215 protein-coding genes, 1 tRNA gene and 4 pseudogenes (1 of these 220 cut by a window edge) are annotated in these 230,686 nt (G+C 59.2%); 106 read left to right on the top strand and 114 right to left on the bottom strand.

The genetic code is table 11. From position 1 onward, the window contains the following. The 8 genes from AR306_RS02415 to AR306_RS02380 all read right to left on the bottom strand — a co-directional run. Positions 1-475, bottom strand: the 5' portion of a protein-coding gene (locus tag AR306_RS02415; protein WP_101495952.1) for a peptidylprolyl isomerase. The gene continues 341 nt to the left of window position 1, outside the view; the window shows 475 of its 816 coding nt (coding positions 1-475); its start codon is at positions 473-475; its stop codon lies off the left edge, out of view. A 21-nt stretch (positions 476-496) separates the two neighbouring features. After that, complete coding sequence (gene narI, locus AR306_RS02410; RefSeq protein WP_101495951.1) at positions 497-1,177, bottom strand: respiratory nitrate reductase subunit gamma; 681 nt, start codon at positions 1,175-1,177, stop codon at positions 497-499. A 9-nt stretch (positions 1,178-1,186) separates the two neighbouring features. Further along, on the bottom strand, positions 1,187-1,927 hold the full coding sequence (narJ, locus tag AR306_RS02405) for a nitrate reductase molybdenum cofactor assembly chaperone (protein ID WP_101495950.1): 741 nt from the start codon (positions 1,925-1,927) through the stop codon (positions 1,187-1,189). A 2-nt stretch (positions 1,928-1,929) separates the two neighbouring features. Continuing rightward, complete coding sequence (narH, locus tag AR306_RS02400; RefSeq protein WP_101495949.1) at positions 1,930-3,474, bottom strand: nitrate reductase subunit beta; 1,545 nt, start codon at positions 3,472-3,474, stop codon at positions 1,930-1,932. Between the two features lie 10 nt (positions 3,475-3,484). Beyond that, entirely contained in the window at positions 3,485-7,240 is a 3,756-nt protein-coding gene (locus AR306_RS02395) for a nitrate reductase subunit alpha (protein ID WP_101495948.1), read from the bottom strand. 79 nt (positions 7,241-7,319) lie between these two features. Continuing rightward, the gene (locus tag AR306_RS02390) at positions 7,320-8,801 is read right to left on the bottom strand and encodes an MFS transporter (RefSeq protein ID WP_101495947.1); all 1,482 of its coding nucleotides are present in this window, start codon (positions 8,799-8,801) and stop codon (positions 7,320-7,322) included. Positions 8,802-8,823: 22 nt separating this feature from the next. Then, positions 8,824-9,282, bottom strand: a complete 459-nt coding sequence (locus tag AR306_RS02385) for a universal stress protein (protein ID WP_101495946.1) — start codon at positions 9,280-9,282, stop codon at positions 8,824-8,826. Between the two features lie 27 nt (positions 9,283-9,309). Next, the gene (locus AR306_RS02380; protein ID WP_101495945.1) at positions 9,310-10,914 is read right to left on the bottom strand and encodes an MFS transporter; all 1,605 of its coding nucleotides are present in this window, start codon (positions 10,912-10,914) and stop codon (positions 9,310-9,312) included. A gap of 335 nt (positions 10,915-11,249) precedes the next feature. On the opposite strand from AR306_RS02380, the gene AR306_RS02375 reads away from it, so the two are divergent. The 9 genes from AR306_RS02375 to AR306_RS02335 all read left to right on the top strand — a co-directional run bounded on the left by AR306_RS02375 (position 11,250) and on the right by AR306_RS02335 (position 20,072). After that, positions 11,250-13,133, top strand: a complete 1,884-nt coding sequence (locus tag AR306_RS02375) for a type IV pili methyl-accepting chemotaxis transducer N-terminal domain-containing protein (protein ID WP_240622456.1) — start codon at positions 11,250-11,252, stop codon at positions 13,131-13,133. After that, entirely contained in the window at positions 13,130-13,798 is a 669-nt protein-coding gene (gene narL / locus AR306_RS02370; RefSeq protein ID WP_101495944.1) for a two-component system response regulator NarL, read from the top strand. The genes AR306_RS02375 and narL overlap by 4 nt, the downstream gene beginning before the upstream one ends. A gap of 3 nt (positions 13,799-13,801) precedes the next feature. Further along, complete coding sequence (mobA, locus tag AR306_RS02365) at positions 13,802-14,395, top strand: molybdenum cofactor guanylyltransferase MobA (protein WP_101495943.1); 594 nt, start codon at positions 13,802-13,804, stop codon at positions 14,393-14,395. An 8-nt stretch (positions 14,396-14,403) separates the two neighbouring features. Continuing rightward, the gene (moaC, locus tag AR306_RS02360) at positions 14,404-14,901 is read left to right on the top strand and encodes a cyclic pyranopterin monophosphate synthase MoaC (protein ID WP_101495942.1); all 498 of its coding nucleotides are present in this window, start codon (positions 14,404-14,406) and stop codon (positions 14,899-14,901) included. After that, entirely contained in the window at positions 14,898-15,146 is a 249-nt protein-coding gene (locus AR306_RS02355; protein ID WP_101495941.1) for a MoaD/ThiS family protein, read from the top strand. The genes moaC and AR306_RS02355 overlap by 4 nt, the downstream gene beginning before the upstream one ends. A 4-nt stretch (positions 15,147-15,150) precedes the next feature. Continuing rightward, positions 15,151-15,621, top strand: coding sequence for a molybdopterin synthase catalytic subunit MoaE (moaE, locus tag AR306_RS02350; RefSeq protein ID WP_101496106.1), 471 nt, complete (start codon positions 15,151-15,153; stop codon positions 15,619-15,621). After that, complete coding sequence (locus AR306_RS02345) at positions 15,618-16,841, top strand: molybdopterin molybdotransferase MoeA (RefSeq protein WP_101495940.1); 1,224 nt, start codon at positions 15,618-15,620, stop codon at positions 16,839-16,841. The genes moaE and AR306_RS02345 overlap by 4 nt, the downstream gene beginning before the upstream one ends. 192 nt (positions 16,842-17,033) lie before the next feature. Beyond that, positions 17,034-17,288 carry a helix-turn-helix domain-containing protein gene (locus AR306_RS02340; protein ID WP_101495939.1) on the top strand — a complete coding sequence of 85 codons (255 nt, stop codon included), beginning with the start codon at positions 17,034-17,036 and terminating at the stop codon, positions 17,286-17,288. Between the two features lie 24 nt (positions 17,289-17,312). Then, positions 17,313-20,072: a class I SAM-dependent DNA methyltransferase gene (locus AR306_RS02335; protein ID WP_101495938.1), complete on the top strand. Its 2,760-nt coding sequence runs from the start codon at positions 17,313-17,315 to the stop codon at positions 20,070-20,072. A 70-nt stretch (positions 20,073-20,142) separates the two neighbouring features. Here the strand turns inward: AR306_RS02335 and AR306_RS02330 are convergent, their stop codons facing one another. After that, positions 20,143-21,276 (bottom strand): Fic family protein, encoded by a 1,134-nt coding sequence (locus AR306_RS02330; protein ID WP_101495937.1) that lies wholly within the window; start codon positions 21,274-21,276, stop codon positions 20,143-20,145. Positions 21,277-22,040: 764 nt separating this feature from the next. Here AR306_RS02330 and AR306_RS02325 point away from each other — a divergent pair. From AR306_RS02325 to AR306_RS02300, 6 genes are all read left to right on the top strand, one after another. Continuing rightward, positions 22,041-22,697 carry a DUF6088 family protein gene (locus AR306_RS02325; RefSeq protein ID WP_101495936.1) on the top strand — a complete coding sequence of 219 codons (657 nt, stop codon included), beginning with the start codon at positions 22,041-22,043 and terminating at the stop codon, positions 22,695-22,697. Further along, positions 22,694-23,674 (top strand): nucleotidyl transferase AbiEii/AbiGii toxin family protein, encoded by a 981-nt coding sequence (locus AR306_RS02320; RefSeq protein ID WP_101495935.1) that lies wholly within the window; start codon positions 22,694-22,696, stop codon positions 23,672-23,674. Before AR306_RS02325 ends, AR306_RS02320 begins: the two co-directional genes overlap by 4 nt. 53 nt (positions 23,675-23,727) lie before the next feature. After that, positions 23,728-25,791: a DEAD/DEAH box helicase gene (locus AR306_RS02315; protein WP_101495934.1), complete on the top strand. Its 2,064-nt coding sequence runs from the start codon at positions 23,728-23,730 to the stop codon at positions 25,789-25,791. Next, positions 25,784-26,962 (top strand): GIY-YIG nuclease family protein, encoded by a 1,179-nt coding sequence (locus AR306_RS02310; protein WP_101495933.1) that lies wholly within the window; start codon positions 25,784-25,786, stop codon positions 26,960-26,962. The genes AR306_RS02315 and AR306_RS02310 overlap by 8 nt, the downstream gene beginning before the upstream one ends. Before the next feature lie 142 nt (positions 26,963-27,104). Next, on the top strand, positions 27,105-28,010 hold the full coding sequence (locus AR306_RS02305) for a hypothetical protein (RefSeq protein WP_206167946.1): 906 nt from the start codon (positions 27,105-27,107) through the stop codon (positions 28,008-28,010). Continuing rightward, a complete protein-coding gene (locus AR306_RS02300; protein ID WP_101495932.1) occupies positions 28,007-29,203 on the top strand; it encodes a GGDEF domain-containing protein in 1,197 nt (398 codons plus the stop codon). Before AR306_RS02305 ends, AR306_RS02300 begins: the two co-directional genes overlap by 4 nt. A 95-nt stretch (positions 29,204-29,298) precedes the next feature. Here AR306_RS02300 and AR306_RS02295 read toward each other — a convergent pair. Next, positions 29,299-29,375: transfer RNA gene (locus AR306_RS02295), tRNA-Arg, on the bottom strand. 208 nt (positions 29,376-29,583) lie between these two features. Between AR306_RS02295 and AR306_RS02290 the strand changes: the two genes are divergently transcribed. The 4 genes from AR306_RS02290 to AR306_RS02275 all read left to right on the top strand — a co-directional run bounded on the left by AR306_RS02290 (position 29,584) and on the right by AR306_RS02275 (position 33,961). Then, positions 29,584-30,615 carry an extracellular solute-binding protein gene (locus AR306_RS02290; protein ID WP_101495931.1) on the top strand — a complete coding sequence of 344 codons (1,032 nt, stop codon included), beginning with the start codon at positions 29,584-29,586 and terminating at the stop codon, positions 30,613-30,615. Then, positions 30,612-32,162, top strand: coding sequence for an ABC transporter permease (locus AR306_RS02285; RefSeq protein ID WP_206167945.1), 1,551 nt, complete (start codon positions 30,612-30,614; stop codon positions 32,160-32,162). Before AR306_RS02290 ends, AR306_RS02285 begins: the two co-directional genes overlap by 4 nt. A gap of 1 nt (position 32,163) precedes the next feature. Continuing rightward, the gene (locus tag AR306_RS02280) at positions 32,164-33,189 is read left to right on the top strand and encodes an ABC transporter ATP-binding protein (RefSeq protein ID WP_101495929.1); all 1,026 of its coding nucleotides are present in this window, start codon (positions 32,164-32,166) and stop codon (positions 33,187-33,189) included. A gap of 112 nt (positions 33,190-33,301) precedes the next feature. Beyond that, entirely contained in the window at positions 33,302-33,961 is a 660-nt protein-coding gene (locus AR306_RS02275) for a DUF2057 family protein (RefSeq protein ID WP_101495928.1), read from the top strand. A gap of 293 nt (positions 33,962-34,254) precedes the next feature. Here the strand turns inward: AR306_RS02275 and AR306_RS02270 are convergent, their stop codons facing one another. The 4 genes from AR306_RS02270 to AR306_RS02255 all read right to left on the bottom strand — a co-directional run bounded on the left by AR306_RS02270 (position 34,255) and on the right by AR306_RS02255 (position 37,994). Then, positions 34,255-35,337 carry a porin gene (locus tag AR306_RS02270; RefSeq protein WP_101495927.1) on the bottom strand — a complete coding sequence of 361 codons (1,083 nt, stop codon included), beginning with the start codon at positions 35,335-35,337 and terminating at the stop codon, positions 34,255-34,257. Between the two features lie 137 nt (positions 35,338-35,474). Then, entirely contained in the window at positions 35,475-35,993 is a 519-nt protein-coding gene (locus AR306_RS02265) for an AAA family ATPase (RefSeq protein WP_101495926.1), read from the bottom strand. Then, positions 35,990-36,559 (bottom strand): nicotinamide riboside transporter PnuC, encoded by a 570-nt coding sequence (pnuC, locus tag AR306_RS02260; protein WP_101495925.1) that lies wholly within the window; start codon positions 36,557-36,559, stop codon positions 35,990-35,992. Before pnuC ends, AR306_RS02265 begins: the two co-directional genes overlap by 4 nt. Before the next feature lie 130 nt (positions 36,560-36,689). Further along, positions 36,690-37,994, bottom strand: a complete 1,305-nt coding sequence (locus tag AR306_RS02255; RefSeq protein WP_101495924.1) for a GntP family permease — start codon at positions 37,992-37,994, stop codon at positions 36,690-36,692. Between the two features lie 309 nt (positions 37,995-38,303). Here AR306_RS02255 and AR306_RS02250 point away from each other — a divergent pair, with 309 nt between their 5' ends. Both AR306_RS02250 and AR306_RS13600 read left to right on the top strand, forming a co-directional pair. Continuing rightward, positions 38,304-38,708 (top strand): flagellar basal body-associated FliL family protein, encoded by a 405-nt coding sequence (locus AR306_RS02250; RefSeq protein WP_407071174.1) that lies wholly within the window; start codon positions 38,304-38,306, stop codon positions 38,706-38,708. A 252-nt stretch (positions 38,709-38,960) separates the two neighbouring features. Then, the gene (locus AR306_RS13600; RefSeq protein WP_101495923.1) at positions 38,961-40,511 is read left to right on the top strand and encodes a methyl-accepting chemotaxis protein; all 1,551 of its coding nucleotides are present in this window, start codon (positions 38,961-38,963) and stop codon (positions 40,509-40,511) included. Between the two features lie 65 nt (positions 40,512-40,576). On the opposite strand, the gene bioC is transcribed toward AR306_RS13600, so the two are convergent. The 4 genes from bioC to bioB all read right to left on the bottom strand — a co-directional run bounded on the left by bioC (position 40,577) and on the right by bioB (position 44,379). Next, on the bottom strand, positions 40,577-41,359 hold the full coding sequence (bioC, locus tag AR306_RS02240; protein ID WP_101495922.1) for a malonyl-ACP O-methyltransferase BioC: 783 nt from the start codon (positions 41,357-41,359) through the stop codon (positions 40,577-40,579). Beyond that, the gene (locus AR306_RS02235; RefSeq protein ID WP_101495921.1) at positions 41,352-42,056 is read right to left on the bottom strand and encodes an alpha/beta fold hydrolase; all 705 of its coding nucleotides are present in this window, start codon (positions 42,054-42,056) and stop codon (positions 41,352-41,354) included. Before AR306_RS02235 ends, bioC begins: the two co-directional genes overlap by 8 nt. 98 nt (positions 42,057-42,154) lie before the next feature. Next, the gene (gene bioF / locus AR306_RS02230; RefSeq protein ID WP_101495920.1) at positions 42,155-43,321 is read right to left on the bottom strand and encodes an 8-amino-7-oxononanoate synthase; all 1,167 of its coding nucleotides are present in this window, start codon (positions 43,319-43,321) and stop codon (positions 42,155-42,157) included. A gap of 2 nt (positions 43,322-43,323) precedes the next feature. Further along, complete coding sequence (gene bioB, locus AR306_RS02225) at positions 43,324-44,379, bottom strand: biotin synthase BioB (protein WP_101495919.1); 1,056 nt, start codon at positions 44,377-44,379, stop codon at positions 43,324-43,326. A 62-nt stretch (positions 44,380-44,441) separates the two neighbouring features. Between bioB and AR306_RS02220 the strand changes: the two genes are divergently transcribed. Further along, positions 44,442-45,191 carry a ComF family protein gene (locus AR306_RS02220; protein WP_101495918.1) on the top strand — a complete coding sequence of 250 codons (750 nt, stop codon included), beginning with the start codon at positions 44,442-44,444 and terminating at the stop codon, positions 45,189-45,191. Between the two features lie 87 nt (positions 45,192-45,278). On the opposite strand, the gene AR306_RS02215 is transcribed toward AR306_RS02220, so the two are convergent. The 4 genes from AR306_RS02215 to AR306_RS02200 form a co-directional block, all read right to left on the bottom strand. Beyond that, positions 45,279-46,433, bottom strand: a complete 1,155-nt coding sequence (locus tag AR306_RS02215; RefSeq protein ID WP_101495917.1) for an acyl-CoA dehydrogenase family protein — start codon at positions 46,431-46,433, stop codon at positions 45,279-45,281. A gap of 2 nt (positions 46,434-46,435) precedes the next feature. Further along, positions 46,436-47,515 (bottom strand): enoyl-CoA hydratase/isomerase family protein, encoded by a 1,080-nt coding sequence (locus tag AR306_RS02210; protein ID WP_240622455.1) that lies wholly within the window; start codon positions 47,513-47,515, stop codon positions 46,436-46,438. Positions 47,516-47,519: 4 nt separating this feature from the next. Further along, positions 47,520-48,410, bottom strand: a complete 891-nt coding sequence (gene mmsB, locus AR306_RS02205; RefSeq protein ID WP_101495915.1) for a 3-hydroxyisobutyrate dehydrogenase — start codon at positions 48,408-48,410, stop codon at positions 47,520-47,522. Between the two features lie 75 nt (positions 48,411-48,485). After that, positions 48,486-49,994, bottom strand: coding sequence for a CoA-acylating methylmalonate-semialdehyde dehydrogenase (locus AR306_RS02200; RefSeq protein ID WP_101495914.1), 1,509 nt, complete (start codon positions 49,992-49,994; stop codon positions 48,486-48,488). A gap of 216 nt (positions 49,995-50,210) precedes the next feature. Between AR306_RS02200 and AR306_RS02195 the strand changes: the two genes are divergently transcribed. The 8 genes from AR306_RS02195 to AR306_RS02160 all read left to right on the top strand — a co-directional run bounded on the left by AR306_RS02195 (position 50,211) and on the right by AR306_RS02160 (position 59,305). Beyond that, positions 50,211-51,110 carry a LysR family transcriptional regulator gene (locus tag AR306_RS02195; RefSeq protein WP_101495913.1) on the top strand — a complete coding sequence of 300 codons (900 nt, stop codon included), beginning with the start codon at positions 50,211-50,213 and terminating at the stop codon, positions 51,108-51,110. A 1-nt stretch (position 51,111) separates the two neighbouring features. After that, a complete protein-coding gene (locus AR306_RS02190; protein WP_240622454.1) occupies positions 51,112-52,155 on the top strand; it encodes an AraC family transcriptional regulator in 1,044 nt (347 codons plus the stop codon). Between the two features lie 119 nt (positions 52,156-52,274). Continuing rightward, positions 52,275-53,957, top strand: a complete 1,683-nt coding sequence (locus AR306_RS02185; RefSeq protein WP_101495911.1) for an AMP-binding protein — start codon at positions 52,275-52,277, stop codon at positions 53,955-53,957. Between the two features lie 10 nt (positions 53,958-53,967). Continuing rightward, entirely contained in the window at positions 53,968-54,735 is a 768-nt protein-coding gene (locus tag AR306_RS02180) for an SDR family NAD(P)-dependent oxidoreductase (RefSeq protein WP_101495910.1), read from the top strand. Between the two features lie 2 nt (positions 54,736-54,737). After that, positions 54,738-55,931: an acetyl-CoA C-acyltransferase gene (locus AR306_RS02175; protein ID WP_101496103.1), complete on the top strand. Its 1,194-nt coding sequence runs from the start codon at positions 54,738-54,740 to the stop codon at positions 55,929-55,931. 231 nt (positions 55,932-56,162) lie between these two features. Continuing rightward, entirely contained in the window at positions 56,163-56,984 is an 822-nt protein-coding gene (locus AR306_RS02170; protein WP_101495909.1) for an enoyl-CoA hydratase, read from the top strand. Positions 56,985-57,269: 285 nt separating this feature from the next. Next, the gene (locus AR306_RS02165) at positions 57,270-58,217 is read left to right on the top strand and encodes an adenosine deaminase (RefSeq protein WP_101495908.1); all 948 of its coding nucleotides are present in this window, start codon (positions 57,270-57,272) and stop codon (positions 58,215-58,217) included. A 113-nt stretch (positions 58,218-58,330) separates the two neighbouring features. Next, positions 58,331-59,305, top strand: coding sequence for a calcium/sodium antiporter (locus AR306_RS02160; protein WP_101496102.1), 975 nt, complete (start codon positions 58,331-58,333; stop codon positions 59,303-59,305). An 81-nt stretch (positions 59,306-59,386) separates the two neighbouring features. Here AR306_RS02160 and AR306_RS02155 read toward each other — a convergent pair whose 3' ends face one another. The 19 genes and pseudogenes from AR306_RS02155 to ilvA all read right to left on the bottom strand — a co-directional run bounded on the left by AR306_RS02155 (position 59,387) and on the right by ilvA (position 83,522). Further along, a complete protein-coding gene (locus AR306_RS02155; RefSeq protein WP_101495907.1) occupies positions 59,387-59,872 on the bottom strand; it encodes a cupredoxin domain-containing protein in 486 nt (161 codons plus the stop codon). Between the two features lie 121 nt (positions 59,873-59,993). Beyond that, complete coding sequence (locus AR306_RS13125) at positions 59,994-60,371, bottom strand: hypothetical protein (RefSeq protein WP_133539688.1); 378 nt, start codon at positions 60,369-60,371, stop codon at positions 59,994-59,996. A 134-nt stretch (positions 60,372-60,505) separates the two neighbouring features. Beyond that, positions 60,506-61,300: a thymidylate synthase gene (locus AR306_RS02150; protein WP_101495906.1), complete on the bottom strand. Its 795-nt coding sequence runs from the start codon at positions 61,298-61,300 to the stop codon at positions 60,506-60,508. Continuing rightward, entirely contained in the window at positions 61,297-62,091 is a 795-nt protein-coding gene (gene lgt / locus AR306_RS02145; protein ID WP_101495905.1) for a prolipoprotein diacylglyceryl transferase, read from the bottom strand. The genes AR306_RS02150 and lgt overlap by 4 nt, the downstream gene beginning before the upstream one ends. Positions 62,092-62,100: 9 nt before the next feature. After that, positions 62,101-62,886, bottom strand: a complete 786-nt coding sequence (locus tag AR306_RS02140) for a sulfite exporter TauE/SafE family protein (protein WP_101495904.1) — start codon at positions 62,884-62,886, stop codon at positions 62,101-62,103. A 132-nt stretch (positions 62,887-63,018) separates the two neighbouring features. Then, the gene (locus AR306_RS02135) at positions 63,019-64,329 is read right to left on the bottom strand and encodes an MFS transporter (RefSeq protein ID WP_101495903.1); all 1,311 of its coding nucleotides are present in this window, start codon (positions 64,327-64,329) and stop codon (positions 63,019-63,021) included. A gap of 176 nt (positions 64,330-64,505) precedes the next feature. Continuing rightward, positions 64,506-65,195 carry an anaerobic ribonucleoside-triphosphate reductase activating protein gene (locus tag AR306_RS02130; RefSeq protein WP_101495902.1) on the bottom strand — a complete coding sequence of 230 codons (690 nt, stop codon included), beginning with the start codon at positions 65,193-65,195 and terminating at the stop codon, positions 64,506-64,508. 3 nt (positions 65,196-65,198) lie between these two features. After that, complete coding sequence (nrdD, locus tag AR306_RS02125) at positions 65,199-65,351, bottom strand: anaerobic ribonucleoside-triphosphate reductase (protein WP_101495901.1); 153 nt, start codon at positions 65,349-65,351, stop codon at positions 65,199-65,201. A gap of 227 nt (positions 65,352-65,578) precedes the next feature. Further along, positions 65,579-67,300 (bottom strand): annotated as a pseudogene (locus AR306_RS02120) (ribonucleoside triphosphate reductase); the annotation flags it as partial. Positions 67,301-67,490: 190 nt separating this feature from the next. Continuing rightward, the gene (locus AR306_RS02115) at positions 67,491-68,357 is read right to left on the bottom strand and encodes an endo alpha-1,4 polygalactosaminidase (RefSeq protein WP_101495900.1); all 867 of its coding nucleotides are present in this window, start codon (positions 68,355-68,357) and stop codon (positions 67,491-67,493) included. Between the two features lie 5 nt (positions 68,358-68,362). Next, positions 68,363-69,748 carry an exopolysaccharide Pel transporter PelG gene (gene pelG / locus AR306_RS02110; RefSeq protein ID WP_101495899.1) on the bottom strand — a complete coding sequence of 462 codons (1,386 nt, stop codon included), beginning with the start codon at positions 69,746-69,748 and terminating at the stop codon, positions 68,363-68,365. A gap of 60 nt (positions 69,749-69,808) precedes the next feature. Further along, positions 69,809-71,347 (bottom strand): GT4 family glycosyltransferase PelF, encoded by a 1,539-nt coding sequence (gene pelF, locus AR306_RS02105; RefSeq protein WP_101495898.1) that lies wholly within the window; start codon positions 71,345-71,347, stop codon positions 69,809-69,811. Continuing rightward, positions 71,344-72,354 carry a hypothetical protein gene (locus tag AR306_RS02100; protein WP_101495897.1) on the bottom strand — a complete coding sequence of 337 codons (1,011 nt, stop codon included), beginning with the start codon at positions 72,352-72,354 and terminating at the stop codon, positions 71,344-71,346. The genes pelF and AR306_RS02100 overlap by 4 nt, the downstream gene beginning before the upstream one ends. Then, entirely contained in the window at positions 72,347-73,732 is a 1,386-nt protein-coding gene (locus tag AR306_RS02095; RefSeq protein WP_101495896.1) for a PelD GGDEF domain-containing protein, read from the bottom strand. Before AR306_RS02095 ends, AR306_RS02100 begins: the two co-directional genes overlap by 8 nt. A 10-nt stretch (positions 73,733-73,742) precedes the next feature. Further along, entirely contained in the window at positions 73,743-74,276 is a 534-nt protein-coding gene (locus AR306_RS02090; RefSeq protein ID WP_101495895.1) for a penicillin-binding protein activator LpoB, read from the bottom strand. A gap of 48 nt (positions 74,277-74,324) precedes the next feature. Next, on the bottom strand, positions 74,325-78,290 hold the full coding sequence (locus AR306_RS02085; protein ID WP_101495894.1) for a tetratricopeptide repeat protein: 3,966 nt from the start codon (positions 78,288-78,290) through the stop codon (positions 74,325-74,327). Continuing rightward, entirely contained in the window at positions 78,283-80,952 is a 2,670-nt protein-coding gene (locus AR306_RS02080) for an endo alpha-1,4 polygalactosaminidase (RefSeq protein ID WP_166627858.1), read from the bottom strand. Before AR306_RS02080 ends, AR306_RS02085 begins: the two co-directional genes overlap by 8 nt. 601 nt (positions 80,953-81,553) lie before the next feature. Continuing rightward, positions 81,554-81,997, bottom strand: a complete 444-nt coding sequence (locus AR306_RS02075; protein WP_101495892.1) for a DUF2269 family protein — start codon at positions 81,995-81,997, stop codon at positions 81,554-81,556. Between the two features lie 10 nt (positions 81,998-82,007). After that, a complete protein-coding gene (gene ilvA / locus AR306_RS02070; RefSeq protein WP_101495891.1) occupies positions 82,008-83,522 on the bottom strand; it encodes a threonine ammonia-lyase, biosynthetic in 1,515 nt (504 codons plus the stop codon). 105 nt (positions 83,523-83,627) lie between these two features. Between ilvA and rpiA the strand changes: the two genes are divergently transcribed. Continuing rightward, the gene (gene rpiA / locus AR306_RS02065; RefSeq protein WP_101495890.1) at positions 83,628-84,308 is read left to right on the top strand and encodes a ribose-5-phosphate isomerase RpiA; all 681 of its coding nucleotides are present in this window, start codon (positions 83,628-83,630) and stop codon (positions 84,306-84,308) included. Positions 84,309-84,384: 76 nt separating this feature from the next. On the opposite strand, the gene AR306_RS02060 is transcribed toward rpiA, so the two are convergent. The 4 genes from AR306_RS02060 to AR306_RS02045 all read right to left on the bottom strand — a co-directional run bounded on the left by AR306_RS02060 (position 84,385) and on the right by AR306_RS02045 (position 87,961). After that, entirely contained in the window at positions 84,385-84,939 is a 555-nt protein-coding gene (locus AR306_RS02060) for a GDYXXLXY domain-containing protein (protein ID WP_101495889.1), read from the bottom strand. Then, the gene (locus AR306_RS02055) at positions 84,932-86,005 is read right to left on the bottom strand and encodes a DUF4401 domain-containing protein (RefSeq protein WP_101495888.1); all 1,074 of its coding nucleotides are present in this window, start codon (positions 86,003-86,005) and stop codon (positions 84,932-84,934) included. The genes AR306_RS02060 and AR306_RS02055 overlap by 8 nt, the downstream gene beginning before the upstream one ends. Further along, the gene (locus tag AR306_RS02050) at positions 85,995-86,948 is read right to left on the bottom strand and encodes a DUF2157 domain-containing protein (protein WP_101495887.1); all 954 of its coding nucleotides are present in this window, start codon (positions 86,946-86,948) and stop codon (positions 85,995-85,997) included. Before AR306_RS02050 ends, AR306_RS02055 begins: the two co-directional genes overlap by 11 nt. A gap of 122 nt (positions 86,949-87,070) precedes the next feature. Then, positions 87,071-87,961 (bottom strand): SdiA-regulated domain-containing protein, encoded by an 891-nt coding sequence (locus tag AR306_RS02045; RefSeq protein ID WP_240622453.1) that lies wholly within the window; start codon positions 87,959-87,961, stop codon positions 87,071-87,073. Between the two features lie 145 nt (positions 87,962-88,106). Between AR306_RS02045 and AR306_RS02040 the strand changes: the two genes are divergently transcribed. The 4 genes from AR306_RS02040 to AR306_RS13120 all read left to right on the top strand — a co-directional run bounded on the left by AR306_RS02040 (position 88,107) and on the right by AR306_RS13120 (position 91,412). Further along, complete coding sequence (locus tag AR306_RS02040; RefSeq protein WP_101495886.1) at positions 88,107-88,646, top strand: DUF924 family protein; 540 nt, start codon at positions 88,107-88,109, stop codon at positions 88,644-88,646. A gap of 109 nt (positions 88,647-88,755) precedes the next feature. Next, positions 88,756-90,591 (top strand): dihydroxy-acid dehydratase, encoded by a 1,836-nt coding sequence (ilvD, locus tag AR306_RS02035; RefSeq protein ID WP_101495885.1) that lies wholly within the window; start codon positions 88,756-88,758, stop codon positions 90,589-90,591. Between the two features lie 112 nt (positions 90,592-90,703). Beyond that, positions 90,704-90,958 carry an isochorismatase family protein gene (locus AR306_RS13690; RefSeq protein WP_407071175.1) on the top strand — a complete coding sequence of 85 codons (255 nt, stop codon included), beginning with the start codon at positions 90,704-90,706 and terminating at the stop codon, positions 90,956-90,958. A 217-nt stretch (positions 90,959-91,175) separates the two neighbouring features. Further along, entirely contained in the window at positions 91,176-91,412 is a 237-nt protein-coding gene (locus tag AR306_RS13120; RefSeq protein ID WP_133539690.1) for a hypothetical protein, read from the top strand. On the opposite strand, the pseudogene AR306_RS02025 reads toward AR306_RS13120, so the two are convergent. The 8 genes and pseudogenes from AR306_RS02025 to AR306_RS01995 form a co-directional block, all read right to left on the bottom strand. Then, a pseudogene (locus tag AR306_RS02025) lies at positions 91,400-92,017 on the bottom strand (IS630 family transposase); the annotation flags it as partial. The gene AR306_RS13120 and the pseudogene AR306_RS02025 sit on opposite strands and share 13 nt — an antisense overlap. 572 nt (positions 92,018-92,589) lie before the next feature. After that, the gene (locus AR306_RS02020) at positions 92,590-93,627 is read right to left on the bottom strand and encodes an IS630 family transposase (RefSeq protein WP_101496076.1); all 1,038 of its coding nucleotides are present in this window, start codon (positions 93,625-93,627) and stop codon (positions 92,590-92,592) included. Between the two features lie 310 nt (positions 93,628-93,937). Further along, a complete protein-coding gene (locus AR306_RS02015) occupies positions 93,938-95,575 on the bottom strand; it encodes an ATP-binding protein (RefSeq protein ID WP_101495884.1) in 1,638 nt (545 codons plus the stop codon). Positions 95,576-95,578: 3 nt separating this feature from the next. Further along, positions 95,579-95,797, bottom strand: coding sequence for a helix-turn-helix domain-containing protein (locus tag AR306_RS02010; protein ID WP_101495883.1), 219 nt, complete (start codon positions 95,795-95,797; stop codon positions 95,579-95,581). Between the two features lie 350 nt (positions 95,798-96,147). Beyond that, entirely contained in the window at positions 96,148-96,432 is a 285-nt protein-coding gene (locus AR306_RS02005) for a tRNA-specific adenosine deaminase (protein WP_276307451.1), read from the bottom strand. Positions 96,433-96,461: 29 nt separating this feature from the next. After that, a pseudogene (locus AR306_RS13685) lies at positions 96,462-96,566 on the bottom strand (tRNA-specific adenosine deaminase); the annotation flags it as partial. 111 nt (positions 96,567-96,677) lie between these two features. Next, positions 96,678-97,388, bottom strand: a complete 711-nt coding sequence (locus AR306_RS02000) for an RES family NAD+ phosphorylase (RefSeq protein WP_101495882.1) — start codon at positions 97,386-97,388, stop codon at positions 96,678-96,680. Beyond that, a complete protein-coding gene (locus AR306_RS01995; protein WP_206167942.1) occupies positions 97,382-97,786 on the bottom strand; it encodes an antitoxin Xre-like helix-turn-helix domain-containing protein in 405 nt (134 codons plus the stop codon). Before AR306_RS01995 ends, AR306_RS02000 begins: the two co-directional genes overlap by 7 nt. Positions 97,787-97,874: 88 nt before the next feature. On the opposite strand from AR306_RS01995, the pseudogene AR306_RS13680 reads away from it, so the two are divergent. The 3 genes and pseudogenes from AR306_RS13680 to AR306_RS01985 all read left to right on the top strand — a co-directional run. Next, a pseudogene (locus AR306_RS13680) lies at positions 97,875-97,985 on the top strand (hypothetical protein); the annotation flags it as partial. Positions 97,986-98,053: 68 nt separating this feature from the next. Then, positions 98,054-99,406, top strand: a complete 1,353-nt coding sequence (locus AR306_RS01990; RefSeq protein WP_101495881.1) for an MFS transporter — start codon at positions 98,054-98,056, stop codon at positions 99,404-99,406. 42 nt (positions 99,407-99,448) lie between these two features. Then, the gene (locus tag AR306_RS01985) at positions 99,449-99,976 is read left to right on the top strand and encodes a peroxiredoxin (protein WP_101495880.1); all 528 of its coding nucleotides are present in this window, start codon (positions 99,449-99,451) and stop codon (positions 99,974-99,976) included. Positions 99,977-100,005: 29 nt separating this feature from the next. On the opposite strand, the gene AR306_RS13415 is transcribed toward AR306_RS01985, so the two are convergent. After that, a complete protein-coding gene (locus AR306_RS13415; RefSeq protein ID WP_101495879.1) occupies positions 100,006-100,185 on the bottom strand; it encodes a hypothetical protein in 180 nt (59 codons plus the stop codon). Between AR306_RS13415 and AR306_RS01975 the strand changes: the two genes are divergently transcribed. Further along, a complete protein-coding gene (locus AR306_RS01975) occupies positions 100,184-100,573 on the top strand; it encodes a DUF6858 family protein (RefSeq protein WP_101495878.1) in 390 nt (129 codons plus the stop codon). The genes AR306_RS13415 and AR306_RS01975 overlap by 2 nt on opposite strands. A 191-nt stretch (positions 100,574-100,764) precedes the next feature. Here the strand turns inward: AR306_RS01975 and AR306_RS01965 are convergent, their stop codons facing one another. Further along, positions 100,765-101,481, bottom strand: coding sequence for a PIN domain-containing protein (locus AR306_RS01965; RefSeq protein ID WP_101495877.1), 717 nt, complete (start codon positions 101,479-101,481; stop codon positions 100,765-100,767). Positions 101,482-101,662: 181 nt separating this feature from the next. Here AR306_RS01965 and pbpC point away from each other — a divergent pair, with 181 nt between their 5' ends. Both pbpC and AR306_RS01955 read left to right on the top strand, forming a co-directional pair. Then, a complete protein-coding gene (pbpC, locus tag AR306_RS01960) occupies positions 101,663-103,984 on the top strand; it encodes a penicillin-binding protein 1C (protein WP_101495876.1) in 2,322 nt (773 codons plus the stop codon). A 41-nt stretch (positions 103,985-104,025) separates the two neighbouring features. Then, positions 104,026-108,978: an alpha-2-macroglobulin family protein gene (locus tag AR306_RS01955; protein WP_240622452.1), complete on the top strand. Its 4,953-nt coding sequence runs from the start codon at positions 104,026-104,028 to the stop codon at positions 108,976-108,978. A 545-nt stretch (positions 108,979-109,523) separates the two neighbouring features. Here the strand turns inward: AR306_RS01955 and mgtE are convergent. The 3 genes from mgtE to AR306_RS01940 all read right to left on the bottom strand — a co-directional run bounded on the left by mgtE (position 109,524) and on the right by AR306_RS01940 (position 113,112). Next, positions 109,524-110,879: a magnesium transporter gene (gene mgtE, locus AR306_RS01950; RefSeq protein ID WP_240622451.1), complete on the bottom strand. Its 1,356-nt coding sequence runs from the start codon at positions 110,877-110,879 to the stop codon at positions 109,524-109,526. Between the two features lie 314 nt (positions 110,880-111,193). After that, complete coding sequence (locus AR306_RS01945; RefSeq protein ID WP_101495874.1) at positions 111,194-112,351, bottom strand: iron-containing alcohol dehydrogenase; 1,158 nt, start codon at positions 112,349-112,351, stop codon at positions 111,194-111,196. Between the two features lie 11 nt (positions 112,352-112,362). Then, the gene (locus tag AR306_RS01940; RefSeq protein ID WP_101495873.1) at positions 112,363-113,112 is read right to left on the bottom strand and encodes an SIR2 family NAD-dependent protein deacylase; all 750 of its coding nucleotides are present in this window, start codon (positions 113,110-113,112) and stop codon (positions 112,363-112,365) included. A gap of 169 nt (positions 113,113-113,281) precedes the next feature. On the opposite strand from AR306_RS01940, the gene AR306_RS01935 reads away from it, so the two are divergent. From AR306_RS01935 to AR306_RS01920, 4 genes are all read left to right on the top strand, one after another. Beyond that, entirely contained in the window at positions 113,282-115,222 is a 1,941-nt protein-coding gene (locus AR306_RS01935; protein ID WP_101495872.1) for an esterase/lipase family protein, read from the top strand. Then, the gene (locus AR306_RS01930; RefSeq protein WP_101495871.1) at positions 115,222-116,250 is read left to right on the top strand and encodes an Lnb N-terminal periplasmic domain-containing protein; all 1,029 of its coding nucleotides are present in this window, start codon (positions 115,222-115,224) and stop codon (positions 116,248-116,250) included. The genes AR306_RS01935 and AR306_RS01930 overlap by 1 nt, the downstream gene beginning before the upstream one ends. A gap of 139 nt (positions 116,251-116,389) precedes the next feature. Continuing rightward, complete coding sequence (locus AR306_RS01925) at positions 116,390-117,829, top strand: aspartate kinase (RefSeq protein ID WP_101495870.1); 1,440 nt, start codon at positions 116,390-116,392, stop codon at positions 117,827-117,829. Between the two features lie 155 nt (positions 117,830-117,984). Next, entirely contained in the window at positions 117,985-118,410 is a 426-nt protein-coding gene (locus AR306_RS01920) for a hypothetical protein (RefSeq protein ID WP_101495869.1), read from the top strand. Here the strand turns inward: AR306_RS01920 and phoR are convergent, their stop codons facing one another. The 4 genes from phoR to AR306_RS01900 all read right to left on the bottom strand — a co-directional run bounded on the left by phoR (position 118,411) and on the right by AR306_RS01900 (position 123,485). After that, entirely contained in the window at positions 118,411-119,721 is a 1,311-nt protein-coding gene (phoR, locus tag AR306_RS01915; protein ID WP_101495868.1) for a phosphate regulon sensor histidine kinase PhoR, read from the bottom strand. A gap of 7 nt (positions 119,722-119,728) precedes the next feature. Continuing rightward, complete coding sequence (phoB, locus tag AR306_RS01910) at positions 119,729-120,430, bottom strand: phosphate regulon transcriptional regulator PhoB (protein WP_101496098.1); 702 nt, start codon at positions 120,428-120,430, stop codon at positions 119,729-119,731. A gap of 103 nt (positions 120,431-120,533) precedes the next feature. After that, entirely contained in the window at positions 120,534-122,474 is a 1,941-nt protein-coding gene (locus tag AR306_RS01905; RefSeq protein ID WP_101495867.1) for a putative bifunctional diguanylate cyclase/phosphodiesterase, read from the bottom strand. A 90-nt stretch (positions 122,475-122,564) separates the two neighbouring features. Continuing rightward, on the bottom strand, positions 122,565-123,485 hold the full coding sequence (locus AR306_RS01900; protein ID WP_101495866.1) for a LysR family transcriptional regulator: 921 nt from the start codon (positions 123,483-123,485) through the stop codon (positions 122,565-122,567). A 74-nt stretch (positions 123,486-123,559) separates the two neighbouring features. Between AR306_RS01900 and AR306_RS01895 the strand changes: the two genes are divergently transcribed. The 4 genes from AR306_RS01895 (at position 123,560) to AR306_RS01880 (ending at position 126,096) form a co-directional block, all read left to right on the top strand. Then, positions 123,560-124,165 carry an FMN-dependent NADH-azoreductase gene (locus AR306_RS01895; protein WP_101495865.1) on the top strand — a complete coding sequence of 202 codons (606 nt, stop codon included), beginning with the start codon at positions 123,560-123,562 and terminating at the stop codon, positions 124,163-124,165. Positions 124,166-124,223: 58 nt separating this feature from the next. Beyond that, entirely contained in the window at positions 124,224-125,075 is an 852-nt protein-coding gene (locus AR306_RS01890) for a pirin family protein (protein WP_101495864.1), read from the top strand. Between the two features lie 217 nt (positions 125,076-125,292). Further along, on the top strand, positions 125,293-125,772 hold the full coding sequence (gene coaD, locus AR306_RS01885; protein ID WP_101495863.1) for a pantetheine-phosphate adenylyltransferase: 480 nt from the start codon (positions 125,293-125,295) through the stop codon (positions 125,770-125,772). A gap of 72 nt (positions 125,773-125,844) precedes the next feature. Then, positions 125,845-126,096, top strand: a complete 252-nt coding sequence (locus AR306_RS01880; RefSeq protein WP_101495862.1) for a YfhL family 4Fe-4S dicluster ferredoxin — start codon at positions 125,845-125,847, stop codon at positions 126,094-126,096. 117 nt (positions 126,097-126,213) lie between these two features. On the opposite strand, the gene AR306_RS01875 is transcribed toward AR306_RS01880, so the two are convergent. The 5 genes from AR306_RS01875 to AR306_RS01855 all read right to left on the bottom strand — a co-directional run bounded on the left by AR306_RS01875 (position 126,214) and on the right by AR306_RS01855 (position 132,049). After that, positions 126,214-128,070, bottom strand: coding sequence for a Na/Pi cotransporter family protein (locus AR306_RS01875; protein ID WP_101495861.1), 1,857 nt, complete (start codon positions 128,068-128,070; stop codon positions 126,214-126,216). Positions 128,071-128,218: 148 nt separating this feature from the next. Further along, positions 128,219-128,545: a multidrug transporter gene (locus AR306_RS01870; protein ID WP_101495860.1), complete on the bottom strand. Its 327-nt coding sequence runs from the start codon at positions 128,543-128,545 to the stop codon at positions 128,219-128,221. Between the two features lie 141 nt (positions 128,546-128,686). Beyond that, positions 128,687-129,499 carry a bifunctional DNA-formamidopyrimidine glycosylase/DNA-(apurinic or apyrimidinic site) lyase gene (mutM, locus tag AR306_RS01865; RefSeq protein ID WP_101495859.1) on the bottom strand — a complete coding sequence of 271 codons (813 nt, stop codon included), beginning with the start codon at positions 129,497-129,499 and terminating at the stop codon, positions 128,687-128,689. 8 nt (positions 129,500-129,507) lie between these two features. Beyond that, complete coding sequence (locus AR306_RS01860; protein ID WP_101495858.1) at positions 129,508-130,176, bottom strand: fumarylacetoacetate hydrolase family protein; 669 nt, start codon at positions 130,174-130,176, stop codon at positions 129,508-129,510. Between the two features lie 478 nt (positions 130,177-130,654). Beyond that, positions 130,655-132,049 carry an FAD-binding oxidoreductase gene (locus AR306_RS01855; RefSeq protein ID WP_101495857.1) on the bottom strand — a complete coding sequence of 465 codons (1,395 nt, stop codon included), beginning with the start codon at positions 132,047-132,049 and terminating at the stop codon, positions 130,655-130,657. Between the two features lie 307 nt (positions 132,050-132,356). Here AR306_RS01855 and serA point away from each other — a divergent pair, with 307 nt between their 5' ends. Continuing rightward, positions 132,357-133,592, top strand: a complete 1,236-nt coding sequence (gene serA / locus AR306_RS01850) for a phosphoglycerate dehydrogenase (RefSeq protein WP_101495856.1) — start codon at positions 132,357-132,359, stop codon at positions 133,590-133,592. A 108-nt stretch (positions 133,593-133,700) separates the two neighbouring features. Here the strand turns inward: serA and AR306_RS01845 are convergent, their stop codons facing one another. After that, positions 133,701-134,543 (bottom strand): MerR family transcriptional regulator, encoded by an 843-nt coding sequence (locus AR306_RS01845; protein ID WP_101495855.1) that lies wholly within the window; start codon positions 134,541-134,543, stop codon positions 133,701-133,703. Between the two features lie 81 nt (positions 134,544-134,624). Between AR306_RS01845 and AR306_RS13110 the strand changes: the two genes are divergently transcribed. Both AR306_RS13110 and phrB read left to right on the top strand, forming a co-directional pair. After that, positions 134,625-135,587, top strand: coding sequence for a YbgA family protein (locus tag AR306_RS13110; protein ID WP_166627866.1), 963 nt, complete (start codon positions 134,625-134,627; stop codon positions 135,585-135,587). Then, positions 135,587-137,020 (top strand): deoxyribodipyrimidine photo-lyase, encoded by a 1,434-nt coding sequence (gene phrB, locus AR306_RS01830; protein ID WP_101495854.1) that lies wholly within the window; start codon positions 135,587-135,589, stop codon positions 137,018-137,020. Before AR306_RS13110 ends, phrB begins: the two co-directional genes overlap by 1 nt. Here the strand turns inward: phrB and AR306_RS01825 are convergent. After that, positions 137,017-137,964 carry an alpha/beta hydrolase gene (locus tag AR306_RS01825; protein WP_101495853.1) on the bottom strand — a complete coding sequence of 316 codons (948 nt, stop codon included), beginning with the start codon at positions 137,962-137,964 and terminating at the stop codon, positions 137,017-137,019. The two genes, phrB and AR306_RS01825, sit on opposite strands and share 4 nt — an antisense overlap. A 114-nt stretch (positions 137,965-138,078) precedes the next feature. On the opposite strand from AR306_RS01825, the gene AR306_RS01820 reads away from it, so the two are divergent. From AR306_RS01820 to AR306_RS01810, 3 genes are all read left to right on the top strand, one after another. Beyond that, positions 138,079-138,627 carry a DUF6436 domain-containing protein gene (locus AR306_RS01820; RefSeq protein ID WP_101495852.1) on the top strand — a complete coding sequence of 183 codons (549 nt, stop codon included), beginning with the start codon at positions 138,079-138,081 and terminating at the stop codon, positions 138,625-138,627. Between the two features lie 92 nt (positions 138,628-138,719). Continuing rightward, the gene (locus tag AR306_RS01815; protein ID WP_101495851.1) at positions 138,720-139,409 is read left to right on the top strand and encodes a Crp/Fnr family transcriptional regulator; all 690 of its coding nucleotides are present in this window, start codon (positions 138,720-138,722) and stop codon (positions 139,407-139,409) included. A gap of 94 nt (positions 139,410-139,503) precedes the next feature. Further along, a complete protein-coding gene (locus AR306_RS01810) occupies positions 139,504-139,704 on the top strand; it encodes a DnrP protein (protein WP_101495850.1) in 201 nt (66 codons plus the stop codon). Positions 139,705-139,754: 50 nt separating this feature from the next. Here AR306_RS01810 and AR306_RS01805 read toward each other — a convergent pair whose 3' ends face one another. Together AR306_RS01805 and AR306_RS01800 are read right to left on the bottom strand one after the other, a co-directional pair. Continuing rightward, a complete protein-coding gene (locus AR306_RS01805; protein ID WP_101495849.1) occupies positions 139,755-139,973 on the bottom strand; it encodes a TraR/DksA C4-type zinc finger protein in 219 nt (72 codons plus the stop codon). Between the two features lies 1 nt (position 139,974). Beyond that, positions 139,975-140,148, bottom strand: a complete 174-nt coding sequence (locus AR306_RS01800; protein WP_101495848.1) for an oxidoreductase-like domain-containing protein — start codon at positions 140,146-140,148, stop codon at positions 139,975-139,977. A gap of 92 nt (positions 140,149-140,240) precedes the next feature. Between AR306_RS01800 and AR306_RS01795 the strand changes: the two genes are divergently transcribed. Next, positions 140,241-140,762, top strand: a complete 522-nt coding sequence (locus AR306_RS01795) for a methylated-DNA--[protein]-cysteine S-methyltransferase (protein ID WP_101495847.1) — start codon at positions 140,241-140,243, stop codon at positions 140,760-140,762. 6 nt (positions 140,763-140,768) lie between these two features. Here AR306_RS01795 and AR306_RS01790 read toward each other — a convergent pair whose 3' ends face one another. The 8 genes from AR306_RS01790 to trxA all read right to left on the bottom strand — a co-directional run bounded on the left by AR306_RS01790 (position 140,769) and on the right by trxA (position 148,361). Further along, on the bottom strand, positions 140,769-141,494 hold the full coding sequence (locus AR306_RS01790) for a CDP-6-deoxy-delta-3,4-glucoseen reductase (RefSeq protein WP_166627867.1): 726 nt from the start codon (positions 141,492-141,494) through the stop codon (positions 140,769-140,771). Positions 141,495-141,639: 145 nt separating this feature from the next. Further along, positions 141,640-141,999 (bottom strand): fumarate reductase subunit FrdD, encoded by a 360-nt coding sequence (frdD, locus tag AR306_RS01785; protein WP_101495845.1) that lies wholly within the window; start codon positions 141,997-141,999, stop codon positions 141,640-141,642. After that, complete coding sequence (locus AR306_RS01780; RefSeq protein ID WP_101495844.1) at positions 141,996-142,379, bottom strand: fumarate reductase subunit C; 384 nt, start codon at positions 142,377-142,379, stop codon at positions 141,996-141,998. The genes frdD and AR306_RS01780 overlap by 4 nt, the downstream gene beginning before the upstream one ends. After that, on the bottom strand, positions 142,379-143,119 hold the full coding sequence (locus AR306_RS01775; protein WP_101495843.1) for a succinate dehydrogenase/fumarate reductase iron-sulfur subunit: 741 nt from the start codon (positions 143,117-143,119) through the stop codon (positions 142,379-142,381). Before AR306_RS01775 ends, AR306_RS01780 begins: the two co-directional genes overlap by 1 nt. Beyond that, a complete protein-coding gene (gene frdA, locus AR306_RS01770) occupies positions 143,116-144,900 on the bottom strand; it encodes a fumarate reductase (quinol) flavoprotein subunit (RefSeq protein ID WP_101495842.1) in 1,785 nt (594 codons plus the stop codon). Before frdA ends, AR306_RS01775 begins: the two co-directional genes overlap by 4 nt. 114 nt (positions 144,901-145,014) lie before the next feature. Beyond that, on the bottom strand, positions 145,015-146,481 hold the full coding sequence (gene ubiD / locus AR306_RS01765; protein ID WP_101495841.1) for a 4-hydroxy-3-polyprenylbenzoate decarboxylase: 1,467 nt from the start codon (positions 146,479-146,481) through the stop codon (positions 145,015-145,017). A 12-nt stretch (positions 146,482-146,493) separates the two neighbouring features. Continuing rightward, positions 146,494-147,756 carry a transcription termination factor Rho gene (gene rho / locus AR306_RS01760; RefSeq protein WP_101495840.1) on the bottom strand — a complete coding sequence of 421 codons (1,263 nt, stop codon included), beginning with the start codon at positions 147,754-147,756 and terminating at the stop codon, positions 146,494-146,496. A 278-nt stretch (positions 147,757-148,034) separates the two neighbouring features. Then, positions 148,035-148,361 carry a thioredoxin TrxA gene (gene trxA, locus AR306_RS01755; protein ID WP_101495839.1) on the bottom strand — a complete coding sequence of 109 codons (327 nt, stop codon included), beginning with the start codon at positions 148,359-148,361 and terminating at the stop codon, positions 148,035-148,037. A gap of 194 nt (positions 148,362-148,555) precedes the next feature. Between trxA and ppx the strand changes: the two genes are divergently transcribed. Continuing rightward, entirely contained in the window at positions 148,556-150,052 is a 1,497-nt protein-coding gene (gene ppx, locus AR306_RS01750; RefSeq protein ID WP_101495838.1) for an exopolyphosphatase, read from the top strand. Here the strand turns inward: ppx and AR306_RS01745 are convergent. Beyond that, positions 150,027-150,407 (bottom strand): DUF3301 domain-containing protein, encoded by a 381-nt coding sequence (locus AR306_RS01745; protein WP_101495837.1) that lies wholly within the window; start codon positions 150,405-150,407, stop codon positions 150,027-150,029. The genes ppx and AR306_RS01745 overlap by 26 nt on opposite strands. Before the next feature lie 113 nt (positions 150,408-150,520). Between AR306_RS01745 and dnaA the strand changes: the two genes are divergently transcribed. The 4 genes from dnaA to gyrB are packed head-to-tail and all read left to right on the top strand — an operon-like array spanning position 150,521 to position 156,649. Continuing rightward, positions 150,521-151,969: a chromosomal replication initiator protein DnaA gene (gene dnaA, locus AR306_RS01740; RefSeq protein ID WP_101495836.1), complete on the top strand. Its 1,449-nt coding sequence runs from the start codon at positions 150,521-150,523 to the stop codon at positions 151,967-151,969. 42 nt (positions 151,970-152,011) lie between these two features. Next, complete coding sequence (gene dnaN, locus AR306_RS01735; RefSeq protein WP_101495835.1) at positions 152,012-153,118, top strand: DNA polymerase III subunit beta; 1,107 nt, start codon at positions 152,012-152,014, stop codon at positions 153,116-153,118. A 13-nt stretch (positions 153,119-153,131) separates the two neighbouring features. Next, the gene (gene recF, locus AR306_RS01730; RefSeq protein WP_101495834.1) at positions 153,132-154,232 is read left to right on the top strand and encodes a DNA replication/repair protein RecF; all 1,101 of its coding nucleotides are present in this window, start codon (positions 153,132-153,134) and stop codon (positions 154,230-154,232) included. Beyond that, positions 154,229-156,649 carry a DNA topoisomerase (ATP-hydrolyzing) subunit B gene (gene gyrB / locus AR306_RS01725; protein WP_101495833.1) on the top strand — a complete coding sequence of 807 codons (2,421 nt, stop codon included), beginning with the start codon at positions 154,229-154,231 and terminating at the stop codon, positions 156,647-156,649. The genes recF and gyrB overlap by 4 nt, the downstream gene beginning before the upstream one ends. A 74-nt stretch (positions 156,650-156,723) precedes the next feature. Here gyrB and AR306_RS01720 read toward each other — a convergent pair whose 3' ends face one another. Continuing rightward, complete coding sequence (locus AR306_RS01720; RefSeq protein WP_101495832.1) at positions 156,724-158,064, bottom strand: sensor histidine kinase; 1,341 nt, start codon at positions 158,062-158,064, stop codon at positions 156,724-156,726. Further along, positions 158,051-158,722, bottom strand: a complete 672-nt coding sequence (locus AR306_RS01715) for a response regulator (protein WP_101495831.1) — start codon at positions 158,720-158,722, stop codon at positions 158,051-158,053. The genes AR306_RS01720 and AR306_RS01715 overlap by 14 nt, the downstream gene beginning before the upstream one ends. Positions 158,723-158,914: 192 nt before the next feature. On the opposite strand from AR306_RS01715, the gene dsbD reads away from it, so the two are divergent. From dsbD to AR306_RS01675, 8 genes are all read left to right on the top strand, one after another. Next, entirely contained in the window at positions 158,915-160,630 is a 1,716-nt protein-coding gene (gene dsbD, locus AR306_RS01710) for a protein-disulfide reductase DsbD (protein WP_101495830.1), read from the top strand. Then, positions 160,631-161,476, top strand: a complete 846-nt coding sequence (locus tag AR306_RS01705) for a TlpA disulfide reductase family protein (RefSeq protein WP_101495829.1) — start codon at positions 160,631-160,633, stop codon at positions 161,474-161,476. A gap of 15 nt (positions 161,477-161,491) precedes the next feature. Then, entirely contained in the window at positions 161,492-162,247 is a 756-nt protein-coding gene (dsbG, locus tag AR306_RS01700) for a thiol:disulfide interchange protein DsbG (protein WP_166627868.1), read from the top strand. 116 nt (positions 162,248-162,363) lie between these two features. After that, a complete protein-coding gene (locus AR306_RS01695; RefSeq protein WP_101495827.1) occupies positions 162,364-162,633 on the top strand; it encodes a DUF4282 domain-containing protein in 270 nt (89 codons plus the stop codon). A 365-nt stretch (positions 162,634-162,998) separates the two neighbouring features. Further along, positions 162,999-163,331 carry a c-type cytochrome gene (locus AR306_RS01690; RefSeq protein WP_206167940.1) on the top strand — a complete coding sequence of 111 codons (333 nt, stop codon included), beginning with the start codon at positions 162,999-163,001 and terminating at the stop codon, positions 163,329-163,331. Positions 163,332-163,343: 12 nt separating this feature from the next. Beyond that, positions 163,344-164,657 carry an NAD(P)/FAD-dependent oxidoreductase gene (locus tag AR306_RS01685; RefSeq protein ID WP_101495826.1) on the top strand — a complete coding sequence of 438 codons (1,314 nt, stop codon included), beginning with the start codon at positions 163,344-163,346 and terminating at the stop codon, positions 164,655-164,657. Next, positions 164,658-165,674 (top strand): YeeE/YedE family protein, encoded by a 1,017-nt coding sequence (locus tag AR306_RS01680; protein WP_101495825.1) that lies wholly within the window; start codon positions 164,658-164,660, stop codon positions 165,672-165,674. A gap of 11 nt (positions 165,675-165,685) precedes the next feature. Further along, entirely contained in the window at positions 165,686-166,447 is a 762-nt protein-coding gene (locus AR306_RS01675; protein WP_166627869.1) for a thiosulfate oxidation carrier protein SoxY, read from the top strand. A 129-nt stretch (positions 166,448-166,576) separates the two neighbouring features. Here AR306_RS01675 and AR306_RS01670 read toward each other — a convergent pair whose 3' ends face one another. Beyond that, entirely contained in the window at positions 166,577-167,365 is a 789-nt protein-coding gene (locus AR306_RS01670; RefSeq protein WP_101495823.1) for an arylamine N-acetyltransferase family protein, read from the bottom strand. Between the two features lie 168 nt (positions 167,366-167,533). On the opposite strand from AR306_RS01670, the gene AR306_RS01665 reads away from it, so the two are divergent. Next, positions 167,534-168,226, top strand: a complete 693-nt coding sequence (locus tag AR306_RS01665) for an aspartate/glutamate racemase family protein (protein WP_101495822.1) — start codon at positions 167,534-167,536, stop codon at positions 168,224-168,226. Positions 168,227-168,324: 98 nt separating this feature from the next. Here the strand turns inward: AR306_RS01665 and ilvD (AR306_RS01660) are convergent, their stop codons facing one another. The 4 genes from ilvD (AR306_RS01660) to trpB form a co-directional block, all read right to left on the bottom strand. Beyond that, on the bottom strand, positions 168,325-170,007 hold the full coding sequence (gene ilvD / locus AR306_RS01660; protein ID WP_407071173.1) for a dihydroxy-acid dehydratase: 1,683 nt from the start codon (positions 170,005-170,007) through the stop codon (positions 168,325-168,327). Positions 170,008-170,207: 200 nt separating this feature from the next. Next, complete coding sequence (locus AR306_RS01655; RefSeq protein WP_101495821.1) at positions 170,208-170,630, bottom strand: hypothetical protein; 423 nt, start codon at positions 170,628-170,630, stop codon at positions 170,208-170,210. A gap of 93 nt (positions 170,631-170,723) precedes the next feature. Continuing rightward, the gene (trpA, locus tag AR306_RS01650; RefSeq protein ID WP_101495820.1) at positions 170,724-171,533 is read right to left on the bottom strand and encodes a tryptophan synthase subunit alpha; all 810 of its coding nucleotides are present in this window, start codon (positions 171,531-171,533) and stop codon (positions 170,724-170,726) included. After that, positions 171,530-172,741: a tryptophan synthase subunit beta gene (gene trpB / locus AR306_RS01645; protein ID WP_101495819.1), complete on the bottom strand. Its 1,212-nt coding sequence runs from the start codon at positions 172,739-172,741 to the stop codon at positions 171,530-171,532. The genes trpA and trpB overlap by 4 nt, the downstream gene beginning before the upstream one ends. Positions 172,742-172,879: 138 nt before the next feature. Between trpB and AR306_RS01640 the strand changes: the two genes are divergently transcribed. The 5 genes from AR306_RS01640 (at position 172,880) to hemE (ending at position 180,724) form a co-directional block, all read left to right on the top strand. After that, positions 172,880-173,755, top strand: a complete 876-nt coding sequence (locus AR306_RS01640) for a LysR family transcriptional regulator (RefSeq protein ID WP_240622450.1) — start codon at positions 172,880-172,882, stop codon at positions 173,753-173,755. 67 nt (positions 173,756-173,822) lie between these two features. Beyond that, positions 173,823-174,068 carry a hypothetical protein gene (locus AR306_RS01635; RefSeq protein ID WP_101495818.1) on the top strand — a complete coding sequence of 82 codons (246 nt, stop codon included), beginning with the start codon at positions 173,823-173,825 and terminating at the stop codon, positions 174,066-174,068. 368 nt (positions 174,069-174,436) lie between these two features. Then, positions 174,437-176,242, top strand: a complete 1,806-nt coding sequence (locus AR306_RS01630) for a phenylacyl-CoA dehydrogenase (protein ID WP_101495817.1) — start codon at positions 174,437-174,439, stop codon at positions 176,240-176,242. Between the two features lie 400 nt (positions 176,243-176,642). Continuing rightward, positions 176,643-178,652, top strand: coding sequence for an acyl-CoA dehydrogenase C-terminal domain-containing protein (locus tag AR306_RS13490; RefSeq protein WP_240622449.1), 2,010 nt, complete (start codon positions 176,643-176,645; stop codon positions 178,650-178,652). Between the two features lie 1,007 nt (positions 178,653-179,659). Continuing rightward, the gene (hemE, locus tag AR306_RS01615) at positions 179,660-180,724 is read left to right on the top strand and encodes a uroporphyrinogen decarboxylase (protein ID WP_101495816.1); all 1,065 of its coding nucleotides are present in this window, start codon (positions 179,660-179,662) and stop codon (positions 180,722-180,724) included. A gap of 68 nt (positions 180,725-180,792) precedes the next feature. Here the strand turns inward: hemE and AR306_RS01610 are convergent, their stop codons facing one another. Together AR306_RS01610 and AR306_RS01605 are read right to left on the bottom strand one after the other, a co-directional pair. After that, entirely contained in the window at positions 180,793-181,194 is a 402-nt protein-coding gene (locus AR306_RS01610) for an excinuclease (protein ID WP_101496092.1), read from the bottom strand. Between the two features lie 171 nt (positions 181,195-181,365). Continuing rightward, a complete protein-coding gene (locus AR306_RS01605) occupies positions 181,366-181,926 on the bottom strand; it encodes a methyltransferase family protein (protein WP_101495815.1) in 561 nt (186 codons plus the stop codon). A gap of 68 nt (positions 181,927-181,994) precedes the next feature. On the opposite strand from AR306_RS01605, the gene AR306_RS01600 reads away from it, so the two are divergent. Genes AR306_RS01600 through AR306_RS01575 form a run of 6 tightly spaced genes read left to right on the top strand, consistent with a single transcriptional unit; the run spans position 181,995 to position 186,341 of the window. Then, positions 181,995-182,399, top strand: a complete 405-nt coding sequence (locus AR306_RS01600) for a hotdog family protein (protein ID WP_101495814.1) — start codon at positions 181,995-181,997, stop codon at positions 182,397-182,399. Next, positions 182,392-183,267, top strand: a complete 876-nt coding sequence (locus AR306_RS01595) for an ABC transporter ATP-binding protein (protein ID WP_101495813.1) — start codon at positions 182,392-182,394, stop codon at positions 183,265-183,267. Before AR306_RS01600 ends, AR306_RS01595 begins: the two co-directional genes overlap by 8 nt. Then, entirely contained in the window at positions 183,264-184,448 is a 1,185-nt protein-coding gene (locus AR306_RS01590) for an ABC transporter permease (protein WP_101495812.1), read from the top strand. The genes AR306_RS01595 and AR306_RS01590 overlap by 4 nt, the downstream gene beginning before the upstream one ends. Then, positions 184,430-184,696, top strand: coding sequence for a phosphopantetheine-binding protein (locus tag AR306_RS01585; RefSeq protein WP_101495811.1), 267 nt, complete (start codon positions 184,430-184,432; stop codon positions 184,694-184,696). Before AR306_RS01590 ends, AR306_RS01585 begins: the two co-directional genes overlap by 19 nt. After that, complete coding sequence (locus AR306_RS01580; RefSeq protein ID WP_101495810.1) at positions 184,693-185,799, top strand: beta-ketoacyl synthase N-terminal-like domain-containing protein; 1,107 nt, start codon at positions 184,693-184,695, stop codon at positions 185,797-185,799. Before AR306_RS01585 ends, AR306_RS01580 begins: the two co-directional genes overlap by 4 nt. Beyond that, positions 185,796-186,341 carry a hypothetical protein gene (locus tag AR306_RS01575; protein ID WP_101495809.1) on the top strand — a complete coding sequence of 182 codons (546 nt, stop codon included), beginning with the start codon at positions 185,796-185,798 and terminating at the stop codon, positions 186,339-186,341. Before AR306_RS01580 ends, AR306_RS01575 begins: the two co-directional genes overlap by 4 nt. Here AR306_RS01575 and AR306_RS01570 read toward each other — a convergent pair. Genes AR306_RS01570 through AR306_RS01555 form a run of 4 tightly spaced genes read right to left on the bottom strand, consistent with a single transcriptional unit; the run spans position 186,338 to position 189,827 of the window. Further along, entirely contained in the window at positions 186,338-187,330 is a 993-nt protein-coding gene (locus AR306_RS01570) for a BtrH N-terminal domain-containing protein (protein ID WP_101495808.1), read from the bottom strand. The genes AR306_RS01575 and AR306_RS01570 overlap by 4 nt on opposite strands. After that, entirely contained in the window at positions 187,320-187,739 is a 420-nt protein-coding gene (locus AR306_RS01565) for a hypothetical protein (protein ID WP_101495807.1), read from the bottom strand. Before AR306_RS01565 ends, AR306_RS01570 begins: the two co-directional genes overlap by 11 nt. Continuing rightward, positions 187,736-188,887 (bottom strand): beta-ketoacyl-ACP synthase III, encoded by a 1,152-nt coding sequence (locus AR306_RS01560; RefSeq protein ID WP_101495806.1) that lies wholly within the window; start codon positions 188,885-188,887, stop codon positions 187,736-187,738. Before AR306_RS01560 ends, AR306_RS01565 begins: the two co-directional genes overlap by 4 nt. A 22-nt stretch (positions 188,888-188,909) precedes the next feature. Continuing rightward, a complete protein-coding gene (locus tag AR306_RS01555) occupies positions 188,910-189,827 on the bottom strand; it encodes a hypothetical protein (RefSeq protein WP_101495805.1) in 918 nt (305 codons plus the stop codon). Positions 189,828-189,845: 18 nt separating this feature from the next. Here AR306_RS01555 and AR306_RS01550 point away from each other — a divergent pair, with 18 nt between their 5' ends. Next, complete coding sequence (locus AR306_RS01550; protein WP_101495804.1) at positions 189,846-190,298, top strand: DUF2141 domain-containing protein; 453 nt, start codon at positions 189,846-189,848, stop codon at positions 190,296-190,298. Between the two features lie 12 nt (positions 190,299-190,310). Here AR306_RS01550 and AR306_RS01545 read toward each other — a convergent pair whose 3' ends face one another. From AR306_RS01545 to AR306_RS01450, 20 genes are all read right to left on the bottom strand, one after another. Next, the gene (locus AR306_RS01545; RefSeq protein ID WP_101495803.1) at positions 190,311-190,700 is read right to left on the bottom strand and encodes a hypothetical protein; all 390 of its coding nucleotides are present in this window, start codon (positions 190,698-190,700) and stop codon (positions 190,311-190,313) included. A 2-nt stretch (positions 190,701-190,702) separates the two neighbouring features. Next, positions 190,703-191,938 (bottom strand): beta-ketoacyl-ACP synthase, encoded by a 1,236-nt coding sequence (locus AR306_RS01540; RefSeq protein ID WP_101495802.1) that lies wholly within the window; start codon positions 191,936-191,938, stop codon positions 190,703-190,705. Beyond that, positions 191,938-192,666, bottom strand: a complete 729-nt coding sequence (fabG, locus tag AR306_RS01535; protein WP_101495801.1) for a 3-oxoacyl-ACP reductase FabG — start codon at positions 192,664-192,666, stop codon at positions 191,938-191,940. Before fabG ends, AR306_RS01540 begins: the two co-directional genes overlap by 1 nt. Further along, positions 192,663-193,112: an ApeP family dehydratase gene (locus AR306_RS01530; RefSeq protein ID WP_101495800.1), complete on the bottom strand. Its 450-nt coding sequence runs from the start codon at positions 193,110-193,112 to the stop codon at positions 192,663-192,665. Before AR306_RS01530 ends, fabG begins: the two co-directional genes overlap by 4 nt. Continuing rightward, complete coding sequence (locus AR306_RS01525) at positions 193,109-194,311, bottom strand: beta-ketoacyl-[acyl-carrier-protein] synthase family protein (protein ID WP_101495799.1); 1,203 nt, start codon at positions 194,309-194,311, stop codon at positions 193,109-193,111. The genes AR306_RS01530 and AR306_RS01525 overlap by 4 nt, the downstream gene beginning before the upstream one ends. Next, on the bottom strand, positions 194,308-194,727 hold the full coding sequence (locus AR306_RS01520; protein ID WP_101495798.1) for a hypothetical protein: 420 nt from the start codon (positions 194,725-194,727) through the stop codon (positions 194,308-194,310). The genes AR306_RS01525 and AR306_RS01520 overlap by 4 nt, the downstream gene beginning before the upstream one ends. After that, positions 194,720-195,973 carry an NAD(P)/FAD-dependent oxidoreductase gene (locus AR306_RS01515; RefSeq protein ID WP_101495797.1) on the bottom strand — a complete coding sequence of 418 codons (1,254 nt, stop codon included), beginning with the start codon at positions 195,971-195,973 and terminating at the stop codon, positions 194,720-194,722. Before AR306_RS01515 ends, AR306_RS01520 begins: the two co-directional genes overlap by 8 nt. 5 nt (positions 195,974-195,978) lie before the next feature. Beyond that, a complete protein-coding gene (locus AR306_RS01510; RefSeq protein WP_101495796.1) occupies positions 195,979-197,079 on the bottom strand; it encodes a cation:proton antiporter in 1,101 nt (366 codons plus the stop codon). Continuing rightward, positions 197,076-199,391: an MMPL family transporter gene (locus AR306_RS01505; RefSeq protein WP_101495795.1), complete on the bottom strand. Its 2,316-nt coding sequence runs from the start codon at positions 199,389-199,391 to the stop codon at positions 197,076-197,078. Before AR306_RS01505 ends, AR306_RS01510 begins: the two co-directional genes overlap by 4 nt. Next, a complete protein-coding gene (locus tag AR306_RS01500; protein ID WP_101495794.1) occupies positions 199,366-199,956 on the bottom strand; it encodes an outer membrane lipoprotein carrier protein LolA in 591 nt (196 codons plus the stop codon). Before AR306_RS01500 ends, AR306_RS01505 begins: the two co-directional genes overlap by 26 nt. 102 nt (positions 199,957-200,058) lie before the next feature. Next, the gene (locus AR306_RS01495; RefSeq protein WP_101495793.1) at positions 200,059-200,502 is read right to left on the bottom strand and encodes an acyl-CoA thioesterase; all 444 of its coding nucleotides are present in this window, start codon (positions 200,500-200,502) and stop codon (positions 200,059-200,061) included. Next, a complete protein-coding gene (locus AR306_RS01490) occupies positions 200,495-202,048 on the bottom strand; it encodes an HAL/PAL/TAL family ammonia-lyase (RefSeq protein ID WP_101495792.1) in 1,554 nt (517 codons plus the stop codon). Before AR306_RS01490 ends, AR306_RS01495 begins: the two co-directional genes overlap by 8 nt. Next, complete coding sequence (locus AR306_RS01485; protein ID WP_206167939.1) at positions 202,029-202,967, bottom strand: LpxL/LpxP family acyltransferase; 939 nt, start codon at positions 202,965-202,967, stop codon at positions 202,029-202,031. The genes AR306_RS01490 and AR306_RS01485 overlap by 20 nt, the downstream gene beginning before the upstream one ends. Next, complete coding sequence (locus AR306_RS01480) at positions 202,964-203,710, bottom strand: glycosyltransferase family 2 protein (protein ID WP_101495790.1); 747 nt, start codon at positions 203,708-203,710, stop codon at positions 202,964-202,966. Before AR306_RS01480 ends, AR306_RS01485 begins: the two co-directional genes overlap by 4 nt. Further along, a complete protein-coding gene (locus AR306_RS01475; protein WP_101495789.1) occupies positions 203,703-205,379 on the bottom strand; it encodes an acyl-CoA synthetase family protein in 1,677 nt (558 codons plus the stop codon). Before AR306_RS01475 ends, AR306_RS01480 begins: the two co-directional genes overlap by 8 nt. Next, positions 205,366-205,917: a COG4648 family protein gene (locus AR306_RS01470; RefSeq protein WP_101495788.1), complete on the bottom strand. Its 552-nt coding sequence runs from the start codon at positions 205,915-205,917 to the stop codon at positions 205,366-205,368. The genes AR306_RS01475 and AR306_RS01470 overlap by 14 nt, the downstream gene beginning before the upstream one ends. After that, the gene (locus AR306_RS01465) at positions 205,914-206,171 is read right to left on the bottom strand and encodes an acyl carrier protein (protein WP_101496091.1); all 258 of its coding nucleotides are present in this window, start codon (positions 206,169-206,171) and stop codon (positions 205,914-205,916) included. Before AR306_RS01465 ends, AR306_RS01470 begins: the two co-directional genes overlap by 4 nt. 2 nt (positions 206,172-206,173) lie before the next feature. After that, positions 206,174-206,440 carry a phosphopantetheine-binding protein gene (locus tag AR306_RS01460; protein ID WP_101495787.1) on the bottom strand — a complete coding sequence of 89 codons (267 nt, stop codon included), beginning with the start codon at positions 206,438-206,440 and terminating at the stop codon, positions 206,174-206,176. Next, complete coding sequence (locus AR306_RS01455) at positions 206,421-207,209, bottom strand: lysophospholipid acyltransferase family protein (protein WP_240622448.1); 789 nt, start codon at positions 207,207-207,209, stop codon at positions 206,421-206,423. The genes AR306_RS01460 and AR306_RS01455 overlap by 20 nt, the downstream gene beginning before the upstream one ends. Next, positions 207,206-207,937: a beta-ketoacyl synthase chain length factor gene (locus AR306_RS01450; protein WP_166627870.1), complete on the bottom strand. Its 732-nt coding sequence runs from the start codon at positions 207,935-207,937 to the stop codon at positions 207,206-207,208. Before AR306_RS01450 ends, AR306_RS01455 begins: the two co-directional genes overlap by 4 nt. Before the next feature lie 101 nt (positions 207,938-208,038). Here AR306_RS01450 and ampD point away from each other — a divergent pair, with 101 nt between their 5' ends. The 21 genes from ampD to glmU all read left to right on the top strand — a co-directional run bounded on the left by ampD (position 208,039) and on the right by glmU (position 227,592). After that, a complete protein-coding gene (gene ampD / locus AR306_RS01445; RefSeq protein WP_101495784.1) occupies positions 208,039-208,593 on the top strand; it encodes a 1,6-anhydro-N-acetylmuramyl-L-alanine amidase AmpD in 555 nt (184 codons plus the stop codon). Between the two features lie 466 nt (positions 208,594-209,059). After that, a complete protein-coding gene (rpmH, locus tag AR306_RS01440; protein ID WP_101495783.1) occupies positions 209,060-209,194 on the top strand; it encodes a 50S ribosomal protein L34 in 135 nt (44 codons plus the stop codon). 10 nt (positions 209,195-209,204) lie between these two features. Then, positions 209,205-209,606, top strand: coding sequence for a ribonuclease P protein component (gene rnpA / locus AR306_RS01435; RefSeq protein WP_101495782.1), 402 nt, complete (start codon positions 209,205-209,207; stop codon positions 209,604-209,606). Next, a complete protein-coding gene (yidD, locus tag AR306_RS01430; RefSeq protein ID WP_101495781.1) occupies positions 209,599-209,838 on the top strand; it encodes a membrane protein insertion efficiency factor YidD in 240 nt (79 codons plus the stop codon). The genes rnpA and yidD overlap by 8 nt, the downstream gene beginning before the upstream one ends. A 2-nt stretch (positions 209,839-209,840) precedes the next feature. After that, entirely contained in the window at positions 209,841-211,580 is a 1,740-nt protein-coding gene (yidC, locus tag AR306_RS01425) for a membrane protein insertase YidC (RefSeq protein WP_101495780.1), read from the top strand. An 83-nt stretch (positions 211,581-211,663) separates the two neighbouring features. Continuing rightward, a complete protein-coding gene (mnmE, locus tag AR306_RS01420) occupies positions 211,664-213,031 on the top strand; it encodes a tRNA uridine-5-carboxymethylaminomethyl(34) synthesis GTPase MnmE (RefSeq protein WP_101495779.1) in 1,368 nt (455 codons plus the stop codon). A gap of 66 nt (positions 213,032-213,097) precedes the next feature. Beyond that, positions 213,098-214,087: a hypothetical protein gene (locus tag AR306_RS01415; protein ID WP_101495778.1), complete on the top strand. Its 990-nt coding sequence runs from the start codon at positions 213,098-213,100 to the stop codon at positions 214,085-214,087. Positions 214,088-214,651: 564 nt separating this feature from the next. Next, the gene (mnmG, locus tag AR306_RS01410; RefSeq protein WP_101495777.1) at positions 214,652-216,547 is read left to right on the top strand and encodes a tRNA uridine-5-carboxymethylaminomethyl(34) synthesis enzyme MnmG; all 1,896 of its coding nucleotides are present in this window, start codon (positions 214,652-214,654) and stop codon (positions 216,545-216,547) included. After that, complete coding sequence (gene rsmG / locus AR306_RS01405; RefSeq protein WP_101495776.1) at positions 216,544-217,197, top strand: 16S rRNA (guanine(527)-N(7))-methyltransferase RsmG; 654 nt, start codon at positions 216,544-216,546, stop codon at positions 217,195-217,197. The genes mnmG and rsmG overlap by 4 nt, the downstream gene beginning before the upstream one ends. A 1-nt stretch (position 217,198) precedes the next feature. After that, complete coding sequence (locus AR306_RS01400; RefSeq protein ID WP_101495775.1) at positions 217,199-217,987, top strand: ParA family protein; 789 nt, start codon at positions 217,199-217,201, stop codon at positions 217,985-217,987. 12 nt (positions 217,988-217,999) lie between these two features. Next, the gene (locus tag AR306_RS01395) at positions 218,000-218,869 is read left to right on the top strand and encodes a ParB/RepB/Spo0J family partition protein (RefSeq protein ID WP_101495774.1); all 870 of its coding nucleotides are present in this window, start codon (positions 218,000-218,002) and stop codon (positions 218,867-218,869) included. Between the two features lie 181 nt (positions 218,870-219,050). After that, positions 219,051-219,440, top strand: coding sequence for an ATP synthase subunit I (locus AR306_RS01390; protein WP_101495773.1), 390 nt, complete (start codon positions 219,051-219,053; stop codon positions 219,438-219,440). A 22-nt stretch (positions 219,441-219,462) separates the two neighbouring features. Beyond that, on the top strand, positions 219,463-220,275 hold the full coding sequence (gene atpB, locus AR306_RS01385) for a F0F1 ATP synthase subunit A (RefSeq protein WP_101495772.1): 813 nt from the start codon (positions 219,463-219,465) through the stop codon (positions 220,273-220,275). A 69-nt stretch (positions 220,276-220,344) separates the two neighbouring features. Next, on the top strand, positions 220,345-220,581 hold the full coding sequence (gene atpE, locus AR306_RS01380; RefSeq protein WP_101495771.1) for a F0F1 ATP synthase subunit C: 237 nt from the start codon (positions 220,345-220,347) through the stop codon (positions 220,579-220,581). Between the two features lie 87 nt (positions 220,582-220,668). Next, positions 220,669-221,139 carry a F0F1 ATP synthase subunit B gene (locus AR306_RS01375; RefSeq protein ID WP_101495770.1) on the top strand — a complete coding sequence of 157 codons (471 nt, stop codon included), beginning with the start codon at positions 220,669-220,671 and terminating at the stop codon, positions 221,137-221,139. A gap of 12 nt (positions 221,140-221,151) precedes the next feature. Beyond that, positions 221,152-221,688 carry a F0F1 ATP synthase subunit delta gene (locus tag AR306_RS01370; RefSeq protein ID WP_101495769.1) on the top strand — a complete coding sequence of 179 codons (537 nt, stop codon included), beginning with the start codon at positions 221,152-221,154 and terminating at the stop codon, positions 221,686-221,688. A 16-nt stretch (positions 221,689-221,704) separates the two neighbouring features. Next, positions 221,705-223,246, top strand: coding sequence for a F0F1 ATP synthase subunit alpha (gene atpA, locus AR306_RS01365; RefSeq protein ID WP_101495768.1), 1,542 nt, complete (start codon positions 221,705-221,707; stop codon positions 223,244-223,246). Between the two features lie 47 nt (positions 223,247-223,293). Continuing rightward, entirely contained in the window at positions 223,294-224,160 is an 867-nt protein-coding gene (gene atpG, locus AR306_RS01360) for a F0F1 ATP synthase subunit gamma (protein WP_101495767.1), read from the top strand. A 29-nt stretch (positions 224,161-224,189) separates the two neighbouring features. Continuing rightward, a complete protein-coding gene (gene atpD / locus AR306_RS01355; protein WP_101495766.1) occupies positions 224,190-225,563 on the top strand; it encodes a F0F1 ATP synthase subunit beta in 1,374 nt (457 codons plus the stop codon). 74 nt (positions 225,564-225,637) lie between these two features. Next, positions 225,638-226,060 (top strand): F0F1 ATP synthase subunit epsilon, encoded by a 423-nt coding sequence (locus tag AR306_RS01350; protein ID WP_101495765.1) that lies wholly within the window; start codon positions 225,638-225,640, stop codon positions 226,058-226,060. Between the two features lie 173 nt (positions 226,061-226,233). Next, positions 226,234-227,592, top strand: coding sequence for a bifunctional UDP-N-acetylglucosamine diphosphorylase/glucosamine-1-phosphate N-acetyltransferase GlmU (glmU, locus tag AR306_RS01345; RefSeq protein ID WP_101495764.1), 1,359 nt, complete (start codon positions 226,234-226,236; stop codon positions 227,590-227,592). A 33-nt stretch (positions 227,593-227,625) separates the two neighbouring features. On the opposite strand, the gene AR306_RS01340 is transcribed toward glmU, so the two are convergent. Then, entirely contained in the window at positions 227,626-228,033 is a 408-nt protein-coding gene (locus AR306_RS01340) for a TM2 domain-containing protein (protein WP_101495763.1), read from the bottom strand. Positions 228,034-228,069: 36 nt separating this feature from the next. Here AR306_RS01340 and AR306_RS01335 point away from each other — a divergent pair, with 36 nt between their 5' ends. The 3 genes from AR306_RS01335 to AR306_RS01325 are packed head-to-tail and all read left to right on the top strand — an operon-like array spanning position 228,070 to position 230,503. After that, entirely contained in the window at positions 228,070-228,843 is a 774-nt protein-coding gene (locus AR306_RS01335) for an N-acetylmuramoyl-L-alanine amidase (protein ID WP_101495762.1), read from the top strand. A gap of 9 nt (positions 228,844-228,852) precedes the next feature. Then, positions 228,853-230,079, top strand: a complete 1,227-nt coding sequence (locus tag AR306_RS01330) for a nucleoside recognition domain-containing protein (protein ID WP_101495761.1) — start codon at positions 228,853-228,855, stop codon at positions 230,077-230,079. A 16-nt stretch (positions 230,080-230,095) separates the two neighbouring features. Continuing rightward, entirely contained in the window at positions 230,096-230,503 is a 408-nt protein-coding gene (locus tag AR306_RS01325; RefSeq protein WP_133539711.1) for a PA0061/PA0062 family lipoprotein, read from the top strand. Positions 230,504-230,686 lie beyond the last annotated feature (183 nt).

Here is a 230,686-nt window from a genome sequence, read left to right as displayed (position 1 = left end):
CCAGTTCAGCAAAACCGGCAACACCCTGCTGCAGTTGCTGCTGCAGGGTCTTGGCCAGTTGCGCCTGGTCACTGCGCTGCTCGCTGTCCTGCGGATCGGCAGCCAGAAGAATGTGCCTGGCAGCCAGCAGGGGCGGCGTGGTGAACTTGCGCGGGTTATTGCGATAGTACAACTCCAGCTCGGCTTCGGTCACAGCAGGAACCTGCACTTCCTGCTCCAGCAAACAACGCACCAAGGTTTCTTCGGGGCTTTCGTTGTCGCGCGGCTGTGCCTGCAGGTCGATCTCCCTGGCACGCTGCAGCAGCAACTCGTGCAGGACCAGCGCCTGGGTCGCCAGGAACATGGCCTCCCGCTGAGACTCTGCCGGGTGGTATTGCATTTCCCTGGCAATGGCATCCGCCTCCATCCGGACTCCGTTGACCCGCACAATGGGCATTTCCTGGTTGCTGCTGGCAATCAAGTTTGCTGTGACCATGGTTGTTTACTCCTTAACAGTTCAGCCTTTCTGGCGCACGATCTGATAGCGACGTCCCAGATACCAGACAGGCGCGCTGACGATATGCACCAGACGTGTGAAGGGGAACAGCACGAACAGGGTCACGCCCAGGAATACGTGCAGCTTGTACACCAGACCGACCGGTTCGATGGCACTGGCGGCCTTGACCGGCTGCAAGGTAACAATGCTTTGCGCCCAGTTGCCCAGCATCACCATGACGGAGCCGTCCAGATGCTGCGTGGAGGCAACAATGGTCAGCAGGCCCAGAATCAGCTGCACCAGCAGTACAAACAGGATCATGATGTCCGAGGTGCTGGATGTGGCACGTACACGCGGGTTGTTAAGGCGGCGCTTGATCAGCATTACCAGTCCGACCAAGCACAGAATGCCGAAGAACCCGCCTGATACCATGGCGAGAACCTGCTTTGCACCCGAACTGATGAAGCCGTGATACACCGCCTCCGGAGTCAGCAGGCCAACGAAGTGGCCGGCCAGGATGAAGATGATCCCGACGTGGAACAGGTTGCTTGCCACACGCATATCCTTGCCGTCCAGCATCTGGCTGGAACCGGCCCGCCAGGTGTATTGCGACAAGTCAAAGCGTGCCCAGCTGCCGATCAGGCAAATGGCCAGGGCAATATAGGGATACACACCAAAAATCAGAAAATTAAAACTGGACATGTCAGTCTCCTAGAATTTGCCAGCGGCATTGGATGCATCAGTAAAATCCACCCAGTGGACAGGTACCGCGACCTCTTCACGGGCACGGAAATTGCCGGCCGGTGAAGACAATCCGCAGGAAGCCTGGCCATCGCCCTGCATGAAAGTGACGGCCTCCTCTTCCCACTCGGCATCCAGTGCCTCCAGACTGTCATCCACCGGGTCTTCGGCAACCTTTTCGCGGGCCTGGCCAATCTGCTCGGCCGGATCAACTCCGGCCAGCTGCAGCAGCGCATGGAAACAGGCGGCATAGGGACTTTCGCTCTCTTCCAGCCGGGCACCGAGCAACGCCAGCAGATGCTGGATGTCGGCCAGCCCGGTACGGGCTGTCAGCTGGTCGCGACTGGCCAAATACTCCAGGTATAGCGGGATGTAATCCGGCAGTTCCTTTGCCGCGATGGCAAAACCGGCCTGCTCATATTCCGCCAGCAGGTCGACCATCGCCTGACCGCGATCACGGGACTCGCCATGCACATGCTCAAACATCAGCAGGGACAAATGCCGGCCACGATTGAACAGGCTCAGGTACAGGGACTGCGCATCAAGCAGTTCCTGTCCGGCGATGTGCTGCAGCAAGTCACGTAACGCCTGGCGCTGCTGCGGGCTGATGAAAAGACACTGCCCAATCGCGTCATCCAGCTCAACCCTGGCATCCATCAGCTGGCGTTCGGGGTAATCAAGCAATAAAGAAATTACTTTTATAATTTCCATACTTATTCCTCCCATACCTGGACAGTTTTCAGCACATCCCGGCGGTTCTGCTTTTTGCCGCCAAACATGTTCAGACTGGACTCGCCACCATGGCTGCAGCCGTCTCCGAAGCTGAAACCGCAACCATTGCGTTCGGCAAAGGCGTCAGTCATGGACTCTTCACGGTGGGCAGTCGGAATGACGAAGCGGTCTTCATAGTCGGCAATCGCCAGATAGCGGTACATTTCTTCGGCCTGGGCCTTGCTCAGACCGACATCTTCCAGCGCGCGCAGGTCTTCGACCCCTTCAACGTGCTGGGCACGCTTGTATACGCGCATTGCCAGCAGGCGCTTGAGTGCCAGTTTGACCGGCTCTTCATCACCGGCAGTTAGCAGGTTGGCCAGGTAACGTACCGGAATGCGCAGGCTATCGACATCTGGTAGCACGCCGTTCATGCCGATCTTGCCGCTTTCCGCAGCGTTCTGGATCGGTGACAGCGGCGGCACATACCAGACCATCGGCAGGGTGCGGTACTCGGGGTGCAGCGGCAATGCCAGTTTCCAGTCCACCGCCAGCTTGTATACCGGCGATTTTTGGGCAGCGCTGATTACCGAGTCAGGAATGCCGGCCTTGCGGGCGGCGGCAATCACCTCGGGATCGTTCGGATCGAGGAACATTTCCAGCTGCTTCGGATACAGGTCATGCTCATTCGGCGTGCTGGCCACTTCGTGGATCTTGTCGGCGTCATACAGCAACACACCCAGATAGCGGATGCGGCCAACACAGGTCTCGGAACAGATGGTCGGCATGCCGGCCTCAATGCGCGGGTAGCAGAAAATGCACTTTTCGGACTTACCGCTCTTCCAGTTGTAGTAGATTTTCTTGTACGGGCAGCCACTGATGCACATGCGCCAGCCGCGACACTTGTCCTGGTCAATCAGGACAATGCCGTCCTCTTCACGCTTGTAGATAGCACCGCTGGGGCAGGAGGCCGCACAGGTCGGGTTGAGGCAGTGCTCGCACAGACGCGGCAGGTACATCATGAAGGTGTTTTCATACTGCCCGTAGATATCGGCCTGTACCGCATCGAAGTTCTTGTCCTTGCGGCGTTTCTCGAACTCGGTACCCAGGATCTCTTCCCAGTTGGGACCCCACTCGATCTTTTCCATGCGCTGGCCGGTGATCGCCGAGCGTGGCCGGGCCACCGGCTGGTGTGGCACCTCGGGTGCGGTATGCAGGTGTTGATAGTCGAAATCGAACGGCTCGTAGTAGTCATCGATCTCGGGCAGGTCCGGGTTGGCGAAGATGTTCGCCAACACCCGGAACTTGCCGCCGATGCGCGGACGGATGCTGCCGTCGGCTTCACGCACCCAGCCACCCTTCCATTTTTCCTGGTTTTCCCATTCTTTCGGGTAACCGATGCCCGGCTTAGTTTCGACGTTGTTGAACCAGGCGTACTCCATGCCCTCGCGGCTGGTCCAGACGTTTTTACAGGTCACCGAGCAAGTGTGACAGCCGATGCATTTGTCCAGGTTCAGAACCATGGCAACTTGTGAACGTATTTTCATGGCACTCTCCTTAAAGGTCTTGGGACAGTGGTTGTGGCAGGTCATCTGTATCTGAACCATCGAGCCAGTCGACCTTGTTCATCTTGCGTACCACGACAAACTCGTCACGGTTACAGCCCACTGTGCCGTAATAGTTGAAGCCATAGGCCTGTTGTGCATAGCCGCCAATCATGTGGGTCGGCTTGAGTACCACACGGGTCACCGAGTTGTGGTGGCCGCCACGGGTCTTCGTGGTTTCCGAACCGGGCACGTTCACGATCCGCTCCTGGGCGTGATACATCATGATCATGCCTTCCTTGACCCGCTGACTGACCACCGCGCGGGCGGTCAGGGCACCGTTGGCGTTGAAGCACTCGACCCAGTCGTTATCCTCGATACCGGCCTTGCGCGCATCAAGCTCCGACAGCCAGACAATCGGGCCGCCGCGGCTCAGGGTCAGCATCAGCAGGTTGTCGGTGTAGGTACTGTGGATACCCCACTTCTGGTGTGGCGTGATCCAGTTGAGCACGATCTCGGTGTTGCCATTGGCACGTTTGCCCTTGACGATATCCACGGTACGGGTATTGACCGGTGGCCGATAGCTCATCAGCTGCTCACCAAACGCCTGCATCCAGGGGTGATCCTGATAGAACTGCTGGCGACCGGTGATGGTGCGCCACGGAATCAGCTCGTGCACGTTGGTGTAACCGGCGTTGTAGCTGACATGTTCATCTTCCAGTCCGGACCAGGTCGGGCTGGAAATGATCTTGCGTGGCTGCGCCTGAATATCACGGAAGCGGATCGCCTCATGCTCCTTTCCTTTGGCCAGATGGGTATGGTCACGGCCGGTAAACTCCGACAGCGCGGCCCAGGCCTTGACCGCCACATGGCCGTTGGTTTCCGGTGCCAGCGACAGGACAGCCTCGGCGGCGTCAATGGCCGACTCGATACGCGGACGACCTTGGCTTACACCTTCTTCCAGCACCGGCTTGTTCAGCTGGGCAAGGAAGGTCACTTCATCGTCGGTGTTCCAGTTGATGCCCTTACCCCCGTTACCCAAACTGTTCATCAACGGGCCAAGCGAAGTGAACTTCTTGTAGGTGTTCGGATAGTCACGCTCGACCACCGCCATATTGGGCGCGTTCTTGCCCGGCTGCAGTGGTTCACCGGCTGTCTTCCAGTCGGTACCGCCAAACGGCTGCGCCAGCTCGCCGGGACTGTCGTGCTGCAGCGGTACGGTCACCAGATCCTGCTCGACCCCCAGATGGCCCTCGCACAGCTCGGAGAACTTCTTCGCCACACCCTTGAAGATTTCCCAGTCGGTACGCGATTCCCACGCCGGGTCAATCGCCGCCGACAGAGGGTGAATGAAAGGGTGCATGTCCGAAGTGTTCATGTCGTCCTTTTCGTACCAGGTAGCGGTCGGCAACACGATATCGGAGTACACACACGTCGAGGACATGCGGAAGTCCAGGGTGGTAACCAGATCGAGCTTGCCGATGGCACCTTCATCCTGCCACTCCACCTCGGTCGGCTTGTAGCCGATGCTGCCGCTGTCATCGTTCATCACGCCATGCTTGGGTGTACCCAGCAGATACTTGAGCATGTATTCATGCCCCTTGCCCGAAGAACCCAGCAGGTTGGAGCGCCAGACAAACATGTTGCGCGGGAAGTTTTCAGCACTGTCAGGCTGCTCACAGGCAAATCGCAGTGAACCATCCTGCAATGCTTCCACCGCGTACTCTTGCGGGGTCTTGCCAGCCTTGGCGGCATCACGACAAATCTGCAGCGGGTTGCGGTTCAGCTGGGGAGCACTTGGCAGCCAACCAGCACGCTCGGCGCGGATGTTGTAGTCCAGCGCGTGCTCGGGCAATTCATCCTTGTTGGCCAGCGGCGACAGAATTTCATGCATGTTCATCTTCTCGTGGCGCCACTGCGAACTGTGGTTGTAGAAGAAGCTGGTGCCGTTCATCTGGCGGGGCGGACGGTGCCAGTCCAGACCAAAGGCCACCGGCAGCCAGCCAGTTTGCGGACGCAGTTTTTCCTGACCCACATAGTGCGCCCAGCCGCCACCGGTCTGGCCGACACAACCGCACAGCATCAGCATGTTGATCACGCCACGGTAGTTCATGTCCATGTGGTACCAGTGGTTCATTGCCGCGCCGATGATGATCATCGAACGGCCACGGGTCTTGTCGGCGTTGTCGGCAAACTCGCGGGCCACCTGAATGACCTTTTCGCGACTGACACCCGTGATCGCCTCCTGCCAGGCCGGAGTACCCGGAATGCTGGCCTGATCGTAGCTGCTGGCAACGTTCTCGCCACCCAGGCCACGGTCAATGGCCAGTCCGGCGGCACTGATATCGAACACTGTGGCAACACGGGCCTTGCTACCGTCAGCCAGCGTGATTTCCCGGCTCGGTACACGGCGGAACTGGATGTTGTCACCGTCCACGTGCTGGAAATAGTCGTGCAGGTCACCACCAAAATAAGGGAAGGCTACATCCACCGCGTCACCGGCATCGAGCAGGGACAACTGCAGCTTGACCTCTCGGCCTTCGCCACCCTCGCGAGCTTCGATATTCCACTTGCCTTTCTCGTTCCAGCGATAACCAATGGAGCCTTGAGGGGAGACGAATTCATCAGTAGTGCTGTCGAGGGCAATGGTTTTCCACTCGGGGTTGTTGTCCTGGCCCAGATTGTTGTCCAGGTCTGCCGCCCGCAAGAAACGGGTGGGTTTGTAGCCTTCCGCATGCTGTTCCAGCAATACCAGCATCGGCATGTCGGTATAGCGCCGTACATAATCGGTGAAGTATTCGCTGGGGTTTTCAAGGTGGAATTCCTTGAAGATCACATGATTGAACGCCTGTGCCAAGGCGGCATCGGTACCTTGCTTGGGGTTCAGCCAGAGGTCGGTCAGCTTGGCCACTTCCGAATAGTCAGGAGTAACCGAAACCGTCTTGGCTCCCTTGTAGCGTACTTCGGTGAAGAAGTGCGCATCCGGGGTACGTGTCTGTGGCACATTGGAACCCCAGGCAATGATGTAGTTGGAGTTGTACCAGTCGGCCGACTCGGGCACATCGGTCTGCTCGCCCCAGACCATCGGCGAGGCCGGCGGCAGATCGCAGTACCAGTCATAGAAGCTCAGACACACGCCGCCCATCAGCGACAGGTAACGTGAGCCGGCGGCGTAGCTGATCATCGACATGGCCGGAATCGGCGAGAACCCTACTACCCGGTCCGGGCCGTACTCCTTGGTGGTGTAGACGTTGGCCGCCGCTATAATCTCGTTGACCTCGTCCCAGCTGGAGCGGACAAAACCGCCCAGACCGCGCTGACTTTTGTAAGACCTGGCCTTAGCCGGATCTTCGACAATGCTGGCCCAGGCCTCTACCGGCGCCTGGTTCTTGCGTGCGTCACGCCACAGCTTGAGCAACGCCTTGCGCACCTTGGGATACTTGACCCGGTTCGCGCTGTAGATGTACCAGCTGTAGCTGGCGCCACGCGGGCAGCCGCGCGGTTCGTGGTTGGGCAGGTCCGGACGGGTGCGCGGGTAGTCAGTTTGCTGCGTTTCCCAGGTGATCAGCCCGTTTTTAACGTAAATTTTCCAGGAACAGGAACCAGTACAGTTCACCCCGTGGGTGGACCGGACGATCTTGTCGTATTGCCAGCGGCTTCTGTAACTGTCCTCCCAGTCACGGGACTCCTGACGGGTTTCCCCGTGACCATCGGCAAATTCATCCTGCTTTCTTTTGAAGAAACGCATTTGGTCCAGTATTCGACTCATTGCTCTACCCTCGTCAAATGCTGCCGACACACCACTGTGTACCGGCAGCGTATTCAATCCCCGTCTTCCGGGTACAAATTTATTTTTCTTGCTCTGCCGCCAGTTCCAGGTCAACCGAAGACACGGCATATTCCTCGGCAAATGAACCTTCAGGCTCTTTCAGCCAGAAGAAGCAGGCGATGTAACTGAGCAAAGCACCGCCAGCGATAATGAAAAAGAATTGGGACGGCGTAACAAAGGTGTACAGAGTCAGATAAAACACTGCGCCCACGTTGCCGTATGCTCCGGCCATACCGGAAATCTGACCGGTAATACGCCGCTTGATGGAAGGAATAACGCCGAAGGTGGCACCCTCCGCTCCCTGTACGAACACCGAACAGAGAATGGTGATGGCGACTGCCATGAACAGCGGCCAGCCGCTATTCATCAGACCCATCAGGGCAAAGCCGACAGCGATACCCAGCATGTAGGCCAGCATGACAAAGCGACGGTTACCAAAGCGGTCCGATACCAGCCCACCAATCGGACGGGCAATCAGGTTGACGAAAGCAAAGGATGCGGCAATCAGGCCGGCAGCCGTTGCTGTCAATCCCCAGGTCATTTCAAAAAACATCGGCAGCATGGAGACCACCGCCAGTTCGGCACCAAAGTTGGCAAAGTAGGTGGAGTTAAGTGCTGCTACCGAGTTGAAATCATACTTGTCATCCTCGGGCACGCCCTTGCGCAAAATGGGCAGATTGACCAGCAGAATCTGCAAGATCTGATAAGCCACCACCAGCACAATCACACCATGACACACCCACGCCCAACCGGACGACAGGTAGCCCATGTTCTCGATGCGCCAGACCAGCACCGACAGGATGCCAACCATCGGAATGGTCCAGATGATCAGCTTGATCATGTCCCCCCAGGTACTGACTTCCATTGCACTGACCTTGCGCGGTTTATGATGAATGGTACCCACGGGGCCATCAGTAATTGCATACCAGTAATAGACGCCATACAGCGCCATCATCACCGCACTGACACCAATCGCATGACGCCAGCCGTCATCACCACCAAACATATGCAGGGCAATCGCCGGCAGCGACATGGCCGCAGCAGCCGAGCCAAAGTTGCCCCAGCCGGCATAGAAGCCCTCGGCAAAGCCGATGTCGCGCGGCTTGAACCACATCGCCGTCATATGGATACCAACCACAAAACTGGCACCAATGGAACTGAGCACCAAACGTGAAATCAGCAACTGGGAGCGGGTGTCACCATAAGCAAACGCCAGTGCCGGCAGCGCCATGGTGACCATCAGCACCGAGAACACCCGACGCGGACCCCACTTGTCCAGTGCCATCCCCACCAAAATCCGTGCCGGAATGGTCAACGCTACGTTGGCAATGGCAAACAGGCGCAGGTCGTCGGCGGTCAGCCAGTCCACGCTTTTCAGCATGCTGGTGGCCAGCGGTGCCATGTTGAACCAGACAAAGAAACAGATATAAAAAGCAATCCAGGTCAGGTGTAATGCCCTGATTTCCGGTTGCCTGACCCTAAACAGATCTGAAGTTTTCATGCGTATTCTCCGGCCTGCGAACTTACGAACAGGACTGGATCAAAATTGGACATTTGACCCGCCTGGTAAGAAAAGAACTGACATTGCCGAACGTCATGAAGTTGAACTCTTCGACCAGCGCATCCAGCGTTTTACCGATGATGTTGCTGTCGGCTTTTTCGCTGTGCCGGGCAAGCACCAGCAAGTCAGGTTTTTTGCTGTGTACCGCTTCCAGGATCATCTTGCGCGGATCCCCCTCCGCGATGATCACCTCGGCGCTGACACCAAGTTCATTCAAGGTTTGTGCGGCTTCGCGCACCGACTCAGAAAAGTCAAACTTGTATTCCTCATAACCTTGCTCGTTAACTCCGCTTGAGCCTGTATTCGGGTCCACCACTCCGATGAGGGTGACCCTGGGCTGCATGCAGGCAAACATTTTCAAGGTCTTGTCCAGTGCCTGTCGGGCATTGGTTGAGTTGTCGTAGGCAAACATGATGTTCATGCCAAATTCCTCTCATGCAGGCAAAAATCAGGGATTCGCTACATAGGCGTTCTTGCGCAGGTAGAACCACCAGTTCAATACCAGGCAAAACGCGTAGAAGATCGCAAACCCGTACATGGCAACCTGTGGCGTGCCGGCCCTGATCTGTTCACCAATGACCACCGGGGCAACAAAGGAGCCGTACGCGGCAATGGCGGATGTCCAGCCCAGTACCGGACCGGCCTGCTCGCGGTCATAAATCACGCCAATGGTGCGGAAGGTCGAGCCATTGCCAATTCCAGATGCGGCAAACAGGATCAGGAACAATGCAATGAAGGTGAAGAACCAGGTTTCGGGGTGAGCCGAACCATAGGCGGCCTGCATGACATAACCCAGTGCCGCCGAAGCCACCACCATGATCACGGTGATCACCTGGGTCACCAGCGAGCCACCCCACTTGTCAGAAATCCAGCCACCGATCGGCCGGGTCAAAGCGCCGAGAAACGGGCCGATCCAGGCATAAGTGAGAGCGCTGGGCGCATTCGGGTTGGCAACGCGTGTGACCACGCCATCAGCTCCCACCTCGTTGACGAAACCGAAAATCACGGTAATCGACAGCGGCAGCGCCATCGAAAAGCCTATGAAGGAGCCAAAGGTCAGGATGTAGAGCACGCTCATCGACCAGGTGTGCTTGTCACTGAAAATGGCAAACTGGCGCTTGATGTTGGGCTTGATGCTGCCCGGTATCAGACGCAGGGCGCCCAGGGTGGCAATCATGATCAGCGGCATCGCCACCCACATGTTCAGCACACCCAGACCAAAGGGTTTGGGCAGGTACAGGTACAGGCCGATCACCGAGGTGACAAAACTGATTGCGTAGAGACCAAGGATCTTGCTGAAAGCACTGACTGGAGTACCTGGCGCCGGAGTGATCGGGATAATATTGTTCATGCCGAACCAGCCAATCAGGCTCAACGGAATCAGAAATACCAGCCAGACCCAACCGCCGTTCTGGATCCAGGTGGCAGAACCTGCCGGAATACGACCAATCAGCGTTCCGCTGTCCTTGATCAGTTCCATCGGCGCACCACCAATCGCACCAAAGACACCCATGGTCATCACCAGGGGAATCAGGATTTGCATGGTGGTTACGCCAAAGTTGCCCAGACCGGCGTTCAGTCCAAGTGCCAGGCCCTGCTGGCGCTTGGGAAAAAACGTGCTGATGTTGCTCATGGAGCAGGCAAAGTTGCCACCGCCAATACCCGACAGCAGCGCCAGCAGCTGGAATACCCACAGTGGAGTGTTCGGATCCTGCAAGGCAATGCCGGCGCCTGCGGCCGGAATGATCAGCAACGAAGTGGTAAACACGATAGTATTGCGGCCTCCCGCAATGCGGATCATGAAAGAAGCCGGAATACGGAAGGTGGCGCCTGCTAGGCCTGCAATTGCGGTCAGGGTGAACAGCTCGGCCGGCTCAAAAGGGAATCCAAGATTGAGCATTTGTACCGTGATGATTCCCCACATCATCCATACGGCAAACCCCAGCAACAGGCTGGGAATGGATATCCACAAGTTCCGGTTGGCCACAGCCTTGCCCGTGTTTTCCCAGAACGTATGGTCCTCGACGTCCCACGTTTCGATATTTTTGTTCATCGTCTACCTCGGTCGGGTCTGGTAAAAATATCCTCACGCAATGCGAACACTGCTGTTGAGCGGATACTAAAACCGGAGACAGAGGCGAAAAAACCAAGCGCGGTACTGGGTTAATTTCGAGGCTACCCACAAAGGGGTAACAAAAACCAACAACTTCATTGAAAATCAATATGTTAGATCAAAATTTCCAGCATATTCAAAACCATGGAAATTAGGGGGTATTCAATTATGCCGGCTGATTTTGCTAAGTTTCGGACTGATTTCATGGCAACTTGCCCGGACATAAAGCAGCCGGGCATTCAGGCCGCAACCGGTCGCTTACACACGGAACGCCCATGAGTACACAGCCAGAACAAGGTCCGCCACACGAGTTCCAGATTTCGTTCAGGCACTCGGTGATCCTGAAAACGTTAATTGCGTTTTCTTTGGTGATTTTCTTCAACCTGCTAAGCATGCTGGCCGGCATGTATCTGGCCGAATCCATTCGCGGCGATGCCGAAGCCATTAACAAGGCGGGCAGTCTTCGCATGCAATCCTACCGGTTGGCACTCGCCATCAATGTCGGCCCGGATAGCCAGCAAGATGCCAATACCATTCAGGATTACATAGAAGAGTTTGGTCAGACTATCCATGCCCGCTCCCTGGTACAAGCGGTCCTCAACCAAGAGGGTCTGAAGCATTCCTATAGCCAGATCGTTAACCGCTGGCAAAACCTAATGCGTCCCTTGCTGGAGCAAAAACCACCACAAAAGCGGGCCTATAGCCATGAAGTTCCACTTTTTGTAAAAAAACTGGATGATTTTGTACACGAGTTGCAATTGGCCTCGGAGCGCAAGCTTTCCTATATCCGCGGATTGCAGATTTCCGCGCTGTTCATCACCATCCTGCTGGCACTGTTTGTGATTCTAAATTCGCACACACGCCTGGTGGTACCTCTGCTAAAAATCATTGCCCACGCCAAACATATCGGAAAAGGCAACCTGGATCAGAAAGTCGACATATCCAGTAAAATCAACGACAAAAACGAACTGGGCCTGCTAGCCCAGACCCTTGACATGATGGCGGTGGAGTTGTCCGGGCTATACGCCAGCCTTGAACACAAGGTCGATAGCAAGACCCTTGAGCTGAAAAAGAGCAACGACAGCCTGAAGCTTCTGTTCAACACGGCAAAGAGTCTGTACAAAACTGCCGATGACCCTATACCGGCGCTAGCTGACTTATTACCTCCAATCAAACGCACGTTGCTCTGCGAATCGGTTGTGCTGTGTCTGTTCAATCTGAATGAAAAAGAAACCCGTAAAGCCCATACCGTACTCACCACCCGCCAGCACAAGAAACCCCCATACTGCCAATATCCGGACTGTACCGACTGCCCGGCACTGGAATCGGGAAGCGGGTCCGACTGTGTGTATAGCTTCCCGCTCACCGCCGAAGGTACCTGCTTCGGCTACCTGCAAGTCGAAACACGGGAAGCACACAAACTGGATGAATACCAACATCAGTTGCTGACCACCTTGGCTGATTTCTTTGCCGTTGCCCTCAACCTGAATACCTTGGGGCAAAAACAGGCACGCATTGCCTTGATGGAAGAGCGTGCCGTGATCGCTCGCGAATTGCACGACTCATTGGCACAAGCCTTGTCCTATCAGAAGATTCAACTGGCACTATTGAAAAAACAGCTCACCAGCGGCCAGGACGAAGCCGTTTTGCTGGCCACCTTCAGCGACTTGCAAGCCGGTCTGTCAGCCGCCTACCGGCAACTACGGGAGCTGCTGTCAACATTCCGCCTGAAGCTGGATCAGCCGGGGCTGGCTGCCAGCATCGACGCCACCATCAAGGAGTTTTCCCGCCATACCCCGGTGAAAATCCTCTTCGACTCGCAAATCAAGCACTGCCCACTGACGCCCAATGAAGAGCTGCATAGCCTGCAGATCATCCGCGAAGCTTTAAGCAACGTAATCAAGCACGCCAATGCAAACACCTGTCGAATCAGCCTGCAACAGGACCCCGGTGGTGCAGTACACCTGCTGGTGGAAGATGATGGTATCGGCATCGACCTTTCCAACAACCGCTCGGGGCATTACGGCCTGTCGATTCTGCAAGAACGCAGCCAGAGCCTGGGCGGTCAACTGGATATCACTGCCCTCCATCCGGGTACTCGCATCCATGTACACTTCACGCCGCAGTATATTTTCAACCAAACAGGGAGAGTCACATGACACCGCCGATCTCAGAGCCCGCTCGCATCATGCTGGTCGATGACCACCCCATGCTCCGGCGCGGCCTGGCCGATTTGCTGGCCATGGAAGATGACCTGCAGCCCGTTGCCCAGGCGGGCTCCGGTGAAGAAGCCATTCAGATAGCGACTTCAATCGAACCCGAGCTTGATCTGATCCTGCTGGACCTGAACATGCCGGGACTTAACGGGATTGAAACCACCAAGGCACTGCGCACCGCCGGAGTGGACGCAAAAATCATCATTTTTAGTGTTTCCGATGAGCATTCAGATGTGGTCGAAGCCCTGCGCGAGGGTGCTGACGGCTACCTGCTCAAGGATATGGAACCCGAGGAAATCGTGCTGCAAATCCGTGCCGCAGCACAGGGCAAAACAGCCCTCAGCCCGGAGCTGACCCACATTCTTGCCTCGGCGATCAAGGGCCGCCTTGAACCGGCATCACAGCCGGTCGATCTGACACGCCGCGAAAAGGATGTACTTGAGCTGATCGCCAAAGGCCAGAGCAACAAACTGATCGCCCGCAATCTGGAGATCAGCGAAGGCACGGTCAAGGTGCACGTCAAGCGTGTATTACACAAGCTGGGCCTGCGCTCCCGTACTGAAGCTGCAATTTGGGCCCTGGAACATGACCTTGCCAAAAGCATCTAGACCATGACCAGCGTCCCTCCTGCAAGCCTCCTGCCCGACTGCAGCATCCTGTTACTGGCGGGTGGTCGTGGCCAGCGCATGGGCGGCCGTGACAAAGGCTGGATCCACTGGCACAACCGCCCTTTGATCGAGCACATGCACCAAGTGGTGCGGCCACTAACCGATGACCTGATCATCTCCTGCAACCGCAACCACGAACGTTATCGGAAGTTGGCTGACCAGCTGGTCAGCGATCCTGCTGCCGATTATCCCGGCCCGCTGACCGGTATCATCGAAGCACTGAAAGTAGCCGGCAACGCCCAGTTGCTGATACTACCCTGCGACGCCCCTCGCATTGACCGGGCACTTTTGCGCAGTTTACACAGGCAGGCCGGTAAACGACCGGTGATGCTGCATCATCGAGACCACTGGCAACCGCTGTTCAGTCTGCTGCCGGTCAGCCTGCTGCCTGCACTGCAGGAGCAATGGAAGGCCGGCCAGCGCAGTCCGCTCCGTGCGCTGCTGAAGCTGCAGCCGGTGGCTGTCCATATTGCCGCCGGCGATCGCCGGCTAGACAATTTCAATGAGCCGGCCAGGCTAACGGAAACACTGGAATAGGAGTCAGCATGCTTACCCATCTGGATAATCAGGGCCGCGCCAACATGGTGGACGTGACCACCAAGGCCATTACCGAACGCGCGGCCACCGCCTGTGCCCTGGTGCACATGCAACCGCAAACGCTGGACATGATCCAGCAGGGCGGCCACCCCAAGGGCGATGTGTTTGCCGTTGCCCGCATTGCCGGCATCCAGGCCGCCAAACGCACCCACGAACTCATTCCCCTGTGCCACCCGCTGATGCTGACCAGCGTCAAGGTTCACCTCGAGCCCCGGCCGCCACAGCATGTATACATCACGGCGACATGCAAACTGGCCGGCCAGACCGGCGTGGAAATGGAAGCCCTGACCGCCGTTTCCGTGGCGGCACTGACCCTGTACGACATGTGCAAAGCGGTGGACAAGGACATGCAGATCGAACAGGTACATCTGCTGGATAAACAGGGTGGAAAAAGCGGCCACTATGTCCGCGCTGAAGGCAAAACCGCCCCGGGAGGCCAACCATGATCAAGGTGCTGTTCTTTGCCCGCTACAAAGAGGTGCTCAAACAGGAGCAGCTGCAACTGCAATGGCAGGCGCAGTGGCAAACGCTGGGCGACATCCGCGCCCATCTGGTGCAACAGGGTGGACCCTGGAGCGTACTGGAAGACCCGGGCATCATGTGTGCCCGCAACCAGGACATGTGTCGCCTGGACACTGCGGTACAGGACGGTGACGAGGTTGCGTTCTTTCCCACGGTCACCGGGGGTTAGCATGATCAGCATCCAGGTGCAAACCGCTCCCTTCGATTCCGGCCAGCTCACTGCAGCAGTGCATGGCGGCAATCTGGCGGTGGGCGCGGTAGTCAGCTTTACCGGCTATGTGCGCGACTTCAACCAGCAGAAACAGGTACACGGCATGTTTCTCGAACACTTTCCCGGCATGACCGAGAAATCACTGGAACAGATCGCCCACGAAGCCCGCCAACGCTGGCCGCTGCAGTCCGTGCAGATTTTACACCGGGTCGGCGAACTGGAGCAGGGCGAACCCATTGTGTTCGTCGCCACCGCCAGCGCCCACCGCGAGGACGCCTTCAACGCCTGCGCCTTCATCATGGACTATTTGAAAACGCGCGCGCCCTTCTGGAAAAAAGAACAGACCGCCGCAGGCAGCCACTGGGTCGACGGACGCGCCAGCGACCAGGCAGCTGCGACACGCTGGCAACAGGACAGCAAGGATTCTCCATGAACAATCCATGTGAACAAAGCAGCCTGCACAGCATCGGGCAGGCCATCGACATCCTGACAACCCTGCTGCAGCGGCCGCTGGACAGTATCCGCCTGCCGCTGACCGAAGCGCGCGGCAAAGTCCTTGCCGCAGACCTGGCGGCACGGCTGGATGTCCCGCGCTGGGACAACAGCGCCATGGACGGCTACGCCCTGAACAGCGCCGACCCGGACCCGGCCAACCCCTGGTTGCCCGTGGCCGGCTGCCAGGCCGCTGGCGACCCGCCGTCCACCCTGCAGCCCGGCCATTGCATGCAGATCTTTACCGGCGCGGTGTTGCCCGCGGGTGCCGACACAGTCATTCCGGTAGAAAACTGCCGTACCAACACCGGACAAGTCTTCTTTGAAAACTGGCAGCCCGGTCAGAATATCCGCCGACAGGGCGAAGAAACCCGGGCCGGACAACCGCTTCTTGCCCAGGGTACCCGTCTCGATGCACGGCACATCGGTCTGCTGGCCAGCCAGGGCTATGCCGAAGTTCCAGTCTATCGACCACTGCGCATAGGTATCCTCAGCAGCGGCAATGAACTGCGTGACCCGGGCACCCCGCTTGATGACGGGCAAATCTACGACACGAACAGCTTTTTGCTCACCAGCCTTCTGCAGGGCTGGGGCTTTGCCGTTACCTGTTACCCACGCATGCGTGACGAACTGGCCGCAGTCTCGCAACAACTTGCAATTGCAGCCGGTGAACAAGATGTCCTGATCAGTAGTGGCGGTGTTTCTGTTGGGGCAGCTGATCATATGAAAACAGCAGTGCAGCAGCATGGCCAGATCAGCTTATGGCGTGTCGCTATCCAGCCCGGCAAGCCACTGGCATTTGGCAGCATCGGCAAAACACCCTGGATCGGCTTGCCCGGCAACCCTGGTGCAAGCCTGGTTACGGCGCTCGTTATAGCTCGCCCGGCCCTTCTGGCAGCGCAGGGCCAAATGGATGTTGCAGCCAAAACGTTACCTGTACAGGCAACCTTTACCCAGACCAGAAAGCGGGTTCGCGAACAATATTTGCACGCCCGTCTTGAAGCGTGCGCACACGGCTTGCAAGCCCGCTTACACCCAAAACAAAGCTCAGCCATGCTGGCCAATTGCAGCTGGGCAGACGGCATGCTAATCGTTCCCGGGCACACCTCCGTCAGCGCAGGTGACACGCTTCAGTTTGTACCGTTTTCCTCCTTGCTGTGAGCACAACCCGTCGCCGTGTTTCCTCGGGGGTTATCTGTGGCTTGAAAGCCACAAGTGCAACGCAAGGAGTACTCAACAAATCATTTTCATCGCTCTTGAGCTACATTTAATTCCATAGAAATTCAAGCGTAGGCCCTTAAATGCCTTCTTACTCTGGAATGGGCTAGAATGCCCGGAGTTTTAGGAGGGAAAATGATCAGATTCAGACTCAAAGAGCTGGTAGCGGAAAAAGAATTTCAGGAAGGGCGCAAGATCACTTTCGAGGAAATCTCGCGAGAAACCGACATTCACCGCACCACGCTGTCCAGGATTGCCAATATCAAGGGTTATGTCACCACTACCGAGGTGGTCGACAAGCTCTGTACCTATTTTGGGGTTGGCACCAGCGAGCTTGCCGAACACCTCCCCGATCCGGTACAACAGGACCGCACCCCGCCCGCCCCATAGCCACTGCCACGGAGCCACGCATCAGTGAACGCTGTAGAAATCGAACAGGCCATTACCGACCTTGCCGCCCGGCCCTTTGATGCGGGCGAATTCCCCTACGCCTTTCTCGAAGCCTTTGGCAACAAGGCCACCACCCTCAAGCGCCTGCGCAGCGGCAACACCAACAGCTCGGACGTGGGCGGCGTTTTGCAGCGCAACAACATCCACCTCGCCGTAGCCGAACCCGGTGCAGTCACCGACACCCTGGCCGCCCTGCGCGACAGCCCGGCCACCGGGCGTGCCAAGGCCAAGTTCATTCTCGCCACCGACGGCACCGACTTTGAAGCCGAAGACCTGGCCAGCGGCGAAACCATAGCCTGTGCCTACGTCGACTTTCCCGATCACTTTGGTTTTTTCCTGCCGCTGGCCGGTATCTCCACCGTTCAACAAATCCGCGACAGCTCCTTTGATATTCGCGCCACCAGTCGCCTCAACCGGCTGTACACCGAGCTGCTCAAAGACAACCCCGACTGGGGCCGGGGCGCACAACGCCACGAAATGAACCACTTCATGGCACGGCTGATTTTCTGCTTCTTTGCCGAAGATACCGATATTTTCGCCACCAACAGCCTGTTTACCCACACCGTCAGCCAAATGAGTGACGGCGATGCCAGCAACACCGCCGAGGTCATCAGCACCATTTTTCTGGCCATGAACACCGCCCGCAACCAGCGCGAAAGCGCCGGCATACCACGCTGGGCCGACCGCTTCCCCTACGTCAACGGCGGCCTGTTTTCCGGCTCCAGCCAGGTGCCGCGCTTTAGCAAAATATCCCGCTCCTACCTGATCCACATCGGCACCCTCGACTGGACCAAAATCAACCCGGACATTTTCGGCTCCATGATTCAGGCCGTGGCCGACGAAGACGAGCGCGGCGAGCTGGGCATGCACTACACCAGCGTGCCCAACATCCTCAAGGTGCTCAATCCGCTGTTTCTGGACGAGCTGCGCAACAGCCTCAACGAAGCCGGCGACAACACGCGCAAACTGCTCAACCTGCGCCAGCGCATGGCGCGCATCCGCGTGTTTGACCCCGCCTGCGGCAGCGGCAACTTCCTGGTGATTGCCTACAAGCAAATGCGTGAGCTTGAAGCCGAAATCAACCGCCGCCGCAACGAAGCCGACCGCGCCAGCGAGATCCCGCTGACCAACTTTCGCGGCATCGAACTGCGTGGCTTCTCCGCCGAAATCGCCCGTTTAGCGCTGATCATTGCCGAATACCAGTGCGACGTAACCTGGCGGGGCAAACAACTGGCACTGGCCGAGTTTCTGCCGCTGAGCGCCGATAACTGGATCGTCACCGACAACGCCCTCAAGCTCGACTGGCTCAGCGTCTGCCCGCCCACCGGCGCTGCCGTCAAACTGCTGGGTGACGACCTGTTTCAAACCCCGCTTGATCAGGCAGAAATCAGTTTCGAGAACGAAGGCGGCGAAACCTACATTTGCGGCAACCCGCCCTATCTGGGCAGCACCTGGCAAAGCGCCGAGCAAAAAGCCGACCTGCAAGCCCTGTTCGACAAACGCTGCAAAAACTGGAAATCGCTGGATTATGTTGCCGGCTGGTTTCTCAAGGCTGCCGACTATTGCCGGCACGGCTCTGCCGCTGCTGCTTTTGTGTCCACCAACTCCATTTGTCAGGGCCAGCAAGTACCCATCTTATGGCCGCTGGTGTTTGCCACCGGCTGCCAGATCAGCTTTGCCCATACCAGTTTCAAATGGGCCAACCTCGCCAGCCACAATGCTGGCGTGACTGTGGCGATTATTGGCATCAGCAGCACGCCGCCTGCCCAGAGACGCATTTTTTCGCTGGATGAACAGGGGCAAACCGTCGAGCGGCTATGTGAACATATCAATGCTTATCTGATTTCCGGCCCTGCTGTAATTGTCGAAAGAGCCTCGCGTCCGCTTTCCGGACAAGCAGAAATGAGCTTCGGCAACAAACCCGTAGATGGCGGTCATTTATTGCTGTCACGCCCGGAGCTGCAAGCACTACAACTGACTCCGGAACAGCACAGCCGTTTTATTCGCCGAATTTATGGTTCGGCAGAATTTATTCGCGGGCTGGAGCGTTACTGCCTGTGGATTGACGATCAACATCTGGACGAGGCTCTTGCCATTCCACTCATTGGGCAACGCATCGAAGCAGTTAAAGCCATGCGCCTGAATAGCCGTGACAAGGGTGCTAACGAAATGGCAGCACATGCGCATCAAATGCGGGAAATGAACATCGGCAAACTACAAACTATCGCCATGCCCTGCGTGTCTTCAGAATCTCGTGAGTATTTGCCCGTAGGTCTGCTAGACAATAAGTCCACCGTAACCAATCTGGCTTTTGCTCTCTACGATGCGCCCTCGTGGAACATGGCGCTTCTTGCCAGCCGTCTGCATCTGGTCTGGATTGGCACTGTTTGCGGCAAAATGAAAACTGACTTCCGCTACTCGAACACCATGGGCTGGAACACCTTCCCCATTCCCCAGCTCACCGAAAAAAACATCACCGACCTGACCAGCGCCGCTGAAAACATCCTGCTCGCCCGCGAAGCCCATTTCCCCGCCACCATCGCCGACCTCTACGACCCGGCCACCATGCCCGACAACCTGCGCGCCGCCCACAACCACAACGACGAAATCATCGAACGCATCTACATAGGCCGCCGCTTCAAAAACGATACCGAACGGCTGGAGAAGTTGTTTGAGATGTATACCAGGATGACTGAACAAACCGCCAAAAGGACAAAGGCATGAGCGAATTAATTTTATACACCAGCGACGACGGCCAAGCCGGCCGGTCTCCACCCGCGTGAAGAGGCCGAGACTAGTGGAAAAGCTTCAAATACTCTTCAAAAGCAAACAATCTATTACGTCGTTGCTCAGTAAGCTCTGCCAGCACGCCATAGCTAACCAAATCGTTAATCAAAGCCGCCGCCGTATTGGTTGAAACATCCAATGTCTGGGCTACCCATTTAATGTCAATGATGGGTTGACCATACAATTGGCGCACCAGGTTTTGCGCATTGTCTTGTCGGCGCGTGCTAAAGCGGGGTAGTACCTCTCTTTCAATGCGTTGCTTCAAGTCGATAATTGCACGAAACACCGCAGCCGATGCCCGCGCAGTTTCTTCAACGCCAAATAAAAAAAACACGAGCCATTCACGCATGTGGTTGCCATTCCGTACCGCCATCAAATGATCCACATAGGCTGTTTTATGCCGCTCAAAATAATCCGACAGGTACAGCGCGGGCTTTGTCAGCAGCCCCTCGGAAGCGAGATACAGCGAAATCATCAAACGCCCCAGACGGCCATTGCCATCAAGAAAAGGGTGGATGGTTTCAAATTGGTAATGAGCAATGGCAATCCGCAGCAATGGATGCACAAAGAAATGTTCTGCATGTAAAAATTTCTCCAGATCCCCCATCAGTTCAGGGACATGCTCATGATGCGGCGGTACAAAAACGGCGTGTTTCAGGCTAACGCCAATCCAGTTTTGGCTGCTGCGAAACTCTCCGGGCAACTTATGCTCGCCGCGTACTCCCTGCATTAATTCGGCATGGGTTTGCTTTAGCAGCCGAACAGAAAGTGGCAGGGTCTGCAAGGAGTCAATCGCAAAACGAATGGCCCGGATGTAGTTTTGCACTTCGGTCCAGTCATCACGCTCTTCTGGCTTCAGGTCGTCAGCACCCTTGAAAGCATCTTCAATATTGGTTTGGGTGCCTTCAATACGACTGGACTGGGTAGCTTCTTTGGCAACATACATCTGAATGAAAAAATCAATATCAGGAATGAGCTGACTAAAGGCATTCAGCTCTCCTAATGCCCGATCAGCCTTGCCCAGCATATCCATCAACTCCGGGTCAGAAATCAGCCACTCGTGGCAGATTAGCTCCGGCAAAAATGCCTTGTACTCGTACCGCTGCTCATAGCGGCCAGCCTGAAAGTCAGATAGATTCATTTGTCAGAAACCATGCTTGTTTTTGATATAGCAAAAAGCGTATATCAGAATCTCGCTCTCCTGCAAGCTTTATGTCAATAAACGCTCAGAATCTGACATAGCAGGTTCTTTATGTCAGATAGTCCACGCTTTGCACGTGATACCCTGCCGGCTGATCAGGGTTGGGGAGGGCACCAGCTAGCAAAAATGAACACGGAGCTGGCCAAACCAATGGCGTGAGCGAGTGATTGCTACAGTGCTGCTATATGGATATGTATTATGGTACAATTCAGCCAACAACACCCGCCACGCCTCTCAACGAAGCGCACCCCGGCGGGTTTTTTATTTCAGGCTTTTGCTTATGAAATTTACCAGGCTACCCATTGATGTCGATGCCCAGATTGCACTGCTCAGGCAGCGTGGCTTGTTGATTACTGATGAGAATATAGCCAGGCACCTTATGGATAAACTTAGGGACGCAACCAGCTGAAGGGCGTTTAATTCAGAAAGGGGAAAAGCGTGGGACTTACTACGTTTTGCCCGCTGATGAATGATCGGTTGTGCGCGGTTATGCGCGGTTATGCGCGTGCGCATAACACCTAACCGCGCGGTAGCAGGCCAGTGTTTCCGCCATTATCCGCGAGTTATAAGCTGCTCTATGAGCTTTCTATGAGCCTTTACCGCGCGCTCCATGAGGTACGGGCTTTATGAGCAGATATTGGTTTACAGCTTTGCCTGGCTCTGTGTTAGCATTCAGAACAAGCCCAGCTTACTCCTGAATAAAAATGTCGGATAAAAAAGAAAATAGCACAATAGACCAAATACTTAGCCGTATTTATGGTAATGGTAGGGGTTGGGCTTTTTCCAGAAAAGATTTTGCCTTGCTCGGCAATGCCGATCTCATCGACAAAAGCCTGTCCATCCTTGCCCAAAAAGGCACTATCCGGCGGGTTATGCGGGGTCTGTACGATTACCCCCGCTACAGCAAATGGCTTCAGCAAAGTCTTGAGCCCGACATCGACCAGGTTGCCCACGCCCTGGCTCGCAAGTACGGCTGGAGCATTCAGGTCACTGGTAATGCAGCCCTGAACATCATGGGCTTATCGACCCAGGTGCCAACCCGTTATCTTTATCTGAGTGATGGCTCCAGCAAGGCCTATCTGATAGGCGCTGTTGAGCTGGAATTCAAAAAAGCCCGTTACAGCCTGCTCAATACCAAACGCCAAGACAGTGCCTTGCTGGTACAGGCGCTGGACTCCCTGGGCAGCGCCAATGTGGGTCAGGCCGAGCTGCAAGCCTTTGCCCGCTATCTGGCACCCGACAAACCGCTGCCTGCCAAAATACGCAACGCCATTGCACGCGATACCCAGTATGTAACCAGTTGGATTCAGCAGGCCATCATGCAAATTCTTGAACTGGCCAGCAGCGAGGAGGCGAGATGAAGCGCCTGGCTTTAGTCAGTGCCCAGCAACGCAGCGAATTGTTTGCTGCCACTGCCAGCCGGATGGGCATTACTCCAGCCGCTGCGGAAAAAGACTTCTGGATTGTCTGGGTGCTGGCACGGCTTTTTGAGCATGCCAAATGGGGTCAGTTGCTGCGCTTCAAAGGTGGCACCAGTTTGTCCAAAGCCTATGGTGTGATTGAGCGCTTTTCCGAAGACATCGACCTGATTCTGGACTGGAGCGGTTTGTCAGCGGATAACCCCACAGCACAGCGCAGCAAAACCAGCCAGCAGAAATTGAACACCAAAATTAATCAGGCTGCACAGGCGTTGATTGCGGAGCAGTTGCTGCCAGACCTGCAAAGCAGCTTCTCACCTGTGTGCACGGTGGCCCTGGATGATCAAGACCCGCATACGCTTAATGTGTTTTACCCGGCAGTATTTGCTGCCGGTTATCTGCGTCCGGTCATCCGTCTGGAAATAGGCCCGCTGGCGGCCATGTTGCCCATGCAACACTGCATGATTGAAAGCTATGCGGCCAGTAAGTTTCCGCAGGTGTTCAGCCAGCCCGGCGTGCAAGTACCCACCATCAAGCTGGAACGCAGCTTTTGGGAAAAACTGACCATCCTGCATGCCGAGGCACACCGGCCCGCCAACAAACCATTGCCCAGCCGCTATGCCAGGCATTATTACGATGTGTGGTGTCTGGCACAGCATTCGGCCATTGATGCGTTTATTCAAAATGCCGGCTTGCTGGCCGAGGTTGTTCAGTTCAAACAGCAGTTTTATCCGGTTGGCTGGGCAAGTTACAACACCGCCACCCCGGCACAGATAAGACTGCTGCCAGCACCTAAGCATCTGGATTTGCTCAAAAAAGACTATCAGGCCATGCAGGAAATGCTGTTTGGTGAGACACCGGACTTTATAACGCTAATGAATGATCTGCAAAAGTTGCAAAATACGATTAATACGGTGTGAGTCTATACCCGTTTTTACGCACGGCACGCGCACACCAATTGTAGGGAATCAACATGACCAAAAGCGTTCCATCCGTCTCTGTCAATTACGCCAGCAATGGCAGCTCGACCCGCTCCAACAGCCTGGGCATGCGGGCGTTGCAGGAGCGTGCCTATGAGCGCCGTGGCGAGCAGTATCTGCTGATCAAGTCGCCGCCGGCTTCGGGTAAAAGCCGGGCGCTGATGTTTATTGCGCTGGACAAGCTGCATAACCAGGGGCTGAAACAGGCGATTATTGTGGTGCCGGAAAAGTCCATCGGCTCCAGTTTCCATGACGAGCCGCTATCAAAATTTGGCTTCTGGGCCGACTGGACGGTAGAGCCCAAATGGAACCTATGTAACGCGCCGGGCAGCGACAATGGCGGCAAGGTCAAATCGCTGGGCGTGTTTTTGCAAAGCGATGACCGCACGTTGGTATGTACCCATGCCACCTTTCGTTTCGCGGTGGAGCAGCTGGGCGTGGAAGCATTCGACAACCGGCTGATTGCCGTGGACGAGTTTCACCATGTGTCGGCCAACCCGGACAATATTCTGGGTGCCCAGCTCAAGGAGCTGATTGCCCGCGACAAGGTGCATATCGTCGCCATGACCGGTTCCTATTTCCGTGGCGATGCCGAGGCGGTGTTGTCGCCCGAAGACGAAGCCCGCTTCAATACCGTGACCTACACCTACTATGAGCAGCTTAACGGCTACGAGCACCTGAAACAGCTGGATATAGGCTACTACTTTTACTCCGGTGCCTACGTGGATGACATTCTCAAGGTGCTGGACCCGACCGAAAAAACCATCCTGCACATTCCCAACGTCAACTCGCGGGAAAGCACCAAGGACAAAATCCGCGAGGTGGAGCACATCATCGAGATGCTGGGCGAGTGGCAGGGCACCGATGCACACACCGGCTTTCAGATGGTGAAAACCGCGCAAGGCCAGCTGTTGCGCATTGCCGATCTGGTGGATGACGACCCCAACAAAAGGGACAGGGTATCCGCTGCCCTGAAAGACCCGGAGCAGAAAAACAACCGCGACCACGTGGATATCATCATTGCGCTGGGCATGGCCAAAGAAGGCTTTGACTGGATCTGGTGCGAGCACGCGCTGACGGTCGGTTATCGCTCCAGCCTGACCGAAATCGTACAGATTATTGGCCGCGCCACCCGGGATGCGCCCGGCAAACAGCGCGCCCGCTTTACCAACCTGATTGCCGAGCCGGACGCCACGGCAGACAGCGTATCCGAGGCGGTCAACGATACTCTGAAAGCCATTGCTGCCAGCCTGCTGATGGAGCAAGTATTGGCACCGCGCTTTGAGTTCAGGGCCAAAACCCCCGCCAGCGGGCCACAAGCCGGCTTTGATTATGGCGAAGGCGGCTATAACCCCGACAGATGCAATGTGGGCGTGAACGAGGAAACCGGAAAATTCCAGATCGAGATCAAGGGTCTGGTCGAACCGGCCAGCCAGGAGGCCCGGCGCATTTGCGAGGAAGACCTGAACGAAGTGATTGCCAGTTTTGTGCAGGACAAAATCACCATTGAGCACGGCCTGTTCAATGAGGACATCATTCCCGAAGAACTGACCCAGCTGCGTATGGGCAAGATCATCAAGGAGCGCTACCCCGAGTTGGATGCCAGGGATCAGGAAGCTGTGCGCCAGCATGCGGTGGCCGCCCTGAACACTGTGCAGCAAGCCAAGCTGGCGCTGACTGGCATGGAAACGACAGCTGCCGGAAGCAGCGAACCCGGTCTCAATACCGCGCTGATTACCGGCGTGCGCAAATTTGCCATGGATGTGCGCGAGCTGGATATTGACCTGATTGACCGCATCAACCCGTTCAGCGAGGCCTACGCCATTCTGGCCAAAACCATGAGCGAGGAGCGCCTCAAGCAGATTGCCGAGGAAATTTCCAGAAAACACATTAGCCTGACCCCGGACGAAGCGCGTGAGCTGGCGCGCCGGGCCGTCGCTTTCAAGCAGGACCGTGGCCGCCTGCCGGAGCTGACTGCCAACGATCCCTGGGAGCGCAAAATGGCCGAAGGCGTAGCCTTTCTGGCCCGCATGAAAGCAGGAACCCTGAATGCCTAAGAATTTTACTGCCGAAGACGATGAGCTGCTGGCCGCGCTGGGCATCGAAGTTGAAGTCAAACCGCAAAAGGCGTTAACGCCACGTCAGGAGCGCATCATTGCCGGCTTTGAAGAGATTCAGCGCTTTTATGAGCAGCATGGGCGCGCGCCGTTGCATCTGGAAAGCGGTGATATTTTTGAGCGCCTGTACGCCGTGCGACTGGAGCGCCTGCGCAGCCTTGAAGAATGCCGGGAGCTGGTGGAGGCGCTGGATCATCAGGGTTTGCTGACCACCACCGCCGACAGCACGCCCGACCTGGATGCGCTGGATGATGATGCACTGCTGGCCGAGCTGGGCATTGAGCCGGCAGCATCAGAGCTGACCACCCTCAAACATGTGCGCTCTACAGCAGAAAAACGCGCGGCAGAAGAAATTGCCAACCGGGAAAGCTGCAAGGACTTTGAGCGTTTTCAGCCGTTGTTCAAGCAGATAGCAGCCGACCTGGGCAGCGGCGTGCGCAAAACCATGCCATTTGGCAACGACACCAGCATCGAAGTAGGCCAATGGTTTGTGCTGGACGGGCAAACGGCTTATGTCGCCGAAGAGGGTGAAGAGTTTGATTCACCCCAGGGCAAAAAAGACGCCCGTTTGCGAGTGATTTTTTCCAACAAGACCGAAGCTGCCCTGCTGCGCCTGTCACTGGTGCGCGCCCTGTACAAAGACGAAAGCAGCCGCCGTATCACCGAGCCGGACGCCGGCCCCCTGTTCAGCGGCGTTGAAGAAGACGGCGATATCGAAAGCGGCACCATCTATGTGCTACGCAGCCAGTCGCAGCACCCCTTCGTGGCCGAACACCGCGAGCTGATTCATAAAATCGGCGTCACCGGCGGCAAGGTTGCAACCCGCATCGCTAATGCCGCTCACGAGGCAACCTATCTGCTGGCCGAGGTTGAAGTGGTCGCCACCTATAAGCTGGTCGGCATTAACAAGCACAAGATGGAAGCGCTGTTTCACAGGATCTTCGCGCCTGCCCAGCTGGAGTTGACCATCGAAGACCGCTTTGGCCATCCGGTCAAACCCAGAGAGTGGTTTCTGGTGCCGCTGCATGTGATAGACGAGGCTGTGCAGCGCATCATGGATGGAACGATAGCGGGGGCTACCTATGACCCGGCCAGTGCCAGGCTGGTGTGATATACGATACCTTTACAAGAGCTACAACGCATTTAACCGGCTGCCCTGCCCACAAGCCATGAATAGCGGCAATTTGACAGGCCGCAAGGTATGATACGCAACAAAGGCTTTGTTTTTTTACGGCCATATGCAAGGCGTATTCATGAGTCATTCAGGCATTTTTTGCAGCTTGCGTACCCTTTTGCCATTCAGGTCTCTGCCGGGGTTGCTCTTGCTGATTGCACTGGCACCGGCCCAGGCGGCTCCGGTCAGGCTGGTGGTGCAGAACGAGGCGCACCTGGCCCATGCCCGTGCGCTGGTTCTGGCCGCTTTCGAAGCCGGTGGCCTGGAAGTGCAACCGGATGATGCACCGATCGGAAACGAGCGCCGTGTACAGTCCCTGATGGACAGCAGGCAGATACATGTCAGCATGATTCCGGCCAGCGCAGAGCGGCTGCAGCTGGTGAAAGAGGGCAAGCTGCTGATGATTCCCGTGCCGCTGGACCGTGGTTTGCTGGGTTATCGTATCGGCCTTACCGTCAACAGCCGGCGTGACGCCATGGCACAGGTGCGCACCAGTGCAGACCTGAAAAACATCATCATTGGCCAGGGCGAAGGCTGGTCCGATCTGGATATCTATCACCACGCCGGCATCCCGACCCATGAAATCAAGGACTGGACGCAGGATGTTTTTGCCCGCCAGATCGATGCCGGAGTCATGGACCTGTATCCGGTCGGACTGGTGGAAACATTCAATTATTTTCTCGACCACTATCGTCAGCTCTACGCAGAGGTCACGCTGGAACCGTACCTGATCATCCGGTACCCCTGGTTCAGGTTTGTCTGGGTTACAGCAGACCTGCCCCATGTTCATGCCGTCCTGGAACGGGGCTTTGAAAGGCTGATCGAGAGCGGCGAGTTTCTGCGCATCTGGGAGCAGCACCGGCAGGCACCTTCAGAGGCAATGCTGGCCGGTCGCACCATCATTGACCTGGCCAACCCGTACTACAGTCTGGAAGTCATTCCGGCACACTGGCGGCATTTGCTGATCAGGCCCCTGCAGAAATGAAAAAGCCCATCACGCGCAGCAGCACCCTGTTCCGGCAGTTTGTGCTGTCGCTGACTTTCCCCGTACTGCTGGCATTCATGCTGGCCGGGCTGGGTACCGTCTGGATTACCTGGAGCCAGCAGCAAAGCGATCTTGCCCTGCAGAAAGAAAGCATGCTGCAGTCTTACCGTGAAGCGCTGGTAAAGCCGCTCTGGGACTGTGACAACAACACCGTGGAAGGCATTTTGGTCGCCATGATGTACCAAACCGGCATTGCCTGGGTGCAGATCAATGAAGCATGCCGCGAACAGATCTTGCAGGCCGGCGATGCGCAGCTCGCAGACAACCCGGACTCCGTGGAAGTTTTTACGCTGGAATACCTGGACGAAAAAGGACGCGGTTTTTATGTCGGCACCCTGGAAGTACTGTTCAAATCACAGTCCATCCAGACCGGACTGGCTGATAATTTCTGGCGTTACCTGATGTTGCTGGCGGCCCTGCTGGCCAGCATGCTGTGCATTACGCTGCTGATTTTCCGCCGCCTGATCAGCAATCCGTTGCAGCGCTTCCAGATCATCATCGAGCAGAACAAGAACCGCACGGACAGCCCGCTGGTTAGCGCAGGTGCCGCTGCCACACAAGACAACGAGCTTGGCCAGGTCATGCATGCCTATGATGACCTGATGCAGGAACTGTACGACGTCATTACCCAGCTCAAACAGCAACAGGCAACCTTGCACGACATGGCACACACGGACAGCCTGACCGGCCTGGGCAACCGCCTGAGACTGGAAGATGTACTGACACGGGCACTGGCCCGCAGCCACAGGAGCGGCCAGGCCGGCTGTGTGTTCCTGCTGGACCTGAATGACTTCAAGCCGGTCAATGATACGTGGGGCCACGCTGCCGGCGATGTGGTGCTTCAGCAAGTCGGCGAGCGCTTGCACGAACTGCTGCGCGATACGGATGTGGCGGTGCGCCTGGGCGGTGACGAGTTTGTCGTAGTGGCCGAAGAAGCCGGCGACCGCAGCGCCGTTACGCATCTGGCCGAGAAAATTCGTCAGCGCATTGAGCAGCCATACGCGTTCAGGGACCAGCAGCTGCAGGTGGGCGTCAGTATAGGTTACGCCCTGTTTCCTGATGATGGTGAAAGCAGCACTGCCTTGCTGGCCCGCGCCGATCAGGTCATGTACCGGGAAAAGCGTAACCGCTAGACTGTGCCCAGACGCCTTGCAAGGCATCAGCAACACTTTTCGGGAGCAATATCAGCTGACCTTTAAACTGTAACCGACTGATATACAAGCAAGAATGGCGCACTCGGCGGGATTCGAACCCACGACCCCTGCCTTCGGAGGGCAGTACTCTATCCAGCTGAGCTACGAGTGCGTGGCGCGCATTATACACAATTTTCGGCATTGGGCACTGCAGCTTTTTCCGGGCGCTTCTTTGCCCAGGCCACCTTCTTTCCGTAACACGACAGCAGGCTGGCGGCCAGATCAGGCCTTACACTATTTACAGATTTCCTTGTACTACCACAAAGATAATTGTTCTCATTTGTGTTACCCTGCGCACACTTTTTACGGAGGCCCATTCCATGACTGATTTCAATCGCCGTACATTTTTGCGCAACAGCCTGCTGGTCGGTGGCGGCCTGATGATGGGCATGCCCGCCCTGAACCTGGCCAACGCTGCCGAAGTGCAAACCCTGACCCTGTACAGCGGCCAGCATGAAAAAACCACCCAGGCCATTGTCGACGCCTTCACCAAGGCCACCGGCATCCAGGTAAAGATCCGTACCGGCAACAGTATCCAGCTGGCCAACCAGATCATTGAAGAGGGCAAGCGCTCGCCCGCCGACGTGTTCTACTCCGAAGAAAGCCCTCCCGTAGCCGCGCTGGCCGAGCGCAACATGCTAGCCCAGCTGCCACAGGCAACCCTGGACCAGGTGCGCGAAACCTACCGCGCCACCGACGGTACCTGGACCGGCATCACCGCGCGCTGCCGTGTCACCGTATTCAACCCTGACCTGATCGACGAAAGCGAGCTGCCTGCCTCCGTCATGGACATGGCCACCGAAGCCTGGAAAGACCGTGTGGCCTTCGTGCCTACCAGTGGCGCTTTCCAGCAGCAGATCGTCGCCATCAAGCATCTGCTAGGCCGTGATGCCGCGCTAGACTGGCTCAAGGGCCTGAAGAAATACGGCCGCATCTACAACAACAACATGGCCGCCATGCGTGCCGTGGAGCGCGGCGAAATCGCCACCGCGCTAGTCAACAACTACTACTGGTACATCGTCGCGCGTGAGCAGGGCGTGGACAACATGAAGTCACGCCTGCACTTCTCCGGCCCGCAGGACCCGGGCGCGCTGATCACCGTATCCGCCGCTGGCGTGCTGAAAACCGCCAAGAACATGGACGCCGCCCAGAAACTGGTCGCCTTCATGACCAGCATCGAGGGCCAGAAGGTCTATGCCGGCGGTGTTGCCGAGTGGCCGATGAACCCTGCGGTCGAGTCCACCTTCGACATCAAGCCGTTTGACGAGCTGCAACCACCTGCCGTTAACCCGGCCAACCTGGGTGGCGCTGACGAGGCCCTGCAACTGCGCCGGGAGGCTGGCCTGGCTTGATCGCATCCGCAATCCGGACTGGCAGGCGCAACCCGCTGCGCCAGTCCTGGATGGTCTGGGCGGCACTGATTCCAGTCACCCTGGTGGTGCTGCCGGTCATCTATATCTTCATTCGTACAGCTCAGCTGGGCGCCCATGGTGCCTGGGCTGAGCTTTTTCGTGCGCGCAACCTGGAGCTGCTGCTCAACACACTGATTCTGGCCGGTGGTGTCACTTCGCTGGCGGTGGTGTTCGGCCTGTCGGTGGCCTGGTGTGTGGAGCGCAGCAATCTGCCCGGCCGCAACTGGCTGCGGGTGGTGGCCGGTTTGCCGCTGGTGGTACCGGCGTTTGTCGCCAGCTATGCCTGGTCGTCGATTGATTCCATGTTCCAAAATATGGCCGGTGCCATTCTCATTCTGGCGTTGGCCAAGTATCCGCTGGTGTATCTGCCGGTGGCCGCCTCCCTGCGCAATACCGACCCCGGCTTCGAGGACGTGTCGCGTTCGCTGGGCAAGGGCCCCTGGCGTACCTTCTTTTCTGCCTTGCTGCCACAGCTGATTCCGGCACTGGGCGGCGGCGCATTGCTGGTCGGCACCCACATGTTTGCCGAGTTCGGCGCACTGGCGCTGCTGCGCGTACAGACCTTCACCACTGCCATTTTTGAAAGCTACGAGCTGCAGTTCAACAGCTCGGCGGCGGCGATGCAGTCGATGGTGCTGATCGTGCTCTGTATTCCGCTGATCCGGGCCGAGATCCGTCTGCGTGGCGGGCGCAATGTGGCCCGTGTCGGCAAGGGCAGTGCCCGCCAGGCGCAACCGGTGCAACTGGGTGTCTGGACGATTCCTGTATTGCTCGGCTTTATTGTGCTGTTCGCGCTGGCGCTGGGCGTGCCCTTTGTCATGCTCGGCTACTGGCTGTTGACCGGCGCTTCTGTGGGTGTCGGCTACGAAAAAATCTGGCCCGCGATTCAGGGCACGCTGACGCTGGCCGGCAGCGGTGCGCTGTTCACCAGCCTGATGGCGATTCCGCTGGTGATGCTGGCGGTGCGCCAGCGCGGTCTGCTGGCACGCCTGGCCGAACGCCTGCCCTATATAGTGCACGGCCTGCCCGGCGTGGTGGTGGCGCTGGCGCTGGTGTTCCTCGCCATCCGCGTGGTGCCCTTTGCTTACCAGACCATTTTTGTCGTGCTGGCCGCCTATGCCATTCTGTTTTTGCCACTGGCCCAGTCGTCGCTGCGCGCCTCCATCGAGCTGTTGCCGAACAATCTGGAAAATATCGGCCGCAGCCTGGGCAAGCGGCCGTTCCATGTATTTGTCACCGTCATCCTGCCGAATATCGCCCCCGGCATAGGTGCGGCGCTGGCGCTGATGATGCTGGAAATGGCCCGCGAGCTGACCGCCACCCTGATGCTGGCACCCACCGGCACCACCACACTGGCGACCCAGGTCTGGTCCTATACCTCGGACGGCGAGTTTGCCGCTGCGGCACCCTTTGCCGCCCTGCTGGTGGTGATTTCCATCCTGCCAGTGTGGATCTTCACCCAGCGCATGCTGCGTCAAGGAAACTGACATGAGCCATATCCGTATCGACAACATCCACAAGAGCTTTGGCCCGGTCGAGGTGCTCAAGGGCATCGACCTTGAGCTGGAACAGGGCTCAGTGCTGGCGTTGCTGGGTCCATCAGGTTGTGGCAAGACCACATTGCTGCGGCTGATTGCCGGCTTCGATCCGGTGGATGAGGGCAGCATCCATTTTGGCCAGAAGCTGATGGCGTCCTCTTCGGTATTTGTACCGCCAGAACGCCGCCGCATCGGCTATGTACCCCAGGAAGGTGCGCTGTTTCCGCACCTAACGGTAGAGGGCAACCTGGCCTACGGCCTGCCCAAGTGTGCCAACCGCAAGCAGCGGGTCGCCGAGGTGCTGGAACTGATCGGCCTGCAAGATTTCGGTCACCGTTACCCGCATGAATTGTCCGGCGGACAGCAGCAGCGGGTGGCGCTCGGTCGCGCGCTGGCGCCCGATCCGCAACTGGTGCTGCTGGACGAGCCGTTCAACGCACTGGACCTGGAACTGCGCCGCAGCATGTGCGAGGACGTCATCGCGCTGCTGCGCAAGACCGGCACCACCGCCATTCTGGTCACCCACGACCCCGGCGAGGCCTTTGCCGTCTCCGACCAGCTGGCGGTGATGATGAAGGGCCAGATCATGCAGTGCGCACCACCGGAAACCATTTACTGGCAACCGGCCAGTGAAACCGTGGCCCGCCTCACCGGCGACGCCATCTTCATGCCCGGCGAGTGTGCCGAAGGCGGTATCCGCAGTGCGCTGGGGGTGATTCCGCTCTATAGCAGCTGTCCGGTACCCAGTTGCCACAACGCTACCGTGATGGTGCGTCCGGAGCAATTCCAGTGGTGCCAGAACTGCAAGGGCGTACCGGCCTGGGTCACCCGCCGCTCGTTCCGTGGCGATCACACGCTGATCGAGGTGGAAATCGATGACATGTGCCTGAGCCTGCGCATGCCCTCGCTGACCACCCCGCAACTGGGTGAAAGCGGCCATCTGCGCGTGCTGGGCAAGTGCATGGCCTGGGCCTGACACAGGCCCTGTCACAAAACTGCAACCTGCACCATCTAGACTAATTCTCTGCCATAGAAGGGCCTGACTACGGGAGCGGCCCTTCCCGTTTTCCCCTGATGGAGAGAGTTGTATGCGCCCCCTGTTTACCCTTGCCGCTGCCGGGCTGCTCAGCGCCTGTGCCCAGAGCGGCCCTGTCCAGCTGTATTCCGGCAGCAGCCAGCCGGTGACACAGCTGGTCACCCTGGATGTGCCGCCGGCACTGGAGATCCTGCACATCAACGGCCAGCCGGTACCCGCCGCCAACCGGATGACTGGCAACCAGCCACGCCAATTGCAGCTGCAGCCGGGCAAGTACCGTGTCAGCGCCTATTACAAGAACATCTTTGATATTGACGGTGGCCTGTCGCACGAAGTGGTGCGCAGCAACAGCGCGGTATTCAGCATCAATGGCAAGGCCGGCGATGTCTGGACGCTGGGCTTTGCCGCACCGCAAACCCTGGAGGACGCCCGCAATCAGCGATTGTCCTTTACCGGCTGGGCTGAAAACAGCGGCACAGGCGAGCGGGTTGCCGGTGAGGTTACCACCGAACAGACTTCCGTGCTGAACCTGCTGGCCGGTGATGGTCCCGCGCAGAGCCCGCGCAACACCGTGGAGCCACTGGCCACACCAGCGCTGCCGACAACGGCCACGCTGCCCAATGACAATGCAACCCTGACCACCCTGCAACACCTCTGGCTGATGCTGGACGAACAGGGCCGCACCAGCTTCCTGCGCTGGGCCGCAGACTGATCCCAATTGCTCCTTGCCCTGTGTTAGGGTTCACCCGGCCATGTGCCGGGTTTTTTATGCGGTCGTATCGGTGTCCCGGTGATTCATCGTTTGCACGAGCACGCCCCGATGAGACAACTGCCCGGCCCTGCTGCTACAGGAGCCATTCTGGCCTGAAGTGATGCGCCGGCAGACGGCGCGGAAGGCTTTTCCGGCATGGACCTCTCCAGTACCGGCTTGCGGACAGGCTCAGCCGTACCGCACAAATGCAAAAACGCCAGCACGAGGCTGGCGTTGTGATGCTGCAACAGCCGTCAGAAGTCGTAACGCAGTCCGACCGACAGTCCTGCCGCTTCGGTACCTGTTGCGGCAACACCCGGCTTGGCACTGCGTGCCTGTGCCCAAGGGGCCAGCTTCGAGTGTTTGTCATTGTCCATAAAGGCATAGTTGGCATAGACCCGCACTGCCTTGTCCAGTTTGTGCTCGACGCCCACCACCCACATGTCGGCACCATAGTCGGAATCATCCGCATCACGGGTCATCCACATCGCCTTGAGCGCGGTGTTCTTGCCCAGCATGTACTCACCGCCTAGCCCGTAAGTGTCGGACGACAGCTGCTTGCGCAATGCGCTGTTGCCGGACTTGTAGTCGGTGCTCTGGTAAAAACCGACCAGTTTCAGGTCATCCATGACCTTGTAGGAGCCGGCCAGCCGCAAGCCGTTACGCTTGCCACGACTGTTGTCCGCACCCACCGTTTCGTAGGCCAGCGCAGCAGCCAGCGGGCCTTTGGCGTAGTTGAGCGACAGGCTGCCGGCATTGCTGCTGTCATCCTCTTCTGTGGCTGCCTGGCCTTCATAGACCGAATACGCCAGCTTCATGCTGAAGCCGTTGTACTCCGGTGACGTGTATTGCAGCGTGTTGTCGTAGCGCTCGTCAAAGCGGGCATTGCCGACGCGGGTCAGGTTGCGCATGTCACCGACCTGGTCGCCAAACAGGTTGGCCGGACCACGTGCCGTTTTGAACGGGCTGTCAAAGCGGCCCATCTGGATGGCACCAAAGTTGCCGCGCAGGCCGACAAAGGTATCTCGGGTACTGAAGCTGGCGCTGTCACCGTCATTGCTGCCGGTGGTGAAGTTGATCTGCTGCTCGATCTGGAAAAAAGCGGTCAGGTCTGGATTGATCTCGTGGCTGCCCTTGAAGCCCAGGCGCGAGGAGTTGCTGGACAGGTTGGCCTTCGAGTAATCGGCACCATCATCCAGATAGTCGACCGAAACATGGGCGCGACCGTAGATGGTCACATCGGCCATGGCCTGAGTGGAAACCGCCAGTGCCAGCGCCGTCGCCGGCACAGTCAGATAACGCCCTGCGGGCTTGATTGCATTGAGCTTGATAGCCATTTAAGTATCCCCTTGTGTTGGACAGGACACAGCGTTTGTCTTGTTTGCTGTGGTTGCCGGGGATACTAGTGGCCCATCATGGCAGGGCTGTTACCGTCTGATGACGGTTTGATGACAGACGCGCAGCCTGCGCTCGATCATGGCAGGGCGGCTATCGCCTGCCCGATTTGCCCGAGCCGGTCCGCCCAGCTGCCACCCGCATGTACCAGCGGCTGGCGGTGCTGCACCAGCCAGTGTTCCAGTCCGGTATGGAAGGCCTGGCGTGTGGCCAGTTCCGGCTGGCAGCGCTGGCCATCGGCTTGCCAGGGCAGGCCGTCGGGGCTGAGCAAAAATACCGCATCGTAGTGTTGCTGCTGCAACAGCTGATCGATCCAGCCCGGGCTTTGGCCAAACAGGGCCAGACTCCACTGCCGGTTGCTGAGCAGGTGGGTGTCCAGCAGCAGTAGCGGCGGCTGCAAGGCACGGGCCTCCTGCTCGCGCCGCCATTGTTCACGGGCAATGATCTCGACATCGGCATAACAGGTATCGCGCTGGTGCAGCTCGATGTATTCACGCACATATTCGCGCACCACCGGTGCCCCGAAACGCTGCGCCAGCGCGGTACAAAGGCTGCTCTTGCCGGCGGACTCGGGGCCGGTCAGCACCACCACCTTCATGCCGTGGCCGCCTGCTGTTGCGGGCGGCTCCACTGCCACCAGCCATAGGCGGCCAGCCCGGTGAATACCAGATACAGCAGCGCGGTCATGTGCAGCCCGACCGACAGGAACATGCCGACATAGACCACATCCAGCACCAGCCACAGCGGCCAGCACTGCAGGCGCTTGTTGGCCATCCAGTACTGGCCGGCCAGGCTGAAGCCGGTCAGGGCGGCATCCAGCCAGGGCAGGTTGGCATCGGTGTAGCGGCTCATCAACACACCCAGCACCAGGCTAATCAGCACTGCAACCCCCAGGTCACGTACCACCCGCAGCGCCGGCAATACTGTGACCGGCAGGGGCCTGTGCTGCGTGCCGCCACGTAACCAGCGCCACCAGCCATAGCCCTGCAGCACCGCATAGATCATCTGCAACAGCATTTCCGAATACAGCCGCGCATCATAAAAAATGCCGATATACAGCAGCACCATCACCAGCCCGACGGGCCAGGCAACAGGCTTCTGGCGCGTCATCAGCCAGACGGACAGCGCACCAAGGACAGCGGCAAGGGATTCGATCCAGAACATCGGTCAGGCAGGGGCCGGTAACTTTGCGGAGGCGGCATTATACGCCATCTGCCGGCTGGCCGGACTTGTCCTGCTGTTGCCGTCGCCAAACGGAAACACCCGGCGAGGCCGGGTGTTGTCACTGTTGCACTCAGGTAAAGATGCTGTAGAGGATTACCGTCAGCGCCAGCACCGGCAGCGGTACCAGTACACTGACCACCAGCACGCCGGGGTAGGCCCGCTGGTGGGTTTCCTTACAGATGGCACGGATGGTGGTGACCACGTAGCCGTTGTGCGGCAGCGAATCCAGACCACCGGAAGCGATCGCGGAGATCCGGTGCATGGCACCATTGTCCAGCCCCATGCCCTGGTAGATCGGGGCCAGGATCGGCAGGGCAATACCCAGACCACCGGATGCCGAACCGGTAATGCCGGCAATCACGGTCACTGCCACCGCCAGGCCGGCATACTCCAGGCCGGGCAGGTCGGTCAGCACGGCAACAATGCTGGCAAAAGCCGGCGACTTCGACGCCACCGCGCCAAAGCCGACCACGGCACAGGTGTTGGAAATGGCGACCAGCGCATTTTCGGTACCCGTGCTGATCATCTGGCCGGGCCTGGTCATCTGTTTGTGAAACATACCATAGCCCGCCAGCAGGCTGGCCAGCATCGCCACCAACAGGGCCTCGATCACCGGAATATACAGGCTGAGCAGGTTGAAGCCACCCACCAGAATCACCAGCGGTACCACCGAAGGCCAGAAACCGACCAGGGTAGTACCGGTGCTGGCCACGGCACCATAATCGGCCGGCAAGTCAAAGCCTTCGCCGCGAGCCTTGGCACGGTCCGCCATGATTTTCAGGCAGATGCCGCCCAGCGCCATGATCAGCAGGCTCATCAGGACACCGATGATGCCGCCGGCAGTGGCCGTGGTGCCGAAGTGAGTGGTAGGAATCAGGTTCTGGATTTCCGGCGAGCCGGGCGACACCATGGTGAAGGAAATCGAGCCGAAGATAATGGCCGCCGGAATAAACCTGTGCGGAATGTTGGCACTGCGGAACAGTTCGAAGGCAATCGGATACAGGGTGAAACCGACCACAAACACGCTGACACCACCATAGGTCAGGATGGCCCCCGCCCCCACTACCGCCATGATCGCCCGCCGGGCACCCAGCACCTGTTTCGACTTGTTGGCAATCGCCAGTGCCGCACCACTGTCATCCATCAACCGGCCGAAAATCGCACCGAGCAGCAGGGCCGGAAACCAGGTGGTGAAGAAGCCGGTAAAGCCTTTCATGTAGTAGTCGAGCATGGCGGTGCCCAGATGCATGCTGCTGGTCAACGCCACAATGATGGCGCAGAGCACTGCCGCAAAGATGATGTTGACACCGCGCATGGTCAGGATGACCAGTAAAACCAGACCGGCCAGCAAGCCGAGATAGCTCAGGGTAAGCATAGGAAACACCTGCAATTGATCTTGTTATTGTGTTGCCCGTGCGAGGTGTGGACGGGCAGTCAGGTTTGAGTCTATGGACTAGATTTCTGCACTAAAACCCGTTGATCACGCAGACCAGCCGTGCATTTATGCACAGCAATTACTTGGTTTTCCAGCTAACCATTGTGGATTCAGGGGCTCGGCATCCGTGCAACCACAATCAGCTTCGACTTTCCTACAACCAAGGTCGCATACTGCGGTAGACTTGACCGTACCGATATACCGGACGGCATCCGTACTGCCGTCGCGCGCCCTTCTGGAGTCCTGCCCATGCAAAAAATGTCATTCCTGTTGTCCGTCCTGCTGCTGGCATGCCTTCTGCAAATGCCGGCAGCCAGGGCCAATGAAGCTGCTCCGGTCAACTACATCACCCTGGTACCTCCGCTGGTGGGAAATTACGACCCGGGCAGCAAAAAACTCAAGTACTACAAGGCCGACATCGCCTTGCGCGTGAGCAATGACAACAAGGCGAAAGTGGAAATGCACGAGCCGCTGATCCGCGATCAGCTGATCCTGCTGTTTGCACAAAAAACCGAAGAGGACTTTGCCACCATCGAAGGCAAGGAAGCGATCCGCAGGGACGCGCTGCTGCGTGTTCAGCAGGTGCTACAACAAGAGGAAGGCCTGCCGCTGGTTGATGACCTGCTCTTCAACAATCTGGTGATGCAACGCTAGAAGCCATGCCAACGGCCTGCTGGCCGGAAAACAAGAACTCTTGCATCCATGCGCTGCCCGGCAGTGGCGCGAGACTGACACAATACCCATGCCTGCCACGGGTAGCTGCACCAGCCGTGCCCTTCCACAGCCCCAGACAAACCGCCAGACCATCACCAAGCAGCTGGCCCGTTCATTTTTCGGCGTACCTGCCGATAAAGGCAACGCTCCCTTACCCACACCTCCCTGCTGACGTCATCGAGACATCCTGAAATGCAAAACGCGAGTGCCCCCATTCCCGAATCATCCAACAACCGTTTGCTTGGCATTATTGCCAACTACCAGAAGCACATTGGCAAGACACTGTGGATCATGACACTGCTGGCCTGGGCCATGTCGTGGCTGTATGCCGGCGTGCACCAGACCTGGCTGCTGGCCCTGACCATTGGCGGTGCCCTGACCGCAATCAACAGCCTGCTGCTATGGCAAGCCTCATACAGGGTATCGTCCATCGGTTCGGGTATTGTCCTGATGTTCTTTGTCAGCCTGCATGTCCACCAGCTGCACGGCATGATCGAGGGCCACTTCGGCTATTTCGTCTTCATTGCCGCGCTGTTCGCCTATCTTGACTGGCGTCCGGTCGTTGCGGCAGCCGCTACCGCAGCAGTACTGCACGTCAGCATCCACATGCTGCAGATGGCCGGCTATCCGATTTACCTGTTTCCGGAACATCACCATTCCTGGACGATTGTCGCCGTGCATGCGTTTTATGTGGTCATCGAGTCAGCCGTACTGATCTACATGGTCAGCCTGGCCCGTCACCTGCTTGAGGTTTCACAAAACCTGCTCAGCACCCTGTCCGCAATCAATGACAAACAAGACAGTCTGGACCTGGGTGCGCGCATCGACGCACGGCACCGCAACAACCCGCTATTGGCCCTGTTTGACCGCGTGCTGGGCAGCATGGACCAGGCCCTGCAACGCACCCTGCAGGCCGAGCGCGACTCGACCCTGCTGTTGCAGCAGACCGGCCAGGACATGCAACTGCTGACCCGTCAGGTCGACAGCAACCAGGAAGCGGCCAGCCAGATCCATACGTCCCTGACCTCGATTTCACGCATGTCCGAAACGGTGTACCAGGCCATTGATGAAACCGTAACGGCCATTCGCCAGGCTGCCGAACGCCAACAGGCCGGCAGCCGGATCATTTCCAGCTCGGAGCAAAGCCTGAGCCAGCTCAGCACAACCCTGGACAACACTTCAGAACTGATCCAGAGCCTGGCGGCCGACTGCGCTGCCGCCATGAGCATTCTTGACGATGTCCGCAGCATTGCCGAACAGACCAACCTGCTGGCACTCAATGCCGCCATTGAAGCCGCCCGTGCCGGCGAGCAAGGCCGTGGTTTTGCCGTCGTCGCGGACGAAGTGCGCACCCTGGCCACCCGCTCGGCCCAGGCCACGCAAAGCATCGGCGACATCATTCACCGCCTGCATGCCATCTCGCAAGACTCGGTGACCACCATGGAACAAAGTGCCGGACAGGCCCAGGGCAACCTGCAACATGCACGCCAGGCCATTGAGTATTTTGTCGAAATCGATGGCATTCTGCAGCAGATGACCCGCCTTGGTGACGACATCATCCAGGCATCCCGGGAACAGCAGGCCGAAATCGGCGAACTGCTGGTCCAGGCCGGGTACGTGCGCGAAACGGCGCTGGAAAGCAGGAGCGCCAGCCTCAGTGTCGATCACAATATCAGCGCACTGATGCAGGAATTTGCCCAGCTGAAAAACAACCTGGCCGCCTTTCGTACCAGCGCGTCATAGGCTTTTGCTGATGCGGGATGGCTGCGAATGACTCCGCAACCGGCGGCACAGCCATACGCCGCCTGTCATGCCGGCTTGCGCAACACGCCGTAGACCACTTGCCAGGTAACCGGCAACCCGGCCGGCTGGCGCAGCTGCTCATAGCTGTGCAGCAGTCGCTGGTAGGCATTACGCCCAAGCAGGCCAGGGCGCTCGCCCTGTTGCAGGTGCTGGGCACCTATGCCGCGCAGATGGCGGGTAACCGCGCGCACATCGGCGTAATGCTGCACATGGGGCCGACACTCCAGCTGTAATGTCTGCAGCCCGCTGTTCGCGCAGTGCTGCCGGTAATCATCCTGCGTACGAAACCGGTTGACCCGGCCGGTGCTGCCGGCCGCCTGCCAGCTCAACCCGAGTTCGTACAGGGTACCGCTGGCCAGACTGCTGAAGGCCAGCACCCCGCCGGGCCGCAAGATCCGCCCGGCTTCAGCTAATATCGAAGCAAAGTCCTCACACCACTGCAATGCCAGGCTGCTGAATACCAGATCCTGTGATTGTGCGGCCAGCGGTACAGCGGCAGCATCAGCACAGAGATAATCGGGACCGGGCCGCAGGGCACGTGCCTGCTGCAGCATGCCCGGAGCAATATCCAGACCGGTACCCTGTGCGTCGGGAAAACGCTGCTGCAACTGCTGGCAGAAATAGCCGGTGCCGCAGCCCAGATCCAGCCAGCTGTCGACCTGCAGCATGGAGGGCAACTGCTCCAGCAACCGGAGGCCCACCTCCCGTTGCAGGGCAGCCTCGCTGTCATAGCTGTGCGCGGCTGCCGAGAACGCCCGCGCCACCGGATTGATGCAGGGCTCAGCCATTTACCGCACCCCCTGTCATGAAAGCATGCACTGCGGCGGCCAGCTCACGGTGGTCCGTGAGTACAAAGGCATGACTGCCCGGCCAGCTGCACACCTGCGCTTGAGGATTCAATAACTGCAGGTCATGCGTCACACCGACTAGTACCAGTGCATCAGCTTCTGCCAGCACATGCAGCTGCCGGCACTGCAGCTCGGCAATGGCGGTACGGTTGTCCAGCTGCGCCAGCCAGGACAGGCTGGCGAGCCGGCTTTCGGTATCAGTCGAGGCGGTAGCTGACAGCTCTGCCGGCACAGCCTCAATTTGACCGCCATGCAGGCACAGCTGCTGAAAGCCTTTGAGGGTACCGCTCCAGTCGCGTGCAGCGCGGCGGCTGAAATTGTTGAACTCCCGCTGCGGCATGGCATGAGGCCAGTCGTTGCGGGCAACGAAGCAGGCATTGCTGGCCAGCGTAACCAGTCCCGGGCAGCTGTTACCACGTCTGTGTGCCAGTGCGGTGGCCAGCATGCCGCCCAGCGACCAGCCGATCAGCCAGCTGTCTGCCGGTATTTGCGCATCCAGTTCGTCCAGCGCCTGTTCCGCTGTGGTGCATTCCGGTAGTGGCAGCAGCTGTACTTCGTGCTTGTTCGAGAGGTAGTCGGCCAGCGGCTGCAACGGAGCCAAGCCCAAACCCCAGCCGGGTAGCAGGCTAACCTTCATCACTCACTCTCAGCAGATATACGTCCGAACCTGTAGGTGCGAATTCATTCGCACACCATGATCCGGTGTGGTCCATATTTGTGCGAATAAATTCGCACCTACACATTGGCAAACTCCCCGTGCACCTGCTCCAAAGCCGTCAGCAACTGCTCCACTTGCTCCCGGCTATGGCCGGCGGTCAATGTGATGCGTAGACGGGCGCCACCTTCCGGCACTGTCGGCGGACGGATGGCGGTAACCCAGATACCCAGCTCGCGCAAACGCTGCGACATGGCCAGGGCGCGGCCACTGTCGCCGACCAGCAACGGCTGGATGGCGGTCGGGCTGTCGACCAGTGGCAAGCCCAGCAAGGCGGCCTCGTGGCGGAACAACCGGATCAGCTCTTGTAGATGTGCCCTGCGATCATTGTCCTCGCGGGCCAATCGCACACTGGCCAATGTGGCACAGGCTACCGCCGGCGAGCTGCTGGTGGTGTAGATGTAGGGCCGGGCAAACTGGATCAGGCTTTCAATCAGCTCGCGGCTGCCGGCAACAAAGGCCCCGGAGGTGCCCAGCGCCTTGCCCAGCGTGCCCATCAATACCGGCACCTGCCGTGCATCCAGTCCGTAATGCTCCAGCGTGCCGGCACCGCTTTCACCCAGCACACCGATGCCGTGGGCGTCATCCACCATCACCCAGGCTCCATGCTGGCCGGCCAGTGTGCAAATATCAGGTAGCGGAGCCAGGTCGCCATCCATGCTGAATACGCCATCGGTGGCAATCATTGTGTCGCCCTGGCAGCGGGCCAGGTGACCAGCCAGACTGGTCATGTCATTGTGCAGATAGCGCTGGAAACGGGCACCCGACAGACGGCCGCCATCCAGCAGCGAAGCATGATTGAGACGGTCGTGCAGCAAGTGATCGCCAGCTTGCAGCAGCGCGGTCAGCACCGCCAGATTCGCCTGATAACCGCTGCCAAACAACAATGCAGCTTCACGACCGGTCCAGTCCGCCAGTGCCTGCGCCAGCTCTTCGTGGGGCTGCATGTGGCCGGTGACCAGATGTGCCGAGCCACCGCCCACGCCCCAGCGCCCGGCACCCTGTTGCAGCGCTTCGACCACCTGCGGATGGCTGGCCAGCCCCAAATAGTCATTGGAGGCAAAAGCCAGATATTCGCGGCCATCAATCTGCAGCAACGGCCCTTGCGGGCCCTGCACACAGACATGGCGGCGATAGCGTTGTGCCTGCTGCTGGGCAGCCAGCCGGCCGGCAAGGTCAAACGCCATGGCTACTGCGCTGCTGCGGCGTCGTAAAACAGCTCGCTGCCGCGATTTTGCAGCACCGCCTGCTCCAGCGCGGCATAGTGCACATCATCGTCGTGCTCCTGGCGCTGCTCGGGCTGGATGCCGAGGCGGGCAAACAGCTGGCGGTCACGGTCGGCTTCGGGGTTGTCGGTGGTCAGCAACTTGTCGCCGTAGAAAATCGAGTTGGCCCCTGCCATGAAGGCCAGCGCCTGCATCTCGTCGCTCATCTGCTCGCGTCCGGCCGACAGGCGCACATGGCTCTTCGGCATCATGATGCGCGCCACCGCCAGCATGCGGATGAAATCAAAGGGATCGACGTCTTCGGCATCCGCCAGCGGCGTGCCCTGTACCTTGACCAGCTGGTTGATCGGTACGCTCTGCGGGTGTTCCGGCAGGTTGGCCAGCTCCAGCAGCAGCTTGGCACGGTCGGCCAGTGACTCGCCCATGCCGAGGATGCCGCCGGAACAGATCTTCATACCGGCATCGCGCACGTGAGCCAGCGTTTGCAGGCGCTCGGCGTAGGTGCGGGTGGTGATGATCTGGCTGTAGAACTCGGGCGAGGTGTCCAGGTTGTGGTTGTAGTAGTCCAGTCCGGCCTCGGCCAGCTCGCGGCTCTGCTGCTCGTCCAGCCGGCCCAGGGTCATGCAGGTTTCCAGGCCCATGGCCTTGACGCCCTTGACCATCTCCAGCACGTAGGGCATGTCCTTGGCAGTCGGATGTTTCCAGGCCGCGCCCATGCAGAAACGGGTCGAGCCCTGTGTCTTGGCGCGCTGCGCCTCCTCCAGCACCTTTTGCACTTCCAGCAGCTTCTGCTTGTCCAGCCCTGTGTTGTAGTGACCGGACTGCGGGCAGTACTTGCAGTCCTCGGGGCAGGCACCGGTCTTGATCGACAGCAGAGTGGAGACCTGCACACGGTTGGCGTCGAAATGTTGCCGGTGTACCAGCTGGGCCCGGAACAGCAGATCATTGAATGGCAGGTCGAACAGGGCCAGCACCTCGTCGAGGCGCCAGTCATGACGAAGGTCGTGGGCAACTTGCATGGATTGTTCCTTTTTATGGCTGCTAGACTGCACAAAGTTGTCGCAATATTCAGGGAGGAATCATGCGCTGTCAACTTTTATGGATACAAAAGGTTTACAACTTTTTATTGCAGCCGGACCATTGCCTGCTCTGTCTGGGCCGGCCGGACAATCAGCCATTGCCGATTTGCAGCGGCTGCCAGCAAGACCTGCCCTGGCTGTTACACGGATGCCGGCATTGCGCCCTGCCGATTGCCGCCGGGGATGATGAGTGCGCTGCCTGCCAGCAACAGCGTCAACCATTCCACAAGGCGTACTGCGCCTGGCGTTATGATTTTCCGGTCAACATGCTGGTGGGTAACTTCAAATACGCCAGAGACTGGCCCGCAGGACGTCTGCTCAGCGAACTGCTGATCGCCCATTTGTCCTATTTGCAGCAGGAGGAAGGACTGGAACTGGCCGAGGCGCTGATACCGGTGCCGCTGGCCAGCCAGCGCTTGCGCCAGCGTGGCTACAACCAGGCACTGATGATCGCCCAGTGGCTGGGCCAGCCATTGCAGCGGCCCGTCTTGCACAACGCCGTGCGCCGGGTACGCTATACCCGTACCCAGCAGGGGCTGGATGCCCGGCAGCGGCAAGCCAACATGCTCAATGCGTTCCAGGTGATGCAACCGCAACAGGTGGCTGGCCGCCATCTGGCACTGGTCGACGATGTACTGACCACCGGTGCCACCTGCGCGGCACTGGCCCGCACATTACTGGCAGCCGGTGCCCGGCGTGTGGATGTGTATTGCCTGGCACGAACCGGCAGACAAGAGCTGATGCAACCCTGAACGCCCGGCAACACTACGCAAAACCTCCCGGCCCGCCTGCTCAATGCAAACGACCCGGGAGGTCTGTACGGCGACACAATTCCCGCGCTACGCCAACGGATAATGCTCCAGTTCACGGGCAATCAGCATGCGCTGGATTTCACTGGTGCCCTCATAGATCTGGGTAATCCTTGCGTCACGGTAGTGCCGTTCCACTGCGTAATCCTCCAGATAGCCATAACCGCCATGCACCTGGATCGCCATTGAGCACACCCGTTCGGCCATTTCCGAGGCAAACAGCTTGGCCTGTGAAGCCTCCGACAGGCAGGGCAGACCGGCGCTGCGCAACTTGGCCGCATGCAGCACCATCAGCCGGCTGGCGTTGATTTGCGTATGCATGTCGGCCAGCATGTTGGCGACGCTCTGGTGTTCACGGATCGGCTTGCCGAACTGCTCACGCTCACCGGCATATTTCAGCGCGGCCTCAAAGGCGGCACGGGCAATGCCCACCGACTGGGCGGCAATGCCCAGCCGGCCACCTTCCAGCCCGGACAGCGCCAGCGCCAGACCCTTGCCACGCGGCCCGAGCATGTTCTCTTTCGGCACCCGACAATTGACCAAAGTCACCGCGCAGGTATCCGAGGCCTTCAGCCCCATCTTCTGCTCCATGCGTTCCACTTCAAAGCCGGGCGTGTCGGTGGGCACCAGGAAGGCCGACAGACCCTTCTTGCCCAGCTCCGGGTCGGTAACGGCAAATACGATGGCCAGCCCGGCCCGCTTGGCGTTGCTGACAAACTGCTTGCTGCCGTTAATCACCCAGTGGTCACCATCCTCGACGGCACGGGTACGCAGGTTGTTGGCCTCGGAGCCGGCCTGCGGCTCGGTCAGGCAGAAGCAGCTGAGCACCTCACCGGCGGCCAGCGCCGGCAGCCATTGCTGTTTTTGCTCCTCGCTGCCCCAGTTAAGCAGGGGCGCACAACCGACCGAGCTGTGAATACTCATCACCGCACCGGTGGCAGCACAGCCACGGGCGATTTCTTCCACCGCCAACGCATAACAAGTGTAGTCGATGTAAGAGCCGCCCCAGTCTTCCGGCACCATCATGCCCAGCAGGCCCAGCTCACCCATCTGGCGCAGCACCTGGTCGTCCAGCCAGCCTTCCTTTTCCCAGCGCTCGGCATTGGGCGCCAGCTCGGCGGCGGCAAAGTCGCGCGCCATGTCGCGAATCATCCGTTGTTCTTCGGTCAGGTCAATATCATGCATGATCATGCTCCTTGAGCGCCGGCCAGGCTGATACCGGCAAACAGTGCATCAACTTCCGTTTGCGGTACTTCTTCGATGCTGCCGTATTTCCAGCGCGGGTTCTTGTCTTTATCCACGATCAGGGCGCGAACGCCTTCAATGAAGTCACCTTGTTGGAACCAGCGGGCGACCAGTTGCAGCTCCATGGCAAAGCATTGCTGCAGGCTCAGCCCGCGACCATGCCGCAACAACTGCAGGGTGGCGGCCATCGCCAGCGGTGAGCGGCTACGCAAGGTGTCGATGGTGGCTTGCGCCCAGCCGGTCAGGGACGGGTCCTGTTCACCGGCCAGCGACTGCAGGATGTCCGGCACCCGGTCAAAGGCGAAATGACGGTCAATCGCACCGCGCAGCGGCTCCAGCTCGCCCTGTTTACCGACCGGACTGGCCAGGGTTGCCAGCAGGCTGCGAATCGACTGTTGTGGAGCCAGCTGCCAGTCCATCTGGTCCAGGCAACGATCCAGCTCGGCCACCTGTTCGTCGGCAATCAGCCAGTCGGCCAGGCCGGTATAGAGCGCATCTGCGGCACCCACCATGTTGCCGGTAACGCCCAGATAAGTGCCAAGCTCGCCGGCCAGACGGGACAGGAAATAGCTGCCACCGACGTCCGGAAAGTAGCCGATGCTGACTTCCGGCATGCCCAGCCGCGCGTGGCCGGTCACCACCCGGAACGCCGCCCCCTGGAACAGCCCCATGCCGCCGCCCAGCACCAGCCCTTCGGCCAGCGCCAGCAGGGGCTTGGGGTAGTCATGGATGTGCTGGTCCAGCCGGTATTCTTCGTGAAAGAAGGCTTCGTTGAGCGGGCTGCCCTGCTGATGGTTGTCATATAGCTCGCGAATGTCGCCACCGGCACAAAATGCCTTGTCACCGCTGCCGCGCAGCACCACCGCCACCACATTATCATCGGTAGCCCACTGTTCGAGGCAGCTCTGGATCTGCCGTACCGCTTCGAGATTGATGGCGTTGTAGGCGGACGGGCGATTGATGGTGAGGTGTCCGACCCGATTGCGGACTTCGGCAAGAATCAACGGCTGAATGTCAGTCACGGCGTTACTCCTGTTTTGTGTACAGCTTGATGATGGCGGAAAAATCCAGCTGGCCATGCCCCTGCAGGCTGAACGCCTGATACAGCTGCTGGGCAGCAGCGCCCAGAATCACCGGTTGCTTGGCCAGACGCGCCGCCTCGGTGGCCAGGCCCAGATCCTTGAGCATCAGGTCGGTGCCAAAGCCGCCAGTATAGCCGCGACTGGCCGGGACATTCTCCAATACATCCGGATAGGGGTTGTTGACCTCCGAACTCCAGCAGCGTCCGCTGGAGGTGTTGATGATGCCGGCCAGCACCTTGGCATCAATGCCCAGTGAGGTACCCAGCGCCATGGCTTCGGCAACGCCGATCATCGAGATGCCGAGCAGCATGTTGTTGGCCACCTTGGCCACCTGGCCATTGCCGCTGTCGCCACAGTGCACGATGTTCTTGCCCATCGCCGCCAGCACCGGACGGGCGAACTCGAATTCCTCCGCGCTGCCACCGACCATGAAGGTCAGGGTACCGGCCGTGGCACCGGCGGTACCGCCGGAAACCGGCGCATCCAGCATGTAGTGACCGGCCTGGCGGGCGGCGGCACTGACTTCACGGGCACTGTGCGGGTCGATGGTGGAACAGTCGAGCAGGTGAGTCGGCTGCTGCAACAGCGACAGCAGGCCTGCATCACCCAGATAGAGGGACTTCACATGGGGGGCGGCCGGCAGCATGCTGATCACCAGTTCGGGACGGGCGGTTGCCAGCGCTGCCACCGAATCACAGGCGGTTGCACCAGCGCCAACCAGTGCTTCTACCGCTGCGGCAGACAGGTCGAAAACGCTCAGTTGGTGGCCTGCCTTGAGCAGGTTGGCGGCCATCGGGCCACCCATATGGCCGAGGCCGATAAATCCGATATGCATGGGGTGTGACTCCGTTATTGTTGGTTTTGAGTCCGGAACGGCAAGCCGGCCCGCGACGGGCCGGGCTGCGTCTGCTTATTTAAGGCTGATGGTGGTATTGAGCGCTCCGGCTTCGGCGTCTTCGTCGAACCAGCGGGCAGTGACCGTTTTGGTCTGGGTGTAGAACTGCACCACCTGCTTGCCGTACGGGCCCAGATCACCCAGCTTGGAAGCGCGGGAGCCGGTAAAGGAGAAGATCGGCACCGGCACCGGTATCGGCAGGTTGATACCGACCTGGCCGACATCGATGTCTTCCTGGAAACGGCGGGCTGCCGCGCCGGAGCGGGTAAAGATGGCTGTACCGTTGCCGTTGGGGTTGCGGTTGATGATGTCGATCGCCTCATCCATGCTGTCGGCGGTCATCACGCACAGCACCGGCCCGAAGATCTCTTCGTTGTAGATACGCATGTCGGTGGTGACACCGGAGAACAGCGTCGGCGCGACAAAGTTGCCGTTTTCATAGCCGGGCACCTGCGGGTTGCGGCCATCCAGCTCCAGTGTCGCACCTTCGCTGACACCACTCTCGATCAGGTCGGTAATGCGCGCCAGCGCGCCCCGTGAAATGACCGGTCCGACATCGGTGCCCGGCTCACAGCCGGCGTTGACCCTGAGGGTTTTCGCCCGCTCCACCAGCTCCGGCAGCCAGTTTTTGCTTTCGCCGACCAGAATCACCACCGGCAGCGCCATACAGCGCTGGCCTGCGGCACCAAAGGCGGCACCGGCAATGGCGTTGAGGGTCTGCTCCTTGTTGGCATCGGGCATGATGATGGCGTGGTTCTTGGCTCCCATCATGCACTGCACGCGCTTGCCATTGAGCGAGGCGCGGTTGTATACGTGCGTGCCGACATGGGTCGAGCCGACAAAAGACACCGCCTTGATCTCCTTGTGGTCACAGAGCGCATTCACCGCATCCGGGCCGCCGTGGATGATGTTGAGCACGCCGGCGGGAATGCCCGCTTCCAGCGCCAGTTCGGCCAGACGCATGGTCACCATCGGGTCCTGCTCGGACGGCTTGAGCACAAAGGTATTACCGGTGGCAATCGCCATCGGGAACATCCACAGCGGAATCATCGCCGGGAAGTTGAATGGAGTGATGCCGGCACAGACGCCAATCGGCTGCAGCAGGGTGTAGGTATCGACACCACCGGCCACGTTGTTGGCCAGCTCGCCCAGCTGCAGGTTGCCGATGCCGGCAGCGTGTTCGACCACCTCCAGGCCACGGAATACGTCACCTTCGGCATCGGCCAGGGTCTTGCCCTGTTCGGCGGTCAGGGTGGCCGCCAGCTCCGGCATGTGCTCGCGGATCAGCTGCTGATACTTGAGGAAAATCCGTGCGCGGGTACCAATTGCCGTCTTGCGCCAGGTCTTGAACGCTGCGGCCGCGCTGGCGATCGCCGCTTCGATTTCATCGGCGGTAGCAAAGGGTACGCGGGCCAGAACTTCCTGGGTAGCCGGGTTGACCACCTCGCGCCATTCGCTGGTTTTGGACTCGACAAACTCACCATTGATGAGTAGCTTGACCGTTGGAATACTGGATGCAGTCATTGTATACCTCGCTGTGCGGCTGTCCGGTACATGACAGGTGTGCCGCCGGATTTGTCTGAAGAAGGCCGCGTGCTTGCCGCCCACAAGAATTGTTTTTGTTTTGTGCGCCCTGCTTGGGTACGGCTTCAATGTAGCAGTGCAAATTTATCATTAACAACCCACATGACTGCAGATTCATTGTGCAATTTTGCAGATTAGACCTAAGGCGAACAGCAAATGGACTGGGACCAACTGCGTTTTTTTCTTGAGCTGGCACGGGCCGGACGCCTGGTGATTGCCGCCCGCCGGCTGGAGGTGGACCACACCACCGTCTCGCGCAAAGTGCAGGCACTGGAGAAAAAACTCGGCATGACGCTGTTCCTGCGCGAGCCCGACGGCTACAAGCTGACCGAAGCCGGCCGGGACCTGCTGCCGCAGGTCGAAGCAATGGAAAGCGCCTATGTCGGCATTGCCCAGTCACTGACACCCGGCAGCGACCAGCAGCTGTCCGGCCTGGTGCGCGTCGGTGCCACCGAAGGCTATGGCAGCACCATCCTGGCCAGCCAGCTGACCCGGCTGTCACAGCGCCACCCGGACCTGAAGGTCGAGCTGCTGGCGGTTCCGCGCGCGCTGCAACTGTCGCGCAACGAAGCCGATATCGTGATCACCCTGGAGCGGCCCGAACGCGGCCCCTTCATCATCACCCGCCTGACCGACTACAGCCTGCGCCTGTACGCCAGCCACGGTTATCTGGCGCAGCACTCACCCATCCACCAGCGCGAGCAGCTGAAGGGGCACAGCTTCGTGTCCTATGTCGATGATCTGCTCTACAGCAAGGAGCTGCTGTTCCTTGACGAGGTGGTCAAACCGGCGCGCACGCCCCTGCGCAGCACCAGCATTTTGGCCCAACAGCAGATGGTTGCTGCCGGTGCCGGGCTGGCGATCCTGCCGGCCTTCGCCGCCGACCAGAACCGGGCACTGGTACCGGTGCTGCCGGATGCCATCCACTTCACCCGGACCTTCTGGATGCTGATGCCGATCGAACTGAAGGACATCGCCCGCATGCGCACCACCTGGAACTTCCTGCGTGAGCAGGCGGCCCAGTTGCAGTCCACCCTGCTGCCGGAGCATGGCTGAGGTGACGACAGCCGCAGCGCCGCCACGCGGTACCGGCAACACCGTCTCCATCGAGCTGGTCAAGCAGTCGTTGCAGGTCGCACACCGGCAGGGCTTCCATGTGCCGCCGCTGCTGGAGCGCTGCGGCTTGCCGGCGGACATCCTGCAGCAGGCCTCCGGCCAGCGTTTGCCGGTGGCCCGCTTTGCCGAGTTCTGGCGCCAGCTGGCCGACTTTCTGCAGGACGAATTCTGCCTGATGGACAGCCGCGCCATGCGCCCGGGCAGCTTCGCCTTCATGTGCCGGATCGCCGCGCGCCAGCCAACCCTGGCCGAAGGCATTGCCGCCGGCCTGCAGTTTTTGTCACTGGTGTTCGACGACATGCACGCGGTGCTGCACCGGGAACAGAACCTGGCACAAATCGTATTTGTCGAGAACGAACCACAGCCCAAGCGGGCCTTTGCCTATTTCACCTTCTGGATGTATGTCCACGGCCTGACCTGCTGGCTGGCCAACCAGCGCATCCCGATCCTGGCCATCGATTCGCGCTGCCCGCCGCCGGAGCTGGACGAAGACTACCGGGTGATGTTTACCCACAGCCTGCGCTACAACTGTCAACAATCCCGGCTGCTGTTTGTCTGTGACAGCCTCGACAGCCCGATCCGCCGCAGCGAGGACGAGCTGCAGCGTTTCATTGCCGAGTCGCCCGACAACATCATGGTCAAGTACCGTGACCCGCACAGTCTGACCAGCCAGGTTCGCCAGCTGCTCGGTGCCATTACGCCCGCCGCATGGCCTGATGCACCGGCCATGGCGCAACAGCTGTGCATGTCGGTGGCCACGCTGCGCCGCCGTCTTGCCGAGGAAGGGCAAAGTTTCCAGGCAATCAAGGACAGCGTGCGCAAAGCGCGTGCCCTGCAGTTGCTGGCCAATGAGCATGAGACCTTTGTCGATATCGCTGCCATTCTCGGTTTTGCCGATGTCAGCTCGTTCTACAAGGCCTTCCGCAAGTGGACCGGTATCCAGCCCGGCTTCTACCGCTCGACCGTACTGGGTCAAAATAGCTGATTGTCCAAATCGCTCAACCAGATTGATGGGTTTGGCTATTGTTTTGTCTCTGGCTTCAAGCCGACCATCAAGGCGTACCTCTTGCACTGTCAACAATAATAATTTGCCAGGAGTCAGCCATGAACCCCGTCAATCACGACTATTTCGACGCTTTTAAAACCTTCGACTACGCCGCCACCGTGCGCAATGCCATCAGCGGCAGTCTCGATGCCATGAATGCCTGTCACGAATGCTGTGACCGCCATGCCCTGCCCGGCCGCATCGGCCTGCTGCAGGAAAATGCCGACGGCACGTCCAGCATCCACAGCTACATCGAACTCAAGGATCAGGCCGCGCAGTTTGCCAACTTCCTCGCCAGCCAGGGCATTGGTGCCGGGGATGTGGTTGCCGGCCTGCTGCCACGCAGCCACGAATTGCTGATCACCATTCTCGGTACCTGGCGTATCGGCGCTGTCTATCAGCCGCTGTTTACCGCGTTCGGCCCCAAAGCCATCGAGCACCGGCTGCACACCTCGGGTGCCCGGCTGGTGGTCAGCGATGCCAACAACCGCGCCAAGCTGGAAGAGGTCGACAACTGCCCTGACGTGGTGACGGTGGCCGGCCGCAAAGGTACCGGCATTGCCCGTGGCGACTTCAGCTTCTGGCAGGAAATGGCGGGGCAGAGCACCGACTTTGCCCCCGTCATGCGCAGTGGCGACGATCCCTTCCTGCTGATGTTCACCTCCGGCACCACCGGGTTGGCCAAGCCCCTGCAGGTACCACTGAAGGCGATTGTCGCTTTCCAGCGCTACGCCATCGACGCGGTCGGCCTGCGCATGGATGACTCGTTCTGGAACGTGGCCGACCCCGGCTGGGCCTATGGTTTGTACTTCGGTATTACCGGGCCGATGTCGATGGGCGTGCCGGTGCTGTCGGTAGACGGCATTTTCAACCTCGACCGCAGCCTGGCCATCGCGAAAAAGCACAAGGTCAACAATCTGGCCGGCGCGCCCACGGTGTTCCGCATGATGATCGCCGCCGGTGAAAAGGTCGCCCACGAATGGAAAGACCAGCTGCGCGTGGTCAGCAGTGCCGGCGAGCCGCTCAACCCGGAAGTGATCCGCTGGTTTGCCGACAACCTTGACGTGCAGATCAACGACCACTATGGCCAGACCGAGCTGGGCATGGTGCTGTGCAATCACCATAACCTGGAGCATCCCGTACACATGGGGGCGGCCGGCTATGCGTCACCCGGCCATCGTGTGGTGGTGCTCGACGAAGAGACCCTGACCGAGTTGCCCGCCGGCCAGCCGGGCATCCTCTCGGTTGATCTGGAGCAGTCGCCGATGACCTGGTTCCAGGGCTACAAGGACATGGAAACCACCGCGTTCCGTGGCCGTTATTACCTGACCGGCGACACCGCCGAGCTCAACGATGACGGCAGCATCAGCTTTGTCGGACGTTCCGATGACGTCATCACCACCTCCGGTTATCGCGTCGGCCCCTTCGATGTGGAAAGCGCGCTGCTTGAGCATCCCGCCGTGGTCGAGGCCGCAGTGGTCGGCAAACCGGACCCGCAACGCACCGAGATCATCAAGGCCTTCATCATCCTGCAGGATGGCTACCGGGGCACGCCGGAGCTGGCCGAGGAGCTGCGCCTGCATGTGCGCAACCGCCTGGCCGCCCACGCCTACCCGCGTGAAATCGAGTTCCCGGACGAGTTGCCGAAGACCCCCAGCGGCAAGGTGCAACGTTTCATCCTGCGCCAGCAGGAAATCAACCGGACCAATGAACAACAGACCCGTCAGGCCGCCAACGGCTAAGGAAAACTGCATGCAAATCGCCCAACATTCCTTTGTTGTCAGTGGCGCCGGCTCCGGACTTGGTGCTGCTACCGCCCGCCATCTGGTGCAACAGGGCGCACAGGTGGTGCTGCTGGACATCAACCGGCAAGCGGTAGCGGAGCAGGCTGATGCACTCGGAGCGCATGCGCTGGGTCTGACACTGGACATCTGCGACGCGGATGCGGCGCAGCAAGCACTGCAGCAAGCTCGCGAACACTTCGGTGCCCTGCATGGCCTGGTCAACTGCGCCGGCATCGTTGCCGGTGCCCGCATCCTCGGCCGCGATGGCCCGCATGGCCTGGAGCTGTTCAACCGGGTATTGCAGGTCAATGTTGGCGGCAGCTTCAACCTGTTGCGACTGGTGGCCGGCCATATCGCCGACAATCCTCCGGACGCCGGCGGCGAGCGCGGCGTGATCATCAACACTGCCTCGGTGGCCGCCTTTGACGGCCAGCTCGGGCAGGCTGCCTATGCCGCGTCCAAGGGGGCGATTGCCAGCCTGACCCTGCCGGCCGCACGCGAGCTGGCCCGGGCCGGCATCCGGGTCATGTGCATTGCGCCGGGCATCTTTGAAACCCCGATGATGGCCGGCATGACCGAGGAAGTACGCCGCAGCCTGTGCGCCGGCGTTCCCTTTCCTCCCCGGCTGGGCCGCCCGGACGAGTACGCTGCACTGGTGCAGCACATCATCGAAAACAGCATGCTCAACGGCGAGGTGATCCGCCTTGACGGCGCGCTACGGATGGGAATCAAATGACCATGAAGATTCAGGACCCGGTTGTCATTGTCGGCATGGCACGCACACCCATGGGCGGCTTTCAGGGCAGTCTGTCCGCGCTGAGCGCGCCGCAACTCGGTGCGCAGGCAATCGCTGCCGCCGTGCAGCGCAGCGGCGTGCCAACAGAAGCGGTCGATGCAGCATTCTTCGGCTGCGTGCTGTCGGCCGGTCTGGGCCAGGCCCCAGCGCGCCAGGCGGCACTGGCGGCCGGGCTTTCAACCGCCACACCCTGTACCACAGTCAACAAGATGTGCGGTTCGGGCATGCAGACAGTGATGCTGGCCCATGACGCCCTGCTCGCCGGCAGTGCTGGCGTGGTGGTGGCCGGCGGCATGGAGAGCATGAGCAACGCACCCTATTTGCTGGACAAGGCCCGTCAGGGTTACCGCATGGGCCACCAGCAGGTACGCGACCACATGTTTCTCGACGGACTGGAAGACGCCTACGACAAGGGGCGCCTGATGGGCACCTTTGCCGAAGACAGCGCCGCCGACTACGGTTTCAGCCGCCAGCAGCAGGATGACTTTGCCGAACGCTCATTGCAGCGTGCCTGCCAGGCGATCAACAGCGGAGTGTTTGACAGCGAAATCACTCCGGTCACGGTCAAATCCCGCAACGGCGAGGTTAGCGTCAGCCAGGACGAACAGCCGCCCAGGGCAGACCCGGCCAAGATTCGCGCCTTGCGCCCGGCCTTTCGCGAGGATGGTACCATCACCGCGGCCAACGCCAGCTCGATTTCTGACGGTGCTGCGGCGCTAGTGTTGATGCGCCAGAGCGAGGCTCGTATCCGCGGCCTGCAACCGCTGGCCATTGTGCATGGCCACAGCAGCCACGCCGCCGAGCCGCACCTGTTTACCACCGCTCCGGTCGGTGCCATCAATGCATTGATGCAGCGTACCGGCTGGAACCTTGAGCAGGTGGACCTGTTCGAAATCAACGAAGCTTTCGCCGTGGTCACCCTGATTGCCATGCAGGAGCTGCAACTGGATCCCGAACGGGTCAACGTCCATGGCGGTGCCTGTGCGCTGGGCCACCCGATCGGCGCGTCCGGTGCCCGCATACTGGTCACCCTGATCAACGCCCTGCAACAGCGCAAGCAGCGTTACGGCGTGGCCGCCGTCTGCATCGGCGGTGGCGAGGCGACGGCCATGGCGATCGAGCTTTGTCAGGTATAAAGCCAAGCCCCAATAGCGATTTTAAGCTTGTAACTGAACCGTCATATCAATCAGATTTGCCTGGCCATTTGCGCAAAATTGGCCGGACGGTGTGATATCTGTCAGCGCAAAGCTTGTGCGACCATGGATGGTCGCACAGAGCCTACAAGGATGTACTCGCGGCGTCTTTGCGCGACAGACATCACACCGCTACGCTGTATGTATATTATTTTCACAACAAGGAGAGCTTCAATGTCTCAAGAACTGGAAACCTATCAGAGCGCCCAACAGCTGCAACTGAGCAACAAACTGGTAGTGGAAAAAATCGGCCATACCGCCCTGCTGACCCTGAACAACCCCTCAGCCAACACCTGGGACGCCGGCATGCTGCGCGGCATCGAACAACTGGTTGCGCATTTGAACCAGGACGATGATATCTACGCCCTGGTGATCACCGGCGCTGGCGAGAAATTCTTCAGCGCCGGTGCCGACCTGAATTTGTTTGCCAGTGGCGACAAGGCCATGGCGCGGGAAATGGCTCAGCGCTTCGGCGCAGCCTTTGAAGCCCTGAGCAACTACCGCGGCGTCAGCATCGCCGCCATCAATGGCTATGCCATGGGCGGCGGACTGGAGTGTGCTCTGGCCTGTGACATCCGCATTGCCGAAGAACAGGCACAGATGGCCTTGCCCGAAGCCACTGTCGGCCTGCTGCCCTGCGCTGGCGGCACCCAGAAACTGCCCTGGCTGGTCGGCGAAGGCTGGGCCAAACGCATGATGCTCTGTGGCGAGCGCATCAATGCCGCCACCGCCGAACGCATCGGGCTGGTCGAGGAAGTGGTTGCCAAGGGCGAGGCGCTGAATGCGGCGCTGGCACTGGCGGAGAAAGTCGGCAACCAGAGCCCGGTCGCGGTTCGCGCCATCAAGCCGCTGATCCAAGGTGCGCGCACACAGGGGCCGGACCACTGGCTGCCACTGGAACGTGAGCTGTTCGTCGACCTGTTCGATGCGCAGGACACCACCGAAGGCGTCAGCGCCTTTCTGGAAAAGCGCAAGGCACAGTGGCAAAACTGCTAACCGGCAGATTCAGCCTGTTGGCCATTTGCCGGTTTGTATGCCCCGCATAACCCCGCTTGCCAACAGGCTGCCTGGCACCGATCGGTTTTAACTGCATACATTGGCGGCTGTAAGCCGCCAGTAAGATCTGCGTTATACCAGCCGGATCCGCAGCAGATGAGACCGGTCACAGAACAGCCGCCCTGGAACCCAGTGAAACCCGCCACAGCAATCACAGTGCAAACCCACTTCAACAGACCTTTCTCCGGTATCCTGTACACAAATCACCAAACACGAGATACCCCAATGTACAACTGGCTTAACGACCTGCCCAAGGCCGAACTGCACCTGCACCTGGAAGGCTCACTGGAGCCCGATCTGATGTTCGAGCTGGCACAGCGCAACAACATACAATTGCCCTGGAACTCGGTGGATGAAGTCCGCAGTGCCTACAACTTCAACAACCTGCAGGAATTCCTCGACATCTACTATCAGGGCGCCAACGTGCTGCAGACCGAGCAGGACTTTTACGACCTGACCATGGCCTACCTGAAGAAGTGCGAGGAGCAGAACGTGCTCCACGTGGAACCTTTCTTCGATCCGCAGACCCATACCGACCGTGGCATCCCGTTCGAGGTGCCGATGCGCGGCATCAGTGAGGCACTGGCCGATGCCCGCGACCTGATGGGCATCAGCAGCGGCCTGATCCTGTGCTTTTTGCGTCACCTGAGCGAAGAGCAGGCCTTTGCCACGCTGGAGCAGGCCATGCCGTTCCGTGACCAGTTCTTTGCCGTGGGGCTGGACAGCTCCGAGATGGGCCACCCGCCGGTCAAGTTTGCCAATGTGTTTGCCAAGGCGCGCAGCGAGGGCCTGCTGGCTGTCGCCCATGCAGGCGAAGAAGGGCCGCCCGAGTACGTCTGGCAGGCGCTGGATGTGCTCAAGGTGGACCGTATCGACCACGGCGTGCGCGCCTGGGAAGACCAGAAACTGGTGCAGCGACTGATTGACGAGCAGATCGCGCTAACGGTCTGCCCGCTGTCCAACACCAAGCTGAAAGTCTATGAGCACATGAGCGAGCACCCGATTCTGCAGATGCTGGAGCAGGGGTTACTGGTAACGGTCAACTCGGACGATCCTTCCTACTTCGGCGGCTATGTGACAGAAAACTATATGGCGCTGCACGAGCATCTGGGCATGACCAAAGAGCAGGCAGAACAGCTGGCTGCCAACAGTTTCAAGGCGCGGCTGGCCTGATACCGTTGCATGTCCCATGCCAGACATGCTGCAGTAAAAATCTGAAAACAGGGTGCGCGAAAAGGGCAGCCCTGTCATAATACGGCACCGTTTTTTTGCTGTGGGTACTGCCCTTGTTGATCGCATTTATCGCTGTTGTTCTGAGTCTGGTCCTGATGGTCTGGAGTGCCGACCGCTTTGTTGATGGGGCTGTAGTAACGGCAAAATACTACGGTATGGCGCCATTGCTGGTCGGCATGGTGGTGGTCGGCTTTGGCACCTCCGCACCGGAAATGGCGGTATCCGTGCTGGCCGCGATGCAGGGCAGCCCGGATATCGCGCTGGGTAACGCCTATGGCTCCAATATCACCAATATTGCGCTGATTCTTGGTGTATCTGCGCTGATCTATCCCATTACCGTATCCAGACAGGTACTGCGCAAGGAGCTGCCGATCCTGTTGGCGGTGACTGCCTTCACCTTCTGGCTGATCCAGGACGGCAGGCTTGGCCGCCTTGAAGCAGTGGCACTGTTGCTCGTATTCGGCCTGCTGATGGCCTGGAACGTACTGATTTCACTACGTTCGAGATCGACTGTGCTGCGACCCACCGAACCGGCTTCCGATCCGACCGGCATGACGATTCGCGTGGCCCTGGGTTGGCTGGTGGCCGGTCTTGTGCTGCTGGTGCTCAGCTCCCAGGTACTGGTCTGGGGCGCGGTCAAGATTGCTGTCGGCTTTGGCGTAAGCGAGTTGCTGATCGGCCTGACCATAGTGGCGATAGGAACTTCCCTGCCGGAGCTGGCATCCTCCATTGCCGCAGCCCGCAAGAAGGAACACGATATCGTCCTGGGCAATATTCTGGGCTCGAACCTGTTCAACACCCTGATAGTGGTTGGCCTGGCCGGAACCATCAGGCCGATGCCGGTTGCTGCCGAGGTGCTGAGCCGCGATATTCCGGTCATGGCCGGCTTGACGCTGGCGTTGCTGGTACTGGGTTTTGGTTTGCGCAAAGCGGGCAGCCTGGGACGTTTCAAAGGGCTGCTTCTGCTGATCTGTTACTGCGGCTATACCCTGTATCTGATTTCTACCGCCATTCCCGCAACAGCCTGAGCTGGCTGCACTGCAGAGAATATTGGCGAGAGGTTCCGGTAGCTGGCGTGCCCAGATACCGGAACCTGGTCTGCTCAGCTGTTACTTGATCTCAACCTGGCTGCGCATGCCGCCCTCATAGTGGCCGGGGATGTTGCATGCAACTTCTATATCGGCCGCCTTGGCAAAGGTCCAGACCAGGCTGCGGGTTTCGCCAGGCTCCAGCGTGACCACGTTGGGATCATCGTGCTGCATGTCCGGCATCTCCCGCATCATGATCTGATGCTCCTTGTGCTCTTCCTTGTCACCAATGGCAAACTCGTGCGTCAGAACACCATGGTTGGTGATCTCGAAACGGATGGTTTCGCCGTCCTCGACAACAATGGGCTCGTGTTTGAACTCCATGCTGTCGTAGGCATCGACCTTGATCACCCGGCTGACCTGCTCAGGGGTGCCGGGCACTCCGGCAGGTGAGACGGCATGTCCATGTTCGTGATCATGACCGTGCGCTTCTTCAGCAGGGTTGGCCAGCAGGCTGGTGGACAGAAAAGCTGCAGACAGGGCGAGGCTGACGGTTTTGAAATTCATGATGTGTCTCCACTAAAAACTGATACTTTCATACAGATGCGCTCAAGCATGACCATCCATGGCCAGCGCCTTGCGCGTTGCTTTAGATAGCAAGCAAAGGTGCGGCAAAGCCGCTGCGGGGTTATGAAAGCAGTTGTGGAGGACGCTCGATCCGGTTGTTGAAGCTGGTAACAAGCCGGGTATCCGTTTCGGCATTCTGACCGGGGGCTACAGGCCAGTTGGCCTGGCCTGGATTGTTCAATGCAGCGCTACAGCCGGTACATTGCTGGTACAGGCAATTGCCCGGACATTGTTCCGTATCGTGCGCAGTGTCGAGATATGTCGATTGTGAAGAGGGCGGGCTTGAATCTGCAGGCTGCAGTTCGAAAAGCGGTGTTGAGGGGCAGGAGCGTTCACAAACAGGCACATCAGTATTCTGATATTCCGCCGCCAACAGACCATCCAGCGGGATAAACCCGAAGGCAAGCGCGAGGAATACAAGGCGTAACTGTTTAAGCATGAAAGCGCTCTGCAGACAAAACGGGTTTTAAAAACATGGTGATTATGCGTAGCCAAGTTGATCTCATCATTAAGGGTGCTGCGTAGCTGCAGCGCGGTCACCAGTCAGCACCCTGCATACCGCATAAAGAAAAATCAAACCGCTACGGGTGCCTTGATGTGCGGGTGTGCCTGATAGTCACACAGCTCGAAGTCCTCAAAACGGAAGGCAAATACATCCTTCACGTCTGGATTGATCTTCATCGTCGGCAGCGAGAAAGGCTCGCGTGACAGCTGTTCTTCCACCTGCTCCATGTGGTTGGAATACAGGTGACAGTCGCCGCCGCTCCAGATGAATTCGCCCGGTTGCAGGTCGCATACCTGCGCCAGCATCAGGGTCAGCAAAGCATAGCTGGCGATATTAAAGGGCACGCCAAGGAAGATGTCGGCCGAGCGCTGGTAGAGCTGGCAGCTGAGCTTGCCGTCGGCAACATAGAACTGGAACAGCGCGTGACAGGGTGGCAGCGCCATGTCATCGACCAGTGCAGGGTTCCAGGCGGAGACGATCAGGCGGCGCGAGTCGGGGTTGGCCTTGATCATCTGCACCAGCTTGCTGATCTGGTCGATGGACTCGCCATTGGGTGCCGGCCAGTTGCGCCACTGGTAACCATAGACCGGGCCCAGATCACCGTTTTCATCTGCCCATTCGTCCCAGATGCGCACGCCGTTGTCCTGCAGGTATTTGATATTGGTATCACCCTGCAAGAACCATAGCAGTTCGTGAATGATCGAGCGTAAATGGCACTTTTTCGTGGTCACCAGCGGAAAGCCGTCGGCCAGGTCAAAGCGCATCTGGTAGCCGAAAACGCTGCGGGTGCCGGTACCGGTACGGTCGGCCTTGTCGGTACCGGTGTCGCGCACATGGCGCATCAGGTCGAGATACTGTTTCATGCAGGCTGCTCCTGGCGCTTATACGCCAAAACCATCAGGAAAATACCCACCGCCATCATCGGCAGGCACAGGATCTGGCCCATGGTCAGCCAGTCGAACGCCAGATAACCCAGCTGGGCATCCGGCACACGGACAAATTCAACGATAAAGCGGAATACGCCGTAACAAAGGGCGAACAGGCCGGACACCGCCATGGTCGGTCTTGGTTTGCGCGTATACAGCCAGAGAATGACAAACAGTGCCACGCCCTCCAGCGCAAACTGGTACAGCTGCGACGGGTGGCGCGGCAGCTGCATGGGGTCGGTCGGGAATATCATTGCCCAGGGCACATCAGATACCTTGCCCCAGAGCTCGGCATTGATGAAGTTGCCGATACGCCCCGCGCCCAGCCCGATCGGCACCAGCGGCGCAATGAAGTCCATCAGCGCCCAGAACGGCTTTTTATGCTTGCGGGCAAACCAGAGCACCGCGATCAGCACGCCAAGAAAGCCGCCATGGAAGGACATGCCGCCTTCCCAGATGCGCAACACCAAAGCGGGATTGGCGATGTAAGACGCCAGGTCATAGAACAGCACATAGCCCAGCCGACCACCGGCGATCACGCCCAGCGCACACCAGAACACCAGGTCGGACAGGGTATCTTTTGTCCATGCTGGATCAAACTGCGCCAGCCGGCGCTTGGCCAGCCACCAGGCAGCACCGATGCCGACCAGATACATCAGGCCGTACCAGTGGATTTTCAGCGGTCCGACAGCAATGGCTACCGGATCAATTGCAGGGTATTGCAGCATGCGTGTGCCTTACTGAAGCAGGAAATTGAGACCAACGATCACCAGCATCAGCGCAAACAGGCGCTTGAGCAGCAACGGATCAAGCCGGTGTGCCAGTTTTGCACCGACGCGGGCGAACAGCATTGAGGTGGTGGCCATGCCAACCACAGCCGGCCAGTAGACAAAGCCGGTACTCCACTCGGGCAGTCCTTCGGCGTGCCAGCCGGTTACCACATAGCCCACCGCCGCTGCCAGCGCAATGAGCACGCCGCACGCCGAGGATGTGGCCACCGCCTTTTTCATGTCGGTACTGCGCCAGACCAGGAAGGGCACGGTCAACGAGCCGCCGGCAATACCGAAAATCGCCGAGGCCCAGCCAATCACGCCACCGGCGGCCAGCAAACCAGGCGATGCGGGCGGCGGCTTGCGGGTTTTCGGGGTCAGGTTGAAGGCCATCTGCACCGCCATCGTCAGGGCAAAAACGCCAATGATTTTTTGCAACATCGGCCCCTGGATCATTGAGGCCGTCATGGCTCCCAGCGCTGCCCCCCCGAGCACACCAATACTGATCGGTCGTACCAGGTGCCACAGGATCGCCTTGTGCTTCTGGTGCGCCAGCACCGAGTTGACGGAGGTAAATATGGTAGTTGTCAGCGAGGTTCCCACAGCAATGTGAGTCAACACATCGACGCCGATTCCTTGCGCCGTCAGGCTATACACCAGCACCGGTACCAGGATCAGACCGCCACCGATTCCGAACAGTCCGGCCAACACACCAGATAGCGCGCCAACCACTAAATACAATACCAATTCCACAATCAATCCAGCCTGTCTTGTCCGGCAAAGTGGGTCATTCTACACGCCCGGACAGCATCTGCCGACCAGATCACGAGCGGATATCCCTGATAGCCTGAAAACAGCCCGAGCCTTGTCACGCCCATATTCTGGTCAATAGTGCTGCTCTTCGGTTTCTGCAGCCAGGTCGGGGCCGTCTTCGAGCGGGATCTCCACCATGTGCTCCTGCACCTGTTCCTCCTCGATACGCGGGTCCAGCGCCACCACCAGCGGCGAGCTGGCCAGACCGTCGGGCATCGCCAGGTGCTCGACCGGTTCTTCCGGCACCTCGGTTTCCGGCGTCTTCAGCTGCGGGCGCACACGCAGTGCGATCAGCCCGGCGCTGACACAGAAGAACACGAACAGCATGTTGGGTCCCATGCCACGCATCAGGCTGCCGACCAGCAGGGGGCCCATGCTGGCACCGGCACCGAATACCGCCAGCAGCACGGCCGCGAGTGAAACACGTTTTTCCGGCTCAATGTTGTCATTGGCAAAGGCCACCGCCAGCGGATACAGGCTGAACACAAAGGCACAAGTGGCTGCACCACCGACAAAGAATACCCAGTGCGGCCACACCGTTTCCACCGCCAGCGGCGCGGCAACCAGCAGCAGCAACACACTCAGCAGGCGGATCAGCTTGGGCCGTTCAAAGGTGTCCGACAGGCGGCCCAGCGGCATCTGGACCAGAAAACCGGCGGCAACGCAGGCCGCCATGAACAGGCCGACATCCCGGGTATCCATGCCGATACGGCTGGCATACAGGGGGGCCAGACCGTAGAAGGCACCCACCACCGCACCGGCCAGCAATGTGGTGAACATTGCCATGGGTACCTGCTGGTAGAAATAGCGGGGGGACAGCGAGGCCGGCGTCAGCGGCTCGGGGTGAATGCGCCGGGTCAGGGCCACCGGCACCAGACACAGGGAAAAACACAGGGCCACCAGCAACAACAGCTCGATGCCAAGCTCCGGCAAGCTCGCCAGCATCAACTGGCCGACCACCATGCCGAGGTAGGAGGCCATCATGTAGCCGGAAAATACCTTGCCACGGTTCTCGCTGGTGCTTTGTTCGTTGAGCCAGCTCTCCACCACCATGTACATGCACATCATGCCGACACCCACCAGCATCCGCAGCACCAGCCAGAGCCACAGGTTATCGGTCAGGCCATGGATGATGGCGGCCGCACAGACAATGCCGGCCGCGGCTGCATAGGCACGGATATGTCCGACCCGGGCAATCAGACGGTGCCCTTTCTTGCCGCCGCCAACCAGTCCCAGATAGAACGAGGTCATCAGCGCGCCAACCCAGACACTGCTGGCCCGCTCGGCCACATGCAACGCCAGGTAAGTACTAAGCAGACCAGTACCCAACAGCATCAGGAAAGTGGCGAAATACAACCCGCGATACGACTTGAAAATGGACATGGCAAATCCAGGAACGACCAAACACAGTATCGACCGCTATCACGACCGATACTGTCCAGTGAATGTGAGATTGTTTTGTGCAGCCAGTGTACGGTGTCAGGCAGAAATCAACAAACTGCCAGTTTGTGTTATGGCCTTGTGGTACTGGTGCATGGCCCGGCTAACCATCACGCCAGTTAATGGCGCACAGCAAAGTGCCCGAACATTGTGTTCAGTTCCTGCCATAGTTCAGGCAGGCCGGATGGCAGATCCTGACGGCCAAGATCCGTCGTCAGCATCTTGCCGTCACGGGCCGGCTGCACGATGAAGGTGCGTGCCCCCCTTTGTTGCAGCTGGCGGGCCAGCAGGCGCAGGTCGTCCGGTTGCAGCAGGTTCCAGTGCACGGTGGTACGGCATTCGTATGCCACCCCGCTGGCCAGCAGCAGGTCCAGGCTACGCCAGTTAGCGGCATCACTGCCGATGATTTGCGTGATACCGTCGACCTGACCCTGTGCCGCCTTGACGTCAAAGCCGACCCAGTCGCACAGCGGTAGCACCCGCTCCAGCGCTGCCGGCTTGATGCCGGCAGTATGCAAGCCGACCTTGAAGCCCAGCTCGCGCACCTGCTGCATGGCAAGCGGCAAGCCCGGTTGCAATGTGGCCTCGCCACCGCTGAACACCACGGCCTGCAACAGGCCCTGGCGCCGGTGCAGAAAGGCCAGTACCTCGTCCCAATCAACTGTCGAGCCACCGACCGGAGCGATCAGCTCCGGGTTGTGACAGTAGTGACAGCGCCAGGCACAACCCTGGCAAAACAGCACACAGGACAGGTGATCCGGGTAGTCGATGGTGGTCAGCGGCACCATGCCGCCGATCTGGATGGGCATGGTTTAGCGGCTGGCGCTTTCGGTGAAGTGCTGACGCTCGCGGTGCTCGGACTGTTTGCCCTTGTTGAAGGCGCTGACCGGGCGGTGGTAACCCATGACGCGGGTCCAGACTTCGCAGCGTTGGCGGCGTTCTTCGGGGAGATTAGATGTGTTCATTTTACTTTCCTTTTATGGTTGAGGCTTGTGTCTGCGCCACCGGAGTCTGGGTACTGCAGGGACGCTGCAAGTACATCCTTGTAAGCTCCAAGCCGCCATCCATGGCGGCCAAGGCCCTGCAATACCCAGACTCCGATAGCGCTATAAACTCCGTGCAATCAACGGAGCAAGTTTAAAATACTGGTGTAACCATTCTTGAAGCATGCACAGTGTTTTCAGATTTAATATCATGCAGTTGCAGCTTCTTTTTCCAGCTCGACTTCCAGCTGCGCATCGCACTGCGGACAAAATTCATGTTCGCCGGCCAGATAGCCATGCACCGGGCAGATGGAAAAGGTCGGGGTAATGGTCAGGTAAGGCAGGCGGAAGCGGCCAAGAGAGGCCTTGACCAGATTCTTGCAGGCTTCCACCGAGGAAATCTGTTCGTTCATGTACAGGTGCAAGACAGTGCCACCGGTATATTTGCATTGCAGCTCATCCTGCAATAGCAGCGCTTCAAAGGCATCGTCGGTATAGCCGACCGGCAGCTGCGAGCTGTTGGTGTAGTAGGGGGCATCCGGGTAGCCGGCCTGCAGGATATCCGGGAAACGCACCTGGTCTTCCTTGGCAAAGCGGTAGGTGGTGCCTTCGGCCGGGGTTGCCTCAAGGTTGTACAGATGGCCGGTTTCTTCCTGGTACTGCACCATTTTGGCACGGATATGATCCAGCACCTCCAGCGCCAGCTGACGGCCCGACTCCGTATGCATGCCTTCGCGGTCACCGGTCAGGTTACGCAGCATTTCGTGCATGCCGTTCACGCCGATGGTGGAGAAGTGGTTACGCAAGGTGCCCAGATAGCGCTTGGTATAGGGGTACAGCCCGTTGTCCATATGCTGCTGAATGACAGTGCGCTTGACCTCGAGGCTGTCACGCGCCATGTCCATCAGCTCGTCCAGCCGGGCGTACAGGCCGGGCAGGTCGTTTTTGTGCAGGTAGCCCAGACGGGCGCAGTTGATGGTCACCACACCCAGCGAACCGGTCTGCTCGGCTGAACCGAACAGGCCACCGCCACGCTTGAGCAGCTCGCGTACGTCCAGCTGCAGCCGGCAGCACATGGAACGTACCTGATTGGGCTCCATGTCGGAGTTGATGAAATTCTGGAAATACGGCAGGCCGTAGCGGGCAGTCATGGCAAACAGCCGATCGGCGTTTTCACTGTCCCAGGGGAAATCTTTAGTGATGTTGTAGGTCGGAATCGGGAAGGTGAACACCCGGCCTAGCCCGTCACCGGCCTGCATCACTTCGATATAGGCACGGTTGATCAGGTCCATTTCTTCCTGTAGGTCGCCATAGGCGAACGGCATTTCCACGCCACCGATATAGGGAATCTGCTCGCGCAGGTCTTCCGGGCAGACCCAGTCGAAAGTCAGGTTGGTGAAGGGTGTTTGCGTACCCCAGCGTGAAGGCACGTTGAGGTTGTAGATGAATTCCTGGATGTACTGGCGCACCTGCTGGTAGTCGAGCCGGTCCTTGCGCACAAAAGGCGCCAGGTAGGTATCAAAGGAGCTGAACGCCTGGGCGCCGGCCCACTCGTTCTGCAGCGTGCCGAGAAAGTTGACCATCTGGCCCAAAGCACTGCTCAGGTGCCTGGGCGGGCCGGCTTCAACGCGGCCGGGAATGCCGTTGAAGCCTTCGTTGAGCAATGTACGCAGCGACCAGCCCGCACAATAGCCGGCCAGCATGTCCAGATCATGGATGTGCAGGTCCGCGTTGCGGTGTGCCGCACCGATTTCCGGGCTGTACACCTCGTTGAGCCAGTAGTTGGCCGTCACCTTGCCGGACACGTTGAGAATCATCCCGCCCAGTGAGTAACCCTGGTTGGCATTGGCGTTGACCCGCCAGTCCTGGCGCTCCAGATATTCGTTGATGGACGAGGCCACATCGACCTGCTGGTGCTGCGTGGCGGCTTGATTCTGCTGGCTTGTCATGCTTATCCCTACACAATATATGGTGTATCGCTACACTCTAAACACAAGATGTGGTGGATATTAAGAGCTTGCCTTGCAGAAAGAATTGACCAAAATCAAGACCGGAGCGAGAACCAGCATTCACGGGGCCTGCAGGCCGGAGATAAGATCCGGCCGCGAAACACGGCAGGATTCAGTGGGTGGCGGACAGGCTGTTCAGCTGTACCAGGCCGCCATCGGCGACAAAGGGCACCCAGCCACGGGCGCGGATTTTGCGCAGGGTGCGCAACGTACAATCAGGAGAGGAAGGGTCGCAATAATCAATGGCAATCACGGGAATCTTGCGGGTTTGCAGGGCATGTCCGACCTGTGCCGACAGCCATTCCCGGTCCCTGTGTGATACCTCGACATACTCGCCGGCCGCTTCGTCCCAGCCCTGATACAGGGACTCGAACGCCAGAGCGAACACATCTTCGGCCACAGCAGGAAACAGCTCGAAGCCACGATTCAGGATGATATGGTGCTCAGGCCACCGCTGTTTCAGACGGTGGATCAGCTGCTGCAGACCGGCACGACTGGCATTGCCACGCGCCCCGCTTCCATGCACCAGCTGGTAGGAATCCAGGGTATCCAGAAAGAAACCCTGATAGCCCTGTTCGACAATCGGCGTGAAGACTTTTTCCAGCAGAAAATCAGCCCATTCGGGGCGGGCGACATCAATCACCATGGAGCGCCAGATCCTGTTGCGGTCGAGGATCAGTTCTTGCGGGATATCGGCATAATACGCCCGGCTTTCCAGTGCCTCGCCGACACTCACATAGGCCAGCCACTGCGTGTTGGCGCGTCCTGACAGGTCAAAATCGTGCTCTGGCTCCAGAACTGCCATCTGATAGCTGTCCAGCATTGTCCAGTCGGGGCGGTCACCATAGTAGAAGGCAATACTGTGCAACGCAGACGCCGTATCGGCAGGCTCTTGCTGTGCCATGCGGTAAACGCAGCCGCCCAGCGCCAGTGCGATCAGGGCACTGCCGGCGAGAAACTTGAACAAGGCCAGACTCATGACGCTCAGGCCGTGCCGGCGTTGTCTTGCAGCATGTACACCTCGTACTCCAGCTGCTCGAAACGGCCATTGAGCAGGAACATGCCGAGCAGCACATCCAGCAGCAAGGCACCGCCGAAGCCGTAACCGTAATAGGCCGGGCCCAGCTCCAGCGAAACCCGGGTCAGGACAATGTTGAGAAACATGAACAGGAATGTCAGCAGCAGGGCATGCCGGCGCTTGTCCAGATAGAACATGAAGTTGAGGATCCCCAGCAGGACCATCTGCAGGCTGACGCCGATCACGTCCACCTTCAGCATCGGGAAATACAGGCTGGAGACGCCAATGGCATTGAGCAGCTTGTCGCCGAAGGCGAAAATCAGCAGCACCACCATTGCCTGTACCTTGAAGATGTCGTAAATGCAGCTGCGTGCGGCCAGTACCATGTCGTTGCGCCACATGCGGATCTCGCCCAGAGCACCGCCCTGGCGTACCGCATGATAGAAAGCGTCATATTTCTGGATGAACTCGGTCTCCACCCGCAGCAGCAGCACTGCCATGCCCGGGATGATGCACAGGTAGGCAATGAATACCGGAATATCGTAAATCACCGAGGCATGTAGCGGGCCTATCACCTGGTGGCCCGCCTCGGAAAACCAGAACATGAACTTGTCCGCCCAGACGCCCGCGTTGAAAAACAGGCCGACCAGAATCAGGACCGGATAGGACGCCTTGCGGTCAAAGATGTCCGCCGAGATGTAGGTTTCCGAGTCGTAATCGCGGTGGATCAGCAGGGCCAGGAACAGCAGCAGGACAAAATGCCCGGTGACAAAGCCCGCCAGCAGACCGTTCAGGCCTTTGCCCGCCAGGATGTAAGCGACCAGCAGCACCACCGCATAGCCCAATACGAACCCCTTGATGATGGTGCCATAGCGCTTGATGCTGGCCAGAAAGGTGACACCGATCCAGATGTTGCTGAGGATGACAAATCCCGACAGCATCAGCATGCGGTACAACGCCGACTCATGCCGGAACAGGGTGAAGGCCAGTATCAGGCCAAGGCTGCCGGTGACGGCCGTGGTGACCAGGCAGATAGCATTGAAACTGGGCAGGATGCACTCCTGACAGCGGTCAAACAGCCGGTCGGAAATATAGCGGGTAAAATACAGCTGCACGGCACCGGTAATCACCAGGCTGCAGGCGAACAGGTAGGTGACGGACACATAGAACTGGATGATATGTACCGGCCGGTCGACCGCCCAGAGGCTGATGCCGCCAAGGACAAGAATCCCGAGAATGGACAGGATCAGCGGCCCTGCGCTGTTGATACCCGCATACATGTAGGCCCACAAGGTGCTGCTGAAACTGTCTCTGCTCAATATCTTCTGCAATTGCAGGTGCAAGCCGGCCATTGTTGATTCTCCTGCTGATCCGGCGGTCATGCCGGATATCGATAGTCTTGGGCCTGCGGGTCAGGCAGGCTGCTCCGGGCTTTGTGCCAGCAGCTGCTGATAGAGTTCGCAGTATTCCTGCAGTATCAGGCTGTCGCGATAAAACCGCTCGACCCGTGCAATGCCCGCCTGCTGTGCCGCACGCCAGCGTAAACTGTCGGTCAGCAGCTCAACCATGGCAGCCGACATGGCTTCCGGGCTGGCAATCGGCACCACGGCACCGGCAGCGCCCAGGGCGCGGTCTTCATCATTGCCGCCTTCGAGCAGCTGACGGCAGGAGCCGACATCGGTGGTGATGACCGGTACACCGGCGGCAAAGGCCTCCAGCACGACCAGCGGCAACGCCTCACTGATCGAGCTGAGCGCCAGCAACCCAAGCTTGGGCAGGACATCCTCGATACGGCAAAAACCTAGAAAACGCACGCTGTCCTGCATGCCCAGGCTCACCACCAGCTCGTGGCATTCCCGCGCATAGGCCGGGTCTTCGGTTTCCGGGCCGATGATCCAGCCTTCAATGTCAGGCAGTTCCTTTTTCGCGACAAACAGGGTGCGGATAAAGGTTTTCACATCCTTGATCGGTACCACCCGGCCGATCAGGCCGACCACGGCCGGAATACCGGGCTCCCGCTGTTCGCGCAACACGGCCAGCCGCTCGACATCAATACCGTTGGGAATGCAGCGGGTTTTTTCCGCTGGCGCCCCGTCGGCAATCTGCCGCTGACGGTTACCCTCATACAGGGCAACAATCTCGGTTGCGGCCTGGTAACACATCAGGCCCATCTTCTCGAAAAACCGCACCCACAACTCCTGGAAATAACCGGAGCGAGAGATATCTTTCTCGAAAATACTGCGATTGTCCTGAATCCAGCGGCTTTGCAACAAGTCGATCTTGCGCTCCTTGGTGTAGATGCCGTGCTCGGACACCAGCAACGGGCTACCGCTCCGGTAATGCAGCAAGGCCCCGAGGAACCCGGCATAGCCGGTGGAAACCGTATGGTAAACCCTGGCCTTGGGAACGCTCATGGCCAGCTCGGCCAGCTGCCACAAGGGCTTGTGCATGATGCGTACGGTCCAGAAATAATCGGTGAACGACGGGTCGGTGGAGTATTCCTCATAGCGGTTGGTGATCAGCTTCCACGACTCCTCGCTGTGCAGAAACTGCTGCTCGTCCAGTTTGCCGCCCTTCTTCATCATCGGCAGCACGGTACGGATCAGGCCGCCGATATCATCCAGACTGTCCCCGCTGCGCAAACGGTCATGCAGGTCGGCCACGCTGGCAAATGCCTTGCGGTCACCCTTGCTGCCCCTGATCTCGACCGCCGCACCCTGTTCATGAATGTAATGTGCCTCGAAATGCAGGACATTGTCGGGCAGCTCATAGCGGGGCTCGGCATAATCCTGTTTGCGTCCACCCAGAAATACTATCCCGAAACTGGTGTCGGGAAAGGTCCTGATCATCTGGTTGACCCATGCCGAGACCCCGCCGTAAACATAGGGAAAGGTTCCCTCCAGCAGAAACATCACGTCAACCATGTCGGCTTTTCGCTGTAACATATTCATGTCGTCCAAAATCGTATGCCGGGCTGCAGCTGGGCGGCTGCAAGGCTGTAATCGACGCTGGCCAGATGGCGGCGCACATCGGTGAAATTGCGCTGCAGGAAAGCCGCTTCGGCCTGCCAGGGCAACAAGCGCTCACGCGGGAAGTCATGTCTGGCAGCATGCCCGAGGTAATGGGCAGCCTGTTCCGGTTGTTTCCTGAGCAGAGAGCAGCGCGCCAGCAGGTACCACATCTGCCCCTCTTCCTCGTCAATGCTGACAGCAAAACGGGCATGCTCCATGACCCTGTCCAGTACATACTGATACACATCACCGGCAACCAGCCGCTGATAGATCAGCTCCCAGTACAGCTGAGCCATCCGGGCATGCAGGTAGCCCTCCTCCTTTCCGGCCAGGCCATTTTTCTCAAGCTTCTGCTGGGTCCTGGCGATTTCCTCCATGATGCCTTTTTCGGCACTGTCCATCAGGCCATAGGCCAGCAGCCGCAGCTCTTCCTTTTGGTCGCTCAACAGGTTGCGCAACACTTCCTCGGTCAGGTGGATCGGCATGGACTGCAAGGCCGTCATCGCGGCCATGCGATCACTGTCGCTGCTATCGGGATTTTCCAGTCGCGCCCTGATCCGGGTACCGCCGCCATAGACCATGCCCCGGACCAGCCTGGCAACAAAACCGGGAGGCTCGATCCGGTTGGCCGAAGCCAGCGGAACAAAGCTGTAGCCCAGCAACGCGATCATCAGCCACAACAGGAAGAACACCAGCATCCCGACCACCGGCATGAACAGGCAGCCGACAAACACATACAGGTACAGCCAGCCTGTGGTCCGGTGGTAATGACGCATGATCACCGGTCCGGCAACCAGCACCAGGGACAGCGATGCCAGCACCTGCAAGGCCAGGAACGCCAGCATCGGGTCCAGGCCGCTAACGGCGCCGCGCAGTGCCATGATGGCCGCCACCTGCAACAGGATGGCCAGCAGCGAGAATGCGACAAGAAAAATTGCCCTAACCATGATCTTCACACCGTCGCAGCAATCCGGCCAGGGCTTCTCCCGGCTGGTTATTGTCAATATGAGCAGCGTGTACCGCGACCCCCGCACCGGCCAGTCCGGTATTGAACTGCCGCATCAGGATGTCATCCAGCCGCATCAGGTAACCGTCCACCCCCTTGTTACCGGCCAGCGGCAGCAGCATCACTGCAATTCGCGCCCGTTCAGTGGAAAAAGTCCACAGCATGTCCATCAATCGCTGCTGGCGCACCATCTCGTCATGGAGCGACTCGGCCACGCCACTGGCCGGAAACGCCATGACCAGCAATGATGAGCGCACACCGGTCTCGAACTGCAACTGCGCCAGACGTGCCAGCTCCAGTGCGACCGGAGCAGGACAGCCCGGCACATGCTGCTGCACCCTGCCGATCAGGTGGGCACTTTCCAGCCCGTTGATGTAATAACCAAGCAATGTCATCAGCAACTGCAGGTTGTCCTTGCTCACTGCCAGGAAAGGCATGCGCTGGATCAGCAGCACACCCCTGAGCTCGTCCCGCGAGTTCTTCATCGGCACACATGCCAGATACTCGCTTTCCCGGCTATCCAGCTCCTGCAGGTGGACCAGCATCCTGTGTTCCAGCGTCTCGCGCAGCATCGGGTCGTCCGGGTTTAGCCGGCAGCCATTGCCAATCGAGGCAACCGCTTGCGCAGAAAGTTGTCCGCCGGTCACGGCGTAAACCGAAGCCGTTTCCAGCTGGCAGTTGAGGGCAACGAACTCCAGCACGCTGGACATGTTCGGCAGTGCCTCATCCATGCCCTGCACCGCAGATTGTCTTTGCAGAAAGCCCACCGCATCCCGGAGCGTGAACGGCTGGGCCAGCAGCTCCTGCTCCAGGCGCTCATGGGAGACGCGCAACAGGTAATGATTGCTGGTCAGCACCGACAGGCGGTCACTGACATAATCGTTGACCCCCTGCATGTGCTTGATCCGTGTTGACCAGATATCGCTGAAGTAACCGGCAACAATGGTCAGCAGAAAACCGCCGACAAAGAACAGGGTCGGAAACACCCCGCCCGGAGCCGGAGCCGGAGCCGGAGCCATGACCATGAACCAGACCCCCAGCAACAGCATGCCGGAAAACAGGCCCGACAGGCTGCCGTAACGCAGCGCGAACACCAGCGGTACCAGCCAGATCCACGGGAAACCGGCCCCCGTCAGCAACGGATCTGCCGGCCTGAGCCAGTAACAGAAGCCCACAACCAGCAGGGTGCCCAGCAATGTTTCCAGTATGGTCACCGGCCACTTGACCGAAGGCGCCAGCAACCGGCCAAGTCGCCAGACGCTACGTGTCACGTCCGTAGTGCGCCGGGGCTGTGCCGGCGCGTAAGATTCCGGTTGCATGACGCACTCCTTATCTTGATGGTGACAATGGTGCCAGCAGCTGGTTGGTCAGCTTCTGGCTGACACCGGAGACACCGGAACGGCTCCAGCCGCTGCGGCTGCCGGTGGCACTCCAGACGGTTTTCCCGCTGTTGAGGTCAACCAGGTTGAAGGTCAGCCCGGCCACCGGTTCGCCATCGACACCAACCTTGTAACGCCACTCTTCCACGGCACCGGTCAGGGCATAGCTGGCGCCGGTGTTGCGCGCCCATTTGAGACCCTCGGCAGCCGACAGCTCGACCGAGTCCATGATCAGCACGTTGCCGGTACGCTCCTGCTGATAGGTAAACAGCCCGGTGAAACCTTTCTGGTGCAGGATGCTCTGGGCAATGCTGGTGGCCCGCTGGCCGGCATCCGGGGTTTCGGTGTAGTTGACCATCGGCACGACGGCAATGCTGGTCAGGTCGTCCAGACGCGGGTTTTTCCCGACGTCCAGTGTCGAGCAGGCGCTCAGCCCGGTCAGCACGGCAAGGGCCACGCCCCGAGAAATGATTTTACGTTTCATGATGCTCTCCCGTTTTTCTTGAACAGCTGGATACATTCAAGCGTTGTGCTAGAAATTCAGATAGTAGGAAAGAAGCAGTTGGCTGGTGCGCTGGCGGTTACGCGCACCGGTTGCTTCGTGCAGATATTGCAGAACCAGGTGGTCACCACCCAGTACCGGACCGCCGATTCCGGCACTGAACGCCGGGCCGTGGCCGTTCTTGTTGTCACGGATGTAACCTGCATCAAGAAACGGCTTCCAGGAGCTCTTGCGCGTGGTTACATCGTTGTTGCCAAAGCCGGTCATGATGCCGTAACGGCGGAAGTTCTCAGGTACCAGCTCGCTGTTGGCAGGCGCCACCCCGTCCGGGTTCATGCGGGTCAGGGCAGAGTGCGTCCTGTTCTTGCCTCTGGCCGAGTAATTGCCCTGGCCAGCCACCAGCCGTACGTTCCAGTCCGGATAGGCATGGTAGATGCGGTAGCCCAGCTCCTGGTTGAACTCGGTCCCCCTGGCTATGGCATCATGCTTTTGCGTGTAGAAACGTGCCACTTCGGCGTTTGCGCTGGCAAACCAGCGCGAGTCTTCCGGCTGCCACGACAGGGCGAAGTCCAGCATGTTTTTATAGCCGGCAACCTGCAGGTAGGGTGACAGGCTGGTGTACTGGCGCCAGCCCAGGGTGGCCGATGGCACCCAGGTGCCGTGCCGGTTGACCTCGGCAAAGATCCGTCCGGTGGCGAAGGACCTGAACCCGTCGCGCTGGCCCAGCGTCAGGGTGAAATCATGCTCCACCGTGCGGTCGTGGATGCTGAGCTCGTACTCGCGATCCGTTGACGGTACCCAGACGATATCCTGCTTGCGCCTGGTTTTCTGCTGACGGGTGATGCCGTGTAGCGTGATGCCGTATCTGTTGGTCAGCTTGAGCCTGGCAAACATGTCCAGCTCGTGAGTGCTGATGGCTTCGCTGCGCCACAGGCCCATACTGACACCCAGCGCAGACTTGTCCGGCCAGATCACCTGGGTCAGGTCCTCATGGATGGCATCACCACCCGGCGTCACGTCCAGCCCCTCAAACAGCAGGGTTTCCTGCTCACTGGTACGCCGGTTGGCGCCCAGTGCGGCAACCTGGCTGTAGTAGGCGATGCGCCCCTGACGCAAATCGAGCAGCTCGGCAGCAGCCGTCGTATCGGACTCTGCCAGTGCCAGGCTCATCTGATAGTCGGCGCTGGCCGGCAAATCACGCACGGCCGGATGCCGGAGCAGTATCCGCGCCCGGTCATTGGCTTCCTGTTCCAGCGAAATACCGATACCGGCCAGCAGGCTGTACGGGCTGACGCCCTGCTCCGCCACGTCATCGCTGACTTCGGCTGCCGTACGCATCCCGCTGACGTCACCCAGGCGTGACTGATAGCGCACACCGGGGGCAGACAGGCGCATATCCTGTACATAAAGCTGATTGAGGGCACGACTGGTGACTTCCGCATTACGCAACCGCTGGGCCAGAACGCCACGCGCCTGCCACCAGTCCAGCTGAACATCCGCCGGTACCGGCGCACCCGCCACATCATTCACTCCCTGCAACCTGGCATGCAGTTCGCGCCAGGCGTTGCGATACAGACGCTGGGCCAGTTCATCATGGCCCCCCTGCTGCTCTGCATCGGCCAGTGACATGATCCATAGCGGGTCTTTTGTCACCTCTGGCGGCTGCATGCGCATCAACCGGATTGCACGTGCCGTCTGCCCCAGGCGCAAATACGCAGCGGCAAACACCTCACGATAGTCAGCATTCAGACGGACCAGCCGGCGCCATTGATACAAGCGCTGGCGCAGCTCCGCTTCGGTACCGTATTCAACCAGCACCCACAAATAGGAAATCCTTGCATCATCACTGGCCGGCGCCGCGTTCACCGCATCACGGAAGCTGGCTACCGCTTCGTTCCACTGATGCAAATAGAGGTGGTAACGGCCCTTGACCATCAGGGCAGCGGCCGAACGCTGAAAACCCGTACGCTGAGCTCCGCTCAGCCCGCGCATGATTTCACCAACCCGGCTCCAGGCCCTGAGTTCGGCATAGTTGAGCAAAGCTGCTTCCACTGCCCGCTGCGGATCGACCCCCTGCTGCAGGTTCATCTCCGCAATGCGGGCAGCATCCATGGGCGAGTTCAGAAAGAAGTAGGTCATGCCGGCCAGATCTGCCGAAGTTGCCTGGCCGGTAGCCAGCAAACTGCGATAGGCACGACTGGTATCCTCGCTGCTTTGCAGCAGGCGGCCAAGCTCGGCATAAAGCCGCCAGTAATCTGCCGTATCAGCAGCTTCGGCTGTCGAATCAGCCTGCTCGCGCATCAGCTGCAGGGCACTTTCGTCCTTGCCCTGTTTGTAGCGCAAGCGTGCCACACCAGTGACATGCTGCGCCCTGCTGGCCGTGTCGACCTGCCACAGGCGATGATAGAGCTCTTCTGCCCGCTGGTCATGGCCGGCCCGCTCGGCCAGTTCGGCATAACGGCCCAACAGCACCGTACTGCGCGAACCCGAGACCTGCGTCTGCAGGAACTGCATGGCACGCTCGGGCTCGCCCAGCCGTTCATAGGCCAGCACCAGCTCGTCATACAGCGCAGCATTGTTCGGAGTATTGCGTATGTCGAACTGCAATGCCTGCAGGTAGCGTGCGTCATCATTCAGACCGATGCTCAAACGCCGCACATGGCTCCAGGATTCTGCCGAACCCGTCAGCCCGGCATGGCGGCTCCATGCTTGCAATGCCAGCCCGGGCTCACCCCCCCACTCTGCCACCTGGGCCAGGCGCGGCTCCCAGATCCGGGCGGGCATGCCCCTGGCCAGGGCTTTTTTGGCAATATCCCGGGCCTTGGTCAGGCTGCCGCTTTCCACATACACCTGATACAGCAGATCGTAATCGTTGTCGGTAACCGGAGTTTCTGCCGGCTGCATCGCCGGCTCCGCGACAGCAACCTGTTCGTTGGCAACCGCTACAAACGGCCGGCCGCTCAGCCAGCCGGCAACCCTGAGCCCGGCCTGCAGCCCGCGGTAAGCGTCAGTGGAGCGGACAGCACCAGCGGCCGCATGCGTCCAGCGTGCCGGTGCTGCCAGCAAGGCACGTGCAGCACTGGCCGGCAGGCTGTAGGTCCGCGCCAACCATCCCGTAGCCGGGGCAACAGGTTCATTACTGCTCAACTCCAGCAGGCTGGCCAGCAGGCGGGCGTATTTGTCGACCAAATCGCCACGGTTGGCCATGCGGGCCAGGTTGAGCATATAAATGATGACCTGGCGATCATTCTCCAGCCCGGTCATATGCTGCTCGGCCAGCTCACAGGCCAGTGCCGCCCGGTCACCCGACTCAAGTACCTGCAGTGCCCGCAGAAAAAGCTCCCGCTTTTGTGGCAGTTCGGCAGAAAGATCAACCGCTGCAAACAGGCTATCGGCAGCTTCCTCATACTCCTGCCTGGCAAACGCCAGTTCTGCCGCACGCTGGTGCCAGTCCAGCGCATTGTCTGCATCACTGCCGGCCAGCTGGCGATAAAAATGCAGAGCCACGTCGTAGGCTCCGGCAGCCCAGGCCATTTCCGACAACGCCGCCTGGCGAGCCGGAGCCCAGGCATAGGCTGTTGCCTGTTCAAGCTCGCTGCGCAATACCGCCATGCGTTCCGGGCGGCGCTCGTCCTGCACATCCAGTTCATAAGCCCGCTGCTGGGCGACATTGACACGCAGATACAGTGCCTGCCTTTTCGTTTCCTCATCAGCCGAGTCAAGCTGCTCTATATGCCCTGCCAACGCCAGCGCCTGCTCCCTGCGATTCAGCTTCAGGTATTGCTCGCCAAGCAGCATCAGCCTGGGCACGGAGTCCGGCTGCACACGCAACCATGCCTCCAGGTAGGACACCGTCAGTTCGGAGGCCGGCTCGTTGTCATAGTAGTCATCCTGGTAACTGTCATGCTGGAAAGCGGCCACCAGGGCAACCAGTACCACCGCTCCCAGCAGCAGTACCACGGCAAAAGGACTTAACTGTTCGCGTCGACTATTCACAATCCACCTGTACCTTGTGGTAATCCACCTGCTGTCCTGCCTTGCCTGCTACCGGCACCTGGAGCGACCGGCCCTGCACCACCGGTCGCACCGGCTTGCCATCAACCCGGACCCGGCACTGGCCGGCTTCTTCCAGCCGGACCTGCGGACGGTAGTAACCGCCAAAATCGAACTGCAGGCTGTTGCCATCACGTTGCACATTGCGGACAAAACCGGATGCCTGGCTGATGCGCGGTACCCCGCGACTGTGTTCGCTACCGATACGGAAACTGGCTTCATCACCGGCCATGTGTACATAGAGTCCGCCCGGGCCGGGCAGATAGCCGGTGATGCCGCTGGCAGTGGCCAGTTCGGGAACCCCCTGTCCTGGCCAGCGCAACTGCCGCAGATGCTGGCCACTACGCACTTTCCAGCCATCCCCGGTCCGTGCCACCACCACATGCCGCCAGTCCAGCACCCGCCGGATATATTCAGTGGTGTAGATCGGCAATACATCCTGGCCCAGGCTGTATTCAAACAGGCTGTGCAGGGCTTTCAGGGAAGACGGCTTGGACGCCGAATACGAGTGGTAATAGATGTTGATCGGCTTGATACGCAATGGCCGGTCCGTCAGTTCAAAGGTCTCCTGCGCCCGACGGAAGCCATAAAACGGTCCGGTCCAGTCATTGGTATAGACGTTTTCATTCATGACCGCCGCATACACCTGGTACTCGTCATCCGTCTTGCCCTTGGCCACGCCATAGGGGCCAATCTGGGTCCAGGTGTTGCTGGAACGGGTAATGGTGGTGTTACCGGCATTGATGTTCAGCACTCCGGCTGCGGCGGCCTTCTGTAAACCGATACGTGGCGGAATGGCATCGCCCGACCAGAAAATCGCCTTGACCTGCTTGCCGGGCGGAGCCAGCTCACGATTGATGTAGTCAATACTGCCGGATATCTCCCTGTCGATATCAAACCCGTAACCGGGAATATCCAGCGATGACGTGCCTGCGGTATACCACTCGCCCAGCTCCTCCGGGCCCAGTTTGATGCCGGTATCCGGATCAACATGTGACCAGAAGTAGGGGTGCGAATAGGTATGGCTGGCCAGCTCGACATTGGGCAGGGCAAAAATGCCGCGCGCAATGCGCTCCAGCTCCGGACGGGCCCGCTTGTCCATTTCGGTCATCTCGGCTTCAATCACCGACATGCTCATGGGTACCGGATAACGCTTGAACACCTGGTCCTTGAGGATGGCACTGCAGAACTGCTGACGCTCGCCAGTGTGGCTGAGCTCGTCATAAGACAGGAAACCGTCACCATCAACGTGGGTAAAGAACAGGCGGTGACCATTTTCGGTGGTGACATCCGGGACCGGTATTTGTGGCAGTCGCAGCGCCTGTTGCAGGAAGCGCATCGGATCAATGACCCAGCGTTGCTGCTCAAGGCTGTCCAGGTAGACCACAGTGTTGTTGTCCACGACAAAACCGCCCCAGGGCGTAATGGCTGCCGCATCATAGACATGATCATCACTTTGCAGCCGCAGCAGCGGTTTGCTATGGCTGCCAACGCGCACACCCAGCGCATCCCGGATATCAGGATTTACCGCCACCTCAAAGGCCAGCAGCTCATCCTGCAGCAGGATTTCAGGCTTCCTGTCCAGTAATACCCGCTGCTCGGGTACGAATTCCAGATCCAGCGCAGGACCATTCTGCATGTTCAGGGCAAAGCCGAAATCATTGAAAACGGCAACCTTCAGCCCCTGCTCGATGCGCTGCAACAACCAGCTCTGCAAGGCCAGCGGGTTTTGCACCTCCAGGCTGCCAACCAGCACAATGCCGGCATAACGGTCATTGGTGATACCCAACGGCAGCGGATCGCGCAGGTCAGCGTATTCAATGTCATAGCCCAGGTAATTGAGCGGCATGGCCAGGTTGAGTACACCAAAGGTCTCATCCAGCGGCTGACCCTGCTCCAGCAGCTGCAGCAGCAAAACCTTGCGCGGCATGACTTCGATACGCCCCTGCCCTATGCCATCCAGAGCAGGCGTGGTCACGTATGGCAGCAAACCGTCAGCCAGCAGTTGCTGCGCCTGTTGCTGACGACATGTCCTGTCGCCCGGGACACAATAGTCGATGGCAACCACTGTCAGCCCGTGCTGCTCCTGCAGCTGTCTGGCTCGCGCCAGCCCGGCCTCACGCACCTTGACCGGCACACGCGCCATCAGGCCGCCAAATGTGCGGCGTCCGTGATAGAGAGAATCGAATACCGCTCCCGATAGCCTGGCTGCCCGCTGTTCCGCCACGTCCGCATGGTTGCGCACCAGCAGGGGCAGCCCCGGATAACGGGTAGCAAGTTCGTCCACCAGCGTGGTCATCATCCGGATGCGGTCCGGACTGCTGTCGGCGAGTTCGCCCTGGTCGTCCAGCAACAATCCCTGATAGCCTGCCTGCACCAGCGGCTGCACATGTTCGGCAACATAGCGGTCAACCTGGCCCTTGTGCTGTCGCCAGTGCGCAGCGCGCACGGTTACGCGGGCAAACCAGCGAGTTCGCGGAGTACCGGAAAGGTCCGGCAAGGCCACCCGTTCCGGGTCGATGACCACGGTATCAAAGGCCCGCAGCTCATCGAGCGGCAAGTCATTGCCGTAATAGAAGGCGATATCGCCAAGGCTGGAGGTCACAGGCTGCGCCTGCGCTGCAGTGGGCAGCAAGACGGCCAGACAGGCAAGCACGAGCCGGCACAGCGTGCCGAACGAACACCACACATTCATTTTGATAACCCTGCTTCAAGCAATGGTACTTACATGTTCTGTACAGCGTCCCTGCATGGACATCCTGTCCTCCATCAAATCTCCCCAAAACTACCTGGCGAACCTTGATGACAGCTGTTCTTGAAATGAATGAAGCAGTGAGCAGCCTGTTTCACGGAAGAGTCCGCCACTGGCGAACATTTCCCGGAACGTCAAATTTGCGACACTCAGGAGTTTTGCTTCCTGTAGTGTCAAAATAACTCTACTCTCTTTTTCTGCTGACAGTTAATGCTATTTGGCCATAATCTGTGACCTGCATCACAGATATTCAATTTACTCTTTCTTTAGGGGAATCTTGCTGATGCAGGCCTGTCATGCGACGCTCAGTGCAGCGCGCATCCGGGAAGCAGCCAAACTCAAGCGACCAAGCCAGAGGCGGCCCGGTATTTCATGCACCATCAAAACGGCACAAGGTGCAGGCGAACAGAAGAAGCAAAGCGGCAAGCAGAGCACCTGCCGCACAAGGAGCCCACTAGACCGGCTTGGCCCCCATCAGTGCGCTGGTGCCCAGCAACAGCGCCAGCAGGATCAGCAGCCAGACCAGGGCAAACACCTGCTGCCTGCCGCTGGCCTGTTGTTTTTGCGCCAGCAATTGCTGCCAGCGGCCAAGATTTCCGGCCAGCAGAAAGCCGAAAGGCACAAACAGCGGCAACAGCAGAATGCTGATCAGCAGCCACTTCTGGTCCAGCGGCATTGCCGCCCAGTGTGTCAGCCACCAGCCGCTGACCGGCAGCGACAGCCACAGCAGGGCAAACAGCGGCAGGCTGATTTGGCGGGTACGCTGCAGCTTGCGTTGCAGCTCGTCCGCTTTTGCATTGCGGGCGCGCCACAGAAGCACGGCATGCACCAGCAGTCCCAGCATCAGGAATACTGCAACACCACCATGCAGGATACGAACCGTCAGATAATGTTCCACACTCAGCTCCTTAGGCTAAAAACAGCTGGTAGGCCGGGTTGTCGGTCTCTTCCCAGAACGGGTAGCCCAGCGTGGACAACGCCTGTTCGAACTCGGCGTACTCTTCCTCGTTGACCTGCAGCGCAGCCAGCACCCGGGCATCGGCGGCACCATGATTGCGGTAATGGAACATGGAGATGTTCCAGCGTCCGCCCAGCTGGTTGAGGAAATTGAACAGCGCACCCGGACGCTCGGGAAACTCGAAACGGAATACCCGCTCGTTGTTAACGGCATCGGCATGACCACCAACCATGTGGCGGATATGCAGCTTGGCCAGCTCGTTGCGGGTCAGGTCCAGCACCGGAAAGCCCTGATTCTGCAGCTCGGCAATCAATGCCTTGCGCGGATCGGTATCCGGGTGGGTCTGTACGCCAACGAAAATGTGCGCCTGCCCGTTGGTGTGGTAGCGGTAGTTGAATTCGGTGATCTGCCGGGTACCCAGCGCCTCGCAGAAGCGCTTGAAGCTGCCCGGCTCTTCCGGGATGGTCACGGCAATGATCGCCTCGCGACGCTCGCCCAGCTCGGCCCGCTCGGCCACATAGCGCAAGCGGTCAAAGTTGATGTTGGCACCGGAATCGACCGCCACCATGGTCTGACCGCTGATGCCGGTCTTGTAGACGTATTTCTTGATGCCGGCTACCGCCAGCGCCCCGGCCGGTTCGGTGATCGAGCGGGTATCGTCGTAGATATCCTTGATTGCCGCGCAGATCTCGTCGTTGTCCACGGTAACCACATCGTCAACATACTGGCGGCACAGCTCGAAGGTGTGCTTGCCGATCTGGCCGACGGCCACGCCATCTGCAAACAGCCCGACCTGTGGCAGTACCACGCGGTCATCGGCCTGCAGGGCCTGCTGCAAGCAGTTGGAGTCTTTCGGCTCGACGCCGATCACCTTGATCTCGGGGCGCAGGTACTTGATGTAGGTGGCAATGCCGGCCAGCAGGCCGCCACCGCCACAGGGCACGAAAATGGCATGCAGGTCACCCTGGTGCTGACGCAGAATTTCCATCGCGATGGTGCCCTGGCCGGCAATGACATCAGGATCGTCATAGGGGTGAATGTAGACATAACCCTTTTCCTCCACCAGCTGCAGCGACAGCTCCAGCGCCTGTGGAAACGCCTCACCATGCAGCACCACTTCGGCACCACGGGCGCGCACCGCGTCGATCTTGATCTCGGGTGTGGTCTTCGGCATCACGATGGTCGCGCGGATACCCAGATACTGCGCTGCCAGCGCCACGCCCTGGGCATGGTTGCCGGCCGATGCGGTGACCACGCCACGCTCGCGCTCGGCCTGGCTGAGCTGGATGATCTTGTTGTAGGCGCCACGAATCTTGAACGAGAACACCGGCTGCAGGTCTTCACGCTTGAGCAGAATATTGTTGTCCAGTCGCTCTGACAGTTGTCGTGCAGGATGGATGGGGGTTTCTACCGCCACATCATAGATGCGGGCATTGAGGATTTTCTTGATGGTATGTTCGAGCATGGTACAGCCAGTTTGTAGGGTTCAATGGACAGTAGTCCCGAGTGTACTCTACAGACCCGCACACAACCATTATAATGGCCAAAATTCATCCATCCGGAGCCTGATGTGAGCCAAGACCAGTTGAAACAAGCCGTTGCCCAAGCCGCCGTGAAAGAAATCCTGCCCCGGCTGGACAAGCATGCCGTGATCGGTGTCGGCACCGGCTCCACCGCCAACTTTTTCATCGATGCGCTGGCCGCCTACAAGGATGACTTTGCCGGTGCCGTGGCCAGCTCCGAAGCCACCGCCGAGCGCCTGAAAAACCATGGCATCGAGGTGTTCGACCTGAACAATGTTGCCGGCCTCGAGTTTTATATCGACGGTGCCGACGAGACCAACCCGCACCTGGAGCTGATCAAGGGTGGCGGCGCGGCGCTAACCCGCGAGAAGATTGTCGCGGCCGTGGCCAAAACCTTCATCTGCATCGCCGATGACAGCAAGAAGGTGGATTTTCTCGGCAACTTCCCGCTGCCGGTCGAGGTGATTCCCATGGCACGCAGCCATGTCGCCCGTCAGATCGTCCGTCTGGGCGGCGATCCTGTTTACCGCACCGGTGTGGTCACCGACAACGGCAATGTCATCCTCGACATTCACAACATGCAGATCACCGATCCGCGCGGTCTGGAAGAGCAACTCAACGCCATTGTCGGCGTAGTCTGCAACGGCCTGTTCGCCGCCCGCCCTGCCGATGTGCTGCTGCTGGGCACCAAAGACGGCGTACAGCGCATCGTCAATCAGCGCGCTTGATACGCAGCGTTGATGTCCTGATACGCTCTGCCATATTGCCCCGCTTGACCGGGCAATATGGCATGCATAGCCGACCTCAGTCCTTGACGCCAGCTGTCAGGTTTCGTGTCTTGCCGATGGTTTCCAGCTTTTCATCCAGCATGTGGGTCAGATAGGGCTGGCCACTTTCACTGACCCGGAACAGGCCATAGCGGGCCGCTTCATACTGCTGACCGCTCCCTTCCTGGAAGAAAAACGCATTGGTGGCAAACTGCACGCTGCCATGACGCAAGCGGTACTCTAGACGCAGCTGCCCTGCAGCCAGTGTCTGCCCGCTATCCAGCGCCACAAAACGGGCCACGTCCTGCTTGTCCAGGACTACCACCACCCGGCCGGTCAGCGGCGGCATGCTGCTGTCATCCGGCTTTTCTCCGGCAGCATCCCGTTGCTTCCATAAGGCCCGCTGCACTTCATTACCGAGCGCAAAGCGCAGTGCCATATAGTCGCCCTGCATCAGCGAGCGCGGGTCAACAGGTGCCAGCTCAAGAATCACTTCCTGGCCGCTTTCCAGCACCTGCTCGGTACGGAAGATGGAATAATTGATGCCGGCCAGCACCAGCAGCAAGACCAGAACGATGCCTGCCTTACGCATCAGCACTCTCCTTTTCCGGCCTGTTCAACCCCGGTAGACGCAATAACCAGAAGCGCAACCCCAACAGCAGAACGGCCAGCCCTGTCAGGATCATCGATTTGACCAGCAGGGTCTGTTCCAGGTTGTAGTAATACAGCAGCAACATGCCCAGCAGAACCACCAGGTTTGCACCCCAGTACAGACGTTGACCCTGCAGCCACGCCAGTGCCAGCAACAGCACCGTCACCGTTACGCCGGGAATCTGCCAGCCGGCACAGGCCACCAGCACACCCAGCGCCAGGCCATATAACCGCTCGCTTGGCTGCTGCAGCTTGCGTAATAGCAGCCAGCCCAAAAAACCGGCCAGCACCAGAGTCAGCAACAGGGGCTTGTGCGCCCATAGGCCACCCCTGCCCAGCGCCAGCAGTTCGGTATGCTGCAACACCAGCCAGGCCCAGAGCGCCAATGTCAGCCCGCGCTTGAGCGGGCGAATCCATTGCTGCCAACAGGCCAGGCGGGCCTCCTCCAGATACAGCCAGCCGGTCACCGCCAACAGCAATGGCAATACGCCCTGCAGTAACAGCGTTTGTTCGTGTTCTACCGCAAAACCGGCCAGCGCATAAGCCAGGGCAATCACGAAAACCGGCACGCACAGGCCGCGCACAAAGGTATCGCGCACCAGCAGAAACACCGGAACCTGCACCAAAGCAATCAACAGCGCCAAAGCTACCGGCAGTTCGAGCAAGGCCAGCCCCACCAGTACCAGTCCCTGTCCGGTCAGCGCTGCCGCCACCGCCAGCTGGTGCACGAACACCGAGCGCTGCAACCGGCTGATCCAGGCGGCCAGCGCCAGCAACACGGAACCCAACACCACCATGGACTGATGCAGCTGGCTGGAAGAGAGAAAAAACAGCACAGTGCCCGGAATAGCCACCACCGACAGCAAGAAAAATTGCGCCGCCAGCCAGGCAGTAACCGCTAGAAACATCCGCAGATACCAAGGCTGCTGCAGCGCCGGGGTCAACGGCCCCTGCACCAGCTGCCGTGCGGACAGGTCCTGCCACAGCTGTTGTGCATCATTGCTCATGGGACGCCCCCTTCGGTTTCAGCCAGGCATAACCACCCAGCGCCACCAGCAGTATCAGCAGCCCTTGCAGGAAAAACAGCGCAAATACATTGTTGCTATCAAACCAGCGGATCACCCACAGCGACAGCCAGGCAAGCAGCGACAACAATACCAGCACCATGAGCTGACGCTGAAAACTGCGCCAGGCATACAGCACCACCAGCAGTGTCATCAGGGCCAGCCAGGCCAGGTGGCCCAGCCAGGGATGAATGCGCACACCACTATCAAACACCGCCAGCAGTGCCCAGCCGGTAGCGATAACCAGCAATACCAGTACCAGCAGAGTATTGGCGAGATGCCAGAGCGGCCTCCCGTCCTGCCAGGCCAGTCGCGCCAGCGGCAGCCAGAACAGCAGGTTCATGCCCAGCAGCAGGGCAAAGCGCAAGTCAGGACTCAGCTGGGTGAACGTCTGGCAAGCCAGAACCAGAGCCACATTCAGCAGCAGCATGATCAGGCCGGCAACCGCCAGATTGCGCCCCAGCACCGCCCAGGGCACCAGTAACAGACCCCAGAGCAGAAACAGCTCAAAGGTATCCGCCCCGGTCTGGTAGGTTTGCCCGACCAGCGCCAGCAAAGCGCCCAGCAACAACGCACTGGCAAACACTCCACTCTGGGCGATCCAGTGCTGCAACGGATAACGCAGCAGCACCAGCAAAGGCAGCGCCAGCAGCAGCTGAGCCAGCGCAAAACGTTGCAGGCGGCTCAGGGCATCCCAGTTATAGGCAAAAAAGAAAATCACACCACTACAAGCAGACAACAACGCACCGATCAGCAGCAAACGGTCGAGAAACACCAGCGTGCGTGCGCGATCAGGTCGCGTTTGCGCCACCTCCAGCGCCTGTTCAAGATATTGTGGCGACAGCACTCCGGCTGCCACCCAGTTCAGCAATGTACGAGAATCCATTAGCGCATAATCCTTGCCGGGAACAGAGCCAGTTTACGCCGGTTTATTACCGGCTGCCGGAAGATCAGCACAGTCCGCGCACCTGATCAGTCCATACGCCGTTTGCCTGGCCTGTTCGGTATTCAGTCGGCCGCCGGCACAAAGCGGTAAAACAGGTTGGGTTCGCCCACAATATAGATCACGCCCTGATCGTCCATGGCCACGCCCTCGGCCTGCTTGATGCTGCTGGTCAGCCCGTTGAAACCGAGCATCAGGCTCATAAAGCTGACCGGCTCCTCCTGCTCATTCAGTTCCAGCAACATTTTCGATTCATCCGACAGCACCAGCAGATGTCCAGTCCGGCGATCCAAATCCAGCCCGGAAATATCACGCATGAACAGCTCGTCCGATGGCAGCTCGATCAGCGGCCCGGCCAGATTTTTCTCCAGATCAAAATCCATGGCATAGAGCGCATGCGGATCGCGCTCCTTGGCGACGATAAAGCGTGAATTGGCCGCATCCCAGGCCAGCCCTTCCAGTCCCTTGTTTTTCGGGTACAAAAAGGCGTCGTCCAGCACGGCAAGATCAACAGCCAAAGCTTTCGTCAGGTCAATCCTGTCCTCAACCGGCAGCGAGAACAGCACCAGCTTGCTGCGACGCTCGTCCACCAGCGCAAAACGGCCGTCACTCAAGGCCTCGATACCCTCGGGATCGGCAACTCCGAACAGATCGATCTCGCGCAACAGCTCACCCTCCAGACTGAGCTGCGCCAGCTTGGGAATCTTGCCGGTGATGGTAAACAATGTATTGCTTGGTGCATGCCAGGTCAGGCCTGAGATTTCCGCCTTGAGCAGCCGCTCGACCGGCTTGCCCTGGATATCGGCCGAATAGCGGTTCAGCCAGATGCTGGCAGCCCGCTCCTGCTGCGGTGTACGCATCTCCCGCGAGGTTTGCAGCAGACGGTCATCAAGCTCGAAGTAATAGCCCAGACCACCAAGCAGCAGCACCAAAGGCACCATCAACCAGATACGCATTATAAATATCCAAAAACAGCGAAAGTCGTTCGACTCTGGGCCGGCAATAAAGTTCTGATGGCAGGGCGCCATAGCTACCGGTCATGTGCCCCCGGCCAGCTATCATGTAGCATAAACAACCCGGATATTTGTACACAGGTACGTCATGCAACAACAGGTACTCGACTTCTGGTTTGAAGAGCTCAAGCCCGCACAGTGGTTCAAGGCTTCAGCAGCACTGGATAAAACCATCCGCACCCGCTTTGCGCCGCTATTGCAGCAAGCCATGCGCGGCGAGCTTGAAAGCTGGCGCAATACAGCAGAAGGACGGCTGGCGGAAATCATCGTGCTGGACCAGTTCAGCCGCAATATCCATCGTGGTACTCCACTGGCCTTTGCCGCCGACCCAGTCGCTCTTGTTCTCGGCCAGGAAGCCCTGCGCGCCCAGGCGCTGGAACAACTGGAAAAGGTAGAGCAGCGTGATTTTCTGCTGCTGCCCTTCATGCACAGCGAATCAGCACGGATTCAGCAACAGGCCCTGCCGCTGTTCAAGGCTCATACCACTCCGGGTTGCTACCGTGCCGCCCTGCAACACAAGGCCATCATCGACCGCTTCGGCCGCTATCCGCACCGCAACGCCATCCTTGGCCGCAGCTCCACCGCTGAAGAGCTGGAGTTTCTACAACAGCCAGGCTCTTCCTTTTAGGCAGGGTCCAATAACCCGCTGGTCTGGCACCGGTTTCCAGCCTTTGCCCGGAATGCCGCCAACGCGTAGAATCCCCGCATTAACATCAACAGAACTACAGGAAGTCGCCATGCCTGACTATCGCTCGAAAACCTCCACCTTTGGCCGCAACATGGCCGGCGCCCGTGCCCTGTGGCGTGCCACCGGCATGAAGGACGAAGACTTCAAAAAGCCCATCATTGCCGTGGCCAACTCCTTCACCCAGTTCGTACCTGGTCACGTACACCTGAAGGACATGGGCCAGCTGGTTGCGCGCGAGATCGAAAAGGCCGGCGGCGTCGCCAAGGAATTCAACACCATCGCCGTGGATGACGGCATCGCCATGGGTCACGACGGCATGCTGTATTCACTGCCCAGCCGCGAAATCATCGCCGACTCGGTGGAATACATGGCCAACGCCCACTGCGCCGACGCCCTGGTGTGCATTTCCAACTGTGACAAGATCACCCCCGGCATGCTGATGGCAGCCCTGCGCCTGAACATTCCGGTGGTATTCGTCTCCGGCGGTCCGATGGAGTCTGGCAAGTCCAAGCTGTCCGCCAACCCGCTGAATCTGGTCGATGCCATGGTGATCGCCGCCGAAGACTGCGCAACCGACGAAGAAGTCGCCGAAATCGAGCGCAGCGCCTGCCCGACCTGCGGCAGCTGCTCCGGCATGTTCACCGCCAACTCGATGAACTGCCTGGTGGAAGCCATGGGTCTGGGCCTGCCCGGCAACGGCACCACACTGGCCACCCACGCCGACCGCGAAGAGCTGTTCCTGGAAGCCGCCCGCACCATCGTCGACATCACCCAGCGTTACTACAAGGACGGTGACGAGTCCGTTCTGCCGCGCAACATCGCCAACTTCAAGGCGTTTGAAAACGCCATGACCATGGACATCGCCATGGGCGGCTCCACCAACACCATCCTGCACCTGCTGGCCGCAGCCCAGGAAGGCGAGGTCGACTTCGATCTGCGTGACATCGACCGCCTGTCACGCAAGGTACCCGAGCTGTGCAAGGTCGCACCCAACATCGAGAAGTACCACATGGAAGACGTGCACCGTGCCGGCGGCATCTTCGCCATTCTCGGCGAACTGGCCCGCGGCGGTCTGCTGCACACCGACCTGCCCACCGTGCACAGCAAGACCATGGCTGAAGCCATCGCCAAGTGGGACATCACCCAAACCACTGACGAAGCCGTGCACGAGTTCTACAAGGCAGGCCCCGGCGGCGTACCCACCCAGACAGCCTTCAGCCAGGCCACCCGCTGGCCAACGCTGGATCTGGACCGCGAAAACGGCTGTATCCGCAGTGTCGAACACGCCTACAACAAGGAAGGTGGTCTGGCCGTTCTCTACGGCAACATCGCCGAAGACGGCTGCGTGGTGAAAACCGCCGGTGTCGACCCGTCCATCTGGGTGTTCGATGGCAAGGCGAAAATCTTTGAAAGCCAGGACGATGCGGTACGCGGCATCCTCGCCGACGAAGTGAAGCCCGGTGACATCGTCATCATCCGCTACGAAGGCCCGAAAGGTGGCCCCGGCATGCAGGAAATGCTCTACCCGACCAGCTATCTGAAGTCCAAGGGTCTGGGCAAGGAATGTGCGCTGCTGACCGACGGCCGCTTCTCCGGCGGCACCTCCGGTCTTTCCATCGGCCACGCCTCACCGGAAGCCGCCGCTGGCGGTGCCATCGGCCTGGTACAGGAAGGCGATCATATTCTGATCGACATCCCGGCCCGCACCATCCAGCTGCAGGTCAGCGACGAGGAACTGGCTGCCCGCCGTATCGAACAGGACAAGAAAGGCTGGAAACCGGCCAAGGAACGCCCACGCAAGGTCAGCACTGCGCTGAAGGCCTACGCCCTGCTGGCCACGAGTGCCGATAAGGGTGCGGTGCGGAATAAGGAACTGTTGGGGTAACTCAAAAAGAACTCAAGCTCGACTGATAACCCTCAAAACCCGCTGGCTCAGCGGGTTTTTGATTCTACTTTCTAAACCGCAGCGTTCCTAGAGCGCTCGCCCCCACAACAAGATAGCTTGCAGTACAGAGGATGCTGCTACTCCATGGACTAATCCGGCATTACATGTATGCGTTGAGTCAACCATGCGGCATGCACATGATCTGGGATACGAAGTAACTATAGTGAGCGATGCTGTTCCTGCTTTTACAGCAGAGCAACAAAAGCACGTACTCCCAGAAAGTACTGGCCAAGCTAGGCATGGACATGTGTACGGCTACTCGAGAAAAACTCTACTCTCAATTTCTTGGTGTTATTTCATGATATGAAAAAAATTTGGTTTTTAATTAAATTTACAGCGTCTTTTCTACTTTCCATATTAGCCATTTCTCTTCTTTTTATCGAGAGTTCTCGATTGGCTCTTTAATTTCGTCTTTAATTCTGTTAGTTGTAGCAATTTCACCATGGCTAGTTCAGCCGTATGGAGCCATAGCACCCAAAAATAAGCTTACAAAAAGAGTGAATGCGGGTCTTGAGCGCGTGCTGATGCTTATTATTACCATGTCTTTTTTTGGTATAGTCTATTCGTTTGGAATATCGGTTGATTATGCTTTTTATCTGGTGATGTTGGCTTTAAGTGCTGTAACTATACTTATACCGGTTGTTGCGGTTATGTATCAGATTAAAATACAAAGGAGTGAAGTTAAGTCAGTTAAAAAATTAGAAGAAACTAACAATGATATATTACCTCGGCAATTAAATAGGCCATATCAGGCGGCATAAGCAATCTTGGGGTGTCGGAAGTAAGAAGAAACTCGTCCCGGCCTCCGCTGGATACGCCTTAGTATTGAACGAACCCGCTCTTCAAGTTCAGCCTGCGTACGCGCAGCCCTGCCAGTTTTTAACTGTTGTTTAAGGTCGCCGTTCAGGTATTCGTCTGGATTGAGCTCTGGCGCATAAGCGGGCAGAAAAAATAACTCAATTTGCTCTTTTCTGGCCTCGACCCAAGCTGCGACTTTCTTGCTGTGGTGCACTCGCAGGTTATCGAGAATCAGAAATATTTTTCTGCCTTCCGAGCCGCGAACAAGGCGATCCAGAAAGCGAATCAACACCTGGGATGTCATCGTTTCCCGGTACATCATGAAGCGCAATTTACCTCGGTTGGTAACACTAGAAATCATATTGGTTGCAAACCGGCTACCGCTAACCAGTCGTACTGGTGTCTTGCCTGCCGGTGCAAAGCTGCGGCCACCGTGGCTGTCGCTACGTACTCCAGTCTCGTCAGCCCACTGGATTTCGGCGTTTTCGACCTTTGCACGCTGGGCAATCAGCGGATATTCCTCATCCAGCCAGCGCTGCACCACCTTTGGATTCTGCTGATAAGCCCGCTTNCTGTTCACGCATGCGCAAAGCGATAGTTCGCTTTTCACGCTGCTCTTCAGGACTCAGTTTTCGGGCATCTATTTTCATAATGTTGAGATTATACACTATGCTCTATTAGATTGCCGCATTAATAAATCGCGTGCTCGGTCAGCTTAAAGGTGATGACGCTAATGCATTGCGTAGCATAGTAGAGTCACTTGAAGAAGATAGAACCAAGAAAATGAAAATTAGAATGGACAGTAGCTTTATTGTTCCGTTTTTATTTGTATTTGCTATGGGCATAGCAACGCTTATTTTAACACTTTTTAACTTTAAATAAGAAAGTATCTGCAAACATCTGGCAGATGTGACCTCGTACTGTGAACATTTTACGTGCGACTCAATCTATCTTCTAAAGAACTGATTTCAAATTATTACTAGCGTAATGGCAGTGAACGCTTAAGCCAGCGCAGGGTTTTAGAGCAATCCCATGGGGACTAATTATCCCTAGGTAACCACGGTTTAGGTAGTGGTTCACTAGAAAACAAATGGGCCTGGTACATTTTCATTTATTACCTCGGCAATTAAATAGGCCATATCAGGCGGCATAAGCAATCTTGGGGTGTCGGAAGTAAGAAGAAACTCGTCCCGGCCTCCGCTGGATACGCCTTAGTATTGAACGAACCCGCTCTTCAAGTTCAGCCTGCGTACGCGCAGCCCTGCCAGTTTTTAACTGTTGTTTAAGGTCGCCGTTCAGGTATTCGTCTGGATTGAGCTCTGGCGCATAAGCGGGCAGAAAAAATAACTCAATTTGCTCTTTTCTGGCCTCGACCCAAGCTGCGACTTTCTTGCTGTGGTGCACTCGCAGGTTATCGAGAATCAGAAATATTTTTCTGCCTTCCGAGCCGCGAACAAGGCGATCCAGAAAGCGAATCAACACCTGGGATGTCATCGTTTCCCGGTACATCATGAAGCGCAATTTACCTCGGTTGGTAACACTAGAAATCATATTGGTTGCAAACCGGCTACCGCTAACCAGTCGTACTGGTGTCTTGCCTGCCGGTGCAAAGCTGCGGCCACCGTGGCTGTCGCTACGTACTCCAGTCTCGTCAGCCCACTGGATTTCGGCGTTTTCGACCTTTGCACGCTGGGCAATCAGCGGATATTCCTCATCCAGCCAGCGCTGCACCACCTTTGGATTCTGCTGATAAGCCCGCTTTAGCGGACGCTGTGGAGTGTAACCCCAGCGCTTGAGGTACTCGCCTACAGTACGTACCGGCATCAGAAAGTCGCAGCGTTCCTGAATCAGCTCGCGCACCGCATCGCGTGTCCACAGAGCAAAACCCAACTTGAGCTGGTCGGGCATTTTGTCGGTAATCAGCGTCTGAATGAGAACTTCCTGACTACTGCTCAAGCTGCGCCGCTCACCGGCTTTGGCTCCACGCTGACCACCTTTAATGGCCGCCTGTTTACCTTCTTGTGCTGCTGTTTCAGTCCATTTAGCGACAGTGCGCATGTGAACACCCACTGCTTCAGCAGTGGCTTTAAATGTATAGCCCTGTTCACGCATGCGCAAAGCGATAGTTCGCTTTTCACGCTGCTCTTCAGGACTCAGTTTTCGGGCATCTATTTTCATAATGTTGAGATTATACACTATGCTCTATTAGATTGCCGCATTAATAGCTTCAATCACACCCACGGCATTGCGATTGATGAACATCACTCAATCCGCCGAGCCAGTTTCAGTGGGGGTATTCACGCATTGTTGGCGTGCTTTGGCTTCAGGTGTCATGCGTGCTCTCCCCACCAAGAGTGCAGGTCTATCGCCCACTTTCTATCATCATGGATCGATATAAGTCTTTGATTCAAGCGGCTGCTGCCAGCGTATCGCCTTATTTCTATCGCCCACTTATCGACGATATGGTGTAGGTTGTCCGATAGACTGCTCATGTCTCCGCCCAGTACCGCCGCCAGCGGTTGCTGCCCTCAAAGCGGACTTCCCCTCGTTCGATCAATTGTTCTAGCGCACGCTTGACTTGTCTAGGATGGATTTCTCCGCCGACGCGTTGGTGAATGTCGCTGATAGCCGAACAGGGATAACGCTGGAGGTCTTCCAGGACCAGTGCGGCCAGGCGGTGCGGCTCAATGCGTTTGAGAGTGGTTTCGCCAGTGAACTGGAGGCTACGCAGCAAGCTCGGGTCAATAAAGTAGCGGGTTGCCTGGGTACGTCCAGCACTTTGTACCAGTTGCCAGTCCAGTAGGCGCTTGAGCCAGGGCTGCATAGCCTCAACCGATGGCAGTTCGAGGGCGCTTGTTAGTTCACGAGCCGTCAGAGCATCGCGTTGCGCTAATAGACCCAAGGCAATCCGCTCGCGCTGCGTGAGTTGATAAGTCTGGTCTGCCTTTGCAATGAAGTCGATGACCTCAGGCTTGAGGATGCGGCGGCACACTGTCACCTGTACGCGATCATGGGTCTCGATCAACTTGGGAGCCGGGCGGCCTTGTGAGAGCAGTACTTCGAAAATCTTGTCAAAACCGCTGCCTTCCCGCTCCATCAGTTTCAAGTCATGGAACAGGCGAGCCAGGTGTTCATTACGGCGCACGGTGGTGTGTAAAACATTCTGTGGGGTGACACCCAGCGGCAGCGAGCCGGGGTTGACCACTTCCAGGCGGTCAGGATACAGGTTCAGGAAAATGTCACCACGCTGGGTGTAGGGGCGATGAACCAGCGCGTTAACTAGTAGTTCGCGCACCACGATTTCGTCGAAGGCGGGCACGTTCTGGCGGTACAGGCCATCGGGCAGCTCGTAATGCTCACGAAAGTCGGGTACCTCTTGCCAAACCGCTTCAATCAATTCCATCGGGCTTTGCGTGTGGTCATCCCACACCAGCTTGTTGACCTTTTGCCCATGCTCGTCGTACTTGATGAACTGGATGACCGGTGACGTGGTTAGTTGGGCGCGGTGATGCTGGCGGCCAAGACCAAGCACGCCCAGGTTGGTGAGGTCCGACCCTTGCGTGAGCTGATAGTGATCAAGCAGTTCGTCGTCAGTTTTTTCCTTGACGGAAGGCTTGACGCGGTCCGATGCGCGCAAGGCTGCAAGCAGCTTGTCGCGTTTGGTGACATCCATCTCAGCACGTGGAACATGCAAGGTGGTTTGCGTTTCCCACGGCAATGCAGCACGTTCACTGGCCAGACGCATCACGTCATCGCCCGTCACGGGTTTGCTTTGATCAGCCACGCGCAGGAAGTAGCGGCCATCCGTGGTGGATGCGACAGACATGGCACGGGGGACACGTAATTCGATGTACTGACCGCCATTAGGAGTGGTGGCAATATCTGGCAATAAAGTCACATTGACCGTGCGCTCTGCCAACTTGCGACGCAGAGTGTCAGGCAAGTCTAAAGGAATGCGCTGGTCGGCAGGAGGCTCGTTCTGACCATCCTCAATCCCCAGCAGTAGGCGGCCACCCGTTGCATTGGCAAAGGCAATGCAATCCTTGGCGATTTCGTTCCAGTCTGCCGTCTTGCCAGTCACGGCTCGCAAAGACTTCTGGTCGAGAAGCTGGCCTTCCAGGCTCACGAGTCACCTCCTGCTGAATTCTTTTTTATCCGGTCCCGTCGACTCCTCATCGGCACCACCTGAGCGCACCCAGTCATCCACTTCGGAGAGCTGGAACTTCCACAGCCGTCCCACGCGATGCGCAGGCAAAGCCTTGCGCTCGCGCCAGCGATAAACGGTGTCCTTGGCCACACCCAAGTGCTGGGCGACATCTTCAGCGGTAACCCACGGCTCGCTATTCATATTGATGACAATCGGAATTTATTTTTCAAAGTCGTTCAAAATCGTTTTGAGTCTATCATTTGAATGCGATAGAAACATCAAATTGTTCTGGGCTAAGGTCGTTGTGAATTGAATGGCTGCCTGTTGGTTGGTATGCGATCCACGTTATATTGCCTCGGCAACCAAATAGGCCATATCAGGCCGCATAAGACATCTTTGTGTGCCTGAAAGTAAATAGCGACCGCAACCGGCCAAGGAACGGCCACGCAAGGTCAGCACCGCGCTGAAAGCCAACGCCCTGCTGGTGATCCGTGGGAATAGCAATGCGGAACAAGGAGTTGTTGGGGTCAGGCTGTTACAAACTTTCAGCACTAATAGCGAATCTTGTCAGGCTTGTTCATCCACTCTTCAAAGACAGTGATCGCCTCGTCCTGGCCCAGCTGCTCCATCGGCAGTTGTCTGGCATTGAGCGGTTTTGCGATTTCCTGATAGATCAGGTCGTCATCGAACTGGATATCGGCGGCATCCCGGCACGTGTTGGCATAATACAGCTTGCCGATTCGGGCCCAGTAGATGGCCGCCAGGCACATCGGACAAGGCTCACAGCTGGCGTAGATTTCGCAGCCTGACAGGTCAAAGTATTCAGACGGGCGCATGCCGCCCGTATCGCCACCACTTCGGCATGGGCGGTCGGATCATTGCTCGAGGTTACCCGGTTCCAGCCCTCGCCGACAATTTCACCATTCCTGACCACCACCGCACCAAAAGGTCCGCCGGCGTTCGCCTGCATGTTCGTTCGTGAAAGTTCGATGGCTCGACGCATGAGTTTTTTTTCATAAGCATCCGGTATCAGGCAAGAAACAAGAAACAGTGGCAACAATCGGGGGCAGGTCAACAACTCTCACCCAAGGATATCGGTAATTTCCCCCAACCGGTTCACACTGGCAATCCGCTGCCCGTCCCAAATCATTTCGTAATGGCTGCTTTGCACAACCGATAACACCGGCTTAGGTGTACACAGGGCCCAACAATGCTGCCCGCCTTTACGGACAGACCTGTATTTCAGGCCCGGCAAGCCGCTCTCTTTGACCGCAGAGCCCAATATGCGGCTGGCGCTGTAATCATCCGGTGCATAAACCGGATGCTGCCCGGGCAAGCCACTGATATCAGCCATGCCGTTCTGGATAAACTGACAACTCAATCCCCGCAGTACGATACGCTCGAACTCCAGTCCGCTTACGCCTTGCCAGTAGCTTTGCTGATGGTGGCGTACTTCAGCCAATGCGGTGGGCATGGCATCTGCCAGATACAACACACCATAGCTGCCAGCACTGAACCGCGAGCCTGCCGGGTTGACGTGGGTGAAGGGAGCCACCGCATAGGAGCAGCCTGTAACGCCAAAAGGAATTTCATTGCGTGGCAGCTGTTCGATACGGCCTGCCTCATTGAGCAGGCGCGGGTTGGTTCTGGCTTGTAGCTGATAAAGAATTTCAAATTCGTCCGCATCGGCCACATCGTCAAACAGGGCTATGGGTGGAAATTTGGAGTTGCCCAGCCGATAGCCGGTTGCTTCAGTGGCCGGTAGCAGCGGTAGCTGTTTCAGCTCTACCACTGGGCACCACGCAGGCCATCAATGTGGCGGTGGGTTTCGTACAGGCTGGCGAAACTGCCATCGCTCATCACCTCCAGCGGACTGCGACCGTTGAAGAACCCGTTCTGGTTGGGCATGGCAACAAAGCCATACAGGTTGGCCGGGTTCTCAAACAGGGTACGCAGGGCCGCATGAATATTGAGTACATGACTGATTCGGTCCAGCTGGTCATCATCCAGTTTTGCGGCACTGCCATTTTCAGCCTTGCTACGCGCCAGGGTACTGGCCGAGACCCGCAGAATCTTGCCCATTTGCTCACGTGTCGCACCCCAGCGCTCCATGATATTCATCGCCACACGCAAACCACTGGCAGCCATTTGCCTTGAATCAGTCTGATTGTGTTCAACATGCATGCTCATGACTGACCTCCATCTTGATAAAGTGTTATTTTTGCACGCTCGTCTGAAGATAGCAAAAAGCGCAATTGAACGTCTACAGAAATAGCGTGACATGCCCACAATCCAGCTGCTGGTCAGCGATCAAGCACTGGCTGCCCGCCGTATCAAGCAGGACAAAAAAGGCTGGAAACCGGCCAAGGATGGCGCCGCGCCCCGGTCTTGCATACAATCACTGCCCGCGCCGCACCCGGCAGCGGCCTTCCATCCATTTGAAACGTTGCCTGCCCCATGTCCCAATCCATCACTTCCGCGCCAGCTCCGGCCAACTCACGCTCCCGCGTCATGTTTGCCAGCCTGGTCGGCACCACCATCGAGTTCTACGACTTCTACGTTTATGCCACCGCAGCCGTGCTGGTCTTCCCCTACCTGTTCTTTCCGCCGGGTAACGAGAGGGTAGCGCTGCTGGCGTCCTTCGCCATTTTCGGTGCAGCCATGATTGCACGTCCGCTGGGTGCAGTATTCTTCGGCCACCTGGGTGACAAGATCGGGCGCAAGACCACGCTGATCTATGCCCTGCTGACCATGGGTATCGCCACCTTCCTGATCGGCCTGCTGCCTACCTACCATGCCATCGGCTGGCTGGCACCACTGCTGCTGGTGATCATGCGCCTGGCCCAGGGTTTTGCCATTGGCGGTGAATGGTCCGGCGCGGCACTGGTCGCCACCGAGAACGCCCCCGCTGGCAAGCGCGCCCTGTTCGGTACCTTCCCGCAGCTGGGTGCGCCACTGGGTTTCATCATCGCCAACGGCCTGTTCCTGATCGTCGCTGCCGTGCTGCCATCGGATAACCCGTCACGGCCATCGGACGCCTTTCTCGACTGGGGCTGGCGCATCCCCTTCCTGTTTTCGGCGGTGATGGTAATCATCGGCCTGTGGATTCGCCTGAACCTGGTGGAAAGCACGGCTTTCTCCAAGGCTGTGTCCACCGGCAAGGTGGTCAAGCTGCCGCTGGGTGAAGTGGTACGCCGGAACTGGCGCGAGCTGATCCTCGGCACCTTCTACATGCTGGCCACCTATGTGCTGTTCTACCTGATGACCACCTTCTCACTGAGCTATGGCCGCGCACCGCTCGAACCAGCCACAGGCCAGCTGGGCGGGCTGGGCTACAGCTACAACAACTTCGTGCTGATGCTGATCTTCGGCGTGGTGTTCTTCGGCATATTCACCCTGCTGTCCGGCCTGCTGGCAGACCGTCTGGGCCGGCGCAAGACGCTGATTCTGGTCACGCTCGGCATCATCCTGTTCGGCCTGCTGTGGGTGCCGCTGCTATCGGCGGGATTCGTTGGCGTGATGCTCTGGCTGGTGCTGGGGTTCAGCCTGATGGGCATGACTTTCGGTCCGATGGGCGCGCTGCTGCCCGAACTGTTCCCGACCAATGTGCGCTATACCGGCTCGGGCATTTCCTACAATGTGTCCTCGATCCTTGGCGCCGCCGTAGCACCGTTCATCGCGGTCTGGTTATGGGGCATGGGTGACGGCAGCCCGTTGCTGGTCGGCATCTATCTTGCCTGCATGGCCCTGCTCACGCTGCTGGCGCTGATCATCGGCAAGGAAACCAGGGACGTCGATATCAACCACTGAGTTACACTGTCCGGGTAGCGAGGCATCAACCAGGAGAAAGTCATGTTCAGATATTGCAAGACCCTGATACTGGGCCTGTGGCTGAGCGCTGTCGCCAGCCCGGCCAATGCTCTGGAGCCCGGTGAGCCAGCCCCGGACTTCACCCTGCCCGGCTCCGACGGACAGACTCACCGCCTGGCCGATTACCTCGGCAAGCAGGCCGTGGTGCTGGCCTGGTTTCCCAAGGCCTACACCTCCGGCTGCACCATCGAATGCAAGTCGCTGGCGGAAAACGGCCATCTGATCCGCGAATATGACGTGGCCTACTTCATGGCCAGTGTCGATCCACTGAGCAAGAACATCGGTTTCGCCGAATCCACCGACGCCGACTTTCCGTTACTGAGCGATGAGGACAAGTCGGTAGCCCGTGCCTACGGGGTGCTGCATCCACTGGGCTTCGCCCGCCGCCATACGGTGTACATCGGCAAGGATGGCCGGGTGCTGAAGATCGATACCGACGTCAAACCCGCCACTTCCGCCGAAGACATGGCCGCTACGCTCGGCGAGCTGGGTGTGGCCAGGTTGCGCTGAAATCACGGCGACTGCTGTGCGGGAGCGCCTCAATAGCCGGGCAACGAAATCCGGTTCACGCTGGAAACTTGTCGTCCGTTCCAGATCATTTCATAGTGGCTGCCTTGCACAACCGACAGCACCGGTTTGTCCTGCGGTTCCCTTTGTCGCATTGCATAATGCATCACCAAATCATAAAGTGTTGTTTTACCTTCAGGAGCAACACGCATGCAATTTACCCGGTTCATGGACAAATACCCGGTGTTCAGCCTTGAGCTGCTGAAAACCCAAGCCCGTTTTACCTGTGTGGACGAGATTCTGGCAATACTTGAGGCCAGGGTCGAGGCCAGCCCGGTGGCCTGCAAAATAGCCCTGTTCGATCACTATGCCCACACCAGCGCATTGCCGGAAGGAGAGATTGCTGACGACATCCTGGCAGCCAAGCATCTGGTGTTCTGCTTCGGCATCAAGTTGCCCACACCCCTGGCCATGGCGGTGCGCCCGCGCTCCATCGGCGTGACCGAGCTGAATGACCGTTTTGTCGTGTCCTTTATGGAAGCGCCCAACCCGCAGATGAACGAAACCCTGAAACAATGGGTGACGGAGCTGAACGACTGACGGTTTGCCGAACCATTTGCGGCATGCCGTCCGGGCACTGGCGAAGCTGCCTTCAAGGAAGCCCGACTGGCCAAGGCCTTCGACAAGCTGGAAACCGTGCTGCAGCACACCCAAGGCAAACAACAGCCTTTAAGCGAACCGCCCGGCTACCGCTGCGCAACTCAACATACTCCGTTCTCGCTCACTTGCGCTCACACGGCCATTTTCGCCAGCTGACTAATCTTGGTGGACTGGTACACCACCTTGCTGCCGTTGAAAGATAGCGCCTTCAGCTTGATCAATTGCTCCAGCACCGCCTCGGTCATGGCCAGATTCTGCCCCATGCGGGTACGGATGCTGTTTTTAAGCGTGGTTTCCGACGCGGGGCGGTTGCCGCTATATCGCTCCAGATGCTCACAGTACAGGCGCACACCACTGGCAACATCGCGAATAACCGGTGTGACAACAGCGGGCTCCGCTATTGGCTGCGGGCTGGTCACTGGCTTTTCTTTGCCTTTGCGCAGAACAGAGTGCCCCTGCCCTTCCAGCAAACTGACCAGATGATCCAGATCGGAATCATCCGAAACAATGGTGAATTCTGCTGCCGCCTCAAGCTGCTGCGCCAGCATTCCGGCAAAGAAGAAAATGCCGAAGTCGGCAGCATTCTTGCCGATACTGTCCATCTTGTGGATTTGCAGATGACCGGCACTGATGGTTTCGTGCAACGGCATCAACCAGTCCAGCGGAATTTTTGCGCCCGTGCTGGCATAGCAGATGATCACCTTGTCATAATCACGCAGGCTGTCCTGCAATTCCTGAATATGATTGGGGCAATTTTCCAAATCGATCAACAGGATTCGCAATGCCTTTACATGCTCGACAATGACCGGTGAACCATATTCAGTGCTGGACAGATCATCCTGTGTCATGGCGTTCCTTCCAATAGCTACAAAAACTTTAGGCGATACATCATTCCAGACTCGGCATGATCGCACAACGTGCCTGTAGTACCATGCCTTGTGTTTTCCACAAAACCGGCACCCATGAGTTGAAAGTGCAGCTTTGTCTTAAATACTCACATTGTCATGCCTTCATTCCTGTCAGCACCTCATGCCCAGACTCCGCCAACTCCCGCTTCGCACTGCCCTGCTCCTGTTGCTGTGCTGGCTGTTGTTTCTGCTGGCGGACCGGCTGGACCCGCTGCCGGATGTGCAGGCCAGTGGTGCCCAGGTGGTGCTGGCACGCGATGGCCAGCCGCTCTGGCGTTTTGCCGATGACGAGGGCGTGTGGCGCTATCCGGTGACGCTGGACGAGGTATCGCCGCTCTATCTGCAAGCCCTGCTGGATTACGAGGACCGCTGGTTCTATCTGCATCCCGGCATCAACCCGCCCGCGCTGCTGCGGGCCGCCTGGCTCAACCTGCGTCATGGCCGTATCGTCTCTGGCGGCAGCACTCTAAGCATGCAGGTGGCACGCATCATCGAACCGCACAGCCGTACCTGGCAGGGCAAACTGCACCAGATCTGGCGCACCCTGCAGCTGGAATGGCATCACTCCAAGGATGAAATCCTTGAAATCTATCTGAATCGCGCCCCTTTTGGCGGCACGCTGGAAGGGGTGTCGGCGGCCAGCTGGGCCTATCTGTCGAAACCGGCCAGCGAACTGACCCATGCGGAGGCCGCATTGCTGGCGGTGCTGCCACAGGCCCCCAGCCGCCTGCGCCCGGACCGTCATGCACAACGGGCGCAGGCGGCGCGGGACAAACTGCTGCAGCGCCTGCGCCAGCACGCTACCTGGCCGGCACAGCAGATTGACGAGGCACTGGCCGAGGAGATCTGGCTGGCCCCGCGTCAGGAACCGGCACTGGCTCCACTGCTGGCTCGCCGCCTGCGTCAGCCGCACAGCGGGCGTATCCGAACCACCATCGACTTCGCCCTGCAGCAACGGCTGGAACAGCTGCTGGCCAGCTGGAAACATCGTCTGCCGCCGCGGGTATCCGCCGCCATTGTCGTGGCGGAAACGGCCAGTATGGAAGTGCGCGCCTATCTCGGCTCGGCGGACCTGCATGACGAACAACGCTCCGGCCATGTCGACATGGTGCAAGCGGTGCGCTCGCCCGGTTCGACCCTGAAGCCCTTTCTCTATGCACTGGCACTGGAAGACGGCCTGATCCACTCCGAGTCGCTGCTGCAGGACGTGCCCCGGCACCATGCCAGCTACCAGCCGGGCAACTTTGCCCGCGGCTTTGGCGGGCCGGTATCTGCCAGCGAAGCATTGCTCAACTCGCTCAACCTGCCGGCGGTACAGCTGCTGGAGCACTATGGCAGCCAGCGCTTCGACGCCCGCCTGCAACAGGCCGGCATTCGCCTGCAGTATCCGGGCGACGGCATTCCCAATCTGGCGCTGATCCTCGGCGGTACCGGAGCAAAACTGGAGGATCTGGTCAGTGCCTATGCCGCGCTCGGGCGCAATGGCAGCACCGCCCCGTTGCGTTATCAGCCGGACACACCCCTGCAACCACGCCCGCTCACGACACCGGGGGCAGCCTGGGTGGTACAGCGGATCCTGTCCGGCCACCTGCAGCCCAACAGCGCGGAACAACAACGCCGGCAGGGCTTTGCCTGGAAAACCGGCACCAGCCATGGCCACCGTGATGCTCTGGCTCTGGGTGTGGGCAACGGTCATGTCATCGGTGTCTGGGTTGGCCGACCCGACGGCACGCCGGTACCGGGACAATACGGGCAGGTCAGTGCCACCCCGCTGCTGTTGCAGGTGTACGACATCCTTGCGCAGCAACCCGGCCGGCTCACCGGCAATCCGTCACAGCCGCCCGCTGTGGGTGTCGCCGCCATCTGCTGGCCGGGCGGACAACCACTGGCGGCCGATGACGGTAACTGCCGCCGCCAGCGCATCGCCTGGACGCTGGACGGCATCACCCCGCCAACCCTGAATCTGGCCGGCCTGTCCCAGCCCGTTTGGCAGCGCATCTGGACTGATGACAAAGGCCGGCAAGTGGCCGCCGACTGTCAGCAAGCCCGGCCAACGGACATTGCCCTGTGGCCGGCCACGCTGGAGCCCTGGCTGCCGGCCGGCGAACGCCGCAGCCGCCGCCTGCCTGCGGTCAACACTGACTGCCCGCCAGTGACACAACCGGTGGCCGGCGAGCTGCGCATTCTCGGTGTCACGCCTGGCGCCAGGCTGCATTTGCCACCACTGCGCAGCCATGAGGAACTGGTCGTCGAATTCAGCGTCGAAGGTGCAAGTGGCGGACTGTGGTGGTTCCTCAACGGCCGGCCGCTGCAGCAAACGGACGGCAGCACCGCATTCCAGCACGCCTTCACCCGCCCCGGCAAACAGCAGCTCAGTGTGATCGACAGCAACGGCCAGACCGCCCTGCTGGAATTCAGCACTGTGCTGCCGGTCACGGACTGAGGCGGTTACGACATCATTCCTGATGACGCCCGGATCGGGCCATGGTTATAGTAGTGCCCTCAGCCAAGGAAGCCGCCATGCACAACACCCGCACCTCCAGAATTCTGCTGCATTTCCTCGCCATCCTGCTGTTTGGCAGCCTGCTGGCCTGCAACCAGGAAACGCCCGACAAGAAGGCCGCTACGGGCACTGCAGTTGTCACCGCGTCCGCTACAGATACCAGACCGGATCCCGCCCACTATCAGGGCCAGCCCCTGACACTGGTCGATGTGTCCGAACAACAGGTGGACGGAGCAGCGACGCTGGTGCTGAGCTTTTCCGTACCTCTGCAGCCCGGCCAGGCCTTTGCCGAGTTCATCAGCATCAATGACCTGACGGCAGCCACCGTACTGGAGCCAGCCTGGGTGCTAAGCGATGACGGCATGGAGCTGCGCCAGCGCCATCTGCCACCCAAACACAGACTGAATATCGAGGTGCAGGCCGGACTACTGGCGATCACCGGAACCCGGCTGCAACAGGACAACCAGACCCGGCTGACCACCAACAACATGGAGCCCATGCTGGGCTTTGCCAGCAAGGGTTCACTGCTGCCGATCGAGCTGGCACAGGGGCTGCCGGTGCAATCGCTCAACGTCAACGAGGTGGATGTGGACTTCTTCCGCATTCACGATACCTCGGTACCTGGCTTCATCGCCCGTCATGACAGCAGCGGATTCTCCGTCTGGAACAACGACGACCTGCAAGCCATGGGTCGTCTGGTCTACAGCGGCCGCTTCGACCTGCAGGGCGAAGACAACGTGCAGCAGCGCAGCCTGTTGCCGGTCAACGACATCGAGGCCCTGCAACAACCGGGCGTCTATTTCGCCGTCATGCGTCAGGCCGGCAATTTTGCCTACACCCAGCCCGCCACCCTGTTCACCCTGAGCGATATCGGCCTCTCCGCACACCGCTCGGCACAGGCACTGGACCTGTTCGCCCTGGGCATTGCCGACGGCAAGAGCCTGACCGGGATCAGCATCCAGCTGCTGGATGCCAGGGGCCAGCTGCTCGACGAGGGCAGTACCGACCACAAGGGCCACCTGCAACTGCCGCTGCACAAGGACGCCACGCTGGCCCTGGCCCGCAGCGGCCGGCAAACCAGCTTTCTGCCACTCAAGCGCGGTGCACTGGACCTGAGTGAATTCGCCGGCCTGGACGGAGCAGCCCAGCGTCCCATGCAGCTGTTCGTATTCGGTCCGCGCGACCTGTATCGCCCCGGTGAAACCGTTTTGCTCAATGCCCTGCTGCGCGATGCCGATGGCCAGCCGCTACCCGAGCAGCCGGTCCAGGCACGCATCCTCACGCCGGACGGCCAGGAGCTGCGCAGCTTCGCCTGGCAGCCGCAGGAGACGGGCTTTTACCAGTACCGGCTGCAACTGGCCGACAGCGCACCGACCGGCCGCTGGCAACTGGTGGTTGATCTGGACGGCAGCCAGGGCATCAATCAGGTGCGTCACGAATTCCAGGTGGAAGATTTCATGCCCGAGCGCATGGCACTCGAACTGTCCGGCAGCACGCAGCCGCTGACACCGGATGCCGCGCTCGACATCCAGGTGGAAGGCCGCTTCCTGTATGGCGCACCTGCCGCCGGCAGCGAGGTGCAAGGTCAGCTGTTTGTGCGGCCGCTGCGCGAGGCGCTGCCTGTCCTGCCCGGCTACCAATTCGGCTCGGTGACAGAAAAGCTGCCGACCCAGAGCCTAGACTTCAAGGCCGTCCTCACCGACGACAAAGGCCACGCCAACCTGCAGATGAAAAGCCAGTGGGACGAAGCCCGCTCGCCACTGGAACTGGTGGCCAGAGTCAGCCTGATGGAGTCCGGCGGCCGCCCGATCACCCGCCGCCATCTGCAAGCGGTCTGGCCGGCATCACAGCTGGTCGGCATCCGTGGCCATTACACCAGTGACAACCGGGTGGATGAGAACTCCCTGGCCAGCTTCAGCCTGGTGCTGGCCAATGCCGCAGGGGAACTGCAGGCCGCCGACAACCTGCAGGTACGCCTGATCCGCGAGCGCCGCGACTATTACTGGAGCTACTCGGCAGAGACCGGCTGGCGCTCCCGCTATAGCGAAAAGAACCTGACCCTGCAACAGCGCCAGATCAGCCTGGACGGCAAGACGCCGGCGCAAATCGAATTCCCGGTGCAGTGGGGCTCTTACCGCATCGAGGTGGAAAACCCGCAGACCGGACTGGTCAGCAGCGAGCGCTTCTGGGCCGGCTACCGCTGGCAGGACAGCAGCGAGGATGGCGGCGTGCGCCCCGATCAGGTGCGCCTGAAGCTGGACCGCGCCGCCTACCGCAACGGCGAGACTGCCAAAGTGCGCATCGAAGCACCCCATGCCGGTTCCGGCTATGTGCTGGTGGAGTCGGCCGACGGCCCGCTCTGGTGGCAAAACATTGAGGTGCCGGCCGACGGGCTGGATATACGCATTCCCGTCGACAAGGACTGGAAACGTCACGACCTCTATGTCACCGCACTGGTGGTACGGTCTGGCGCGCACAACGCCGAGCAGACCGCCAAACGGGCCGTGGGCGTACTGCACCTGCCGCTGGATCGCAGCAAGCATGCGCTACAGCTGGAACTGGAAGCCCCGGACAGCACCCGCCCCGGACGCGAACAGCTGGTGCGCATCAAGGTTCGTGATGCCGATGGCAAGGTTCCGGCCGGCAGTCGCGTGCTGCTGTCGGCGGTGGATGTCGGCGTACTCAACATTACCGGCTTCAAGACACCGGACCCGCTTGACAGCTTCTTTGGCCGCAAGGCCTATGCCGTCGACCAGCTGGATGTTTACGGCCAGCTGATCGACGCCGGCAAGGCCGGGCTGGCCCGCCTGCGTTTTGGCGGTGATGCCGCGCTGGAGCAGGGTGGCGATCGTCCGAAGAGTCATGTACAGATCGTCGCCTGGCAAAGCGATGTGCTGACTGTGGATGCCGACGGCTATGCCGAAACCCGCCTTCCGCTGCCGGAGTTCAACGGCCAGCTACGGCTGATGGCCCAGGCTTGGGATGACGACCGCTTCGCCAGTAGCGAACAGCTGATGACCGTAGCCGCACCGCTGGTGGCCGAGCTGGCCATGCCGCGCTTTCTCGCCCGGGGTGATGACAGCCAGCTGATGCTGGAGCTGCACAACCTGACCGACCAGCCGCAAAGCCTGCAGCTGAAACTGGATACAGGTGACCTGCTGGAGCTGTCCGACACCCTGCCAGATCCCCTCCCCCTGGCCGCCGGCCAGCGCCAGCGCCTGCCGCTACCGGTACGGGCAATCGCCACCGGCACCAGCCAGCTGGCTCTCAGGGTTGATGGCCTGCAACTGCCGGACGAAACCCTGCCCGCCCTGCAACGTCAATGGCAGCTGGATGTGCGCTCGCCCTGGCCGGACCAGTCGCGCCGTGTCACCCGCCTGCTGCAACCGGGCGAACACTGGAGCAGCGCCGATGACTGGCTGGACGGCTGGCTGCCGGGCAGTACTCGCGCCCGCCTGACCCTGTCGACACAACCCATGACCAGCCTGGCCACTCTGGTGCGCTCGCTGTACGAATACCCCTATGGCTGCTCCGAGCAAACCGCCAGCCGCCTGTTGCCGCTGCTGTACCTGCCGGCCGAGCGCCTGTCGGAACTGCTCGACAAGCCGGTCAGCACAGAACAACGCCGTCAGTTGTTGCAGAGCGGTATCGAGCACTTGCTGAGCATGCAGCGCCCGGACGGCTCCTTCGCCATGTGGGATGCCAACGGCGAGGAGATCCCCTGGAATACCGTGCTGGCCACCGATTTCCTGCAACAGGCCAGCCGGCAGGGGCTGGAAGTGTCTGCCGCACGGCTGGACAAGGCTCGCGAGCGCCTGCTGCGCTATGTGCGTGAAGGCTATCTGGTCAGCTACCAGTACACCGATGATGTCGCCCACAGCCGGCTGGCCACCCAGAGCTACGCCGCCTATGTGCTGTCGCAGCAGCAGCCGGTACCGCTGAGCGCCTTGCGCACCCTGTACAACCGGGCTGCCGATGCGAAAACTCCGCTGGCGCTGGTGCACCTGGCGGTGGCGCTGGACAAGTCCGGTGACGGTCAGCGCAGCCAGCAGCTATTGCAAAAAGCCGGCCTGTTCCAGCGTGATCGTCACCTGTGGGTACAGGATTACGGCAGTCCGCTGAGCGACTTGGCCTGGCAGATTCATGCGCTGAACAGCAACGGCCTGCTGCCGGATACCCAGCTCGGCCCACGGCTGGAGCAACTGGTCGATGCCATTCACGGCAAGCGCTGGCTGTCGACCCAGGAAAACGCCGCCGCCTTCATGGCACTGCACAGCGCCGGTCTGGGCAGCAGCGAGCCCTGGCAGGCCAGCCTGCAAACAGCCAGTCGCGTGCTGGAGCTGTCAGCGAAGCAGCCTTCCCGCAACCTTGGCAGTGCGGACCTGCGCCAGCCGCTGACCGTTACCAACGATTCCGAACATGCGCTGTATCAGGTACTCAATGCACGGGGCAATCCGGAGCACTACAGCCCGCAGCCGGATAACGTGCTGAAAGTCGGACGTGATTATTTCAATCTGGATGGCAGCCCGGCACAACTGGGCCAGCTCGCCAGCGGCGACCTGCTGCTGGTGCGGCTGCAGATCAGTGCCAGCGAGACCGTGCGTGACGCCCTGGTGGTGGACTTGCTGCCGGCCGGCTTCGAGCTGGAAAACCAGAATTTGGGTGAAAGCAGCGTGTTGCTGAGTGATGTCAGCACATTCAAGGGCTGGCAGACGCAAATGCAGGAGACACGCATCGCCATGCAGTCCTGGCTGGATGACCGCTATGTTGCCGCTGTCGAAGCCGGTCCGTGGCAGGCAACCACGCTGCTGTATCTGGTCCGTGCCGTCACTCCGGGCGAATACCAGCTGCCACCGGTGCAGGTGCAGTCGATGTACCGGCCCGACTGGCAGGCCGAATACAGGGGAGATGATGACAGGGTTGTGATTCGTTAGAGTACAAAAACTGTGTGAATTCATTCGCACAAACACCGGCCATATGCCCGGCCTTGCCGGGCAGTGTTCGAATGAATTCGACCCTACACCAGGCTTGATCCCGGCGCTCCATGTAGGTGCGAATTTATTCGCACAAGTAACCGCTCATTTGCCCGGCGTTGCCGGGCAATGTTCGAATAAATTCGAACCTACACCAGGTTTGATCCCGGCGCTCCTTGTAGGTGCGAATTCATTCGCACAGCAGGGTTCGAAGATGCCCTGCAGCGTATGTCATTCGCCCGGCGTTGCCGGGCAGTGTTCGAATGAATTCGACCCTACACCAGGCTTGATCCCGGCGCTCCATGTAGGTGCGAATTTATTCGCACAAGTAACCGCTCATTGGCCCGGCGTTGCCGGGCAATGTTCGAATAAATTCGAACCTACACCAGGTTTGATCCCGGCGCTCCTTGTAGGTGCGAATTCATTCGCACAGCAGGTTTCGAAGATGCCCTGCAGCGTATGTCATTTGCCCGGCGTTGCCGGGCAGTGTTCGAATGAATTCGAACCTACCCCATCGACATGCCCGGCAGGATTTGCGAAGCGATATACAGGTAAACCACCACACCCGAGGCATCACACACGGATGTGATCAGCGGTGCACTGGCACTGGCCGGGTCAAGGTTGAACTTGCTCAGGACAAAAGGCAGGCTCATGCCGATCACGCAACCGACCATGACAATGCTGACCATGCTCAGCGCCAGCACCAGTGCCACCAGCGAATCACCGCGAATATAACCCAGCAACGAAACCGCTGCCGCCATGGTACAGCCCAGCAACAGGGCAACCGTGGCCTCCCGGCCAAGCAGCTTGAACCAGTCCTTCATCACCACTTCACCGGTGGCCATCGCCCGCACCATCAGCGTCGACGACTGGGAGCCGGCGTTACCGCCACTGTCCACCAGCAACGGCAGAAAGAACACCAGCACCAGGTTGGCGGCAATGATGTCCTCGAAGTGGGCGATACCGGCACCGGAAAACAGGTTGCCGAACACCAGCAACACCAGCCAGAACACCCGCTTGCGGTACAGCAGGCCGATGGTGGCATCCTTCAGGTTACCGACCGACGTGGTGACACCGGCGGATTTGTGGAAGTCGTCGGTGGCTTCCTCGCTGGCCACATCCATGGCATCGTCATAGGTGACAATCCCCACCAGACAACCCATCTGGTCGGTAATCGGCAGCGCCAACAGGTCATAACGGGTAATGCGCTTGGCGATATCTTCCTGGTCTTCGCCGACCTCGCCACTGACCACATCAGCAATCATCAGCTGGTCGATGGTCTTGTCCGGATGGGCCAGAATCAGGTCGCGCAGGGATACCACCCCGAGCAACCGGCGCTCGTCATCAATCACATACGACTGGTAGATGGTCTCCGCATCCGGGGCTTCATGGCGCAGGGAGGCCAGCGCCTGGGCCACCGTCATGCCCGGTTTGAGCATGGCATAGTCCGAGGTCATCAGCGCACCGGCCGTGCCTTCCTCGTAAGATGACAGCCTGCGGATGTCTTCACGCTCGGCCTGGGCCAGCGCCGGCAGCAGTTCATTCTGCTGTTTCGGATCTAGGCGCTTGAACAGATCGGTTCGCTCGTCCGCCGGCATCTCGCCAACCAGCCGGGCCAGTGTCGCCCGGGGAAACTCGCGCGCCAGCCGTACCTGTTCATCAGCATCAAAGTAAGCGTAAATCTCGGCCCGGCCGGGCAGCCGTTCCAGCAAGCGCCAAGCCTGTTCGGGGGCAACCAGCTCCAGCGCGTCGGCGATATCCACCGGCCGCAACCCTTTCAGGGCATCAAGTGCTTCATCCAGCTGGTCATTGTGCAGGGCAGCGCTCAGGACGAGCGCAATATCTTCGTGGGTAATGCTCATATCAGTCTCCGGGGCATGCACTGGCCACCCGGAAACGCGCCCTAGGCAGGGCTCAGGGCATGATCAAAGGGCGGGCAGCAGCTGCCGGCAAGCAGGTATCAAATTATGCAAAGTTGTCCATGAAGGACATAAACAAGAACTTTCCATACAGCGTCAAAATCTCGTAACACCGCATATGCGGCGGGCGAATACTAGGCTACCCATTGGCAAAGGGCAACCTGACAGCAGGCTGCCCCGACATTAAAAGGCCTGTTGTTAAGCGTCCGTTCATGACATGCGCAAAACAGGATCGCAATTCGTCATGACCAACAAAATTACAGGGCCAACTCCAGCACCTGGCGGCAAACCTCCGGCGTGATATCCCCGTGTTCGCCCAGTGTGGTCATGCCATGGGCTTCCAGCTGCTGCAACACCGGCTCGATGCAGGCTGCATCCAGTCCGTAGTCCGCCAGCCGGGTCGGCACGCCAACCGCCTCGAAGAATGCCCGCGTACGCCTGATGGCTTCATCAATGCGCTGTTCCTCGCTGCCGCTCGTCAGCTGCCAGACCCTTGCCGCATATTGCAGCAGCTTGTCCCGCTTGGCGTCACGGCGTACCTGCAGCATGGCCGGCAGCACCACCGCCAATGTTTGCGCATGGTCCAGCCCGTACAGTGCGGTCAGCTCATGGCCCAGCAAATGGGTCGACCAGTCCTGCGGCACGCCGGCCCCGATCAGGCCGTTCAGGGCCAGACAGGCCACCCACATCAGGTTGGCACGCAGTTCCTCGTTGTCCGTTTCGCTAACCGCCTGCTCGCCAATCTCCACCAGCGTTTGCAGCAAGCCCTCGGCAAAGCGGTCCTGCAGCGGGTTGTTGCCCACCACCGTCAGGTACTGCTCGATGACATGTACAAAGGAGTCCACCACCCCGTTGCCAACCTGACGGGCCGGCAGACTGAAAGTCTTGGTCGGGTCCAGCACCGAAAATTGCGGAAACACCAGGTCGCTGTGCATGGGCAGCTTGGCCTTGTCGGCCAGACGGGTGACCACCGCACCATTGTTCATTTCCGAGCCGGTTGCCGGCAGGGTCAATACCGAAGCCAGCGGCAAGGCTTCGGTAACGTTCTCGCCGCCATTGAGCAGTATCTGCCAGGGATCACCGGCGAAATTGACGGCAGCAGCAACAAACTTGGTACCGTCAATCACCGAGCCGCCGCCCACTGCCAGCAGGTAATCCAGCTGTTCGCGGCGGATCAGCTCCACCGCCTGCATCAGGGTTTCATAGGCCGGGTTGGGCTCGATACCGGAAAAGTACTGCACATGGCGTTCACCCATTGCCTGGCGTACCTCGTCGAGCGTGCCGTTACGCTCGACGCTGCCGCCGCCATACAGCACCAGCACGCGGGCATCCGCCGCTATATGCCGGTCAAGTTCGGCAATGCGGCCCTTGCCAAGAATGATGCGTGTCGGGTTGTAAAAATCGAGACTGAGCATAAAAACACCTTTTAATCGTTAGTCAGCAGCAATGGCAAAATTTGTCCGGCCGGCCCTTGCAGGCTGTATTCATTGGCACGGCCCACAGAGATTGGCTCCGGATTGACATGGATTACCGTGGCACCCCTCCGGGCGGCCAGATCGGGAATCATCGCTGCAGGTTGTACCACACCGGAGGTACCGATCGACAGCAGGCAGTCACAGTCGCCGGCAGCGGCAAATGCCGCATCCAACGCGCCCTCGGGTAACGCTTCGCCAAACCAGACCACCCCTGGGCGTACCCGTCCGTTACAGGAACTGCAGCGCGGCGGCTCCAGTGCCTGCTCGCTGGCCATTGCCGGTGCGCCGGCAAATTCATGGGGCCGGCCACAATCGAAGCAGCGCGGAGCAAAGATGCTGCCATGCAGGTGCAGCACATCCCGGCTGCCGGCCCGCTCATGCAGGTCGTCAACATTTTGCGTAATCAGGGTAACCCTGGGCAGAGTCTGCTGCAGCCCGGCAATGGCGCGGTGCGCCGGGTTTGGTTCCACGCCCAGCAAGAGCTGGCGCCGCCACTCGTACCAGCCCCAGACCAGCGCCGGATCACGCAAAAACGCTTCAGGCGTGGCCAGCTGCATCGGATCAAAGCGTGCCCAAAGCCCGGTCAGCGCATCACGAAAGGTATGCACACCGCTTTCTGCCGACACGCCAGCACCGGTAAACACCACCAGATGCCGCGCCTGGCGCACCGCCTGTTTTGCTGCCGCTGGAATATCTGTCATGGCTGTTCTCCTCTCATGCCGGGATGCAAGCAACCACCATCCGGAACCGGATCACCATCCGCCGCTCAATATATTCTGCATACTGTTTCTGGCCTTTCGGCCAGCGACCCTGCAAAATAGTGCTTTTTGCCCCGCCTGCTTGATCCGGCATTCGTTTTAGCACATTTCTATGCTTTCTTCCCTGTTTTACCGGTCACTCCACTCACTGCTGCTATCGTTGCTGCTGGTGCTGTCCGGCTGCGCCGGCGTCAAGACCGTCAGTGTCAGCACCACCGATTACATGTCCCAGCGTCGTGGCGACATCCTCACCACCGGCGAGCTGAGCCCGTCCACCCATGCCGCCCTGCAAGTGCTGGGGCTGGATGTAGCTGCCTGCAGCAAGCAGATCGAAATCTGCCATGAACAGCTGAGCAACAGCAACGGACTGGATGCCGAACAGCGTACCGCCGCCCTGGCCGAACTCTGGCTGCAGCAGGCCATCAACGGAACAGCCGCCACAAGCGAGCCGGCAGACCGGCAACACCGGGACAGCCTGCATGCCTGGCTACAATCGGCCCGCCATGCCTACGCCTACCTGTTCTTTTCCGAGCGCACCGCCAGCGAGCGGGCCCTGGAAGACCGTCAGACCCAGGTACGCGACTACTACAACTACTCCGTCCAGCAGGCTGTCACCCGCCTGTTCGACGAAAAGCAGCAGGAGCTGCGTGGCAGCCTCGACCGCTTCGGCAACTTCAACATCAATGCCGATGGCTGGCACATCAGCGGCAAGCTGAAGAACCTGCGCCTGTCGCGTGACCAGCAGCTGCCCCAGCAGCTGGTACCCGCCGCCTCGCTGACCTTCAAGGGCTTGCGCAACCAGTACCGGCGTGACGGCATCGGTGCAGAGCTGGTGGCAGTGATGGCGAAAAAGGTGGTCACCAGCCAGAGCAGCGAACAGGCCTACAGTGAAACTCCGTTTCCGGCACTGACGCTGGTGCTGCGCTTTCCCGGCGACAGCCTGGAAGAGGTGCTGGCCACCCGTACCACCGAGCTGATGGGCTTCGACCCCTACCGCCTGGACCATGTCACCCTGGCCGGGCAGTATGTGCCGCTGGCGGCTAACTTCACCTCCGGCTACGGGCTGTGGCTGGCCCGCTCCGGTTTTGCCAACCAGTCGCTGCTGACACTGATCGGCCGTGGCGAGATTCTCGAACAGCCGCACGTCTACCTGATGCAGCCCTATGACCCGCGCCGGCGCATCATTGTCCTGCTGCATGGCCTGGCCAGCAGCCCGGAAGCCTGGATCAACGTGGCCAACGAGATCCTCGGCGACGAATCCTTGCGCCAGAACTACCAGATCTGGCAGGTCTACTATCCGACCAACGCTCCCATTGCCCTCAACCATGCCCTGATCCGCCAGGCTTTGCAGGACACCATCAGCTCGCTCGACCCGCGCGGCCAACACCGCGCCACACAGGACCTGGTGCTGATCGGACACAGCATGGGCGGGGTGCTGTCACGCCTGATGGTTTCCGATTCCGGCGACCAGCTCTGGCAGGAAGTGGTTGACCGCTACCAGCTCGACGGTCAGCGCAAGGCGCGTGTCCGCAAGGCACTCGAACCCTATGCCTGGTTCAAGCCGATGCCCCAGGCACGCCGGGCGATATTCATTGCCGCCCCGCATCGCGGCACACCGGTGGCCGAATACCGGCTGGCGCGCTGGACCGCCAACCTGATCAAGCTGCCCTTTTCCATGCTCGGCCGCATGACGGAAATCGCCCAGCTGCTGGTTGACCCTTCTTCTGCCAACGCCACACCGGTGGTTCGCGGCTTCAACAGCATCGACAACCTCAGCAACCGCGACCCCTTCATCCGCGCCACTGCAGGACTGCCCATCGCCGATGGCTTGCCGTATCACTCGATTATTGGCCACGACAAACTGAAAATCCCGCTGTTGCAGTCCAGTGACGGCGTGGTGCCCTACCAGAGCGCCCACCTTGAAGGGGCTCGTTCAGAGAAGGTGATCCACTCCTGGCACAGCGTGCAGGAAACTCCCGAGGCTATCCTGGAGGTCCGCCGCATCCTGCATGAACATTTGCAGACCACGCCGGCACTGGCGGAGGCTCCCTGATGCTGCACTGGAGCCTGCGCCTGCTGCTGAGCCTGCTAATCCTGCCGGCGGCAGTCTGGGGCCTGCTGGCCCTGCATTTTCAGCTGCCGTTCAACCCGGCACAGAACACCTTCATCCAGCTGACCTGGGCCGGCCTGGGCTTTTACGCCCTGTACCTGCTGTGGCGCGGCTACTGGAAAACCGGGCTGATACTCTACCTTGTGTTGCACGGTGAGCTTTTGCTGTGGTGGGGCGATATCCAGCCCTTGCATGAGCGTGAATGGGCCGACGAAGTGGCCCGCATGACCACCGGCGATATCAATGGCAACCGGGTGACCCTGCACAACGTGCGCAACTTTGCCTGGCGCTCGGACAACGACTACGACATCCGCTGGGAAAGCCGCGAATACGACCTGCAGCGCCTGCGCTCGGTGGACATGATCAGCTCGCACTGGGGCATGGACAGCATTGCCCACGTGCTGGTGTCATTCGGCTTTGATGGCGGCCAGTTCGTCACCTTCAGCGTGGAAATCCGCAAGGAAAAGGACGAGGAGTTTTCCGAACTGGGCGGTTTCTTCAAACAGTTCGAGCTGAGCATTCTCGCTACCGACGAGCGTGATGCGGTGGCTGTGCGCCCCAACGTGCGCGGCGAGGACGCCTACCTGTATCGCATAGCCATGCCGGCCCAGGTCCGTCGTGCGCTGTTCCTGGCCTATGTCGAGCAAGCCAATGCACTGGCAAAGACACCGCGTTTCTACAATACCATTACCGTCAATTGCACCACGCTGGTGTATACCATGCTGCAGCAGGTGACCGGCGGCCTGCCGCTGGACCCGCGCCTGCTGCTGACCGGCTACCTGCCCTCCTATATCCAGGAGCAGCACGGCCTGATCGAAGGCTTCGGGCTCGACGAACTGCGCGAACTGGGCCATATCAATCAGCGCTCGCTGGCTGCCGCCGGGCGCAGTGACTATTCACGGCGCATCCGCGAAGGCGTGCCCGGCTGGCGACACGAACCACAGGCCCTGCCGCAGGGATTGCCTTTCTAGCTTGGGGCATTGCAGTGCGTCACCGGAGCGTCAAGGCGTGAAACAGGCCGCATTTGCACATCATCACGGCATAAATCATAATTACCGGCCGCGTGCAGGATGCACGCAATCTGATTCCATCTCCAGCAGGCCTTCTTTCATGCACAGCGTAGAAAAAATCGGCGGCACTTCCATGAGCAGCTTTTCGGAAGTACTGAACAATATTTTCCTGACCGAACACCCGGAGCACGGGGTCTATCAGCGCATTTTTGTCGTTTCCGCTTACAGCGGCATGACCAACCAGCTGCTGGAGCACAAGAAAACCGGCGAACCCGGCGTCTACCAGCGCTTTGCCGAAGCCAGCAGCGACGAAGCCTGGCAAAAGGCGCTGGAAGCCGTGCGCGAGGCCATGCTGGCCAAGAACGCGGAGATCTTCGGCGACAACAGCCATGCCCTGCAGCAGGCCAACCAGTTCATCAATGGCCGCATCGACGACTGCACCCACGTCATGCGCAGCCTGCAGCAGCTGTGCCATTACGGGCACTTCCAGCTGGCCGAACACCTGATGAAGGTACGCGAGATGCTGGCGTCACTGGGCGAGGCGCACAGCGCCTTCAACACCGTGCTGGCGCTCAAGCTGCGCGGCATCAACGCCCGCTTTGCCGACCTCACTGGCTGGCAACAAAGCCGCGCACCGTTGAGCTTCGAAGACACCATCACCGAACACTTCAAGAACTTCGACTTCGCCAGCGAGCTGGTGGTTGCCCCGGGCTACACCCACTGTCGCGAAGGCCTGATGAACACCTTCGACCGTGGCTATACCGAGATCACCTTCGCCCAGATCGCGGCCGCTACCGGCGCCAAAGAGGCGATCATCCACAAGGAATTCCACCTGAGCACCGCCGACCCCAACCTGGTCGGCCATGACAAGGTAGTGACCATCGGCATGACCAACTATGACGTTGCCGACCAGCTGTCCAACCTGGGCATGGAGGCAATCCACCCCCGTGCCGGCCGCACACTGCGCCGCGCCGGTGTCGAGCTGCGCATCAAGAATGCCTTCGAGCCGGAACACGCCGGCACCCTGATTTGCCAGAGCTACTCCAGCGAAATACCCCGGGTAGAGATCATTGCCGGGCGCAAGGACGTTTTCGGCATCGAGGTGTTCGACCAGGAAATGCTTGGCGACCCCGATTACGACACCCAGATCACCAACATCATCAAGCAGCTGCGCATCTACATGGTCAACAAGTCGCGCGATGCCAACAGCATTACCTATTTCTGCTCGGGCTCGCGCAAGATCATCAATCGCGCCGCCCGCCTGATCGAGGAGCACTATGACAAGGCCGAGGTGACAGTACACAACGTGGCCATCGTCTCCGCCATCGGCTCCAACATGAAGGTAAAGGGCATTCTGGCCAAGATCGCCACTGCGCTGGCCGATGCCGGCATCAGCGTACAGGCGCTACAGCAGACCATTCGCCAGGTCGAGGTGCAGATCGTGGTCCAGGAAAGCGATTACGATAGCGCCATCAAGGCCCTGCACCGCGCCCTGATCGAGCCGGAAAACTACAACGGCGTCATCAATCAGGCGGTCTGAGACCTGCAGGCTCCGGCCTGTCCGGCCATCGGACAGGCCGGCCTTTCCCTCCTGCGGGCGTCATGCACGGCCCGCCTGCGGCAAAATGTCGCAAGACTTTGTTTATTAAACGATATATCTTTTGGCTTTCCCACGTCCCGAACCGGAGAGCCAACATGACAAAAACCGTATTCGCACTGGGCCTCGGCCTGGCCCTGGCGGCTTCCAGCGCACTGGCCGCCGAGCCACAGCAAGTTACCGTTTCCCTGACTTCCGCCAGCCCGATGAGCCAGGGCATGGCCATGGTACTGGCCAACCAGATGCAGGAACAAGGCGCGCAAGTTGATATCCTGCTGTGTGACACGGCCGGTGACATGGCACTGAAAAACGCGACCGGCGAAGCACTCAAGCCGAACAACGTCACCCCGGTGCAGCTGCTGGATGCTGCCATCAAGAAAGGTGCCACCGCCTCGGTCTGTGCCCTCTACTTGCCCAATAACGGCAAGACGGCAGACGACCTGCGTGCCGGCATCACCCCGGCCAAACCGGCAGACATGGCTGCCCGCCTGCTTGAACCGCAGCGAAAAGTCATAGGCTTCTGATCAGCCAGACCCGGCCAGGTCACCCTGCATCTCAAAGCGGCAGGCGAAGCGGCTGCCCTGACCCGGGGTGCTGTCGATTTCCAGCTGTCCGTTGTGGCGCAACAACACATGCTTGACGATGGCCAGCCCAAGCCCGGTGCCACCGGTGGCCGTCACGCGGCTGGCGTCAGGCCGGTAGAAACGTTCGGTCAGGCGTGGCAGGTGATGGGCGGCAATGCCGGGACCGGTATCATCAAAGATCAGCCGGCCACCTGCGCCCTCGCCTGCATCCGGCTGCCAGTGCACATGAATGCATGCGTCCTGGCCGCTATAATGCACGGCATTGGCCAGCAGATTGCCAAAGGCACTGGCCAGCTCGGTCTCGTCACCCTGCAGGTGCAAGTCAGGCGGAATTTCCAGCCGCACCTGCTGGCCTTTATTGCGGATCAGCAGATCAAGACCATCCACCAGCCCCTGCACAAGCCCGGCCACCGCTACCGGCTGCGGATCATTGCGGGTTTCGGTGTTTTCCAGCCGTGACAGCAGCAGCAGGTCACGGATCAACAGCTCCATGCGCTCGCTTTGTGCCCCCATGTGTTGCAAGGCGCGGTGCAGTGCCGCCTGCTCTGCGGGTACGGTTTCGATCAAGGTTTCCAGATAGCCTTTGAACACCGTCAGCGGGGTCTTCAGCTCGTGGCTGACATTGGCAACAAAGTCCTTGCGCATCTGTTCCAGCCGGTGCAGACGGGTCACATCACGAATCAGGATCAGGTACTCGCCTGCACCAAAGCGGGTGATGCTGTATTCCAGCAGGCGCTCCTTGCCGGTGGGAGCCGGCAGGCACAACGGCTGGCTGAAATCATTGCCCTGTAGGTAGGCACTGAGCGCCGGATGACGCACCAGATTGGTCAGTGCCTGGCCGCGATCGCTGGCCATGCGCAGGCCCAGCGCCTGGGCGGCAGCCTGGTTCCAGGTTTCCAGCTGCTGGCGGCGATCCAGCACCACCACACCGTCACGCAGCGCCGACATGGAATTTTCGGTACGGCGGATCAGCTGGCCCAGCTCGTCGCGGGCCAGGTTTTCCTTACGCAGCAGTCGATACAAACTGTTGAACAGATCGCCCCAGGCACCGCTGCTCTCCGGTGGTTCCCAGTCGGCCGGATATTGCAGCAGCCAGCGGTTCAGGCGTACCAGTTGCAACAGGTTGAACGCGGTATAACCCGCCAGTACGACCAGCAGCGGCCACAGGCTGCGCAACAGCCAGGCGGCCAGCCCGGCAAGCAACAACAGCCAGGTCAGCCGGCGCAGCTCCTTGACAATGGTGAAATTCAAATCAGTCCTACTCCTGCAGCCCCTGCTGTGAAAAACGGTAACCGGTACCACGCACGGTCTGCAGCAGGCCGGCAAAACCATGCGGCTCCAGGCTTTTGCGCAGGCGCCGGATGTGCACATCAACCGTGCGATCCTCGACATAAACACCGCTGCCCCACACCTGGTCCAGTAGCTGCTGTCTTGAATAGGCGCGCTCGGCATGGGCCATGAAAAAAGCCAGCAGGCGAAACTCGGTCGGCCCCAGGCTGAGCGGCTGGCCATGGGCGGTGATGCGCTGGCTGACCGGGTCCAGCACCAGCCCGCCACAGTCCAGCGGCTGCTCGCCGCCCAGCGGGCTGCTGCGGCGCAATACCGCTTTGACCCGCGACACCAGTTCACGGGTGGAAAACGGCTTGGTCACATAGTCGTCAGCACCGGCATCCAGCCCCTGGATCTTGTTGTCCTCGTCGCCACGGGCGGTGAGCATGATCACCGGCAATTCAGCCGTGGCCGCTTCGCGTTTGAGCCGGCGTGCCAGCTCGATGCCGCTGGTGCCGGGTAACATCCAGTCCAGCAGCACCAGATCGGGGGCATGATCGGCAATCTGCACCAGCGCCTGCATGGCATCTTCCGCCAGCAGCACCCTGAAACCGGCCAGCTCCAGGCTGGTGGCCAGCATGTCGCGAATGGCTGCTTCATCATCCACAACCAGCAGTGTCTGCTCATTCATCATCAAACCGTCCTGTCAGCGAGTGTTTGCGTCCATTAGATGACAACTCTGTGACAGTTTAATGAAAATCGCTGATCTTTTCGGGTCGTTAGCGGAAATTGTTTCAAATGCCCTGTGCCGCATGGATCCAATCGCCTGGCGGAACGGCACAGGCTCCGTTGGCGGCCAGGTAATCCAGCCAGGCCGCCAGCGGCATGGCGGGCGACCACAGGTACCCCTGCCCTTCACTGCAGCCCAGCACCTGCAGCCGCTCCAGACAATCCTGCGTCTCGATGCCTTCCGCCACCACACGGAAGTTGAGGCTGGCAGCAATCTGCAGCATGGCCCGCACCAGGCGGTCATCGGCTGCCGCATCCGCCAGCGGCATGATGAACGATTTATCGATTTTCAGCCGCTGGGCCTGAAAGCGGCTCAGGTAACTGATATTGGAATAACCGGTGCCAAAGTCGTCTATGGCCATGCCGACACCAAGCCGGCTCAGCCGTGCCAACTCCTGCTGGACGGCTTCGTCATCATCGATCAACAGGGACTCGGTCAGCTCCAGCTCAAGGTTGCCGGGCGACAGGCCGGTCAGCCCGAGCTTGTCGGCAATCCGCTCCGACAGCGAAACACAGCGGAACTGCACAGACGAGACGTTGATGGATACGCCGATGCCGGCAAACCCCTGTGCCTGCCAGGCCGCACAGTCGGCAATGGCCTGCTCGGCCACCCAGCAACCCAGCCCGGCAATCAGGCCGCTTTCCTCGGCCAGCGGAATAAAAGTCTCCGGAGAAATGAAACTGCCGTCCTGCTGCGGCCAGCGCAACAGGGCTTCGGCTGACAGCACCCGCCCGCTGACCAGGCAAACCTTCGGCTGGTACCAGAGCACGAACTCCCGTGCCTCCAGCGCATCCTGCATGTGCTTGAGCATGCGGAATTTGTCCACGCTGGCGCGGCCCAGATCATCGTGGTAAAGACAGAATGCATTGCGCCCGCGCCGCTTGGCCTCGTACATGGCCAGGTCCGCCAAGCGGCAAATTTCGGCAAAGTTGTCGCTGTGAAAAGGGGCAATGGCGACCCCGACCGAGGCCGTGGCGACAATGGTATTTTGCATGATCTGCATGGGAGCGCTGACTATGTCCAGCAGCTGCTGCGATCGGCCACGCAGAATGCCGTCCCACTGCTCCGGGTCTTGCGGCAGCTTGGTCCGCACCAGCAGGAATTCATCACCGCCAAACCGGTAAAGCAGCTCCCGCGGTGCCAGGCTCTCCTCCAGCCGGCGCGAAAGCTCCTGCAACAGCAAGTCGCCCGCTGCATGACCAAGCGAGTCATTGACCGGCTTGAAGTTGTCCAGATCGATGAAGTACACGGCAAGCTGACAGCCTTCCCGGTGAGCCTCTTCCATCATCAGTGCAAAGCGCTTTTCCGCATCACGGCGGTTAAACAGTCCGGTCAACTGGTCACGCCTGGCCAGCTCGGTAATCATTTTCTCCCGCTCAAGAACACGCTGATTTTCCTTGCGCAGGGACGCCATCAAGCCACGCATGTCCTTGACCAGGATATAAACGCTGAAACCGGTCAGAAAGAAAATAATGTTGAAGAAGAATATATGGGCATAGGTGATGTCCGGCAGGGACATCGTGAAGTGTCCCAGCACGGTCAGAACCGTCAACAATGAACAATACAGCAGGATGGCCAGCAGCAGCCCGGAAAACATATAGGCATTGCCCGCAACTGCGGCAAAAACCAGCAACCCGGGATAGCCGAGCATGGCCATGTCACGCACACCGCCGGATATCCAGATCAGGCTCGACAGCACCACGAACAGGTTGATCAGGAAAACACCCACGGAAGCCCGCATATACCCGCGCCAGGCGAGACCACCAGACAACAGCATGCCCAGTAGACCGGCAACCAGAACCAGCTGCTTCGAGCCCACGGCCAGACAGGCAGCGCTGGCCATGCTGATAAAAGTGGCAATGGATATCTGCAACAACCGCCTGGAACGCTTTGCGACAATGTCATCAACCGTATCCAGCCTGTGCGCCTGGGATCTGAACAGCACTGCATGCGCCTCCTCTCGGTACCCGGCGCATACTCTATAGCAAAATGCCGCAAGCCTGTATCAGACCGAAGTCGCTGGCCCCGCCGCCGATCACATTCCCTTGAGCGCCACTACCAGCATCTCGATGAATGCACGGGTCTTTGCCGGCAGCAGGCGCCGACCCGGAAATACCGCCCAGACATCGGCTCCCTTCAAGCGCCAGTCAGGCAACACCTGCTGCAAGCGCCCGCTCTGTACCAGCTGCCTGACAAAGCTGTGTGGCAAGGCGACAATGCCGGCATCATTACAGGCCAGATGCATCAACAGCTCCGATGTATTCGCCTGGATTCGTCCGTTCATCTCACCCGTCCACTGCTGCGCATCATTGATCAGCTGCCAGGGCACAACCTGGCCACTGGCACTGCGCAGCTGCAAGGTCTGATGCTGCTGCAGATCATCCGGGTGCAACAGTTCGGCATGATTGCGCAGGTACTCCGGGCTGGCATACAGCCCGTTGCCCATGTGGGCCAGCTTGCGTCCCACCAGCAAGGCGTCATCCGTCAGCTGGCCTATGCGCACCGCCAGATCGAAGCCTTCGGCCAACAGGTCAACCCGCCGCGAAGACAAGTCCAGCTCGAGGCTGACCTGGGGGTGCAGACTGGAAAATGCCGCCAGCATTTCCACCAGAAACAGGTTGGCAAAATCGCTGGGAATGGATACCCGCAAACGGCCACTGGGCTCCAGCTTGCGCTGCTCGCTCAGCGCCCAGGCGGCACTAACCTCGTGCGCCACCTGCTGGGCATGCTCCAGCAGGACACGGCCAAAGTCGGTCAGGTGCATCTGGCGCGTGGTGCGCATCAGCAGGCGCTCACCAAGCTGCTCCTCCAGTGCGCTGATACGCCGGGAGATGGTGGACTTGGGCCGGCCCAGTCGCTCACCGGCAGCGGTAAAGCTGCCCAGTTCGGCAACACGGGCAAAAATCAGCAGATCATCAGCCGATAATTGTTCCCCTGAAGCAACAATGTTATTCATTCAAGCCACCTAATCATAAATTGATGTTCAAAGTAGACTAGTGCCATCGTAACCACAACAGGACAGCAAACAAAATGAAAATCTTGCAAATCAATGGCAGCGCCCGCAGTGAAGGCGCACACTCCACCACCATCGCCAACCGCATCAGTGAGCGTCTGCTGCAGGAACATCCCGCTGCACAGCTTGAGGTGCTGGACCTGTCTGTCAATCCGGTCAGGGTCTTTGACGAAGCCGCCATTCAGGCCCTGTTCACCCCGGCAGAGGCCCGCACTGCCCAACAGCAGGAACGCGCCGCACACAGCATGGCACTGGTAGCCCGGTTGCAGCAAGCCGACGTACTGGTTCTGGGTGTTCCGATGTACAACTTCGGTATTTCCTCGCAGCTCAAGGACTGGATTGACAACGTCAGTCTGAACCAGGTGACTTTCCGCTACACCGCCAACGGCCCGGAAGGTCTGCTGAAGAACAAGCGTGCCCTGGTCGGTTTTGCCCGCGGCGGCCTGTACCGTGGCACCGAAGCCGACACCCAGACCCCCTACTTCCGTGCCTGGCTGAAGTTTGTCGGTATCGAGGATGTGCAGTTCGTGTATGCCGAAGGCCTCAACATGGGCGAAGAGGCCAGCCAGGCCGGTTTTGCTGCCGCAGAACAGGATCTGGCCACAGCACTGGCACAGTTCTGATCACCGCCCCGCTGATACCTGATGGAGCCATAACCCGAGAGAGTACGAGGACTTGAACATGAATACACGGCCATTACGACATATTGAACAGCAGCTGCACGGTCGCGCTACATCCGACGGTGCCGGCGTCAGCCTGACCCGTTACCTGTACGGTTTGCCCCTGCAGCAGCGACTGGACCCGTTCCTGATGCTGGACGCCTTTGGCAGCGACATTCCCGACCAGTACATTGCCGGCTTTCCCGACCATCCTCATCGCGGTTTTGAAACCATCACCTACATGCTGGAAGGGCGCATGCTGCACCGTGACAGTGCCGGCAACGAAGGCCTGCTGGAAAGTGGCGACCTGCAATGGATGTGCGCAGGCAGCGGTGTCATCCACTCGGAGATGCCACAGCAAGTGGCCGGCCGCATGGAGGGTTTCCAGCTGTGGTTGAACCTGCCGGCACAAGACAAGCTCTGCCAGCCCTGGTATCAGGACATCAGGGGGGACAGCGTCCCCGTTGCGCAAACCGCCTCCGGTAGCCGCATCCGGGTGGTGGCCGGTCACAGCCATGGCGTGTCCGGCAGTGTGCAGCGTCCGGTAACCGAACCGCTGTATCTGGATGTGCAGCAACCGGCTGCCGGCACCGAACGGCACGAAATTCCAGCCGGGCACAATGCCTTTATCCAGCTCTATCGCGGCCAGATCGAGATTGACGACCAGACCGTCACCGCACCCTGCATGCTGATTTTGGACAATCCGGACAACAGCACCGGCGTACAGATCCGGGCCCTGCATGACAGCCGCTACCTGGTCGTAGCCGGCAAGCCGCTGCGCGAACCCATCGAGCAGCACGGCCCCTTCGTCATGAACAGCAAGGAGCAGATCTACCAGGCCATCCAGGATTACCGTAACGGCCTGCTGGGATAGCCCGCTCCCCATTTCCACCCGGGCGGATTGAATCACCCTGGCGCATGGCCCGGGCTGGATCAATCCGCCCACACAGGTGTGACGCCTCCTTGACGATTGCATGCCGCCTTCCGCCCCGCAACGACGGAACGGTTTGCGACGCAAGCCACATTTTTTGCCCTGTCCATCCCTGATGGGCTAAAATTTGCACCTTTCCAGCCGTATCAGGACTTGCTCCATGAATCGTGTGCTTTACCCGGGTACTTTCGACCCCATCACCCATGGTCATACCGACCTGGTCGAACGTGCCGCCCGCCTGTTTGACGAGGTCATCATTGCCGTTGCTGCCAGCCCGAAAAAAGGTCCGCTGTTCAGCCTGGAGCAACGCGTCGAGCTGGCCCGTGAAGTGACCGCACACCTGCCCAACGTCAAGGTATACGGTTTCAGCAATCTGCTGGCCCACTTCGTCAGGGAAGTCGAAGCCAACGTGCTGATGCGCGGGCTGCGTGCCGTCTCCGACTTCGAATACGAGTTCCAGCTGGCCAACATGAACCGCAAACTGGCACCCGAGGTGGAAAGCCTGTTCCTGACCCCCTGCGAGCAGTATTCTTTCATCTCTTCCACGCTGGTGCGTGAAATTGCCGCACTGGATGGCGATATCTCCCAGTTTGTCCATCCTGCAGTGGCCCGGGCACTTGAAGAGCGCTTCAAGCGTTGATCCGGAGCAAGAAGCTGCTGCCATAAAAAGTGCAAGTTACCCCGCGTAAACCCATTTCAAGGAGCCGGCCCCATGGCTTTGATCATTACCGACGACTGCATCAACTGCGATGTGTGCGAACCCGAATGCCCCAACAGCGCGATTTCCCAGGGCGACGAAATCTATGAAATCGACCCCAACCTGTGTACCGAATGCGTGGGCCACTATGACGAGCCCCAGTGCCAGCAGGTCTGCCCGGTCGACTGCATCCCGCTGGACCCCAACCATCAGGAAACCAAAGAGGAACTGATGGAAAAATACAAGATCATCACCGGTCAGGCATAGTTTTCCGCCCGGCCGCCACCCACCGTGGCGGCCTTGTTGCATGAAAACCGCCTGCAATCCTGCCGTTTGCCTGCCCGCGCAGATGCCGGCATCAAGATGCGGCAGGCAGTGTCGTGCCTACAGATGAATCAATGGAAACTCGTCTTCCCCGACACCCAGCCGCCTGACCTCTTTCAATAGGTCTCCGCCATCCAGCACGCCCAGCTGCAAGACATTGCGCAAGCTCTGGGTAATGCGGCTGACGTAGCCCAGATCATTCATCAGCGAGCTGGCCTGCAGGTTGTCCAGTTTCTGCTTGCGTACCTCGGCAAAGATGCGGTTGCGGAAATCGGCATCAAACTTCGCCGCCTGCCCGTCCAGCCATTCCAGCCGGCTGCGCCAGACATCGTCGGGGACATCCAGGCCACCCACCTCGCGCACCTGGCGCAAGATCCACAACAGATGGCGGCGCAGGTCCAGATAGTGGTTGTGGACCAGCGAGCGGTCATCACGCAGATAATGACCCAGGTTCTTTTGCAGGTGCTTGGCGTCCTTGACCGCATCCACCAGCTGCAGTGCCGCCACCTGCGCGGTCATCCAGCTGCGCTGCTGGCTGTCATCCATTTCCTGGCTGAAGCGGCTCATGAAGCCCAGCAAATCCGAATACACGCCCTTGATGTGCAGCTGATACAGCGCTTCGGCATCCAGCACGGCAGCCTCTTGCGGTTGTGCATTGAGCCGTGCCTCGTCCACCCGCGCACTGCTTAGCTGCTCCACCGGCTGATACAGGGCGTGACAGATCACCTCCAGGCTGAGCCGGCCCAGATGTTGCAACTCCAGCGCCACCGCCCGCATGGCAGTATCGGTCGCGGCCAGCGCCGCCTCGGTGAGATAACGCGCACGGGTCACCGGCTGATGGATGCGCACGCTGGTCGGCGTGCTCGATGCACTGATCAGCACCTCCGGCTCGTCCCGCTCGGGCAGCAACCGCTGCATCCAGAGTGCCAGCTGTGGCTGCAAGGGCCAGAGCACCAGCACACCCAGGACGTTGAACAATGTCTGGAACAGGGCCAGTTGCAACAGGCTGTTGTCACCCGCACCCAGCACACTCATCAGGTTCTGCACCAGCCAGAGCAATGGCATCAGCAGCATGAAGGTCAGAACACCACTGACCAGGTTGAACAGCGTATGCACCAGCGCCAGCCGCTGGCCACTGCGGTTGCCGCCCAGCCAGCCCATCACCGCGACATTGATGCTGCTGCCGACGCTGCCACCAATGGCCATCGACATCGCCTGCCACAACTCCAGCTGGCCTGCGGCCAGTGCCGCCAGGATCAGCATCAGGGTGGCATGGCTGGACATCAGCATGGCGGTTAGCGCCATGCCGGCCAGCACCAGCAGCAGCTGGCTGCCGACACCGGGCAGCAATTGCTCGCCCAGCGCCCAGTCGCTGCCGAAATCGGCAAAGCCGCTTTTCATCTGCTCGATGCCGAGAAAGATGAAAGCAATGCCGAGGATGATCCGCCCGGCCGCCGCACCCTTGCTACCGGCAAAGCGTGCCAGTACGCCAAATACCAGCAACGGCATGGCCAGCGGACTCAGGCTGATATTCTGCCCGGCCATGGCCAGCAGCCACATGCCGCCACTGGTGCCAAGATTGACCCCCAGAATGATCGCGATACCGCCGGCCAGCTGGATCATGCCGGTACTGATGAAGGCTATGGTCAGCATCGACATCAGGGTGGTCGACTGCAGCACCATGGTGCCGGCGACACCAAACAGAAAGCTCTTCAGACGTGTGGCTGTGCTGCGCTCCAGCCACTGCTCCAGCTTGCTGCCGGCCAGCTGCTTGAGCCCCTCCTCAAGACACTGCATGCCAAACAGGAACAACGCGATTCCCGACGCCAGACGCAGCCAGGCATCGCTGTACCAGAAGCTCACGGATAATATGCAAACCGCCAAAACGGGCAGCAAGAAACGCCGGGGACCAGGCATGTCCTACACTCAAAACAGGCAAAAGTACGAAGATGTCATGCAAGGGCTCGCAGAGCCCGGCACGTATCGAGTGTAGCAGATCAAAAATGAAAAAAGCCGGCATGCTCCATCAGGGAACACGCCGGCCACAAGTCTGCCGGGACAGGTTTTACTGGTCGTTTGCTTTGCCATAACCCGGCTTGCTGCAGCCCAGGCAACGCACAAAGGTTGCTTCGCCGGGCTCCACTACCAGCGCTTTCCATGTCTTGCTGGCACTGCCACTGCCCCAGGCAAACGGCAATGTCACCAGATAGACGCCAAAACCAACGGCTGTCGCTGCCAACAACATCGGCCTGGCAATCACCGCATCGGCCACCATGGCATAGGCTGCCGGGGTTTCTTCATCATGGTATTGGGTATTGCCAGCCATGGCCGGCATGCCGGTCACGGCCAGAGTCAGGGCCAGCGAAGCGGCAGTGATGCGGAACAGTTTCATAATGCGGTCCTTCTGCAGGTCGTTTCAATATGCCAACACTATATACACAAGAATCCGGCTTGTCAGTGTCTTGCAGGCTGCAATATAGATGTGTGTCACAATTCAGGGGCCTGGCCTCGCGTCATGCTGACGCCCGCTGGCTCAGCTTTGGCAGTGACCGCAGAATACACTGGAGCGCTGTCCGAGCTTCGCCTCCCTGAGCTCGCGGCCACACTTCAGACAAGGCAGCCCGCCACGGCCATAGACGAACAGCTGTTGCTGAAAGTAACCGGGCTTGCCATCACCACCGACAAAATCCTTCAGTGTGGTGCCACCCTGCTCGATGGCCCGCGCCAGCACCGCTCTGATTTCCCCGACCAGACGGGCATAACGCTGTTTGCTTACGCTGCCCGCTTCTCGACGCGGATCGATGCCGGCGGCAAACAGCGCCTCGCTGGCGTAGATGTTGCCGACACCAACCACCACCGCATTGTCCATGATGAACGGCTTGATCGCGGTCTTGCGCCCCCTGCTTTTGGCAAAGAGGTCATCAACGGTGAAGGCATCACCCAGCGGCTCGGGGCCCATTCTGGCCAGCAGCTTGTGCGACAGCGGATCGTGGCTCCAGAGCATCAGGCCGAAGCGGCGCGGATCGGTGTAGCGCAGGCTCTGGCCACTGGCCAGCTCGATATCGACATGATCATGCTTGCCCGGCGGCTCGCCCTGTGGCACCAGCCGCAAACTGCCGGACATGCCCAGATGACAGATCAGGGTGCCGGCGTCAGCCTGTATCAGCAAGTACTTGGCGCGGCGTTCGACCTTGCGGATATGCTGGCCGGACAGGCGCACATCCAGGTCTTCCGGCACCGGCCAGCGCAGGCGGCCATTGCGCACCACCACCCGCTCCACCTGCTGGTCAAGCAGATGCGGCTCGATACCACGACGGGTGGTTTCGACTTCAGGCAATTCAGGCATGACAACCCTTAGCGTACAAAAGTGGAGAAACTGTACTTCTGGCCGGGCAACTCCATCAGGATCTCGTCACCTTCCTGCAGCGGACCGACCCCGGCCGGCGTGCCGGTCAGCACCACATCACCCGGCTGCAGGCTGAACATCTGTGCCATGTGCTGGATCAGCGGTACCACGGGGTTGAGCATCTCCCTGCTGTTGCCCTGCTGGCGAACTTCGCCATTGACGGTCAGGCGCACATCGACATTGGCGGTATCGGCCACCGCATCGCTGACAATGAACGGGGCGATCACACAGGCACCGTCAAAGCTCTTGGCCACTTCCCAGGGCCAGCCCTTCTTCTTCAGCTGGTCCTGCACATCGCGCAGGGTCAGATCCAGCGCCGGCGCATAACCGGAGATGGCATCCAGCACCTCTTCTTCATTGGGCGTCTTGGACAGCGGCTTGCCGATCAGCACGGCAATTTCAATCTCGAAATGCACCGCACCACGGTCTTTGGGGATATTGAAACCGTTGACCGGACACACCACCGAACTACCGGGCTTGATGAACAGCAGCGGCTCATCAGGCACTTCGTTACCCAGTTCTTTTGCGTGGTCGGCGTAGTTGCGGCCCACACAAACCACCTTGCCCATCGGGTAGTGGATGGTAGTGCCGTCCTGGTATTGATGTTGATAGCTCATTGTTTCTTCTCTATTTATTATGGGTGGTGTTTTTTCAGGGGTGGAGTGCAGGTGTGCTGGCTGTGAGCTGTACTGCGGCTGCGCAAACGCGCCGAAACAAGTTTCGTCACGCCTGCTAAGGCCTGGTACAGCTCCCAACCAGCACGCAATACACTCCTGCTGTCGGAGGGTATGGCGCGGTTGCACCGCACTGCTGTCGCGCGCCAATCTGTCACCTCTGTTAACAACCTTCAGATACGGCAGCCTACAAGATACCTGCTAACGACCTGCCCTATCTATATGCACACAACATGCCGCAGCAATGCGACAGCAGCACGGCAAGGCCGTGCCCTCTCCCAACCGCAGCAAGTGTTTATTCAGGGCGGATTGTGCTCCATGCCAAGCATTAGCAGCTGTGCCGAAACTTGCTTTCGGCGCGGCTGCGTAGCTGCAGCATGGAGCACAGTCCGCCCGGCAACACTACACTGCACCCCATCAATCAAACTGCAAAAATCTTCCCGGGATTCATGATGCCATTGGGGTCAAATACCGCCTTGACCGCCTTCATCACGGCAATCTCTTCCGCGCTGCGGCTGTAATGCAGGTAGTCACGCTTGGTCATGCCCACGCCGTGCTCGGCAGAGATGGAGCCGTTGTACTTCTGTACCGTCTCGAATACCCACTGGTTGACTGTGGCGCACTTGGCGAAGAACTCGTCCTTGTCCATGTCATCGGGCTTGAGAATGTTCAGGTGCAGGTTGCCATCACCAATGTGACCAAACCAGACCACTTCAAAATCCGGATAGTTTTTCTCGACAATTTCGTCGATATCCCGCAAAAACGCGGGAACCTTGCTGATGGTGACGGAAATATCGTTCTTGTACGGAGTCCAGTGGGCAATGGTTTCCGAGATGTACTCGCGCAGTTTCCACAGGTTCTCCAGTTGCTGCTCGCTCTGGCTCATCACGCCGTCCAGCACCCACTCCTGCTCCATGCAGTGCTCGAACACCGCCAGCGCCTGCTCCATCACTTCCTCGCTGGTGGCCTCGAACTCCAGCAGCGCATAGAACGGGCATTCGGTATCAAAGGCTGGCGGTACGTCGCCACGGGCCAGCACCTTGGCCAGCGCCTTGTCGGAGAAAAATTCGAACGCGGTCAGGTCCAGCTCTTTCTGGAAGGCATGCAGCACCGGCATGATGGAATCGAAATCCGGCGTACCCAGCACCAGCGCGGTCAGGTTCTTCGGCGCACGGGCCAGACGCATGGTGGCCTCGACGACAAAGCCCAGCGTACCCTCGGCACCAATGAACAGCTGGCGCAGGTCGTAACCGGTGGCGTTCTTGATCAGGCCCTTGTTCAGCTCCAGCAGCTCGCCGCTACCGGTAACCACCTTGAGGCCGGCAACCCAGTCGCGGGTCATGCCGTAGCGAATGACCTTGATGCCGCCGGCGTTGGTGCCGATATTGCCGCCAATCTGGCTGGAACCGGCCGAAGCGAAGTCCACCGGATAATACAGGTCATGCTCTTCGGCAAAGTTCTGCAACTGCTCGGTGACCACGCCCGGCTGGCAGACCACGGTACGATCATACTCGTTGAAATCAAGAATGCGGTTCATGTAATCGAACGACACCACCACCTCGCCATTGGCGGCTACAGCGGCAGCAGACAGGCCGGTACGTCCGCCTGAAGGCACCAGCGCCACCTTGCGTTCATTGGCCCAGCGGACAATGGCCTGCACCTGCTCGGTGCTGCGCGGGAAGGCAATCGCCAGCGGTGCCGGGGCAAAGTGTTTGGTCCAGTCAATGCCATGGCTGGCCAGGCTGCCGGCATCGGTCAGGACTTTGCCGTCATCCAGCAGGGCTTTCAGTTCATCAATCAGGGCGCTGTCGCTCATCGGGTACTCTCACATCGTTCAACACCATCCTGAAAAGTCTTCAGCTCACAGGATTGGCTATTTTTTGGTGCGCTTATGGTAGCATGGACGCCCTGTTAATCGTGCACTCTCGCGATTGATGGAGCCGTCCCGGATCAGCCCGGCGGACAGCAGCCACTCCTGCTGGCTCCCGCCTCTCCCGGACCATTACTGACAACCGCTGTGAAAAGCGATAAAACACCGTTAACTGTCGAGACCACAGCCTGCCTCGCATCCTTGTTTTATCCCGTCCCTTGAGCAGCGTTCGCTGAGGACACAGGTTTAAATCATGAGTAAGACATCGCTTGAGAAAAGCAAAATCCGCTTTCTGCTGCTGGAAGGCGTTCACCAGAATGCCATTGACACCCTGCATGCCGCCGGTTACTCCAATATCGAGTACATCACCGGCGCCCTGCCGGAAGACGAGCTGAAAGAGAAAATCGCCGATGCCCACTTTGTCGGCATCCGCTCGCGCACCCAGCTGACCGAAGACGTGTTCGCCTGCGCCAAGAAACTGGTTGCGGTTGGCTGTTTCTGCATCGGCACCAACCAGGTTGACCTGAACGCAGCCCGCGAACGCGGCATTGCCGTTTTCAACGCGCCCTATTCCAACACCCGCTCGGTTGCCGAGCTGGTACTGGCCCAGGCCATCATGCTGATGCGCGGCATCCCGCAGAAAAACGCAGTCTGTCACCGTGGCGGCTGGGACAAGAGCGCGACCGGTTCCTATGAGGTGCGTGGCAAGAAACTGGGCATCATCGGTTACGGCTCCATCGGTACCCAGCTGTCAGTGCTGGCCGAAGCACTGGGCATGCATGTCTACTACTACGATGTCGTCACCAAGCTGCCACTGGGCAACGCCACCCAGGTCGCTTCCCTCGACGAACTGCTGGCCATGTCCGATATCGTTTCCCTGCACGTTCCACAACTGCCTTCAACCAAGTGGATGATCGACGAAAAGCAGATCCGCACCATGAAGAAAGGCTCCATCCTGATCAACGCCGCCCGGGGTACCGTGGTGGTAATTGACGCGCTGGCAGCCGCCATCAAGGACGGCCATCTGGCCGGTGCCGCCATCGACGTGTTCCCGGTCGAGCCGCGTGCCAACGGTGAAGAGTTCGTCAGCCCGCTGCGCGGCCTGGACAACGTGATCCTGACCCCGCACATCGGCGGCTCCACCCAGGAAGCCCAGGCCAACATCGGTCTGGAAGTGGCCGAAAAGCTGGTCAAGTACAGCGACAACGGTACCTCGGTATCTTCGGTCAACTTTCCCGAAGTGGCATTGCCATCGCACCCCGGCAAGCACCGCATCCTGCACATCCACAAGAACATTCCCGGTGTGATGAGCGCGATCAACAAGGTGTTCGCCGACAACAACATCAATGTATCGGCGCAGTTCCTGCAGACCGACGAGAGCGTTGGCTACGTCGTGATTGACGTGGACGCCTGCAGCTCCGCCCTGGCGCTGAACAAGCTGCAGGAAGTGGAAGGTACCATGCGTTGCCGTGTGCTGTATTCCGAATAAGGAATGCATCCACGCAAAAAAGGAGCCGCTGGGCTCCTTTTTTGTTTGCAGTAGCCCGCCGCCGACGTTATCTCAGCCACGAATGCGCCAGACCGGTACCTGCACGAATCAGCACTGACCACCCTGAATACGGTTGTCGCTGTACAACCGCTCATGCCCCGCAAATGCCAGCTCCACCGCCGTACCTTGCAGCCACAGCTGAGGATACGCCCGTAGCAATTCTGCCAGCTGCTGCTCTTGCCCGGTATTGAGTACCCCGTCCAGGCAATAAAGCAGCGGTTGCTGCGGATTCAGCGCCAGCAACTGGCTCAATGCCTGCAGCGAAAACGTGCCCGGCAGCCACTGTACATTTTGCTGTTTTTCCTGCAGTTCCAGCGCCAGCAACAAGGTACGCCATGGCGCGGTCGGCACGCCGCCAAGCACCTGCACGCCCCGCTGCTTTTTACCGCCACCCGCCGGCCAGTAACGCAGCGCATAGCGCATCAACTCGGCCTGCAACAGCGCCTCCAGCGCCGCTGCCGCCCCATGCCCGGCCAAACGGCCAAACAGCGGCAATAACACCTGCTTACGGCACCAGCTGGCCGGGTACTGCTTGAACAGTTCCTGCAAGGTTTCCGCCAGCCTGCCCGCCTCAAGCTGCTCCAGATGCGCCAACAACTGCTGTTGCAGGTGTAGCGTTTCTTCGTCCTGCACCACAGCCGGCAGTGGTGCATCGCTGCCCAGCAACGGGCGAATCTTGCGTAGCGGCACGCCGCGCTCAATCAGCGCCAGCGTTTGCAATACCCGCTCCACATCCGCCTGCCCATACAGCCGATGGCCTTTGGCGGTACGCGCCGGCTTGAGCAAGCCATGGCGTCGCTCCCAGGCACGCAGGGTGATGCTGTTCACGCCGGTACGCTGGCTCAGTTCACCAATCGGAAAGCACCCGTCACGGGTGAATGCTGCATCCATCACAAACACCTTGTACAAATATTTTTTCTGTATAAGAATAGTTATACGCTTTTCAGAATTGTACAAGAGAATCCCTGCCCCATGTCAGCCCAACCTTTACGCCTCGGTATCAGCGCCTGTCTGCTCGGCCAGCCGGTACGCTATAACGGTGGCCATAAATACTCGTCCCTCTGCAACGATGTGCTGGCCTCCGCGGTGGAGTTTGTCAGCTTCTGCCCCGAACAGGCGGCTGGCTTTGGTACGCCACGCCCCGCCATGCATCTGCGCGGTGCTGCCGATAAACCCGACCTGGTACTGGCCAAAGACGGCACTGACAACCTCGGCCCACAACTCGAAGCCGGCTACCGTCAACCGCTGAACAACTTCGACAGTGTTGACGGCTTTATCCTGATGCAAAAATCACCGAGCTGCGGCCTGTTCCGCGTCAGGCTGTATGACGAGGCGGGACGGCAACAGCGTGAACACACCACAGGGCTGTTTGCCAAAGCCCTGCAACAGCGTTTTCCGCTACTGCCGCTGGAAGAGGAAGGACGCCTGCACAACCCTCAGCTGTTCGACAACTTCATGCTGCGGGTGCAGGCGCATCACCATTTCCGCCATCAAGTACTGGCGCAGCCGTCACCGGCGGCCCTGACCGGTTTTCATGCCCGCTACAAATACCTGCTGATGGCGCATAGTCAACAATTTGCCCGCGCCATGGGCCGTTTTCTCGCCAGTTCGCAACAGTTGCCGCTAGAGCAGCGTTGCCATGACTATCAGCAGCAACTGATGCAATGCCTGGCCAAGCACGCCAGCCGCAAGGGGCACAGCAACGCCCTGCAACACATGCTCGGCTACCTGCGTGGCACAGTCAGCGCTGATGCCCGCCAGCTGCTGGCAAAAAGCATCGAGCAGTTCCGCCACGGCCACCAGCCGCTGCATGTACCGCTGGGCTTGCTGCACCACTACGCCGCCCAGCTGGAGCGCAACTACCTGCGCCAACAGCAGTATTTCAGTCCTTACCCTGCCCGGCTGTATCCGGCCAACCGCACGGAGCATCTGTAATGCGCCAGCTGGTATGGCTGCGCAACGACTTGCGCACAATCGACAACAGTGCCCTGCACCATGCCATGCAACAGGGGCCAACTCTGGCGCTGTATATACTCAGCCCGGTTCAATGGCAATTGCACGACGAAGCCGCTATCAAGCTGGATTTTCGCCTGCGCAACCTGCAACAACTGGCCGAACGCCTACAGCTCCTAAACGTGCCGCTCATCGTTACCCAATGCGACCTGTGGCAAGAGCTGCCACAACGGCTGCCGGAGTTTTGCCGCACATGGCAGGTCAGCAGTCTGCATTTCAATGCCGAATATGGCGTCAACGAGCAACAACGTGACCGGCAGTGCGCTGAGCAACTGGAGGCTGCAGGCATCAGGGTATACCGTCACGGCGACAGCTGCCTGTTCCCGCCCGGCAGCCTGCGTACTCAACAAGGGCAGATGTTTCAGGTATTCACTGCCTTTAAAAAAGCCTGCTGGCAACGCCTGCACGCCGCGCCTTTGCGCAGCCTGCCACCTCCAGTCGCACAGGCCCCCACCGGCATTGCCAGTCAGCTGGATGCCATCCAGCCGTATCTGGCGCACAACCCTGACCGGGAACGCCTCTGGCCAGCCGGTGAAGACGCGGCCTGGCAGCAACTTGAGCGCTTTTGCCGGCAGGATATTCACAATTACCAACAAGAACGAAATTTCCCCGCGCTGGACAACACCAGCCGCCTGTCGCCGGCGCTGGCCTGCGGTGTGCTATCGGTACGCAGTTGCTGGCAGCGAGCGTTGCTGGCCAATCAGGGCGAATTTGACAGCGGCAGCGAAGGGGTTGTCACCTGGCTGACCGAGCTGCTGTGGCGCGAGTTTTACCAGCATCTGCTGGCACTCAACCCGCGCCTGTCCAAAGGCGAGCCGTTTTTAGAGTCAGGCAAGCGCATCCCCTGGCGCAACGACCCCGGACAACTGCACGCCTGGCAGCAGGGTCGTACCGGCTTTCCGCTAATTGATGCCGCCATGCGTCAGCTGGCAGCAACCGGCTGGATGCACAACCGCCTGCGCATGGTGGTGGCGATGTTCTTTTGCAAAAACCTGCTGCTCGACTGGCGACTGGGCGAACGCTGGTTCATGCAGCAACTGATTGACGGCGATCTGGCCGCCAACAACGGCGGCTGGCAGTGGTGCGCCTCCACCGGCACCGATGCCGCACCCTACTTCCGCGTATTCAACCCCGTCACCCAGTCGCAACGCTTTGACCCCAAAGGCGAGTTCATCCGCCGCTGGTTGCCCGAGCTGGCACATCTGGATGACAAGCAGATTCATCTGCCGCAACACGGTCATGATCTGTTTTCCGGCAGCTATCCCGCTCCCATCGTCGATTTGAAAAGCAGCCGGGCGCGGGCGATTGAGGCCTTCTCTCGCGCCAACGGAAGCCTCAACAGCCTTTCAAGCTAAAGATGCTTGCCAATGAACTCGAAGCCCTGTTGCCGGTAGTGCTCCAGCTCGTTGACCAGATGATGCTGCGCACCCGGCAGGATATGTACACGCGGGCTGGTGAACTTCTCGCCCAGCACCTGCAGGTTGTGTTTCCAGTCAACCGTACGGTCGGCATCTCCCTGCACAATCACGGGAGATACCGGCGAACGGCCGGCCTGCTCGATCCGCGGAATCCAGTCGGCCAGCGCACCCACCCAGGCAGTGGGCAATACACTGGCCTGCAACGGGTCCTGCTGCAAAAAATCGATAAACTGCTGATCCCCGGAGTTGTGTGAGCGCCGGCGCGGTATTTCCTGCACAAAGGGCTTCAGCCCCTGATACAGCAACAGGGACTGCTTCCAGGCGCGTGGCCGGACCAGTGGTGCCAGCAGCACCAGCTGGCCAAGATCAGCCGGCCAGCCACGCAGCGCCAGTTCCATGCCAATCGCCGCTCCGGTACTCTGCCCGATCAGGTGCACCGGTTGCGGCAGCTCAAGCGGGCTCACCAGCTCGCGTAACGCTGTCAGCACCTGCTGGTATTCGCCAAACGAGCCGATGCTGGCGCGTGCTCCACTGGACAGGCCGTGGCCGGGCAGGTCACAGGTCAGGACGCAGAACCCCTGCTGCAGTACCCAGGCATACAGGTGTCCATACAGGCCCATATGGTCATAATAACCGTGCAGGACAATGCAGGTGCCACGCGGCGTTTCCGCCGGCCGGCAGACCTGCGCTGCCAGCCGGTAGCCGGCCACGTCGAAACGGCCCAGCCGCTGCTGCACACCGGCCAGCCGGCCGGCAAAATCAATGCCGTAATAAGCCCGCCAGAGCTGCACCCATTGCGGTTCGGGCTCCCGGCCCAGGAGTGGCGGCAGGGAGTCTGCCTGCATCCAATCCGTGTGTCCGGCGGTGATCGGCTGGCTCATGACATCAGTACCTGCGACAATATGGCTATATGGTTTTAGGGGCCTGCATGGCAGTCTGCTGCACGGACTTGCCCGGCACACCGACACCAGACATTACCCGGCGATACAGCACCCATGCATAAAAAATTGCTGACAACCCTGTTTGTACTGGCCTGGCTCGCTGCCATGCTGGCTGCACTCTGGTGGTTCCAGAGTCGCCATATCCGCCCGTTCAGTCCTTCGACAGCGCTGTTTGGCGGCGCACAGCTGCAGTTGCCACAAGAGCTGGCCGGCCCCGGACCGATCCGGCTGGTGCACTTCTGGCAACCATCCTGCCCCTGTAATGCCGGCAACCAGCAGCACCTGGCAGAGCTCATGGAACGCTTTGCCGGCGACGTACAATTCTATCATGTGCAAAAAGCCGGCACCAAAGGCCAGCTGGCCAAGCCGTTGCAAACGATGCAGGCCATTGAAAGCATGCCGGGAGGCGAGACGCTGCCCGCCAGTCCGGCCGTCGCCATATTTGACCATACCGGGCAGCTGGCTTATTTTGGACCCTATAGCGAAGGCGCCATCTGCACCTCCAGCAACAGCTTCATCGAGCCGGTACTGGACGCCCTGCAGCAGGGACGTCCGGTTGCGGCGGCCAATACACTGGCCAACGGCTGCTTCTGTGACTGGTGACGGCCGGCGCTTATTACTCTCCAACAGGGGAGGTTTGTGCTACCCTTCACAGTCAGCCTTATTGTTGTAGCTGTCCACTTCGAGAGCAGTTCATGGAACCACATCCCCTACACCAGAGAATCCTGCGTGAACATCACCTGTTTCAGCCCCTTTCCGAGTACCAGCTGGGCAAGCTGCTGGAAGAAAGCCAGCTGATCAACCTGGACAAGGACGAGTATGTCTTTCGCCAGGGTGATGCCTGCCAGTACTTCGGCTTCGTCATTTCCGGCAGTATCAAGATCTATCGCCTGACTCCGGACGGCCAGGAAAAAGTCTTTGAAGTCATTGGCGACCGCAAGACCTTTGCCGAAGCCATGATGTTCATGGATACCAAAAACTACGTGGCCACCGCCCAGGCGGTAACCCCGACCCAGCTGTTGCTGCTGTCCAGCTCGACCTATATGGGCCTGATCCGCGAAAACCAGGACCTGGCCAGCGCCCTGCTCGCTGCCTTGTCGATCCGGCTACATACGCGCATCAACGAAATCGAGATCCTGTCGCTGAAGAATGCCACGCATCGGGTCATCCGCTATCTGCTGTCCCAGGCCCTGCGCTCGTGCAGCAGCTGTGATACACCGAGTTTCGAGTTGCCTATCGCCAAGCGCCTGATTGCCGGCCAGCTGTCCATTCAGCCGGAAACCTTTTCGCGCATCATCCACCACCTGAGTCACGAAGGCATCATTCGGGTGGAAGGCCGCCTGATCTGCATTCTGGACCGTGAGCGACTGGAAAACTACGAGTAAGCAAGTCGGGCCTTGATTGTCATCAAGCAGGGCTTGCCGCTCTTGCAGTTATGTTTGGGCCTCCCAGACGGCTCGCCAGACAGAGGATCACACCATGGCAACCTGCCTGTTTTGTCAGGAACAGAACCCACCCGGGCAGACAAGCTGCACCCACTGCGGCATGGCCCTGCCGCAGCAGGAAGAAAAGCGCAAACAGCAACGCCTGAGCCGCTTTGTCTGGTTTGTCATCCTGTTTTCACTGTTCTGCGGCATCATGATCATCTGGCTCGGACGCACGCCGCCCGTCATCGGCTGACCAACCCGCTCCATAACGGCAAGGGCCCCGGACAGGGCAGGACGGTTTCTTCAGGCCTGACCGGAATCACGCGCCTGCTGACAAGCGATGCACAGGCGTACTCCGGGCAAGGCCTGACGCCGGCCCTCCGCAATCGGTTCGCCGCACTCATCACAGTCGCGGGCACTTTCGCCGCACGGCAAAAGATCGCGGACACGCCGGACCGCATCATCCAGCGTATCCTGCATCTGTCCGGCTGCCGCATCTTCCGACCCCCAACCCTTGGCCATCTCAGCTGCCTCCGTCGCCGCCATCCCCGGCATCAGCTGCAGCTTTCAGTTCCGCTTGCTGTTTTTGCCAGGCAGCCAGTTCTTCGTAGTAGAAATCCCAGACACAGGGTTCACATGCACTTTCACAACAGTCGAACTCGCCAGGCGGTTCGGGTTTTTCCAGCAGGGTTGCCATGCTGTTCTCCTGTCAGTATCCAAAGATGATTTGCCCCGCAGCCATCTGCGGCAGTAAGGTAGGCTCAGGCTGAAACCTGCGGAGGCTGTATCATGTCCGACTCTATTCATTTTGCCGTGCAAAGTCACCCGTTTGCCGCACTGCTGGCCGCCCGTGACGAGCAGGGTGTTTGTGCCATCCTGCTCGGCGATACCACGGACGAGTTGCGTGCCGACCTGAAAAAGCGCTTTCCGAAACAACAGCTGCTGGAAGATGAAAATCCGGAAACGCTGGCCACCCTGAAGAAAATTGCCGACTTTCTCGACCGGCCCGACCACGAACTCAAGCTGAAGCTGCACCTGCGTGGCACTGAATTCCAGATGAAGGTATGGGACGTGTTACAGCACATCCCCCTGGGCAGCACCATGAGCTACAGCGAAGTGGCCCGGCGTATCGGCCAGCCCACAGCAGTACGCGCAGTAGCCCGTGCCGGCGCCAGCAACCCGGTGGCTCTCGCTGTGGCCTGCCACCGGGTGATACGCAGCGACGGCGGCATTTCCGGCTATCGCTGGGGCGTCGAGCGCAAACTCAAGTTGCTGGAGATGGAAAGGAAATATGCCAAAGCCAGGCCCTGACGGATATCAGCCCTGCGCCGGCCGGGGCGCATAGCTGAACACATCCGCCTGCATCTGCTCAGGCTGCATGCCGTGCTCCACCAGTGCATCCAGGGTGCCATAGACCATGGCCGGCGAGCCGCTGGTGATTACCCGGTATCCGGCAAGATCAGGCATGTCCTTGATCACCGCCTCATATAACAGGCCGCTGCGTCCTTCCCAGCTGTCATCGTGGCTGACCACCTTGTGCAGATACACATTTTCCATCTGCTCCCACTTGCTCCAGGCAGCCAGCCAGTAAAAGCCCTGTACCTCGCGCGCGCCCCAGTACAGGTGGATCGGCGTGGCACTGCCAAGCTTTCTGGCCTGCTCGATGATGCTGTGCATTTGCGACATGCCGGTGCCGGCAGCAATCAGCAGCAGGGGGCGTGCATCAGCCAGATCGGCGTGAACATCGCCAAACGGCAGCTGTACGCGGGCGACCTTGTCCCGCTGCAGCTCGGCCAGCAATTTCATCGGTGGCGCATTGGTCGCCAGAATTTGCAAGCGCAGCCGGTCGCCTTCGGCCGGTGCCGAAGCGATCGAGTAGGGGCTGAACTCACCCGTCTGCGCAGCCAGCAACAGATACTGGCCCGCCTGATACTCAACCTTCATATCAGCCGGCAGCTGCAGGCAAACCTCATAGACTTCAGCGCCCAGACAATTGATGCCGATGACGGCGCACTCATGCGTTTTTACTGCGTTTTGTTCCACATTCATTACCTGGTCGACATGGGCGACCTGTTATATCAACTGGGTTCAGGCAGATTGCCGAACAATTCCGGCAACAGGCTGGCAATAACGAAAATCAATTTTTCGAAAAGCCGATTATAAGCCGATCCGGACGCACAACGGTATGTTAAAGCAGAAAGCTGATCAGCCAGCTGCCCATTGCATAGACGCTGGCCGCGAACGCCAGGCCATAAGCCAGCCACTTGATCAGGCTGCGTGACCGGCATTTCAGGTCATACAGGCCATGGCGGATGCGGTGCGCGGCGTGAAAAGCGGGCAGGGCGATCACCGCGCCGACAAACACCACGGCAAAGATGCTGCCAAAGGCTTTCACCGCCTGTGCATGGCTCAATTCAATCCAGCCCAGCGGCAAGGCCAGCGCCAGAAAAAACACCGCCGCCGGCACGAACACGGCAAAGCATACGCCGCCGCCACTGAACAGCCCCCACCAGATGGGTTCGTCACTGCGTTTGACTGTCTTGCTCATAACACCCCCCAGAAAATCCAGGCTGCCAGCACGAACACACCGGCGACACCGGCCCACTGGCCGGCCACAATCAGGTTGTCCGGCACTTTTTTGCCGCCCAGACGGATCGGCATTACCCGTGGAAACAGCACAAAGAAGGTCGCTGCATGGTACAGGCTGGCCACCAGCGCCAGCGCATTCAGCGCCAGCACCAAGGGGTTCCCCATCACTGCCACCCAGCTGTTCCAGGAGGCTTCACCTCGGGTCAGCGAGTAGATGCCGGCCAGCATGCACAGGATGAAAAACACCAGCGGCAGCACCGTGGCTTCGCGCAGCATATAGGCCTTGAAGGCTGAATTCTTCAGCCACCAGGTGCGGCCCAGTTCAGTCTTGTACGTCATTATTTTTTCCTCCTGAACAGTTGCAGCACCATGTCCTGGGCCGACAGCACCTTGGCCTGGTTGACCGCCGCCGCCGGGTCCACCGACTGCGGACAGACTTCGGAGCAGTAACCGACAAAGGTACAGCTCCAGGCGCCTTCCTCGGAGCCGATCAGCGGCATGCGCTCGGCACGGCCTTCGTCGCGGCTGTCGAGGTTGTAGCGGTGCGCCAGCGCCAGTGCGCCGGGGCCGATAAATTCTGGGTTGAGGCCGAATTGCGGGCAGGCGGCATAGCACAGGCCACAGTTGATGCAGTCGGAAAACTGCTGGTACTTGTCCATTTGCGCAGGCGTCTGCTTGTGCGGCGTCATCTCGCTCACGCCATTGGCCTGCTCCTTGATGATATACGGCTGGATCGCGTCCAGATGCTGCATGAACTGCTCAAGATCGACAATCAGGTCACGCTCGACCGGAAAGTGCGCCAGCGGCTCGATCAGCAGGGTGCCGGCCGCTGCATAGTCGCGCAGGAACACCTTGCAACCCAGCTTGGGCTCGCCATTGATCATGAAACCGCAGGAACCGCAGATCGCCATGCGGCAGGACCAGCGGTAGCTCAGGCTGGAGTCCTGCTCCTCCTTGATGCTGTTGAGCGCATCCAGCACCGAAGTGCTGTCATCGAAGGGCACCTGATAGCTTTCCACCACCGGTTCGCTATGCTGTTCCGGCAGATAGCGCTGGATTCGGACTTCCATGGTTTTCATGCCTTGTCTCCTTTACCGGCTTCGCCATAGGCACGCACACCCGGCGGCAACATGGATACATCCACATCCTGCCACTCAAGACGGGCATCGGCGCCGCCCTGGTAATACACCAGACTGTGCTTGAGGAATTGTTCGTCGTTGCGCATGGTGCAACCCTCGTCAAGACGCTGGTGGGCACCACGGGACTCGCGACGCTGCAACGCACCCATGCAGGTAGCCTCGGCAACGTCCAGCCCGCAGCCCAGCTCCAGGAAGTACAGCAGCTCGGTATTGTACTGCTTGCTGGCATCCCTGATGCCGGCCTGGCGGTACTGCTGCTTGAGTTCGCGGATGGTATCCAGGGTTTTCTGCATGCTGGCTTCTTCACGGTAGATGCCGCAGCCGTCCTCCATGGTTTTCAGCATGGCACGCTTGATCTCGACCCAGTTGATGCTGCTGTCGCGGCTGGTCAACTCATCGAGTTGCTGTTGCTGGCGCTCGGCCTGCTGTTGCAAAGGTGCCAAATCCGCCTGCTCGTGACGGCGGGCATGGGCTACCGCCTGTTCGCCGGCCAGCCGGCCAAATACCAGCAGCTCGGTCAGCGAGTTGGAACCCAAACGGTTGGCGCCGTGCAGGCCCACCGAAGCACATTCGCCGGCGGCATACAGGCCTTTAATGCTGGTTTCACAGTTGGCATCGGTGGTGATGCCGCCCATGGTGTAGTGCACCGCCGGGCGGATCGGAATCAGGTCCTTGACCGGATCGACGTTGACATAAGCTTTGGCCAGCTCGCGGATCAGCGGCAGGCGCTCGTTGATGTGGGCCTCGCCCAGATGGCGCAGGTCGAGGAAGGTGACATCGCTTTCACCGTACTTGCCGGTACGGCCTTTTTGCTGCTCGTGCCAGAACGCCTGGGACAGCTTGTCCCTTGGGCCCAGCTCCATGTATTTGTTTTCCGGCTTGCCCAGCGGGGTTTCCGGGCCCAGACCGTAGTCCTGCAGGTAGCGGTAGCCATCCTTGTTGGTCAGGATGCCGCCTTCGCCACGCGCCGCTTCGGTAATCAGGATGCCTGAGCCGGGCAGGCCGGTGGGGTGGTACTGGACAAACTCCATGTCGCGCAGCGCCACGCCATGGCGGTAGGCCATAGCCATGCCGTCACCGGTAACAATGCCGCCGTTGGTGTTGAAGCGGAACAGGCGGCCGGCACCGCCGGTAGCCAGAATCACCGCCTTGGCCCGCAACAGGTGCAGCTCGCCAGTGGCGACTTCCAGCGCCAACACGCCGGCAATACGCTCGCCCTCGGTGAGCAGGTCCAGTACGAAGAACTCGTCCAGGCGTTCAATCTCTTTGTACTTGAGCGAAGTCTGGAACAGGGTGTGCAGCATGTGAAAGCCGGTCTTGTCGGCGGCAAACCAGGTGCGCTCGATCTTCATGCCGCCAAAACGGCGTACCTGAATGCTGCCGTCGTCCTTGCGGCTCCAGGGGCAGCCCCAGTGCTCCATCTGCACCAGTTCCTGGTGGGCATGGCGCACGAAATAATCGACCACGCCCTGCTCAGCCAGCCAGTCGCTGCCCATCACGGTGTCGTCAAAATGTGCCTGAAAGCTGTCGTGCTCCTGGGTGACTGCAGCAGCGCCGCCTTCGGCGGCTACAGTGTGTGAGCGCATCGGGTAGACTTTGGACACCAGGCCAATGCGCAGCGGGCTGTTGTCCTGCTGCGCCTGCTCGGCGGCGGCAATGGCAGCACGCAGACCGGCTCCGCCGCCGCCCACCACCAGAATATCAAAATCGGTTTGTTTCATGTCAGTTCCTTCGAGTCGCGTGGCTACAGCCGGCTACCGGTCACAAAAACGGCCCTGTTAGGGCCATTTCTGCGTTAGGGGGCGCTGCTGGCTGGACTGATACCAGCCTAGCGCCTAATCAATGCCAAGGTCTTGCCATAGCTCATCAATTCGCTGCTTTACGGCAGGGTCCTGCTCGATCACCACACCCCATTCACGCTCGGTTTCGCCCGGCCACTTGTGGGTCGCATCCATGCCCATCTTGCTGCCCAGGCCGGAAACCGGCGAAGCGAAGTCAAGATAGTCGATGGGTGTATTGTCGATCATCACCGTATCGCGGGACGGGTCCATGCGCGTGGTAATGGCCCAGATCACATCGTTCCAGTCACGGGCGTTGATGTCGTCATCGGTGACAATCACGAACTTGGTATACATGAACTGGCGCAGGTAACTCCATACACCGAGCATCACCCGCTTGGCATGACCGGGATACTGCTTCTTGATGGTGACCACCGCCATGCGGTAGGAGCAGCCTTCCGGCGGCAGGTAGAAATCGACAATCTCGGGAAACTGCTTCTGCAGGATCGGCACGAACACCTCGTTCAGTGCCACACCGAGGATCGCCGGCTCATCGGGTGGACGGCCAGTGTAGGTGCTGTGATAGATGGCGTCCTTGCGCATGGTGATGCGCTCGACAGTGAACACAGGGAAACTGTCCACTTCGTTGTAGTAGCCGGTATGGTCGCCGTAAGGGCCTTCATCCGCCATTTCACCCGGATAAATATGACCTTCCAGAATGATCTCGGCCCGGGCCGGTACTTGCAGGTCACTGCCGATGGCCTTGACCAGCTCGGTGCGCTTGCCGCGCAGCAGGCCGGCAAAGGCATATTCGGACAGGGTGTCCGGCACCGGCGTGACCGCACCCAGAATGGTGGCAGGGTCCGCGCCCAGCGCCACCGCAACCGGGTAGGGCTGGCCGGGGTTCTTCAGGCACCAGTCACGAAAATCCAGCGCACCGCCACGGTGACTGAGCCAGCGCATGATCACCTTGTTGCGGGCAATCACCTGCTGCCGGTAGATCCCGAGGTTCTGGCGCGGCTTGTTCGGGCCACGGGTGATGGTCAGACCCCAGGTGATCAGCGGTGCGGCGTCACCCGGCCAGCAGGTCTGGATCGGCAACTTGCCCAGGTCGACTTCATCGCCTTCAAGAATGATTTCCTGGCAAGGACCGGTCTTGCGCACCCGGGGTGCCATCGACAAAACCTTGCGAAACATCGGCAGTTTGTCCCAGGCGTCCTTGATGCCTTTGGGCGGCTCGGGCTCTTTCAGTTGCGCCAGCAGCTTGCCGATCTCTCGCAGCTGATCGGTGCTGTCCGCACCCATGCCCAGCGCCACCCGCTCCGGCGTGCCGAACAGGTTGCCCAGTACCGGCATGTCGAACCCCTTGGGGTTTTCGAACAACAGGGCAGGGCCGCCCTTGCGCAGTGTGCGGTCGCAGATTTCGGTCATTTCCAGTACCGGCGAGATTTCCTGACCGATACGTTTCAGCTCGCCACGTGCTTCCAGCGCCTGGATGAATTCACGCAAATCCGCATACTGCATGCCCGGTTACCCTTACTTGCTGCGGCGCATGGCCATGAAGAATTCGTCGTTGGTCTTGGTGTCTTTCAGCTTGTCGAGCAGGAACTCGATGGCGGCAATCTCGTCCATGGAGTGCAGCAGCTTGCGCAGAATCCACATGCGTTGCAGCTCGTCTTCGGTGGTCAGCAGCTCTTCGCGGCGGGTGCCGGACTTGGTGAAGTTGATCGCAGGGAACACGCGCTTCTCGGCGATGCGGCGATCCAGAATCAGCTCCATGTTGCCGGTACCTTTAAATTCTTCGTAGATCACTTCGTCCATCTTGGAGCCGGTCTCGACCAGCGCGGTGGCGATGATGGTCAGCGAACCACCTTCCTCGATGTTGCGTGCCGCACCAAAGAAACGCTTGGGTTTTTCCAGCGCATGGGCATCAACACCACCGGTCAGCACCTTGCCGGAACTGGGGATTACGGTGTTGTAGGCACGGGCCAGACGGGTGATGGAGTCAAGCAGAATGACCACATCCTTCTTGTGCTCAACCAGACGCTTGGCCTTCTCGATCACCATCTCGGCAACCTGCACGTGACGGGCAGGCGGCTCGTCAAAGGTGGAAGCAACCACTTCGCCGCGCACGGTGCGCTGCATTTCGGTCACCTCTTCCGGACGCTCGTCAATCAGCAACACAATCAGGTGGCATTCGGGATTGTTGCGGGTAATGTTGGCGGCAATGTTCTGCAACATCAGGGTCTTGCCCGCCTTCGGTGGCGCCACGATCAGGCCACGCTGACCCTTGCCGATCGGCGAAGCCAGGTCGATCACCCGGCCGGTCAGGTCTTCGGTGGAACCGTTGCCCGCTTCCATCACCAGGCGCTGGGTCGGGAACAGCGGAGTCAGGTTCTCGAACAGGATCTTGGTCTTGGCATTTTCCGGGCGATCAAAGTTGATGGAGTCAACCTTGAGCAGGGCAAAGTAACGTTCACCTTCCTTGGGCGGGCGGATCTTGCCGACAATGGTGTCGCCGGTGCGCAGGTTGAAGCGGCGAATCTGGCTGGGCGACACGTAGATGTCGTCCGGGCCGGCCAGGTACGAAGCACCTGCCGCACGCAAAAAGCCGAAACCGTCCTGGAGGATTTCCAGCACGCCATCACCGGAAATTTCTTCGCCACTTTTGGCATGGCGCTTCAACAAGGCAAAAATGATGTCCTGCTTGCGCGAGCGGGCCATGTTTTCCAGGCCCATGGCAGCAGCCATGTCCAGCAATTCAGTTACGGGTTTTTGTTTGAGTTCGGTCAGATTCATAAGGAAGGAAGGAAATTAGTGAACAGGAAGGAAGCCGGCCATGCAGGCAGACAAACCACAGGGAAAACGATTCGGATGTGTCCAATACGGAAAACGGGGAAGGGGGTATTGGCCAGAAAGTGCAACGGCTTGCGCGTTACGAGTCGTGAATCTACCACCTGCGGTGGCTTGCGTCCAGTCCCGGCCGGCCAATTGGCCGGGAGCGGACAACATTATGCAGTTTTACTGCCACCGGCAGCCATTCTTGTGGCCTGGCCGGTGTAATTGGCGGGTGCCGGTCAGATATGGCTGTCGATGAACGCGGCCAGCTGGCTCTTGGACAGGGCACCGACCTTGGTGGCTTCGACATTGCCGTTCTTGAACAGCATCAGGGTCGGGATGCCACGCACCGCGTACTTGGGCGGGGTTTCCTTGTTGTCGTCGATATTCAGCTTGCACACCTTGAGCTTGCCGGCGTATTCCTGGGCAATTTCTTCCAGCACCGGAGCAATCATCTTGCACGGACCACACCACTCGGCCCAGTAATCGACCAGAACCGGGGCATCGGCCTGCAGGACATCACGCTCAAAACTTGCGTCAGTGATATTGCTGATATGTTCGCTCATGAAAGACTCCCCATGTAATGCAAATTGATTTCAATGCCGTGTATCATAGCTCGACTTTAGTGGTAGTGAAAGCAAACCAGGGAATTTCTGGCTTGCCAGATGCCTAACCGGAAGCTTCGTTCTCTTGCCGATTGTCATGGCCCGTGCCGCCGCTTCATGGCACGATTGGCCTGTGTCAATCCGGGAATCAGGTCATGCCCCAGCACAAAAACTTTCCCCTGATAGCCGCCATCGATCTTGGCTCCAACAGCTTCCATATGGTACTGGCCAAGACCGATCAACAGGATATCCGCATCCTTGACCGCATGGGCGAAAAGATACAGCTGGCCGCCGGACTGGATGAGCACCTGCGCCTGCAGGAAGACGCCATACAACGCGGTCTGGACTGCCTGCGCCGCTTTGCCCAGCGCATTGGCGACCTGCCACCGGGCAGCGTGCGCATCGTCGGTACCAGCACCCTGCGGGTAGCCATCAATCGTCGCGAATTCATCGAACGGGCAGAAGCAATCCTGGGTCATGACGTGGATGTCATCTCCGGCCCCGAAGAAGCCCGCCTGATCTATCTGGGCGTATCCCAGACCCTGCCGGACAGCCCCGGCCGCCGGCTGGTGGTCGATATCGGTGGCGGCAGTACCGAATTCATCATCGGCCAGGAGTTCGAGCCCCAGTACCGTGCCAGCCTGCAGATGGGTTGTGTCAGTTACGGTCAGCGCTTCTTTCCGGACGGAGAGATCAGCACCGGCAACTATGTCCGGGCTTACACCGCAGCACGTCTGGAAATGATGGAAAGCGAATCCAGCCTGCAACGACTGGGCTGGCAAGACAGTGTTGGCGCATCCGGCACCCTGCGCTCGGTGGCACAGGCCTGCCAGGCTGCCGGTATCGGCCAGGGCGAGATCAGCAGGCAGGGCATCCGCCACCTGAAGCAGATGCTGCTCAAACTGGATAACGCCTCTCAAATCGACTTTCCCGGCATCAAGCCGGAACGCCGCTCGATCTTTCCGTCCGGACTGGCCATCGTCGAAGCCATCTGTGATGCGCTGGACCTGTCAAAGATCTCCCTGGCTGACGGAGCGCTGCGTGAAGGCGTGCTGTACGATCTGGTCGGCCGTCATCACCACGAGGATGTGCGCGAGCGTTCCATTTCCTCCTTCATGGCACGCTACCATGTCGACACCACCCACGCCCTGCGCGTCGAACACAAGGCGCTGGAGCTGCTGGAACAGGTGGCCCCCGACTGGGAACTGGACGAGGAATGGCACGGCGAGCTGCTCAGCTGGGCGGCACGGGTGCATGAAGTCGGCCTGGACATCGCCCACTATCACTTCCACAAGCACGGGGCCTATCTGGTCGAGCACTCGGACCTGGCCGGTTTCTCCCGCCAGGAACAGCAAATGATGGCCTTGCTGGTACGCGGTCATCGCCGCAACATTCCCGCCGACCGCTTCCAGGAGTTCGGCCGTGACGCCACAGCCCTGTTGCGGCTGTGCATCCTGTTGCGCCTGGCAATACTGCTGCACCGCATCCGCAACCACCACTGCATGCCCGATCTGCAGCTACGGGTGTCCGGTTGCCAGCTGCGCCTCCTGTTTCCCGACCAGTGGCTGGACGACAACCCCCTGGCCGCCGCCGACCTGGCTAAGGAGGCCCAATGGCTGCAGCGTGTCAATCACCAGCTGGAGGTTGTCTGAGCACCTCCTGCCCGACAAGCGGTACCTCACCAGTTACCGGATAGGGCGGCAGCTCAAGTTGTAACAGGTGACGACCGGCCATGGCCAGGCTACCGCTGCGACGCTCCAGCCCGGTAGCACTAAACTCGAAGGTATAGCGGCGCACCAGCCGTCTCCGGCCGCGATCATCCGCCAGCCAGCGCCAGCCGGCAAATGCCACATGGGCATCCAGCAATTGCAGCCCCTCGGCCCGGCAACGTCGCTGTGCATGCTGCAACGCCTGCTCACGCACACCACGGCCACGCCAGAACCAGCCAAGCAGGGCCAGCAAAAACAGCCCGGCAACAACCTCTCCCAGCGTCACGTTGATTCCCATTGACAATACCACTCCCGGCCCGGAGGCAACCGGCAACCCCAAGCAGCTGTGGATAACTCTTGGCGGCACGGCTACAATAAGCGTTCTTTTGATCCATCTTTCGGGAGTTGTCCGTGCCTGTCAATCTCTGGCTGCAATCCGTCGATTTTTTACGTGATGAGCTGCCTGCCCAGCATTTCAACACCTGGATACGCCCGTTGCAGGTCGAAGCGGCCGGTACCAGCCTGCTGATCTATGCACCCAACCGTTTTGTGCTCGACTGGGTCAATGACAAGTATTTCACCCGCTTGCTGGAGCTGATGACCGAGCGCAACAATGGCGAAGTACCGGATGTCAGCCTGCTGATCGGCAGCCGCAGCCAGTCACAGGTTCAACAGCCTGCTCCCGCACCGGCAGCGCCACCGGCACCCGTGACGGCACCTGCCACAAGCCAGCCGGCGCCAGCTCCGGTGGTTGCCGCACCACCAGCAGCCGCTGCGCCTGCCGCCAAACCGGCGACCAGCAACGAGCCGGCCGAAGGCAAGTCCGTGGTGACCCGTCACGTCAGCAGCCTGAACCGCTCCTTCACCTTCGACAGCTTCATCGAAGGCAAGTCCAACCAGCTGGCCCGTGCCGCCGCCTGGCAGGTGGCCGACAACCCGAGTCACGGCTACAACCCGCTGTTTCTGTATGGTGGCGTCGGTCTGGGCAAGACCCACCTGATGCATGCCGTCGGCAATCATCTGCTGCAAAAGAAGCCCGGCGCTCGCGTCGTCTACCTGCACTCCGAACGCTTTGTCGCCGACATGGTCAAGGCCCTGCAGATGAACGCGATCAACGAATTCAAGAACTACTATCGCTCGGTTGACGCCCTGCTGATTGACGATATCCAGTTTTTTGCCGGCAAGGAGCGCTCCCAGGAAGAATTCTTCCACACATTCAACGCCTTGCTGGAAGGCAACCAGCAAATCATTCTGACCAGTGACCGTTTCCCCAAGGAAATCGACGGGCTGGAGGAGCGCCTGAAGTCCCGCTTCGGCTGGGGCCTGACGGTCTATGTCGAGCCGCCCGAGCTGGAAACCCGCGTCGCCATCCTGATGAAAAAGGCCGAGCAGGGCAGGGTGGCACTGCCACACGACTGCGCCTTCTTCATTGCCCAGCGCTTCCGCTCCAACGTGCGGGATCTGGAGGGAGCACTGAAGCGGGTTATCGCCCACTCCCACTTCACCCACGAACCAATCAGCATCGAATTGATCCGCGAATCACTGAAAGACCTGCTGGCCCTGCAAGAAAAGCTGGTCAGCATCGACAACATTCAACGCACCGTTGCCGAATACTATAAAATCAAGATCGCCGATCTGCTCTCCAAAAGGCGTTCCCGTTCGGTGGCCCGGCCGCGCCAGGTGGCCATGGCCCTGTCCAAGGAAGTAACCAACCACAGCCTGCCGGAAATTGGTGACGCATTTGGCGGGCGCGATCACACCACGGTGCTGCATGCTTGCCGTAAAATTGCCGAATTACGTGAAGCAGATGCGGATATCAGCGAAGATTACAACAACCTGCTACGCACCCTGACGTCATAACAAACCTAGCCGGACCGGATACTTTTTGCCAAGAGGCCCAACATGCAATTTTCAATCCTACGAGAAGACCTGTTAAAACCGCTGCAACTGGTAGTGGGTGTCGTTGAACGCAAACAGACCATGCCCGTGCTGTCCAATGTGCTGTTCGCCATCGAGAACCAGCAGCTGTCCCTGACCGGCAGTGACAGCGAGGTCGAGCTGATTGGCCGTGTCACCCTGGCGGAAGCGGCCGACGACGGTGAAATCACCATCCCGGCCCGCAAACTGATGGACATCTGTAAAAACCTGCCAGCCGAGGCACTGATCAACTTCCGTCTCGACGAACAGAAAATGCTGATTTCATCAGGTCGCAGCCGCTTTACACTGACCACGCTGCCGGCCTCCGATTTCCCGCAGATGTCCGAGCAGGAAGACTCCTTCTCGTTCGAGCTGCCACAGGGCAACCTGCGCTATATCATCGAGCGCACCAGCTTTGCCATGGCGCAGCAGGATGTCCGCTACTACCTCAACGGCCTGCTGCTGGAAACCGGGCCGAACCGCCTGCGTGCAGTAGCCACCGACGGCCACCGGCTGGCCCTCTGCGATGCCGAAGCCGGCATTGCTGAAGACAACGCCCCGCACCAGGTCATCGTGCCGCGCAAGGGCGTGCTGGAGCTGGCCCGCCTGATGAGCGATGAAAACGCCAATGTCCGCATCAGCCTCGGCGCCAACTATATCCGCGCCGTCGGCAAGGACTTCACCTTCACCTCCAAACTGGTGGACGGCAAGTTCCCCGACTATGACCGTGTTTTGCCGCGTGGCGGCGACAAGCTGGTGGTTGCCCAGCGTCAGCAACTGCGCGAAGCGCTGAACCGCGCCTCAATCCTGTCCAACGAGAAGTACCGTGGCATTCGCCTGCAATTCGAACAGGGACTGCTACGCGCCCAGGCCAACAACCCCGAGCAGGAAGCAGCCGAAGAAGAAGTCAGCATTGACTACAACAACAGCTTGCTGGATATCGGCTTCAACGTCAGTTACCTGCTCGACGTCCTCAGCGTCATGACATCCACCGAGGTACGTATCACCCTGTCCGATGCCAACAGCAGCGCCCTGCTACAAGAGGGAGACAACAGCGACTCGTCCTATGTCGTGATGCCGATGCGCCTGTAACTGCAAAACCCGAATGACCATTCGTCACCTCACGGCGACAGGTGTGCGCAACCTTGCACCTGTCGCCCTTGACCCTTCACCCCGCATCAACTTGCTATACGGCTGCAATGGCAGCGGTAAAACCAGCTTTCTGGAAGCCATCTACTTTCTCGCCCTGGCACGCTCGTTCCGCAGCGCCCGCATCCAGCCCATGATCCAGCAGGACCAGGAACAGGTTCTGGCCTTCGCCCGGATCACCACCGCCTCCGGTGACGAACTGGGCATTGGTGTAAGCCGCAATCGCCAGGCCGATATCCAGATCCGCATCAACGGCGAAAACATCCGCAGCATGGCCGAGCTGGCACGTCATCTGCCGGTTCAGCTGATCAATCCCGAAAGTTTCCGCCTGCTGGAAGGCGCCCCGAAAATACGCCGCCAGTTCCTCGACTGGGGAGTGTTCCACGTGGAACATTCCTTCATGCACTGGTGGCAACGCCTGCAGCACAGCCTGAAACAACGGAACTCACTGTTACGCCATGCTATAATCGACGACCAGAGCTTACAGGCATGGAACCTCGAATTCTGTGCCGCCAGCGAACAGATAGACCAGTTTCGTCAAGACTACATCCGCCGTCTCAAGCCCGTCTTCACTCGTACCCTGTCCGGGCTGATCGATCTGCCCGGCCTGAGCCTTAGTTATTACCGTGGCTGGGACAAGGACAAGAGCCTGCAGCAAGTGCTCGACGATTCGATCCAGCGGGACAGGCAGCTCGGCCACACCCAGGCCGGGCCGCAAAGAGCCGACTTGCGCTTGCGTATCGGCCAACAGAACGTAATGGACATACTGTCTCGCGGACAACAGAAACTGGTGGTGTGCGCCCTCAAAATTGCCCAGGGGCACTTGTTGGCAGAGTCGATGGGGCAGCAATGCGTTTATCTGGTCGACGACCTGACTGCCGAACTGGATCCGACACATCGCAAAGCCCTGTGTTGTTTGCTTGAACAACTGGATTGCCAGGTATTCATCACCGGCACCGATCCAGACAGCCTGAATCACGACTGGCGCAAGGACACGCCCGTCAGCATGTTCCACGTGGAACATGGCCACATTAAAGAATCCGGAGTAACCGAATGAGCGAAAATGTCACCTATGACTCCAGTAACATCAAGGTACTGAAAGGGCTGGATGCCGTCCGCAAACGCCCGGGCATGTACATTGGTGATACCGATGACGGCACCGGCCTGCACCACATGGTGTTCGAGGTGGTCGACAACTCGATTGACGAAGCCCTGGCCGGGCACTGTGACGAGATCTCCATCACCATTCACCCGGACGAATCCATTACCGTACAGGACAACGGCCGCGGCATTCCGGTCGACATTCACCCGGAAGAGGGCGTATCCGCTGCCGAAGTCATCATGACCGTACTGCACGCCGGCGGAAAGTTTGACGACAACAGCTACAAGGTATCCGGCGGCCTGCACGGTGTCGGTGTCTCGGTGGTCAACGCCTTGTCCAGAGAGCTGGTGATGACCATTCGCCGCCAGAACAAGGTATGGCAGCAAACCTATCATCATGGCGAGCCCCAGGCGCCGATGCAGCCGATTGGCGACACCGACAAGACCGGTACCTGCATCCATTTCAAGCCCTCGGCAGATACCTTCAAGAACATCCAGTTCAGCTGGGAAATTCTGGCCAAGCGCCTGCGTGAGCTGTCATTCCTCAACTCCGGTGTCGGCATCCGTCTCAAGGACGAACGCACCGGCAAGGAAGAGCTATTCAAATACGAAGGCGGTCTGAAAGCCTTTGTTGACTACCTCAACACCAACAAGACCACCATCAACCAGGTCTTCCACTTCTCCGCTTACCGCGAAGAAGATGGCGTCGGCGTCGAAGTGGCCATGCAGTGGAACGACGGTTTCAACGAAAACCTGCTGTGCTTCACCAACAATATTCCACAGCGCGACGGCGGCACCCACCTGGTCGGCTTTCGCACCGCATTGACCCGTCACCTGAACAACTACATCGAAGCCGAAGGCATGGCCAAAAAGGACAAGGTCGCGACCACCGGTGACGACGCCCGTGAAGGGCTGACCGCCATTGTTTCGGTCAAGGTGCCCGACCCCAAATTCAGTTCGCAGACCAAGGACCGTCTGGTCTCGTCGGAAGTGAAAACCGCCGTCGAACAGGAAATGGGCAAGTACCTGGCCGACTATCTGCTGGAAAACCCGGCCGAAGCCAAGGCGATTGTCGGCAAGATGATCGACGCCGCCCGCGCCCGTGAAGCAGCGCGCAAGGCCCGCGAAATGACCCGTCGCAAGGGTGCCCTGGACATCGCCGGCCTGCCCGGCAAGCTGGCCGACTGCCAGGAAAAAGACCCGGCACTGTCCGAACTCTACATTGTGGAAGGTGACTCTGCGGGCGGCTCTGCCAAACAGGGCCGCAACCGCAGAACCCAGGCCATCCTGCCGCTCAAGGGCAAGATTCTCAACGTGGAGAAGGCCCGTTTCGATCGCATGATCTCGTCCCAGGAAGTCGGTACGCTGATCACCGCACTCGGTTGTGGCATCGGTCGTGACGAATACAACATCGACAAACTGCGCTACCACAACATCATCATCATGACGGATGCCGACGTCGACGGCTCGCATATCCGCACGCTGCTGCTGACATTTTTCTTCCGCCAGCTGCCCGAGCTGATCGAGCGCGGCTACATCTATATCGCCCAGCCCCCGCTGTACAAGGTCAAGCGCGGCAAGCAGGAGCAATACATCAAGGATGACGAGGCGATGGAGGAGTATCTGACCCAGGCCGCACTGGAAGATGCCAGCCTGCATGTCAACGAAAACGCCCCTGGCCTGTCCGGTACCGCGCTGGAAGCCTTGGTACAGGAATACCGTGGCGTAATGAGAACTCTGGAGCGCCTGTCACGCGTCTACCCGCAGGACATCACCGAGCAGTTCCTGGACCTGCCCCAGCTGTCTGAAGATGCGCTGCAAAGCCCCGAGCAGGTGCAGCAGTGGACTGCCGCCCTTAACGAACGCCTGACCGCCGTCGTACGCTCCGGCACCGAATACAGCGCTGAAGTGTGTCAGGACAGCGAGACCGGCAGCTGGTATCCCTGTGTGATCATCCGGGCCCACGGTGTCGAAGACCGCGTGCATTTCAAAAAGGAGTTCTTTTCCAGCAATGACTACGCCAGCGTCGCGGCGCTGGCTGCACAGCTCAACGAGCTGCTGGAAGAGGGTGCCCACGTCATGCGTGGCGAACGCAAACAGAAGGTTTCCAGCTTCAAGGAAGCCCTGACCTGGCTGATGGCCGAAGGCTCCCGCCGTCTGGTCGTGCAGCGCTACAAGGGGCTGGGCGAGATGAACCCGGAGCAGCTATGGGAAACCACCATGGACCCGGAAACCCGGCGCATGCTGCAAGTCACCATCGAGGACGCGATTGCTGCCGACCAGATCTTCAATACCCTGATGGGTGATCATGTCGAGCCGCGCCGCCAGTTCATTGAAGACAACGCCCTGGCTGTTTCCAACCTGGACTTCTGATCTTCACCCCCAATAAAAAACGGACCTCGTGGTCCGTTTTTTATTGCCTGCATCTCGGCACTGCAAAGCCACGCTCACTCCGGCTCCCCGACCAGCCGGCAGGGAAACGACAGACTGACGGTAAACCCGCGCGCATGCTGCACCGACGTCAGCTCGCCCTGGTAGCGCTGGCACACTGCAGAGACTATCGACAAACCAAGCCCGCTGCCTTCGCTGCTGGCCTTGGCACGCCAGAAGCGCTTTTGCGCATCGACAAACTGCTCCGGATCAAGCCCCGGGCCACAGTCGGTGACCCGCACATAGAGACGCCCGTTTTCCCTGTCCAGCGTCAGCCGGACCGCCCCCTTGGGCGAGTACTTGAGTGCATTCTCCAGCAAGTTGCGGATCGACATGCCCAATAGACGGTCGGGCACATTGGCCAGGCAGGGCTCCTGCAAGTGGCTCTCGACCTCGATACGGGAAAACTCCGGGTGTGCAAACAGATGTTCCAGCACCTGGCGCACAATCTGCAACGGGGGCAGTGTCCCGGCACGGCCGGGATCGTTATCCACATCCAGCCGCGACAACAACAGCAGATGTTCCAGCATGGCCTGCATGCGCTCGACTGCCTGTTCCGCCTTGCGCAGGCTGTTTTCGCCCTGGCTGCTGCCGGCAGCCATCAACGCCACCTGCAAGTGCGTCTTGATTGCGGTTAGCGGGGTACGCAGTTCGTGGGCTGCATCATCGTTAAAACGCCGCTCACGTTCCAGCAGAGCACCCAGCCGCTCCAGCAGCTGATTCAATGTCACCACCAGCGGCTTAAGCTCCACCGGTACCGACTGCACGTCAATCGGGGCCAGATCATCCGCCTTGCGGCCGGCCAGATGCAGGCGCAAACGGTTCAGGGGGCTAAGGCCCTGGCCGATGCCGAACCAGATCAGTACCAGGCTGCCCACAAGCGCCAGCACCACAGGCAGGGCAGCAGCCAGAAACATGATCTGCTGCAGATGTTCCCGCTCGTCGAGCCGGTCGCCAATGGTGATCAGCATCTGGTGACGTTGCACCGTAAACGTGCGCCATTCCTCACCATCAACCCGGGCGTCGGAAAAGCCGACCAGCTCTTCCTCCGGCTGCGAGAAGATCATGTTCGGCATGCGCACCAGCACTTCGCCACGCAGCGTGCGTACCTGACAGACCAGTCCGCGCTTGAGCCCGCCCAGCAACGGGTTGGTGAAAGGGCTCATCGCCGGGTTGACCGACGCCTGCGGAATCTGTTCCAGCAGCCCGGCCACCATGTGCGCAGAAGACTCCAGCCGCTGGTCCAGCACCCGCTCAAGCTCCTGGCGCAGATCGCCCAGCAGCCAGATGGCGGCAAAGGACCAGAGCAGGGCAAAGGTGCCGCCCAGGATGAACAGCAGGCGCTTACGCAGGCTCATTGGGCTTGCCCAGCCGGAAACCCAGGCCACGCACGGTCTCGATCACCGTACTGCCGAGTTTGCGGCGCAAGTTATAAATGTGAACGTTGATTGCGTTGCTCTCCACACCATCACCCAGCCCGTAAAGGCTGTCTTGCAGCTGTTCGGCACTCAGGATGCGGCGTGGATTGTTGAGAAAGGCCAGCAACAGCATCATCTCCCGCCGGGCCAAATTGATATCCTTGCCATGCAGGCTGACTGTCAGCAGGTTTGGGTCCACCACCAGCCCTTCGTGTTCGATCAGGTGGGTACTGCGGCCAGTGGTGCGTCGCAGCAGGGACTGCAAACGTGCAGTCAGCTCGCGCAGGTCGAACGGCTTGAGCAGGTAGTCATCGGCACCGGCCTGTAACCCGTCAACCCGCTGGCTAACCGAGTCCCGGGCACTCAGGATCAGCACCGGCATGTCATTGCCACTGGTGCGCAACTGGGTCAGCCAGTCCAGCCCGTCACGGTCGGGCAGGCCCAGATCAAGCACCACTGCATCAAAATGGCCCACCGCAAGCGCATGGCTGGCAGCCGACGCGGTATCGACATGATCAACGGTAAAATTGGCCAGTGACAATCCCGCACTCAGGCCCTCGGCAATCTGACAATCATCTTCAACTAAAAGAATATGCATCGGTACTCATTCCGTTGGCCAAAGCTCATGGGCATAAAATTGGCAGAAATAGATTAATGTTAAGTTAATCCTTAACAGTAAGGCTGTCATCACGACTGTAAATGCAGGACAATACAACATTTGTCTGATCAGGGTAGCGGTCAAATCGGAAACACGCCACCCTTCAGTATTTTTCCTTGAACGGACTTGATTATGCGTTACCTGGCCAGCCTGTTGCTCCTTGTTTTCAGCTTTTCGGCGCAAGCGTTTTTCAGTAACCAGCAAGACTTCCTCCCGGTTGAAGAAGCCTTTCAGCTGGAGCTGCTGGAAACCCCGGACAACAACAGCGTCCTTTACTGGACCATCACCCCCGGCCACTACCTGTACCGGCACAGCATCAGCGCAGTCGATGCGGACGGCAATGCTGTCGAACTGAGCCTTCCCGACGGCCTGGAAAACGAAGACGAATTCTTCGGTTTGACCTACATCTACCGGACCGACCTGCAGGTGCCGCTTGCACCCGACCAGCCCCGGCCCCATGCGGTAACCTGGCAGGGCTGTGCCGATGCCGGGCTGTGTTACCCGCCGCAAACCACCGAAGTGGGCCTGACCGCCGCCAGCCACCAACCACAGGACACATCCGCCGCGCTGGCCGGAGACCTGGGCATTGCGCAACAGCTCGCCAGTGCCGGCCTGCTGGTCAACCTGGCGGCATTTTTTGCCATGGGCCTGCTGCTGGCGTTCACGCCCTGCATGCTGCCTATGCTGCCGATTCTCAGCAGCGTGATTGCCGGCAGCAAGCCCGGTGGCTGGCAGGGCGCAAAACTGGGGGCTGCGTTTGTGGTGGCCATGTCGCTGGTGTATGCCGCACTTGGCGTCATCGCCGCCCAGCTCGGCAGCAATCTGGCCGCCGCCCTGCAAAACCCCTGGTTGTTGCTGCCCTTTGCCGGCCTGTTCATCCTGCTGGCCATGGCCCAGTTCGGCCTGTACAGCCTGCAGCTGCCCGCGTTCATCCGTGAACGGCTGCAGAAAACCGACCGCAACATCAAGGGCGGTAACCTGCTGGGTGCTACCGCGCTGGGTGTCCTGTCCGCCCTGCTGGTCGGTCCCTGCATGACCGCCCCCCTCGCCGGTGCGCTGCTGTATATCGGCCAGTCGGGCGACTCGCTCAAGGGCGGGCTGGTCCTGTTCAGCCTCGGGCTGGGCAGTGGCTTGCCGCTGCTGCTGGCCATGAGCTTCGGCATGCGCTGGCTGCCAAAGCCCGGCCAGTGGATGGAGCATATCAACCGCATCTTTGGCTATGCATTGCTGGCCGCCGCCATCTTCATCGTGCGCGGCCTGTTGCCCGACAGCCTGGTGCTGGCCCTGTGGGCGGCGTTACTACTGGCCGTTGCCGTACACCTGGCATCCCTGCAGCCAAGAGGCTGGACTCTGTTCACCCGCTTCACCGGCATCTTGCTCGGCGTCTGGGCCTCAATCATGCTGATGGGCGCAGCCAGTGGTGGCAGCGACCCCTGGCAACCACTGCGTCACCTGCAAGGCGGCACAACCGCCACAGTCACCCAGCAGCCGGTACGCATTGCCGATCCTGCCCAACTGAAAGAGCAGCTCAGGCAGGCACAGGAGCAAAACCAGTGGGTAATCATGGATTTCTACGCCGACTGGTGCATTTCCTGCAAGGTGATGGAGCGCACGGTATTTGGCCAGCCCGACGTACAGGCAGCCATCAGCGGCATGCGCTTTCTGCAACCGGACGTGACGGACAACACAGCAGCCCAGCAGGCACTGCTCAAGGAGTACGGCATTATCGGCCCGCCCACCATCATCTTCGTCAACCCGCAGGGCAGGGAAGTGCGTAGTGCCCGCATCACCGGCGAAGTCAACGCCGCCGAATTTCTTGCATACCTGCAACAAGCACGGAGCGAGTGAATGCTCAGTTTCAACATCGGCCCCCTGGCCATCCCGACCCAGCTGGCCATTCTCTACCTCGGCCTGCTGTGCGCCTGGCTGACCGGCTGGTGGCTGGGTCGCAAGCGCAAGGCCGACCCTGAGCCAATCCTGTTCCGCTTGTTGCTGCTCGGTTTTGTCGTGGCGCGGCTGGCCTTCGTCATCCGCTACCATGACCAGTACAACGGCAACTGGGCCGGCATGCTCGATATTCGTGACGGCGGCTTCAACCCGCTGGCCGGAGTGCTGGCCGCTCTTGCCGGAGCCGGCTGGTATCTGTGGCGCAAGCCCGTGTTGCGCATTCCACTGGCCGCCGGGCTGGCCACCGGAGCGGTAATCAGCGGGCTGGGTTTCGCCATCCTGCACGCCATGCTCAGCAGCCAGCAACTGCCCGACCTCTCGGTACGCAACCTGCAAGGCGAACCGGTCAGCCTGCACGACCTGCGCGGCCGGCCGATGGTCATCAACCTGTGGGCCACCTGGTGCCCGCCCTGCCGCCGGGAAATGCCGGTACTGCAGGCCGCCCAGCAGGCCAACCCGGACATCCTTTTCGTCTTCGTCAACCAGGGCGAAGGCCAGCAACAGGTCGAGCGTTTCCTGCAGCAACAGGGCCTGCAGCTGGACAACCTGCTGCTCGACAGCGGTGCACGGCTGGGGCAATCGGTCAGCTCGCTGTCATTACCGACAACGCTGTTCTATGATGCCGACGGCATCCTGCGCAACAACCACCTGGGCGAGCTATCGGCTGCCAGCCTGCATCATGCCATGCGCACCATTGCACCCGCACCCGTCACCACCGACACCCGCCCGGCACCATCTCATCCATAAATGAAAGGACACCCCATGAAACTGACCCGCATTGCCGCACTGGTTGCACTGTCCGGACTGGCCAGCATCGCCTCTGCCCAGGACTACCCGGCCCCCATTGAGGCCATGCAAGCCAAGGGCGTGGAAATCCTCGATACCTTCAACGCTCCCGGCGGCCTGGAAGGCTATGCCGCGATTTATCACGGCCGTCCGCTGGCCATCTACCTGACCAGCGACAAACAACACGCCATCATCGGCAGCCTGCTGGATGCCAGCGGCAACGACCTGACCAGCCCGGTGATTGACGAAAAAATCAACCGCCCGCAAAGCAAGGTGATCTGGAGCAAACTGGAAAAAGACAGCCACTGGGTTTCCGAAGGCTCGAAGCAGGCCGACAAGGTGGTCTATGTCTTCACCGACCCCAACTGCCCCTACTGCAAGCGTTTCTGGAACGATGCCCAGCCCTGGGTCAAATCCGGCAAGATCGAACTGAGGCACATTCCGGTCGGCGTACTGGGCGAGGGCAGCCGCAAGAAAGCCGCCTACATCCTGGCAGCCAAAGACTCGACCAAAGCCCTGATCGACAACGAAAGCGGCAAGGCACCAGCCAAGGAAAACGCCATCAGCGACCAGCAGGCCACCCAGCTGGATGCCAACCTGCAACTGATGTCCCAGGTCGGTGCCAGTGGCACACCCGCCATCCTCTATCTGGATGAAACCGGCATGCTGCAGCTGCACCCCGGCGCTCCACAGGGCGAACAGCTGGTCGAGATCTTCGGTTCAAAACCCTGAATCCGTGAATGAATGTAAGCTTGCTATGGCCTTCTCCGGCGGCCGGCACTAGAATGCCCATGCCGGAAACTGGCCGGTCAAACAGGAACCTGACAACCTTCATTCAAGGATAAAAAATGAAAGACATTCTCTTTTTCGAAACCATGGTTACGCCAAAGATCATTACATTCGTGTATTGGTTGCTGCTGTTTTTCTCGGTTGTTTCTGGCTTGGGTGTCATGTTTGGCGGCTATGGCGGCTTGTCTTTTACAAAACTACTGATGGGACTGGGCACAATCATTGGTGGCGCGATTGGCTCAAGAATCTGGTGTGAACTCATGATTGTCCTGTTCAAAATCCATGAAAACCTGAAAACAATCGCCAACAAGGCTGAGCAGTCCGAGTAATCCATCCGTATCTCTCAAACCACCGCCAGGCGCTTTGAGACAGACATACAGGCTGATCCAGATCCGGTGACCGGGCATTCCGTCACCGGATTTTTCAACCCCGCTCCTGACCTTACCCCTGCACCAGCTGCTCCAGGCCAGGCCTGCCAGCCCGGTTTGTCGCTTTTGCGACAGGCAAACCCCTTGGCCATTACCGCTTGCCGGCACGGCTATTGGTGCATTTTCCGTGTAATATCATCCTGACACACGACCTCTCCCCGCATATACCAAAAAAGCATAGGCCAATGCTTTTATATTCTTTAAGGTTTTAAGCCGGCACGTTTATAGTCTGTCCACTGACTCGTAAAGTTCACTGGTACACGACAATGAAAACAACAAAACTCTCCCGCTACTGGCTGCTGGCCGCTACCGCCGGCCTGGCTTTCGGCACAGCACAAGCCGAAACCCGAAGCCTTTCCGACTCCCTGCAAATCCAGGTACTCAGCGCTGCCTGTGCCAACTGTCACGGCACCGACGGCAATCAGGGTGGTGCAGTGCCTGTCATCGCTGGCCGCCCTGCTGGCGTACTTGAATCACAGCTGCTCGCCTTCAAGCGTGGCGAAGACCCCAAAGCCACTGTCATGCCGCGTCATGCCGCCGGTTATACCGACGCTGAGCTGGCTGCACTGGCTAACTACTTTTCCAAACTTGGCCGTTAACGGGGTCCCGACATGAAAAACACTGACAAGAATTTCGCTCTAAGCCGCAGAACCCTGCTCAAGGGGCTGGGTGCCGCCTCCCTGCTGCCACTGGTTTCCGCCTGCAGCACCAACGCACTGACCAGCAGCAGTGCCGGCCGCGTAGTGGTAATCGGCGGCGGCTTTGGTGGTGCCACCACGGCCAAATACATCAAGCGCTTCAATCCGGCCATCGACGTGACCCTGGTGGAAGTGAACCGCACCTTCCATACCTGTCCGTTCTCCAACCTGGTACTGGCCGGCGAGCGCAAGCTGGATGCCATCGAGCACAACTATGACGAACTCAAGCAGGTCTATGGTGTTCGCGTCATTCATGCCCGCGCTGAAGATGTCGACCCGGTTGCCCATACCGTGCGCCTGTCCACCGGCACCAGCCTGCAGTACGACCGTTTGGTTCTGTCTCCGGGCATCGACTTCCGCTGGAACGCCATCGAGGGTTATGACGAGGCAGCTGCTGAGCTGGCTCCGCACGCCTGGAAGGCCGGCCCGCAAACCGCACTGCTGCGTCGCCAGCTGGAAGAAATGGAAGACGGCGGCACCTTCGTCATGAGCGTGCCGGACAACCCCTTCCGCTGCCCGCCCGGACCTTACGAGCGCGCCAGCCTGGTTGCCCACTACCTGAGCAAGCACAAGCCGAAGTCCAAGATCCTGATTCTGGATGCCAAGGACAATTTCTCCAAACAGGGCCTGTTCACCCAGGGCTGGAAAGAGCTGTATGGCGACCGCATCGAATGGGTCAGCCTGTCCAATGACGGCAAGGTGGTACGTGTCGACGCCAACAAGCTGGAAGTGGAAACCGAGTTCGGCAACCGCCACAAGGCTTCCGTGCTCAACGTGATTCCGCCACAGAAGGCCGGTTTCATTGCCGAGCGTGCCGGCGTCACCAACGCCGGTGGCTGGGTACCGGTGAAGCCGCAGACCTTCGAGTCCGAACAGGCGCAAGACATCTACGTGATCGGTGATGCCAGCATTGCCGCGCCTATGCCCAAGTCCGGCTTCAGCGCCAACGCCCAGGGCAAGGTCGTTGCAGCGGCCATTGTCGCTTCATTGGCCGGTTTCGACTCGGTCAACCCGACCTGGTCCAACACCTGCTACAGCCTGGTAGGCCCCGACTACGGCATAACGGTTGCCGATGTCTACCGCGTCGAGGACAATGCGCTGGTGGCGGCACCCGGTGGCGGTGTCAGCCCGCTGGATGCGTCTCCGGCTTTCCGCAAGGCCGAGGCCGATTACGCCCACGGCTGGTACGAAGCCATTGCACGCGATACCTGGGGAACCCGTTACTAAATGCCGGACTTTGTCGAAGCCTTGTTGGATGCCCCGCAACAGCTGATGCTGTGGGGCACCCTGCTGTTTGGCCTGCTGCTGGGCGCGCTCCTGCAATGGAGCCGTCTGTGTCTGTTGCGCGGGCTGGTACATGTGCGCCAGGGCAACCATTTGAAACTCAAGGCTTTCGCTCTGGCCATGACCGCTGCCGTAGCCAGCAGTCAGCTGCTGGCCTGGTATAGCGGAGTCGACCTGGCCGGCTCCATCTATGTGCAGGACAATCCGGCCCTACCGGTCATCCTGTTTGGCGGATTGTTGTTCGGCTGCGGCATGGCGCTGGCCAACGCCTGCACCGGGCGCAGTCTGGTACTGGCCGCCGGTGGCAACCTGCGCTCGCTGGTGTGCCTGCTAAGCCTGGCCATTGGTGCCGGGCTGGCATTGTCCGGCCTGCTGGCCGAGCTGCGTGTCTGGCTGGAAAACCTGACCCGTTTCAGCCTGCCGGTATCACGCCTGCCGCTGTGGGCAGGGCTGGTACTGGTCGCCGGTCTGCTGTTTTACGCCCTCAAGGGCAGAACACTCTGGCAATCGACCCCTGATCTGGTCGGCAGCCTGCTGGTCGGTATCCTGATCAGCAGCGGCTGGTGGCTGACCGGTGTGGTCGGTGCCGACGAGTTTGAACCCGTGCCACTACTGTCCGTCAGCTTTGTGGCACCGGTATTTGAAACCCAGCAATACCTGCTGCTGTTTACCGGCAGCAAACTGAGTTTTGGCATTGTGCTGGTGGCCGGCGTGTTTGCCGGTGCCCTGTTGCGGGCACTGCTGGCCCGCGAATTTGTCTGGGAGGCCTTTGACAGCCCGGGCCGGCTCAAGCGCAGCCTCAGCGGTGGTTTATTGATGGGTGTGGGCGGAGTATTATCACTCGGATGCACCTACGGACAGGCGCTGAGCGGTTTTTCCACCCTGGCCATTACCAGCCTGGTCGCCATAGCCGGCATTGTAGCCGGTGCCTGGTGCACCCTTGCGTTACTGAAAAATTGAGGAAGACGATCATGTCCCGACTGCTATTTGCCCTGCTGCTGAGCACTCCCCTGAGCCTGCTGGCTGCCGAACCGGCCGAGTTTGCACCGGTTGCCGAACTGCTGGCTGGCAGCACACCGCAAACCGCCGGCCTCAAGCTGGACCTGCCCAGCGTGTCCGAGGATGGCTCCGCCGTGGCGGTCGGTATCCAGTTTGAAGGCCAGCTGGAGCCGGGCGACCGTCTGGCCAGCCTGCACCTGTTCGCCACGGAAAATCCGCGTCCGGAGCTGATCGCCTTCCGCCTGCTGTCCGACCAGACACTGCCGGACTTCAACACCCGCATCCGCCTGAACGAAAGCCAGCAAGTGATTGCCGTGGCCGTCAGCGAGCAGGGCCACAGCTGGATCAGCGCCAAGGATGTGCGGGTGACCATCAGCGGCTGCCTGGTACGCGACCCGGATGCAGAGGTAATTACCGGCATGCAGAACCCCCGCATCGCGCTGCCAAGACGCATCAAGGCTGGCGAGCCGGTCGAGCTGCGTACCCTGATCAACCACCCGATGGAAACCGGCCTGCGCCCGGATGCCGACGGCAGTCTGATCCCGCAGAACCTGGTACAGAGCCTGCAACTGGCGATTGACGAGCAACCGGCGCTGGAAGTGCAGTTTGCCAACGGCACCGCCGCCAACCCTTACGTGCGCCTGGTGGTGCAGGGGCAGGGCAAGGAGCTGGACTTCCGCTGGCAGGACCAGCAGGGCGAGGAAGTGGTGGAGAAGCGTCAGCTACCACTGTAATCAGCCTGCAAGCACAAGGGGCTCCCTTGGGCCCCGTCCCACATCGGCATCCCGTGAAAACACCGCCCACTTCAGGCGGTGTTTTTTATGGTCTGGCCGAAACAGCAAGCCTGACTTCAGCAGGAGCTGTCATGGCCACTGCAGATTGAATCTGTCACGCGCCACAGTCGGCAGCCCGGCATCATCTATGTGGCTTGCAACCAGTTCGCCATCTGCCTTGCGCACCCGCAACTCGTTGCCCACCACGGCTAGGCGGCTGCCATCCGCTGCTGCGCGCGCCATGATCAGCTGTTCCATGAAGGTCGATTCCGGATGGGTGCTGGTGTACCAGTTGGCCACTTTCTGATCGATAGCATGCATCGGCGTGCCATCGAATTCATATATGTCCAGCCAGCCGCCGTCCTGCCACACCTGGTGAAACCAGCGGCCGTCTTCCAGCACCAGTCGCCGCCGGTCATGGGGCGTCTGCTGCTCCAGTCCGGCCTGCCAGAGCAGTGCCGAAGTCAGGGAAAAACCGCCAACGCCCACATCCGTCAGCCATTGGCGGCCATCCAGCTCAACCAGCACAAACAGGTGGGTACGGCCCGGAATCTCGCTGCGTTCCTTGCAACGCAAACGCACCCGCGCGCCCAGCCCGGATGCCCGGTAGCCCAGCGCATTCAGCACACGAATGAACAGGCCATTTTGCTCGAAGCAATAACCGCCGCGCCTGCGGGTGACCAGCTTGTCAAAGATGGCATCCGGCTCCAGGCTGATCGGCTGCCCCTGCAGGACATCCAGATTCTCGAAAGGGATCGACTGCGCATGGGCTCGGGTCAGGGCATGCAGCCCGGCAAGGCTTGGGACAGCCTCTGGCTGATGACCAATGCGGTCAAAATATGCGGCAAGAAAATCCATGGTCACCACCACTTCAGACATCGACAAAACAAATCCGGTAAAACTTCGCAGGCGACAGACTACCCGGCCTGACACAGGACACACAAAGACGGCAACATCCCCTATGATGAATGCATCACGCCACCACCAGCGATATTGCAAATATCCCTGCCGGTGACTGTAGCACACAAGAAATGGGCGAACGCAGACATGAAAACCATCGGTCTTATCGGCGGCATGAGCTGGGAATCCACCATTCCCTATTACCGCCAGATCAACGAAACCGTCAAAGCGCGACTGGGCGGCCTGCACTCGGCCAAAATCATCCTCTACAGCGTCGACTTCCAGAAAATTGCACAGCTGCAGCAGGCTGGCGACTGGGACGCCGCCGGCGAAGTGCTGGCCAGCGCAGCAGGTGCACTCGAAACAGCAGGTGCGGAACTGCTGCTGATCTGCGCCAACACCATGCACAGGGTGGCACCTGCAGTGAAAGCCGCCACCAGCATTCCCCTGCTACACGTTGCCGACGTCACCGCCAGCGTGATCAAACAGGCGGGGCACTCCAGGGTCGGGCTGATCGGCACCCGCTTCACCATGGAGCAGCCGTTCTATCGCGAGCATCTGCAACAGCATGGGCTGGAAGTGCTGGTTCCCGACGCAGCGGACCAGAACAGCATTCACCGCATCATTTTCGAGGAGCTGTGCCTTGGCGTGGTACGGGACGAGTCACGCCAGATCTACCGGACAATCATGAAGCAGCTGGTGGAGCAGGGGGCACAGGCCATCATTCTGGGTTGCACGGAAATCGCCATGCTGGTGAGCCAGGCCGACTCGTCCGTACCCCTGTTCGACACCACCGGCATCCATGCCCGGGCCGCAGCCGAGCTGGCGCTGGAAGATTGAATTGGCCAGGTTTACGCTCTTCAAAAAACAGGGCTCCCGCTTTCGCGGGAGCCGGGCCAGTTCCTGGTAACAGGAACGAGAAGCGAACAACAGGCTGTCTAGAACCTGTCCGTGATCGCACCTTCAGCGGCACTGCCTACGGTTTTGGCATATTTGGCCAGAACACCACGCTTGACGTTGGGCTCGGGCGCTGCCCATGCCGCCTTGCGTCTGGCAAGCTCGCCTTCCGGCACATCGAGTGTAATGCTGTCTTCAACGGCATCGATGATGATCCTGTCACCGTCTTCAATGAGAGCGATAGGGCCGCCCACCATGGCTTCGGGGCTGATGTGCCCAACGACAAAGCCGTGGCTTCCGCCAGAGAAGCGGCCATCGGTGATCAAGGCTACTTCGTTGCCCAGGCCACGCCCCATGATCGCCGAAGTAGGGGAGAGCATCTCACGCATACCCGGACCACCTTTGGGGCCTTCATAGCGGATGACGATGACGTCGCCGGCCACCACGGTGCCGTCAAGGATGGCTGCCATGGCCAGCTCTTCAGAGTCATACACTCGGGCAGTGCCTTCAAAGTGGGTGCCTTCTTTGCCGCTAATTTTGGCCACGGCACCGGTCGGGGCCAGGTTGCCTTTCAGCACACGCAAATGGCTGTCCTTTTTGATGGGCTGGTCGAAGGGCATGATGATGTCCTGGCCTTCGGGATAGTCTTCCACGTCTTTCAGGTTGTCAGCCAAGGTGCGGCCACTGACCGTCAGGCAATCGCCATGCAGCAGGCCTTTTTCCAGCAGGCGCTTCATCAGTGGGGCGATACCACCGATTTCAATCAGCTCTGACATCATGTATTTACCGGACGGACGCAGGTCAGCCAGCACGGGCACACGCTTGCCGATTTCAGTGAAGTCATCCAGCGTCAAAGGCACGCCTACGGCATCGGCCATGGCGAGCAGGTGCAGGGTAGCGTTGGTGGAGCCACCCAGTGCGATAACCATGGTGACGGCGTTTTCAAAGGCTTCACGCGTCATGATGTCGGACGGCTTGATGTCCTGTTTCAGCAACCACTTGATGGCTTCACCGGCACGCTGGCAGTCCTTGTGTTTTTCAGGGGACACCGCTTCCTGAGCCGAGCTGCCCGGCAAGCTCATGCCCAAGGCTTCAATCGCAGAGGCCATGGTGTTGGCGGTGTACATGCCACCACAGGAACCAGGACCGGGAATGGCTTCTTTCTCGATTTGAACAACCTGCTCCTCGGTCAGGTCACCGCGTGCGTGAGCACCAACCGCCTCAAATACGGACACAATATCAGTGTGGTTTTTGCCGGGCTTGATGGTGCCGCCGTAGACAAAAATGGAGGGACGGTTCAGGCGCGCCATGGCGATGATACTGGCCGGCATGTTCTTGTCGCAGCCGCCAATCGCGATCAGACCGTCAAAGCCCTGGCAGCCGGCAACGGTTTCGATGGAGTCGGCGATGACTTCACGTGACACCAGGGAATATTTCATGCCCTGATAGCCGTTGGCAATGCCGTCCGAAATGGTGATGGTATTGAATACAACAGGCTTGGCACCGGCAAAATAAACGCCTTTGGCTACCTCATCGGCCAGGCCGTTGATGTGCATGTTGCAAGGGGTCAGGCTGGCCCAGGTGGAAGCAATGCCCACTTGAGGGTGTTTGAAATCCTCATCGGTGAAGCCCACGGCGCGCAACATTGAACGCGCCGGTGCCTTGTCGATGCCGTCTACGACAATGGCGGAGTATTTGCGGTTCTCGTCGTCAGTGATAATCATCTGTCCCTCACTCAAGCAGTGCTTTGGCTGTGTGGATGCTTTGGCGCATGTGCTTGCGCTTTGTTTGTCCCAAACATAGCACCACTTGCTTAAAGAACGATTAAAGCCATGGTTCTACACAACAAACAATTGATCACTATTAACAAAGCCGGCAGCTTCCATGCCCAGACTGCAGCCGGGCAGGTATTGAAGGGAATTGATCAGGCTTGTGACCTGCCTACCGTAATGAACCATTGCGGATGCATCTGCGCAAAATCCTGCCTGATATTGCTTGGCAGGTAACTGGCCGGATCCAGCACAAAGGCTTCGCCCCGCACACGCTGAAATACCGTCCAGTGCCAGAATTCACGGCCATCCCGCTGATGATGCTTGATCGGCAATAAAGCCAGATCGGGCAGGGTATCCCAGGACTCAAAAGGCTTTGTTTCAGTTGCCACTTGCACACCCGCCCCGGTCAACAAGCGGCGCACATAGCCTGTATCCGACCACAGCGATTCATCCTCTGCATGGATGCCGCTGGCATTGGCGATGGCTTTCATTTCTGGATAGCTCTTGCCCAGAATGGTTGCAACAATGGCAATGCCACAGCCGGTTGCCTCTTGCTGGACAACTGGACTGAGCATAGGTATTTGATCTTTGATGATGAAACCATATGTTGGAAATTCGGGAGCACAGCCAAAAAGCCGTGCTCCCGATCTGTGCAGACGAATCCGGACTTAGAGACGGGCGCCCCTGACTCCCTCACTGATCTCGCGACACTGCGCCAGCACATCTGCAATTGCCTGTTCCGGCGTGACAGCCGCATTGATCTTGTCCACCAACGCGGAACCCACCACCACGCCATCAGCCAGGCGGGCGACGTTGGCCGCATGCTCGGCAGTGCGAATACCGAAGCCGATGCACACCGGCAGGTCGCTGTGGCGGCGCAGGCGGGCAACCGCTTCACTTACCTGGTCCAGGCTGGCGGTAGCACCACCAGTGACACCGGCCACCGAGACGTAATAGATAAAGCCGGAGCTGTCCTTGAGCACAGTCGGCAGGCGCTGGTCATCGGTGGTCGGAGTGGTCAGGCGAATGAAGTCGATGCCGCCGGCCTGCGCCGGTTCGCACAGTTCCTCGTTGTGCTCGGCGGGCACATCGACCACTATCATGCCATCCACGCCGGCCTGTTTGGCATCACGGATGAAGGCGTCCACACCGTAATGATGAATCGGGTTGTAGTAGCCCATCAGCACGATCGGCGTATGGTCGTTGCCCTCGCGGAACTCGCGCACCATTTGCAGGGTCTTGCGCAGGCTCATGCCGTTGCCCAGCGCCCGCTGGTTGGCCAGCTGGATGGCCGGGCCGTCAGCCATGGGGTCGGTGAAGGGCATGCCCATCTCGATCACGTCGGCACCGGCACCGGGCAGACCGCGCAGGATGGTCAGGGCGGTAGCGTAGTCCGGATCGCCAGCGGTCAGGAAAGTCACCAGCGCAGCGCGATTTTCTTGTTTCAGTTTGGCAAAGCAGGCCTGGATACGGCTCATGACTGCGCTCCTTTCTCACCCAGATAGTGCATGATGCTGGCCATGTCCTTGTCGCCACGGCCGGACAGGTTGACCACCATCAGGTGATCCCTGGGCAGCTGCGGTGCGCGCTTGACCGCTTCGGCCAGTGCATGGGACGACTCCAGCGCGGGGATGATGCCTTCCTGACGGCACAACAGCTGAAACGCTGCCAGTGCCTCGTCATCGCTGACAGCGGTGTACTCGACCCGCCCCACATCACGCAACCAGGAGTGTTCAGGGCCAACGCCCGGATAGTCCAGACCGGCTGAAATCGAGTGGGCATCCTTGATCTGACCGTCCTCGTCCTGCAGCAGATAAGTCTTGTTGCCATGCAGCACGCCCGGAGCACCCAGAGTCAGGCTGGCAGCATGCTTGCCGGTTTCCAGTCCCAGACCGGCGGCTTCGGCACCGACCATTTTCACCGTCGGCTCGTCGAGAAACTCGTGGAACAGGCCGATGGCGTTGGAGCCACCGCCGACACAGGCGATCAGCGAGTCGGGCAGACGACCTTCCTGCTCCTGCAGCTGGTCACGGACTTCCTTGCCAATCACTGCCTGGAAATCACGCACCATGGCAGGGAAGGGATGCGGGCCGGCCACGGTACCGATCAGGTAGAAGGTATTGTCGACGTTGGTGACCCAGTCACGCAGCGCCTCGTTCATGGCATCCTTGAGCGTGCCGGTACCGGCGGTGACCGGAATCACCTTGGCCCCCAGCAGGTTCATGCGGAACACGTTGGCCTGCTGGCGCTCGATGTCGGTGGTGCCCATGTAAACCACGCACTCAAGACCAAACCGCGCTGCCACCGTAGCCGTGGCCACGCCGTGCATGCCGGCACCGGTTTCAGCGATGATGCGTTTTTTGCCCATGCGCCGCGCCAGCAGAATCTGGCCGATGCAGTTGTTGATCTTGTGTGCGCCGGTGTGGTTCAGCTCTTCACGCTTGAGGTAGATCTTCGCGCCGCCAAGGTGTTCAGAAAGGCGTTCGGCGTAATACAGCGGGCTTGGACGGCCCACATAGTCACGCTGAAAATACGCCAGCTCGCGCAGAAACTCGGGATCAGTCTTGGCCTGTTCATAGGCCTCGCCCAGCTGCAAAATCAGCGGCATCAGGGTCTCGGCCACATAGCGGCCACCAAAAATGCCAAACAGCCCGCGCTCATCGGGAGCATCAAAATAAGTGTGCATGCCTTTCCCCTGTAGGTGCGAATTCATTCGCACAATGAAAATTGGGTGTGCGAATAAATTCGCACCTACAGCAATTCTGTGACAAAACCGGCCAAAGCAAAAGCGATTATTTTATTGCCATCTGTTATTATTTCTCACATGAATGACCTGCACAGACTACCATCCCTGAATGCACTGAAAGCCTTTGTTGCCGTTGCCGAACAGGGCAGCATCAGCATGGCTGCTCAACAGCTTCATGTCACCCACGGCGCAGTCAGTCGTCAAATCAAGCTGCTGGAAGAAGAACTGAACACCAGTTTGCTGGAAAAACAGGGGCGTGGCATAAAACTCACAGATGCCGGCCAGCAGCTATACCAGAACTGCCAGCCGGCATTCAGGACCATTGCCGAAAGCTGCCAACAGCTGCGTCAGCAACAGCAGGAAAAACCGCTGGTGCTGGCCTGTTCCGGCAGCCTGCTGGCGCGCTGGCTGATCCCGCGTCTGCCACCGCTGCAACAGGCATTGCCGGATCTGCCCCTGCAACTGGTCACCAGCGCCGATGACGAGCGCCCGCAACAACAGGCCGACCTCAGTCTGTCCTTCATGAACAATCCCGTAGCCGACGAGTTGTTGATACCGCTGGAACAGGAACGTATCGGCCCCGTACTGGCCACCGCCCTGGCGCAACAGCTTGATCTGGACTCCAACAAAGCCATACCCCAGCTGCCGCTGCTGCACACATTGTCCCGGCCACAGGCCTGGCCGGACTGGGCAAGACACAATGGCATCCCGCCGGACAGCCTGCACATGGGCCAGGGTTTTCCGCACCTGTCCTATTTGCTGGAGGCAGTACTGGCCGGGCTGGGCATCGGCATCGCCCCCGAACAGCTGATCCGCGCCGATCTGGAACAGGGCCGGCTGCTCGCCCCCTGGGGCTTTGTCAGTACCGATGCCTGGCTATGTGTACAAATTCACAACATCAGCCAGCGCCAGCGCATCGAAAAGCTGACTGGGCTGCTCGCTACCCTGTCCTGATGGAATCGGAGTCCGAAAAAATATATACTGGCATTCAAGCATCACCAGACACCCCATGGAGGATGTCATGCAGATTTCTTCAAGCCTGATGAGCGCGGGCGTGCAAACCATCAAGGCCAGCCAGCAACAACTGGCCAGCACGGCACAAACTGTTGCCAATGCAACTGTCAGCGACATGCCCATGATGAACATTGCCGATCTGACCCAGCAGCTGGTGCAGATGGATCAGGCCCAGCATCTGGCCATGGTCGGCGGCAAGATGGTCGAGGCCGCCAGCGAAAACATCGGCACCCTGATCAACACCATGAGTTAAATCTCTTTTTCCGTCCCGTCTCGAAGCCCGTGCATGTATTTAAACTGCACGGGCTTTTTAGTTTTCCCGCCAAAAGCCCGGACCCTGTATGTCATCCAGATCCTTTCCGCTTTTGCAGAAGCATTTCCTTTTCTGTCAAAACTGACTCTCCGGTCTCTTCTGCCTACCACTTTTGGCTAATCCCTGCGGATACAAAATCGCCCGGTAACGCTTGACAACACTCCCTGCTGGTCGTAACTTTCAAACGGCCGTTTGAGTGTTTTGCCCGGCGCAGGACACTTCCCCACATTGCATGAATTCAAGAGCCGCGAAACCACTTCACAGCCGAGCGGCTCCAATAATAAAAGTCATCTCCAGAGGTCTTCACCATGCCCGAATATAAAGCCCCCTTGCGCGATATCCGTTTTGTCCGTGACGAACTGCTTGGCTATGCCGAGCACTACCAAAGCCTGCCCGGTTGCGAAGAGGCCACCCCGGACATGATTGACGCCATTCTGGAAGAGGGCGCCAAGTTCTGCGAAAACGTCATTGCCCCGCTCAACCGCGTGGGTGATACCGAAGGCTGCACCTGGTCTCCCGAAGGCGTGACCACCCCGACCGGCTTCAAGGAAGCCTACGAGCAGTTTGTCGAAGGCGGCTGGCCCAGCCTGGCCCACGACGAAGCTCATGGCGGTCAGGGCCTGCCAGAATCCCTCGGCATGGCGGTCAGTGAAATGGTCGGCCAGGCCAACTGGTCCTGGGGCATGTACCCCGGCCTGTCCCACGGCGCGATGAACACCCTGAGCGCCCACGGTACCGAAGAGCAGCAACAGACCTATCTGACCAAGCTGGTATCCGGCCAGTGGACCGGCACCATGTGCCTGACCGAACCCCACTGCGGCACCGACCTTGGCATGCTGCGCACCAAGGCCGAGCCACAGGCCGACGGCAGCTACAAGGTAACCGGTACCAAGATCTTCATTTCTGCCGGCGAGCACGACATGGCGGAAAACATCGTACATATCGTACTGGGCCGCCTGCCGGATGCACCGGAAGGCACCAAGGGTATTTCCCTGTTCATCGTGCCCAAGTTCCTGCCGGACACCAGCGGCGAAGTCGGCGAGCGCAACGGCGTATCCTGTGGTTCGCTGGAGCACAAGATGGGCATCCACGGCAACTCCACCTGCGTGATGAACTTCGACAACGCCACCGGTTTCCTGATCGGCCCGCCCAACAAGGGCCTGAACTGCATGTTCACCTTCATGAACACCGCCCGCCTGGGTACCGCACTGCAGGGTCTGGCCCACGCCGAAGTCGCCTTCCAGGGCGGCATCAGCTACGCCCGCGAGCGCCTGCAAATGCGTTCTCTAACCGGCCCGAAAGCTCCGGACAAGGCCGCCGACCCGATCATCGTGCACCCTGACGTGCGCCGCATGCTGCTGACCACCAAGGCGTTCTCCGAAGGCAACCGCGCCATGCTGTACTACGCCGCCAAGCAGGTGGATATCGTGCAGCGCAGCCAGGACGAGGAAGCCCGTGTACAGGCAGACACCCTGCTGGCCTTCCTGACTCCGATTGCCAAGGCGTTCATGACCGAAACCGGCTTTGAAGCCGCCAACCATGGCGTACAGATCTACGGTGGTCACGGCTACATCTCCGAGTGGGGCATGGAGCAGAACGTGCGCGACAGCCGCATTTCCATGCTGTATGAAGGCACCACCGGCATCCAGGCGCTGGACCTGCTGGGCCGCAAGGTACTGATGACCCAGGGTGAATCGCTGAAGGCCTTCACCAAGGTGGTTCACAAGTTCTGCAAGTCCAACGAGGAGAACGAGGCCATCAAGGAATTTGTCGCACCACTGGCCGACATCAACAAGGAATGGGGCGAGCTGACCATGAAGATCGGCATGGCCGCCATGAAAGACCGCGAAGTGGTCGGTGCTGCCGCCGTGGATTACTGCATGTACTCCGGCTACGCCTGCCTGGCCTACTTCTGGGCCGACATGGCACGGGTTGCCGCCGAGCAACTGGCTTCCGGCACCAGCGAAGAGGCCTTCTACAAGGCCAAGCTGCAAACCGCACGCTTCTACTTCGCCCGTATCCTGCCGCGCACCCGTGCGCATGTTGCGGCCATGCTGTCCGGTGCCGACAACCTGATGGATATGGCGGAAGAGGATTTTACACTGGGCTATTGATGCCGGTTTGCTAGTGCTGGCAGTTGGTACAAAGCTACGCAAAGACGCCGCAAGTACATCCTTGTAGGCTCCCGGCCGCCATCCTTGGCGGCCAAGGCTTTGCTCCACTTTATACCAACTGCTTCAAATTCCGTGCAATCCGCCAGATCCGCCCGTGTGGGGAGAGGGAGGCGAGAGACAACCTCCGTGCATCCGTCACACCTTGGCTTTTGCACAGGCTTACCGCAAAAACTCGCAGGCAACACAAATGTTTCAGGCAGGCGGATGATGGTGGAGTAAAGCGTGGGCGGCATGGATGCCGCCCGGGAGCCTACAGGGACGTACTTGCAACGTCTTTACGTAATCATCATCCGCCTGCTGCCACACAGTTCTGAACAAATATTATAAAGGGAACCAGCCAATGGCCGACTATAAAGCCCCGCTACGCGACATGAATTTTGTCCTCAATGAAGTCTTCCAGGCGCCGCTGCTGTGGGCCAGCTTGCCGGCTCTGGCCGAAACCGTTGATCCGGATACTGCTAGCGCCATTCTGGAAGAGGCCGCCAAGGTCAACGCCGGCATCATCGCTCCGCTTAACCGCGAGGCCGATGAGCAGGGCGCTCAATGGAGCAACGGCGAAGTGAAAACCGCCGACGGCTTCATCGAGGCCTGGCAGACCTATGCCGAAGGCGGCTGGGTCGGTGTCGGCGGTGCTCCGGAATATGACGGCATGGGCATGCCCAAGATGCTCACTGCCCAGCTGGAAGAAATGGTCAACGCGGCCAACGTCTCTTTTGGCCTGTTCCCGATGCTGACCGCAGGTGCCTGCCTGTCGCTGCATGCCCACGCCAGTGAAGAACTGAAGCAAAAATACCTGCCCAACATGTACAGCGGCCAGTGGGCCGGCTCCATGTGTCTAACCGAGCCGCATGCCGGCACCGATCTGGGCATCATCCGCACCAAGGCCGAGCCACAGGATGACGGCAGCTTCCGCATCACCGGAACCAAGATTTTCATCACCGGCGGCGAACACGACCTGACCGAAAACATCATTCACCTGGTACTGGCCAAGCTGCCCGACGCACCCGCCGGTGCGCGCGGCATCTCGCTGTTCCTGGTGCCCAAGTTCATGGTCAACGAAGACGGCAGCCTCGGTGAGCGCAATGCCGTGTCCTGCGGCTCCATCGAGCACAAGATGGGCATCAAGGCATCACCCACCTGCGTGATGAACTTCGACAACGCCATCGGCTACATCGTCGACGAACCCAACAAGGGTCTGGCCGCCATGTTCACCATGATGAACTACGAACGTCTCGGTGTCGGCATCCAGGGCCTGGGTGTGGCCGAACGCTCCTACCAGAGCGCCATCGAATACGCCCGCGAGCGCCTGCAAAGCCGTGCCCCGACCGGTGCACAGCAGCCCGACAAGGCCGCCGACCCGATCATCGTGCATCGCGTGATGAACTTCGACAACGCCATCGGCTACATCGTCGACGAACCCAACAAGGGTCTGGCCGCCATGTTCACCATGATGAACTACGAACGTCTCGGTGTCGGCATCCAGGGCCTGGGTGTGGCCGAACGCTCCTACCAGAGCGCCATCGAATACGCCCGCGAGCGCCTGCAAAGCCGTGTCCCGACCGGTGCACAGCAGCCCGACAAGGCCGCCGACCCGATCATCGTGCATCCTGACGTGCGTCGCATGCTGCTGACCATGAAAGCGATGAACGAAGGCGGCCGTGCGTTTTCCACCTATGTCGCCAAGCAGCTGGACCTGGCCAAGTTTTCCGACGATACCGCTGTCCAGCAACAAGCCGGTGAACTGGTTGCCCTGCTGACCCCGGTCGCCAAGGCCTTCATGACCGACGTGGCGCTGGAAACCACCCTGCATGGCCAGATGGTATTTGGCGGCCATGGTTACATTCGTGAGTGGGGCCAGGAGCAACTGGTGCGCGACTGCCGCATTACCCAGATTTACGAAGGCACCAACGGCATCCAGTCACTGGACCTGGCCGGCCGCAAGCTGGTGGCCAATGGTGGCGCGTTCTACCAGCACTTCAGCAAGGAAGTGCACGACTTCATCGCTGCCAACCAGCAGTTGCAGGATTTCACCGCACCACTGCAAAAAGCCATCGAAAATCTTGATGAGTTGTCCGCCTGGCTGGTAGAGCAGGGCAAGGCCAACCCCAACGAAATTGGCGCAGCCTCCGTGGAATACCTGCATGTATTCGGTTACACCGCCTATGCCTACATGTGGGCACTGATGGCCAAAGCCGCACAGGGCAGGGAAGGCGAAGAGGACTTCTACGCCAGCAAGATGGGCACCGCACGCTTCTACTTCGCCCGCCTGCTGCCACGCATCCACTCCCTGACTGCTTCGGTCAAGGCCGGTAGCGAATCCCTCTATCTGCTGGACGAGAAACTGTTCTAATACCAACCCACCTGTTTGTGCGAATTTATTCACACAAACACCTGTCACATGCCCGGCCATGCCGGGCATTGTTCAAATGAATTCAAACCCACAAACGCCCCGTAGGTGCGAATTTATTCGCACAAACACCCCCACCTCCCCGGCCACGCCGAACATCGTTCAAATGGATTCGAACCAACAAACGCCCGTAGGTGCGAATTTATTCGCACAAACACCCCCACCTCCCCGGCCACGCCGAACATCGTTCAAATGGATTCGAACCAACAAACGCCCGTAGGTGCGAATTTATTCGCACAAACACCCCCACCTCCCCGGCCACGCCGAACATCGTTCAAATGGATTCGAACCTACAAACGCCCCTAGGTGCGAATTTATTCGCACAAACAGCCCCGCATCCCCGGCCACGCCGAACATCGTTCAAATGGATTCGAACCTACAAACGCCCCTAGGTGCGAATTTATTCGCACAAACAGCCCCGCATCCCCGGGCACGCCGAACATCGTTCAAATGGATTCGAACCTACAAACGCCCCTAGGTGCGAATTTATTCGCACAAACAGCCCCGCATCCCCGGGCACGCCGAACATCGTTCAAATGGATTCGAACCTACAAACGCCCCTAGGTGCGAATTTATTCGCACAAACAGCCCCGCATCCCCGGGCACGCCGAACATCGTTCAAATGGATTCGAACCTACAAACGCCCCTAGGTGCGAATTTATTCGCACAAACAGCCCCGCATCCCCGGGCACGCCGAACATCGTTCAAATGGATTCGAACCTACAAACGCCCGTAGGTGCGAATTTATTCGCACAAACAGCCCCACATCCCCGGCCACGCCGAACATCGTTCAAATGGATTCGAACCTGCGCCAACATCAAAACACGCAATGAACAGCGACCGAAAGCAAAAAACATTGCCATCGTCTATACTGTCCTCTTTCAAAATCCGGTGATGCCACGTTACACATGCAAACCGGTCAACTTGCTTAATGGATGGTGGATAACTCTATGACTGCCCTGAAAAACGATCGTTTTCTTCGCGCCCTGCTCAAGCAGCCGGTTGATGTCACGCCCATCTGGATGATGCGCCAGGCTGGTCGTTATCTGCCCGAATACCGTGCGACCCGTGCCAAGGCCGGTGGCTTCATGGATCTGTGCATGAACCAGGAACTGGCCTGCGAAGTAACCCTGCAGCCACTGGAGCGTTACCCGCTAGACGCCGCCATCCTGTTCTCCGACATCCTGACCATTCCCGATGCCATGGGCCTGGGCCTGTATTTCGAAACCGGTGAAGGTCCGCGTTTCAAGAAGATCGTCGATACCCCGGAAGCCATTGATGCCCTGCCAATTCCCGATCCTGAACAGGATCTGGGCTACGTCATGGATGCGGTCAAGACCATCCGCCGCGAACTCAATGGCCGCGTGCCGCTGATCGGCTTTTCCGGCAGCCCCTGGACCCTGGCCACCTACATGGTTGAAGGCGGTTCCTCCAAGGACTTCCGCAAGAGCAAGGCCTTCATGTATGACCAGCCGGAAGCCATGCACCGCCTGCTCGACAAGCTGGCCCAGTCGGTTACCAGCTACCTGAACCAGCAGATCCTGTCCGGTGCCCAGGCAGTACAGATCTTCGATAGCTGGGGCGGCAGCCTGTCATCCGCGGCCTACCTCGAGTTCTCGCTGGCCTACATGAAAAAAATCGTCGACGGCCTGATCCGCGAGCACGAAGGTCGCCAGGTGCCGGTGATCCTGTTCACCAAGGGCGGTGGCCTGTGGCTCGAGTCCATGGCCGAAACCGGCGTCGAAGCGCTGGGGCTGGACTGGACCTGCGACATCGGCAGCGCCCGCGCCCGTGTCGGCGACAAGGTCGCCCTGCAAGGCAACATGGACCCGTCCGCGCTGTACGCCAGCCCGGCCGCCATCCGCAAGGAAGTCGAGCGCATCCTGGCCAGCTACGGCCATGGCTCCGGTCACGTGTTCAACCTCGGCCACGGCATCACACCCGAGGTCAAGCCGGAAAACGCCGGTGCTTTCATTGATGCGGTGCACGAGCTGTCGGCCAAGTACCACCAATAGCAGAACTGTACCTTTCAAGCACGAAAAAGCCCGGAATTTCCGGGCTTTTTCGTACATGCATGCGGTCATCAACGAACCTTGGCAAAATCTCCTTTCAAGGCCACACCCGCCATGATGGCACCAGCATGACACTCGTATTTGTCGCGGCTCTTGTACTCTTTGTGCTGATAGTTGCTGACCAGATTGACCACTGCATTGGCACCCTGACGCTTGGCCGCTTCCTGCAAATGGATCAGGGCTGACTGCAACACCCAGCTGCACGCGTTTTCGTCGGACTTGCCAAAGGCATTGGTTTTCTTGCTGGTAGTCAGGTTGCGGCTGACGATATTGGCACCAGCCGGCGCATGACCAAGATAGAACTTCACGCTGCCATCCAGACGGCCGGCATTGGTGGCTTCCTGGATCACTTCCTGAAAATCGAGGTAGTGAGTGGTATCACGCGCCTGTACAACCGTCGGCACACAAGCCATGGCAGTGGCGAAGGCCAGCACTTTATGCAATTTTTTCACGTGTGTATCTCCATGTGAGCAGTCAAATAACGCAATACAGGATAAGTGACCCGGCCGGGGAAATAAACAGCCTGGTCAGCAAAAAACGTTCTGATGTGCAGCTATCCACAATTCGGTCAAAAGCCGTAATGGCTACCAGAGAAAGGGCAGAAACCGTTTGCTGCGCTGCATGTAGTCGCCATAGTCAGTGCCAAAGTACACAAGGCATTCCTTCTCGTCCTGGCGGGCGGTGATGTAGAGGCACAGGCTGACAAAAACCGCCAGCGCCAGCGTCATTCCGGTCAGGTCCTTGACCGCCGCGCCCCACGCCAGCAACATCAGCGACAGGTACATCGGATGGCGAATCCACGCATAGATGCCGCTATCAACCAGCCGGGTGGTTTGTTCAAAATCATACAGGCTGCCATCGTTGCGGCTGCCGGCAACCGGACGGCCACGGCTTTTCAGCTGGAACAACCCGGTCACCACCACCGCAATGGAAGTCATCAACAGGCACCAGGACACCAGTTGGCGGGCGGAGTAACGTTCCTCAAACCAGACATCCCCATTGAGTACCAGCAGGGCCAGAATACCCACCCACGCCAGAAAACGCGGAAAACCATGACTGCCCGGTCGTCGCATGCTGCGCCAGGACAATGCCAGCAACAACAAAGAACCGGCACAAAAAAGCGCCCAGGCCACGCGGATATCCATCAGTTCAATTCTCCGCTCTGTAAAACACTCTATAATCGCCCGAAACTTGCCCGGGTATCCTTTGCTCCATGACTCATGCCGACCTGCAACAGCTTCTGCCACACCGCAACTCCGCGCTCTGGCTGCACAGCATTGGCGACCACGATGAAAACTCGATCCGTGGTTGCTGCCGTGCCGACTGCCTGCAGCAGCTGCACGAACCGGCCCCCCTGATGCTGTTCGAGGCGGCGGCCCAGCTATGCGCTGCACACGGCGCATTATACGCAGGCAATACCGCAATTAAAGCAGCGCATATTGGCAAGGTATCCGGCGTGCGCCTGCATGCTCCGCTACAGCCCGGTACGGAGCTGCTGCAACTGCAGGCCACGCGGCTGGGCCATTCGCCGCACAGCGCGCTCTACAGCTTCGATATCCGCCAGCAGCAACAACCGCTGCTCGACGGCCAGCTGCTGGTGGTACTCAGCCATGCTTGATCTGCAACAACTGGGCTACCGTTATCCTGGCAGTCCGGCACCGGCGCTGCAGGACATCAGCCTGCACATACAGCCCGGCGAATGCATCGGCCTGCTGGGCAGCAACGGTGCCGGCAAGACCACCCTGCTGTCACTGATCGCAGGGCTGATCCAGCCACAGCAGGGCAGCCTGCGCTGGCAGGGGCACAACGCCATTGGCCTGGTGCCGCAATCACTGGCCTTTCACGCCCGCCTGCGGGTCAGTGAAAACCTGCAACTGTTTGCCGACCTGTACCGGCTGCGCGGCAGCGAGCGCCAGCACCAGCTGGAGCAGGCCATAGACGCTGCCCAGCTGGAGTCACTGCTCAAACGCACCGCCGCACAGCTGTCCGGCGGCCAGCAACGACGTCTCAACTTTGCCCTCGGCCTGCTGCAACCGGCACAGCTGTACCTGCTCGACGAAGCCACCGTCGGCGTGGACAGCGCCAACCGCCAGCGCATGCTGCAGGCAGTGCGCAGTCTGGCCGACAATGGCAAGGCGGTAATCTACACCAGCCACTACCTGCCTGAAATCGAACAACTGGCCGATCGTGTGCTGCTGCTGTCCGAAGGCCGTCTGCTGCTGGACCAAAGGCTGCAAGAACAGCCCGCACAACAATTTAGCGCCCGCTGGGCCGATACCATCCCTCAGGCCCTGGTGCAACTGTGCCACGACCGGCACTGGTCCTGCAGCCAGCAGGGCAATCAACTGAAACTGGAACTGTCCGATCCGCAACAGCTACAGGAACTGCTACAGCTGCTCGCCAGCCAGCCTGCACCGGTGCAGCTGGACTACGGCCCGGCCAGTCTGGAACAACTCTACCTGCACAGTAGCGGAGGCCAGCTATGAGGCTGTCGGCACTGGTCCTCACCGAATGGCGGCTGGCCTGGCGCGATGCCCATGCCATCGGCGTGCTGTTTGTCATGCCTGCGCTGTTTCTGCTGATCATGGCTTTTGCCATGTCCGGCATCCTGCGTACCGACCTGCCGCCACCTGCCCTGCAGGTAGAAGTGCCACAGGACAGCGCCGACAGCCGGTTTTTTCTTGCCGCACTCGCAGGCCAGCTATCCGGCAGTTCACTGCAAAACGCCCGTACCCCTGATGTCCGTATTGTACTGGCCGCCGACTTCTCCGAACGCCTGCTCGACAGCCCGCACACCGGACCGGAACTGGCCTTTGCCGCCGCCAGCGACAGCCTGCAACGCACCCACATCCGCACCGCCGTCACCCTGGCGCTGGCGCAAACACGCATGGCCGCTTTTCTGATCGACAGCGAGCTGCTGGACGACAGCCTGCCACTGGAACAGCAGCTGCAACAAGTACAGCAGCAAACCGAAAGCCGCCTGCCCGAATACCAGATCCTCAGCAGCGGCTCGCTGGCCGCCAGCGCCAATGCCGGCCAGCTCAGCGTGCCGGCCTGGCTGATTTTCGGCATGTTCTTCATCGTGCTGCCCATGTCCAGCCGCCTGCAGCAGGAGTTCCAGTCCGGCGTGCTGCTGCGCATGCGGGTCATGCGTATCCCGCCCGTGCTGCTACTGGCCGGCAAACTGCTGCCCTACGCCCTGATCAACCTGCTGCAGTTTGTCTGCCTGCTGGCGCTGGGCCTGTTTGCATTACCCTGGCTGGGCTTGCCGGCCCTTGAACTGCACGGCACCCCGGCGGCCTACCTGCTGCTGGCCCTGAGCATCACCCTGGCCAGCTGTAGCTTCGGCCTGCTGGTATCGGCGCTGGCCCGCAACAGCGAACAGGCGCTACTACTCAGTGCCGGCAGCAACCTGATTCTGGCGGCCATTGGCGGCATCATGGTGCCCAAAAGCATGATGCCGCCTGCCATGCAGCAACTGGCCAGTCTGTCACCCATGAGCTGGTCGCTGGACGCTTTCCTCACCCTGTTGGTCGGGCAGGGCAACAGCACTGACATCCTGCCCGGTTGCCTGGCCCTGCTACTGTTTGCCGCCGCCTGCGCCCTGACCGGTACGCTCCTTTTACATCACAGGTTAAAAAACACCCTATGGACGACACACAACTGAAACAGCAGATCAAGCAGCTGATCATCAACGAATGCGACAAGGAAGACGATTTCGACTGGCAGGACGTGCAGGACGCCGAGCCGCTGTTTGGCGGCGACAGCCGCATCGGCATGGACAGTCTGGATGCCCTGCAGGTCTCGCTGGCACTGCAGCAACGCTACGGCGTGCGTATCGAAGGTGCCAAGGACGGCCGCCGCATTCTGGCCAGCGTTGACAGCATCGCCGCCTACATCCGCCAGCACCCATGAGCGTCTGGCTACACCACCCGCAACTGCACAGCTGTCTGGGCGAGGATCTGGCCAGCGCCGCACAGCGGGTGATTGCCGGCCAGTTGCCACAGCCGGATACCTTTACCGTGCATGAGCGCGACCAGCGGCTGCCTTGCCTGAGCGCCCGCCCGCAACTGACGCTGGAGCAGCGGCTACACGCCATGCTCGAGCCCATCCGCCAGGCAACCGGCAGCCTAGCCGGTCACCTGTTGATCGTAGCCAGTTCCGGCCTGGACATCACCGGTTTTGAACAGCTGACCTGCGAGCGCGGCCACTTCAAGGCGGAATACTCAACGCCGCTGCATAGCATCGCCAGCGCCCTGCAGCACGACTACGGCTTTGCTGCCAGTTTGACCCTGAACACCGCCTGCAGCAGCGCCGCCAACGCGCTGATCTACGGCGCACGGCTGCTGCCGCAGTACCAGGGTGTGGTGGTGCTGGCCTTTGAACCGGCCAGCCAGCTGATTCAACAGGGCTTTGCCGCCCTGGAGCTGACCAATGAAAGTGGCCGTTATCAGCCTTTTCACCCAGAGCGCGACGGACTCATTCTGGGCGATGCCAGTGCTGCCGTGCTGCTCAGCAACCGGCAGGGCAACAGCCACTGCCGCCTGCTCGGCGGCTACAGCGCCTGCGACACCAGCAGCGTCACCGGCACCCGCGAAGACGGCAGCCATATCCTGCACGTCAGCCGGCAGGCACTGGCCAATGCCGGACTTACAAGCGGCGACATCGAGCTGATCAAACTGCATGGCACCGCCACCCGTGCCAATGACGATGCCGAAGCGGCCGGCAGCCAACACTGGCTGCAACAGCCCGGCCCGCCCGCCCTGTGCGTCCTGAAACCCTGGCTGGGACACAACCTCGGAGCTTGCGGACTGACCGAAACCCTGTTGCTCAACGCCTGCCTGGAGCAGGGACAGTTACCCGTCCATACCACCGACAACCGCCAGTTACTGCTGCCACTGGCCACCCGGCGTCGCTGGACACCGGCACGCACCCGCATTCTGGCCAACTTCTTCGGCTTTGGCGGCAACAACGCCTGCCTGGTTCTGGAAAGCCACGCCCGCAAGGAACAGCCATGAAGATACTGGCACACCACCAGCTGGAGATTCCGGCCAGCCAGGACAACAAAAGCCTCAAGCAACAGCTGGCACAGCATCTGCACCGCCTGCCGCGCCGCGTGGACCGTCTGACCTGGCAATGCCTGCTCGCTGCCGCTCCGCTCAAGCCACAGCTGCAGACCCGCTGCGGAATCTATCTGGCCAGCCACTATCCATCACGCGACACCATGGGCAGCCTGCTCAACAGCGTATGCATCAGCCAGCTACAGCCCAAGCCCTTTGAATTCGTCAACAGCGTCAGCAACGCCGCCGGCTTTTATCTGGCCCAGCTGCTGGAGCTCGAAGGCCCCAACCTGTGCCTCGGCTCCCATGCGCACATCTGGCCGCAGCTGCTGCAACTGGCGCACAGCGATCTCGCCGCCGGGCTCATCCGTCAGGCACTGCTGATCAATTGTCAGGAAGACCCCGCCGGCAATGCCACGCTGGAGGTATTGCTGGTAACGGGAGGGGCGGGGTGCAGGATACTGGACTGGACAAACTTGCAGCCCGGCCAGCCGGCCTAGTCCTTCAGCCACCCCTTCAACCCCGCTACCAGCTGCTGCTCGCTGTCAGCAATCTGCAACAGGCTGTCACTGAGCTGTGACAAGGGCGGCGGGTTCTGTTTGCTGCGGCCATGTTGTACGCACAGCGAGGCAAACTGTCGCCACTGATCGCCGGTGGCAGTAAGCCGGGTGGACAGTTCACACAGACGTTCATCGCCGATCAGGCGGCCGGCCTCTTGCAGGAAGCTGGCATACATGAAGCGGAAGCCGGCACCGCCGGTGCCGATTTCTTCCTGCATGCGCACGATATGGGTGAGGTACAGGCGGTTGTATTTGTGCCCCTGTGCATCCAGCTTGCCGATCTTGCCGGCCAAATGACGGATGCCGCGCACGCCAATCCAGGGCAGCGGCAGGCCGTCGAGAATACGGGTGGTACCCAGAATGCTTTTGCGTACCAGCGCCGGCCAGTCCTGTTCCTGTGGCACATCGTCCAGCCAGTACAGCAGCCCTTTAGGTGCCAGCGCCCCTTTGGCAAAGCGCGCGCGCTGCAAGTCGTCAGCCGCGCAGCGTACCGGCTGTTCAAACACCGGATCGCTGAGCAGGTACTCGTCGCCCTCGCGGCCATAGGCCAACAGGTTGTGGGCATTGAAGTGAAAACGCATTTCCGGCGGAAAGTAGGGCAGCCAGAACACCGAGCTTTGCATGCCGACCAGCCGGCCTTCATCCAGCGCGCGGTCTAGCGCGGCACGGCCCTGCGCTTCATTGCCGAAGGTCTGCACATGCAGGCGACACCCCAGGCGCTTGCTCAGGGTCTTGATGATGTGTTTGGGCGGCATGCGGTAGGCGATCAGCGGCATGCCGCCCAGCTTGACCAGCGGCAGGTAGGCAAAGGCCAGTCCCGAGGCCAGGCCAAAGGCCATCGGCTCGCTCATGGGCAAGCCGGCATGGGTCAGCAGGCTGGACATCACGCCGGTTTCGCAGTGGGCGCTTTGCTGGTGATTAAAGGTCATCCCGATACCCCTGTTGGCAGGCGGTGAGCTGCTCCAGCGGCAACGAAAACGCCTGCGCATAGCGGAGCAGGATTTTCTGTGGCAGCGCGGCAAATACAGCGGGCCGGAAATGTCGGCGGATGCGCCAGCGCCACAGGCCGGTGCACTGTGCCAGTGCCAGCTCGTCCATGCGGTAGCGATACATCAGGTATGGCAACACGGACGTGGCTCCGGCCTGCCAGTCGGCGCGAGCCTGTTGCGCCTGTTGTTCCAGCTCCTGCAGGGCCAAATCAGTGGCGTAGTTTTCCGCTTCCCAGCCGGCGCTTTGCGCTTCGTGGTATTCGCCCTTATCGTCCACCGCATACAGCAGTTTCTGGTGGCCGCCGTATTTGGAACCGTCGGCGTCCTGGGGTACTTCGTCGAGTTTCATGGCGCTACCACGGTCAGGTGCATGAAGGCGCTGGAGAAGCGGCCACTTTCCGGCACATAGCACAACAAGGTTTCACCGGCCTTGAGCCGGCCCGAATGGAACAGCTCGTCCAGAATGATAAAGATCGAGGCCGAGCCGGTGTTGCCCTTGGTGGTCAGGTTGGTGAACCAGCGTTCCTGCGGGATATCCAGCCCCACTTCGCGCAGGCCGTCGCTCAGGCGGTCGCGGAAAAACTCGGACGAATAGTGCGGCAGGAAGTGGTCGATGGCAGCGGCCTGAAGCGGGCGTTTGGCCAGAATGCGCTTGAGCGCCTCGACCACGGTGTATTTGACAATGTTGTCGTTGAGCAGCTTGACGTCCTGCTTGACCGCCAGCACCGAACGGGCATCGCGCTCGGCTGGTGTGAAGCGACTCCAGCCGGTCAGGGTGTCGCCTTCATAATCGGCACCGGCATACATGCAGGCCGGCAAGCGATCGGCAAACGATAGAATATCCAGCCAGTCGATGCGCAGGCTGATGCCGTCGCTGTTGGGACTGGCCGACAGGCGTACTGCGCCGGCACCGTCGGACAGCATCCAGCGCAGAAAGTCTTTTTCAAAGGCCAGCTCCGGCTGCTTGCCCAGCGCTTCGGCCCGCTGCTCGCATTCATTGGTGAAGTTCCCGGCGCGCATCAGATTGGAGGCGACTTCCGAGCCGCAGGCGACCGCATCATTGCTCTGTCCTGTTGCGACACTCATCCAGGCATATTTCAGGGCGGTCATGCCGCACAGGCAGATCCCGGATGTCGAAACCACTTCGCAGGGCGGATTACCCAGTTCGCCATGCACCATGACCGCGTGATTGGGCATCACCTGGTCCGGCTGTGAGCTGCTGGCCACCAGGCAGTCGATGCCGGACAGCGGTGCCGCCGCATCGCACAGGCCACGGATGGCCCGGGCACTGAGCTGGGCGTTGCTGTAGGTCGGTTCGAGGGTGGCCGGGTCAATGGCGTAGTGGCGGCTGCGAATGCCATTGCTGCGCAGCACCAGCTTGCGTGCCCGCGACGGTCGTGCACCGACCTGGCCCAGTCGCTGCTCCATCTGGTCGTTGCTGACCGGTTCGTGGGGCAGGCAGGCACTGATTCTGTTGATGTAAACGGGCTGTATCACGGCAAATCCATTGTAGTGTGTTTTATTCGCCGGACGGGCCGGCAAAAGCGGCTTTTTGTCGGGCGATGTGCTTGCGGGTCAGGGGTTGTAGCAGTTTTTTCAGTACCGCCACCACCGGTACCACGGTGATGATCATGCACAGCAGAAACAGGATATACACCGCCAGGCCGAGGCTGCGCCGGCGGCTGTCCTGCGGTCCCAACCGGGCCAGCAGCCGGCTCCAGACCTGAAAGCTGCGGTTGCCGATGCGCTCGCTGGCAATCAGTTTCTCGTCCACCCGTACCGCCTGCAAACCGCGCAATACCGGCTCCTGCAAGGGTGTCGAATCATGCTCCAGCCGTTTTTTCAGTGCCTCGCCAAAGCGGCTGGCCGCACGGATATCGTCTTCGGCAATGCCGGCCCTGGGCAGCCAGCGGCAGGGTTGCTGCTGGCCGGTGAACATCCACAACGGCGTGGCCAGAAAGCTCAATGCCATGCCGCACTGGTCGGTCAGGGCCACATGGTCAATCAGCCGGGCATTCAGCTGCTGCAGGCGCAGCTTCATCTTTTCCTGTGCCATCAGCCACATGTTGCGACAGCCGACCAGTGTCATCACCGGAGTGTCACGCAGCAGTTTTTCCGCTTCGGGTGTGGCCAGGAAACTGGTCATCGGCAACGATGGCGACAGGAACCACACCTGATAGGCCAGAATCACCAGGTCATAGCGCACATCCGCATTCACCTGCAATGGCTGTAGCGGCTGCGGTTGCATGCGTACGGTTTCCGGAAAGATGTGGAAGAAACGCCAGAACGGCCAGGGAAACGGAAACGGATGCTGCATCTGTATTTGCAGCTGGTCCACCTGTATGCTGTCGCTATCCCGCAAGGGTCCGGCAACCGAGTCGGCAAGCCGCCGCAGTTGTCCGCTCTGGGAATAATGAACCACCAACACACGCCGCATTACAGACCTACCCTGCCCATGAGTTCAAACCGGAACCGCCCAGTCAAAATTGACCGAATTATAGGCCAGATTGGCTGCCTGTTTTCCATTTTTTCGGCCAATGCCGCCACCCTGGAAGTCCACATCGACAACCGCCAGGGGCCGGGAACCATCTATGCCGCACTGCATGCCGGCCCGGCAGCGGACTGGAAGAGCAAGCCGGTTGCGCTGGGCAGTACCGATTCGGACCTTCTGCTGTTCGAGGATCTGGAACCGGGCCGCTACGCCTTGCAATTGTTCCAGGACAGCAATGCCAACCAGTGGCTCGACATGAGCAAGCGCGGCATGCCGCTGGAGCCGGTCGGGCTGTCGGGCAACCCGAAGCCTGCACGGGGCCGGCCACCGGCCAGCGAATGCCTGTTCACCCTGGAGCCGGACGGCAGCCGGATCCACATCCAGCTGATGCACCCGCCGGCTGCCCGTCAGCGCTAGCGGGCAGGCTGCCTACATGAAGCTCAGACGCGACTGGATGTCGTTATCCAGGTTCTGGACCCAGCGGTTGTAGTTGCGGTGAATCGTGTGCCGGCGCGAATTGTAGCCCAGCCCCTCGCTCGATTCGTGGCGGATGCTGAACTGCTGGGCGCTGTAATCGATGCGAATGCGGGCAATGTGCCGGTCCTGCTTGTTGTAATGGGCCATGATGGTCCGGCCATCATCTGAATCCATTTTCCAGCCGTAACGCACCAGTGACTGATGGATGGCGCTCTGCATATCCCGAGTATTGACCTGTTTGCGCGTATCCAGCGTCTGGGTGGTGGTCAGGATCGGTGCTGCGGTGCTGCAGCCGGTCAGCAGTACCGCACCAAAAATCAGGGCCAGTGTGATCTGTTTCATGTTCAATTGCTCCAACGCTTGAAAATCAGTGACGTGTTGATGCCGCCAAAGGCGAAATTGTTGTTCATGACAAGCTCGTGCTGCATGCGGCGCGGCTCGCGCAGGTAGTCCAGCTCGCCGCAGCGGCTGTCCACTTCGTCCAGGTTCAATGTGTGATAGTAGGTGTCACTGTTCATCATCTCGATGCTGAACCATGACTCGAGCACACCGCAGGCACCCAGGGTATGACCGAGAAAGCTCTTTTGCGAGCTGATCGGCATCTGCGGGCCGAACAGCTCGCTGGTGGCCAGGGTTTCGGCAATGTCGCCGGAGTCGGTGGCGGTACCATGACCGTTGACATAACCGATGGCATCCGGGGTCAGCCCGGCATCCTGCAGCGCCAGCTCCATGGCCAGACGCATGGTGTCCTTTTCCGGCTTGGTGATGTGACTGCCGTCGGCACTGCTGCCGAAACCGACAATCTCGGCATGGATGTGCGCACCACGGGCCAGCGCATGTTCCAGTTCTTCCAGCACAAAGATGCCGGCCCCCTCGCCAATCACCAGACCGTCGCGGCCACTGTCATAGGGGCGGGGCGTCAACTGCGGCGTGTCGTTTTTCTGGCTGGTGGCGTACAGCGCATCAAACACCATGGCTTCGGTGGCGCACAGTTCCTCGCCGCCGCCGGCCAGCATCATCGGGATGCGGCCGAACTTGATCGACTCGTAGGCATAGCCGATGCCCTGGCTGCCGCTGGTGCAGGCACTGGAAGTGGGGATCACCCGCCCCTTGAGGCCGAAGAAGATGCTGATGTTGGCTGCCGTGGTGTGCGGCATCATGCGTACATAGGAGTTGGCATTCAGGCCATGGGCCACCTGGTTGAGCAGCATGTTGCCGAATACCTTGACCTCTTGCGGGCTGCCGGTGGAGGAGCCACAGGCAACGCCCATGCGGCCATCGGCAATGATCGGGTCACCCAACAGGCCGGCATCGGCCAGTGCCCGCTCGGCGGCATACACGGCAAACTGCGATACCGGGCTCATGCTGCGCAGCTGCTTGCGCGACCAGTGGGCCGGTACCCTGAAGTCGACAACCGGGCCACCAAGCCGGGTATTCATGTCCGGATACTGGTCCCAGCACGGCATGTAGCGGATGCCGCTGCGGTTGTTGCGAAAGTTGTCACTGATGGTGGCCCAGTCGTCGCCGAGCGAAGTCACGCCGCCCATGCCGGTCACCACCACACGTTTGAATCCTGTCATCAGCACAGCCCGCCATTCACCGCTATGACCTGGCGGGTGATGTAGGCCGCCTCGTCAGACATTAGAAAATTGACTACACCAGCCACTTCATCGGCCGTACCCATGCGCTGGGCCGGGATCATCCTGAGCATTTCCTCCACCGGCACATGCTCGTCCAGCATCGCGGTGTCAATCAGCCCCGGTGCCACACAGTTGACGGTGATCCTGCGCTTGCCCAGCTCGATGGCCAGCGCCTTGGCCGCACCGATCAGACCGGCCTTGGAGGCACTGTAGTTGACCTGGCCACGGTTGCCGATCAGACCGGAAACGGACGTCATGCAGACGATGCGACCCGGTTTGCGCCGGCGGATCATCGGCATCATCAGCGGGTGCAGCACATTGTAGAAGCCGTCCAGGTTGGTGCGCAGCACGCTGTCCCAGTCATCTTCGCTCAGGGCCGGAAAGGCACCGTCACGGGTCAGGCCGGCATTGCACACCACGCCATACCAGGCACCATTGCGCTCGATGGCCGCCTCCAGCTGCTCGCGCGCCGCCGCCCGGTCGGCCACGTCGAATTGCAGGATATCGGCCTGTCGGCCCAGTTTTCCAATTTCTCCGGCCACCTGCTGCGCCTCGGCCAGCCCGTTGCGGCAGTGCAGGGTCAGGTCGAAACCGGCACGGGCCAGGCGCAGGGCAATCGCCCGGCCGATACCACGGCTGGAGCCGGTAACCAGAATACGTTCGCTCATGGTGCTACTTCCTTGGTAAATGAATCGGGATCAACCGGACGGAAGACATTCAGCCGGGCCCGCACCTCAATGTTGTCGGCATCAATGCCGCACTCGAAAACACCCATGCCGTTGTCGTCTTCCAGCGAACGGCGTGCCCAGATGCACAACAGGCTATCGACCGGGAAATGCGTAACGTTGCAGTCGAACTTGCGCGTGCCCAGCAAAAAGCCCAGTTGCACCTGTCCGCCGCTGTTTTTGGCACGCAAACCGGCATAGGCCGCCACCGCCTGCGCCATCAGCTCGATACCCAGCCAGACCGGCCAGCTGCCATCCGGCAGCGCAAACAGGCGATCGCCGGCCACCCGGGCCTGCGCCACGATGGACTCCTCATCCCAGTCATCAATGGCATCCAGCAAAATCATGTCCCCGGCATGGGGGAGTAAATCGGCAAGTGGCCACGTCATCCGCTTGTTCCCAAAATCAGGCTGGTGTTGTTGCCGCCAAAGGCAAACGAGTTGCTCATCACCCAGCGCAGGCGCTCGGCCCGCTCTTGCAAGCCGGCCAGCCGGATGGCCGGCAACTGCGCATCGGGCTGACCATCCCACAGATGCGGTATCAGCAAGGATTGCGGATTATAGCCCGATTGCAGCATCAACCAGCAAAAAGCCGCCTCCAGCGCACCGGCCGCGCCCAGGGTATGGCCCGTCAGCGGCTTGCTTGACGAACAGGGTACGGCTGAACCAAGCAGGCGGCTGACCGCCTGCGACTCCATGGCATCATTATGCTCGGTGGCGGTGCCGTGCAAATTGACATAGTCCAGCTGTTGCGGCTGCAACCCGGCATCCTTCAGCGCCTGCTGCATGGCCTGGATGGCACCGGCACCGTCGGGGGCCGGCGCGGAAATATGGTGGGCATCGGAACTCGCTCCACAACCGGCCAGCAATACCGGCTCATGGCCAGCCAGCGGTTCACGGGTGAGCAGGAACATGGCTGCCCCTTCGCCAATGTTGATGCCGCTGCGATTGACCGAGAACGGGTTACACAATGTAGTGCTGACCGCCTCCAGGCTGGTGAAGCCGTTAAGGGTCAGATCGCACAGGCTGTCGGCTCCGCCACAGAGCACGGCATCACAGACCCCGGCCTGCAACAGGCGGCGGGCACTGAGCAGCGCCCGGGCCCCCGAGGTGCAGGCGGTCGAGATGCTGTAGGCCGGCCCCTGCAAACCGAGCCAGCGGCTCAGGAACAGGGCCGGATCAGCCAGCTCCTGTTGCCGATAACTGTAGGCTGCCGGCAGCTCGCCGCTACGCGCCCAGCGGCCAAGATGTTCGCCCGCCTCAAGGATGCCGCTGGTGCTGGTACCGACCACCACGCCAATCCGCTGTGTACCAAAACGCCCGGCCAGTTGCTGCAGGCCGGGCTGCAAGGGGGCAATCGCCGCCATCAGCAAACGGTTGTTGCGGGTATCATGATGTTGCAGGTGCTCCGGCACAGCCGGCAAGCTGGTGCTGACCACGCCACAGGTCAGGACGCTATCCGCCACCCGGCCGGTAACCGGCTGCATGCCGCTGCTGTCACCAGCCAGCAGCCGGCTGGCGATTTCCTGCAAGGTATCCCCCAGCGTGCAAACCACACCGGGAGCGGATAGATAGGTTGATACTTTCATGGTGACTCCAGTTGCCGCACCTGCAGCCTGCTGCTATCGGGCAGTTCCAGTTCGATATTCTCGCCAGCCAGCGGCCTGTCGTCGGTCAGGCTGCGCACAATGGCCGTCAGCCAGGCTTCGGCGGCGGCATGCGGCGGCAACAGCCCTTCATTGCGCCAGCCTCCGTTACGCAGCTGCTTGCGCGCCACCGGCATGCCGGCCGGGTCAAACAGCGAAGCACGCAACACGCCCTGTTCGTCCTGCAATACCAGCAGGTAGTCCAGCGCCGGCTGCTGTGGCTGCTGTACCTGCAACCACAGCTGTTGCGGTAACGGCCAGTGCCAGTGTTGCTGCAATACATCCGCCGGCAACACCGGCTGGCGGGCGCAGGCTGTCAACAGTACCAGCAGCAGCCACAGGCCGCAGTGCCTAGCCATTGCTGCGGCACAGCTCGGCCAGCACGGCAAGACGGCGGCGCGAGTCCGCCACATAGGGGTTATTTTCATCCCAGGCATAGCCGGCCAGAATCGAGCACACCATGCGCTTGACCTCAGGCTGCGGGTTTTCGTAATAAATCACGTCCTGGAAGCTGGTGTCGTACCAGCCTTCGACGTAGGTACGGAAGGTTTCCACGCCTTTTTTCAGCGGCACGGCAAATTCCTGTTCCCAGTCGACCGATTCGCCGCGCAGCTGGCGATCCAGCAGGTTGGCGGCCAGGCTCGACGAGCGCATGGCGATGGTTACGCCGGACGAAAACACCGGATCGAGAAACTCGGCCGCATTGCCCAGCAGGGCAAAGCCCTTGCCGTGCAGGCTTTTGACGTTGGCCGAGTAACCGCCCAGGGTGCGGAACGGCTGGTCCCAGACCGCGTTCTTGAAAATGCGCTTGAGGTTGGGTGCTTCGCTGACAAACTCTTTCAGGCAGGTTTCCAGATCCTCGGGACGGCCGACAAAGCGCTCTTCCAGCCCGACCACGCCCAGCGAGCAATAACCATCGCTGAACGGAATACTCCAGTACCAGACATCGCGCATCTCGGGGTGGGTGGTGATCAGGATTTTTTCGCGGTTGAATAACGGATCGTCGATATTGTCGCGCACATGGGAAAACACTGCCTTGCGCACCGGCAGTGAGGAGGGCAGTTCCAGGTCCAGCATGCGCGGCAGCACCCGGCCATAGCCGCTGGCGTCCAGCATGAAAGATGCACGAATCTGGTAGCAGTAGCCATCGGTCAGGCGGCGCACGGTCAGCAGCGGCTGCTCGCCGCTGTTGTCCACAGCAATGATTTCTTCCTGATAGCGGATCTCTACGCCTTGTGCCTCGGCCTGATCGGCCAGCAGCTTGTCAAAGCTGGCACGACGCACCTGATAGGTACTGCCGGCTCCCGGAGTAAAGGTGTCACGAAAATCAAACTCGGTGTAACGATCGCCCCAGCCAAAGGCCGCACCATGCTTGACCTGCAGGCCGGCATTGCGCACCGCCTCCAGCATGCCGGCTTCCTCGATAAAGTCGATGCAGTGCGACAACAGGCTTTCGCCAATCACGAAGCGCGGAAACTGCTGACGCTCCAGCACCAGCACCTGATGCCCCTTGCGCCGCAAAATGGCCGAGGCAATGCTGCCGGACGGCCCCGCACCAATAACCACCACCTGCTGCTGTTCAACTGCCAGCTGTTCGTTTGCCATAAGGCTTACCTCGTCTTGATTAACCGGATTCCCAGCACGGCCGGCAACAGGGTTGCCGTCACGCTCATCAACAAAAACACAAAATACAGCAGGCTGCCGATCAAACCCTGCGCCAGCAGCACATTCAAAAACACCACTTCCGTCAGGCCGCGAATGTTCAGCAACACACTGGCCTGCCAGCGCACGGACCGGCTTTTGTGCGGCCAGGCCCAGCTTAGCCCCAGCCAGTTGCCAACCAGCTTGGCCAGTACCGGTGCCAGCAAAAACACCGGCAACCACAGGCCGGCCTGCTGCCAGTCCAGCGCGCCGATATCAATCTGCAGGGCACCACAGGCCAGCAATACCGGCACGCACAGATACCATTGCACCCGGCTCCAGCCCGCAGCCGGCAGCGGCATGCGGATGCGCAGCCCCAGCTGCGCCATCACCAGCACATAGCTGACACCAAACAGCAGGGCATTGAAACCCAACACCTGCAGCACGGCCAGAATCACAAAAAACAGCACGCCCGGCACCGCTTCGTGGCGCAGCTTAAGCCGGTACAGCAATAGCGGCAAGCAGCCCAGCGCCAGCGGCAACAGCAGCATCTGCCAGACCGGCCCCGGCTGCGCCAGTGCAAACAGCCCCCAGCACAGGATGTCGATCAGGATGGCAGCCTGCAGCAAATCGGCCATATCCTGCAGCGGATAGCGGATCGACTGCAAATACAAAAACAGTACCGGAATGGCGGTCAGCGCAAACAGGAAACCAATCGCCATGCGGCTGGTGGCACTGCTGCCGGTCAGCAGCCAGCCGGCACACAACAGCCCGCAGACAAAGGGCACAGCAAAGCTGGGCAGGGCGATTTTCAGGCTGTTCAGGTTCAGGCGGCTGTCGGCAATATCGGCCAGAATGGCTCCCATCACCAGCGCAAAACTCAGGCTATACAGCCAGTGCACCCAGCCGGGCTGCAACAGGGCAGCCGGTTGCAGCGCCGTGAGCGACAGCAGCGGCAAGGCCAGCGCCAGCAGCAGCTGGCACAGAATGGGCATCGCCCCCAGCCGCCGGCACAGCAAAGTGACCAGCGCAAAACCGCTCAACAGCAACAACCAGCCGCCAGCAATCATGCCGGAGTACGCCTGGCCCAAGGGGCCAGCAGAAAACAGAACACCAGCCCCAGACTGACCGCCAGCCCGAAGCTGCTGACCGCCGGTGTTGCCGACAGCGCCAGCAAGCCAAACGACAGCCAGGTGGTCACTGCCGCCAGAAAAGCACCGAGCAGACTGGTGGCCGCGCCACCCACGCCCTCATACATGATGATGGCGTAATCCACGCCAATCGCCGTTACCAGCAACAAACCGAAAATACTGAACAGGGTCAGCGGCAGCCCCAGCCAGCCCAGAGTTGCCGCCGCCAGTACGGCGGAAGCCAGCGATACCGTCAGGGTGCGCAAAGCACCGCGCCAGCCAAGAAACACCGCCAGCAATATAAAAATCGCGCCACTGGCCAGCACCTTGGCCCACAGCGCATGACGCTGGGTACTGGCAAACAACTGGTTCAGCCGTGCCGGACGATCGACCCAAAGCACACCATTAACGTTATCTGCCAGGCTGACCATGGCCGAAGTATCCGTCAGCCCCTGCAAACGCACCATGCTCACCAGTGCGCCTTGATACTCACCCAGCCATAGCATCCGCCATGGCTCACCCAGCCGACTGTGCAGCAGCTCGTCCAGGCTCTGTTGCGGCTGTTGTTGTAGTTGCTCCAATTCGTCACCAATCAATGCTTCAGGCACGCCCAGCTCCAGCAACGGGGCAAAATCTTCAGGCTTTAAAGCCGCCAGTGCCGTATTGAGTGAAGGTTCGCCCGCGCGGCCAGCCAGCAACTGTCCCGGCGATTGATAACCAGCCAACGCACCAGCCATAATCTGCGTATCCAGTTCTCGCTCCAGACTGAACAGCCGTTCAAGCAGCTGCGCTTCATCCGCACCCTGCACCAGAAAAAACTGGCTGGTCGGTTGCTGGCCGGTCAGCTCGCCAATCCGGCGTGCCTGCTCCAGCAACTGCGCATCCGGCACAATCCACTGGCGCAAATCATCATGCTGTTCGATGCGCAGCAAGCCGCCCAATGCAAAGAGCATGACTATTAGTAACAAGATACGACTGTTGATGCGTGCCACGAAACGCGCGTGCCAGTCCAGCAAGCACTGCATCCAGCCCAGCGGCAGCGGCCATGGCTGCAAGCTGCGACTGCGGCGCAACAGCCAGGGCAGGGCAGTCAGGGTACACAGATAAGCGCCGAGCAAACCGGCCACTGAAAACACTGCCACCTGGGTCAGGGCAACAAAGGGGGTAAAGGCCAATGCACTATAGCCAATCAGGTTGGCCAACATTCCCAGGGTTAGACCGGGCAAGGTAGCCCGCAGCACGGCCATGGCATTCCAGGGTTGCATCACCCAGCCCTTGGACAGGTAATGCATGGGGAAGTCGATGGTCACGCCAATCAGGCTGACCCCCAGCACCAGCGTCAACACATGAATCTGGCCAAACACGGCAATGCAGGCCGTTACGCCCAGCCACAGCCCAAACAACGCTGGTAACACCGCCAGTAAACTGCCCAGCCTGCGGAACAAGCCCACAATCAGCAGCAGCGACCCCAGCAATGACAAACCACCGAGCCAGCTTATTTCTGTTTCGGCCTGTTGTTGCGCCCGCGCTGCAAATAGCAAGCTGCCGCTGGCCAGAACCTGTCCACCTTCGGCATGGATGTGTTGGGTTAATTGATCGAGACTGGCCGCTGCTGCCAGCGCACCCTTGCCAGAAAAGCCACCTTCAAGGCTGTTCAAGCGCAGCAAATACCAAGTCTGCCCCTCGGCTTCGATCAACAGACGGCCATCTAAATCGATATTAATCAGGCTATTGCCCTGCAATTGCTGCTGAATGGCAGGGATCAGCCCCAGCCAGTCCTGCTGTGCGCTGACCAGCGAAAAGCCACCTAGCGGATCGACAATCTGGGCGGCGCGGCGGGAAAAGTAATCCTGTGGATGACTGGCAAGCTGTTGGCGCAGCTCCTGTGGAGCCAGACTGCTGCGGGCGGCCAGCAAATCACTGGCCAGCGCCGTCAAATCAGTATCAATACGGTCCTGTACCTGAGAAAAATGGCCACTTTGGCGCAGTTGATCCGCCCAGCCATCCAGACGACTGCCCGCTTGCGGATGACTGATCAGCAAGACCAGCTCACGATCCAGTGCCTGCTGGCTCAATTGCTGGGCATGCTCAATCAGGGCGCTTTCCGGCTCGTGCGGCAGAATATCCAGCAAGCTGGCACTTAGTGGCGCGCCATTGCGCCATTGCCACAGGCTCAGCGCCAGCAGCGCGATCAGCAGCAACGCAAAAACGGCAAACAGCCGCCGCTCAGTCAGCAAAAGCGGCTTGTTCATCACTTGACAGTTCCGTATCCGGGCGAATGTCCTGCATCTGCATCAGGGTGCGATCACCCTGGCTTTCCAGCAGCTCTATGCTGCGCACATACTGGCCTCCGCGTACCTCGATACGCTGGAAAATCTGCTTCAACAACAAGCTTTTCGGCAACAAACTCAGCAGCCAGTCGTCCTCGCTGCCCTGCACCTGCAAGTCAAACTCCTCACGCAAACCCTGTTGATCACCTTGCAGCACCGACAAAAACAAGCGGCTCTGGCGGGCGGCGGCATCCTGGTTGCCCTGCACCTGCCAGCGGCCATCCTGCCACAGCGCAACTCCTTGCGGACTAATGCGATAACGGCGCGGCAGCGGCTTGTCCAGATCCCACAGCAAACCGTCCCTCGACAGCACAAAGCGACCATGACTGCGCAACGGTTGCGGCAAACCACGCAAGTGTTTTTCCTGCACAAAATCACCGCGCAATACCTGCACCTGGGCCAGCTGCTGCGCCAACTGTTCCTCGTCAAAGGCAAACACGCCTGTCGACACCAGCCAAAAAGCAGCCAGCGCGTATCTAATCCACATAACTGCCTTACACCTCAAAAAAACCGTCGCCTGTAGGTGCGAATTTATTCGCACAACAAAACCCGAAGTTACCTTCACAATTCTGTACGAATAAATTCGTACCTACTTTTTCAAAGACTCTCGCGCTACCGCCGCCTCAACCGCCTCGCGAAACTCCACCGGAGCCACAAATTGCATTTCACGGTCAGCCATGCGTACCGCCACCTGCACGGTGGAGCCACGGGTCAGGCGTGCGCCAGTGGCGCTGTCGGTAATCAGATAATTGATTTTCAGCCGCTCCTGCCATTCCACCAGATCGGCGGTAACGGTAATTTTCTGGCCAAATTCGGCCGGCAACACATAGCGCAACTGCAAGTCCACCACCGGCCAGCCGTAACCGCACTCACGCATCTGGTTGTAGTTGTGGCCAATCTTGTCGAGCAGGGCGCAACGCACCACCTCGAAGTACTTCACATAGTGGCCGTGCCAGACGATGTTCATCATATCGACATCGAAAAACGGCACTTCCAGCTCGACACTGGCCTGCAAAACGCCTTTTTTACGCATACAGCCTCCAGATCCGCTCACGAATCTGGCCAACACACTGGCGCAGCTCGGCTTCCAGCGCACGGTCATGGGTCAGTGGCGGGTAATCACTGGCCAGCGCCAGCAGCATGCCCTCCAGCGCCTCGCCCATTTCGACCTGACCCTGTTGCTGGCGCAGCCACACACCCTGCCTGGCGGCCAGCAATACCGCAGCCGCCACCTGTTCGGTGAGCTCCAGATTGCGCCGCGCATCGCGGGCGGCAATGGTGCCCATGCTCACCTTGTCCTGGTTGTGACACTCGGTGGAGCGGGAAAACACGCTGGCCGGCATGGTGTTTTTCAACGCTTCGGCAGTCCAGGCGCTCACCGCAATTTGCACCGCCTTGAAGCCGTGGTTGATCATCGCCACGTCAGACGGCGCACCGGACAGGTTGCTGGGCAGGCCATGGTTGTAGCGGGTATCCACCAGCAGTGCCAGCTGGCGATCCAGCAAATCGGCGACGTTGGCAATCAGGTTTTTCAGGCTGTCCATGGCAAAGGCGATATGGCCACCATAGAAATGGCCGCCATGCAGCACCCGCTCCTGATCGGCATCAATAATCGGGTTGTCGTTGGCGCTGTTAAGTTCGGTTTCGATAAAGGTACGCAGCCACGGCAGGCTGTCGGCCAGTATACCCAGCACATGGGGCGCACAACGCAGCGAATAGCGGTCCTGCAAACGGTGCAGGCCGTTGAGGCAAAACTCTGGTGATTCTATGCCGTCCAGATCGTCACGCAGCCAGGCGGCTACCTGCACCTGTCCCGCATGGGGCTTGGCCAAAAACAGGGTCTCGTCAAAGTGGCGGGTGTTGCCCTCCAGCGCCACCATGTTCAGCGCGGTAATCCGCGTGGCCAGCTGCAGCAGGTATTCGGCGCGGGCGTACACGTCACAGGCCACACCGGTCATGGCGGCAGTGCCGTTCATCAGCGCCAGCGCTTCTTTCGGGCGCAGCTTCAACGGCTTCCAGCCGAGCTTTTTGTGTATCTCGGCAGCATCACGCACCTGCCCCCGGTACAGCACCTTGCGCTCGCCGGACAGGGTAGCCGCCACATAGGACAGCGGCGTCAGGTCACCACTGGCACCCACCGAGCCTTCCTCGGGGATCAGCGGCAACACGTCTTCCTGCAAAAACTGCGTCAGGCGCTGCAGCAGTTCCAGGCGCACACCGGACATGCCAAAGCACAGCGACTGCAGGCGTGCGGCCAGAATCATGCGGGTTTCTGCTGCAGAAAAATGCTGGCCCATGCCGCAACCGTGAAAGGTAAACAGCCCCCTGGGCAACGCTTCGACCTGCTCCAGCGGCACCGATACCACGCAGGAATCGCCATAACCGGTGGTCACGCCGTAGATCACCCCTTCGCGATCCAGCAGGCTGTCGAGAAACTGCGCGCCCTTGCGGATGCGGGCACAAAAGGCCTCGTCATCCTGTAGACGGATATCGGCTTCGCGCCGGGCAATGGCGTTGACCTGTTCAATGGTGAGGGGGTGTTGGCCGAAAACGACGGCTTCATGGGTCTTGGTGTTCATCGGTATTCCAGAAGGGGTGAAAATTGAACCATTGTTGTGGTGCTTGCAGGCAACGCTGTTCAAGGCGGTGGGCGTAACGCTGGACGCTGTCCTGCAACACCTGCTCGCGGGTGCTGCGCTGCCAGCGGATGCGTTCGGCAAAGGGTTCCAGACAGATACGGTAGCGGCCATCCAGCTTCAGACAAAAAAACAGGTTGACCGGACATTCCAGCAAGCCGGCCAGCAGCCAGGGCCCCTGGGCAAACCAGGCCGGCTGGCCAAGAAAGCTGGCGCGACTGCGCCGCCGGTCATCCAGCGGTACGCGATCACCGGCAATTGCCAGCCATTCGCCACGCTCGATGCCTTCGCTGAGCTTGAGCATGGTGGCCGCATCCAGCTGCGCCACCTGAATCAGGTTGAGGTTGCTGGCACCGCTCTCGTTGAGCAGGCGGTTGATTTTTTCGGCATGGGCAGTATGTACCAGCACATTCATGCGCACTTTTTTACCGGCTTCGGCCAGTGCCCGGCACACTTCAAGATTACCCAGATGCGCACCTACCAGAATCTGGCCACGTCCGCTCCGGCTGTGTGACTGGCCGCGCACGCCATGGGGATCATCCACATCCAGATCGGCCAGCCCCAGCTTGCCGTGCAGCACGTCAAACTTGTCGAGAATGCTGTCGGCAAAGGCCATGAAGTGCCGGAACAATTGGCCGCTGGTCACGGGTTGTGCCGGCTGGCCGGAAAATGCCGCCAGATTGGCGTAATACTCGCGGATGCTGGCACGGGCGCTGCGACCGGTCATAAAAAAATACAGCACCACGCCATACAGTACCGGCGCCATCAACCGCCGTCCCAGCAAGCGGGTCAGCTGCAGGGTCAGTCGCATCCAGAACAGGCTGCCGCGCTCGTTTTTATTTGCCCAGTGCTGCCTGCTCATGGCCACACCTTGCGCCACAGCAGTATTGGCAGGCGCAGCAGCATGCCGAAAAACAGCCGCGTATGCATCTTGCTGATCAACCAGTTGTCTTGCCAAAGGCGGAAATTGGACAGGCCGCCTTCGGGGTAAATCACCCGCACCGGGTACCAGCGCATGGGCACCTGCCGCCAGTACAGGCGCACCAGAATTTCAGTATCAAAGTCCATGCGCTCGCCCAGCCTGACCTGATCAATCAACTGCACCACCGGAGCCAGCGGATAAACGCGAAAACCGCACATTGAGTCGCGGATGTCCAGCGACAGGGTGTGAATCCAGGTCCAGACGTGGGTGATGTAACGGGCATACAGGCGGCCCCTGGGTACGCTGGCATCGTATTCGGGATAGCCGCAAATCAGCGCCTGCGGAAACTGCTGCGCCTGTTGCAGAAAGTGGCTAACCCGCTCCAGATCATGCTGGCCGTCGGCATCCACCTGCAGTGCGTGGCTGTAACCCAGCCGCTGTGCCTCGCGCAGGCCGCTCATCACCGCACCGCCCTTGCCCCGGTTATGCGCATGCACCACCAGATGCACCTGCTCCTGCTGTGCCAGATCGCGCATGATGGCTGCGGTATCGCTGCCGCTGGCATCATCCACCAACACACAGGGCAACCCCAGCGCCCGCAATTCCTGTACCACCGCAGGCAAGGGCTCGCCATGGTTATACACCGGAATCACCGCGCACAGGGCCACAGTCGAATCAGTCATCAGCGGCCACCAGGGCAATCCGGCCGGACGAACAAGGTGCACCTGCGGCAGTAAAGGCAAAATAGAGCTTGCCACGCTCGGGCTCGAAACGTAGATCCAGCTCGACCCGATCGCCGGGGCGAATCAGTTGTTGAAACTTGAGCACTTCCATGCCGGCAAACTGTGCCGGCAACTGCATCAGCTGGCGACCCAGCAGCAGTGCCCAGTCAACCTGCACCACGCCGGGCAACACCGGACTTTGCGGGAAATGACCGGTAAAAAACGCCAAATCATGGGGAATTTGCAACTTAAGCTGCCAATGCCAGTCGCTGCCGGTTCGCTCCAGCACCAGCGGCTGGCGCGGGCGCTCCTGTTGCAGAATCTGCTCCATTTGCTGTTGTTGCAATTTGCCCTGGGCATTGACCGACAGTTGTTCGATAAATCGCCAGCGCCTTGGCAGCACCAGTGCTTCGCAATAGCCGGACAGGTGCTGGCGCAGGGTTTGCACCAGCCGGCTGCGGCCACCGTTACGCAGGGCATGCAGCCCGCCGGCACTGAGCACTACCAGCGCAGCCAGACTGGCGCGGCCATTTTGCTGCAGCAACAAACGGCATTCACTGACCCAGTCATGTTGCTGCAGGCTGTCTTCCAGAAAAGGCAGCGAGACGCGCTTTTCTTCAAGTTTGACGATACGGTCCAGCCGGCCTTTCAACACAAAGCGGCCATCATCCAGTAATTCGATGGCATCACTGGTGTGTTCCGTACCGGATTCCTGCCAGCTGGAACTGACCTGCAGTGCGCCTTCCGCGTTCTGGCTGATGTGTGCACCGGGAAACGGCGTCCAGCCCTGGCCGCCCTGCCGCCAGGCGATGCCGCCGGTTTCCGAGCTGCCATACACTTCGGTGGCAGCCTGGCCCAGCCGCTGTTGCAGCTGCGCACCGGCATCCACCGGCAAAGGGCCACCGGAAGAAAATACCCGGCTAACCGCCGCCAGTTGTGGCCAGTCCAGATTGTCGCCCATGCGCTTGAGCAAGGCCGGACTGCACACCCAGACAAAAGGCCGTCCTTGCGCCAGACAGGCCATGCTTTGCTGCTGGATTTCTTCGGCAAACGGCAAATGTTGACGGATAAAATAGCGTCCGGCACACAGCGGCCATAGCAGGCGAAACAGCAAACCATAAATATGCTGGGTAATCACACTGCCAAAAAACACCGCATTGTCCAGCGGATTGCCCCACAGCTGTTCCAGCACCTGCAGCTCGTTTTGCAGCTGCAACAAAGTTTTGCGAATCAGTTTGGGTTCACCGGTCGAGCCGGAGGTGGAAAGGGTCAACAGGGGCACATCCAGCGCCAATTGCTGCGCAGGCACAGGTTCACAGGCTTGCCAGTGTTCGGCATGAGCGGATTCCAGCCACAAACAGCCCGACTGCTCCAGGCGCTGGCGGGTTTGTGGCCGGTCATCGCCGGGCAATACCAGCTCAACTCCAGCACGCCATGCGCCCAGTGCAATCACCGCCAGCATGCCGGCATCCAGTTCGTAAACCGCCAGTTTTTGAATTTTGGCAGCTTGCAGCCAGGCCGCCAGCCGCAGCGCCTGTCCGGCCAGCTCATCATGGGTCAGTGGCGAAGGACCAGTCAGCACGCCCTCATGCCGGTGCAACAGCAAATCCGCAATATCAATCCAGCTCATCAGCTTTTTTTACCCGTTGGCGAATCAGCCATTCAATGCCAAACATCAGACCAATCAAAAAATAAGCAATAAAACCGTTATATAGCAGCCACCAGCTACGCGGTGCCCATAGGGTCAGCGCGGCTGCCACACCAGCATTGGCGGCAAAAAACAGCACCCAGGCCACAGTCACCTTGCGGGTATAGGCTACCGCCCGTGGCGGCAAGTCCGGCTCCTGCAGGCGCGCCAGTCGTTCAATCACCGGCGGACCACTGACCAGACTGGCAGCAAATACCAGCATCAGCAGGCCATTGACCAGCACCGGATACCAGTACAACAACTGCCCCTCGTTAACGGTAAACAGTAACAGGCAAAAAGCCAGCACAACAGCGGACTGGATTTTGCCTTGCCCGCCGGGCAGCGTAAAACTGCGCAATAGCCATACCAGGGCCAATACCACGGCAAACAGCCGTGGTGAAAGGTGGTCAAAGCCGAAATACACCACAAAAGGGTAAACAATACCGGTTACGACAACCAGTATTGTCAAAAGCGCCTTCATTCGCCTGTGCTGTTGGCCAAGATGTAAATCGCTTCAACTACGTCGCCGACCGTGCGTACGGCCTTGAATTCTTCAGCGGCGATTTTCTTGCCGGTCAGCTGTTTGAGATGGTCGATCAGGTCAATGGCATCAATGCTGTCGATTTCCAGATCCTGGTACAGGTTGGCATCCAGACTGACCTGCTCCTCGTCCAGTTCGAACAGTTCGACCAGCGCGTCGCGCAGCATGATGAAAATCTCTTCACGGCTTTGCATGGTCACTGCCCACCCTGCTGCTTGCTGCGAATGAAATCAGCCAGGCTGTCGATGCTGGCGAAGTGCTGGCGAACGTCTTTGGAGTCGGCATCGATCTTGATGGAAAAATGCTTCTGGATGGCCAGGCCCAGCTCCAGCGCATCCACCGAATCCAGCCCCAGTCCGTCACCAAACAGCGGCGCCGTACTGTCAATGTCGTCGGCTGTCATGTCCTCAAGACCAAGGGCATCAATGATCAGGTTTTTTACCTCAAGGTGCAGATCGCTCATTTTTTGTCAGTTCCTGTACAAAATATTCATGTAAACGGGCATCAAGCCTGCGTGATGCAACGGGTGGCGGGGCAGCCTGTGCATATTCCCGCGGATCAATATCTTCCCCCACGCTGAGGCTGAAATGCACCCTGCGGGCGGGAATGCTGTACCAGGGCTCGGCCTTGGTCAAGGTGGTCGGGGAAACCCTGATGACGACCGGAGTCACGCACAGGGCACCACGAATGGCAATGGCAGCCGCGCCACGGTGAAAAACCGGCATCTGCCCCGGGCTGGTACGGGTTCCTTCCGGGAAGATCACCAGCGTCTGGCCTTCGCGCAACGCAGCTGCGGTTTCCTCAATCATTTCCACACTGGCATTGTTGCTGATGTAGCCGGCCGCCCGTACCGGCCCCCGGGTAAAGGGATTATGCCAAAGGCTTTCCTTGACCACACAGTTGGCATCACGCATGCAGGCAATCAGCAGCACCACATCAATCAGTGACGGGTGATTGGCCAACACCATCTGCCCGGCACGCCCAAGACGCCCGGGATGATCGATGGACCAGGTGATGACGCCGGTACGGCGCATGAACTCGACAAAAAAACAAAAGGCGCGGCTGATCAGCAGCCTGGCACGACGGCGTCGTTGCTGCGGATCGCGCTCAAGCAGGGCAATCAGCGGGAAACAGATAATGCGCAACAGCAAGCCACCCAGCCCGAACAGGGCAAAGCTCAAGCCGGTAAAGACCAGCCGCCACAGCCTGGGCGGATTCCAGTGATCCCTCATTGTCCAGTACACCGCCATTGCCAGTTGCCGCTGCAATGCGAGACTTCATCGCCCAGCAACAGGGGCAGCAGGCGCAATGCCGGTGGCACCGGGCAACCGCTTTCACTTGCTTCCCGTGCCTCCTTCTTCGCCTCGCTTGCACAAGGCTCCAGCGTCCAGCGCGTACCTGCAACCAGCTGCAGGGCGATGGCGTGGGCAAAAGGCACGTCATCAATCCAGGGCAGGTAAACCTCTGGCTGGTTCTCTTCGGCAACAATCACCAGAACCGACGGCGCACCTGCCTGCAACAGCAAAACCGCCTCCATGACAGCCAGCTCCAGCCCTTCACTGGTGGCGGCAAGGGCGGTCATCTCGCTGGTGTCGCCACGAAACATGGACCACAGGCCAATAATGGCATTGTGTACCGACAGGCTGAAATGAGTTGGCGATAACGCCTCACCCAGCCCGAGCTGGGTCAGCAAGGCCAGGTTGCGCGGTGTCTCGCCATGCCTGGAGCAGAATACCACCGGCTGCGCGCCCTGCATTTCCGCCAGCGGCCAGGCTACATGAAAGGCCATTCGCGCCAGCGGGCTCAGCCGGCGACGCTGCATCGCGGGTAAAAACGAGACATCCGGCTGACCTGCGGCCATATCCGGTAATGCAGGATGGGCATGCCAGTCCCGCCATTGCCGTGGTGTAGCCAGACCGGGCGCCCAGGCTCTCCAGTCCCTGATATCAAATTGCATCATTCATGTCCTTGCCAAACCGCCTGCTTCACACCCGCATATTGCCTTCAAATGGCTAACAGTGCATTTTAGCAGTATTTCCCTGAATTGGATGAGCCTGTCCCATGAATAGATGCAACTTCCAGCTCAACCCGCAAAGCGGCTGGCTGCAGGGTGCGGAGCAGATCGCTTCGGTAAACTTCAATCAGCGCCCTACGGATGAAATTTCCCTGCTGGTGATCCACAACATCAGCTTGCCACCGGGGGAGTTCGGCACCGGCATGGTTGACGCCCTGTTCACCAACTGCCTGCCCGTTGATGCCCATCCGTTTTTTACTGAAATCAGCCACCTGCGCGTTTCCGCCCATTTCCTGATCGAACGCAACGGGCATGTCAAACAGTACGTCAGCTGCAATGAGCGGGCCTGGCATGCCGGAGTCTCATCTTTTCAGGGCCGGGAAAACTGCAACGACTTTTCCGTCGGCATCGAACTGGAAGGCACCGACGACCAGCCTTTCACCGACAACCAGTATAGCGCTCTGCAACAGCTCACCGCCGAGCTGATGCGCTGCTATCCCGGCATCACGCAGGAACGCATTTGCGGACACAGCGATATCGCACCAGGCCGAAAAACCGATCCGGGCCCGTTTTTCGACTGGCAACGCCTGAAAAATTCCTGAGCCAACTCTGTGGATAACCGCTATTGAAGCCTGCTGACAACCCGGCTGATAAACGGTGCATGGTCCGGGCTGTGGATAAAACCGGCAGTTACACACAGGTTGCACAGACCTTGCAGACAATCCATACCGCTGCTGACTACAGGCTTAAACCAATCATAATAATTTGAAATATAAGTAATTTTACGGCTTTTCAACAGAAACCCTGCTGCTTATGAATAATAATAAAAACTGTCTTTTTATCTTTTAAAATATTTTTGTTCTATTTTTCATGACCCGGATGAAACCGGATACAAACCATGCTTGCCCGGCGCAGACCCGGGCCGACAAAATAAAAGTGGTAGTGGTGTGCCGGAAAGCCTGATGACAATTGACCTGACTGCCGAAAGCCACTAGAATCGCCAGTCTTGTTTTTAACGGGGACCGCTTTGGGACCCATTTGTCCACTGAAGTATCAGGTATCAACACCATGAAACGTACTTTCCAACCCAGCGTTATCAAGCGCAAGCGTGACCACGGTTTCCGTGCCCGTATGGCTACCAAGGGCGGCCGTGCCGTTCTGGCCCGTCGTCGTGCCAAGGGCCGCAAGCGTCTGAGCGCCTAATTGACAGCGAATGAATCAAGGATTTGGCCGGGAAAAACGGCTGCTTGACGCTAAACAGTTCAAGGCGGTCTTTGATTCACCTGATTATCGCTTGTCAGGACGCTGTTTACTGGTTCTTGCACGTCACAACCAACTTGAGCATGCCCGTCTGGGGCTGGTCGTTGGCAAGAAAAATAGCAAGCTTGCGGTGACGCGCAACCGGATCAAGCGAGTGTTTCGCGATTATTTCCGCCTGCACCAGAATGAATTGCCCTCTGTCGACATGGTGATCATTACCCGCAGGGGAATCGCCGACCTGTCAGCTTCCGAGCTGCGACAGGAGCTGGCCCGGCAGGTCAATCGCCTGCTGCGCCAGTCCCGGTCGGCATCGACACCCCCCTCTGTTGTACAGGCAGGTCAGAGCAATGCGTAAGCTGGTGATTCTACCCATCCGGTTTTATCGCTATGCCATCAGTCCGATGATGGCCAGTCATTGCCGCTTCTATCCCAGTTGTTCCGCTTATGCCATCGAAGCCATCGAGCAACATGGCAGCCTGCGTGGCAGCTGGCTGGCAGCTAGCCGTCTGGCACGTTGTCACCCCTGGCATCCTGGCGGTTTTGACCCTGTTCCGCCTGCTTCCGATCAATCTTTCCTGGCCAAGTAATTATGGATATCAAGCGTACGGTTTTAATCCTCGGTCTTGCCGTTGTTTCCTATGCATTGGTGATGCAGTGGAACAATGACTATGGCGATCAAGCCGAAACCATTACCAGCACACAGAGCGCGGTTGCTGCCGACCTGCCTGTTGTTGATGCGGCCCGTGCCGATGACCTGCCTGTGGCTACTGACGAGCACACTGTTGACACAACAGCCGGCATTGCTCCTGCAGCCAGTGCCACCGGCAGCCTGATACGCATCCAGACCGATGTGCTGCAACTGGCGATTGATCCTGTCGGTGGCGATATTGTCGAATTGAAGCTGACGCAATATCCCAAGCGTTCAAAGCAGCCTGATATCCCGTTCCAGCTGTTTGAAAACAGTCACGAGCGGCTGTATGTGGCACAAAGCGGACTGATCGGCAGCGATGGTCCCGATGCCCGCAGTGCCGGCCGCCCGCTGTTTAGTACAGCACAGCAAAATTACCAGCTGGAGCCGGGTCAGGACAGCCTGAATGTTGACCTGCAATTCAGCGAAAATGGTGTCAACTACACCAAACGCTTCACCTTTCACCGTGGCCTGAATGAAAAATGTAGCGCCCGTGATATCGAGCGACGCAAGAAAGCCTGTGTCAATGATCAGGCTTACCAGATCGACCTGTCTTATCTGGTTGACAACCAGGGTGAGCAGGCCTGGCGCGGCAACCTGTTTGCCCAGCTGAAACGTGACGGGCAGGGTGATCCTTCTTCAAACAGCCCGGCCGGTACAGCCACCTTCCTCGGTGCCGCCCTGTGGACACCGGACGAGCCTTACAAAAAACTGAAAATGGGCACCATGGATGACAAGCAGTTCAAGCAAAGCATCCAGGGCGGCTGGGTTGCCTGGTTGCAGCATTATTTTGTCACCGCCTGGATACCTGATCCTGCCACCACCAACAATGTCACCACCCGCAAGGACGCTGCCGGCAATTACATCATCGGTTATACCAGCCCTGCAGTGCAGGTTGCTCCTGGAGAGCACGCCCGTCTGGATGCCACCCTGTATGCCGGCCCGAAAGATCAGGCCAGCCTGAAAAAGCTGTCCCCCGGTCTGGAGCTGACTGTTGACTACGGCTTCCTCTGGTTCCTGGCGCAACCGATTTTCTGGTTGCTGAACGTGATTCATGGCGTACTCGGCAACTGGGGCTGGTCGATCATCGTGCTGACCCTGATGATCAAGCTGATATTCTTTCCGCTGTCAGCCGCCAGTTACAAATCCATGGCCCGCATGCGTGCGGTGGCACCGAAAATCCAGGCGCTGAAAGAACAGGCTGGTGATGATCGCCAAAAACTGTCCCAGGGCATGATGGAGCTGTACAAGAAAGAGAAGATCAACCCATTGGGCGGCTGTCTGCCGATCCTGGTGCAGATGCCGGTGTTCCTCGCCCTGTACTGGGTACTGCTGGAAAGTGTGGAAATGCGCCAGGCTCCCTGGATGTTCTGGATCACCGACCTGTCGATCAAGGACCCGCTGTTCATACTGCCGATCATCATGGGTGCCAGCATGTTCGTACAGCAAATGCTCAACCCGGCACCCCCTGATCCCATGCAGGCCAAGGTAATGAAGATGCTGCCAATCATCTTCACCTTCTTCTTCCTGTGGTTCCCGGCGGGGCTGGTGCTGTACTGGGTGGTCAACAACATCCTGTCGATTGCCCAGCAGTGGTACATCACCCGCAAGATAGAAAAAGCGGCCGCCAGCAAAAACTGACCAACGCTTTTCCACAGATATTTGAATAACCGGCAGACCCCGCTATCATGCGGGGTCTGTTCGTTTCAGCAGGTTCTTATCCCATGACTTATCCACAAGATACCATTGCCGCGATTGCCACAGCGCAGGGGCGCGGTGGCGTTGGTATTGTGCGCGTGTCCGGCTCACTGGTAACAGACATTGCCACAGCGGTTTGCCAGGTCCGTCTGCAACCACGACATGCCCGTTATGGCAGTTTTGTGGATAACTCCGGCCTGCCGCTGGACGAAGGTATTGCACTGTTTTTCAAGGGACCGAACTCCTTTACCGGTGAGGACGTGCTGGAGCTGCAGGGGCATGGCGGTCCGGTGATTCTTGACCTGATCCTCAAGCGTTGCGTGGAACTGGGCGCACGGCTAGCCCGACCCGGCGAATTCAGCGAGCGGGCCTTTCTCAATGACAAGCTGGATCTGGCCCAGGCCGAAGCCATTGCCGACCTGATCGAGGCCAGTTCCGTCCAGGCGGCCCGTAATGCCGTGCGTTCATTGCAGGGCGAATTTTCCCGTCATGTGCATGAACTGACCGAACAGCTGATCGAGCTGCGCATCCATGTGGAAGCGGCGATTGACTTTCCCGAGGAAGAGATCGACTTTCTCGCTGACGGCCAGATCCTGGCCAAGCTGGAAGCGGTGCGCAACCGTTTGGCCGATGTGCAAAACCGGGCCGGGCAGGGTGCATTGTTGCGTGACGGCATGAATGTGGTGATTGCCGGCCGGCCCAATGCCGGCAAGTCCAGTCTGCTCAATGCACTGGCCGGCCATGAAGCTGCCATTGTCACCGACATTGCCGGTACCACCCGCGATACGCTGAAAGAACATATCCACATTGACGGCATGCCCCTGCACATGACCGACACTGCCGGCCTGCGTCAGACCACTGATGCGGTGGAGCAGATTGGCGTACAGCGGGCTCTCAGGGCCATCGACCAGGCTGACCGCATCCTGCTGGTAGTGGACAGCAACAGCGGCGAAGCCGCTGATCCCTTTGCACTCTGGCCGGAATTTCTCGACCAGGTGCCACCAGTCGGCAAGGTCACCCTGATCCGCAACAAGGCGGACCTGTCTGGCGAACCCTGCGCTATCGAATCCTTTGCCGACGGCCACAGTTGCATCAGCCTGTCGGCCAAGCAGGGCCAGGGCATTGATTTGCTACGCGAGCACCTCAAGTCATGCATGGGTTATCAACAGACCAGCGAAAGCACCTTTAGCGCCAGACGCCGCCATTTACAGGCACTTGAGCAAGCCAGCCACAGTTTGCACAATGCTTATGAACAACTTGTCCACAGCCGCGCTGGCGAGCTGGTAGCCGAAGATTTGCGCATGGCCCAGCAGCAGCTGGGCGAAATTACTGGCGAGTTCAGTGCCGACGATCTGCTTGGCCGGATTTTCTCGAGTTTCTGCATCGGTAAATGACGCCCGCTTTTGCCGGATGCCAATGCTAGAATCATGGCCTTTCCGTCAAAATCGCAGGAGCGATCCATGTTGTCACGCCGTTTGAAACTCGTTGTCCCCGTAGCCCTGTCCCTGCTGCTTGCCGCCTGTGGACAGGAAGCCGAAAAAAAGTCGGCCAAAACCCTCTACCTTGAAGGTTATCAACAGCTGAGTGCCCCGACCGCCCAGTACAACTTCAATGCCGACATCAAACTGGATGGCCATCAGCTGGAACCCATGCTGGCGGATGTCAAGCTGACGCTCAAGGGAGCAGCGGATATCGAACGCAAAAAGTTCGAGATCATCCCGGAAGTCAAGGCAGCCATGTTCCAGATCACACTGCCCCTGAGCCTGGACCTGAAACAACAGCATCTGATGCTGGACCCTTCCGATATCATCAGTGCCATGCAGATGTTTCAGCCGGGCGCAAGCGGAGTGGTGGAACGCTATAAAAACAAGTATGTCCGGCTGCAGAAAGCCAGCTTCAAGCTGGATGAGGAACAGCAGCAAGAAGTCGACAGCGCTCTTGGCGTTGCAGGCGAGGTACTGGATATCGTTTTTGACGTGGCGGAAAAAGTCAGCCAGGATCTGCCTGAAAGCAGCTTCCAGCTGCAGGAACTGGGCGACTCCGGCAAGCATGCCGGTGCTGTTACCGCCGTCACCCTGACATTGACAGCTGAGCAAAGAAAAAAGCTTGAGGATGACATGTACATCCAGGTCAGGCAGCGAATCACTGAAAGCGACAGCATTCCCGACGAGATCAAGGAAAACATCATCGTCGCAATGGAGGAAGCCAAAGCTGCTGAGCAAGTCCAGGAAAATACCGATTCAATCATCTATCTCAACGACAAGGGCCAGATTGTCCGCATCAATGACCGCTACGCCTACACTGTGGAAGGCAAGCAGGCACTGGTCGACCTGCATGTGGTACTGAGCAATTACGGCCAGGCCCAGTTTGTCATCACTCCGCCGGAAGAGCGGATCATCGACCTTGATGAGGAAGAAATTGCCATCATCCAGTTTCTGATGGGCAAATAAATCCTTCCCGGTTTCACTCGGGGGTCGATCGTCCGGTCGGCCCCGTCCTTTCCCGGTTTAACCATTTCCCTCTCCTTATCCTTGCCTGAGATCGGCCATATTTCTGTGCTTGGCATAAAATTCTGGCAGGACAAGCCCTGTGGATAACCGGACATGGAGCTGGTTGGTAACTCGTACCGAAAAGTCTGCATAACCCCGCCTGTGGATAACCGTTTGGGTTGTCCACAGGACATGCAAAGGATTCGCTACTGGTTACCAAGCCGTTACCAGCAGACTTATCAATTATGTAACATAATGAAAAATAAGTGAAAAATCATTATATCCACAGAAGTTATCCAGTCTAAGAATAATAATAAAAACAAGCTTTTCTTTATTTAAAGTTTATTTTGATCTTTTTGAGCAGACAGCTTATTCCTCAATGCTTTTTACCCGTGATGCGCAAGGTGCTAGAATTGCCCCTTTGGCCCATAACATGCTTTTCAGCCCACGAAGCCCTGGTCCCCGGCCGGAAACCGGCAGAAAATGACAGCAGCTGCCCGGTCAACAGATATTTTGAGGTACAAGGTGGATTACCCTTCCCGTTTTGATGTCATTGTCATTGGTGGCGGCCATGCCGGCACCGAAGCCGCATTGGCAGCTGCCCGCATGGGCAGTAAAACCCTGCTGCTGACCCACAACATCGACACGCTGGGGCAGATGAGCTGCAATCCGGCCATCGGCGGTATCGGCAAAAGCCATCTGGCCAAGGAAATCGATGCCCTGGGTGGTGCCATGGCAATGGCTGCCGATCATGCCGGCATCCAGTTCCGCGTGCTCAACAGCCGCAAGGGTCCGGCAGTACGTGGCACCCGCGCCCAGACTGATCGCGCCCTGTACAAGGCATTTATCCGAAACATGCTGGAAAACCAGCCCAGTCTCTGGCTGTTCCAGCAGGCAGTTGATGATCTGCTGGTTGAGCAGGACAGCATCCGGGGCGTGGTGACCCAGATGGGTGTGCGTTTTTATGCCGACAGTGTGGTGCTGACTACAGGTACCTTTCTTGGCGGAACCATTCATATCGGAATGCAGAACCAGCCCGGTGGTCGTGCCGGTGATCCACCCGCACTGGCGCTGGCCCGGCGGTTGCGGGAGCTGCCGCTGCGCATTGGACGGCTGAAAACCGGCACACCACCGCGCCTTGACAGCCGCAGTATCGATTTTTCAAAACTGATCGAGCAACCGGGAGACACACCCCTGCCGGTCATGTCCTATCTGGGCAAGGTCGAGCAGCATCCCGAACAGGTCAGTTGCTGGATTGCCCATACCAACGAACGTACCCATGAAATCATCCGTGCCGGCCTGGACCGCTCACCGATGTATACCGGGGTCATTGAAGGTGCCGGGCCCCGTTATTGCCCGTCGATTGAGGACAAGATCACCCGCTTTGCCGACAAGGATAGCCATCAGATTTTTCTTGAGCCGGAAGGACTGCAAACCCGCGAAATCTATCCCAACGGCATCTCGACCTCGCTGCCTTTCGATGTTCAGCTGGAGCTCGTGCGTTCCATGGCCGGGCTGGAGAATGCCTACATCATGCGGCCGGGCTATGCCATAGAGTACGATTACCTGGACCCGCGAGACCTGAAGCACAATCTGGAGTGCAAGCACATCACCGGGCTTTTTTTTGCCGGTCAGATCAATGGCACCACAGGTTACGAGGAAGCCGGCATCCAGGGCCTGCTGGCCGGCTGCAATGCCGCCCTGCGGGCACAGGGCAGGGACAGCTGGACGCCAAGACGCGATGAAGCCTATGTTGGCGTACTGGTGGATGATCTGATCACCCTGGGTACCAAAGAGCCCTATCGAATGTTCACTTCACGCGCGGAATACCGGCTGATCCTGCGCGAGGACAATGCCGACATGCGTCTGACTGAAAAAGGCCGCGAACTGGGGCTGGTCGATGATGTGCGCTGGGCCGCCTTTGTTGCCAAGCGCGAAGCGATCGAGCAGGAAGAGCAGCGCCTGAGCACCACCTGGGTACGTCCGGGCACACCACAGGGCGATGCGTTGGCCGCGCACTTTAACATTCCGCTGTCACATGAGTATAATCTGTTGAATTTGCTGGCCCGTCCCGAAGTGGACTATGCCGGATTGCAACAGGTTACTGGCAACGGTCTGGCCGATCAGCTGGCCGCTGAACAGGTGGAAATCCGAACCAAATATGCCGGTTACATTGCCCGCCAACAGGAAGAAATTGCCCGGTTGCGGGCCAGCGAAAATATAGACTTGCCCGCTGATATCGATTACTGGAGCATTTCCGGGTTGTCGCGGGAAATCCAGCAAAAACTGACCGACATACGTCCGGCAACACTGGGCCAGGCGTCACGGGTACCCGGAGTCACACCGGCAGCCATTTCCCTGTTGATGATCCAGTTGAAAAAACGTCAGGCCGGACAGGCCCTGGAGTCTGCTGATCCATGAGCATCAGTCCCGCACAGCGTCAGTCACTGATTGACGGTGCACAACAATTGCAGACCGGGCTGGAGCAACACCAGCTTGAGCAGCTGCTCGCCTACCTGGCGTTGCTGATCAAGTGGAACAAGGCCTATAACCTGACCGCCGTACGCAACCCGGATGAGATGGTTTCGCGCCATCTGCTCGACAGCCTGAGCGTTTTGCCTCATGTCCGCGAGGGTGGGCAACGCTGGCTGGATGTGGGCAGTGGTGGCGGCATGCCCGGGATCATCCTGGCCATCATGCTGCCGGAAAAACAGTTTGCATTGCTGGACGGCAATGGCAAAAAGACCCGCTTCCTCACCCAGGTCAAGCTGGAGCTGGGCCTGGCCAATGTGCAGGTATTCCACCAGCGTATCGAGGATCATCAGGTTGATACCGCCTACGACGGCATCATTTCCCGCGCGTTCAGTTCACTGGCCGATTTTACCGGCTGGACTTCCCATGTCGGCAACGCCGATACCTGCTGGCTGGCAATGAAAGGTGTGGAGCCGGACGACGAGCTACAACAGCTGGGGGGCGAGTTTGTGGTACGAGAATGCCATAAACTGTTTGTGCCCGGTTGCCAGGGACAGCGTCATCTGCTGGTACTGGCCCGAGAAGACGGAGAACACTGACATGGGCAGGGTCATTGCGGTTGCCAACCAGAAAGGCGGAGTGGGGAAGACCACCACCTGCATCAACTTGGCCGCCTCGCTGGTAGCGGCCAAACGTCATGTGCTGGTTGTGGACTTGGACCCGCAGGGCAACGCCACCACCGGTAGCGGCATCGACAAGCTGGATCTGGAATATTCCGTGCTGGATGTCCTCACCGGACAGGCCAGCCTGGTCGATGCCATGCACTACTCCGAGCAATGCGGTTATCAACTGTTGCCGGCCAACCGTGACCTGACCGCTGCCGAAGTGGTGTTGCTGGATGTGCCACAGCGTGAATCCAGACTCAAGGATGCACTGGCCCCGGTGCGTGGCAACTATGATTACATCCTGATCGACTGTCCGCCGTCGCTGAACATGCTTACCGTCAACGCGCTGGTCGCGGCAGATAGCGTGCTGATTCCGATGCAGTGCGAATACTATGCCCTGGAAGGACTGACCGACCTGATCGGCAGCATCCAGCGCATTACCGAGAGCCTGAATCCGCAGCTGGAGATCGAAGGCATCCTGCGTACCATGCACGACCCGCGTCTGAGTCTGGCGATGGATGTGTCGGAACAACTTAAAGAACATTTTGGTGATTTGCTGTTCAATACCCTGATTCCGCGCAATGTGCGTCTGGCTGAGGCACCCAGCCACGGCATGGCGGTGCTGGGTTATGACAAGCAGTCAAAGGGTGCACTGGCCTATCTGGCGCTGGCTGGCGAATTGGGCCGGCGTCAGCGGGAACGCCAGCGCAGCCAGAAACAGTAACAGGAAAGAAAAATGGCAGTGAAGAAAAGGGGACTGGGACGTGGTCTGGATGCCCTGCTGGGCAGCAGTACGGCACGACCGGTACCGGATGCAGCGGGCGAACCGGCAGATGCGGGCTTGCACAGCATTGCCCTGGACCTGATCCAGCCGGGAAAATACCAGCCGCGCAAGGACATGGACCCGTCAAGCCTTGAGGAATTGGCACAATCGATCAAAGTGCAGGGCATCATGCAGCCGATCGTGCTGCGTACGGTTGCTGCCGGCAAGTATGAGATCATCGCCGGTGAACGGCGCTGGCGTGCAGCCCGTCTGGCCGGGCTGGACAGGATAGACGCGATTGTGCGTGAAGTGCCCGACGAAGCGGCCATCGCCATGGCGCTGATTGAGAATATCCAGCGTGAAGACCTCAACCCGGTCGAAGAAGCGGTAGCGCTGCACAGGCTGCAGCAGGAGTACGAACTGACCCAGCAGGAAGTTGCCGATGCCGTCGGCAAATCCCGCGCAACGGTTGCCAACCTGTTGCGCTTGCTGGCTCTGCCGGAAGAGGTCAAGACGCTGGTCGCTCATGGCGATATCGAAATGGGACATGCCCGCGCGATTCTTGGCCTGCCGGCCGAACAACAGGCCGAAGCGGCCCGGCATGTGGCCGCGGAAGGCATGACCGTGCGCCAGACCGAGGCCCATGTGCGTGCCGTGCAACAACCCAAAAGCGAGCCGCAGGTCAAACCGGAAGATCCGGATATCCGCCGGCTGGAGCAAAAACTGGCCGAACGCCTGGGTGCCATGGTGCGTATCCGTCATGGTGCCAAAGGCAAGGGCCAACTGGTGATCCAGTATGCGTCGCTGGACGAGCTGCAGTCGGTACTGGCCCGCATGCACTGAGCCTGATGCTTTTCGGAGCAAGACTTTAGTCGCAAAAAAAAGGGCAAATCGATACCAGGCCGACCCTTGGTCACAAAAAGTGACATTTGAGTTGAATGCAGAGCCCGTGCGCCCTATACTCTCTGCGCAATTTTGTAGTGGCGAAGGTCAAACGCTACAAGCCGGTTAAAGGAGTCCGATGATGGCAATCCGCAACAGGATTCCGTTCTGGCAACTGGAAGCGTTCCCTGTCCTTCTGTTGCAACTGGCAGTCAGCCTGTTGCTGGCAGTGCCGGCAACCTTGTTGCTGGATGCGGTTGCCGGCTACTCGGTAGTGCTGGGCGGATGTATCGCCTGGCTGCCCAATGCCTGGTTTGTGCGCAAGGCGTTCATGTACCAGGGGGCGCGATCGGTGACTGCGGTGATCCAGTCATTCTGGTCGGGTCTGGCGGGAAAAATGATTTTGACGGCAGTGCTGTTTGCACTGGCGTTCGTGGTAGTGCAGCCGTTGAACGTGGCCGGCCTGTTTGCCGGTTTCGTCCTGGTTCAACTGACTGGAGCGGCGTCACTGCTGTTAATGAAAGGTTTCTAAAGCGTTAGCATCTGAGGCAACTATGGCAAACAGCAATGCTGAGTACATTCAGCACCATCTGCAAAACCTGACTTACGGTAAAATCGACGGCGTTTGGCGCTTTGCCCAGACTGCAGAAGAAACCCAGCAAATGGGCTTCTGGGCCATTCACGTGGACACCATGGCGATGTCCCTGCTGATGGGCTTTGTCTTCCTCTACCTGTTCCGCCGGGTGGCCAAGATGGCCAACAGTGGCGTACCGACCGGCCTGCAGGGCTTTGTCGAGGTGGTGGTCGAGTTCGTGCAAAACATGGTGCGTGACACCTTCTACGGCCGCAACCCTCTGATTGCTCCGCTGGCGCTGACCATCTTCACCTGGATCCTGCTGATGAACAGCCTGAAATGGATTCCGGTTGACGTCATTCCGGGCATCGCTGATGCACTGGGTGTACCCGCATTCAAATACGTTCCGACTGCCGACCCCAACGCAACTTTCGGCATGTCCATCGGCGTATTCCTGCTGATCATTTTCTACAGCATCAAGGTCAAGGGCTTTGGCGGTTTCAGCAAGGAGCTGGCCTTCACCCCGTTCAACCACTGGTCGCTGATTCCTTTCAACCTGTTCCTCGAAATTCTCGGCCTGCTGACCAAGCCGTTCAGCCTGGCGCTGCGTCTGTTTGGTAACATGTACGCCGGTGAGGTGGTGTTCATCCTGATTGCACTGCTGCCTTTCTGGGTACAGTGGACCCTTTACGGCCCATGGGCGATCTTCCATATTCTGGTGATCCCGCTGCAGGCCTTCATTTTCATGGTGCTGTCGATCGTTTACCTGAGTGCAGCCCACGAAAGCCATTGACGCGCAAGAGAGCGTTGATTTAAACCTCTAAACTGTAAAACCTAAACCTGAAAACTCTAGGAGTAAACCATGGGAATCGTAATCCTTTCAGCTGCCATCATCATCGGTCTGGGTGCACTGGCTACCGGTATCGGCTTTGCCCTGCTGGGCGGCAAACTGCTGGAATCCACTGCACGTCAGCCAGAACTGGCGCCATCCCTGCAAACCAAAACCTTCATCATGGCCGGTCTGCTTGACGCCGTTCCAATGATCGGTGTTGGTATCGCCATGTACCTGATCTTCGTTGTTGCTCCAACAGCAGGCTGATTGCGCGATTTCATGATTACGGCAGGCAGATGACCTGCCGTAGGACGTTATCTTTGGATAAACAATGAAATAGCATGGGGTACATCGATGGCTATTAACCTGACGCTTTTGGGTCAATTGATTGCCTTCGCTATTTTTACCTGGTTTTGCATGAAGTTTGTATGGCCGCCGATCACGGCAGCCATGGATGCACGCCAGAAAAAAATTGCTGAAGGCCTGGATGCAGCCGGACGTGCCGAGCGCGACCTGAAGCTTGCTCAAGAAAAAGCTGCTGACATGCTGCGGGAAACCAAACAGTCTGCTGCCGAAATTATTGAAAAAGCCAACAAGACTGCTAACGAAATAGTTGAAGAGGCCAAGCAACAGGCACGCGCTGAAGGCGAACGTCTGCTGGCTGGTGCAAAAGCCGAGATCGACCTGGAAGTGAACCGCGTCAAAGACGACCTTCGCAAACAGGTTTCAGTACTGGCTATTGCAGGTGCTGAAAAAATCCTCGGTTCCGCCGTGGACGCCAAGGCACACAATGATCTGGTCGAGCAACTGGCCACTGAACTTTAAGCGAGGCAAGCGATGCTGAATATCAATACGCTTGCAAGACCTTACGCCAAGGCTGCTTTCGAGCATGCTTCGGCAGCCGGGCAGGAAGAGGGCTGGGCATCAATGCTGTTGCTGGCCAGCAGCCTTGTCGAAGCTCCCGAAGTGGTTCAGCAACTGGGCAACCCGTCGCTGAACAAGCAGGCAAAGGTCGAGTTTCTATTGCAGCTGTGCGGAAAAGAAGCGGATAAGGATTTTGCCAATTTTCTCCATGTACTCGGAGAAAACGGCAGGCTTTCTCTGCTCCCCACCATCAATGAGCTGTTTGCTGCACTGGTTGCAGAAAAAAACCGTGCCGTTGAGGTGGAAGTGCAGTCTGCTTTCGAATTAAGCGCTAAACAACTGAAAACACTGGCTGCCGCCTTATCCAAGCGGCTTGATCGTACCGTTCAGCCCAAGGCGACTGTAAACCCCGCTTTAATTGGCGGCCTGTTTATCCGTGCTGGTGATTTGGTCATTGACGGCTCGGTCCGCGGCAAGCTGGACAAGCTCGCCGAAGCGTTGAAATCCTGATTTGGGGACATATGGCATGCAGCAACTGAACCCTTCTGAAATTAGCGAAATCATCAAGCAGCGTATTGCCAAGCTTGATGTTTCCGCACAAGCCCGCAACGAGGGCACCATCGTCAGCCTGTCTGACGGTATCGTACGCATCCACGGCCTGGCCGATGTGATGTACGGCGAAATGATTGAATTCCCTGGCGGAATCTTTGGTATGGCACTGAACCTGGAGCGTGACTCCGTGGGTGCAGTAATCCTGGGTGCTTACACCGGTCTGACCGAAGGCATGAGTGCCAAGTGTACCGGCCGTATCCTGGAAGTACCGGTTGGTCCGGAACTGCTGGGCCGTGTTGTTGATGCTCTGGGTAATCCGATTGACGGCAAAGGTCCGCTGGAAACCAAGCTGACCGATGCTGTGGAAAAAGTAGCACCTGGCGTGATCTGGCGTAAGTCCGTAGACGAGCCGGTACAGACCGGTTACAAGTCTGTTGACGCCATGATCCCGGTTGGTCGTGGTCAGCGTGAGCTGATCATTGGTGACCGCCAGATTGGTAAGACCGCCCTGGCTGTCGACGCCATCATCAACCAGAAAGACAGCGGCATCCGGTGTGTCTATGTGGCCATCGGCCAGAAGCAGTCCACCATTGCCAACGTTGTGCGCAAGCTGGAAGAAACCGGCGCCCTGGCCAACACCATTGTTGTGGTTGCCAGTGCTTCCGAATCTCCTGCCCTGCAATACCTGGCGCCATACTCCGGTTGCACCATGGGTGAATACTTCCGTGACCGTGGTGAAGACGCCCTGATCGTTTATGACGACCTGTCCAAGCAGGCTGTGGCCTATCGCCAGATTTCCCTGCTGTTGCGTCGTCCGCCAGGACGTGAAGCCTACCCGGGTGACGTGTTCTATCTGCACAGCCGTCTGCTGGAGCGCGCATCCCGCGTATCCGAAGAGTACGTTGAGCAGTTCACCAACGGTGAAGTCAAGGGCCAGACTGGTTCCCTGACCGCCCTGCCGATTATTGAAACCCAGGCAGGTGACGTTTCCGCGTTTGTTCCGACCAACGTAATTTCCATTACTGACGGTCAGATCTTCCTGGAAAGCGCCATGTTCAACGCGGGCATCCGTCCTGCAGTGAACGCCGGTATCTCCGTATCCCGTGTTGGTGGTGCAGCCCAGACCGACCTGATCAAGCGTCTGTCCGGTGGTATCCGTACTGCTTTGGCCCAGTATCGTGAGCTGGCCGCATTTGCCCAGTTCGCTTCCGACCTGGACGAAGCCACCCGCAAGCAGCTGGAGCATGGTCAGCGCGTAACCGAGCTGATGAAGCAGAAGCAATATGCGCCGATGTCCATTGCCGACATGGCGGTTTCCCTGTACGCAGCTGAACGTGGCTACCTGGAAGATGTGGCAGTCGATAAGGTTGGTGCATTTGAAGAGGCCCTGCTGGCCTGGTTCAAGCGCGAAAAAGCCGACCTGATGGCAACCATGAACAAGGAAGCTGCCCTGAAACCAATTGATGCCCAGATCAAGGAAGGCATCGAGCAGTTCAAGGCAACTCAAAGCTGGTAACACGCAGCGGGAGCTTGTCTCCCGCCTGCTAACCTGAAAGGTGTCAAATGGCAGGCGCAAAAGAGATTCGCACCAAGATTGCGAGTATTAAAAATACGCAAAAGATCACCAGCGCCATGGAAAAGGTGGCGGTCAGCAAAATGCGCAGGGCACAACAGCGCATGGCTGCAGGCCGTCCCTATGCAGAACGTATTCGTCAGGTTGTCGGCCATCTGGCTGATGCCAACGCCGAATACAAGCATGAATTCATGGTCGAGCGTCCGGTCAAAAAAGTGGGCTATATTCTGGTTTCCACTGACCGTGGCCTCTGTGGTGGCCTGAACTTTAACCTGTTCAAGAACCTGATCCAGAACATGCAGGAATGGCAAAAGCAGGGTGTCGAAGCCGAGCTTTGCATCATCGGCAACAAGGGTGCCAGCTTTTTCCGTCCATACGGCATGGAAATCAGTGCAACCGTTGGCGGTCTGGGTGAAGAGCCCGAGATCAGTCAGCTGATCGGTAGTGTCAAGATCATGCTCGACGGTTTCCTGGAAGGTCGTATCGACCGTTTGTATCTGGTGTCGAACAAGTTCATCAACACCATGTCGCAGAAACCTGCTGTTGAGCAGCTGGTTCCTCTGGCAGTGGATGAAAAAGTGGAAAACAGCCGTCTGGGCTCATGGGACTATATTTATGAACCCGGCGCCAAGGAACTGCTCGATTCACTGATCATCCGTTACATCGAATCCCAGGTGTACCAGTCCGTGGTTGAAAACGTTGCCTGTGAGCAAGCAGCCCGGATGATTGCCATGAAGAACGCGACTGATAACGCCGGTGACCTTATTGATAACCTGCAACTGGTTTACAACAAGGCACGCCAGGCGGCTATCACCCAAGAAATTTCCGAAATCGTTGGCGGCGCTGCCGCGGTTTAAGAACGGTTCAAATATTCAGAGGACCAGATATGAGCGGACGTATCGTTCAAATTATCGGCGCCGTAATCGACGTGGAATTCCCGCGCGAACAGGTTCCGAACATCTATGATGCCCTGCACGTGCAAGGCAAAGAAACCACCCTGGAAGTCCAGCAGCAGCTGGGCGACGGCATTGTCCGTACCATCGCCATGGGTTCCACCGAAGGCCTCAAGCGTGGCCTGGATGTGACCAACTCCGGCGCTGGCATCAGCGTTCCGGTGGGTGTAAAAACCCTGGGTCGCATCATGGACGTTCTCGGTAACCCGATCGACGAAGCCGGCCCCATCGGTGAAGAAGAGCGCTGGACCATCCACCGTGAAGCGCCAAGCTACGCGGACCAGGCTGGTGGCAACGAAATCCTGGAAACCGGCATCAAGGTCATCGACCTGGTTTGTCCGTTTGCCAAGGGCGGTAAAGTCGGCCTGTTCGGTGGTGCCGGTGTTGGTAAAACCGTCAACATGATGGAGCTGATCCGTAACATCGCCATCGAGCACAGCGGTTATTCCGTATTTGCCGGTGTGGGTGAGCGTACCCGTGAAGGTAACGACTTCTACCACGAGATGAAGGATTCCAACGTACTGGACAAGGTTGCCCTGGTATACGGCCAGATGAACGAGCCACCCGGCAACCGTCTGCGCGTAGCCCTGACCGGCCTGACCATGGCCGAGAAGTTCCGTGACGAAGGCCGTGACGTACTGTTGTTCATCGACAACATCTACCGTTACACCCTGGCCGGTACCGAAGTATCCGCCCTGCTGGGTCGTATGCCTTCCGCGGTTGGTTATCAGCCGACCCTGGCCGAGGAAATGGGCGTTCTGCAAGAGCGCATCACCTCCACCAAGACCGGTTCAATTACCTCAATCCAGGCCGTATACGTACCTGCGGATGACCTGACTGACCCGTCTCCAGCCACCACCTTTGCTCACCTTGACGCAACCGTGGTACTGAGCCGTGACATCGCTTCCCTGGGTATCTACCCTGCGATCGACCCGCTGGACTCCACTTCCCGTCAGCTGGACCCGATGGTCATCGGTCAGGAGCACTATGAATGTGCCCGTGGCGTACAGTATGTCCTGCAGCGTTACACCGAGCTGAAAGACATCATCGCCATTCTGGGTATGGACGAGCTGTCTGAAGAAGACAAGCTGCTGGTGACTCGCGCGCGTAAAATCCAGCGTTTCCTGTCCCAGCCATTCTTCGTTGCCGAAGTGTTTACTGGCGCCCCGGGCAAGTATGTTTCCCTGAAAGATACGATCCGCGGTTTCCAGGGTATCCTCAATGGTGACTATGATGAACTGCCCGAACAGGCGTTCTACATGGTCGGTTCCATTGATGAAGCCGTCGAAAAGGCCAGCAAGCTGTAACAGGCCGGGCTTTTTGATCAAGCAACCTGCTGGTGGGCAGAAACGCCCACCGGCAAAACACTGAGGCAAAGATTATGGCCATAACAGTACACTGCGATATTGTAAGTGCAGAGGAAGAGCTGTTTTCCGGCTTGGTTGAAATGGTAATTGCCCATGGTCACATGGGTGATCTGGGTGTACTGCCCGGTCACGCACCTTTGCTGTCCACCATCAAGCCCGGTCCCGTCCGTGTGATCAAACAGGGTGGCAACGAGGAGGTATTCTATATCTCCGGCGGCTTCATTGAAGTGCAACCCGATATGGTCAAGGTGCTGGCTGACACGGCAATCCGTGCAGACGACCTGGACGAGGCTGCGGCCATGGAAGCCAAGAAGGCTGCCGAAAAAGCCATTAACGCCAAGTCCGCCGATATGGACTACAGCACGGCTTCGGCACGTCTGGCCGAAGCGGCTGCCCAGTTGCGCACCATTCATGAACTGCGCAAAAACCGGCGCTAACTGTGTCGCAAATTCAAGAAAGGGTAGCCGTCAGGCTGCCCTTTTTTGTTTATACTGACCCGCATGCCGGAATCATGACAGCTGTCTGATTATTGACGTGCATGTTTTGTTACTTGCGATATAGCCCTGTCCGGGCGCTTTCATATTCTGCTTAAAATTTCCAGGAAGGCACCATGTCCCTTGATATTGTAATTTTGGCGGCGGGTCAGGGCACCCGTATGCGCTCAGCCTTGCCCAAGATCCTGCATCCAGTAGCCCACAAGTCCATGCTGGGTCACGTGGTTGATGCAGCGCGAGCACTTGGGCCGCAATCAATCCGGGTTGTGGTCGGGCATGGTGCGGAGCAGGTTGAGCAGACGCTTGCAGCACCAGACCTTGATTTTGTCCTGCAGGCCGAACAGCTGGGCACCGGGCATGCAGTGGCACAGGCCCTGCCGCATCTGGCAGCGGACACTGTCCTGATACTTTATGGCGATGTTCCCCTGATTCAGGTGGATACTCTCAAGGCCCTGCTGCAGCGCTGTGATGAACAGCGTGTCGGCCTGCTGACCGTGCTGCTGGATGATCCTGCCGGATACGGGCGTATCGTACGGAATGCGCATGGCGAGGTTGCTGCCATTGTCGAACACAAGGATGCCAGCCAGGAGCAGCTGTCCATCCGCGAGGGCAACACGGGCATTCTTGCCGTGCCGCGCATCAAGCTTGAGCAGTGGCTTTCCCGGCTGTCCAACGACAATGCCCAGGGTGAATACTACCTGACCGACATCATTGCCATGGCAGTGGCGGACGGCTTGCAAGTCGATACCGAAACCGCTACGGATGCCATGCAGGTGCAAGGAGCCAATGACCGGTTGCAGCTGGCCCAGCTCGAGCGTCACTACCAGAAGCTGCAAGTGGAACAGCTGATGCGTCAGGGCGTGACCCTGCGTGATCCGGCCCGTGTCGACATCCGCGGCGAGGTGGTTGCCGGGCGTGATGTGCTGATTGACGTCAACGTGGTACTGGAAGGCAAGGTGATTATTGAAGACGGCGTGACCATTGGCGCAAATACCGTCATTTGCAATACTGTCCTGCGCAAGGGAGCCGTGGTCAAGTCACATTGCCACCTGGAAGGTGCCGAGCTTGGTGAAGGTGCCGATTGCGGCCCGTTCGCCCGCTTGCGTCCGGGGGCGGTGCTTGGCAAGCATGCCCACGTCGGCAATTTTGTCGAACTGAAAAATGCCCGTATGGGCGAGGGTGCCAAAGCCGGACACCTGAGCTACCTGGGCGACAGCGAGATCGGGGCACGGACCAACATCGGTGCCGGCACCATTACTTGCAATTACGACGGTGCCAACAAGCACAAAACCGTCATGGGCGAGGATGTATTCATTGGTTCCAACAGCTCGATCGTTGCACCCGTGACGCTGGGGGATGGGGCGGTAACCGGTGCCGGATCGGCCATTACCAGCGATGTGCCGGCCGGAGCCCTGGCGATTGGACGTGGCAGACAACGTAATATCGAAGGCTGGCAGCGACCGAAGAAAGCCTAGGGTGAAGTTGCGCACGGGCTGCGGGGCAGCCCGTCAGCGCCAGCGCAGCAACTGATTTTCCTCGTTGATTTGCTGGTTCAGCGTCCAGTAATCATAGAGAACCCCAAGCAAGAACAACCCGCCGGTCAGAAGATAGAGCAGGCCGGTAATCCATTTGCCCTGGTACATGCGGTGAATGCCGAAAACACCGAGAAAAGTGAGCAGAATCCAGGCCAGGTTGTAATTGATACGCCCGCTCTGGAACTGGCTATTGGCATTACGGTCCATCGATGGAATCAGGAACAGGTCGACCAGCCAGCCAATGAAAAACAGCCCCAAGGTGAAAAACCACAGGGTTCCGGTCAATGGGCGGCCGTAATAGAAACGGTGGGAGCCCATGAAGCCGAAAATCCATAGCAGATAGCCCATGACCGGGCTGTGGCTGGGTGCCGAATAATGCATTGTGCAACCTCTACAAATTTCATGAAAACGGGATTCATGGTTAGAACAACAATTTTGCTGTTTGGTTTGATTTTATCTGCCTGCGCGCAACTGCCAGTGGATACCAGCCGGCAATCCGGCAGTTATGATCACCGTGTGCAATGGATTGTCTTGCACTATACCGCGGCGGGCTCGCAGCGCTCACTTGAGCTGCTGACCACAACGGATGTCAGCAGTCATTACCTGCTGGACGGCAAGCGGATATACCGTCTGGTTGATGAACGCCATCGTGCCTGGCATGCCGGTGACAGCCAGTGGCAGGGCCGGACATGGCTCAACTCCTCGACTATTGGCATCGAGATGGTGCATCAGGGCTATGTTGAAACCGCAGATGGCAGGCAGTGGCAAGTCTGGAACAGGGAGCTGGTTGATGCCCTGGTGCTGTTATTGAAAGATATCACTGCCCGTTACGGGATGGGAGTCGACAGCATTGTCGGGCATGCTGATATTGCTCCGCAGCGCAAGGTGGACCCGGGCCCGCTGTTTCCATGGTTCCGCCTGGCACAGGAGGGCCTGATCCGCTGGCCACTGCACGGAGATATTGTGCAACAGCAACCACTATTCGAGCGTGAATTGCCTGATCCATCGTGGTTTCAGCAACAGTTGCGGGCGTTGGGTTACGCCGTCGAGCCGACTGGCGAGCTGGACGGGCAGACCCGCAATGTACTTGCCGTTGTGCAAATGAAATACCGTCCACAGCTGTTCGATGGTGAACCTGATGCGGAAACGGCAGCGATACTATGGTCTTTGGTCAGACAACAGTCATCCTGAGGGTTTTTAATGCTTAACTTGCTCTGGTTCGGTTTTTTCCTGGTTGCCGCCATCGCCGGCGCAGCACAGTGGGTGCAGGGTGATCCGGGTGTCTGGGCGGCCATGGTGGAAAGCCTGTTCAGCATGGCCAAACTCTCGGTTGAAGTGATGATCCTGTTGTTCGGCACCCTGACCCTGTGGCTGGGTTTTTTGCGTATTGCCGAGCAGGCCGGGCTGGTCGAGCGCATCGGCACACTGCTGGGGCCACTATTCGCCCGGTTGATGCCGGAAGTGCCGCGCGGCCATCCGGCACTGGGCCTGATCACCCTGAACTTTGCTGCCAACGGGCTCGGGCTGGACAATGCCGCCACACCGATCGGCCTGAAAGCCATGCGTGAACTGCAAAGCCTCAATCCATCCTCGACCACCGCATCCAATGCGCAAATCCTGTTTCTGGTACTCAATGCATCATCACTCACCCTGTTGCCGGTTACCATATTCATGTACCGGGCGCAGCAGGGGGCGGTTGACCCGACGCTGGTGTTCTTGCCGATCCTGCTGGCAACCAGCGCCTCTACCCTGGTTGGCCTCTTCTCGGTTGCCGTGATGCAACGTATCCGGCTATGGGAGCCGGTGGTGCTGGCTTATTTGCTGCCATTACTGGGAGCGCTGGCGGTTTTTATCGTGATCCTGTCAGGTTTGAGCGCTGTGACTCTGGCCGCGGTCTCCTCGTTGCTGGGCAACCTGACACTGTTTGGCATCATCCTGTTTTTTCTGCTGCTGGGCACCTGGAAGCGGATACCGGTGTATGAGGCCTTTGTCGAAGGAGCCAGAGAAGGTTTTGATGTGGCTCGCAGTCTGCTGCCCTATCTGGTTGCCATGTTGTGTGCGATTGGTGTCTTGCGGGCATCCGGTGCGCTGGAGTTTGGCCTGGACGGGGTACGCTGGCTGGTAGAGTGGCTGCAATGGGACAGCCGTTTTGTGGATGCCTTGCCGACCGCGCTGGTCAAGCCGTTCTCAGGCAGCGCGGCACGGGCAATGCTGATAGAAACCATGCAGAGCCAGGGGGTTGACAGCTTTGCGGCACTGGCGGCGGCGACCATTCAGGGCAGTACCGAAACCACCTTCTATGTGCTGGCGGTCTATTTTGGTGCCGTTGGCATTCAGCGTGTGCGCCATGCGGTCGGTTGTGCCCTGCTGGCCGAACTGGCCGGAGTGATTGCGGCAATCATGGTGTGCTACTGGTTTTTTGGATAAACCGATGAAGATGAAAATGACGAGCTGTACCGGAATCGTGCTGGCGATACTGACAAGTGGTTGTGAAGCGGTGTTACCCGAACACGATCCGGCAATGGCCTGGGTCGATGTTGCCGGACGTGCCGGTTACAGTCTGTCCGCGAGAAGACTGGACGGTGTGAAGACTTCTGACGCGCGGTACTTCCAGCTGAGCCCGGGCCGGCATCAACTGGAGTTGCGCCTGGGTTATGAGCGCAAGGGCAGTGCCAGCGGTTCGCAGTGGCGCCACTGCCGGGTGGAGTTCGATTACGCCGGGTTCGCTGCCGGTCAGCGCTACTCGGTGTATGCCGTGGCCACGGGCTTTACCGTCCGCGTCTGGCTGCGGGACCAGAGCGGCGAACGGGTGCTGGAGAGCCGTTCGGTACGCTGTGGCAGCCAGTACTGAAAATAAATTTCAGCAGGGGCTTTACAAGCAGTTTTAAATCTGTAGAATACGCACCTCATCAAGCGGCGCATTATGGGTAGCTCAACCCAAGCAGTTGATTTTAAAACAAAAAATTTAAAATCAGGGGTTGACAAGAGAAAACAACTCTCTATAATGCGCAGCCTCAGTTGAGACGCAGTTCTG

The organism is Thiopseudomonas denitrificans, from assembly GCF_002866065.1.
Lineage (GTDB): Bacteria > Pseudomonadota > Gammaproteobacteria > Pseudomonadales > Pseudomonadaceae > Thiopseudomonas > Thiopseudomonas denitrificans.
This window is presented reverse-complemented; position numbering and strand designations above follow the sequence as displayed.

Excerpts from the sequence above, each read along its gene's own strand:
- narI (WP_101495951.1), bottom strand. The coding sequence starts at position 1,177 with ATGTCCAGTTTTAATTTTCTGATTTTTGGTGTGTATCCCTATATTGCC.
- narJ (WP_101495950.1), bottom strand. The coding sequence starts at position 1,927 with ATGGAAATTATAAAAGTAATTTCTTTATTGCTTGATTACCCCGAACGC.
- narH (WP_101495949.1), bottom strand. The coding sequence starts at position 3,474 with ATGAAAATACGTTCACAAGTTGCCATGGTTCTGAACCTGGACAAATGC.
- AR306_RS02395 (WP_101495948.1), bottom strand. The coding sequence starts at position 7,240 with ATGAGTCGAATACTGGACCAAATGCGTTTCTTCAAAAGAAAGCAGGAT.
- AR306_RS02390 (WP_101495947.1), bottom strand. The coding sequence starts at position 8,801 with ATGAAAACTTCAGATCTGTTTAGGGTCAGGCAACCGGAAATCAGGGCA.
- AR306_RS02385 (WP_101495946.1), bottom strand. The coding sequence starts at position 9,282 with ATGAACATCATGTTTGCCTACGACAACTCAACCAATGCCCGACAGGCA.
- AR306_RS02380 (WP_101495945.1), bottom strand. The coding sequence starts at position 10,914 with ATGAACAAAAATATCGAAACGTGGGACGTCGAGGACCATACGTTCTGG.
- AR306_RS02375 (WP_240622456.1), top strand. The coding sequence starts at position 11,250 with ATGAGTACACAGCCAGAACAAGGTCCGCCACACGAGTTCCAGATTTCG.
- narL (WP_101495944.1), top strand. The coding sequence starts at position 13,130 with ATGACACCGCCGATCTCAGAGCCCGCTCGCATCATGCTGGTCGATGAC.
- mobA (WP_101495943.1), top strand. The coding sequence starts at position 13,802 with ATGACCAGCGTCCCTCCTGCAAGCCTCCTGCCCGACTGCAGCATCCTG.
- moaC (WP_101495942.1), top strand. The coding sequence starts at position 14,404 with ATGCTTACCCATCTGGATAATCAGGGCCGCGCCAACATGGTGGACGTG.
- AR306_RS02355 (WP_101495941.1), top strand. The coding sequence starts at position 14,898 with ATGATCAAGGTGCTGTTCTTTGCCCGCTACAAAGAGGTGCTCAAACAG.
- AR306_RS02345 (WP_101495940.1), top strand. The coding sequence starts at position 15,618 with ATGAACAATCCATGTGAACAAAGCAGCCTGCACAGCATCGGGCAGGCC.
- AR306_RS02340 (WP_101495939.1), top strand. The coding sequence starts at position 17,034 with ATGATCAGATTCAGACTCAAAGAGCTGGTAGCGGAAAAAGAATTTCAG.
- AR306_RS02330 (WP_101495937.1), bottom strand. The coding sequence starts at position 21,276 with ATGAATCTATCTGACTTTCAGGCTGGCCGCTATGAGCAGCGGTACGAG.
- AR306_RS02325 (WP_101495936.1), top strand. The coding sequence starts at position 22,041 with ATGTCGGATAAAAAAGAAAATAGCACAATAGACCAAATACTTAGCCGT.
- AR306_RS02320 (WP_101495935.1), top strand. The coding sequence starts at position 22,694 with ATGAAGCGCCTGGCTTTAGTCAGTGCCCAGCAACGCAGCGAATTGTTT.
- AR306_RS02315 (WP_101495934.1), top strand. The coding sequence starts at position 23,728 with ATGACCAAAAGCGTTCCATCCGTCTCTGTCAATTACGCCAGCAATGGC.
- AR306_RS02310 (WP_101495933.1), top strand. The coding sequence starts at position 25,784 with ATGCCTAAGAATTTTACTGCCGAAGACGATGAGCTGCTGGCCGCGCTG.
- AR306_RS02305 (WP_206167946.1), top strand. The coding sequence starts at position 27,105 with ATGAGTCATTCAGGCATTTTTTGCAGCTTGCGTACCCTTTTGCCATTC.
- AR306_RS02300 (WP_101495932.1), top strand. The coding sequence starts at position 28,007 with ATGAAAAAGCCCATCACGCGCAGCAGCACCCTGTTCCGGCAGTTTGTG.
- AR306_RS02290 (WP_101495931.1), top strand. The coding sequence starts at position 29,584 with ATGACTGATTTCAATCGCCGTACATTTTTGCGCAACAGCCTGCTGGTC.
- AR306_RS02280 (WP_101495929.1), top strand. The coding sequence starts at position 32,164 with ATGAGCCATATCCGTATCGACAACATCCACAAGAGCTTTGGCCCGGTC.
- AR306_RS02275 (WP_101495928.1), top strand. The coding sequence starts at position 33,302 with ATGCGCCCCCTGTTTACCCTTGCCGCTGCCGGGCTGCTCAGCGCCTGT.
- AR306_RS02270 (WP_101495927.1), bottom strand. The coding sequence starts at position 35,337 with ATGGCTATCAAGCTCAATGCAATCAAGCCCGCAGGGCGTTATCTGACT.
- AR306_RS02265 (WP_101495926.1), bottom strand. The coding sequence starts at position 35,993 with ATGAAGGTGGTGGTGCTGACCGGCCCCGAGTCCGCCGGCAAGAGCAGC.
- pnuC (WP_101495925.1), bottom strand. The coding sequence starts at position 36,559 with ATGTTCTGGATCGAATCCCTTGCCGCTGTCCTTGGTGCGCTGTCCGTC.
- AR306_RS02255 (WP_101495924.1), bottom strand. The coding sequence starts at position 37,994 with ATGCTTACCCTGAGCTATCTCGGCTTGCTGGCCGGTCTGGTTTTACTG.
- AR306_RS02250 (WP_407071174.1), top strand. The coding sequence starts at position 38,304 with ATGCAAAAAATGTCATTCCTGTTGTCCGTCCTGCTGCTGGCATGCCTT.
- AR306_RS13600 (WP_101495923.1), top strand. The coding sequence starts at position 38,961 with ATGCAAAACGCGAGTGCCCCCATTCCCGAATCATCCAACAACCGTTTG.
- bioC (WP_101495922.1), bottom strand. The coding sequence starts at position 41,359 with ATGGCTGAGCCCTGCATCAATCCGGTGGCGCGGGCGTTCTCGGCAGCC.
- AR306_RS02235 (WP_101495921.1), bottom strand. The coding sequence starts at position 42,056 with ATGAAGGTTAGCCTGCTACCCGGCTGGGGTTTGGGCTTGGCTCCGTTG.
- bioF (WP_101495920.1), bottom strand. The coding sequence starts at position 43,321 with ATGGCGTTTGACCTTGCCGGCCGGCTGGCTGCCCAGCAGCAGGCACAA.
- bioB (WP_101495919.1), bottom strand. The coding sequence starts at position 44,379 with ATGCAAGTTGCCCACGACCTTCGTCATGACTGGCGCCTCGACGAGGTG.
- AR306_RS02220 (WP_101495918.1), top strand. The coding sequence starts at position 44,442 with ATGCGCTGTCAACTTTTATGGATACAAAAGGTTTACAACTTTTTATTG.
- AR306_RS02215 (WP_101495917.1), bottom strand. The coding sequence starts at position 46,433 with ATGCATGATATTGACCTGACCGAAGAACAACGGATGATTCGCGACATG.
- mmsB (WP_101495915.1), bottom strand. The coding sequence starts at position 48,410 with ATGCATATCGGATTTATCGGCCTCGGCCATATGGGTGGCCCGATGGCC.
- AR306_RS02200 (WP_101495914.1), bottom strand. The coding sequence starts at position 49,994 with ATGACTGCATCCAGTATTCCAACGGTCAAGCTACTCATCAATGGTGAG.
- AR306_RS02195 (WP_101495913.1), top strand. The coding sequence starts at position 50,211 with ATGGACTGGGACCAACTGCGTTTTTTTCTTGAGCTGGCACGGGCCGGA.
- AR306_RS02185 (WP_101495911.1), top strand. The coding sequence starts at position 52,275 with ATGAACCCCGTCAATCACGACTATTTCGACGCTTTTAAAACCTTCGAC.
- AR306_RS02180 (WP_101495910.1), top strand. The coding sequence starts at position 53,968 with ATGCAAATCGCCCAACATTCCTTTGTTGTCAGTGGCGCCGGCTCCGGA.
- AR306_RS02175 (WP_101496103.1), top strand. The coding sequence starts at position 54,738 with ATGAAGATTCAGGACCCGGTTGTCATTGTCGGCATGGCACGCACACCC.
- AR306_RS02170 (WP_101495909.1), top strand. The coding sequence starts at position 56,163 with ATGTCTCAAGAACTGGAAACCTATCAGAGCGCCCAACAGCTGCAACTG.
- AR306_RS02165 (WP_101495908.1), top strand. The coding sequence starts at position 57,270 with ATGTACAACTGGCTTAACGACCTGCCCAAGGCCGAACTGCACCTGCAC.
- AR306_RS02155 (WP_101495907.1), bottom strand. The coding sequence starts at position 59,872 with ATGAATTTCAAAACCGTCAGCCTCGCCCTGTCTGCAGCTTTTCTGTCC.
- AR306_RS13125 (WP_133539688.1), bottom strand. The coding sequence starts at position 60,371 with ATGCTTAAACAGTTACGCCTTGTATTCCTCGCGCTTGCCTTCGGGTTT.
- AR306_RS02150 (WP_101495906.1), bottom strand. The coding sequence starts at position 61,300 with ATGAAACAGTATCTCGACCTGATGCGCCATGTGCGCGACACCGGTACC.
- lgt (WP_101495905.1), bottom strand. The coding sequence starts at position 62,091 with ATGCTGCAATACCCTGCAATTGATCCGGTAGCCATTGCTGTCGGACCG.
- AR306_RS02135 (WP_101495903.1), bottom strand. The coding sequence starts at position 64,329 with ATGTCCATTTTCAAGTCGTATCGCGGGTTGTATTTCGCCACTTTCCTG.
- AR306_RS02130 (WP_101495902.1), bottom strand. The coding sequence starts at position 65,195 with ATGCCCATCCAGATCGGCGGCATGGTGCCGCTGACCACCATCGACTAC.
- nrdD (WP_101495901.1), bottom strand. The coding sequence starts at position 65,351 with ATGAACACATCTAATCTCCCCGAAGAACGCCGCCAACGCTGCGAAGTC.
- AR306_RS02115 (WP_101495900.1), bottom strand. The coding sequence starts at position 68,357 with ATGAGTCTGGCCTTGTTCAAGTTTCTCGCCGGCAGTGCCCTGATCGCA.
- pelG (WP_101495899.1), bottom strand. The coding sequence starts at position 69,748 with ATGGCCGGCTTGCACCTGCAATTGCAGAAGATATTGAGCAGAGACAGT.
- pelF (WP_101495898.1), bottom strand. The coding sequence starts at position 71,347 with ATGAATATGTTACAGCGAAAAGCCGACATGGTTGACGTGATGTTTCTG.
- AR306_RS02100 (WP_101495897.1), bottom strand. The coding sequence starts at position 72,354 with ATGGTTAGGGCAATTTTTCTTGTCGCATTCTCGCTGCTGGCCATCCTG.
- AR306_RS02095 (WP_101495896.1), bottom strand. The coding sequence starts at position 73,732 with ATGCAACCGGAATCTTACGCGCCGGCACAGCCCCGGCGCACTACGGAC.
- AR306_RS02090 (WP_101495895.1), bottom strand. The coding sequence starts at position 74,276 with ATGAAACGTAAAATCATTTCTCGGGGCGTGGCCCTTGCCGTGCTGACC.
- ilvA (WP_101495891.1), bottom strand. The coding sequence starts at position 83,522 with ATGCTCGAACATACCATCAAGAAAATCCTCAATGCCCGCATCTATGAT.
- AR306_RS02060 (WP_101495889.1), bottom strand. The coding sequence starts at position 84,939 with ATGCGTAAGGCAGGCATCGTTCTGGTCTTGCTGCTGGTGCTGGCCGGC.
- AR306_RS02055 (WP_101495888.1), bottom strand. The coding sequence starts at position 86,005 with ATGAGCAATGATGCACAACAGCTGTGGCAGGACCTGTCCGCACGGCAG.
- AR306_RS02050 (WP_101495887.1), bottom strand. The coding sequence starts at position 86,948 with ATGGATTCTCGTACATTGCTGAACTGGGTGGCAGCCGGAGTGCTGTCG.
- AR306_RS02045 (WP_240622453.1), bottom strand. The coding sequence starts at position 87,961 with ATGCGTATCTGGTTGATGGTGCCTTTGGTGCTGCTGCTTGGTGGTCTG.
- AR306_RS02040 (WP_101495886.1), top strand. The coding sequence starts at position 88,107 with ATGCAACAACAGGTACTCGACTTCTGGTTTGAAGAGCTCAAGCCCGCA.
- ilvD (WP_101495885.1), top strand. The coding sequence starts at position 88,756 with ATGCCTGACTATCGCTCGAAAACCTCCACCTTTGGCCGCAACATGGCC.
- AR306_RS13120 (WP_133539690.1), top strand. The coding sequence starts at position 91,176 with ATGCTTATTATTACCATGTCTTTTTTTGGTATAGTCTATTCGTTTGGA.
- AR306_RS02020 (WP_101496076.1), bottom strand. The coding sequence starts at position 93,627 with ATGAAAATAGATGCCCGAAAACTGAGTCCTGAAGAGCAGCGTGAAAAG.
- AR306_RS02010 (WP_101495883.1), bottom strand. The coding sequence starts at position 95,797 with ATGAATAGCGAGCCGTGGGTTACCGCTGAAGATGTCGCCCAGCACTTG.
- AR306_RS02005 (WP_276307451.1), bottom strand. The coding sequence starts at position 96,432 with ATGCGCCCGTCTGAATACTTTGACCTGTCAGGCTGCGAAATCTACGCC.
- AR306_RS01995 (WP_206167942.1), bottom strand. The coding sequence starts at position 97,786 with ATGAGCATGCATGTTGAACACAATCAGACTGATTCAAGGCAAATGGCT.
- AR306_RS01990 (WP_101495881.1), top strand. The coding sequence starts at position 98,054 with ATGTCCCAATCCATCACTTCCGCGCCAGCTCCGGCCAACTCACGCTCC.
- AR306_RS01985 (WP_101495880.1), top strand. The coding sequence starts at position 99,449 with ATGTTCAGATATTGCAAGACCCTGATACTGGGCCTGTGGCTGAGCGCT.
- AR306_RS01975 (WP_101495878.1), top strand. The coding sequence starts at position 100,184 with ATGCAATTTACCCGGTTCATGGACAAATACCCGGTGTTCAGCCTTGAG.
- AR306_RS13415 (WP_101495879.1), bottom strand. The coding sequence starts at position 100,185 with ATGCGTGTTGCTCCTGAAGGTAAAACAACACTTTATGATTTGGTGATG.
- AR306_RS01965 (WP_101495877.1), bottom strand. The coding sequence starts at position 101,481 with ATGACACAGGATGATCTGTCCAGCACTGAATATGGTTCACCGGTCATT.
- pbpC (WP_101495876.1), top strand. The coding sequence starts at position 101,663 with ATGCCCAGACTCCGCCAACTCCCGCTTCGCACTGCCCTGCTCCTGTTG.
- AR306_RS01955 (WP_240622452.1), top strand. The coding sequence starts at position 104,026 with ATGGTTATAGTAGTGCCCTCAGCCAAGGAAGCCGCCATGCACAACACC.
- mgtE (WP_240622451.1), bottom strand. The coding sequence starts at position 110,879 with ATGAGCATTACCCACGAAGATATTGCGCTCGTCCTGAGCGCTGCCCTG.
- AR306_RS01945 (WP_101495874.1), bottom strand. The coding sequence starts at position 112,351 with ATGCTCAGTCTCGATTTTTACAACCCGACACGCATCATTCTTGGCAAG.
- AR306_RS01940 (WP_101495873.1), bottom strand. The coding sequence starts at position 113,112 with ATGACAGATATTCCAGCGGCAGCAAAACAGGCGGTGCGCCAGGCGCGG.
- AR306_RS01935 (WP_101495872.1), top strand. The coding sequence starts at position 113,282 with ATGCTTTCTTCCCTGTTTTACCGGTCACTCCACTCACTGCTGCTATCG.
- AR306_RS01930 (WP_101495871.1), top strand. The coding sequence starts at position 115,222 with ATGCTGCACTGGAGCCTGCGCCTGCTGCTGAGCCTGCTAATCCTGCCG.
- AR306_RS01925 (WP_101495870.1), top strand. The coding sequence starts at position 116,390 with ATGCACAGCGTAGAAAAAATCGGCGGCACTTCCATGAGCAGCTTTTCG.
- AR306_RS01920 (WP_101495869.1), top strand. The coding sequence starts at position 117,985 with ATGACAAAAACCGTATTCGCACTGGGCCTCGGCCTGGCCCTGGCGGCT.
- phoB (WP_101496098.1), bottom strand. The coding sequence starts at position 120,430 with ATGAATGAGCAGACACTGCTGGTTGTGGATGATGAAGCAGCCATTCGC.
- AR306_RS01900 (WP_101495866.1), bottom strand. The coding sequence starts at position 123,485 with ATGAATAACATTGTTGCTTCAGGGGAACAATTATCGGCTGATGATCTG.
- AR306_RS01895 (WP_101495865.1), top strand. The coding sequence starts at position 123,560 with ATGAAAATCTTGCAAATCAATGGCAGCGCCCGCAGTGAAGGCGCACAC.
- AR306_RS01890 (WP_101495864.1), top strand. The coding sequence starts at position 124,224 with ATGAATACACGGCCATTACGACATATTGAACAGCAGCTGCACGGTCGC.
- coaD (WP_101495863.1), top strand. The coding sequence starts at position 125,293 with ATGAATCGTGTGCTTTACCCGGGTACTTTCGACCCCATCACCCATGGT.
- AR306_RS01880 (WP_101495862.1), top strand. The coding sequence starts at position 125,845 with ATGGCTTTGATCATTACCGACGACTGCATCAACTGCGATGTGTGCGAA.
- AR306_RS01875 (WP_101495861.1), bottom strand. The coding sequence starts at position 128,070 with ATGCCTGGTCCCCGGCGTTTCTTGCTGCCCGTTTTGGCGGTTTGCATA.
- AR306_RS01870 (WP_101495860.1), bottom strand. The coding sequence starts at position 128,545 with ATGAAACTGTTCCGCATCACTGCCGCTTCGCTGGCCCTGACTCTGGCC.
- mutM (WP_101495859.1), bottom strand. The coding sequence starts at position 129,499 with ATGCCTGAATTGCCTGAAGTCGAAACCACCCGTCGTGGTATCGAGCCG.
- AR306_RS01860 (WP_101495858.1), bottom strand. The coding sequence starts at position 130,176 with ATGAGCTATCAACATCAATACCAGGACGGCACTACCATCCACTACCCG.
- AR306_RS01855 (WP_101495857.1), bottom strand. The coding sequence starts at position 132,049 with ATGAGCGACAGCGCCCTGATTGATGAACTGAAAGCCCTGCTGGATGAC.
- serA (WP_101495856.1), top strand. The coding sequence starts at position 132,357 with ATGAGTAAGACATCGCTTGAGAAAAGCAAAATCCGCTTTCTGCTGCTG.
- AR306_RS01845 (WP_101495855.1), bottom strand. The coding sequence starts at position 134,543 with ATGGATGCAGCATTCACCCGTGACGGGTGCTTTCCGATTGGTGAACTG.
- AR306_RS13110 (WP_166627866.1), top strand. The coding sequence starts at position 134,625 with ATGTCAGCCCAACCTTTACGCCTCGGTATCAGCGCCTGTCTGCTCGGC.
- phrB (WP_101495854.1), top strand. The coding sequence starts at position 135,587 with ATGCGCCAGCTGGTATGGCTGCGCAACGACTTGCGCACAATCGACAAC.
- AR306_RS01825 (WP_101495853.1), bottom strand. The coding sequence starts at position 137,964 with ATGAGCCAGCCGATCACCGCCGGACACACGGATTGGATGCAGGCAGAC.
- AR306_RS01820 (WP_101495852.1), top strand. The coding sequence starts at position 138,079 with ATGCATAAAAAATTGCTGACAACCCTGTTTGTACTGGCCTGGCTCGCT.
- AR306_RS01815 (WP_101495851.1), top strand. The coding sequence starts at position 138,720 with ATGGAACCACATCCCCTACACCAGAGAATCCTGCGTGAACATCACCTG.
- AR306_RS01810 (WP_101495850.1), top strand. The coding sequence starts at position 139,504 with ATGGCAACCTGCCTGTTTTGTCAGGAACAGAACCCACCCGGGCAGACA.
- AR306_RS01805 (WP_101495849.1), bottom strand. The coding sequence starts at position 139,973 with ATGGCCAAGGGTTGGGGGTCGGAAGATGCGGCAGCCGGACAGATGCAG.
- AR306_RS01800 (WP_101495848.1), bottom strand. The coding sequence starts at position 140,148 with ATGGCAACCCTGCTGGAAAAACCCGAACCGCCTGGCGAGTTCGACTGT.
- AR306_RS01795 (WP_101495847.1), top strand. The coding sequence starts at position 140,241 with ATGTCCGACTCTATTCATTTTGCCGTGCAAAGTCACCCGTTTGCCGCA.
- frdD (WP_101495845.1), bottom strand. The coding sequence starts at position 141,999 with ATGAGCAAGACAGTCAAACGCAGTGACGAACCCATCTGGTGGGGGCTG.
- AR306_RS01780 (WP_101495844.1), bottom strand. The coding sequence starts at position 142,379 with ATGACGTACAAGACTGAACTGGGCCGCACCTGGTGGCTGAAGAATTCA.
- AR306_RS01775 (WP_101495843.1), bottom strand. The coding sequence starts at position 143,119 with ATGAAAACCATGGAAGTCCGAATCCAGCGCTATCTGCCGGAACAGCAT.
- frdA (WP_101495842.1), bottom strand. The coding sequence starts at position 144,900 with ATGAAACAAACCGATTTTGATATTCTGGTGGTGGGCGGCGGCGGAGCC.
- ubiD (WP_101495841.1), bottom strand. The coding sequence starts at position 146,481 with ATGCAGTATGCGGATTTGCGTGAATTCATCCAGGCGCTGGAAGCACGT.
- rho (WP_101495840.1), bottom strand. The coding sequence starts at position 147,756 with ATGAATCTGACCGAACTCAAACAAAAACCCGTAACTGAATTGCTGGAC.
- trxA (WP_101495839.1), bottom strand. The coding sequence starts at position 148,361 with ATGAGCGAACATATCAGCAATATCACTGACGCAAGTTTTGAGCGTGAT.
- ppx (WP_101495838.1), top strand. The coding sequence starts at position 148,556 with ATGCCCCAGCACAAAAACTTTCCCCTGATAGCCGCCATCGATCTTGGC.
- AR306_RS01745 (WP_101495837.1), bottom strand. The coding sequence starts at position 150,407 with ATGGGAATCAACGTGACGCTGGGAGAGGTTGTTGCCGGGCTGTTTTTG.
- dnaN (WP_101495835.1), top strand. The coding sequence starts at position 152,012 with ATGCAATTTTCAATCCTACGAGAAGACCTGTTAAAACCGCTGCAACTG.
- recF (WP_101495834.1), top strand. The coding sequence starts at position 153,132 with ATGACCATTCGTCACCTCACGGCGACAGGTGTGCGCAACCTTGCACCT.
- gyrB (WP_101495833.1), top strand. The coding sequence starts at position 154,229 with ATGAGCGAAAATGTCACCTATGACTCCAGTAACATCAAGGTACTGAAA.
- AR306_RS01720 (WP_101495832.1), bottom strand. The coding sequence starts at position 158,064 with ATGAGCCTGCGTAAGCGCCTGCTGTTCATCCTGGGCGGCACCTTTGCC.
- AR306_RS01715 (WP_101495831.1), bottom strand. The coding sequence starts at position 158,722 with ATGCATATTCTTTTAGTTGAAGATGATTGTCAGATTGCCGAGGGCCTG.
- dsbD (WP_101495830.1), top strand. The coding sequence starts at position 158,915 with ATGCGTTACCTGGCCAGCCTGTTGCTCCTTGTTTTCAGCTTTTCGGCG.
- AR306_RS01705 (WP_101495829.1), top strand. The coding sequence starts at position 160,631 with ATGCTCAGTTTCAACATCGGCCCCCTGGCCATCCCGACCCAGCTGGCC.
- dsbG (WP_166627868.1), top strand. The coding sequence starts at position 161,492 with ATGAAACTGACCCGCATTGCCGCACTGGTTGCACTGTCCGGACTGGCC.
- AR306_RS01695 (WP_101495827.1), top strand. The coding sequence starts at position 162,364 with ATGAAAGACATTCTCTTTTTCGAAACCATGGTTACGCCAAAGATCATT.
- AR306_RS01690 (WP_206167940.1), top strand. The coding sequence starts at position 162,999 with ATGAAAACAACAAAACTCTCCCGCTACTGGCTGCTGGCCGCTACCGCC.
- AR306_RS01685 (WP_101495826.1), top strand. The coding sequence starts at position 163,344 with ATGAAAAACACTGACAAGAATTTCGCTCTAAGCCGCAGAACCCTGCTC.
- AR306_RS01680 (WP_101495825.1), top strand. The coding sequence starts at position 164,658 with ATGCCGGACTTTGTCGAAGCCTTGTTGGATGCCCCGCAACAGCTGATG.
- AR306_RS01675 (WP_166627869.1), top strand. The coding sequence starts at position 165,686 with ATGTCCCGACTGCTATTTGCCCTGCTGCTGAGCACTCCCCTGAGCCTG.
- AR306_RS01670 (WP_101495823.1), bottom strand. The coding sequence starts at position 167,365 with ATGTCTGAAGTGGTGGTGACCATGGATTTTCTTGCCGCATATTTTGAC.
- AR306_RS01665 (WP_101495822.1), top strand. The coding sequence starts at position 167,534 with ATGAAAACCATCGGTCTTATCGGCGGCATGAGCTGGGAATCCACCATT.
- ilvD (WP_407071173.1), bottom strand. The coding sequence starts at position 170,007 with ATGATTATCACTGACGACGAGAACCGCAAATACTCCGCCATTGTCGTA.
- AR306_RS01655 (WP_101495821.1), bottom strand. The coding sequence starts at position 170,630 with ATGCTCAGTCCAGTTGTCCAGCAAGAGGCAACCGGCTGTGGCATTGCC.
- trpA (WP_101495820.1), bottom strand. The coding sequence starts at position 171,533 with ATGAGCCGTATCCAGGCCTGCTTTGCCAAACTGAAACAAGAAAATCGC.
- trpB (WP_101495819.1), bottom strand. The coding sequence starts at position 172,741 with ATGCACACTTATTTTGATGCTCCCGATGAGCGCGGGCTGTTTGGCATT.
- AR306_RS01640 (WP_240622450.1), top strand. The coding sequence starts at position 172,880 with ATGAATGACCTGCACAGACTACCATCCCTGAATGCACTGAAAGCCTTT.
- AR306_RS01635 (WP_101495818.1), top strand. The coding sequence starts at position 173,823 with ATGCAGATTTCTTCAAGCCTGATGAGCGCGGGCGTGCAAACCATCAAG.
- AR306_RS01630 (WP_101495817.1), top strand. The coding sequence starts at position 174,437 with ATGCCCGAATATAAAGCCCCCTTGCGCGATATCCGTTTTGTCCGTGAC.
- AR306_RS13490 (WP_240622449.1), top strand. The coding sequence starts at position 176,643 with ATGGCCGACTATAAAGCCCCGCTACGCGACATGAATTTTGTCCTCAAT.
- hemE (WP_101495816.1), top strand. The coding sequence starts at position 179,660 with ATGACTGCCCTGAAAAACGATCGTTTTCTTCGCGCCCTGCTCAAGCAG.
- AR306_RS01610 (WP_101496092.1), bottom strand. The coding sequence starts at position 181,194 with ATGGCTTGTGTGCCGACGGTTGTACAGGCGCGTGATACCACTCACTAC.
- AR306_RS01605 (WP_101495815.1), bottom strand. The coding sequence starts at position 181,926 with ATGGATATCCGCGTGGCCTGGGCGCTTTTTTGTGCCGGTTCTTTGTTG.
- AR306_RS01600 (WP_101495814.1), top strand. The coding sequence starts at position 181,995 with ATGACTCATGCCGACCTGCAACAGCTTCTGCCACACCGCAACTCCGCG.
- AR306_RS01595 (WP_101495813.1), top strand. The coding sequence starts at position 182,392 with ATGCTTGATCTGCAACAACTGGGCTACCGTTATCCTGGCAGTCCGGCA.
- AR306_RS01590 (WP_101495812.1), top strand. The coding sequence starts at position 183,264 with ATGAGGCTGTCGGCACTGGTCCTCACCGAATGGCGGCTGGCCTGGCGC.
- AR306_RS01585 (WP_101495811.1), top strand. The coding sequence starts at position 184,430 with ATGGACGACACACAACTGAAACAGCAGATCAAGCAGCTGATCATCAAC.
- AR306_RS01580 (WP_101495810.1), top strand. The coding sequence starts at position 184,693 with ATGAGCGTCTGGCTACACCACCCGCAACTGCACAGCTGTCTGGGCGAG.
- AR306_RS01575 (WP_101495809.1), top strand. The coding sequence starts at position 185,796 with ATGAAGATACTGGCACACCACCAGCTGGAGATTCCGGCCAGCCAGGAC.
- AR306_RS01570 (WP_101495808.1), bottom strand. The coding sequence starts at position 187,330 with ATGACCTTTAATCACCAGCAAAGCGCCCACTGCGAAACCGGCGTGATG.
- AR306_RS01565 (WP_101495807.1), bottom strand. The coding sequence starts at position 187,739 with ATGAAACTCGACGAAGTACCCCAGGACGCCGACGGTTCCAAATACGGC.
- AR306_RS01555 (WP_101495805.1), bottom strand. The coding sequence starts at position 189,827 with ATGCGGCGTGTGTTGGTGGTTCATTATTCCCAGAGCGGACAACTGCGG.
- AR306_RS01550 (WP_101495804.1), top strand. The coding sequence starts at position 189,846 with ATGAGTTCAAACCGGAACCGCCCAGTCAAAATTGACCGAATTATAGGC.
- AR306_RS01545 (WP_101495803.1), bottom strand. The coding sequence starts at position 190,700 with ATGAAACAGATCACACTGGCCCTGATTTTTGGTGCGGTACTGCTGACC.
- AR306_RS01540 (WP_101495802.1), bottom strand. The coding sequence starts at position 191,938 with ATGACAGGATTCAAACGTGTGGTGGTGACCGGCATGGGCGGCGTGACT.
- fabG (WP_101495801.1), bottom strand. The coding sequence starts at position 192,666 with ATGAGCGAACGTATTCTGGTTACCGGCTCCAGCCGTGGTATCGGCCGG.
- AR306_RS01530 (WP_101495800.1), bottom strand. The coding sequence starts at position 193,112 with ATGACGTGGCCACTTGCCGATTTACTCCCCCATGCCGGGGACATGATT.
- AR306_RS01525 (WP_101495799.1), bottom strand. The coding sequence starts at position 194,311 with ATGAAAGTATCAACCTATCTATCCGCTCCCGGTGTGGTTTGCACGCTG.
- AR306_RS01520 (WP_101495798.1), bottom strand. The coding sequence starts at position 194,727 with ATGGCTAGGCACTGCGGCCTGTGGCTGCTGCTGGTACTGTTGACAGCC.
- AR306_RS01515 (WP_101495797.1), bottom strand. The coding sequence starts at position 195,973 with ATGGCAAACGAACAGCTGGCAGTTGAACAGCAGCAGGTGGTGGTTATT.
- AR306_RS01510 (WP_101495796.1), bottom strand. The coding sequence starts at position 197,079 with ATGATTGCTGGCGGCTGGTTGTTGCTGTTGAGCGGTTTTGCGCTGGTC.
- AR306_RS01505 (WP_101495795.1), bottom strand. The coding sequence starts at position 199,391 with ATGAACAAGCCGCTTTTGCTGACTGAGCGGCGGCTGTTTGCCGTTTTT.
- AR306_RS01500 (WP_101495794.1), bottom strand. The coding sequence starts at position 199,956 with ATGTGGATTAGATACGCGCTGGCTGCTTTTTGGCTGGTGTCGACAGGC.
- AR306_RS01495 (WP_101495793.1), bottom strand. The coding sequence starts at position 200,502 with ATGCGTAAAAAAGGCGTTTTGCAGGCCAGTGTCGAGCTGGAAGTGCCG.
- AR306_RS01490 (WP_101495792.1), bottom strand. The coding sequence starts at position 202,048 with ATGAACACCAAGACCCATGAAGCCGTCGTTTTCGGCCAACACCCCCTC.
- AR306_RS01485 (WP_206167939.1), bottom strand. The coding sequence starts at position 202,967 with ATGAGCAGGCAGCACTGGGCAAATAAAAACGAGCGCGGCAGCCTGTTC.
- AR306_RS01480 (WP_101495790.1), bottom strand. The coding sequence starts at position 203,710 with ATGACTGATTCGACTGTGGCCCTGTGCGCGGTGATTCCGGTGTATAAC.
- AR306_RS01475 (WP_101495789.1), bottom strand. The coding sequence starts at position 205,379 with ATGAGCTGGATTGATATTGCGGATTTGCTGTTGCACCGGCATGAGGGC.
- AR306_RS01470 (WP_101495788.1), bottom strand. The coding sequence starts at position 205,917 with ATGAAGGCGCTTTTGACAATACTGGTTGTCGTAACCGGTATTGTTTAC.
- AR306_RS01465 (WP_101496091.1), bottom strand. The coding sequence starts at position 206,171 with ATGCAAAGCCGTGAAGAGATTTTCATCATGCTGCGCGACGCGCTGGTC.
- AR306_RS01460 (WP_101495787.1), bottom strand. The coding sequence starts at position 206,440 with ATGAGCGATCTGCACCTTGAGGTAAAAAACCTGATCATTGATGCCCTT.
- AR306_RS01455 (WP_240622448.1), bottom strand. The coding sequence starts at position 207,209 with ATGAGGGATCACTGGAATCCGCCCAGGCTGTGGCGGCTGGTCTTTACC.
- AR306_RS01450 (WP_166627870.1), bottom strand. The coding sequence starts at position 207,937 with ATGATGCAATTTGATATCAGGGACTGGAGAGCCTGGGCGCCCGGTCTG.
- ampD (WP_101495784.1), top strand. The coding sequence starts at position 208,039 with ATGAATAGATGCAACTTCCAGCTCAACCCGCAAAGCGGCTGGCTGCAG.
- rpmH (WP_101495783.1), top strand. The coding sequence starts at position 209,060 with ATGAAACGTACTTTCCAACCCAGCGTTATCAAGCGCAAGCGTGACCAC.
- rnpA (WP_101495782.1), top strand. The coding sequence starts at position 209,205 with ATGAATCAAGGATTTGGCCGGGAAAAACGGCTGCTTGACGCTAAACAG.
- yidD (WP_101495781.1), top strand. The coding sequence starts at position 209,599 with ATGCGTAAGCTGGTGATTCTACCCATCCGGTTTTATCGCTATGCCATC.
- yidC (WP_101495780.1), top strand. The coding sequence starts at position 209,841 with ATGGATATCAAGCGTACGGTTTTAATCCTCGGTCTTGCCGTTGTTTCC.
- mnmE (WP_101495779.1), top strand. The coding sequence starts at position 211,664 with ATGACTTATCCACAAGATACCATTGCCGCGATTGCCACAGCGCAGGGG.
- AR306_RS01415 (WP_101495778.1), top strand. The coding sequence starts at position 213,098 with ATGTTGTCACGCCGTTTGAAACTCGTTGTCCCCGTAGCCCTGTCCCTG.
- rsmG (WP_101495776.1), top strand. The coding sequence starts at position 216,544 with ATGAGCATCAGTCCCGCACAGCGTCAGTCACTGATTGACGGTGCACAA.
- AR306_RS01400 (WP_101495775.1), top strand. The coding sequence starts at position 217,199 with ATGGGCAGGGTCATTGCGGTTGCCAACCAGAAAGGCGGAGTGGGGAAG.
- AR306_RS01395 (WP_101495774.1), top strand. The coding sequence starts at position 218,000 with ATGGCAGTGAAGAAAAGGGGACTGGGACGTGGTCTGGATGCCCTGCTG.
- AR306_RS01390 (WP_101495773.1), top strand. The coding sequence starts at position 219,051 with ATGGCAATCCGCAACAGGATTCCGTTCTGGCAACTGGAAGCGTTCCCT.
- atpB (WP_101495772.1), top strand. The coding sequence starts at position 219,463 with ATGGCAAACAGCAATGCTGAGTACATTCAGCACCATCTGCAAAACCTG.
- atpE (WP_101495771.1), top strand. The coding sequence starts at position 220,345 with ATGGGAATCGTAATCCTTTCAGCTGCCATCATCATCGGTCTGGGTGCA.
- AR306_RS01375 (WP_101495770.1), top strand. The coding sequence starts at position 220,669 with ATGGCTATTAACCTGACGCTTTTGGGTCAATTGATTGCCTTCGCTATT.
- AR306_RS01370 (WP_101495769.1), top strand. The coding sequence starts at position 221,152 with ATGCTGAATATCAATACGCTTGCAAGACCTTACGCCAAGGCTGCTTTC.
- atpA (WP_101495768.1), top strand. The coding sequence starts at position 221,705 with ATGCAGCAACTGAACCCTTCTGAAATTAGCGAAATCATCAAGCAGCGT.
- atpG (WP_101495767.1), top strand. The coding sequence starts at position 223,294 with ATGGCAGGCGCAAAAGAGATTCGCACCAAGATTGCGAGTATTAAAAAT.
- atpD (WP_101495766.1), top strand. The coding sequence starts at position 224,190 with ATGAGCGGACGTATCGTTCAAATTATCGGCGCCGTAATCGACGTGGAA.
- AR306_RS01350 (WP_101495765.1), top strand. The coding sequence starts at position 225,638 with ATGGCCATAACAGTACACTGCGATATTGTAAGTGCAGAGGAAGAGCTG.
- glmU (WP_101495764.1), top strand. The coding sequence starts at position 226,234 with ATGTCCCTTGATATTGTAATTTTGGCGGCGGGTCAGGGCACCCGTATG.
- AR306_RS01340 (WP_101495763.1), bottom strand. The coding sequence starts at position 228,033 with ATGCATTATTCGGCACCCAGCCACAGCCCGGTCATGGGCTATCTGCTA.
- AR306_RS01335 (WP_101495762.1), top strand. The coding sequence starts at position 228,070 with ATGGTTAGAACAACAATTTTGCTGTTTGGTTTGATTTTATCTGCCTGC.
- AR306_RS01330 (WP_101495761.1), top strand. The coding sequence starts at position 228,853 with ATGCTTAACTTGCTCTGGTTCGGTTTTTTCCTGGTTGCCGCCATCGCC.
- AR306_RS01325 (WP_133539711.1), top strand. The coding sequence starts at position 230,096 with ATGACGAGCTGTACCGGAATCGTGCTGGCGATACTGACAAGTGGTTGT.